The sequence below is a fragment of the Bordetella flabilis genome, from assembly GCF_001676725.1.
Lineage (GTDB): Bacteria > Pseudomonadota > Gammaproteobacteria > Burkholderiales > Burkholderiaceae_B > Bordetella_C > Bordetella_C flabilis.
This window is the reverse complement of sequence record NZ_CP016172.1, coordinates 3,084,997-3,309,819: the sequence shown is the minus strand read 5'-3', so window position 1 is coordinate 3,309,819 and position 224,823 is coordinate 3,084,997. Positions and strand designations below refer to the sequence as shown.

Below are 224,823 nucleotides of genomic sequence, written 5' to 3'. Positions count from 1 at the left end.
AGCGCGCTCAAAAGAGCGAGTCCGCCGGCGCCAACGTTCAGCGGGCGGTGGCGGCCAACGTCATGGACGAACATCTTGATCGGAAAGGAGCCGTCGGCCCGCGCCACGCACACGCCGTCGAAGCCGGACCGGACGGTCATGAAGACCGTATCGCCCGTATGTTCGGCGACCGCCTCCAGATAAGGGTGGCATATGTCGCGCAATGCCAGCTTGGGCGCGGCCGCCAGGCCCATCTCGTAAAGCAGCGAGCCCAGGTAGTAGCGTTTGCTCTGGCTGTCCTGGCGAATCAGCTGCTCGGCGATCATGCCTTGCAGGATGCGGTGGGCGGTGGGCCGTTCCAGGCCCGTGCGACGATACAGGTCCACCAGCCGGCTGCCGCTGCGGTTGTGGGCCGTGATAAGCCGCAGCAGCGCTACGGCGCGATGCAAGGTCTGGGTGCCCGCGGCCGCACACGCGGCAGGGCTGGACTGTGTCGGATTCATGGGCCTTGCTCCGGCAGTGTTCCGAGTCGGGAGCGCGCCGCCACGGTCTCGCGGGCTTCCGTGGGACGGCCGGGACATTCTATATGTTGGACTTCGACCGGTGGAAGGTGGCGACTGCGTTGCACAGGTGGCTGGCGTATCCCTTTCTCGATATGTGGACCTTTTATTGGGACGTACGCATGCCGTGGCGTGCAGCTTCCCCTAGGATATAAAAAAGGGCGCGCCGCCAGGCCGGCGCAGAACAGCGAGCCCAGCACGAAAAAAAGGATGGAGGCGAAGTACCAGGATGGGACGGGAAGGAGACACGGTGACGAACACCCACGACGCGGGATTGCGGCAGGAACGCGAGGGCGCGGTGCTGGTGCTGACGTTGAACCGTCCGGAAAGGCGCAACGCGCTGAGTCCGGCGCTGTACGACGCCTTGCTCGACGCCCTGCATGACGCGGCCGGCGACGCCGGCGTGGGCGCGGTCGTACTGACCGGAGCGGGCGCGGCGTTCTGCGCCGGCGGCGACGTAAGTCGTATGGCCGAGGCGGCCGCGGCGCCGGCGATGTCTTTCGAGGACAAGCTGAACGGATTGCGGCGCCGCGCCGGCATCTGCGAAACACTCCATACCATGCAGAAGCCGACCATCGCGATGATGCGCGGGCCCGCCGTGGGCGCGGGGCTGAGCCTGGCGTTGGCCTGCGACCTGCGCTATGCCGACACCACGGCGCGCCTGCGTACAGGCTTCATCGACGTCGGCTTGTCCGGCGATTTCGGAGGGCATTACTTCCTGCCGCGGTTGGTCGGCATGGCGAAGGCGCGCGAACTCTACCTGACATCTCCCATGCTTGACGCCGCGACCGCGCTGTCGCTGGGATTGCTCAATGCGGTGCTGGCGCCCGACGCGTTGCAGGCGCGCGTCATGGATGTGGCGGGACGGCTGGCGCGCGGGCCGCGCACCGCCATCGCCCACATGAAGGCCAACCTGAATGATGCACTGCATCTGTCGCTGGCCCAGGTGCTGGACAGGGAGTCCTGGCGCCATGTGCGGTGCACGCAGACCGCCGACCATCGGGAAGCGGCGCGCGCCTTCGTGGAGAAACGACCGCCGCGCTTCGGCCAGGCGGGCGATTGAGCGGCACCGACCATGAAGGAGCGGGGCTGGGCGGACGGGTGCGCGGGATCGTGTCCCGCGCGCGGGCGGTGTGGCGCCGCTTGGCGACAGGCAAAAACAACAGGAGCACAGCATGAGCAGGTTATGTGAAGACCGCGTGGTAATCGTGACCGGCGCGGCGCGCGGCATCGGGCGCGAATATGCGCTGCAATTGGCGGCGCACGGCGCCAAGGTCGTGGTGAACGACCTGGGGGCGGCGCGCGATGGCATCGGCCGGGACCTGTCGGCCGCGCAGGCCGTCGTCGACGAGATCCGCGCCGCGGGCGGCATCGCCATCGCCAACGGCGATGACGTGTCGGACTGGCAGGGCGCGCGCCGCATGGTGGAGACCACGGTCGAACATTTCGGCGGCCTGCACGCATTGGTCAACAACGCCGGCATCCTGCGCGATCGCACCCTGGTGAACATGGAGGAAAGCGAGTGGGACGCCGTCATCCAGGTCCATCTGAAGGGGACGTTCGCGCCCTCGCACCATGCCGCCGCGTATTGGCGGGCGCTGCAGAAGGAATCGGGCCAGCCGGTGAATGCGCGCATCATCAATACTTCTTCATCGTCCGGACTGTTCGGCAACATCGGCCAGTGCAACTATGGCGCGGCCAAGGCCGGGATCGCGGCCATGACGATCATCGCGGCGCGCGAGCTCAAGCGCTATGGCGTCACGGTGAATGCCATTTCGCCGCATGCACAGACCCGCATGACCGAAAGCCTGCGCGAGCGCACGCCGGAGGAGATCGCCGCCCGCCATCCGCGCTGGATCGCCCCCGTGGTGGTGTGGCTGGCCAGCGCACAGAGCGAAGAAGTCACCGGCCGCCTCTTCGAGGTGGGAGGCGGCTTCCTCGCCGCCCTGGAGGGGTGGCACCGTGGGCCGGAGGCGGAGCCGGTGGACGACCCCGAGCGCATCGGCCCGGTCTTGCTGGACCTGGCCCGGCGGGCGCGCCGCAATGCCGATATGAAAGGCAAGGACCTGGACTGAGCCATGATCGACAAACGCGTCAAATGCATCGCCGATGCGGTGGCCGGGGTCAGGGATGGCGACGTGCTGCTGGTGGGCGGCTTCGGGACGTCGGGCCGCCCGGCGGCGCTGCTGGCGGGCGTGCTGGAGCTGGGCGTGCGCGACCTGACCATCGTGGCCAACAACGCGACCATCGGCGCCGATATCGTGGGCGACCTGATGCGGGCCGGCCGCATACGCAAGATGGTGTGTTCGTTCCCGCGCGGCCTGCAGGGCCGGACCATCTTCGACGAGCTCTACGCCGCTGGCAAGATCGAGCTGGAACTGGTGCCGCAAGGAACGCTGGCTGAACGTATCCGTGCCGGCGCGGCCGGTATCGGCGGGTTCTTCACCCGCACCGCCGCGGGCACGCGGCTCGCCGAAGGCAAGGAAACGCGCATCATCGACGGCCAGGCGTACGTGCTGGAAGCGCCGCTGCGTGGCGACGTGGCCCTGATCAAGGGGCTGCGCGGAGACCGGTGGGGCAACCTGGTGTACCACCGCGGCGCCCGCATCAACAATCCCGTGATGGCCGGCGCCGCCAGGCTTGCCATCGCCCAGGTCAGTGAAATCGTCGAGTTGGGTGCGCTGGATCCGGAGCACATCGTCACACCCGGCAATTTCATCGACAGGCTCGTGGAGGTGCCGCATGAAGAAAGGACTTAGCCGCCAGGACATGGCGCGGGCCGCCGCCCAGGATATCCCGGAGGGCAGCTGCGTCAACCTGGGCATAGGGGTGCCCACGCTGATCGCCGACTACGTGCCTGCCGGCCGCGAAGTGCTGCTGCACAGCGAGCAGGGCCTGCTCGGCCTGGGTCCCGCCCCGGCGCCCGGCAACGAGGACCCGGACGTGCTGAATGCCGGCAAACAGTTCGTCACGCTATTGCCCGGTGCATCGGTATTCAGCCACAGCGATTCCTTCCTGATGGTGCGCGGTGGCCACATCGATATCGCCTGCCTGGGCGCCTTCCAGGTGGCGGCCAATGGCGATCTCGCCAATTGGAGCACCGACGCCGAAGGCCAGATCCCCGGCGTGGGCGGCGCCATGGACCTGGCCGCGGGCGCGGCGCGGGTATGGGTGCTCATGGAACACTGCCAGAAGTCGGGTGAGCCCCGCATCCTGGAGCGATGCACCTATCCCCTGACTGCCGCGGCGTGCGTCGACCGGATCTATACCGATCTGGCCGTGATCGAGGTCACGGATACCGGACTGGTGGTGACCCGCATGGCCGAAGGGCTGGACTTGCCGGCCTTGCAGGCCCTGACCGATGCCCCGCTGACGCTCAGTCCGCAATGCCGGCCCTACCGTCCCTTTCCGGACGAACCGGCGGGGGCGCATGGCGCCGCCCGCGCTTAAAGGAGTGTGACGGTGCAAACCGCTATTACCCGATTGCTCGGCATCGAGCATCCCATCGTCCAGGGCGGCATGCAGTGGGTCGCCCGCGCCGAGCTGGTGGCCGCTGTGTCGAATGCCGGCGCGCTGGGCGTGCTCACCGCGTTGACGCAGCCATCGCCACAGGCGCTCACCGATGAAATCGCACGCGTGCGGTCGATGACGGACAAGCCCTTCGCGGTCAACCTGACCTTCCTGCCGACGCTCAAGCCGGTGCCGTATGAGGCCTACCGGGACGCCATCATCGATGCGGGCGTAAAGATCGTGGAGACGGCCGGCAACAACCCGGCGGCCCACATGCCCGCCCTCAAGGCCGCCGGCATCAAGGTCATCCACAAGTGCACGACGCCGCGCCATGCGCTCAAGGCGGAGCAGATCGGCGTCGACGCCGTCAGCATCGACGGCTTCGAGTGCGCCGGCCACGTCGGCGAGGACGATATTCCGGGCCTGATCCTGATCCCCGCGACGGTGTCGAAAGTCAGCATCCCGGTCATCGCCTCGGGCGGTTTCGGCGATGCGCGTGGCCTGGTGGCGGCCCTGGCGCTGGGCGCCGAAGGGATCAATATGGGCACGCGCTTCATGTGCACGCAGGAATCGCCGGTGCACGACAACATCAAGCGCACCATCGTGGGCAGTACCGAGACCGACACCTGCCTGATCCTGCGCAGCCTGCGCAACAGCAGTCGCGTGGCGCGCACGGCCTTGGCGCAGAGCGTCATCGACATGGAAAAGGATGGCGCCGGTATCGCGCAGATCGGTCCCAAGGTCGCCGGGGGCAAGGGCCGGCGCGTCTACGAGCAGGGCGACGTGGAAGAGGGCATCTGGACCGTGGGCATGGTGCAAGGTCTGATCGACGACGTGCCCACCTGCGCGGACCTGGTGCGGCGCATCGTATCGCAAGCGGAAGTGCTGGTGCGCGACCGGCTGTGCGGCTTGCTGGCGCCCGCGCTGGCCACGGCCTGAACCGAAGGAGGAGGAGAAAGTGATGGAAGTCGATACCCCTTATGACCTCGAGCAATACGTCGGCAAACCCCTGGGGTGCAGCGACTGGATCGAAATCGACCAGGCGCGCATCGATGACTTCGCCCGCGTATCCGGCGACGATAACTGGATCCACGTCGATGTCGAGCGGGCGCGCCGCGAACTGCCGGACGGCAAGACCATCGCCCACGGGATGCTGACCCTGTCGCTGGTGACGCACCTGGGCGCCACGATCTGCCGGGTGCGGGAGCGCGCCCGCGGCGTCAACTATGGTTCCAACAAGGTGCGCTTTACCGCGCCGGTGCAATGCGGCGCCCGCATCCGCCTGCACCGTACGCTGGAGCGCTACGAGCCCATCGAAGGCGGAGCCCGCCTGACTTTCGGCAACCGTGTCGAAATCGAAGGACGGGAACGGCCGGCCATGGTGGCCGAAACGATATCGGTGATGTACGCGAAGGGGAAGTGACCATGAAGGCAGACGCACAGTCGCCGTACGCGGTATACCTGGCGCACCTGCGGGCGGGCCGGCTGGCGTACCAGTACAGCCCGGTCGCCGGCAAGCCGGTGTTCTTTCCGCGCGTGCTGTGCCCGTACTCCGGGCAGGACTGCCTGGAATGGCGCACCAGCCAGGGCTGGGGCACGGTATACAGCACTTCCGTGGTCTACCCGCGCAAGGGCGAGCCCTACAACGTCGCGCTCGTCGACTGCGACGAGGGCTTTCGCCTGATGAGCCGCGTCGAAGGAGTGCCGCCCCTGCAGGTGGCGATCGGCCTGCGGGTGCGCTTCCGGCCGCACGAGGCAGAGGCGGACGACGACGATCCCTATCCCGTATTCACACCGGCTGGTTGATATGCAGACACTTACGCAAGACCGCCGCGCCGTGATCGTCGGCGCCGCGGAATCGGACCTGGGTGAAGTCGGCCCCGGCTTTTCGGCCATGGACCTCATGGCGCAGGGCGTGCAGCGCGCCCTGGCCGATTGCGGTCTGGGGCTGCGGGACGTCGACGGCCTGTTCTGCGCGACCACGCAAAGCCGCATGGCAGGCCTGGCGCTGGCCGAATACCTGAACCTGCCCGAGGCCTACATCGAATCCAGTTCGACGGGCGGTTCTTCGTTCATGGGGCATCTGGCGCGCGCCCGGCAAGCCATCGCCGCGGGCGCCTGCGAGGTGGCCGTCATCGCCTATGGCAGCACACAGCGTTCGCTCGGCCGCAGGAATACCAGCCCTGCGGAACGCAATCCCTACGAGCACCCCTTCAAGCCGTTCCTGCCGCCCACGGCGTATGCCCTGGCGGCGGCCCGCCATATGCACGAGTTCGGCACGACGCGCGAGCAATTGGCCCAGGTCGCGGTGGCGGCGCGTGAATGGGCCATGCTGAATCCCGTTGCCTGGGAGCAGGCCCCGTTGACGGTGGAAGAAGTGCTGGCGTCGCGCATGGTCAGCCATCCGCTGACGATACGCGATTGCTGCCTCGTCACCGACGGCGGGGGAGCTATCGTGGTGACTTCCGCGGCGCGCGCCCGGCACCTGGCCAAACCCGCCGTGCATCTGCTGGGAGCCGGCCACGTGACCACGCACCTGACGATATCGAACATGCCGGATCTGGTCCGGACCGGCGCGCAGCGCTCCGGCGAGATTGCCTACGCACAGGCGGGCCTGCGGGCCGCCGATATCGACGTGGTGGGCGTATATGACGCCTTCACCATCAACACCATCCTGTTCCTGGAGGACCTGGGCTTTTGCGCCAAGGGAGAAGGTGGGCCATTCGTCGGGGGGGGCCGCATCGCGCCGCGCGGCAGCCTGCCGGTAAATACCAATGGCGGCGGCCTGTCCTACTGCCACCCTGGCATGTACGGGCTATTCCTGCTGATCGAAGCGGTACGCCAGCTGCGCGGGGAATGCGGGGCGCGCCAGGTGGCGGATGCCGAGGTCGCGCTGGCCCATGGCAACGGCGGTGTACTGTCGTCGCAGTACACCGTCATCCTGGGCGCATCGCATACGGGGTGAAACCGCCTGCCGTCATCCGGCGGCCTTGCGGTCCGCGTGGCCCAGATCGCGTCCGGGGTCGATGCGGTCGCGCACGGCCTGCTTCAGTGTCTTCGCGTCGGGGAAGCCGGACTGTACTTTGCGGTCCCACAGCAGCACGCCGTCGCAGTGCACCTGGAAAATGCCGCCGGTGCCCGGGACCAGCGCCACCTCTCCCAGGTCCGTGCCGAAGGTGGACAACAGTTCCTGGGCCATCCATGCCGCGCGCAATAGCCATTGGCACTGCGTGCAATAGGTGATGGTGACGCGGGGCAGGGCGGACGGGCTCATGACGGTTCTCCGGCTTGCGGTTGCAGCGCCTGGATCAAGGCGCGCGCGTAATTGGGCAAGCCTTCCATGGTACGCACGCACAGCATCAATTGCCGGTCGGCCCAGGGCTCGTCCAGTATAAGCAGCCGGATGCCGGCGCGTCCGGCCCATCGACGTGCCGCCGCCTCGGGCATGATGCCCAGCCCGGCGCCCTGCGCGACCAGCCGCGCCACGGCGTCGAAGCCCTGCACGCGCACACGAGTGCGCGCGCGGCGGCCGGCACGGGCGGCCTGGTCATCCAGGTATACGCCCAGGGCGGTGCTGGCGGGCAGGCCGATATGATCGTGGTCCAGGGTCTCGGTGTAGCGGACGCGGGCGCGGCGCGCCAGCGCATGGCCGCGTGGGGCCAGCAATACCAGGCGGTCGCGGCGAAAGGGCGTGGCATGCAGGCCGCTAAGGTCCACGGCGTCGGAGACGATGCCCACGTCCGCCGTGCCTTCGCGCAGCTCGGGCAGGATGCGATGGCTGGGCTGTTCCTGCAGGTCCACATCGATATTGGGATGCACCCTGAGGAAAGCGCCAAGCGGCTCGGGCAGGTGTTCCGTGACCGCCGCGGTGTTGCAGAGCAGGCGCACCCGGCCCTTGAAACCGCTGGCGTAGTCGCCCAGGTCTTCCTCCATGCGATCGACGTGTTGCAGCAGGCTGCGTGCGTGGTAAGCCAGCGCCTGGCCGGCCGCGGTGGGCCGGACCCCGCGCCGGCCGCGCAGCAGCAGGGGCGTGCCCAGCGAGGCTTCCAAGCCGCGCATCCGGGCGCTGGCGGAGGCCAACGCCAGATGGCAGCGCGCGGCGCCGGCCGTGATGCTGCCGCTGTCCAGCGTCTGCAGGAATAGTCGCAGGTCGGTCAGGTCGAAGTGCATTGTCGGGCTCCAGGCGCTCAGCCTGCGGCAGAACCGAAGGCTGCCTCAGTGTAATGCGACTTTGCAAGGACGTCGGCGCGCGGCATCATGGCGGCATGAACACGCTACTGGATTTCTACCGCGATGGCGGGACGGGCCTGATCCTGCTGGTCGCCGCGAGTTTTTGCGTGGCCGGCCTGGTGAAGGGAGTGATCGGGCTGGGACTGCCGACGGTTTCCATCGGGCTGCTCAGTGTGGCTATGGCTCCGCCGCAGGCTGCCGCGTTGCTGATCATTCCCTCCATGGTGACCAATGTCTGGCAATTGGCCGTCGGCGGCCGCTTCCTGTACCTGATGCGGCGCCTATGGCCCTTGCTGCTGGGAATCGTCGTCGGCACCTTGGGGGTGGGGATCTGGCTGGCAGGGCGCGAGACCGCGTGGGCGGGCCATGCCCTGGGCGCCGCCTTGATGATCTATGCCGCCGTGGGCCTGAGCGGGGCGCGGCTCAGCGTGCCGCCCGGCGTGCAGGCTTGGGCGGGACCGATCGTCGGCGCGACCACCGGCGGCATCGCTTCGATGACAGGGGTCTTCGTCATCCCGGCCGTTCCATACCTGCAGGCGCTGGGGCTGGATAAGGACGAACTGGTGCAGGCCATGGGCCTGGCCTTCACCGCCTCCACCATCGCCCTGGCCGGCGACCTGATACACGGCGGGCAACTGGGCGGCCGGGAGGCCTGGGCCTCGCTGCTGGCGCTGCTGCCGGCCTTGGCCGGCATGATGGCGGGGCAATGGCTGCGCCACCGGGTCAGCGCGCCGACGTTCCGGCGCTGTTTCTTCGTGGGCGTGGGAGCGCTGGGGCTGCATCTGCTGCTGGCCGGCTAAGGCGCGCGCACCGGCGGCAGTGCGCTACAGTCTGTGGATGCATAGGCCTGCGTGGCCGCAGCCCCAGCATCCCAGGAGCCTCACAGTGGTCGATCAAGCGGCGGATTACCCGGCGAAGCCTTCAATGGACCGGCGCGCGCATGCGCTGTTGACGCCGCGCGAAATGGCGCAGGCCGACCAGGCCGCCATGGCCGGCGGGCGGCCCGGCGTCGCCTTGATGGAAGATGCCGGCCTGGCCGTGGCCCGGGCCGTCCAGGCGCGCTGGCCGCGCCAGCCCGTGGCGGTCCTCTGCGGTCCCGGCAATAACGGCGGCGATGGCTTTGTCGCCGCGCGCCATCTGGCGGCGGCGGGGTGGCCGGTCACCCTGGCCCTGCTCGGCGGCCGCGACGCGTTGAAAGGCGACGCGGCCCATCATGCCGCCCTGTGGCCGGGGCCGGTGGTGCCGCTGGCGCCCGACGCGCTGGATGGCGCCACGCTGGTCATCGATGCGATATTCGGCGCCGGCCTGGCGCGGCCTGTCGACGGCGTGGCCGCCGCGACCTTGCAGGCGGTCATCGACCGTGCGCTGCCGGTTTGCGCGGTCGATACGCCCAGTGGGGTGGACGGCGCCACCGGCGAAGTGCGCGGCATCGCCGCGCCGGCCGATATCACCGTGACCTTCTTTCGCAAGAAGCCCGGCCACCTGTTGCTGCCGGGACGCGCGCTGTGCGGGGAATTGGAAGTCGCGGATATCGGTATCCCGGATGCCGTGCTGGATGCGATCGCTCCGCACACCTGGGAGAACGCGCCGGCCAATTGGATCGCGCGCTTCCCATGGCCCCGGCTGCAGGGCCACAAGTATGCGCGCGGCCACGCGCTGGTGCTGGGCGGCGCGGTGATGACGGGCGCGACCCGCCTGACCGCGCTGGCCGCCGCGCGCATCGGCGCGGGGCTGGTCACGGTGGCCGCGCCCAGCGCATCCTGGCCCGTCTATGCCGCCGCGCTGACCAGCGTCATGGTGCTGCCTTTGGGTGGCGAAACCCGCTTCGAGACTTTGCTGGCGGACACGCGCAAGAACGCCATCGCGATCGGCCCTGGGGCCGGCGTATCGGCCGCGACGCGCGGTCACGCGCTGGCCGCGCTGGCGACCCGGCGCGCCGTGGTGCTGGATGCGGACGCCATTACCGCGTTCTCCGATACGGCGCATACGCTGTTCGACGCCATACGCGGCCCCTGCGTGTTGACGCCGCACGAAGGGGAGTTCGGACGCCTGTTCCAGCGCGTGGGCCCGAAGCTCGCGCGGGCGCGCACGGCGGCGGCGCGCTGCGGCGCGGTGATCGTGCTGAAGGGCGCGGATACCGTAATCGCGGCGCCGGACGGCAGGGCGGCGATCAACAGCAATGCGCCGCCGGACCTGGCCACGGGCGGCAGCGGCGACGTCCTGACCGGAATGATCACGGGCTTGCTGGCGCAGGGGATGGCGCCTTTCGATGCGGCGTGCGCCGCGACGTGGATACATGGCGCGGCGGCGGCCGCGCACGGGCCCGGCCTGATCGCGGAAGACCTGCCTGCACGCATTCCGGATGTGCTACGGACCCTGAAGGGATAGCTGCCGCGAGGCGGGCGCGGGCGTCGCCGGCGCTACCGTGGGCGCATGGCGCTCGGCGCCGCTGGGCAGTGCCGCCACCATGGGCGCGCGCATCCAGGCGGCGATGTCCCGCCATACCGTTTCTGCGTTCAGGTCGCGCAACAGCATGTGGTAGCCGTCCTCGTACAGCGCCACGCGCGGCCGGCTATCGACCGGCGCGGCGGCGAACCGCCGCAGCGTCTCGTCGACCACGCGTTCGGGCAGTACCTGCTCGTGCCGCCCGAACAGCACCAGCAGCGGTACATCGGGCGGCAGGTCCGGCAGGGCGGCTTCGGCCTGGCTCATCAGGTCCACCAGGCCTTTCAAGGCATCGATGCGGGTACGCTTGAGCACGAGCGGATCCCTGCCCAGGGCGCGCAGCATGTCGATGTTGTCCGACGGCATTATTTTCAGGCCACGCGGCGGCTCGACCACCATGCCGGGCACCGTGCTGTAGCCCAGCCAGAGCGTGAAGCGGTAGAACGGATTCATGACGTCCCGCCCCCACATGGCGGGCGCCGACAGGACGGCGCCGGCGATACGCCGCGCCAGCGGCGCTTGCGGGCCGACGGTGCGGGCGGCCAGCGCCGCCGCGACGACGGCGCCGCCCATGCTTTCGCCCAGCACGTAGACCGGCAGCCCCGGATGGGCCGCCTTCACCGCCTCGACCGCCGCATCGAGATCGGCGATCAGGGTGGGCGTGTCGGGCCAGATGCCGGGCCGCGGGCCGGCGCCAAAGCCGCGTTGGTCATAGGCGTAGGTGACGATGCCCTGGGCTGCCCAGTAGTGCGCCGCCTGGTCGAAGGCGTTCGAATAGTCGTTCATGCCATGCAGCGCCACCAGGGCGGCCCAGGGCGCCTGGTCCATGGGATTCCACGTGCGCAGCGGCAAGCGCACGCCGTCCACGGTGGTCAGCGCCTGTCCGGAGATGGCCGGCGTCGCCCGCGCCGATCCCATCGGCTGGTAGCAGGTCGTGCATCCCGCCAGGGCGAGAGCGGCCAGCGCGGGGACAGCGCGCAGCCACATTGCCGCGGCTCGGCGTGCGCGGGCGACGACCCGGCTCCGTGCGGGGCGGAACGGGAGAGCGAGGCGGACCCGGGGAAAAAGCACGGACATGAACGGAAAGGGAGTGGCAGGACAGGGACAGGCAGCAGGCATGGGCGCCACACATGGCGCAACGTCGTGATTCTAAATGGCCTACGGGCCGCCCGTGCGTTGCGGGCGTTGGCTGCGGGCGCTACCAACGCGCCTGACCAACGCCTGAATCGCCGGGTACGTGGTTGCGATGACGGGCTGGGCGATTCGGCCGATCCTGCGTACTATATCGTCCGTCGTATCTGGCCGTGCATAACGGTCCGTCATCGCCGGCATGGCGTCCGCCCGGCCCATGCTCCTATTCGCGCTAAGCCGCCTCGCGCGGCTGGACAGGAATCTTCATGCACTTGCGCTTCGTTCCACTCGCGTTTTCCATCATGGCCGCCGTCTGCGTCACGCCGTCCCGGGCGGCGGAAGTCCAGGCGGCCGTGGCGGCCAATTTCACGGCGCCGATGAAAGCGATCGCCGCGGCGTTCAAGGAAAGGACGGGGGATAGCGTCGTCGCCGCCTATGGCGCGACCGGACAGTTCTATGCGCAGATCCGCAATGGCGCGCCTTTCGAAGTCTTCCTGTCCGCCGACGACGCAACGCCGGCCAGGCTGGAGCGCGAAGGGGCGACGGTTCCGGGCTCGCGCTTCACCTATGCCACGGGCGCGCTGGCGCTGTGGTCGGCCAAGTCCGGGTACGTCGACAAGGAAGGGCAGGTCCTGAAGCAGAACGGCTATGCGCACGTGTCGATCGCCAATCCCAAGACTGCGCCATACGGCCTGGCCGCGATGCAGACGCTGGAAAAGCTCGGCCTTGCCGACGCGCTGCGCGGCAAGATCGTCGAAGGGCAGAGCATCGCGCAGGCGCACCAGTTCGTCGCCACCGGCAATGCCGAACTGGGCTTCGTCGCCTTGTCCCAGATCTACAAGGACGGCAAGCTGACCGGCGGTTCGGCGTGGATCGTTCCAGAATCCCTGCACGAACCGATACGCCAGGACGCCGTTATCCTGGCCAGGGGCAAGGACAACCCCACGGCGCGCGCCTTCATGGATTTCCTCAAGGGGCCGGAAGCCGCGGCTATCATCCGCTCCTATGGTTATCAACGCTGAAACGGCCGCCGCCTGCGCATCGGGCAGGCAGCGCGCGCGTCTCGACCCGCAAGGATGCATCCGCATGAAGGGCGCCGATCCATGGTGCTGAACGCCGAGGACGCGGCCGCCATCTGGCTCACGCTGCGCCTGGCCGCGCTGACGACCGTGTTGCTGCTGGTCGTCGGTACGCCAGTCGCCTGGTGGCTGGCCCGCACACGCTCGCGCTGGCGCGGGCCGGTCGGCGCCGTCGTGGCGCTGCCGCTGGTGCTGCCGCCTACCGTCATCGGCTTCTATCTGCTGCTGCTCATGGGGCCGCAAGGCTATATCGGCCGCTTCACGCAGGCTATCGGCATCGGCACGCTGCCTTTTACCTTCGCCGGCCTGGTCGTGGGGTCGCTGGTCTATTCGCTGCCTTTCGTCGTGCAGCCGTTGCACAACGCTTTCGTGGCGATAGGCCGGCAACCGCTGGAAGCGGCGGCCACCTTGCGCGCCGGACCCTGGGACCGCTTCGTCACCGTGGCGCTGCCGCTGGCCCGCCCCGGCTATCTGGCGGCCACGGTGCTCGGCTTTGCCCATACGGTCGGCGAGTTCGGCGTCGTGCTGATGATAGGCGGCAATATTCCGGGCAGCACGCGGGTGGTCTCCGTCCAGATCTATGACCATGTGGAGGCCCTGGAGTACGGCCGCGCCCATTGGCTGGCCGGTGGCATGGTGGTGCTTTCCTTCGTGATCCTGCTGCTGCTGTATGCCCGGCGCAGCGACCCCTGGGGAGGACGCTGATGCCGGCGGATATGAATGGCAACGCCAGCGGTACGGGTATCCATGCCTGCTTCCGGCTCGAGCAGGGCGGTTTCATCCTGGACGTGGACCTCCACATGCCGGGGCGTGGCGTGACGGCCCTGTTCGGGCCGTCCGGGTCCGGCAAGACCAGCCTGTTGCGCTGCCTGGCCGGACTGGCGACGCCCCGTAGCGGTTATCTGCGGGTCAATCGCGAAATCTGGCTGGACACGGAACGCGGCCATGCGGTGCCCAGCCACCGCCGCGCGGTGGGTTATGTGTTCCAGGACGCCAACCTGTTTCCGCACCTGGACGTGCGCGCCAATCTTCACTATGGGTACGCGCGGGTGGCCAAGGCCGAACGCAAAGTGCAGCCCGACGACGCCGTGGCGCTGCTGGGCATCGGCCACCTGTTGCAGCGCCGGCCCGCCAGCCTGTCCGGCGGGGAGCGCCAGCGCGTGGGCATCGCGCGCGCCTTGCTGACCAGTCCGCGGTTGCTGCTGATGGACGAGCCGCTGGCCGCATTGGACGACAGGCGCAAGCAGGAAATCCTGCCTTACCTGGAACGCCTGCACGACGAACTGGACATCCCCGTCGTATACGTCAGCCACGCGGTGCAGGAGGTTGCCCGGCTGGCCGACCACGTCGTATTGATGGAAGAGGGCCGCGCCATCGGCAGCGGCCCCATTGGCGCCACTTTCGCCGACCTGCGCCTGCCGCCGGCCCTGGCCCAGGACGCTGCCGTGGTGGTGCGCGGCGTGGTGGACAACTATGACGCCGTGTATCGCCTGCTGGCCGTGGCGCTGCCGGGCGGTGCGGCGACGTTGCGGGTGGTGCACGATGCGGTGCCGCCGGGCCGCCCCATGCGGCTGGTCGTCAAGGCCCGCGATGTCAGCCTCGCCTTGAGCCGGCAGCAGGACGGCAGCACGCTGAACGTATTGCCGGCTCGCGTGGAGAGTTGCGTGCCGGCCGACAACCCGGCGCATGTGATGGTCCGGCTGGACGCGGACGGCACGCCGCTGCTGGCGCGCATTACGCGCTATTCCCACGACCAGCTTGCACTGGCGGCCGGCAAGCAGGTGTGGGCGCAGATCAAGTCGGTATCCCTGCTGGCCTGACGGGCCGCGCCCGTGCACGCGCGCCCGATCATGCCGGTGTCTCCGTGCCGTCAACGCCCTCGTGTATTCTTGCCTGCATGGTGACTTCCCGGATGCCGACACAGAAGACCGCCACGCCCGCCGCCCAGCCCGAGGTGCGTTTCCGGCTGCGTATCCGCCAGGGCGATCTGCTGGCCATCGGACCGGGCAAGGTGGCCTTGCTACAGGCCATCGCGGCGCATGGGTCCATCACCGCGGCGGCGCGCAGCCTGGGCATGTCGTACCGGCGCGCATGGCTGCTGATCGACGAATTGAATCGCGCCCTGGATGCGCCCGCGACGCGGTCGGGACCCGGCGGGCCGGCGGGCGGAGGCAGTGCGCTGACTCCCGTGGGCGAGCGCATCGTCGCCCTCTACCGCGACATCGAGACGCGCGCCCACGCGGCCTGCGCCGGACAGATCGCCGAACTGACCGCGCTATTGAAACGTTGACCCGGGACGCACAGGCGCCGGCGCGGCGTACTGGAACGTTGGCGCGGCCCGGTCTGCCGGATTGGAACCTCAAGGAACGAAGCCATGAATGAACAGCGCTGGGATGACGTCGACGCCTACTTCGAACGGACGCTCGGATTGTCCGATCCGGTATTGGCCGCCACGTTGGCGCGTTGCCGTGAAGCGGGCCTGCCGCCCCATGACGTCGCCCCCAACCAGGGCAAGCTGCTGCAACTGTTCGTGCGCATGACAGGGGCCCGGCGCATCCTGGAAATCGGCACGCTGGGCGGCTATAGCGCCATATGCATGGCGCGGGCGCTGCCCGATGACGGCACGCTGGTCTCGCTGGAGGCCGATTCCCATCACGCGGAGGTGGCCGACGCCAATATCCGCCATGCCGGTTTGCAGGCGCGCGTGCGCATTGTCGTGGGAGATGCCGCGGCCACGCTTGCACGGCTGCGCGAAGCAGGGGAACCGGCATTCGACCTGGTGTTCATCGACGCCGACAAGGCCAGCAATGCGGTGTACCTGCGGGGCGCGCTGGCGCTGTCCCGGAAAGGGACGGTCATCATCGGCGACAACATCATCCGCGCCGGCCGCATCGCCGATGCACAGGCGCAGGGCGATGCCGACGTGCGCGGGGTGCATGACTTCTTCGAACTGATGGCGCGTACTCCTGGCCTGCAAGCCACGGCCTTGCAGACCGTCGGATGCAAGGGCTGGGACGGGTTCTCGCTGGCGGTGGTCGGATGACGCGGGGGATGCCCGCGCGGTGTCGCAGGCCGCGACGCGGAATCAACGCGAATGCGCCGGCGGATGCACGTCTATGCGCGTGATCGCGGCCGTGAACAACGCGATGAAGCGTTGGCTGGCGTCGGACAGCACCGAACCGCGACGGGTAATGAGGTTCAGCGACCGCCGCACAACCGGGTCCCGCAAGGGACGCAGCAGCATGGCCTGCGCGGCGGCGGCGGGGTGGATGCTGGTGGGCACGACGGCCACGCCCAGCCCTTCGCGCGCCAGCGCCAGGGCGGTGATCGTATTGGTGGCTTCGTAGGCGGGCAGCAATGCCTGGCCGGCGGCCAGGAAGACGTTCTCCGTCAGCGTGCGCATGGTGCTGCCCACCGTCAGGGTAATGACGGGATAGGCCAGCAGGTCCTTCCATCGCACGATGCGCTTGCGCGCCAGCGGATGGCCGGGCGGAAAAGCCACGGCCAGCGTGTCCTGCGTCAGGGGCTGGCTGTCCAGTTCGCTGTTCGTCTGGATGCCGAAGCCCAGGCCGAAATCGATCTCACGTGCGTAGATGCGGCCGACGATTTCCTCGTTGACGCATTCGCGAAAAATCACCGATACCCGCGGGTAGTCGTCGCGAAAGGCCTTCAGGACCTCCGGCAGCACGGTGCCGGCCAGTTGGGGCGCCAGTCCCAGCGAGATGCGTCCGGCCTGGTCGGGCGTCATGCCGCGGCCGCACGCCAGGATGGATTGCGCGTCGGCCAGCATGCGTTCGGCGATGGGCAGCACCTGGTGGCCGGCCGGCGTCAGCGCCACGCTGCGGGTGGTGCGCTCGACCAGCCGCACGTTCAATCTTTCCTCCAGCCGGCGGATGAGGATGCTCAGGCCCGCCTGCGTCAGGTGCAGCTGGTCGGCGGCCCGGGAAAACCCGCCCAGGCGCGCCAGCAGCACGAAAGCCTCCAACTGCCGCAGATTCAGATTCATAAAACTTTGCAATGACTGGATATTTGATTGTTATTTTACTTATCAACGGTCCGGCGTGACACTGTGGCATCCCCTTATGAGGCAGGCGGCACATGGGCTACACCGCGATCGAAAAAGTCCTGGCACGTGTGTGCGGCAAGCCCTGCGTGCGCGCCGGCGAGGTGGTCTATCCGGACCCCGACATGGTCATGATCCATGACGGCCTGGTGAAGGAAACGAAGGTCGAGTTGGACCGTATCGGTATTGGCCGGGTGGCCGCGCCGCAGAAAGTCATGATGGTCAGCGACCACGACGTCGTCTACGGCAGCGCGCGAGCCGCGGAACGCGGCGCCTTCAACCGCCAGGCCGCCGCGCAGTGGGGCGTGGCGCAGTTCTACGACGCCGGCCGCGGCGGCCATGGCCACATCTTTCCGATGGAACAAGGCAAGGTGCTGCCAGGCATGTTCTATTTCGACAACGATACCCACGCGACCAATGCCGGCGCCGTCGGCGCGTTCGGACTGCGCGTCGGCAACGAGATCTCGCGCGTGCTGGCTACCGGCACGACGTGGGTGGAAGTGCCCAGGACCGTCTTGCTGGAGTTGCGGGGCCGGCTCGCGCTTGGCGTGATGGCGCGCGACATCGGCTTCTACCTGGCGCGGCAAGTGAAGGAAGGGGTGCTGGATATCGACATGGATTACCGGGTGCTCGAATACGGCGGCGATGTGGACGCGTTCGGCTTCGGCGCGCGCGTGGCGCTGTGCAGCACGCCCACCGAGATGCGGGCCGCCGGCGTGTTCGTGCCGCCGTCGCCCGCGATGCTGGCGTATTGCCGCCGCCATGCGCAGCGCGATTTCGAACCCGTGTACAGCGATCCGGACGCGCAATACGAGTCGCGGCACGCCATCGCCCTGGCCGATATCGTCCCGCAGGTCGCGCTGCCGGGCAATGTGGGCAACGCGGTCGACATCGGCGCAGCGGTGGGCACGCGGGTCGACCATGCTTTTGTCGGCTCCTGTGGATCCGGCACGTACGAGGATCTCCTGTGCGTGGCCAGCCTGCTGAAGGGACGCCGCGTGGCCGACGGGGTCAGGCTGTTCGTCGTGCCGGGCTCGGAGCGCTCCACGCGCCGCCTGGCCGAGGAGGGCGTAATGCAGATCCTGCTGGAAGCCGGCGCCATGCTGCTGCCGGCCGGATGCGGTCCCTGTAACGACGCGGTGGTGGGGCCTCTCGCTCCTGGCGAGGCGTCCATTTCCACGGCTACCAACAACAACGCGGGCCGCTTCGGCCCGACAGATGCGCGCCTGTTCCTGGGCAGCCCGGCCACGGTGGCGGCATCCGCCGTGGCGGGTTGTATCGCCGATCCCCGCGGGCTCGATGCGGACCCGGTGCTGCGCCGGCAGAGCGAGGCCGCCTATGCATGACTTCCAATGGACATTGCGCGGGCGCTGCTACAAGCTCGGCCACGATGTACCGCATCCCGGCGGGGTGATTCCGGCCCGTTTCATCACCGCGCGCGAGATGGACCCCGCCGTGCTGGTGCCCCATCTGTTTTCTGAGACCGATCCCGGCTTTGCCGAGCGCAGCCGGCCGGGAGACATCATCGTGACCGGACGCAATTTCGGCATGGGCCCCAAGGGCAATGGCTATGTGGCGATGCATGCGCTGGGTTTGGGCCTGGTGTGCGAATCCATGTCGGTGCAGGCCTATCGGGCGGCGATCAGTACCGGCCTGCGGGTCCTGAATCACTGCGAGGGCATTACCAGCGTTTGCGAAACCGGTGATGACCTGGAGGTGGATTTCCGGAGCGGCGCCTTGGTCAACCACACCCGCGGCGTCGCGCTGATGCTGCCGCCGGTGCCGGCGGCCTTGCGCGAACTGGTTGCGCGCGGGGGCAACGAAGGCTGGCTGCGCCACTGGTGGCTGGACCGCCAGGAGCAGCCCCAGGCCGGCGCGGGGCCGGCATGACCCGGACACATTTGATGCGGGAATGCGCCTTCCACGTGTAGGCCACCCGGCGACATACATGCCGCGCCATGCAGGCGCGGACGTTCCGCCGATAGCAAGGGTGGAGACGGCAAAAGCATAGGGCCCGGCGGACAGTCAGGCACGGGACCGATGCGGGGGGCCTTCGTGGTGCCTTATGGACCGCGATGGCGCTGTGTTCAATCGTCACAGGAGTGGCGTAGCGCCGGACCGCATGGCGGCCGGGGTGCGCGCCTTTTGCCATCATGTCCACATCTCGATCCCGTTTCCTGCGCATGGCGTTCGCCTGCGCCGCGCTGTGCGCCGCCACCGCCGCCCACGCGGACGGCCCGGCGTTTCCGAATGGTCCCATACGTTTTATCGTCCCGGCGACGCCCGGAGGCACGACCGACGTGCTGGCGCGCGTGGTGGCGCAGCACATGACCCAATCCTGGGGCGTACCCGTGATGGTGGAGAACCGCGCGGGTGCGGGAGGCGTCATCGGCGCTTCCTATGTGATTTCCACCAAGCCGGACGGACAGACAGTGCTGATCGCGCCGAGCGCCTTCGGCGTGCGGTCGGCGCTGGATCGCAAGCTGCCCTATGACCCGCTCAAGGATCTGGCCGGCGTGGGCCTGATGGCGCGCTCGCCGAGCTTCCTCGTCGTCTCGCCGGCGCTGGGCGTGAAATCGCTGGCCGATCTGGCCGCCTACGCCAAGGAGCGCCCCGACGGCGTCAGCTATGGGTCCGCGGGCATGGGCAGTACGGGGCACCTGCATGCGGCGCAGTTCGCCGCCGTATATGGCTTCGATGGGGTGCATGTCCCGTATCGCGGTACGCCGGAAGCCGTGACGGATGTCATGCAGAACCGCGTGCAGTATGCCTTCGCGCCGGGCCCCAATGCCTTGCCGCTGGCGCGCGACGGCCGGCTGCTGGTGCTGGGCGCCACGTCCGCCGCCGGTGCGAAATTCATGGCTGGCGTGCCGGTTGTGAGGAAGCCGGGCATGACGGGCGTCGATGCGGACGATTGGTTCGGCGCCCTGGTGCCGGGCAAGACGCCCCTGGCGGTGCGGGAGAAGCTCAGCGCGGAGATCGCCAGGATCCTGGCCTTGCCCGACGTCCGCACGCGGCTCAATGAAATCGGCGCCCAACCCGAGTCGAGCACGCCGGAACAGTTCGACGCCATGCTGCGCGAATACGTCGCGACGGTGCGCAAGCTGGGCGACGAGATGCAGATCCGCCTGGAATAGGGCCGGGAAAGCCGGGGAACGGAATGCCGGGGTGGGGTACACACACCGCTGGTTCGTGTCCGGACATCGCCATTGCGGGCGGTCCGACACACGCCAGCGTTATCCCATCGTAGGAGTCCATTCGTGAAGTCCATCGGCCTTCAGGCAATTGCCATGGTAGTTGGCGCCTGCCTGGCACCCGGAGTCGCGTGGGCGGACGGCAGCCTTTCCACTGCCACCGGCCACGGCGACTTGAACCTGGGCCAGTCCGCCGCGCCGGCGGCGGCTTTCCCGTTCAGCTACCGCCACCATGGCGGCATCGAGGCGGCTGGTCCGGTCGACAGCACCGCGTATCGCGCTGCTCGCGGGGGTTTCCCGGGCAAGGCCGGCTTGCCGCCCGCCCGCGCTGCCTCCGCTTCTCTGGAAGGACCCCGCGAGGTCTTCGATGTGGGACAGAACGCCTTGGTGTCGTTCGGCTCGGCCCTGGTCACCGTGCTCTGGTCCGCCGCGACGCTGAGCAACCCGGGCCATGGCGCCTTCGTGCCCATGTTGAAACACCGCCCTCACGCGGTGCCATACAGCGGCGTCAGCAACACGCGAGGATTCGGCTGGCGCTAGTTCGCAGGCGCCTCTTTCAGTGATGATAGTCGTCGTGATGCCCGTGGTGGTCGTGGTGATCGTGATGGTCATCGTGGTGAACGACGACGACCGGCGGGCGGCGGTCGTGGCCCCAATAGCCCCCGCCACGGTAGATCACCGGCGGGGGCGCGACATAGACCGGTCGCGGCTGGTACACCACCGGCGGCGGCTCCGTATACAGGGGCACGCCGATACCCAGGTTGATGCTGACCTGCGCATCCGCCGTGGTGCCGGCGCCCAGGGCGGCGAGTCCGGCCAGGCCGGCAAGCCCGGCCAAGATAAGACGCTTCATAGGGTTGTTCCTTCCTGAAGGCTGGCTCAGCCCTGGCTGGGCGCGGCCTTGTGCGTATGGGCCGCGTGGCGCCGATGCGTTTCGGCGAACACCTTGTCGGCATTGCGCTTCTGGTCGTCCGGCATGGCGTTATAGAGCGGCGCGAACACGGCGGCCAGCTTCTTCACGCCATCGGAATTGGCCTGCGTGATCTGCGCATAGGAATCCAGGTCGTCCAGCGCCGACATGGACGTGTCCTGCTCGCGCTTGGCGATCAAGGCGTCGATCTGCGCGGCGTTGTCGCGCATGGTCTGCGCAACGACTGTCCACTGCGGTTCCTCGGCGGTCGTGATCTTCAGCTGCGTGTGCAGTTGCCTGATGTGGGCCTCGACGCGGTCATTGGCCTGGGCCTGGGCGGCGGCGCCGGTCGCGGTGACCCCACCCCCGGCTGGCGGGGTAGCCGGCGTTTGCGCCAGGGCCGCGGTGCCGAACAACAACGAGGCGGCCAGCACGGTGATCCGCAATTTCATCCTATTCTCCTTTCATCCCATTCCGGGACGTGCCACAACGATCGATCCGCCGCGCGCCGCGCGGGCGCGGCGCCGGGTAGGCGTCGCAAGCGGCGGAAACCGTGCAGAGCATACGCATCCGGGCGGGCCGGAATGTCTGCCGACTCTGTGGCTTGGTGATGAATCGTACTGTCAGCTTGCGCGCGGCCGCGCCCTAAGCCCTTGTGTGTGCCGGGGCCAGCCGCCGCGCCGGGCAGGCGAACCGCACCTCGCGCATTTGCCAATATTTACGCATCATCCACAATGTGCGGTGGGCCGCCAATATCCCGGCAGACGCCGCGCAGTATCCCCGCGAAGCGCTCCTCGGCCTCCAGCGCGACGTCGCGCTTGCGTCGGATCAGGCTGATCGGCGGCAGCGACCAGTCGAAGCGCCAGGGCACCACGGTGATGTCGCCGCCGCGCGCCAGGTCCGCCGCGATGTCCTCCGGCACGATGGATACCAGGCTGTCGTCGCCATGCATCAGCGCCGCGATGACGTCCATGGAATAGGTCTGTACGCGGGGCGAGGGCGGCCTTACGCCGGCCCGCGTAAAGAGTTCACTGACCATATTGCCGATCGGCGTGGCGGGCGTGGGCAGGATCCAGTTCATCTCGCCCAGCTCGCGCCAATCCGGCGGACGCCGCGCCATGCGCCGCGCCAGGCGCGGATTGGCGATCAGCGCGGGACGCTGGGGATAGAGCACTTCGTGATGCAGTTCGTTCATGCCGATCATCACGGAGGCGCGCCCGATGACGCAGTCCAGCGCGTGCGCGCGCAGCGACTGCAGCAACTGGTCCGTGGTGGCGCGCTCCAGGCGCACGGTGATGCGGTGCTGGGCATAGAGCCGCTCGATCGTGGGAACCAGGACGCGGGCCGAGATGAACGGTATCGCGCCCACGTGCAAGTGGGCGGCGTGTCCGCCGCGCAAGGCTTCCATCTCCACGGCCCAGTGGTCGATGTCCTGCAACATGTGGCGCGCCCGGACCAGGGCCAGTTCGCCCAGGGGGGTGGGGTGCAGTCCACGCGCCGTCCGCACGAACAGCGGGCCGCCGAACAGGTCCTCGATTTCCGCCAAGGCCTTGGTGGCCGCCGGCTGGCTGATGCCCAGCGACTCCGCCACCCGCGTCAGGGATTCGCCGCGCGAAATGCGTGTCAGGAGCGTGAGGTGGCGCAGCTTCAGGCGCGACAGCAGGCGGGTGGAGGCGGATGACATGGTGTACCCATAACCAGTTGTTTATGGACTCATTATAAAAAACAGGAAATCTGTTATTTCGCCTCCGTATACTGGAAGCGTTTCGATACATCCGGCGCAGCCGGGCGGGCATATGGCCAATCCTTCGTTCACGACACGTCCCGAGATCCGCGGCACCTTCGGCGTCGTCTCTTCCACCCATTGGCTGGCTTCGCAGGTTGCCATGAGCGTGCTGGAACGGGGCGGCAACGCCTTCGATGCCGCCGCGGCCGGCGGCTTCATGCTGCAAGTCCTGGAGCCGCATCTGAACGGTCCGGGCGGCGAAGTGCCGATCCTGTTCTGGAGCGAGTCGCAGCGCCGCATGCAGTCGCTGTGCGGGCAGGGCAATGCGCCGGCCCTGGCCACGACTTCGTATTTCAAGGGGCTGGGCCTGGACCTGGTGCCGGGCATCGGGCTGCTGCCCGCCACGGTGCCGGGGGCGTTCGGCGCCTGGCTGACGCTGTTGCGCGACCATGGCACCTGGGAACTGGCGGATGTGCTGCGCCCCGCCATCGAGTATGCGCGCAACGGCTTCCCGCTGGTGCCGCGCGTGGTGCAGGCCATCTATGCCGTGCAGGGACTGTTCCGGGATGAGTGGACCTCGTCCGCCGCGGTCTGGATGCCGGATGGCAAGGTGCCGCACCCGGAGCGCCTGTTCCGTACCCCCGGCATTGCCGACACCTACACCCGCATCCTGAACGAATCCAGCGCTCCCGGCGACCGCCGCGCCCGTATCGACGCCGCCATCGACGTCTGGTACCGCGGCTTTGTCGCGCGGGCCATCGACCAGTTCTATCGCACCCAGGCGGTGCGCGATTGCACGGGAGAGCGCAACACCGGGCTGCTGCGGCTGGACGACATGGCCAACTGGCAGGCGCGCTACGAAGCGCCGGCGACGACGGAGTTCGGCCGCTACACCGTCGCCAAATGCGGTCCCTGGTCGCAAGGTCCCGTGTTCCTGCAGCAGGTCGCCATGCTGCGCCACCTGGGCATCGAGAACCTCGCGCCGGATTCTCCCGAATTCGTCCACAAGGTCGCCGAAGCCGCCAAGCTGGCCTTCGCCGATAAGCTGGCCTGGTATGGCGACCCCGACGCGGTCGATGTGCCGCTGGCCACGCTGCTGTCCGATGATTACGCCCGTCAGCGCGCCGCCCTGATCGGCGCCGCCGCGTCCGCGCAACTGCGCCCCGGCCGCCCCGACGGACGTGACTTCCGCCTGCCGGACTTGCAGGCGCCGGCTCGCGCGCTGGCCGATGCGGATACCCGCTTCGGCGTGGGCGAACCGACCTTCGCCCAATTGCCCCCGGTGCAGGAATGGCTGGAGCGCGAGGTCTTCGTCGGCGATACCTGCCACATCGACGTGATCGATCGCGACGGCAACATGGTATCGGCGACACCGTCCGGCGGCTGGCTGTCGTCCAGTCCCACCGTGCCGGAACTGGGATTTTCGCTGACCACGCGCCTGCAAATGACGTGGCTGGACGAAGACCTGCCGGGCACGCTGCGTCCCGGCACGCGCCCTTGCACCACGCTGTCGCCCGGCATGGCGCTGCGCGACGGGGAGCCTTACATGGCGTTCGGCACGCCGGGCGGCGACCAGCAGGACCAGTGGACGGTCGCCTTCTTCCTGCGCCATGCCGCCTGCGGCATGAACCTGCAGGAAGCCATCGATTGCCCGTCCTGGCATATCGACCACTTCCCCGGCTCTTTCTGGCCGCGCACGCCGACGCTGAACCGTATCACGCTCGAATCCCGCTTTCCCGAAGCCACGCTGGACGCACTGCGCGCGGCCGGCCATGAGGTCAAGGTCGGCGCGGAGTGGTCGGAAGGCCGCATCAGCGCCTGCACGCGAGAACCGGATGCGGGCGGCAGCCGGCTTCTGCGCGCCGCCGCCAACCCGCGCGGCATGCAGGGCTATGCCGTGGGCCGCTAGTTTTTTTGTCCGGCCATGGCTGAAGCCGTGGCCATTTTTTTCAGCTTCCGCGTTCCGGCAACCGTACCGGCCGCGACTCAACCTTGGGGAATCCATCATGAACTCCTTACGACGTTTCTTGCGCGCGGCCACGGTCGCGTTGGCGGTGCTGCCTGGCTTGTCGATGGCGGCCTATCCCGAAAAAACCATCAGCCTGATCGTGCCCTGGGCCGCCGGCGGCTCCACCGACATCCTGGCGCGCCTGCTCGCGCAGCACATGACCCAGTCCCTGGGCCAGTCCGTGATCGTGGAAAACCGCTCGGGCGCATCCGGCAATATCGGGTCGGCCTATGTGGCGCGCTCGAAGCCGGACGGCTATACGCTGCTGGTCGGCTCGATGAGCACCCACACGATGAACCAGGCGCTGTACGCCACCATGCCTTTCGACGGGGTGAAGGACTTCACGCCCATCGCCGAACTGGCCCTGGTCACCAACACCATGGTCATCAACCCCCAGTTGCCGGTGAACAACGTCGCTGAGTTCATCGCGTATGCCAAGGCACATCCCAACCAGATCGCCTTCGCATCCGCGGGCGCCGGTTCCACCAACCACCTGAGCGCGGCGCTGTTCCAGAAGGCGACGGGCGTCGAAATGGTCCACGTTCCGTACCGCGGCGGCGCGCCGGCGGTGCTCGATACGGTGGCCGGACGCACGCAGTTGCTGTTCAGCGCCGGCACGCAGACGCTGCCGCACGTCAATAGCGGCAAGCTCAAGCTGCTGGCCGTGACCGAGGACAAGCGTTCGCCGCTGTTGCCCAATGTGCCCACGGTGGCCGAGACGGTGCCCGGCTATGAGCTCGCCGTGTGGTATGGCGCTTTCGGTCCCGCGGGCATGGACCCGGCCATCGTGCAGAAGCTGAACCAGGAGATCAACCGCATCCTGGCGCTGCCCGAAGTGAAGAAGCAGATGGGCGATATCGGCGTGCAGGTATTGCAGACCACGCCGGCCGAGTTCCAGCAGACGCTGCAGCGCGATGCCGACAAGTACGGCAAGCTGGTGCGCGAACTCGGCATCAAGGCCGACGATTGACCCTGATTCCCATTTGGCCTACATGTCCACACTCGCCACGCTAGAGCCGACAGGTTTCGCCACCGCCCCCTTGCAAGGCATCGACGTCATCGCCGATGCCTGCGCGGGACGCGATCCGGTCGCCTTGTTCGCCGCCATCGATGCTTATGCCAAGCCTGTATTGCAGCAGGCCCTGTGCACGGTCAACCGTTTCGATGCCGAGCGCATCGCGGTGGTCCGCCTCTACAGTTCGGACCCGGTTGCCTACCCGCCGGGAGGTTCCAAGCAGAAGGCCGGTACGCGCTGGGGCCAGCAGGTGCTGCTGGACCGCCGCATCTATGTCGGCGAGGGCGAAGACGCGATACGGGAATCGTTCGACGACCATGCCACCATCGTCGCCCTGGGCTTGAAGTCGGTCATCAATGTGCCGGTGGTGGCCGACGATGTCTGCCTGGGCACGCTGAACCTGCTGATGCCGACCCCGCGCATCGAGGCCGGACAGGTCGCGTTCGCGCGCCTGGCCGGCGTGCTGGCGGTGCCGGGTTTCCTGGCGGCGCGCGAGCGCCCGGCCTGACGCCGATTCAGCCGCCCTGGAACTGCCGCTGCATGGCTTCGCGCATTTCCTCGGGCTTGACGTCGAATTTGTGGGTGGCGAGGGACCAGCGATGGCCGAAGGGGTCGTCCAACTGGCCATAGCGGTCGCCCCAGAACATGTCGGTGGCCGGCATCACCAGCTTGGCGCCGGCAGCCAGCGCGCGCTCCATCGCGGCGTCCACATCGTTCACATAGAGGTGCAGCACCACGGCTTTGCCCTCGCTGCCGCCGGCGCCCATACCGCAGCCCGGAAACTCGTCGGCCATCATCAGCGGTGAATCGCCGATCCGCAGCATCGCGTGCATCAGCTTCTTGCCCTCGGGGTCCATCATCCGGCCTTCTTCCCGGGCGCCGAAGGCCTGGACGTAGAAATCGATCGCGGCCAGCGCGTTGGCGCAGGTCAGGTGCGGCGTAAGCGTGGGCATGCCGGGCGGAATGGGGTGGGAGGTGGGTGTAGGCATGATCGAATCCTTGAATCGGAGCGCGGCGGCCCGGTCCGCGGCATTGTGGGCCTGCCTGACGACGGATGGTACGTCCGGAAATCGACACGTCGGGGCTAAACTTTTATACCCGCCCCCGGGCGCAAGAAGTGTGACACGGGAGTTACGATGAGACGCGCTTCACCCAAAATCCTGCCCATACGCTTTATCGCGCAGGAAGAACTCGAAATCGCCACGCCTGGCCGCGGTTTTACCGAGCTGACGGACGCGATAGCCTCCCTGGTGTCCGTCACCGGCATCGAAACCGGCCAGGCCCATGTCTACACCCGGCATACCAGTTGTTCGCTGTTGATTACCGAGAATGCGGACCCGCAGGTACGCGAGGACCTGGAGCGCTATTTCGCGCGGCTGGTGCCGGATGGCGACACGCTGTTCCGGCACGACGAGGAAGGTCCCGACGATATGTCCGCCCATGTGCGCACGGCCTTGACGGGTGTCAGCCTGACCGTCCCCATCGCGCGCGGCGAACTGGCGCTGGGCACGTGGCAAGGCATCTACCTGTGGGAACACCGCACGCGCCCGCACCAGCGCCAGGTCACGGTGACACTGACCGGCTACGGGCAGCGGCAGTCGGACAACGGCGGCGCCTGACCGCGCTCCGGCCGGTCCGCGGGGCTGGGTTCATCATGTGGCGTGGTGGACGCGTCCGTGTCCAGTGCCGCCTCCAGGCGGTCATACAGGGCGTCGGCCGTGCCGGCGGCCGGCGCGCTGCCGGCCCGTTCGAACATGGGCCGCAACCTGTCCAGCGCCTGGAGATCCTGCAGCGCCAGTAGCGCCGAGCGGGCGCGTTCGCGCGCGGGGCCGGCGGGCGGCACGCAGGCCCGGTCCGCATCCGGCAATGGCGATGCGCCGGGCATTTCGCAGGCCTGTGCGAGCACATCGCGCAAATGCGCCGCCTGGCTGCGCGCGGACACCGCCACGGAGTTCCAGGGCCCGAGGTTCGTCAGGATCAGAAGCGCGCCCATGGCGGCCACCATGCTGCGTGGATCCTTGCCGTTGCGCCGCAGCAGCATAAAGACGGCGGTGCCGGCGAGCCACAGCGCATACAGGCCCAGGTAATAGCGGGGCGCGGTGACGCCGTAGTCGGCGATGCGCCGCGCAAGCGCCACAGCCAGCAGGATCGCCGGCACGATGCACAGCCCGAACCAGCCCTTGAAGAAGACCCGCACGATCCGGGACCCCGTGTCGCCCCAAGGAAACGCGCCCAGGTAGGCCGCCGTCCCGGCCAGTCCGAAGGCCACGACGAGCCAGCCGATTTCCCCATCGGGCAGTTGGCCGGATACGGCGATTTTCATGGCGTAGACATGCAGCATCGCCGCATAGGCCAAGGTCAGGGGGATGACGGCGTAGTACAGCAGCGCCAGGATGGCACGCCCCGCGGTGCCGGCCCGCGGATCGGCTTCGCCCCCGGGGCCGGCCGCCTCGCCCAGCCGCCCGACCGCCGACAGCGCGAAAAGCGGCCCGACCCCGATCGCCGCGCTGGCCCAAAGATGGACGTAGAGGTCGGCCGGTATGTCAAGGTCGAACAACTGCTTCAGGCTGAACAGCCAGAGCGACGCGCCGCCGCCGCAGACCAGTATTGCCGTCATGCCCAGAACCGTGGCGGTGGCCAGGCGCAGCCAGAAGCGCCACAAGACCTCCGGCGCGGGCCTGGTGCCGCAATAGGGCGCGATGGTCGCCAGCAGCAGGATGCCGGCCGCGGCGTCGAGCTTGGCGACGTGGTTCTGGCCGCAGAGCACCATGATCAACATGCCGGCGGCCGCGGCGAGCAGGGGCGCGATCGCGCGAGCGCGGGGCCGGTGCCGCGCCCACAGATGTCCGGCCAGGGCGCCGGAGAAGGCAGCCGCCAACAAGTGATAAAGCGCGTGCTTGCCGGCGAAATTTCCGATCGCGAGGTTGGCGATATCCAGGTTGACGACCGTCGCGGCGCTCAGCGCCAGGGCGGCGGCAAGCCAGAAGGGACGCAGCGAGCCGCAATGCGGCGTAAAGGGAAGCGGCATGGAGGAAAGGAGTTCGAGGAGTTACGGAGATCCGCGCGGCGATGCCGCGCTTCGGATCCCTGGGTAACGCCTGCGCCGGGCATGTCCGCATTTCGCGTCGCATGCCGGCGATCCACGCCGGAAAAACCTACATCCGCATGTGTTGCGGCAGCCAGGTCGCGATGCCGGGCGCCACGTAAAGGAGCAGCACGGCGACGATCATCAGCAGGAACATGGGGAGCGATGCCCGGGCGATATAGGGCAGCTCGCGTCCGGTCATGCCGGAAAGGACAAACAGGTTGAAACCCACCGGCGGGGTGATCTGCGCCATTTCCACCACGAACACGATGAAGATACCGAACCAGATCAGGTCAATGTGAGCGGCCTGCACGGTCGGCAGCAGCACGCCCATGGTCAGGACGACGATGGAAATGCCGTCCAGGAAGCAACCCAGGATGATGAAGAACACCATCAGCGCCATGATGAGCCAGAACTGCGACAGGCCCAGGCCGCCTATCCATTCGGCAAGCTGGCGCGGCAGGCCGATATAGCCCATGGCCAGGGTCAGGAACTGGGCGCCCGCCAGGATCAGAGCGATCATGCAATAGAGCCGCGTGGCGGCCATGAGCGCATCGGTGAAAGCCTTGCGGCTGAGCGAGCCCTGCAGCGCCGAGAGGATCAGCGCGCCGACCACGCCCACCGCCGCCGCCTCGGTGGCGGTGGCGAAACCGGTATAGATGGACCCGAGCACCGCGGCGATCAACAGCAGCACGGGGATCAGGTGGCGCGCCTCGTGCAGCTTTTCGCGGAGCGCCATCCGGCGATCGGGGGCCGGGACGTCCTGCGGATTGCGCAGCGCCCACCAGGCGATATAGCCCATGAAGAGCGCGGCCAGCAGGATGCCGGGGATGATGCCCGCGATGAACAGGTGCGCGATCGACACGTCGGCCGCGACGCCGTAGACGATCATGATGATGGACGGCGGAATCAGCAGGCCCAGCGTGCCGGCGCCCGACAAGGTGCCGAGCACCTGTTTTTCCGGGTAGCCGCGCCGCTTCAGTTCGGGGATGGTCATCTTGCCGACGGTCGCGCAGGTCGCGGCGGACGAGCCGGAGACCGCGGCGAAAATGGCGCAGCCGATCACATTGGTGTGCAGCAAGCGCCCGGGCAGGCGGTCCAGCCACGGCGCCAGGCCTTTGAACAGGTCTTCCGACAGGCGGGTGCGGAACAGGATTTCCCCCATCCACAGGAACAGCGGCAGCGCGGTCAGGGTCCAGCTGGACGCGGCCCCCCAGACGGTGACCGCCATGGCGTCGCCGGCCGGGCGGCTCGAAAAAATCTCCATGGCGATCCACGCCGTGCCGGTCAGCGTCAGGCCCACCCACACGCCGCAACCCAGCAGCGCGAAGATGGACAGGATCAATATGGTGATGACAGCCAGATCATTCATGGAGTTGCTGCGACGAAGGCGGTGCATGGCCCTTCAGGCGACGCACGAGCTCGTCGACCAGGGCCACGAAGAAGAGGAGGGCGCCCAGGGCCATGCTGACCTGCGGTATCCACAGCGGCGTGGCGTCGTTGGACGTCGATATGTCGTTGAACGACCAGGAGTCGTGCGCCAGCTTGATGCCATACCAGCAGAACGCCGCCGACAGCACCACGCCGACCGCCAGGGCGAAAATATCCAGCCGGCGCTGGGGGGCGGGGGACAATGCGTTCAGGATCAGGGTGACGCGGATGTGTTCGCCGTGCTTGAAGGTGCTGGCCAGGGCGAGAAACCCGGCCGCCGCCATGAAATAGCCGGCGTAGGCATCGGTGCCCGGGATGTTCCAGCCCATCAGGCGGGCCACGATGCCCGCCAGCACCGACACCAGCACCCCCACGGTGCACACCGCGCCCAGCACGGCCCCCAGGCCGTACAGGGCGTTCAGGAAACGTCGCATGGCTACTTCTTGTAGGCGTCGATCATGGCCTGGCCGTCCGCGCCCGCGCTCTTGACCCATTCGGCGATCATCTGCTGGCCGACCTTCTGCAGGCCGGCTTTCAGCTCATCGCTGGGCGGAACGATGGCCATGCCGTTCTTGGTCAGTTCCTGCTGGTACCACTTGTTCTTTTCCTCGGACAGCTTCCAGCCGCGTTCCTCGGCCTGCGCGCCGGCCTTGAGCAGGGCCTGCTGCGTCGGCTTGTCCAGCGCGTCGAAGGCGCGCTTGTTCACAATGATGGCGTTCTTCGGCAGCCAGGCCTGGGTGTCGTAGAACTTCTTGATGTACTCGTAGGTCTTGGTGTCGTAGCCGGTGGACGCGGAAGACATGTACGAGTCGATCACGCCGGTGGCCATGGCCTGGGCCAGTTCGGCCTGCTGCACGGTCACGGGCTGGGCGCCGACGAGTTCGGCGATGCGCGCCGTGACCGGACTGTAGGCGCGCCATTTCAGCCCCTTCATGTCGGCGACCGTCTTCAGGTCCTTGTTGGCGAATATGCCCTGCGGCGGCCATGCCACGGCGTACAGCAGCATCATGCCCTGGGATTCCAGCTTCTTCTCCAGGAAGGGCTTCTGCGCCTGGTAGAGCTTGAACGAGGCCTCGTAGCCCGTGGCCAGGAAAGGCAGGCCATCCAGCGCATAGACAGGCGCTTCGTTGGCGAAATTGGTCAGCAGTATTTCGCCGATCTGCGCCTGGTTGCCCTGCACGGCGCGCTTGATTTCCGGCGCCTTGTACAGGGACGCATTGTTGTGCAGCGTGATCGCCAGCTTGCCGTTGGACAGGCTGCCGACGTCCTTGATGAACTGGTTCAGGTTCTCCACGTGGAAATTGCTGGGGGGATAGGCGCTGGGCAGGTCCCATTTGGTCTGGGCCTGGGCGCCGGCGGCCAGCAGGGCGCCGGTCGCGAGCAAAGCGAGTTTCTTCAGCATGGAGCTGCTCCTTCGTAGTGGGGCACAACGCCGGTCCCGGGGCGCGGCAAGGCACCCGCCCGGTCGACCCGCGCGTCGGAAAGAAGACCGCGCAATTCTACGGGGACCGATGCCCTCGAAATGGCCTGGCGGCGTTGTCTAGGGGTAATTCCTAGGGCTGGCGCAAGACTCGCGCATGACGAATTCGGTGGGGATCTCGATGCGCGCGCCGTCGGGCACCGCCTCGTCGCGCATGCGCCGCAACAGCAGTTGCGCGGCTTCGCGTCCGAGCGCGTAGCCGTCGTACCGGATGGCCGCGATGGCGGGGCTGACCAGTTGCGCGAGCTCGCTGTCGTTGGATGCGACCAGCGACACGTCGCCGGGAATGCCCAGGCCTTTTATGCGTATGCCGCGCAGCACGCCGGGCAGCAGGTGCATGCCCAGCGCCAGGATGGCGGTCGGCGGATCGGGCATGTCGAGCAGCAACTGCACTTCGCGGAAACCGTAATCCGAGGAGAAACTGTCCAGCCGCAGCAGTGCCGGGTCCACCGCGACACCCGCTTGCTCATGCGCCCGCATCAGCCCCGCGAGCCGGTCTCGCCCCACGCGATTGTTGCGGCCGCCGCTGATCATGGCGATGCGGCGGTGGCCCAGGCCCAGCAGGTATTCGGTGGCCTGGCGGGTGCCGGTCAGGTGGGCCGCCCCCACCGTGCCCAGCGTGCCGCCCATCTCCCGTTCCAGCAGGACCACCGGATAGCCGGCCGCACCCACGCAGCGCAGCACGCTGGCGTTGGACTCTTCCTCGACCGAGAACAGCAGGCCGTCGGCGCGGCGCCGCTTGAACAGTTCGATCAGCGCGATCTCCCGCGCCGACTGGCCATCGCTGCTGGCGACCACCAGCATATAGCCATGTTCGCCGAGTATGTCCTCGGCGCCCTTGATCATGGCGGAGTACAGCGGATTGCGAATGTCGGAAAAGATGAAGCCCACCATGCGCGTGGGGGCGCCGCGCATGGCCTGGGCCGCGGCGCTGGGCGTCCAGCCGAGCTCCGCGATGGCGCGCTCGACCCGTTCGCGGACTTCACGCGTGACGCTCGGTGCGCCGTTGACCACGCGGGATACGGTACCGATGGCCACGCCGGCCGCCCGCGCCACGTCGTGCACCGTGATGCGGGGTGCGGGCTTGTCGCGCGGCGTGCTGGCGGCGGTCACGATTCAGTAGGCTTGCTCGAACAGGTTGCGGAAATCCGCCGTGCTGGTGTGGCGGGGGTTCCAGCGATTGTAGTTGGCCTGTGTGCAAAGCCCGGCCATCTCGTCGAAGCGATCGGCGGTTACGCCGACGTCGCGCAGCCGTTGCGGGATGCCCAGGTCGCGGCACAGCGCCTCGATGGCTTCCAGGGCGGCATGCGCCGCGTCCATCTGCGGCAGGCCGCGTGTCGGGCGATCCATGGCCGCCGCGATGCGGGCGAACTTGGCGGGATCGGCCGCCAGGTTGAAGCGCGCCACATGCGGCAGGCACAGCGCATTGGACAGGCCATGCGACAGGTGGAAGAAGGCGCCGACGAAGCGCGCCATGCAATGGACGTTGCCCAGGCCGGTCTGGCCGAAGGTGATGCCCGCCAGGGCGGACCCGCACAGCATGTTCAGCCCCGCCGCCAGGTTCTCGCGGTTGGCCACGAACGGCCGGATGTTGGCGGCGATCAGCTCGATGGCCTGGATATTGATGGCGTCCGTGACCAGGTTCGCCTGGCGCGAAATGAAGGATTCAAAAGCGTGGACGAAAGCGTCCAGGCCCGAATGCGCCGCCACATGGGCGGGCACGGTGCGCAAGGCCAGCGGGTCCAGGATCGCCACGGCGGCGGGGTTCAGCGCCGCGTGGCGGATGGACATCTTCAGATTCTTTTCCGTATCCGTAATGACGCAGGACCCGGATACCTCCGAGCCGGTGCCCGCCGTGGTCGGAATGGCGATCAGCGGCAAGGGCGGCGTGGAGAATTTCTCGATGCCTTCGTAGTCGTGTATGCGCCCGCCGTTGGTGGCCAGGATGCCCACGGCCTTGGCCACGTCCATGGTGCTGCCTCCGCCGACGGCCAGCAGCATGGTGGCCCCGTGCGCCTGGCATGCCTCGAAGGCCTTGGCCACGGTATGAGCGCTGGGGTCGGGCTCGATGTCCGAGTAGGTGGCGACCTGCACGCCGGCGTCGGCCAGCAGGCGACGTATCCCGATGTCGAATTCGCTGTCCAGCAGGGCGGCGTCGATGGCGATGAACATGCGTTCGCATGCGTACTGGCGAACCAGGTCGCCGATTTTCCGGTGGGCGCCCACGCCCATGTACAGGCGCGTGGGGCAGAAGAAGGAACTGATGTCCATGGATTGCATGATGATTCCCAGGGGCGTTACTTGGTGGTGTCCCAGCCGCCGGCCAGTTGCGTCCAGCGTTCGGTTTCCTGATGGACGAAGGCCGCGAATTCTTCGGGCGGCATGCCGCCGGGATCGGCCGCCATGCTGTCCAGCGTCTTGCGCAGGTCCGGATCCTTCATGCTGTCGACGACGGCCTGGTAGATCTTCTGCTTGATCGGCGCGGGCAGGTCCTTGGGCGCCGCCAGGCTGTACCAGGTCGTCATTTCGAAGCCGGGCACGCCGGACTCATCCAGGGTGGGCACATCCGGCAGGAAGCGCGTGCGGCGCAGGCTGGTGACGGCCAGCGGCTTGACGTTGCCGCCGGCGATCTGCGATGCCGCCGATGCCGCCGAGTCCAGGGCGAAGGTGAGCCGGCCGCCGATCAGGTCCGTCATCATGGGCGCCGCGCCCTTGAAGGGCACGTGCACGGCCTGCATGCCGGTCTGCTTGAGCAGCAGTTCCGCCGACAGGTGTTGCGTGCTGCCGATGCCGGCCGAGCCGTAGTTGGCGTCGCCGGGATGGGCCTTGGCGTAGGCCAGCAGTTCCGCCACGTTGGACACGGGCAAGGTCCTGGCGACCACGAGCACGTTGGGCACATTGGCCACCGTGGTGATCTGCGTCAGGTCGCGCTCGAAATCGTAGGAAAGATTCTTGTAGAGCACGCCGCCGGCGGTGTGTCCCACGTTGGCGAGCAGCAGCGTGTAGCCGTCGGGCCTGGCCCGCGCCACGATGCCGGCGCCCACGGTGCCGCCCGCGCCCGGCTTGTTCTCCACCACCACGGTCTGTCCCAGGCGCTTCTGCAACTGCGCCGCCATGGCCCGCGCGACGATATCCGTGGTGCCGCCGGGCGTGAACGGCGCGACCAGCGTGATCGGGCGCTCCGGCCATTCCGCGGCGTGGGCGGCGGCACACGCCGTCACGATCATCGACGCCATCGCGGCGCGTGCGAAAACATGCTTGAACATGATGTCCTATCTCCGTTGTATTTTCAGGTTGTGGGTGCCGCGGGCCTATGCCGCGGCGCCGGGCCGCGTGCGCCGCCCGGGGGATGGTCGGCCGGACATCAATCCACGGTGATGCCCAGTTTGCGAATCAGCGGGGCCCAGCGGTCGACTTCGCCGTGCAGCAGGGCGGCTGCGCCTGCCAGCGTTTGCTGCGCGGCCGCGGGCGCTTCGATGCCGCTGCCCGACAGGCGCGCCTGCGTGGCGGGATCGGCGATGGACTGCCTCAGCGCCCGGTTCAATCGCGCGACGACGGGGGCGGGCGTGCCATGCGGGACCAGCATCATGTTCCAGATGTCATAGTGCAGGTCGCCATAGCCGGACTCGCCGGCGGCCGGCACGTCCGGCAGCGCCTTGATGCGCGCGGGGCGCAGCACCGCGACGCCGCGCACCATGCCGGCCTGGATGTGGCCGACCGACGTGGTACTGCTGTCGACCATGTAGTCCAGGTGGCCCGCCATGACGTCGTTCAGGGCCTGACCCGCGCCGCGATAGTTCACCGCGTTGATCTTCAGTCCCAGCCGGTCGTTCAGCAGGATGCCACCCAGGAAGGAGCCCGAGCCCACGCCCGCCGCGCCGAAATTCATTTCCGCGGCATGCGTCTTGGCGTAGGCGGCGAACGCGTCCAGGCCGGATACGGGCAGGTCCTTGCGCGCAGATACGACTTGCGGCGCATCGCCGATCGAGCCCAGCGCGATGAAGTCCGTGAGCACGTTGTAAGGCAGCCGCTTGTACAGCGTGGCGTTGGCCGCCAGGGTGCCCACATTGCCGACCAGCAAGGTATAGCCGTCCGCCTTCGCGCGGGGCGCCCGCGCAGTGCCTACCGTGCCGCCCGCGCCGGGGGTGTTCTCGACCACGATAGGCTGGCCCAGGTCCCTGGACATCCCTTCGGCGATGACGCGCGCCAGTACGTCGGTCGGTCCGCCCGCCGCGAAGGGCACGATGAGCGTCAGCGGCTTGAGCGGGAAATCGCCTTGCGCGGCGTGCGCCTTGCCGGTCGACAGGCCCATCAGCAAGGCGGCGGCCGCGGCGGCACAGGCTCGCCCGGCCCGGCGGCGGCCGGGCTTGAATGGATCGGGTTTCATGCGTACCGTCCTTGTCTCAGGGATTGAAAATCACCAGCCGTTCTTCGGTCATTTCGCGCACGGCGTAGGCGGGGCCTTCCTTGCCGAAACCGCTGTCCTTCACGCCGCCGAAAGGCATCACGTCGGAACGCGCGCTGGATGTCTCGTTGATCTGCACGGTGCCGAAGCGCAGCGTGCGCGCGGCTTTCAGCGCGCGGTCGATGTCCTGCGTGAAGACGCCGGCGGACAAGCCGTAGGGCGTGTCGTTGGCGCTCGCCAGCGCGGCATCGAAGTCGTCGAAGGGACGCAGCGCGAGCAGGGGCGCGAAGGCCTCCTGGCACCACACCCGGCCGTCGCCCGGCGCATCGGCGATGATCGTCGGCTCGATCACGGATCGATCGCGCCGGCCGCCGCACAGCAGGCGGGCGCCCGCGGCCACCGCTTCCTGCATCCAGCCTTCCGCGCGTATCGCGGACTGCTCCGAGATCAAGGGCCCGACCCGCGTGGCGGGGTCGCGCGGATCGCCGGCGCGCAGCGTGGCGGCATACTCGACCAGGCGCTGCGCGACCTCTTCGGCGATGGACTGGTGCACATACAGGCGCTGCACCGAGGTGCATACCTGGCCCGCCTTGCGCAGGCCGGCGTTGGCGATCTTAGGGATGGCGCGTTCGAGGTCGGCGTCCGCGCACACCAGCGTGCTGGCGATGCTGCCCAGCTCCATCTGCGTGCGGCGCAGCCCGGCCGCCTGCTGGATGATGCGGCCCACCCGCGTGCTGCCCGTGAAGGTATAGAAGGCCACATCCTGCTCGGCGAGCAGCCAGCTGCCGACGCTGTCGCCTTCGCCCTGGACGATGGCCAGGAATCCCGGCGGCATGCCAGCCGCCAGCAGGACTTCGCCCAACAGCGCGCCAGTCAGCGGCGTGAACGCGGAGGGCTTGAGCACCACAGCGTTGCCGGCGGCATAGGCGGGCGCCACCTTGTGCAGCACCGTATTCAGCGGCGAATTGAACGGGGTGATGGCGCAGACCACTCCCACGGGAAAGCGCTGGGTGAATCCCAGGCGTTTTTCGGCGCCCGGGCTGGCGGCGAAGGGCACCATCTCGCCGACCAGCCGCACCGCTTCGTCGGCCGACAGGTTCAGGGTCACCATCGCCCGGTCGACCTCGCCGTTGGCGTCGGCCAGCGTAAAGCCCGCTTCCGCGACCATCGCCATAACGAAGTGCTCCCGCCGCGTCTCGATCAGTTCGGCGGCGCGTCGCAGTACCGCCGCACGCAGGTGCGGCGCGGGCGCGCCTGCCTGTACGGCCTGGTGGGTCGTGCGTACCGCCAGGGCAACCTGCTCGCGCGTGGTTTCGCAGACTTCCGCGACGGGCTGCCCGGTGTATTTGTCGGTCACGGGGAAGCGGCGTGGGCTGTCCAGCCATTCGCCGCCGATCAGCGTACCGGTGGCGGGCAGGGCTTCGGGAGGAATAAGAGGGGCGTGCATGTCGTTGTCCGTGCAAGGAGAAAGTCAGTCGGAGGGCAAGAGGCGGAAGGCGACGGGCAGAATGAATATCAACGGATCCGCCGCGGGTTGCTGCGTCGAGATGAAACGTTATTACACTGTCGCGTGAAAGCCGAGGCCTGTCCGGGATGCCGGTGCCGGGCCGCTGGCGGGCCACCGATCCCCGCGATAGGTGGGGTGCATGTCTCGTCCTTTAGGCGCTGGGCGGAGATGCCGCCGTGGCGCCTTGAATTGTTATGCGTCAGCGTGCGGCGCCGCCGCCCCGCTGGCCGCGGCGACGATCGCAAAGAAGACGGCTCGGCGCGAGGGCGGTGGGCGCTGCGCGCCGCAAATGAAACGTTATTATGACGGACCATTCAGCGTCGCGCCATGCCGTGTATGCGGTTTTGCGGTGAACACCTCTTCAATGGAACTGAAGTCGGCGCGACGACGTGCCACAATGCGCCGTATCGATATCGTTCTTCTTCACCGTCATGGAACTCCGACAATTGCGCTCGTTCGCGCGTGTCGTCGAACTCGGCAGCATGGGCCGGGCGGCGGCCGAACTGGGCGTGGTCACGTCCGCGCTGAGCCAGCAGATCAGCCGGCTGGAAAGCGAACTGGCCACGCGCCTGTTGCAGCGCACATCCACCGGCGTGGTGCCCACGGACGCCGGCCGCGCCTTCCTGCGCCAGGCTCAGTTGGCGATCCGACACGCGGACGCCGCGGCGATGGCCGCGCGCGAGGCGCGCCTGACAGGGCAGGTCAGCGTCGGCCTGGCGTCCACCACCGCCACGGTCCTCGCGCCCCGTTTCATCCTGGCGATGCAGCAGCGCTACCCGGATGTCCGGCTGCGCATGACGGAAAGCCTGTCGGGCCACCTGGCCGCCATGCTGAACGCCCGCCAACTGGACCTGGCCATCGTCTTCCACACCGACGCGGCCCAGCGCTGGACAGTGCTGCCGCTGCTGGACGAAGAACTGGTGCTGATCGGCCAGCCTTCCATGCCTCGCTGGCCGGCGGGCGAAACCGCCAACCTGGCCGAAGTGGCCCCGGTGCCGCTGGTCTTGCCCAGCGCGGCCCACGGCCTGCGCAATCTGCTGGATGGCGCCTTCGCCCGCCTGGGCGTGGAACCGAATATCGTTGCCGAGGTGGATGGGCTGGCCACGCTGATGGCGATGGTGCGCGTCGGCCATGTGGCGACCATTCAGCCGGGCGCGGCGCTGGCGGCCGACCCCGCGCTGGGACGCATCTGGCTCACCGGCGCCGGCTTGCATCGCAAGAACCTCCTCGTCAGTTTGCCTGAAGACGAGCTTTCCCCGGCGGGCCTGGCCGCCCGGGTGGTCCTGGGCGATGTCGTGCGGGAATTGGTGCGCGAAGGCCATTGGCCCGGCGCCGCTCTTCAGTGTTAATGAAGACCTGTTGAAGAGAACCGGCTTACGCGGCGGTGCGGGGTGGTCTACAGTGCGCACCTGTCCAGGGAGGGCTACAACGCCATGTGGGATGTATTGGTCATAGGCGGCGGCAACGCCGCCCTTTGCGCTGCGCTGATGGCCCGCGAGGCCGGCGCCAGCGTCCTGTTGCTGGAAGCGGCGCCCAAGGAGTGGCGCGGCGGCAATTCCCAGCACACGCGCAACCTGCGCTGCATGCATGATGCGCCGCAGGATGTGCTGGTCGACGCCTATCCGGAAGAAGAGTATTGGCAGGACCTGCTCAAGGTCACGGGCGGGATCACCAACGAACATCTGGCGCGGCTGACCATCCGCGCGTCCTCGTCCTGTCGGGACTGGATGCGGCGCCATGGCGTGAACTTCCAGCCGCCGCTGTCGGGCGCGCTGCACGTGGCCCGCACCAACGCCTTCTTCATGGGCGGGGGCAAGGCCCTGGTCAATGCCTACTACCGCAGCGCCGAGGCGCTGGGAGTGCAAGTGCGCTACGAGGCGCCGGTCGAACGGCTGGAACTGCGCGATGGCCGCTTCGTGGCGGCTTTCGTCGGCGAGGAACGCATCGAGGCCAAGGCCTGCGTCCTGGCCGCCGGCGGCTTCGAGTCCAACCTGGAGTGGCTGCGCGAAGCCTGGGGCCAGAACGAGCGTGGCGAATGGCCCGCCGACAACTTCCTGATACGGGGCACGCGCTTCAACAAGGGCGTGCTGCTGAAGTTCATGATGAACGCGGGCGCCGACATCATCGGCGATCCGTCGCAGTCGCACTGCGTGGCCATCGACGCGCGCGCGCCGCTGTACGACGGGGGTATCTGCACCCGCATCGATTGCGTGTCGCTGGGCGTGGTGGTCAACCGCGATGCCGAGCGCTTCTATGACGAAGGCGAGGACTTCTGGCCCAAGCGCTATGCCATCTGGGGCCGCCTGGTCGCCGGCCAGCCGGGCCAGATCGCCTATTCCATCATCGATGCGAAGGCCGTGGGCCGCTTCATGCCGCCCGTGTTCCCGGGTACGCAGGCGGACACGCTGGAAGAGCTGGCGCGCAAGCTGGGCCTGGATGAAGCGCGTTTCATGCAGACGCTGCAGTCGTACAACGCCGCGTGCCGCATCGGTACCTTCGACCATACCAAGCTGGACGATTGCCACACCGAAGGCATCGCGCCGGCCAAGACGCACTGGGCGCGCCCGATCGACCGCGCGCCGTTCTTCGGCTACCCGCTGCGCCCCGGGATTACCTTCACCTACCTGGGCCTGAAGGTCAATGACCAGGCCGCCGTGCATTTCGGCGGCGTGCCCAGCGACAACCTCTTCGTCGCCGGAGAAATGATGGCGGGCAATGTGCTGGGCAAGGGCTACACCGCCGGCGTCGGCATGTCCATCGGTACCGCCTTCGGCCGCATCGCCGGCACCCAGGCCGCGCGTTCCGCGCTGGCCGCCAGTAATACATCCATGGGAGCTTCCCTTGAAACAGCTTGAAGCCCTCGTCAAACAGGCGAGTGCCATGCATATGGCCACGCCCGATGTCTCGGTGACCCCCGCCCGCACCGCGGAGGGGCATACCAATATGAAGGAAACCCCGGTCAAGTTCGTCCGCGGCGGGGCCAGCGCGCCCACCACGGAGAACGAGACCGAAGTGGCGCGCGTCATGCAGATCTGCAACGCCTGTCGCTATTGCGAGGGCTTCTGCGCGGTGTTCCCGGCAATGACCCGCCGCCTGGAGTTCGGCAAGGCGGACGTCAACTACCTGGCCAACCTGTGCCACAACTGCGGCGCCTGCCTGTACGCCTGCCAGTACGCGCCGCCGCATGAGTTCGCGGTGAATGTGCCGCAGGCCATGGCGAAGGTGCGCGTGCAGACCTATACCGACTACGCCTGGCCCGCCGCATTGGGCAAGCTGTACCGGCATAACGGCCTGACCCTGTCGCTGGCGACGGCGGCGGCGCTCGCGTTGTTCCTGGTGCTGGCCATGATGTCGACCGGTTCGCTGATCCACGCCCCCCTGGCCGGCAACTTCTACGCGATCTTTCCGCACAATACGCTGGCGCTGATGTTCGGCGTCGTGTTCCTGCTGGCGATCCTGGCCCTGGGGATCGGCGTGACGCGCTTCTGGCGCAATGTGTCGCCCGGCAAGGCGACCGGGCCGGCGGTGGCGGAGGCCGCGCACGATGCCTTGCGGTTGCGCTACCTGGACGGCGGACACGGCAAGGGCTGCAACGAGTCGGACGACGCCTTCACGCAGGCCCGGCGGCGCTTCCACCATTTCACCTTCTACGGCTTCATGCTCTGCTTTGCCGCGACCTGCGTGGCCACGCTGTACCACTATCTGCTGGACCTGCATGCGCCGTATCCCTTCTTCAGCGTGCCGGTCATCCTGGGCACGCTGGGGGGCATCGGGCTGCTGATCGGGCCGGCCGGCCTGCTGTGGCTGAACCTGCGGCGGCACCCCATGCAGGGCGATGTCGCGCAGCGTCCCATGGACCGCGGCTTCATCGTGCTGCTGTTCCTGATCTCGCTGACGGGCCTGGCGCTGCTCGCCTTTCGCGACACCGGCGCGATGGGTTTGCTGCTGGCCGTGCACCTGGGAACCGTCATGGCCTTGTTCCTGACGTTGCCGTATAGCAAGTTCGCGCACGGCATCTACCGCAGCGCCGCGCTGCTGAAGTGGAACATCGAAAAGCGCCAGCCCAATTCGCTGCAACTGGGTTCGGACTGACCATGACGACGCGGGCCCCCCCCCCTGGGGCCCGCACGACGCGATGTGAAATCCCGCTGCGGGTATGCGGGCCGGCTGCTGCGTCGCTCTAGTCCCGCGCAGGCTTGGCTCGGTAATACCACTTCAGCACCGGCGAGGCCGACATGCCGTGCAGGAATACCGACACGACGATCGCGGCCAGCACAACGGGCACCACGGGCCGCACCTGCTGTGGCGCATGCTCCACGGCGTACATCAGGTAGAAGAAGGTTCCGACGCCGCGAAAGCCCAGCCATGCGGACACCAGCTTGCGCTGCCACGTCGCGCCGGTCCCCAGCATGGCGGCGTAGACGGCCAGGGGGCGGGCCACGAAGAACAGCAGCACCATCATGATCACCGGCCCCCAGGCGATCATCTCGCGCCAGTGGGCCGATACGACGCTGCCGATGATTACCATGAGCGCAAGCTCCACGATGCCCTCCATTTCCACGGAGAAGGCCATCATCGATTCGGCCAGATAGGCGTGGGCCAGTTCCGGGTCCTTCGAGACCTGCCCACGCTCGCCTTGGCGTATGTCCTGCAGCGCCTCGCTGGGCCGCTCTTCGCCGGTCGCCGCCATTTCGCGCCGCCGCAGCGCCACACCGGCGCAGAATACAGCCAGGAAGCCGAAGCCCTGCGCCAGCACGGTTACGCCATAGCAGGCCATGATCAGACCCAGGGCAAAAAAGCCTTCGAAACCCAGCGCCTGAGCGTAGCGGATGCGCAGGCGCGCGACCAGGGCTTCGGTCAGGCTGCCCATTCCCCAGCCGATGGCGGCGGCCACGACCACGCCCCAGACCAATGACGCGCCAAGCAGCCATGGCGAAGCGTACTCGGCGTCCCGTCCGGTGCACAGGAGGACACCCAGCAGCACGAAGGGATAGGCGGCCCCGTCATTGGCGCCGCCTTCGCCCGATAGAGAAAACCGCAGCGGGTCCTCGTCTCCGGCTTCGCGCGGACGAAGTTCGTTCGCCAGCACCGGATCCGTTGGCGCCATGGCTGCCGCCATTATCAGCGCGACGCCGAATTGCAGCGCCATGCCATACCAGGCGGCGGCTGTCATGACGGCGATGGTGATCAGCATGGCGGGCAGCGCCAGCCGGAAAGGCGCCGACCACAGTCGGTTCCCCAGCGGGGCTCGCAGGTGCAGGCCGATGGCGAACAGCGAGATGATGAGGCCACATTCGGTGATCAGCCTCAGCACGTGCGCGTCGTCGTAGATGTCCACATCGAGGAGGCCGAACCCGGCCGGACCGATCACGAAGCCCACGACCAGGTAAATCATGGCGCCGGTCATGGGCAGCCGCGCGATAACGTTGCGGGCGACCGCCATCGCGATCAACAGTATCCCCACCAGTACGTACCAGATGCCTTCTATCATCATGTCTGTCCTTTCACTTCTTCAATGTGGTCCGCAGCTGGGCGACTTCGGTTCCGGCGACCGGCGGCGCGTCGTTGCCCCGGCTGCTGCGGACATAAGCCAGTACTTGCGCGCTGTGCGCGTCGGTCAGGATGGTGTCGAAGGGAGGCATGTGCGACGAAGGCGGCCCATGCGCCGTCTGCGCGCTGCGTAGTCCTGCGGCGTATCGGCGACCACCGGAAACGCCATCAGGGCGTGCTCGGCGCCGCAGAATTCCGCGCATTGGCCGCGGTACTCCCCCGCGCGGTCGGCACGCAGGGTGATGTCGGCCTCGCGCCCCGGGATCATGTCGCGCTTGCCGTGCAGGTGGGGTATCCAGAATGTGTGGATCACATCGGCCGCTTTCAGGGAGACGATCACCGGCCGGCCGACCGGCAGCCGCAGTTGGTTGGCCGTGACGAAGCCCGGGCGGTCGCCATCCCGTTCGTAGCGCGTTTTCCACCACCATCGGTGGCCGATCATCCCGACATGCAGCGGGTACTCCATCGGCAGGCGCGACAGCGGACGATCGGTGACGACATCGGCGATGGCCAGGCCCAGCAGCACGGCGACGAAGACGGCAGTGCGAACGGCCAGGGTCACATGCCACAGCGCCAGGATGTGCTCGGCCTGTATGCCGGCCGGCGCCAGGACGTCCTGCATGGGCGCGGCGCCCGCACCGGGGCTCCACGCGGACAGGGCGGCGCAGAGGCCGGCCATCCGGGCCGGCACGCTCCATTCCCTGGCGCGGGCGACCATGTTGGCGTCAACCTTCCCTGCGCAGCGTGATCGGCACCGACTTGGCGGCGGGCACCTTGCTTTCCCTGGCATGGTGCCACAGCGGAATCAGCGGATTGCACTCCGGATAGTAGGACCACGCACAGCCGGCCGGAATGTCGTAGGGGCGTACCGTCAAGCCGGCGACCTCGCGCTTGTATCCGTCATGGGCGACGGTGCTCGCGACGACGACGTCGCCTTCGTTCAGGCGCAGCCGCTGCATATCGCCCGGGTTCATCATGATGACCATGCGCGTGCCATGCACGCCGCGGAAACGGTCGTCCAGTCCGTACACCGTAGTGTTGAACTGGTTGTCGCTGCGCGTGGTCATCAGACGGATAATGTCATCGCCCTGTTCCGGCATATCGGGATCCGCCTCCAGCGTTTCCGGGACCACGAAGTTGGCCTTGCCGGTTTCGGTTTCCCATTTGCGTTCGCAGGCGGCCAGCGGCCGATGGAAGCCGCCGGCATTCCACATGCGCTCGTTCAAGTCCTTGAAGATCCTGGGATAGGTGGCTTCGATGGCCGCGCGCACCCGTGTGTAATCGCCCACCCACTGGTCCCAGTCCACGTGCGGATTGGGCGCAAGCGTGGCCTTGGCGATGCGTGCCACGATGGCCGGTTCGGACAGCAGCTTGTCGCTGGCCGGCTCGTGCCGGCCGCGCGAACCATGAAAGCAGCCGGTGCTGTCCTCCATGGACACTGCCTGTTCGCCGGTGGCCTGCCGGTCCACCTCGATGCGGCTCAGGCAGGGCAGCAGATACGCTGTGCGGCCGTGCAGCAGATGGCTGCGGTTCAGCCGCGTGGCCACTGCCACGGTCAGGTCCAGCTTCCGCCACGCCGGCTCCATCCGGGCATGGTCGGGCGTGGCGCGCGCGAAATTCCCGCCCAGCGCGACGAAAGCGGTCACCCGCCCGTCCAGGATGCCTTCGCAGGCTTCGACGGTGTTCATGCCCTTCCTGGCTGGCGGTTCGAAGTGGTATAGCTCGCGCAGCTTGTCGGCGGGCACGTGCTCCGGTTTCTCGGTGATGCCCACGGTGCGCTGGCCCTGCACATTGGAGTGCCCGCGTATCGGGCAGATGCCCGCCCCCGGCTTGCCGATATTGCCCCTGAGCAGCAGCAGGTTGGTCAGCATCTGCACGCTCTGGACGCCGTTGCGATGCTGGGTCACGCCCATGCCGTACAGCACCATGGCCGCTTGCGCGTGCGCGTAAGTCGCGGCCGCCTGGGCCAGCGCCATGCGGGTCAGGCCGGATTCGCGTTCGATGTCCGTCCATGAGGCCTGGCGCATCGCGTCGGCGAAGGCCTCGAAGCCGTGCGTGTGCTCGGCGATGAAGGCATGGTCGACGATAGGCTGTTCGCCCTGGGCCCGCGCCATGTCGTCCGCCTCGATCAACCACTTGCACAGTCCGGCGACTGCGGCGGTGTCCCCGCCCAGCTTGAGCTGCAGGTACTGGGTGCTGATTTGCGTTTCCTTGCCGGTCAGCATTTCGATCGGCGACTGTGGATTCGTGAAGCTGACCAGGCCGGGCTCGCGCAAGGGATTGAAGGTGACGATGGGGACGCCGCGTCGCCGCGCTTCCTGCAGCGGGTGCAGCATGCGCGGCGCATTGGTACCGGTGTTGTGCCCGAAGAACAGCATGCAGTCCGTGTGCTCGAAGTCGTCCAGCGTAACCGTGCCCACGGGCACGCCTATGGTTTTGGGCAGGCCGACGGAGGTGCTTTCGTGGCACATGTTGGAGCTGTCGGGCAGGTTGTTGGTACCGTACATGCGCGCGAGCAGGGCGAACATGTACGAGGTCTCCAGCGAGGCCCGGCCGGAGGTATAGAACACCACGGAATCCGGGTCGCGGCCCTTGAGGAGGGCGCCGATCTCGTCGAAAGCCTGCTGCCAGGGGATTTCCACATACCGGTCGGTCCCGGCATCCCAGCGCATGGGCGCGGTCAGGCGGCCCGCTTCCTCCAGGTCATGGTCGGACCAGGATTCGAGCTCCGCGCAGGTGTGCTCGGCGAAGAAGCCCGGCGGCGCGGTCTTGCTGGTGATGTCCCATGCCGTCGCCTTGGCGCCGTTTTCGCAGAATTCGAAGGGATGGGGGTGAGCCGGCTTGGCCCATGAACAACTGACGCACATGAAGCCGTCCGGCTTGTTCTGGTGCGTGAGGATCCGGCTGCCATGCAACAGCCGGTGTTCCTTGAGAAGGATGGACCCGACCGCGCGGGCCGATCCCCAACCGCCTGCCGGCTCGGTATGGGGCCTGTGTTGCTTCTCTTTCGCCATTGCTCTGCCCAGTTGTCTTCTGGATTGCGCCGCGCACGCCCTCGCGGGGCCGGTGCGCGACGCGGGTGGGGCGGCGTCAGCACGCCGCGTGCCCATACGGGAGCGAGGCGTTTCCCGGGTGGCCGGGCGGTTCGAGACGGCTACGCGGCGCCCGCAAGCTGCAGCAGTGTCTGCCTGCTGCTTTCCAGCAGCTGTGCGGACAGCGCGGGATCATTCAAGGCGCGTGCGACGCTCATCGCCCCGACCATGGCGGCGGCGATGCTCTGCGCCTTCGCGTTCGCGTCCGGATGTCCAGGATCCGGCAGGTAGCCGGCGATGGTGTTCACCAGGCGCCGGAAATAATCGGTCGTCTCGGCACGCGTCGTGTCGTCGCCGCGCGCCAATTCCTCGCTCAGTGCGGCCAGGCCGCAGCCGCGGCCGGGATCGTCCCGGTGCGCGGTCGACAAGTAGGCGGACAGCAGCGCCCGCAGCCGCGCCGGCGGAGGCTCCTGTTCAATCCGTTCGACCAGGGCGTCCAGCACGCCGTTCATCGAACGCACGCAGGCCTCGCGCACCAGTTCCTCCTTGGATCCGAAGTGCTTATAGAAACCGCCATGCGTCAGGCCGGCACTGGCCATCAGTCCGGCCAGTCCCGTTGCCGCAATGCCATTGCGGCGGAACTCCTGGCCCGCGGCCTCGATGATCCGTTCGCGGGTACGGGCCGCTTCCTCTCTCGATTTGCGCATAACCGGAGACCTTCGAAAAGTGATTGACATTTAGATGATAATCGACATTTAATAAGATGTCGCGTGACATCTTAAATGCCGGCCGGCGATTCAGCAGGGCGCACAGGCGCCGCGGCGAACCTGCCGGCACAACCGAAAGGAAATTGACATGGAAATCCAAGGACGTATCGCGCTGGTAACGGGCGCAAACCGGGGCCTGGGCAAGGCCATCGCGCAGGCGCTGTTGCAAGCGGGCGCCGCCAAGGTCTATGCGGCGGCGCGCGATCCCGGCAAGGTGGATCTGCCCGGCGTCGTGCCGGTGCAACTGGACGTGACCGACCCCGCCAGCGCGCGGGCCCTGGCCGAGCGCTGCGGCGATGTCGACATCGTGGTCAACAATGCCGGGATCTCCGTGCATGCGCCGGCGCTGGGCAGCGAGACATCGGACGTGCTGCGCCGCGTGCTGGATACGAACCTGTACGGCATCCTGAACGTCAGCAGTGCGTTTGCGCCGGTCGTGGGCCGCAACGGCGGCGGCGCCTTCGTCAACGTGCTGTCGGTACTGAGCTGGGTAGCGCTCGATGGATTGACGCCCTATAGCGTGTCCAAGGCGGGCGCGTGGGCCCTGACGAATGGCATGCGCCAGGAGCTCAAGTCCCAGAATACGCAGGTCACCGCGGTACATGTCGGCTACATGGATACGGACATGGCCGGCCACGTCGGAGGACCCAAGACCTCCCCCGTGGATGCCGCCGCCCAGATCGTCGCCGCCATTCGAGATGCGCAGCCCGAATTGCTGATCGACCAGCTCAGCAAGGACGTGAAGGCTTCGCTGGGCACGCCGGCCGCTGCCTATCTGTGAACCGCTTGCAGGGGCGGATCGAGCTGTGGAGAATGCGGGATAGCCCCGACTTTCTCCTGGACGATCCGCATCATGGCCGACCTGTCGCACGTATCAGAAGACCTGCCCGCCGATCAGTCCGGGCCAGGGCGGCTCCGTACCTTCATCGCCACGGCGACGCGACTGGCCGAGCAGGGCGCCATGGAAGGGCCAGCGTTGCTGACGGCTTTCCGCGCCCTGGTCGGCCATGACGATTGGCTGCCCCAGGACTGTACCCGGCCCCACCCCGTCCATTACCAGCAGTACCTGCTGCATTGCGATCCGCTGGAGCGGTTCTCCCTGGTGAGCTTCGTGTGGGGCCCAGGGCAGTCCACGCCGGTGCACGACCATACGGTGTGGGGTTATGTCGGTATGCTGCGGGGCGCGGAGCGCAGCCAGCGTTATCGGCACGCGCCCGGCGGCGGCCTGGTGCCGGATGGCGAGGCGGTGGTGCTGGCGCCGGGACAGGTGGAGATCCTGCGGCCGGAGGAGGGCGATATCCATCAGGTGGCCAACGTGCTGGAAGACCAGGTGTCCATCAGCATCCATCTGTACGGCGGCAACATCGGCGCGGTCGCCCGCAGCGTGTTCGATCCGGCGACCGGCCAGGCCAAGCGCTTCGTATCCGGTTATTCGGCGCCGACCGTGCCCAATCTGTGGGACCGCTCGGCGCAGGTCCGGGCGGCGCCGGCCGCGCGCGGTCCGGTCCTTTGATATCCGCTACCCCGGCCGTACAGAAGGCCGCGCGGCTGAAGCGCGGATGCCGCGCCGGCCTCCCAATCCCTTCGTGCTATCTTTGCCGCCGGAGAGGACCCAGGCATGGACAAAACGTTATTGAAGGGGCTCATGGTCCTGGAGGCGGTGACCGAGGTCGAAAACCGGCCGCGCACCATCGAGGAACTGGCCAGCCGCGTGGGCCTGACGCGCAGCAATACGCATCGCACCTTGCAGACCCTGGTGCATGCGGGCTATGTGGTCAAGGACGACGAAAGCGGCGGCTACCGCGCCACCGTGCGCCTGTTCGAACTGGGCGCGCGCCAACTGGCTCAACTGGACGTGCGCAAACTGGCGCAGCCCGCCATGCGCAGGCTGACCGACGGAACGGGTGAAACCGTGCACCTGTCCGTGCTGGATGGCATGGACGTGGTCTACATCGACAAGATCGACAGCGCCCAGCCGATACGCGCCTATTCGTATATCGGCGGCCGCGCGCCGGCCTACGCCGTCGCCACGGGCAAGGCGCTGCTGGCACATCAACCGGACGGGTATATCGCGCGCTGCGCCGGCGAGCTGCAGGCGCACACGCCCAGGACCATCACGTCGATGGCGGCCCTGGAAGACGAAATGCGCAAGGTGCGGCGCCTGGGCTACGCCATCAACCGCGGCGAATGGCGCGCCAGTGTGGGGGGCGTGGCGGTGGCCATCTTCAACAGCCTGGAGCAGCCCGTCGCCGCCCTGGGGATTTCCGGGCCGCTGGAACGCTTGAGCGCCAGCCGCATGAAGGAGCTGGCGCCGACGGTGGCCGAATGCGCGCGCGAGGTATCGCGCTGCATGGGCCACCACGGCTCGTAACGGCGCGTCGGCGCCCGCCTGCGCTAGCCGTTGTAGAAGCGGCGCCCATGGTTGCGCAACCACAATCGCACTAGATGCCGTTTGCGGTCTTCCTCCGGGTAATCGACGAAGGCCGTGCGCCGGTGGCCGAGCCGGGTGTTGTCCACGATCTGGATCTGGCCGGCCTCGAAGAAAAATTCGCGCGCGAAGCGGGGTTCCATCATGATGGATTCCAGCGCGTGCAGGGCCTGCTTGCCGCGCTCGTCCATTTCCTGCCCCGCCATGGTGTAGCCCGTGACCACATGCCGGTGGGACAGCCGGCATAGCGTACGGCCATCGCGGGTCTGGAAAAGGGGATGGCTGAGGAGGCGCGGGTCGCCGGGCGCGTGCTCGCGCTGGCGGTCGAACAGATACGGCTGGTACAGGCGCTCGACCAGTTCCGGGTGCCGGGCCAGCATCTCGTTGTAGACGGAATAAAAGCTGACGATGCTGCTGATGCCGCCCTCCATGGCGGGCCGCACGCACAGCAGGCCGACGTAGTCCGGCGGGTAGAGGTTGTAGCTGTTGTCGGTGTGGAAATTCTGTTCCGCGTTGGTGATGTCGGGACGCACGCCATTACCGGGCGGCTTGCCCAGGTCGCGCACGTCGTAGATGACCTTGCCGTCCCAGCTCTGGGCCACGGGGCGCGATACCAGCTGCGCCAGCAGCCAATATACGGCGCGGGCCTCGTCGACGCTGTAGTCGTCCATGGGCAGGCGATCGATGATCGCGAAGCCGACACCGTGCTCCAGCGTGGCGCGCACGCGCTTCATCATCGCGCGGCACGCCGTCAGCTCGAAATCCTCGACCTGCAGCATCGCCAGGGGCAGGGGATTGTGGCGCAGCGTCTCGACCAGTTCGTCCAGTTCCTTGCGCGCGGCGCCATCGATCCTCTCCAGCCCGTCCTCCGGCGCCAGCGTGTCGCGGCGCCATACGACCGGCTCGTCGAAAGGCGTGTCGCGCACCTGTATGGCACGGTCGTGATGTTCGTCTAGGATGCGTTCGATGGCGCCCATGTCTTCCTCCCGGTGTCGGCCGTGCGGCGCACGGTTGATGATGGCCAGTCTAGGACGGCATGTCGATCGATGAAAGCGATTTATTTTTATTGAACTTCATCGCATAATACGATGCTCCGCCGGCCCCGCCCGTATCCCGCGGCGGTCGGCTGCCCGGGAGCGCGCAATGCACGTCAAGCAACTGGAAACCTTCATAAGGATTGTGGAAACCGGCAGCTTCGCCGGCGCGGCGCAAGCCATGCATACCACCCAGTCCACGATCTCCGCGCGGATGCGGGAACTGGAAGCGGGCCTGGGCGTGGCCCTGTTCGACCGCAGCGGCCATCGCGCCACCTTGACGCCGCGCGGCCGGGCCTTGCTGGCGCGTGCACGCGAGATGGTCGGCCTGGCCGCCGATATCGCCCGGGAGATCGGCGATACGCGCGCGGCCGCGGGGGTAGTACGCATCGGTGTCGCCGGCCTGGTCGCCATGACATGGCTGCCGCGCCTGATGGGCGCGCTGCGCGAGCGTTTTCCCGGCGTCGCGGTACAGCTGGAAGTGGCCTTGACCACGCCGCTGGTGGACAAGCTGGGGGCCGGAGAACTCGATGTGTCCATCGTGACCGGGCCGGTAAGGGGCGCCGGCCTGGAATGCGTGTCGCTGGGCTATGACCAGTTCGTGTGGATGGCGCCGGCGGCGCTGCCGGTGCCCCGGCGCGCCTTGACGCCCGTCGAACTGGCGCAGTGGCCTATCCTCGGCTTGTCGGAAGCCTCGCATCACTATCCCGTCATCGACGATTGGTTCCGCGCGGGGAACGCGGCGTACCAGCCGGTGGTGTCGTGCAGCAACGTGCGGGTGCTGGCAGACCTGACGCTGGCCGGCCTGGGCATCAGCCTGCTGCCGCGACGATCCTGCCAGCACGCCGTGGATGCGGGGCAACTGCGGGTCATCGAAACGCGACCAGCTTTGCCCCCGGTCGAGTTCGTGGCGCTGCACAAGCGCGACCTGATCGATCCGCTGGCCGCCGCGGTCGCAGCGCTGGCCCGGGAGACCAGCGAATTCTCGCTTACTTCTTCGCCATCTCCTTCGCGTCGGCCTGCCGCACCACCGCCGTCCACTTCTTGAGTTCGGCCTGCAGCATGCGGGTGGTCTCGGTGGGTGTCGTCGTTACCGCTTCGGCTCCTTGCTGGCGGAATTTCTGCTGCACCTCCTGCATGGCGCCCACTTCACGCATGGCGCCGGCCAGTTTATCGACGACCGCTTGCGGCGTACCGGCGGGCGCCAGGACGGCATAGGCGTTCGTGACGTCGTAGCCGCGCACGCCTTCTTCCTGCAGGGTCGGCAGGTCCGGCAGGCTGTGTGAACGCGTGGCGCTGGTCACAGCCAGCACCCTGATGCGCCCGCCGTTGATATTGCCTTGCAGCGCCGGCAGTGTTTCGAACACCATGTCGACCTGGCCGCCCAGCAACGCGGCCACCGATGGACCGCTGCCCTTGTACGGCACATGCATCAGGTTGGTCCTGGTGTCGGCCTTGAACAGTTCCACCGCCATCTGCTGCGGCGTGCCGGGGCCGGCCGAGCCGAAGGTGAGCTGGCCGGGCTTCTGCCGCGCCAGCGCGATCAGTTCCTCGATGGATTTGGCGGGAACCCGCGTGTTGACCGCCACCACCATGGGCACGGTCGCGGCCATGGAGACCCCCACGAATGCCTTGGAAAGATCGTACGGGCTCTCGCCCAGGGCGGCGTGGATGGAATGGCTGCCCAGGGCGCCCAGCAGCAGGGTGTAGCCGTCGGGGGCCGATTTGGCGACATGGTCGGCGCCGATCTCGCCGCCCGCGCCTGCCCGGTTTTCCACCACTACGGTCTGGCCCAGTTTGTCCGTGAGGTACTGGGCGTAGATTCGGCCCGCCGCGTCGCTGGCGCCGCCAGGCGGGAAGGGGACGACCAGCTTGATGGGCCGCGCGGGCCAGGACTGCGCCCAGGCGGTGGCCGAGCACAGGGATAACAGCAATGCGCTTGCGAGCGCGCGCCAATGACGATGCATGATGTGTCTCCTTCAGTGACCCGGCCGCTGCCCCCGGGCGCTTTATGTGCACCGCATGTCGGCATGCGGCGTTACGGTCCTGCAATTCCTTCGCGGTACCTGCGGGCGGCAGGCGGCGTGACGGCGATCCGGCGGGACCGCGCCGTCAGCCTCCCGCCTGCGCGCGCAATTGCGCCGCCAGCGCGTTGCGGTCCACCTTGCCCACCGCGTTCTCCGGTAGCGCCGCCACCGCGATAAAGCGGTCCGGTACATAAATGCGTCCCAGGCTGCGCAGCATCTCGGCGCGCAGCCGGGTTTCGTCCGGCGCGTCGCCGTTGCGGCCGACGACGAAGGCCACCGGCACTTCCCCCAGGTCGGCGTGCGGGCCGCCCACGACGGCGCAGGCGGCTACGCCCGGCACGGCAGCCAGCGCGCGTTCGATAAGCGATGGCGAGATGTTCTCGCCGCCACGGATGATGACGTCCTTGATGCGCCCGGTGATGGACAGATAGCCGTCCTCGTCGAAGCGGCCCAGGTCGCCCGTGCGCAGGACGCCATCCAGTGCGGCGGGATCCGCCGTGCCGACATAGCCCGTCATCAGGTTATCGCCGGCGATACAGATTTCGCCTTCGGCGCCGGGCGGCGCGAGACCGCCGTCCAGCCGGCGCAGGAATACGCGCTGCCCCGGCAGTACGGTGCCCACCGTGCCTATGCGGCGCGCGTGGGGCGGATTCATGGTCGACGTGCAGGTGGCTTCGGACAAGCCATAGGAAACGACCAGCGGGCAACCCAGGAAGTCCTCGATGCGCCGATGCAGCGACTCGGTAATGGGCGCCGAGCCGCAGCGGGCGAAGCGCAACCGCGCCAGGCTGGCGGCGTCGAAGCGCAGCTCGATCATGCGCGCATACATGGTTGGCACACCCGTAATAATGGTGGGCGCGTACCGGTCCAGCAGGCCGGGCATGTCTTCCGCACGGAAACGTCCGCCCAGCGCCACGCAGGCACCGGCCAGGAACGGCGCGAGCAACTGGTTATTGATCGCGTTGGTGTGGTGCAGCGGCATGACGTGCAGCAGGCGGTCATCGGGCCGCAGCCCGGTATGCGACGCCACGCCGCGGGCGTTGCAAAGCAGGCCGCGGTGATTGATCAACACCCCTTTGGGATGCCCCGTGCTGCCCGACGTGAAAAGCAGCAGGGCCGGATCGTCGGGCGCCACGGCATCGTCCCAGACCGGATCTGCGCTGCCGTCACTTCCGCGCCAGTCCAACTGCGCATCGCTCGGCAGGCCGCTGGCCGCGGCCGTAGCGCCGTGCGCGTCATCGTGCACCAGCCAGCGCATGCCAACGGCGGCGATGCGGCGCCGCGTTTCCTCTTCCGATAGCCGCGGTTCCAGCGGGCAAGGGCAGGCGCCCGCGGCCAGTGCCCCGAGAATGGCCAGCACCTGGTCCCTGGAACGCGCCATGGCAAGGCCGACGAAGTCGCCCCGGTGCACGCCCTGGTGCCGCAGCCAGCCGGCCGTGCGGGCCACCGTGTCGGCCATCTCGCCGTAGGCCAGCGTCCCGGCCGCGTCGACCAGCGCCGGCCGGGCGGCGCACGACGGATCGGTCCAGCGCCGGCGCAGCGCGGTGAGGAGGTTGGCGGATTCGTTCGGCATGCCGTTTCCCCTTATGTCGCTAGCGCAGGCGCACGGCGGCGTCGCGCTCGAACTGGCCGGCTGGATCGAGGGTCAGCAAGGCGTCGATTTCGCGGGCCGTCGGCAAGGCCGTGGGCGTGGCATCCGCAGCGTCGAAATCGAATCCCGTCCGGGCACGCACTTCGTCCAGGCTCGCCTCGGGGTGCCAGGATTGCAAGGCCAGCCGGTCGTCGCGCTTGACGAACACGGCGATGGGCGTAACCACGCCATGGAAGCCGCCCCAGGAGGTGGTGAAGTCGAGCTTCTCGACGAAGGCGCGCGTCGAATGCTCGGTGCGCCAGGTGCAGGCGCGGCGGGCGGTCGGCAGCATGACCGCGCCGCCGCCTCCACCGGGCAGGCGCACCTTGGGCCGGTGCCAGTCGCCGATGCAGGAGTTGTTCGCGCAGCCCCGGCCGTCTATCTGCGCGGCGCCCAGGAAGGTCAGGTCCATCCGGCCGCGTGTGCACAGGTCGTAGAAGTCCTCGTTGGCGAAGATGGAGGCCGAATGCTCCGCCAGCACGGGATCCGAACTGGACAGGGGCACGTGCGACGGACGCGGGTCGACGCCGCCCGCCACGTTGATGTAAACGAAGTTCCAGTCATACGCCTGCTTGGCCAGGAGGCAGGCCAGCATGGGGAAGGTGGAGTTCACGCCGCTGAAGGTGATCTCGTTCGGGCGTATGAACCGCGCCAGGTTGACGACGATGTAGGAGAAGGGCGACCAGGATTCAGGCATGGGCCGCCTCCCGCAGTTCCGGCGCCTCGCCCATGTGGGCGTCGAGGTGGCGCTCGGTATCCATGTACCGCTCCACGGCCGGATAGTCGATGGCGTAGTCGGGCCAGCAGGAGCCGGGCCAGGCGCCTTGCGGCACGATGGACAGCGCCTGCACCATGAAGTAGGGCACCACGGTGGCTTCCGGCTCGCGCTCGAACACCGCGCTGTCGACCATGCGTTCGGCCACCACCAGCACGCTGCCCGATGCGCGGCTCATGATGCGATCCCAGTGGTAGGTGCCGCGGACGCGCACGTTGCCCAGCGCATCGACCTCGCTGGCGTGTATGACGGCGAAGTCGGGGCGGATGGCGGGGATCACCCAGGTCTTGGTCCCGCTCCCATACGGATCGTCCAGGCAGCGCCAGCCGTTGAGTTCCGGCAGGTCGCTGCCGTGCAGGCCGCCGCAGGGCATGAACGGCACGCCATAGGCCGCGGCGCGCAGGCCCGCCGTCAGGGTGGCGCACGCGTGTTCCTCCAGCGCCACGCGACCCTGTTCGATGGCCTTGCGATAGCTGGGCGCCAGGCCGAAATTGCCTTCCATGGCGACGATGCCCGCACGTATCCGCCGCAGCACGCCGGCGCGGCACAGGATGTCGACGTCGTAGCCCGGCGACTGCTTGATGAGTTCCAGGTCGCGGCGGCCCTGGCGGATCAGTTCGCGTACCAGCGCGAACGGCCCGCGATGCAGGAAGCTGCCGCCCAGCGCCACCGAGGCCCCGTCGGGGATCAGCGCGGCCAATTCCGCCAGGGGGATCTGTTTCTGTGTCTCATTGAACCCGGATGCCATGTGCGTAGTCTCCTTGTCGATCGTGGTCCATCGCGCCCATGCGCGCGCGTCGGGCGGCGGCTATCCCTGCGGCGCCTGCATATAGGCGGCGATCCGCTGCTTCAGGCCCGGCGCGGCGGCCGAACGCACCAGCCGCGCCAGGTCCTCGTCGGCGGTATGCCCGGCCAGCGCGTCGTACAGCAGGGCGCGGCTGGCGGACGGCAATTGACGCGCGCGCAGCGCGGCCTGCTCGCAGCGCGCCGGCCATTCGGCGCGCGCGCAGACGGCGTGCACGAAACCGATTTCCTGGGCGTGCGCGGCGTCGAAGGTGGCCGCCGTTTCCAGCAGCGCCCGCGCCGCCTGCACGCCGACCAGGGAGGCGAAGTGGCGGGTGCCCAGCACCAGCCCGAATTTCAGGCCGGGCATGCGGAAGCTGGCGTCGCTCTCCGCATAGCGCACGCGGCACGCGGCGAACAGGTCCACCCCCGCGCCGAAGTTGCGGCCATGGGCCAGGCCTATCGTCAGGCAGGGCGAATCGCGCAGCGCCTGCAGCAGCGTTTCGATGCGCACGAAACGCAGCAGCAGATCGCCCTCGGACTGCGCCTCCAGGTCCGAAAAGTCGAAGCCCGCGCTGAAGTTGCGGCCTTCGCCTTCCAGCACGATGGCCTGCGCATCATCCCGGTGCGCCTGCTGCAGCGCGGCCAGCAAGGCCTCCACCATGTCGGCCGACAGCGCGTTCATCTTGTGTGGCCGGTCGAGGGTGATGTGGCATACCCCGTCCTGCTGGCGCACCCGCACGAGTTCGCTCATTTGGCGGTCTCCGGAGCAGGCGCGGCCGCGCGCAAGGGAGCCAGCACGTCGTCGTTGTGTTCGCCCAGCGCCGGCGGTCGCTGGCGAATGGCGCAAGCCTGGCCGTCGAAGCGTACCGGCATGCCGAAGGTGCGGGTCTTCACGCCATTGGGCAACTGCACGGGTTGCACCCAACCCATGTGCGCGACCTGCGGATCTTCCAGCACTTCGGAATATGAATTGATGGGCGCGCAGGGCACGCCGGCCTGGCGGAACCGCGCCAGCCAGTGGGAGGCGTCCTCGCTCATGAAGATTTCCTCCAGCATGTCGCGCAGTACGTCCTGGTTGCGCGCGCGCAGCCCCGTATTGGCAAAGCGCGGGTCGGCGTACCAGGCATCCCGGCCGACCACCGCGCACACGCTTTTCCACAGCGCGTTGTTGCCGGCCGCCATGCCGAAATAGCCGTCGCGGCACCGAAAGGCCTGGTACGGCGCATTGCGCGGATGGGCGGACCCCAGCTTGGCCGGGTCGCGGCCGCTGCCGAAGAACTCGGAGGTCTGCAAGGCGGCGATGCCGAGCGTGGCGCCCAGCATGGAGACATCGATATGCGAACCTTGCCCGCTGGCCTGCACGGTGCGCAGGGCGCTGGCGATACTGAAGGCCGCATACAGCCCCGCGGAGAAATCGGCCACCGGCACGCCGCATTTGACCGGGGCGCCGCCGGCTTCGCCGGTGACGCTCATGAGGCCGCTCATGGCCTGTATGGTGAGGTCGAAACCGCCTTCCTGGGCGCGCGGGCCCGACTGTCCGTAGGCCGAGATCGAGCAGTAGAGCAGCCGCGGATTGCGGGCGCGCATGTCGGCATACCCCAATCCAAGGCGATCCATCACGCCGGGGCGATTGTTCTCCAGCAGCACATCCGCCCCCGCGATGAGCCGGCGGGCCAGCTCCAGGTCCCCGGCGTCCTTCAGGTTCAGGGTGACCGAACGTTTGTTGCGGTTCAAAGAAGCGAAGTTCTCGCTATAGCCGTCCGAAATCGGCGGCCAGCTGCGCAGGGTATCGCCGCCTTCGGGATGTTCGATCTTGATGACATCGGCGCCCATGTCGGCCAGCAGCATGCCGCAAAAGGGACCCGCGGCGACATTGCAGATTTCGATGACGGTGATTCCGGACAGGGCCGAACCCGCGGTTTCGGGCATATGCTTATTCCTAATATTTGGGAATCGAATAACGAATGTTGGAATATGCGTGCAGATTAGCACCGTTGCGGCGGCATCGTCCACTAAGCGCCGGCGTGCTCTATGATCGATCGACCACAAGGAGGAGAACGCCATGCCACAAGCCATGTCCCGCTGCCGCCGCGGTCTTGCGCGCGCCTTGCTCGTCTTCATTGCATTGGGGGGCTCGGCAGCGCAGGCCGCGCCCGCGCCCGTGCCGGAAGTCCTTGAGCAGGCCAGGGCCCAGCAGCAACCCATGCTCGATACCCTGCGCGACCTGGTCGGCATCGAATCCGGTAGCCGCGACGTCGAAGGCGTCGAGCAAATCGCCGCGCTGGTGGCGGAGCGCCTGAAGGCCCTCGGCGGGTCGGTGCAGGTGATCAAGCCCACCGATGTCTTCCGCATGGGCGACACGCCCGACGTGGTGGGACCCATGGTCCACGCGGAATTCAAGGGCAAGGGCAGCAAGAAAATCATGCTGATCGCCCATATGGATACGGTCTATAGGAACGGCATGCTGAAAGACCAGCCGTTCCGGGTGGAGGGCAAGCGCGCCTACGGGCTGGGTATCTCCGATGACAAGCAAGGCGTGGCCACCATCATCCATACCGTCGCCCTGCTGCAGAAGCTCGGCTTCCAGGAATTCGGCACGCTTACCGTGCTCATCAACGGCGACGAGGAAATCAGCTCCCCTGGCGCGCGCAGCACGATCACCCGGCTGGGCGCGGACCAGGACGCGGTGTTCTCTTTCGAAAGCGGCGGCACGAAGGGCGACCTGCGCCTGGCCACCAGCGGCATCGGCGCGGCCTACCTGACGGTCGAAGGCCGGACCTCGCACGCGGGCAGCCGTCCCGAAGGCGGCGTGAACGCGCTGTACGAACTGGCGCACCAGGTACTGCAAATGGACGACCTATCGCAGCCGGACAGCGGGTTGAAGCTGAACTGGACGATGGCCCAGGCGGGCACCAACCGCAATGTCATCCCGGGCAATGCGACAGCCCAGGCCGACGCGCGCGCCTTGCGGGTCGCGGACTTCGACAACCTGGAGAAATCCCTGCAGCAACGCGTGCAGAACAAGCTGCTGCCCGAATCCAAGGTCAGCCTGAAGTTCGAGGTACGCCGTCCTCCGCTGGAGGCCACGCCGGCGTCGCGCGCGCTGGCCGCACACGGCGCCAGCATTTACCAGGAACTGGGCATGTCGCTCAATGTGCTCGACAGGGCAACCGGTGGCGGGACGGACGCGGCCTTTGCTGCCCTGAAGGCGCGCGGCCCCGTCATCGAGGGCATGGGCGTCAACGGATTCGGCGCGCATTCCAATTCCGCCGAGTACATCGAAGTGGACACCATCGTGCCGCGCATGTACCTGGCCGCGCGTTTGATCATGGATGTCGCGCTCGGCAAGGTCACGCAGCCCTGAGGCCAGCGCCGTGCCGTGCGCGGGGTGCCACCGCAGGGCAGGCCCGCGTCGCGGCCCGGGGACGATGGTGTAATATTCAGTGTACTAACGACTTTACGGGCCACCACGCAGTCATTTCCTATGGCAGACGCGGACAGCAAGACGACAAGAAGGCGACGCGCTCCGGCCGCGTCAGCGGCGGACGACACGGTCTTCGCGCCGGCAAAACAAGTACTGTTCGCGCGCCCCGGTTACCTGGTGCGACGGCTGAACCAGATCCACTATGCGATGTTCTTCGAGGAGTGCAAGACGCAGAACATCACGCCGGTTCAGTATGGCGTATTGACCGCGTTATCGCTCAGTCCATGGATGGACCAGACCGCTCTCGGGATGGAGTTGGGACTGGATCGCACCACGACGGCCGACGTCATCAAGCGCCTGCAGGAGCGTGGCCTGGTCCAGCGCCGCGTCAACCCCAACGACAAGCGGTCGCGCCAGGCGGTCATCACCGAAGAAGGCCTGCGCATCATGGGCTTGCTGCAGACCGGCATGGCGCGCGCGCAGCAGCGGCTGTTGGAACCGCTGTCGCCGCGTAACCGCCAGGTATTCATGAAGCTGCTGTCCACGCTGGTGGAAGCCAATAACCAATACGGGCGCGCGCAACTGCGCGCCTTTTGATTCCTGCGCGGCGCAGCGCGGATCCATATCCAGGATTTCCCTAGTTTGTCAGTACGCTGACTATAACTTCAGTATACTGACGTATCGCGCCGGCCGGGCCGGCGTGCCCCACGACTTGCCGCGGGCTCGCGTATCCAAGGGCAAGATCCGAATCTATATTCAGTACGCTGATGACCAGGTCGGGGCGTCCCGGCGCGGCGAACCCTATACATGAGGAGCACGGCAATGGCAGCCAAAGTGCGCAAGATCGCCTTTGAGGAGCATTACACCGCGGTCGGTTTCAAGGATTACACCAAGAGCTTTTCGCAGCATATCGATCCCGCCGTGTTCGCCGATCTTGCCAAGCGCCTGGAGGATTTCGACGAAGTGCGGCTGCGCGAAATGGACGAGGCGGGCATCGACTACGTCATCCTGTCGCAGACCGGCCCCGGGGTCCAGGCGGAGCCGGATGCCGCCGTGGCGCTCAGCCGCGCCCGCCAGAACAACGATTTCCTCGCCAGCCAGGTCGAACGCCATCCCAAGCGCTATGGCGGCTTCGCGGTGCTGCCGATGCACGATCCGAAGACCGCGGCGGACGAACTGGAACGCTGTGTCAGGCACTACGGCTTCAAGGGTTCGCTGGTCAACGGGCACACCAATGGCCGTTATTACGACGATCCGGCCTACGATGCCTTCTGGGAGCGCATGCAGGACCTGGACGTGCCGATGTACCTGCACCCGGTCGATCCCTACGTGATACCCCACGCCTATACCGGACACCCGGAGCTCGTCGGCGCGTCATGGGGCTGGGGCGTGGAAACGGCGTCGCACGCGCTGCGCCTGCTGTTCGGCGGCGTGTTCGACCGCTTTCCGCGCCTGAAGCTGATACTGGGACATATGGGCGAAGGGCTGCCGTTCCAGCGCTGGCGCTTCGACAGCCGCTTCGCGGTCTACTCCCATGGCATCACGCTGCAGCGTGCGCCGTCGGAGTACATAGGCAGCAATATCGTGATCACCACATCCGGTGTATGTTCACCTCATGCGCTGATGGGGGCGATTGCCGAGATGGGGCCGGAGGCCGTAATGTTCTCGGTGGACTATCCGTACGAGTCCACCGCCACCGCCGCGCGCTTCATCGAAGAGGCGCCCATGGACGCGCAGACCCGCGAAATGGTGTGTCACGGCAACGCGCGCCGGCTGTTCAAGCTTTGATCCACACTACGACCGCGCAGCACATCGGAGGAGCCACCATGCAACGCCCTTACCGCATCGGCCAGATCGTGCCGAGTTCGAACACGACCATGGAAACGGAGATTCCGGCGATGCTGCTGGCGCGCCAGCAGATCCGGCCCGAGCGTTTCACCTTCCATTCCAGCCGCATGCGGATGAAGAAGGTGGTGAAGGAAGAACTGGCCGCCATGGATGCGGAGTCCGACCGCTGCGCGGTGGAACTCAGCGACGCGCGCGTGGATGTGCTGGGATATGCCTGCCTGGTCGCCATCATGGCGATGGGACACGGCTACCACCGGCAATCCGAAAGCCGCTTGCAGGCGCATACCGCCAGGAACGGCGCGGACGCACCCGTGATCACGAGCGCCGGTGCGCTGATCGACGGCCTGAAGGTGATCGGCGCGCGCCGCATCGCCGTGGTCGCCCCCTATATGAAGCCGCTGACCGAGCTGGTCGTGGACTACATCCGCAACGAAGGCTACGAGGTGGTGGACTGGCGCGCCCTGGAAATCCCGGACAACCTGGAAGTCGGGCGCCATGACCCGTCCCGGCTGCCGGCCATCGTCGCCGAGATGGACACGTCCAAGGTGGACGCCATCGTGCTGTCGGCCTGCGTCCAGATGCCTTCGCTGCCGGTGATCGCCCAGGTGGAGGCCATGACGGGCAAGCCCGTCATCACGGCCGCGGTCGCCACCACGTACGCCATGCTGAAAGCGCTGAAGCTGGATCCCGTCGTCCCGGGCGCCGGCGCGCTCTTGTCCGGCGCATATTGACCGCCGCCCGGTCGGGCATGGATCATGGCGGGGGCAGCGAGCAGCCCCCGCCACACATTCCTTCATGCAGCGAGGTCGAACACGATGAATTCCCAGACGGCCGGTTCACCTGCCAGTACGTTCCGGTACGGCGCCAACGTCCATGCCAACGGCATCCGGCAGCATTACCTGCGCTACGGCGGCGAACAGCCGGGCAAGGACCCCGTGCTCATCGTGCCGGGCATCACCAGCCCGGCGGTCACCTGGGGATACGTCGGCGAGCGGTTCGGCCAGGTTTTCGATACCTATGTGCTGGACGTGCGCGGCCGCGGGCTGTCGCAGGCCGGCGCCGACCTGGATTACGGCCTGGATGCGCAGGCGGAAGACGTCATCGCGCTGGCCCGCGCGCTCGGCCTGGAGCGCTATAGCCTCGTCGGCCATTCAATGGGCGGACGCATCGCCATACGTGCGGCCAGCCGGCATCCCGCCGGGCTGGCGCGCGTCGTCGCGGTCGATCCGCCGGTGTCCGGTCCCGGCCGGCGGCCGTACCCGTCGCAGTTGCCCTGGTATGTCGATTCGATCGCGCAGGCGCGCCACGGCATGGGCGTCGAGGAAATGCGGCGCTTCTGCCCGACCTGGACGGAGGAGCAACTGCGGCTGCGCGCGCAGTGGCTGCACACCTGCGACGAGCGCGCCATACGCCAGAGTTTCGAGGAATTCCATACCCAGGATATCCATGCCAACCTGCAGGCGGTGCAAGTCCCGCTGTTGCTGGTAACGGCCGCGCGCGGCGACGTGGTTGGCGACGAGGATGTGGCGGAGATCCAGGCGCTCAAGCCAGGTACGCAGCATGTCCGCGTGGCCGACGCCGGTCACATGATCCCGTGGGACAACGAGCCCGGCTTCTACCGCGCCTTCGGCGACTTCCTGGGTGCGCGCCTGCCGGAATAGGGACGTCCGACTCCAAGGAGCAAACCATGCCAGTCAGCGACTATGAAATGATACGTGCCTGGAAACAGGTGCTGGAATTGTCCCGGTTGAAGGCCGGGCAGACGGTCACCATTCTGACCGGCGCTGCAACGCATCTGCAGACGCTTTCGACGGCTTTGATCGCCTGCCAGGACATGGGCGCGGTGGTGAACCGGCTGGACCTGCCGCCGGTCAATGGGGACAAGGCGCTCAGCCGCGATTCGCTGGCCTACCTGGGTACCACGCCGCTGACCGGAAACCGGGCGGCCATGGCGGCCCTGAAGGCCAGCGACCTGGTGCTGGACCTGATGACGCTGCTGTTCTCGCCAGAGCAGCACGACATCCTGCAGGGCGGAACCAAAATCCTGCTGGCGGTCGAGCCGCCCGAGGTCTTGACCCGGTTGGTTCCCACCGAGGCGGATCGTGCGCGCGTGAAGGCCGCTGCGGCCCGCATCCAGGAATCCCGCGAGATGACGGTGGCTTCCGCGGCCGGCACCGAGCTGAATCTGCCGCTGGGCGAGTTCCCCGTCATCAGCGAGTACGGCTTCGTGGACGAGCCCGGACGCTGGGACCACTGGCCCAGCGGCTTCGTGCTGACGTTCCCCAACGAAGGCGGCGCCAACGGCACCATTGTGATCGACCGTGGCGACATCCTGCTGCCGCAGAAGTCGTATGTCACCGAGCCGGTGGTCCTGACGGTGGAAAACGGCTATGCCACGGCTATAGAAGGCGGGGTGGACGCCGAGCTGCTGCGGACCTACATGGAAAGCTTCAACGATCCGGAAGCCTACGCGATTTCGCACATCGGCTGGGGCCTGCAGCCGCGCGCCCATTGGAGCACGCTGTCGCTCTACGACCGCGAAGCGACACTGGGCATGGACGCGCGCGCCTACGAGGGCAACTTCCTGTTTTCGCTGGGCCCGAACAACGAAGCGGGCGGATCCCGTACCACCGCCTGCCATATCGACATTCCGCTGCGCCGCTGCACCGTGCGGCTGGATGGGCAGGAAGTCGTGCGGGACGGCAAGGTGGTCAACGAGAGATAGGGCGGCGCGAGGCGGAGCGCGCACCGCCGTCGAACCGACCGGCGCGCCGCAACGCGGGATGGCGACACTGCAAGGAAGACAGAATGGAAAGCCAGGCACAAGTGTATGAACGACAGGGCTTCGGCGCCGCCATGGCGCCGCGGCCTCCCTTCGGCCTCTTGATCGTCGATCTGGTCAACGGTTTCGCCGATCCGGCCGTGTTCGGCGGCGGCAACATCGCGCAGGCCATCGCCAATACGGTGCCGCTGCTGGCCCACGCGCGCGAGCAGGGCTGGCCGGTGGCGCACACGCGCATCGTCTTCGCCGACGATGGCGCCGATGCGAACATCTTCACCTTGAAAGTGCCCGGCATGCTGACGCTGAAGGAACATGACGCCCGCAGCGCCATCGTGCCGGACCTGACGCCGCGCGCCGGCGAACTGATCGTGCGCAAGACGGTGCCGTCGGCGTTCTTCGGCACCGGCCTGGCCGCCTGGCTGGCCCAGCGCGGCGTGCAGACGCTGCTGGTGGCGGGCGCCGTCACCAGCGGGTGCGTGCGCGCCAGCGTGGTGGACGCCATGCAGTATGGCTTCCGGCCCCTGGTGGTATCGGACTGCGTGGGCGACCGGGCGCTGGCTCCCCATGAAGCGAATCTGTTCGACATGGAGCAGAAGTACGCCACGGTCATGACGCGGGACGCGGCGCTCGGCACGATAGGCCCGCAGGGCCGTTGACGCTCCGCGCCCCCCCAGGCTGCCTCCGGTGCCTGGACGCCGCCGAGCGCTTCTGACCGCTTCCGGATGCGTCCCGCCGTACCGGTTGTCGCGGTAAGGCAGGGCAGGGCGGCGGCGCGATATCATCCTGCTTCCAGTCGCAAGTTGCCAGGGAGCAAGAACGCCATGAAACGCCGCTATGTGACGGCCGATGTGTTCTCCGATACCCCGTTCGAGGGCAATCCGGTCGCCGTCGTGCTCGACGCCGAAGGGCTGTCCACGGAGCAGATGCAGCGCATCGCGGCGGAATTCTGCTACAGCGAGACGACCTTCGTGCTGCCGCCGCGCGATCCCGCGCATACCGCCTGGGTGCGGATATTCACCCCATCGCGCGAAATACCCTTCGCGGGTCATCCCAACATCGGTACCGCTTTCGTCCTCGCACGGCAGGCGGCGGACGCGGGCGCCGCGTTGCCGCAGACGCTGCTTTTCGAGGAAGGCGCGGGGCTGGTCCCGGTGCGGCAGATCAAGGAGGGCGACACCGTCGTGGGCGGAGAGCTCACCGCGCCGGAGCCCTTGTCGCGGCGCGCGGAAGTGGCCGCCGAGAAGGTCGCCGCATGCCTGTCCCTGGACCCATCCTGTATCCGCCAGGACGCGCACCGCCCGCAGGTCGTCTCGGTGGGATTGCCATTCCTGGTGGTGGAGCTGGCATCGCGCGACGCGCTGCGCGCCTGCACGCCGAACCCGGTCGCCTACAAGGCGACATTGCCGCTCGATGGCGCCGTGTCGATCTACGCGTATACGCGCGATACGGGCGCCGACCGCGACGGGCCTGCATGCGACCTGCAGTCGCGGATGTTCACGGCGCGGATGACGGAGGATCCCGCCACCGGCAGCGCCACGGGCGCGACCCTCGCATTGCTGGCCGCGTTGGCATCGGCGCCGCGCCTGAGCTTGCGCGTGCGGCAGGGCGTGGACATGGGACGGCCCAGCCTGCTGCTGGCGCACTATGACACGATGGACGGCGTGCCGTCGGTGCGAGTCGGAGGCCGATGCGCCAGTGCGATGAGCGGAACCTTCGACCTGGCAGGGCAGGCATGAGCCACGCCTGCCCGAGCCGCCGCTATACCGGATACACCAGGTCGTTGGCCAGGATCTCCGTGTCGTAGATGACCTGGCGTTCCTTCAGCTTCAACCGTCCTTCGTTCCGCACGAAGACATCGTGGTAGAACCCTGCCAGGTGCAGCGTGGTCGGCCCTTCGACCAGCGTCTGCATCAGCAGGAAGGACGACTGCGCTTCGATGCCCGCGTCGGATTCATCAATGACGCGCGTGTTCGCGACCAGGTGGCGCATGTAGCGCGGCGCGAACATCTGCGTGCGGGAAATCGCCACCGCCCGGTCGTGCATCATGTCGCGGCCTTCTGCGTAGACCAGCCCCACCAGCAAGCCGCGGTTCGCGTTTTCGCGCGACGTCACGCGATACAGGGCGTCTTCCGTGAAGAAATCCGGCCAGCTTTCTATCTCGTTGGCGTCCAGCGCTGCGCAATAGTCGGCGTTGAACTCCTCGATCTCCTGGCGCAGCGCGATCGCGCGGGCCGGATCGATGCGGCGGGGGGCATAGGGGAATTGTGTTCTCATAGTTCCATCACGGAGCGGTAGTAACGGTACATCGAGCGGATGGCCGACTCGGATATCAGGTTGGTCGCGGTACCCAGCTTGCCGGAATCCAGCTTCAGCACGTTCACGTCCGTGGTGGACCGGCGCACGCCTTCCTGCACGAACTTCATGGCTTCGTTGTCCTCCAGCCCCAGGAAGCCCGCCGGCCCCATCAGGTTGCCCTGGCGCAGCCGGTGGCGGGTCATCTCCGGCGTGTCGTCCTCATAGCCGAACATCGTCCACTGCATGATCATGCTGTCCGGTCCATTCGGCACGATATGCCGAACGCCCAGGGTGTTCATCTCGCGCTGCACGACCAGGTTGGGCCAGACGGTCTGCATGGTGACCGACCAGGGGGAATCGAACTCCTTGACGAATTCCAGGAAGCGGTCGTCGCGCAGGCGCAGGCCGTCGTGGAAGGACCGCATTTCCTTTTTGTTCTCGTCGCTGACCTTCGCGTACTTGTCTTCGCTTTTGGCCGACGCCATGGTGCCGTGGCGGCCGTGCGCGGCGTCGACCAGCATGGCGGATTTATTGCCGGCGACCAGCAGGCCGAAGACCACCAGGAAGGAATGCAGCAGGGTAGCGTGGTAGGGATCCTTCAGGTTCTCGTGGTACATCTTCCAGTTGCACGGCAATTCGTTCCGGTAGTAACCGAGTATGGTCAGCTTCTTGCCGGGGAAGACGGTATCGAAGTCGGCCAGGATTTCCGGCGTCAGGTATTCGTCGATGGGTTCGACGTCGTCTCGATACGAGGCGAACACCACGCCGTGGCGCGTCGTCACGTGCAGCTTGCGCAAGCCATGGTCGTCGTTGCGGAAGTCCTTGGGCATGCCGCCTTCGCGGTTGACGCCGCGCTTGAACGGGATGCCCTGCAGGTTGCCCTTCAGGTCATACGACCATTGGTGGTAAGGGCAGACGAATTCCCTGGTATTGCCCTGGCCGTGCCGGCAGAATTCCGCCCCCCGGTGCGCGCAGCGGTTCTCGAAGACATGCACCGAGCCGTCCTCGGCGCGCGATACCACCACGGGCGTCGGTCCGACGTAGGAACGCTTGTAGTCGCCGGCGTTGGGAATCTCGGCTTCCAGCGCGACGTAGTTCCACGTCCTTCCACGGAAGATCCGCTCCATTTCGCGCTCGTAGACGGCATTGCTGGTATAGACCCAATCGGGGATGGCGTGCAGCGCGTCCTCGGGCCAGACGCATTGCGCCAGGTCGATGTCCTTGTCGGACTCGGTGCGGCCGATGACGGTTTGGGATTGGTACATGAAAAGCTCCTCGCGTATGCGTAAGCGCCGGCCGGTATTACGCCGCCGCGGCGGCCTGCTGGCAGGCCTTGATCCAGGGTTTCAGCGCGGTCGATTCGTCGGCATAGCCGGCCGGGTCGATGGGCACCGCTCGTTCGAAAAGCACGCGCAACTGGCGCAGGTCGCCGGGCGCGTTGACTGCCACGCCGTGCACCGGGATGCCGTCGCGATGGCCCAGCCAGACCAGCCTGGGAGCAGGCGCGCCCGGCTCGGCGCTGCCGCGGCATACGTAGGCCAGGTCGGCCGCGGGCAGGCCCAGCATCTGGATATTGCAGCCGAACTGGTCGGTCCAGAACCAGGGGTAGGCCGCGGGCGTGGGTTCCTGTTCCAGCATGACGGCGGCCGCCACGCGCGCCTGTTCATTGGCGTTCTGCCATGACTCCAGGCGCGCATGGCGGCCCAGGCAATCGCGGTGCTGGCTGGCGCAATCGCCGATCGCCAGGATGTCCGGGTCCGAGCTGCGGCAGTGCGCGTCGACGCGAACGCCGCCGTTCTGCGGGTCCAGTTCCAGCCCGGCGGCGCGCGCCAGGCCGACTTCAGGAACCAGGCCGATGGCCACCACGATGGCGTCGGCGTGCAGCGCCTGGCCATCGTCCAGCACCAGGCCGGCCGGCGCCTGCGTGCCGTGCGCGGCCAGTGAAGCGATGCGGGCGCCCAGGTGCAAGGCGACGCCGGCCGCGGTCGCGCGCGCGGCCAGCCAGGCCGAAATGGGCGCGGGCAGCGCATTGGCGATCAAGCGGTCGGCGGTTTCCACGAGCGCGACATCGGCACCGGCGTCCAGGGCCGTGGAAGCCACCTCCAGCCCGAGGAATCCGCCGCCGACGATGACGACACGCCCGCCCGGCCGCAGGCCGTCGCGCAAGCGGCGCGCATCATCCAATGTGCGTACATAGTGCACGCCCGGGGTGCCCCGCGGCGTGGCCGGCAATTGACGGGCGTCGCCCCCCGTCGCGAGCAGGCAGCGATCGTAGGGCAGGGCGGTGCCGTTGGCGAGGCGGACCTCACGCCGGCCGCGATCGAGGGCCACGGCGTCGATGCCCTGGATCAGCGCGATGTCCTGTTCGGCGTAGAACGCCGGTGGATGTATCGTCCCCGTCGCCTCGGCCTGCGCGTCGCGCAGCACGGTCTTGGACAGGGGCGGCCGTTCATACGGCGGATGCGGCTCGCGGCCCACCAGTGTGAGCCGGCCGCCATAACCGAGGCCGCGCAGGGCCGCCGCGGCCATGGCGCCGCCCTGGCCGGCGCCGACAATAACGATGGAGGCGGGTTGAGCCATACGTCTATTCGCCCAGGTCGGCCAGCACCGCATCGCCGTCGACCTTCACGGGATAGACGCGGATGTCACGCGTGGCAGGGGCGCAAAGCGCCTTGCCCGTCTTGATATCGAAGCGCGCCTGGTGCAGAGGGCATTCGATACAGCCGTCTTCCAGGTAGCCATCCGACAGCAGTGCATGGGCATGGGTGCAGATGTTGTCGGACAGGAAGAACTCGCCGTCGCTGCGATACAGCGCGAACTGCCGGCCCTCCGCGTCGACCGCCATCACTTCGTCGTCGTCCAGTGCATCCGCGGATGCGATTCTTATCCAGTTCATCGTGTTCTCGTCAGTATGCTGAATAAATGTGTTCAGTGTACTGCCCATAAAAACATGCCACGTCCTAGGGATTTCCCGGGGGGCGGCAGTACCCGCATCGCCGCTCCGGGTATGCGCGCGGAAAACCGGCGACATACCGCGCCACCTCGTATTTATAGGGTTGAAATGGTGCGGCGATGCGCCAGGACGATGCAGGCGTGAACCACCGTGGCGCGCGTTTTCCGTGCGCATCAGGGATCGCCCGAATACAGGGGTAATCATCGTTGACACTCAAAAACTCTGTCAGTATGCTGACTAACAGGTCAGTGTACTTACGTTTTTTTTCCACGTTTTCCGCCTCGCTCGCGGCACTCTTTTTCTACGATCAAGGAGTCTTTATGCAACGACGCCGTTTCCTTACGCAGGCAGCCGGCGCCGCGGGCGCGGGCCTCGCCGCCGTGGCCGCTCCGGCCCTGGCACAAGCCAATCCTGCCGTGCGCTGGCGCATGTCCACCAGTTGGCCCAAGAGCCTGGACACCATCTACGGCTCGGCGGACGAACTCTGCAAGCGCGTCTCGCAATTGACGGAAGGCAAGTTCGAGATACGCCCGTTTCCCGGCGGCGAACTGGTGCCCTCGGCACAGAACATGGACGCGGTCAGCAACGGTACGGTGGAATGCAACCACGTCCTCAGTACCGCGTATATCGGGAAGAACACCGCCTTGACCTTCGATACCGGCCTGTCCTTCGGCCTGAACGCGCGCCAGCACAATGCCTGGATCCACTATGGCGGCGGCTTGCAGCAGTTGCGCGCGCTGTACAAGAAGTACAGCATCGTCAACCACGTCTGCGGCAACGTCGGCGTGCAGATGGGCGGCTGGTATCGCAAGGAGATCAAGTCGGTTGCGGACTTGAACGGGCTGAACATGCGCATCGGCGGCATCGGCGGCATGGTGCTGTCCAAGCTCGGGGTAATCCCGCAGCAGATTCCGCCGGGCGATATCTACCCGGCGCTGGAGAAGGGCACGATCGACGCGGCCGAATGGATCGGCCCCTATGACGACGCCAAGCTGGGCTTCGACAAGGTCGCGCCGTTCTACTACGCGCCGGGCTGGTTCGAGGGCAGCGCCTCGATTACCAGCATGGTTCACGACAAGGCCTGGGAAGCGCTGCCGGAATCGTACAAGGCGGCGTTCGAATGCGCGGCCGGCGAGCAGAGCATGAAGATGCTGGCGAACTACGACGCCCGCAACCCGCAGGCCCTGCGGCAATTGATCGCCAACGGCGCGAAGGTACGGTATTTTCCCAAGGAAGTCATGGACGCGGCGTACAAGGCGTCGCAGGAGCTCTGGGAAGATCTGTCGGCCAGGAACCCGGATTTCAAGGCCCTGTATCCCGGTTGGAAAAAGTTCCAGCAAGACGAGGCGGGCTGGTTCCGCGTGGCCGAAAACGCGCTGGACAACTACACGTTCGCCGAGGTGGCGCGCGCTCAAGCCAAGTAGATAGGCGGAGGAAAGACAGGATGACGACGGAACATGCGCACGGGACGCGCGCCGGCAAGCCCGAAGGGATCGGGGCGCGCGTGCCACGCAAGGAGGACGCCCGACACCTGCACGGCAAGGGAAATTTCGTCGCCGACATGGCGATGCCGGGCCTGTGCGAGGTCGCCTTCCTGCGCAGCCCGCTGGCCCATGCGCGTATCGTCGACGTCCGCGTCGACCCTGGCGTGGCGGGCTGTGTCATCCTGCGCGACCAGATGGCCGATGCGGCCGACATCGTCGCGGATTCCAGCCTGCCCACCTACCAGTCGTCGGCGCAGCCGCCGCTGGCCAGCGGCAAGGTGCGCTTCGTCGGCGAGCCGGTGGCCATGACCTTCGCGCCCACGCGGGCCGAGGCGGAAGACCATGCCGAACTCATCGATGTCGACTATGAAGACCTGCCTGTCTATGCCGATGTGTTTTCCGCGCAGGCCGCCACGGACAACCTGGTGCATGACCAGTGGAAGGACAATGTCTTCGTCACCTTGAACGCGGACAGGGAGTTCGACGCGTACGCCGCCCAGGCCGACGTGATCGTGCGGCGCCAGATGCGTCTCGCGCGCCAGTGCATGGTGCCGATGGAAGGCAAGGCCGTGCTGGCCTACTGGGACCACCAGGGCGACCAGCTGGTGGTGTACAGCGCCACGCAGGTGCCTCACATGATCCGCAGCATCCTGGCGCAGACCCTGGGACTGGAGCAGGGACGCGTGCGCGTGATATCGCCGGACGTGGGCGGCGCCTTCGGCTACAAGTGCGTGCTGCAGCAGGAAGAACTGTGCGTGGCCTGGCTGGCCAAGACCTACCGGCGGCCGTTCCGCTATATCGAGGACCGCCGCGAGCACCTGACGGCGGGCGCGAATTCGCGCGAGCACCATTACGAGATGGTGGCGTACGCCGACCGGCGCGGCAAGCTGCTGGCGCTGGACGCGCGCATCACCGTCGACGGCGGCGCGTATTCGGTGTGGCCTTTCACCATCGGGCTGGAGCCCGGCCAGGCGGTGGGCAACCTGCCGGGCCCGTACAACTTCAAGGGCTACCGCTGCGTGACGCGCGCGGTGGCCACCAACAAGCCGGGTTTCGTGCCTTACCGTGGCGTGGCCCGCACCGGCGTGTGTTTCGCCATCGAACTGACCATGGACGCCATCGCGCGCGAGGTCGGCCGCGAGCCGTGGGAGGTGCGGCTGGAGAATCTGGTCCAGCCCGAACAGATGCCGTACGTCAATGTCACGAACAAGCACCTGGACAGCGGCGACTATCCGGCCAGCCTGCGCAAGGCCCTGGAAATGATAGACGCGCAAGGCGTGCGCGCCCGCCAGGCGCAGGGGCTTGCCGACGGGCGGCTGCTGGGCGTCGGTGTGGCCACCTACACCGAACAGGCGGCGCACGGGACGTCCGTGTTCGCCACGTGGGGCACGCCGGTCATTCCCGGATTCGACCAGGCCACCGTGCGCGTGACGCCGGACGGCGGGCTGGAAGTCAGGGTCGGCGTGCATTCGCACGGGCAGGGCATGGAAACGACGTTCGCGCAGATCGCCAACGAAATCCTGGGAATTCCCGTGGCGCGCATCAAGGTCGTGCACGGCGATACCGGCCAGACCCCGTTTTCCACCGGGACCTACGCCTCGCGCTCGCTGGTCATGTCCGGCGGCGCCGTGTCGCAGGCCTGCAAGCGCCTATTGCCGCGGGCGGTCCATATCGCGGCGCACCTGTTGCAGGCCACGCCGGCGGACGTCGAACTGGCCGATGGGCGCTTCCTGGCGCAAGGCCGCTCGGTCTCCATGGACGAGGTGGCCGACGCCTGGTACCTGCGCCCGCATTTGCTGCCCGCGGATGTCGATACCAGCGGCCTGGAAGTGACCGTGGGCTACAAACCCAAGGTGGATACCGGCTGTTTTACCTACGCCAGCCAGGCGGCGACGGTGGCGGTCGACCCGGCCACGGGGGCGGTGGAGATCCTCGACTACGTCGTCGTCGAGGACTGCGGGACCATGATCAACCCCATGGTGGTCGAAGGGCAGACCATGGGCGGTATCGCGCAGGGCATCGGCACGGCCTTCTACGAGGAAACGCCGTATGACGCCAACGGCCAACCCCTTGCCTCCACGCTTGCCGACTATATGCTGCCCGGCCCGACGGAAATCCCGCACATGCGCATGCATCACTTCGAGACGCCGTCGCCGCACACCGAGTTCGGCGCCAAGGGCATGGGCGAGGGCGGCGCCATCGCGCCCCCGGCCGTGCTGTTCAACGCCGTGAACGATGCCTTGCGGGCAGTCGGGGCGGCCGAGCTCGCGCATACGCCGCTAACGCCGGTGCGCGTACTGCAGGCCATCGCCGAAGGCCAGGCGCGCCAGGCCACCGAGCGCGCGCGCGCCGCCTGAGGAGCATCATGAAAGCGGCGAAATTCGACTATATCCGCGCGACGTCGGTCCGGCAGGCGATCGACGCGCTGCAGGCCCATGCCGGGCTGGCCAAGCTGATGGCGGGCGGACAGTCCCTCGGCCCCATGCTGAACCTGCGCCTGGCGCGGCCGGCGGTGGTCATCGATATTTCCGGCATCGAGGCGCTGCGTGCCGTGGAGCGCGACGGCGACACCATCCGCGTGGGCGCGGCGGTGACGCACGCGCAGATCGAGGACGGCGTGCACGACATTCTGCGCGGTTCTCCCCTCCAACAGGTCGCGGCCGGCATTGCATATCGCGCGGTGCGCAACCGGGGCACGGTCGGCGGCAGCCTGGCCCACGCGGATCCGGCCGCGGATTGGGTGGTCGTCATGGCGGCGCTCGGCGCGCGTGTCGAATTGGCGGGCAGCGACGGGGTGCGCGTCGTCGACGCGGACGCGCTGATGCAGGGCGCCTATACGACCGCCGTGCGGGACGACGAGCTGATCCAGGGCGTGTGCGTGCCGGTCGCCGGCGCGCAGTCCCGCTGGGGCTATTACAAGTTTTGCCGCAAGACCGGCGAGTTCGCCGAAGCCAGCTGTGCCGCCTGGTTCGATCCGGCCAGCGCCCAGGCGCGCATCGCGCTGGGCGCCCTGGATGGCCCGCCGCGCCTGTTGCCGGCCCTGGCGGCGCAGGTGGCGCAGGACGGCGCCGCCGCCGTGGAAGCGGGCGCCATCGCGCAGGAAGTGGCGGCGGTGATGCCCGACCGGGACGATGCACACCGGCAACTGCACGCAGCGGCCATCGCGCGCTGCCTGGCGCAGGTGACGGGTGAAGGACGATAACAATGACGCAAGTGACGATGGAAGTGAATGGCGCGCCGGTGGTGGACGACGCTCCGCCGCGCATGCACCTGGGCGATTTCCTGCGCGACCGGCTGCGGCTGACCGGGACCCACCTGGGCTGCGAGCATGGGGTGTGCGGCGGGTGCACAGTGTTGCTGGACGGCGAGCCGGTGCGGTCCTGTATCTCCTACGCGGTGGCCTGCGAAGGCAGGCGGGTGACCACCATCGAAGGCTACGAGGCCGACCCCGTCATGCGGCGGCTGCGCGAGGCCTTCAACCGCCATCACGCCTTGCAGTGCGGCTACTGCACGCCGGGCATGCTGGCCACGGCGCGCGATATCGTGCTGCGGCTGCCGGAGGCGGACGAGGCGCGCGTGCGCGTCGAACTGTCCGGCAACCTGTGCCGCTGCACGGGATATATGGGCATCGTGGGCGCCATCATGTCGGTGCTGCGCGAACTGCGCGAACAGCCCGATGCGGACGTCGACGGTTTGCGCGCGGCACTGGCGCAGGGCCGCGGCGCGGCGCCGGTCGCCGTCCCGGGGCAGCGGGTATTCATGGCGTTCACGCCGTCCGGGTCGGACGTGCCACGGGGTGGCGCTGCAGCCTCGTCGGCGGGCATGGGCGCGGCGGCGCCGGCCGTGTCGGGAACGCCGTCCGGCGCGGCGATGCCACCCGGCGCCTCGGCGCCCAGGGCACCGGCCGCGGCATCCGCTGCGGCCGCGGGCACGGCGGCGCGGACCGCGCCGGCCACGGCCCAGCCCGGCGCCGGCAAGACCAACCAGATCGACGGCATGTTCGATGTGCCGTTTCCGGCCGCGCGCGTATGGGCCTTCATGGCGGATCTTCCCGCCGTGGCGGCCTGCCTGCCCGGCGCGAGCATCGAAGAACAGCAGGGTGAACGGGTCAAGGGCACGGTGTCCGTCAAGTTCGGTCCCATGCGCGCGGCGTTCAACGGCGCCGCGCGGCTGGAGCGCGACGACGCCGCGATGCGGGCGGTGTTTCGCGGCGCGGGCCAGGATACGCTGAGCCGATCGCGCGCCAACGGCGACATCGTGTACCGCGTGGAGGCTGCCGGCGCCGACCGTGCCCGCGTCCATGTCGAGCTTGCATACTCCCTGCAAGGCCCGCTGGCGCAGTTTTCGCGTTCCGGGCTGGTGCAGGACTTCGTGCGCCGCATGATCGCCGATTTCGGCCGCAACGTGGCGGCCCGCATGGAGGGCGGCGGCGATGCCGCGCCGGCCTCGTTCAATGCCTCCGGCATGTTCTTCCACGTGCTGTGGGCGCGCATCCGGCGCTGGTTCGGCCGCGGCGTCTGATGCCGCGCGCCATGCCGGCGTTTCATCTGGCAAGGGGAACCGATGCATAAGGCTAAGGCAAGCGTATGGAGCCGGCTGCTGGCCGGCGTGGCCATCATGGCGCTATGCGCGGCGGCCGCCGCGCAGGACGTGGCGCCGCTGAAGGTGCGCCTGGACTGGACGCCATGGGGCGTGCAGGCGCCGTTCCACCTGGCCCAGCAGAAGGGCTGGTACAAGCAGGCTGGCCTGGATGTCACGCTGGAGGACGGCAACGGCTCGGTCACCACCGTGCAGATCGTCGGCGCCAGCGACGCCTTCGATGTGGGCCACGCCGCGCTCGCTTCCATGATGATCGCGCGCGACAAGGGCCTGCCGGTCAAGGCGGTGGCGGTGTTCGCGCGCCAGAGCGATATCGGGCTGCTGGTTCCCGCCGATTCCGGCATCGGCGGACCGGCCGCGCTCAAGGGGCGCAAGGTGGCCTATACGGCGGGCTCGCTGGAGGCGCCGTTCATCGACGCTTTCCTGGCGGCCGGCAAGCTCAAGCGCGGCGATGTCGAACTGGTCAACGTCGATGCGGCCAGCAAGGCATCCACTTATGCGGTGGGGCGCGCCGACGCCGCGTTCTCCACGATCCCGTTTTTCCTGCCCGTCGTTTCGCAGACGCGGCCGTCGCAGGCCGTGCGCTTCGCCGACTACGGCCTCAACATGCCGAGCTTCGGCCTGTTCGCCAGCGAGGAAAAGCTCAAGACCCGGGGCGACGCGATCGCGCGCTTCGCCAGCGTGACGGCGCGCGCCTGGGAATACATCTACGCCGGCCACGAGGATGAGGCGGTGGCCGCCATCCTGGCGCAGCGCCCGCAGGCACGCCTGAACAAGGCCGTGCTGCGCGGCCAGATCGACGCCTTGAAGGGATACTTCGGTACGCCGGCCGCGGGCAGCCGCCTTGGCCGTCCCGTGCCGGCCGATTGGGTCCAGGCGGTCAAGACCCTGTCGTCGGTGGGATTGATCCCCGCGGACGCCGATCCGGCCAGCTTCTATGTGCCGGACCTGGTCCATGCCGAACGCTATGACGCCATGGTGGGACGATGACGGCCTGGGCGGTGTCCGCGCGTGACGTCCGCAAGCACTATCCCGGCGAGCGCGGCGTGCAGGCCCTGGACGCCGTGTCGGTGGACCTGCCGGCGGGGCGCTTCGTGACGATCCTGGGACCGAGCGGCTGCGGCAAGAGCACCTTTCTGCGTTGCGTGGCCGGACTGGAGTCCATCACATCGGGCGAACTGCGGGTCGACGGCTGGGCGGTCAAGGGGCCGCCGGACGGCATTGGCATGGTGTTTCAGCGCGACGCGTTGCTCGATTGGCGCAGCATACGGCGCAATGTCCTGCTGCCCATCGAATTTGCCCGCAAGCGCGTCGGCGACTACGCCGGCAAAGTGCGCGACCTGCTGGCGCTGACCGGGCTGCAGGACTTCGCCGACAGCTATCCGCGTGAGCTGTCCGGCGGGATGCGCCAGCGGGCGGCCATCTGCCGCGCGCTGGTCGACGACCCCAGGTTGCTGCTGATGGACGAGCCTTTCGGTGCGCTGGACGCCCTGACGCGCGACCAGATGAATGTCGAGCTGCAGCGCATCTGGATGGAAGTGCGCAACACGGTACTGTTCGTGACCCATGGCATTGCCGAGGCGGTCTTCCTGGGCGATACGGTGATCGTGTTTTCGCCACGGCCCGGCCGTATCGTGGAGACGCTGCACATCGACCTGCCGCGGCCGCGTCCGCTGGCGGTGCGTGAATCACCGGAATTCGGCGGCTACGTGCGCCGCATCCGCGACATGTTCCAGGAGATGGGGCTGATCGACGAGGGAGGCCGGCGATGATCCGTCCAGGGCGCTCCGCCATGCATGGCCTTGCCGGGATCGGCTCCGTCGTGCTGTTCCTGGCGCTGTGGGAGCTATTGGGGCGGGCGTTGCACGTCAAGCCCATCATGCTGCCGCTGCCGTCGCAGGTGGCGGTGGAGCTGGCCGGCGATGCCGGCTGGTATGCGGGCCAGGCCGCCTATACGCTGATGACCACGCTGGCCGGGTTTGCCCTGTCGGTCGCGGGCGGCGTGGCCATTGCCGTCCTGCTGGTCGGATCGCGGTGGTTCGAAAGCGTGCTGTATCCCTTGATCGTCGCGCTGAACAGCGTGCCCAAGGTCGCCGTGGCGCCGCTGTTCGTCATCTGGCTGGGAACCGGCGCCGAACCGAAGATCGCCATCGCTTTCCTTATCGCGGTATTCGCCATCATCGTCGATACGGTGCACGGATTGCGATCCGTGCCACAGGACGTGCTGGACCTGGGCCGCGTGCTCAAGGGCAGGCGGCGAGACTTTTTCTTCAAGGTCAGGCTGCCGTGCGCGTTGCCTTCCATCCTGGCCGGTATGAAGGTGGCGATTTCGCTGGCCCTCGTCGGGGCGATCGTGGGCGAGTTCGTTTCCTCCCAAAGCGGCCTGGGTTACGTCATCATGACCGCCCAAGGGACCTTCGACACCGTCAGGGTGTTCGCCGCGCTATTCGTGCTGGCGCTGATCGGCCTGGCGCTATTCGGCGCGGTGGCCTGGATGGAACGCAAGGCCACGCCATGGCGGCAGGCGCGCGAGGGGCCTTGACGCCCGACGGGCACGCCATGGCATATGCGGTCGCACCATGGACATATGTCATAAATAAATCAAAGCAAGGGGAAAGCAGTGCGATATCTCATCGCCTTATCACGCGTCATCGACGCGATAAACCTGCGCGTGGGCCGCGCGGTGACCTGGGTGACACTGCTGGTGGTGCTGGTAAGCGCCGGCAATGCGGTGGTGCGCAAGGTGCTGCATACGAGCTCGAACGCGTGGCTGGAATTGCAGTGGTATATGTTCGGCGCCATGTTCCTGCTGGCCTCGGGCTATACGCTGCTCAAGAACGAACATGTGCGGGTGGACATCCTGTCCTCGCGGCTGCCGCGGCGCAAGCAGATCTGGATCGAGATTTTCGGGGTGGTGTTTTTCCTGCTGCCGGCGTGCCTGCTGATCCTGGTGCTGTCCTGGCCGATGTTCACGGAGTCGTGGGTCACCGACGAGCAGTCGTCGAACTCGGGCGGGCTGGTGCGCTGGCCGGTCAAGCTGCTGATTCCGGTGGGTTTCACGCTGCTGGTGCTGGCGGGGATTTCGCACCTGATCAAGTGCGTGGGGTATTTGCGCGGACAATGCGAGGACCCCCTGCGCCGTGAATCGGCCAAGTCGGCCGAGGAGGAGCTGGCCGAGGAGATCGCACGCGAAGCGCGGGTCCGCGAGGCCGCGCAGCTGGGGCAGGGGGAGCGCTGAGATGGAATTCTTTATCGCCAATCTGGCGCCGATCATGTTCGCCACGCTGGTGGTGTTTCTGCTGGTGGGGTTTCCGGTGGCGTTCGCGCTGGCGGCCATCGGCATCCTGTTCGGGCTGGTGGGCATCGAACTGGGCTTGCTGACCCCGGCGCTGTTCCAGGCGCTGCCGCAACGGATATTCGGCATTATTTCGAACGACACGCTGCTGGCGGTGCCGTTTTTCACGCTGATGGGGCTGGTGCTCGAAAGATCGGGCATGGCCGAGGATTTGCTGGAGACGATCGGGCAACTGTTCGGCACGGTGCGCGGCGGGCTGGCCTTCGCGGTGGTGTTCGTGGGCGCGATGCTGGCGGCCACCACCGGCGTGGTGTCGGCCTCGGTGATCTCCATGGGCCTGATCTCGCTGCCGATCATGCTGCGCTACGGCTATGACCGGCGCCTGGCCAGCGGGGTCATCGCCGCCTCGGGCACCTTGTCGCAGATCATCCCGCCCTCGCTGGTGCTGATCATCCTGGCCGACCAGCTGGGGCGCTCGATCGGCGACATGTACCGCGCGGCCATGGTGCCGGGCTTCGTGCTGGCCGGGCTGTATGTCCTGTACGTGGCGGTGATGTGCGTGATCAAGCCGGCCTCGGCGCCGGCGCTGCCCGAGGAGGCGCGGCGGTTTCGCGAGGACAACGGCACGCGCGGCGGCCGTTCGCTGCTGGTGCTGATGGCGATCTCGGTGGCGGTGGCGTATTTCGCGGGGCAGGCGCTGGAGAACGACACGGCGCCGGCCGACGAGCGCATCGTGGTCAGCCTGCTGCTGTGGGGGCTGACGGCCTTCGTGGTGGCCGGGGCCAACAAGGTGCTGCGCCTGGGGCTGCTGTCGGCGCTGGCCGAGCGGGTCACCTTCGTGATGATTCCGCCGCTGTTCCTGATTTTCCTGGTGCTGGGCACGATCTTCATCGGCGTGGCCACGCCCACCGAGGGCGGGGCGATGGGGGCGGTGGGGGCCATCGCGATGGCGCTGATCCGGCGCCGGCTGACACTGAACCTGCTCAAGCAGGCCATGGACACCACGACCAAGCTGTCGTGCTTCGTGGTGTTCATCCTGGTGGGTTCGACCGTGTTCGGCCTGACCTTTCGCGGGGTCAGCGGCGATCTGTGGGTCGAGCACCTGCTGACCGGGCTGCCGGGCGGGGAGTGGGGTTTCCTGATCGTGGTCAGCGTGCTGACCTTCGTGCTGGCGTTCTTCCTGGACTTCTTCGAGCTGGCCTTCATCATCGTGCCGCTGCTCGGGCCGGTGGCCGACAAGATGGGCATCGACCTGATCTGGTTCGGCGTGATCCTGGCGGTGAACATGCAGACGTCCTTCATGCATCCGCCGTTCGGTTTCGCGCTGTTCTACCTGCGCTCGGTCGCGCCCAAGGACGCGTACCGCGACAAGGTCACGGGGCGCACCATCGCGCCGGTGACCACCGGGCAGATCTACTGGGGTTCGGTGCCGTTCATCATCATCCAGCTGATCATGGTGGCCGCCGTCATGCTGTTCCCCGGCATGGTCATGCACTACAAGGGCGATTTGTCGCAGGTCGATCCGAACACCGTCAAGATCGATGTGCAGGGCGGCTACGGGGATAGCGTCTACGGCGGCGGGGCGGGCGACCCCGGGGCCGACTTCAAGTAAGGGGAGGGCCTGGAAAACAGCCAGGCCGCCCCGCGAGCGCCCCGACCTCTCCGACGCAGCCCTCCCTGGCACCGAGGCGGTATCAAGGTCCGCGTACGCCCCGCGCCGGCGGCCATCCCCCAGCCGGCGTCGCGCCGGCTAAGATGCGGCGGTCCGTTTCTCCTGGTCCTTGCCGCTGGAGTCCGCATGACCGTCTTGCCGTGGATCGCAATGTTCCTGGCCGCGCCCGCCGTATCGATGCCGGCCTTGCGCCGCCTGGGTCTGGGCCTGCTTGTCCTTGCACTGGCCAGCGCCGCCTTCGCGGGCCAGATCGGGCCCGCCGCGGCCATCGCGCTCGGCTTGCTGCTGCTGGCCGCCTGGGCCGTGGCGGCGCCCCGGCCGGCATGGCTGCGCGTGGCGGGCCATGCCCTGTTCATCGCCCTGGCCCTGGGCCTGAGCCTGCACTGGATGCCGGGCTTTCACAATCCGCGCGTCATCGGCCCGGTGCGGCTGACGCCTGACGCCGTGCCCTTCACCATGTACCTCAACTGGGACAAGCCTTTGGCGGGCTTCTGGCTGCTGCTGGCCTTGCCTTGGGTGCATCCGCGCCATGGGCCGTGGACGGCGCTGCGCGCCGGCGCTGCCGGCTGTGTCGGCACCAGCGTCGTATGCCTGGCGCTGGTCAGCGCCCTGGGCATGGTGGGGTGGGCGCCCAAATGGCCCGCGGACGCCGGCCTGTGGCTGCTGAACAACCTGCTTCTGGTCACCTTCGCGGAGGAGGCCCTGTTCCGCGGATATGTGCAGGGCGGCCTGGAGCGCCTGCTGCAAGGCCGTCGCCATGGGCCCCTGCTGGCGCTGTTCGGCGCCGCGGCCCTCTTCGGCGTGGCGCACCTGGCCGGAGGCTGGCAGTGGATGGTGGTGGCGGGTGTGGCGGGCGTGGGCTACGGCCTGGCTTACCGCCATGGCGGCCTGTACGCCGCCATGCTGGCCCATTTCGGCCTGAACGCGCTGCATTTCTTCCTGTTCACGTACCCGATGCGCAGCGCTGCGCAGGCCTTTATCGGCTAGGACTTGTGCGCGCCCGCCCGTATCGCGCGGCGCCATCCATGGATGGCACCTCAGCGCATGTAGGCTTTCCGCCGATCCATCAGGAAGGGGCGATCGATCTGGTTGGCCAGGGCGTCGGTGTCCGTAACGCGCACGCCGGCATGCTTGACGTGCTCCTTCCATTTGGCAAGAACACGTTCCAATGCGGTCTTCATGCCAGCGGCTGGAGCAGTTCCCGAAGTCGATTCATGGCGAGGTAACGGCGGCCGAGGCTATATCTCTCTCAGGCGGATCCGTAAATTACTTTATCGGATTTGCTTATAACTAAAATGCGAAATGACGATTTCCGTCTCTCGCCCCATCTCCGTATGATCGGTCCCCGATCCGACGGCATATCAGCGGAGCACCGGGGCATTCCGCCCAGGGCGCGAGGCATCGCAGGGAGAATTCGCATGGAGCATGGCCATCGCACGCAACGCGAGGACCTGGAGGTCAAGAACACGACCTGCTATATGTGCGCCTGCCGCTGCGGCATCCGGGTGCATCTGCGTGACGGCGAGGTGCGCTATATCGACGGCAATCCGGAGCATCCGCTGAACCAGGGCGTGATCTGCGCGAAGGGTTCCTCGGGCATCATGAAACAGTATTCGCCCGCGCGGCTGACCCAGCCGCTGCGGCGCAAGCCGGGGGCCGAGCGCGGCGCCGCGGAATTCGAGCCGGTGTCGTGGGACGAGGCGCTGTCCTTGCTGGAAACCCGCCTGGCGCACCTGCGCGCCACCGACCCCCGAAAATTCGCGCTGTTCACCGGGCGCGACCAGATGCAGGCGCTGACGGGGCTGTTCGCCAAGCAGTTCGGCACGCCCAACTATGCCGCGCATGGCGGATTCTGCTCGGCCAACATGGCCGCCGGCATGATCTACACGATGGGCGGGTCCTTCTGGGAGTTCGGCGGCCCTGACCTGGACCGCGCGCGGCTCTTCCTGATGATAGGCACCGCCGAGGACCATCATTCGAATCCGCTGAAAATCGCGATCTCCAAGTTCAAGCGCGCCGGCGGACGCTTCATCGCCATCAATCCGATACGCACCGGCTACGCCGCCATCGCCGACGAGTGGGTGCCCATCCGCCCCGGCACCGACGGCGCGCTGTTCATGGCGCTGATCCATGAACTGATCGCGCAGGACGCCTACGACCACGAGTTCGTCGCCCGCTATACCAATGCCGGCGAACTGATAGACCTGCGCGAGGAGGGCGAGACATCGGGCCTGTTCGTGCGCGACGCCGCCAGCCCGGAAATCAATGCGCTGTTCCCGCAGAACCGCATGTGGTGGGACAAGCGTACCAACCGGCCGGTCGTCAACCACGCCGCGGGCGCCGAGCCGGCGCTCGACGGCCAGTATGCGCTGGACGACGGCACGCCCGTCGCGCCGTCCTTCGTCAAGCTGCGCGAGCGTGTCGCGTCCTGTACGCCGGAGTGGGCGGCCGGGATTACCGGCATCCCCGCGCAGACCATCCGCCGCATCGCCGGCGAACTGATCCAGGTGTCGCGCGAGCAGAAGATCGAACTGCCGATACGCTGGACGGACGCGTGGGGTGTCACGCACGAATCGGTGCGCGGCGCGCCCATCGCCTTCCATGCCATGCGCGGCCTGGCGGCGCATTCCAATGGCTTCCAGACCATACGCGCTCTGTCCATTTTGATGAGCCTGCTGGGGACAATCGATACCCCGGGCGGGTTCCGGCACAAGTCGCCGTATCCGCGCGCCGTGCCGCCTTCGGCCAAGCCGCCCAACAATGCCAGGGACGTGCAACCGAATACGCCCTTGCCCAACGGGCCGCTGGGCTGGCCCGCGGCGCCGGAGGACCTGTTCATCGACGACCAGGGCGGGCCGGTGCGCATCGACAAGGCCTTTTCCTGGGAATACCCGCTGGCCGTGCATGGCCTGATGCACAGCGTGATCACCAATGCCTGGCGCGGCGACCCCTATCCCATCGATACGTTGATGATTTTCATGGCCAACATGGCGTGGAATTCCTCGATGAATACGGTGGAAGTCCGCAAGATGCTGACGGACAAGAACGCGGACGGCCAGTACAAGATTCCCTTCCTGGTGGTGTGCGATGCGTTCCAGTCGGAGATGACCGCCTTCGCCGACCTGATCCTGCCCGACACCACCTACCTGGAACGGCACGACGCCATGTCCATGCTGGACCGGCCCATCTCCGAGTTCAATGGGCCCGTCGACGCGGTGCGTGTCCCGGTGGTGCCGCCCACGGGCGACTGCCGACCCTTCCAGGAAGTGCTGGTCGAGCTGGCTGGCCGCCTCAAGTTCCCCGCGTTCACGCGTCCGGACGGCGCCCCCAAGTTCAAGGGGTACGAGGACTTCATCGTCAATTTCCAGACGACGCCGGATTCCGGCGTGGGTTTTCTGATCGGATGGCGCGGCAAGGACGGCGAAAAGGCGCTGGTCGGAGAACCGAACCCGCGCCAGTGGGAGCAGTACGCCGACAACAACTGCTTCTATCACTATGTATTGCCCGAAGAGATGCAGTACATGCGCAACTGCAACGGACCCTACCTGAAATGGTCGGTCGACAACGGCATGCGCAAGTTCGGCACGCCCATCGTGATCCAGCTCTACTCGGATGTGATGCAGAAGTTCCGCCTGGCCGCGCAGGGCAAGACGGCCGGGCGCCAGCCGCCGGACCACCTGCGCGCGCGCGTCGAGCGCTACTTCGATCCCTTGCCGTTCTGGTACGAGCCCATCGAGCGCGGCGTGACGGACCAGGAAGCCTATCCCCTGGCCGCGGTCACGCAGCGGCCCATGGCCATGTACCACTCCTGGGACTCGCAGAACGCCTGGCTGCGGCAGATCCACGGCGAGAACTACCTGTTCGTCAATCCCGGGACGGCAGCGGCGCAGGGCATCGCCGATGGAGGCTGGATCTACGTCGAATCGCCCTGGGGCAAGGTGCGCTGCATGGCGCGGTACAGCGAGGCGGTGGAGCCCGGCACGGTGTGGACGTGGAATGCCATCGGCAAGGCGGCGGGCGCCTGGAACCTGGGGCCGGATGCCAACGAGTCGCGGCGCGGCTTCCTGCTGAACCATGTCATTACCGACGAGCTGCCGGCCACGGACGGCATGACGGGCCGGATGTCGAATTCCGATCCGATTACCGGGCAGGCCGGCTGGTACGACGTGCGGGTGCGCATCTACCCCGCCGAGGCCGACGCCGATTTCTCGCTGCCGCAGTTCGCGCCGATGCGGCCCTTGCCGGGCTCGGCCAATGTGGTGACCCGGCTGGTGCAGACCTATTTCGCCGGGCGAGGCGACTTCGCGGCCCGCCTGCGCGGCGCCGCCAAGAACAAGTAAGGAAGCCGACATGACCCAGATGGCATTGGTGATCGACCTGAACGTGTGCGTGGGCTGCCACGCCTGCGTGACCAGTTGCAAGGAATGGAATACCTCGGGCGAGGCTGGCAGCCTGGCCGACGAGCGCGCCTATGACGCCGATCCGAGCGGCAATTTCTTCAACCGCGTGCAAACCTACGAGGCCGGCGAATTTCCGCTGACCGACACCATCCATTTCCCGAAGTCCTGCCTGCATTGCGAGGATCCGCCTTGCGTGCCGGTGTGTCCCACCGGGGCCAGCTACAAGCGGGAAGCCGACGGCCTGGTGCTGGTGGACTACGACAAGTGCATCGGCTGCAACTACTGCGCGTGGGCCTGTCCGTATGGCGCGCGCGAGTTGGATCCCAAGCGCAAGGAGATGACCAAGTGCACCTTGTGCGAGGACCGCATCCATAACGAAGCGCTGCCCGAACGGGACCGCAAGCCCGCGTGCGTGCTGGCCTGTCCGACCTCGGCGCGCCTGTTCGGCGACATCCACGATCCGGACTCGGAGGTATCGCAGGCCATACGCGAGCGCGGCGGCTATGCACTGATGCCGGAATGGGATACCCGCCCGGCGAACCACTATCTGCCGCGCCGCAAGACCGAAGCGCAGGGCTGCGGTTCGTCGTCCTGTTCGTGCGGGCCCGCGGCGCAGGCCGCGCCCGCGGCCGACCTCGAGGCACAATTGGCCAGCGGCCAACTTGACCTGGCTGCCGCCGCCCGTGCCCACTGATCCGATCAACGCAAGCGGGCAGGGCCGCGGGCCGATGGCGCCCGGTTCCCGCTCTTAAGGAGATATTCGATGCGGCCTCCGTTTTCGGTCGTGTTCCTGACGACACTGTGTGGCGCGGCGCAAGGCTTGTTGATCGCGCTCGTGGCCATGCAATCGGCCGCCACGGCGGGCCTGCTGGCGATGCCGGCGCGGTCCTTCTTCGTGGCGGGCGCCACGGTTTCCGTGGTGCTGGGCGCCCTGGGGCTGCTGGCGTCCTTCTTTCACCTGGGCCATCCGGAACGCGCCTGGCGCGCCATCGCGATGTGGCGCACATCCTGGCTATCGCGTGAGTGCCTGGCGGTGCCGGCCTTCCTCGCCCTGACGTTCGCGTATGGCGCCATGCATTGGCTGGCACTGCCGTATTCCCTCGTCGTTGGACTGTTGGCGGTGCTGGGGGCCGCGGTGCTGTACCTGTGCACCGCCATGATCTATGCCTGCCTGCGCTTCCTGCAGGAATGGGCCAGCCCGTACACCCTGGTCAACTTCGTGCTGCTGGGCTGCGCTTCGGGCTTCACGCTCGCGACCCTGGTGGCCGCCGCGACCGAGACGTCGCTGGTGGCGGTCCTCGGCCCCTGCGCCTGCATTTTCACGGCGGCGGGCGCGCTGTCGCGGCTGGCTTCCCTGGCACGCAATGCGCGGCTGCACCCGCGCTCGACCGTGCAAAGCGCGACCGGCATCCAGGCGCAGAAGGTGGTGCAGAAGTCGCAGGGCTTTACGTCCAGTTCGTTCAATATGCGGGAGTTCTTCCACGGCAGGAGCGCGGCGACGCTGGCCGTGGTGAAGGGCGGCTTCCTGCTGGGCGCTTTCATCGTTCCCTTCGTGCTGGTGCTGCTGGCCTCGTCCCGCACGGCGCCTGTCACCGTACTGGCGGCGGCCTTCGCGATCCAGTACCTGGGCCTGCTGGCGGAGCGCTGGTTCTTCTTCGCCGAAGCGCGCCATCCGCAGAACATCTACTACCAGCGGGCCGCCTAGGGGCGGACGGCCAGCGCGCGCGCGCGCGCCACGGCGGCGCCGCGCGAAATCAGGGTTTGCGGTCGGCGCCGGGGCCAACCCGCGTCATCGGAATGCCGATCCTTTCGGTCGCGTTGAGCAGGTGCTGGCCCAGGCAATCGGCGGCGGCGTCTCCGTCGCGCCTCGCAATGGCTTCCACTATCCGGCCGTGTTCCTCGATCACTTCGCTCAGGCGTTCGTGCCTCGCATAGGGCAGCATCTGGGTTTCGTGAAAGATCTTCTGGAAGCGATCGTAAAGGTCGACAAAGAGTCGATTGCGCGAGCAGAGCATGATGTACCGATGGAATTCGTAATCGTGGCTGGTGCTGACCATCACATCTTCTTCCTGCAGCGCTCGCGCGAGTTTCGCGTGATATTCCCGCAGTGTTGCGATTTCACGATCTTCTATCTGCACGGCGGCCAGACGGGCCGCCGCCGTTTCCGTGAAATAACGGAATTCATAGACCTCCGACAGCGCATACTGATCGGCAAACTTCCAATCATGCATGGGCAGGGGCTTGGCAAGCTTTCGATCATGGATATAGGTTCCCTGGCCGGCGCGCGTGCGCACCAGATCCAGGGCTTCCAGGGTCGAAAGCGCCTCTCGCAGCGAGGCGCGGCTGACATTCAGGTGTTCGGCAAGCTCGCGTTGGCCGGGAAGCTTCTGGCCCGGTTGGAATCGACCGCGTTGAATCATTTTCTGAATGGTGCGGACGATCATTTCCGGCGTGGAAAGTTTCGGCATGGGCGCTTTCAGCATGGGCGCTTTTCTGCTCTATTCACTGGGTGAGCGCATGTTGAACGCTTGCTCCAGAAATGACAAGAGGCCCGTCCGTAACGTCTCGGGCGACGGCGAACGGCCGAGCAGCGCGGACAGCAGAATGCGCGCCTTGATGCCGCTGATTCCTGGCGCAAACAGGGCACCGGCGCGGGCCAGGGCCGCTCCGCCACTTCCGCCGTAGACGGGTTCCACCAACCCTTGTGGACAGCGCGAGGTGACAATCACCGGAATGTCGCGCGCCACCGCGCGCTGTATGCCTTCAAGTACGGCCGCAGTGGCATTGCCGCGGCCGAACGCCTCCAGCACAAGGGCGCGGGCTCCGGTGGCGACCGCGCAATCGATGAAACGGGCATCCGCCCCTACGTACAGGCGAAGGAGGTCCACCCGGGGTTCGATCGCCTCGCATGCCATTTTCGCGTGCCGGTCCAGAGGATAGTGGAGAACCACCCGTTCTCCATCCACGATACCCAGTGGGCCTTTGCCGGGCGATTGGAAGGCGCGCAGCGCGGATGTATGGGTTTTCGAGACCCATCGCGCCGCGTGGATCTCCTGTCCGAATGCCACCAGTGCGCCATGACCGCGGGCAGCCGGCGTGCTGGCGACCCGGATGGCGTCAAGCAGGTTCGCCGGACCATCGGCGTGTGGATCATCGGCGCTGCGTTGCGCGCCCGTGAAAACGATCGGCTTCTCGGTGTCGACCAGAAGGTCGGCCATGAACACGGACTCCTCCATGGTGTCCGTGCCATGCGTGACCACGACGCCCGCCACGTCTTCGCGGTCCACTGCCTGGCGGATCGCGCAAGCCATGCGGAAAAGGTCGGCAAGCGTCATCTGGTAGCTGTTGACCGTCATGATGTCGTTGGCCTCGACATCGATGCCCTGGGTATGGCTCCGTACCCAGCGGGTGAGGTCATCCGCGTGTCCGACGGCGCGGACGTCGTCGTGGTCGGCATCGTAGCGCGATGCGATCGTGCCGCCGGTGGCGAGTAATAGGACTTTTTTTGTCATCGTTGTGGGATGGATGCGTAGAACGCGGCGTTCAGGAAAGGGGTTCCGCGGGATGCCCCGAGGACGCTTGCCAGAGTTCCTCGTACGACCGCGCAATGCGGGCGGGATCGATTCCGTCCGTGATGAAGACCAGGCACGAGCCCGATTCGGGCGGTCTCTCCAGTTTCAGGTGGATGGGCGGGTGCAGGAAACGCCGCACGGCGTGCACTCCTATCCAGGCGTTGCGGTCACGATCGAAAAGAATGCCCTTTGTCCTCAGTATGCGGTCGCCATGCAGGAACAGCAGCCGGGTCAACCAGATGGCGAACAAGGGCCACGAGAGCGGGCCGGGATAGCGCAGCACAATATGTTGTACGCCGTGGGGGGCGCGGCGCGCCGGCGGGACGAGTGATTCGAGCTGGTCGTATGTGTGGTCGGTGCGGGGGGCTGCGTCGACCAGGTAGTCGTATAGCGCCTCCCTCGTCCGCACCACCTTGGCGAGGGGATTGGCGCTGGCGACCGCGGCCGACACGTCACGCAATGCCGGTTCATCGACCAGGTCCGCCTTGGTAAGCAAAGCCAGGTCGGCAGCGCCGAGCTGGGCCACGTACTCCGGGCGTTCGCGCAATGCCGCGGCCCCCGCCTGCGCGTCTACGGTGCACAACACCGATCCCGCCCGGAAACGGTCCCGCAACCGATTGTCGGAACGCAATGTATGCAGGATGGGGATCGGATCGGATATGCCCGAGGTCTCGATAATGACGCGGCGCATGGACCAGGCGTGCTCGTCGCGCAGTGCGGCCAGGCGCATCAGCGTGTCGGAGAGGTCGCTGCGCAGCGAACAGCAGATGCACCCATTGTCCATGAGCAGGACTTCATCGGAGCTTTCCTGGATGAAGGTGCGGTCGAGGCCGGCCTCGCCGAATTCATTGACAATAATCGCCGTGTCCGGCGCCAGGCCGGTGTGCAGCAGGCGGTTGAGCAAGGTGGACTTGCCGCTGCCCAGGGGGCCGGTCAGTACATGGACCGGCGGGATGTCCAGGTGGGAGTCGGCGTTCATGCGGGCCGCAGCGGGTCGGGAATGTCCAGCCCGCGGCTATCCAGGACATGCCAGATATCCGCCAGGCCGTTGGCGATCTGCGAGCCGCCGGTGGGAAACGAGATCAGGAAACCGAAGTCCGGATGGGCATCGACCGTGACGCGAAGCGGTCGCAGCAGACGGGACAGTTCGCGCGCGGTCGCGGCCGCTTCCCGCCGGCGCCAGAGCGGCGCGTCGGCCGTATCCAGGCCATTCTGTTCCCAGGAGATGCCGGGGCCGAGCGCCCCGCACAGGCTGCACATGACGGGATCAGGCGGAAGGAGGTGGACTGCGCCGCATGAAGTCGTCGGCGATTTCGTCGAAGGGTAGCCAGCGTACGCCAGGGTGCGAGGAAATGTAGGAAATCAGGCGCTCCAGCATCAGCAGTACCTGCGGGCGTCCAGAGACGTCCGGATGCAGGGTCAGGGTGAACACCGCGTAGTCCATTTCACGGTATACCCAGTCGAACTGATCGCGCCACATCTCTTCCAGGTCGCGCGGGTTCACGAAGCCGTGGCTGTTCGGCGACTTCTTGATGAACATCATGGGCGGCAGATCGTCCAGATACCAACTGGGCGGGATCTCTACCAGGCGCGTCAGGTTGCTGCCGCGCTGCAAGGGTTTCATCCAATGGGCGGCGGGCTTGGAGTAGTCGATCTTGGTCCACGAATCGCCGGTGCGGACGTAATACGGCAGGAAGTCGTGGTGCATGAAGCTGTGGTCATACTTGATGTTCCGCGACAACAGCAGCTCCGCGGTATTGGGACTCAGCTCCCACCATGGGGCGACGTAGCCGCGCGGATGTTGCCCGGTATGTTTCAGCATGACGTCGATGGTTTTATCCAGGACGTCCTGCTCCTGTTGCCGCGTCATGTGGATGGGATTCTCGTGGCTGTAGCCGTGCAGGCCCAGTTCGTGGCCGCCATCGGCGACGGCCCGGATCTGGTCGGGGAAGGTCTCCATCGAATGGCCGGGTACGAACCAGGTCGTGCGCATGTCCAATTTCCTGAACAGGCTGAGCAGGCGCGGCACGCCCACTTCGCCAGCGAACATGCCGCGCGAAATGTCGAGCGGCGAATCTTCGCCGCCGTAGGACCCGAGCCAGCCGGCCACCGCGTCGACGTCCACGCCGATACCGCAAAGAATTTCCTTCATTTGTCCGTTCTCCATATAGGGGTCCGCGCCCAGCGTCGCCGCGGTCTGACCAGTCGTTGGAAAAAAGCCTCTGATCTGTCCGAAGTTCGTGCAGATCGGCTTAGGGTAACCCTGAGTCGCGGCGAGCAGGTCCTTGATCCAGGGTAAACACCTATAAATGGCAAATGCACCAATTACGTGGTCTGAGTGGTCAGACCGGAAATCTGTGGAAGGTGAGCTAAAAAAATCAGTTAAAACAATTGGTTGAGTGCGATCTGCGCCCGAGGGCTTGCGCATATTGGACCACCAAAGTATGTTTTGTTTTATTCACGCAGTGTGTAATATGAATTTACGCTGTTGCTGATTATCCGGTTTGTCCGCTGTCCTACTATTGCCTTCATTCGATTCGCACGGCAACGCCGCGACGGGTCATATGCACGAACAAGGGGAAAAAATGTTTCGCGAACACGTGAGGAAGTGGCCGGTCCTAGCCTTCATGGCGATCATGGGGTCCATGGCGACGGGTGGCGCCGCGCATGCGGAGGACAGCAAGGTGCGCTGGCGGGCCAGCGGATCCTTTCCGGCGGCGCATTCCACCAGCGTAGCCATGCAAACCTTCAAGACCGAGGTGGCACGCCTGTCGAATGGCACGATCCGCGTCGATCTTTTTCCGGACAACGTCCTTGGCGGTGCCATGGAGCAGGTGGATCAGGTTCGCACCAACCAGATCCAGATGGCATGGGGTTCGTTGGGCTTTTTCGATAAGCTCGTGCCGGCGTTCGGGGCGGCGGTACTGCCGTTCAGCGCCACCTCCGCCGAACAGGCCGCGTGCGAAATGGATGGCCCCTTCACCGAGTATCTGGCATCGCGAGCGGCGGAGAAGGGCATTCTGCTGCTGGGCATGGGTTCGATCGGCGCCCGGCACGTCACGAACAACGTTCGTCCCATCAAGACGGTGGACGACATCAAAGGCTTGAAAATCCGCACCCTGCCCGGCGAGGCCTGGCTGCAGACCTTCAAGGCGCTGGGCGCCAATCCCACGCCCGTCGATATCAATGAGTTGTACCAGGCCCTGCAGCAACGCGTCGTCGATGGCCAGGAGAATCCCTACGACAACATGCTGCAGCGCAAGTTCGACGAGGTGCAGAAGTATCTGTCCAACACCGGCCACTTCTTCGACTGGGCTGGCTACATCGTGAACAAGGAAGCCTTCGAGAGCCTGTCCCCGGCACAGCAGTCCGCCGTCAAGGAGGCCGTTGCGATTGCCGTCAAGAAGCAGCGCGAGCTGTCGGCCAAAGCGAATGCGGCGGCGCGCGAAGGCTTGATCAAGGCGGGCATGCAGTACGACGAAATCCCCGCGGCGGAACTGGCGAGATTCCGCGCCGCGACCCAGCCGGTATACAAGGCCATGCGCGCGTCGCTGGGCGATCCGGTGATGGACGTGGCCGAGGCCGCGATCAAGCGCTGCCAGTAAGCCGTTCGCTACGTCGCCTCCCCGCGCACAGCGGGGACGCCATAAGGGGAATTACCCATGTCCGATTCGCCGCTGTTCAAGCGGTATTGCACGGTGCTGTCGTGCATGGACCGCGCGTCAACCTTCATCGTGATCGTCGCGATGGCGGTATTGACGGCAGTCCTGCTGCTGCAGGTGTTCTTCCGTTACGTATTGAACGACTCCATCGCGTGGGGCTACGACGTGCCACGCCTGTGCTTCATCTGGATGGTGCTCCTGGCCATTCCGCTGGGGATCCGCACGAACGCCCATGTGGGCATCGATCTGCTGGTGGACCGCTTCAGTGATCGCTCCCGCCTCTGGGCGACCAAGGTCAACGCGATCGTGATGCTGCTGTTCTCCTTGGTCTTGACGTATTACGCAGTCGTTCTCATGAGGCAGACCTGGGATCAATTGATGCCCAATATTCCGCTGCCGGTCGGTGTGTTCTATCTGGCTTTGGGCTTCAGTCAAATCCATACGGCCATGCACCTGCTGCGCGCGCTTATCACCGGCGAGGCCCAAGCGGCCGAGTGGAGCGAAGCATGATTTTCTGGTCCATGCTGGCGACATTCGTCGTGTTCGCCATGATCGGCATGCCGCTGGCCTACGCGCTCGGCGTGGCCGGCCTTTGCGGTGTACTGGTGGGTGGTTTCCCACCCCTGCAACTGGCGGGCAAGATGGTCTATGCCCTCGATTCGTTCCCGTTGATGGCGATACCGCTATTCATGCTGGCGGGGCAATTGATGCTGCGAGGCGGCCTGATGGACCGCATCATCGATCTGGCCAATGCTGTGGTCGGGCGCGTGCCTGGCGGCCTGGGACATGTGACCGTGGCATCGGCCATGGGGCTGTCGTCGGTATCCGGCAGTTCCGTTGCCGATGCCACCGCGTTGGGCGGCACGCTCGGCCCCAGCCTGACCAAGGCCTATAGCGCGCCATTCGGCGCGGCGCTGGTGGCCTCGGCGTCCAACCTGGGCCCGATCCTGCCGCCCAGCATAGGCATGATCGTCTATGCCGTCGCCGCAGGCAAAGTTTCCGTGGGGGCCCTGTTCCTGTCCGGGATTCTGCCCGGCATCGCCATGGGATTGGGCGGCATGCTGCTGTGCACGATTATTGCCCGCCGTCGGGGTTACCCCGCCACCGGTGACGCATTCAGTGTCGGCAGGGTGTTGCGCGAGTTGTGCCGTTCCTGGCTGGTGTTCCTGATGCCGGTCATCGTCATTGGCGGCATCGTCGCGGGTGCGTTTACCTCGACCGAGGGCGCCGCGATCGCTGTGGCCTATGCGACGCTCGTGGGTTTTTTCGTGACCCGGAAGCTGAAGCTTTCCGATCTGCCGGTGTCGTTGTTGAACGCCGCCATCGTGACGGCGATCGTGGGCGCGTTGATCGCGTTCGCGTCGCAGGTGACGTATCTGATGACGGCGGAAATGGTGGGCGTGACGATAGGCGAATGGCTGTCCCAAGTCACGGAAAACCCCCTGATGTTCACCTTCATCGTCATGCTGATCCTCATACTGGTGGGCATGGTGATGGAAGCCAATGCCGCCTACCTGATGCTGGTGCCCATCATCGCCCCGATCGCGACCAGCTATGGCATCGATCCGGTCTACTTCGGCTTCCTGTTCGTGATGAACATTACCATCGGCGGCATCACTCCGCCGGTGGGCGTCCTGCTCATCGTCACCTCGGGGATCTGGCGCATCAAGGTGGCCCAGATCATTCGCGAGATATGGCCGTTCATCCTGCTGCAGTACGGCCTCTTGTTCCTGATTATGTTGTTCCCGGATTTCGTGCTGTTCCTGCCGCGCCTGGCCGGGTACTGAGCGAGTCCGTGAATGTTCCCGGCGCGCTCGGCGCCGTACGGAGAGCGAAATGGCAACAAGCATGAAAAAGCGCCTGCTGACGCAAGGCTGCATGGCGGGAATGAAGAAGATCGGCTTCATTACACCGTCTTCCAATACGGCGCTGGAACCGATTACCAGCCTGATGCTGGAGAAACTGTCGGATGTCGTCTCCGTGCACATCGAGCGCCTGCCGGTGCAGACCCTGACGCTGGATAGCCACGATGTGGCGCAGTTCCAGGCCGACAAAATGACGAACGCGGCGCTGCTGTTGAAGGATGCGGGGGTCGACATAATCCTGTGGAACGGCACCTCCGGAGGGTGGACGGGCGAGGGGCTCCAGGCGGACAGGGAGATCTGCCGGCGTATCACCGCGGCGACGGGCATCGCCGCCTCCACGACGTCGCTGGCGCAGGTAGAGGCGTTCCAGTGCTACGGGATGACGCGCTACGGCCTTGCGGTTCCGTATGAGCCTGGTCCGACAGAGATGATGCTGAAGACCTACCGCGCCGAAGGCTTCGAGGGAGTCAGCCACGCCATGCTGAGCGAGCGCGTCAATACGGTGATCGGGGCCCTGCCGTTCGAGCGCATTCGCCAGCTGCTGCTGGACGCCGATTCGCCGCAGGCGCAATGCCTCATGGTTGGGTGCACCAATCTGCCGGCCACCGTACTGCTCGATGAAATCGAGGCGAAGCTGGGCAAGCCGGTCTTCGACAGCATCGCGGTCACCCTGTGGAAGGCGTTGCGTATGTCGGGTATCGACCGGCCGATCCATGGCTGGGGCATGCTGCTGCGCCGCCATCCGGTACTGGAGCGCCTCGATGCGCTCATGGAATCGCTGCGCGAGGAGGTCGGTACCGCGCGCACCACGATTCGCCTCGATGTGCCGCGGCTGAATATCGGCGCGGACGATGTCTACGCCGAATCGGTCGCGGCCGGCATTCCGCCGCTCAAGCTGGATTCCAGCCTGAACCAGCGGGCCCTGGGGACGGTGCAGTGGCTGGAGAAGCACCGCAGGTGCCTGATACAGGCCGATTGCGTGAATGCCGAAACGCCGCCGCCCAAAGCGCTCATGAGCGTCTATGGCGTTACCGCCCAGATGCTCGCGCCGCTGGTCTGGAACGATGAGGTGATGGGTTGGATTTCGGTGCACCACATCGGCGGGACACGCGCCTGGAAAGAATCCGAGATCGCCCTGCTCGACGCCGCGGCGTCCAGGGCCAAGGAGATCCTGGAGGCAGGCGGCTGGGCGCCGGCCGGCGCCGGGGTCGCATGACATGGCAAGCGCGAATGTAGCCGGCCTGGCCGCCGGCAAGCCGGGCAGCCTGGTGCGCGTGCTTGCCGATAACGCGGAAGAGTTGCTGGCGCTGGTGCTGGTGGTCGTGATCGGCATGGTGATGGCCGCGCAGGTGTTGCTTCGCACCTTGTTCGATACGCCCCTGAGCTGGCCGGAGGAATTGTCCCAGTTCCTGTTTGTCTGGTGTTCGGCGCTGGGAGCCATCGGCGCGTACAAGCGCCACGGGCTGGTGCGGCTGGACTTGCTGACGCGCGGCCTGTCGCCCCGCGCACAGGCCGCCCTGGAGTATCTATGCGTCCTGCTGATCGCGGTTTTCCTGGCGGTGCTAGGGTGGAAGGGCTACCAACTGGCATCGCGTACTTCGTTCTCGGCGGCGACCCTGCCGGTCACCTGGGCATGGGCCTATGCCGCCGCCCCGGTCTTCTCGGCATTGATGATCGTGCGGATGCTGCAGCTGCAGGTGTTCAAGCGCGAGTACCGCTACCTTGAAACGCTGCTCGACGACGACGGCGGACAGCCGGCACGGCCGGAGGCGCGGCCATGACGGTATCCGTATTTGTCCTGCTGGGCACCATGCTGATCGGCGTGCCCGTGGCATTCGCCATCGCGCTGTCCGCCTTCGCCTACTTCCTGCTATCGCAAGCCAACCTTCTGGTCCTGCCGCAGCAATTCATCGGGCAACTCGGCAGCATGCCGCTGGTGTCCATTCCGTTCTTCATCCTGGCCGGCGAGCTGATGAACAAGGGTGGGGTGACGCGGCGCATCTTTGCCTTTGCCTTGGCCTGCGTCGGCCGCGTGCCGGGAGGACTGGGGCATACCAATGTGGTGGCGGGCATGATCTTCGCCGGCATGTCGGGTTCGGCGGTGGCGGACCTGGCCAGCGTCGGCAAGGTCGGCCTGCGCGCCATGCGCGAAAGCCGCTATCCGGATGACCTGAGTACGGGCGTCATTGTGGCGACGTCGACGATCGGTCCCATCATCCCGCCAAGCATCAATATGGTGATATTCGGCAGCATCGCAAATGTACCCATTGGCATGCTGTTCCTTGGAGGCGTGGTGCCGGGCATCCTGACGGGCATCATGCTGATGCTGATGTTCGCGCTGCTGTTTCAGCGGCGCCGGCATGAGGTTGCGCCGGCGCCCAGGTTGGCATGGTGGCGCACGCTGCGCGATGGCATCTGGTCCTTGCTGACGCCGGTCGTGTTGCTGGGCGCCATGTTCTTCGGCATCGCCACACCCACCGAAGCCGCCATCCTCGCCACGATCTATACCCTGCTGGTGGGCGGCCTGGTCTACCGGGAGTTGACGCTGAAGCATGTGTTCGAGGCGCTGTTGTCGACGGTGGTGCTGTCCGGCGCCATCATGCTTATCATCGGCTTCGCCGCGCCATTGGGCTATGTCATTTCACGCGAACAGGTCGCGACGGACCTGGGCCGCTTCCTGATCGAGTCATTCCAGAATCCGGTCGCGCTGATCGCGGCTTCCACGGCCCTGTTGCTCGTGATCGGAACATTCATGGAAGTCGCCGCGGCCATCATCCTGCTTACGCCTGTCCTGGGCGTCGCGCTGATCGGCGCGCAGTTCGACCCCGTCTATGTGGGCGTGATCATGGTGTACGCGCTGGGCATCGGACTGGTGACGCCACCCGTGGGGATGTGTTTGTACGTCGGCAGCCAGATTTCCGGAGCGCCCCTGGAGCGGGTGGTTCGCGCCGTCCTGCCGTTCCTCATCCCGCTCGTGATCACCCTCGTGCTTATCATCGTCTGGCCATCACTCATTACGTGGTTGCCGCAAGCGTTTTATTCCAATTAGCGCGACTCGCGCGAGCAAGGAGAAATAATGCGAGCAGTCCCGAATTTCCGCGTTCTGAAAGCCGCTGCCGGCTGCCTGACGCTCGGCGTGGCGGTGTTGGCCGCATTGCCCGCGCAGGCACAGCGGCCCGACCTGACGATACGCATCGGCCAGAATATTGCCGTGGGTACACCCCAGGACCTGGGCGTCAAGCGCTTTGCCCAACTCGTCCAGGAGCGTTCGGGGGGAAAGATCGCCGTCAAGGATTACCCTGCCGGACAAGCCGGCAACGAGCAGCAAATGATCGAGGGCCTGCAGATCGGCACGCTCGACATGGCCGTGATCGCGGGCTCGACCTATGGCAACGTCCTGCCGCAGGCGAATGTCTTCGCCATGCTGTATGCCTTCCGCGATCCCGATCATATGCGTCGCGCGCTGGAGGGTCCGGTGGGACAGGAAATCGCGGACGCCCTGTTGAAGAAAACCAGTATTCACGCGCTGAGCATGTCCTGGTACTACGGCACCCGGCAACTGACGGCCAACAAGCCGGTTCGCACGCCGCAGGACCTCGTCGGTGTGAAGATGCGAGTCGTGCCGGTCCCGATTTTCGACGCCTATTGGCGCGCTATCGGCGCCACCCCGACGCCGGTCGACTTCAAGGACTTGTTCACCGCCCTGGAAACGCACGTGGTCGACGCGCAGGAGAACCCCCTGGCAACGGCCAAGGGTGCCGGTGTCCCCCTGGTCAACAAGTACCTGTCGCTGACCAACCATCTAGTGGCCAACAGCGTGGTCGGGATGAGCGACGATCTCTATCGCCGCCTCAAGCCCGAGCAACTGCAGCTCATCAAACAGGCTGTCGTCGATGCGGGCCGCTATCACGATAGTCTCGTGGCGGAAAGCGAGAAGCAGCTGGTCGAGGAGTTCAAGGCCCAGGGCGTCACGGTCATCGAGCCCGATATTGCGGCGTTCAAGGCCAAGGTGGCGGATGTGCCCAAGCGCTTTGACGGCGGCAGGCTGGCGGATCTGTACAGCAAGATCCAGGCCGTTCAGTGACTCATCGATTAGAGCAGCAATGACATCTTCGCCAGATTCCCGCCCCGCCGTACTCGTCACCGGCATTACAGGCATGCTGGGGCACGCCATCGCCGACCGGCTGGCGCGCGAGGGCCATAAGGTAGTGGGCATGGACCGGGTCGTGCCCCCGGGCCTGTCGTATCCGGTGGTCGCGCACGACCTGCCCGATCCCCATCGCTGGCACGAAGTCATCGTGCGGTATGGCGTGACCCGGGTGGTTCATGCAGGGGCGGTTTCCGGCCCCATGCTATTGCGCGATGCGCCGGCTCGTATCGTCGACATCAATCTGGCGGGAACGACCTCCCTGCTCGAGGCGGCGCGCATCCACGGCATCGAGCGTATTGTCTGGTTCTCGTCCATCATGGCGTATGGGCCCAGGGCGGACGGCGGGGCGGTCAGCGAGGACGCGCCCTTGCAGCCGGTCACCGTTTATGGCGGAACCAAAGCCGCAGGGGAGGCCATGCTACGCGCCTATCATGCCGAACATGGCGTGGATGCCGTCGCCTTGCGGGTCGCGTCGTGTTATGGGCCTGGACGCACCACGGCTTGCCTGATGCGAACCTTGGTCGAGGATGGCCTGGACGGCCGCGTCACCCGTGTGCGCGCCGAGGCCGGCACCACCCGGCAGCATGTTTACATCGACGACGTGGTGGACGCCATCCATGCCGCCTTGTTCGCGTCCTCGCTGCCGCAACGGGCGTACAACATCGGCCCGGGCGTAGCGCAGAGCCTGGGGGAGATCGTCGCGGCCGTACGGACCGCCGTGCCGCGCGTAAAGGCCGAGGTCGTGGAGGAAGGCATGGGCTGGAATACGTTCCCGCTCGGCCCCTTGCTCGTCGACGCCGCGCGTCGCGATCTCGGCTTCGTCCCGAAGACGTCCCTGGAAGAGGGGGCCGCCAAAGTACGCGCGTGGGTAGAGGCTCACCGCAACGGTTCCATCCCAGCCTGAGAATTCCCCGTCTTATGTCATCCCAACCCTCGTTTCTCAAGAATTTCGATTTCTCCGGCAAGCGCGTATGCGTTACGGGCGCCGCGAGCGGCATCGGGCGGGCAGCCGCCTTGTTGTTCGCGGACCTGGGCGCCACCGTGCACGTCGCCGACCGCGATGCGGCGGGGTTGTCGGCCGTCGTGGCGGAGCGTCCGCGGGACCTGCATGCCGTTCAATATGACCAGGCCGACATCGCTTCGGTCGAGGCATTGGCTGCGACCGTGGGCAACGTGGATGTCCTGGTCAATAACGCGGGCGTGTTGATCTACGAGCCACTGGCCGAGCTGACCTGGCACGATCTGCATCGCCTGGTGTCGATCAACCTGGAAGGCGCGATCGCGTTGACCAGGCTGGTGGGCACGCGAATGATCGCGACAGGCAGCGGGGTGGTGCTGCACACCGGCTCCCAGCTTACGTTCAACGGAGCGGAGTTCCGCGCGGTCTATGCCGCGACCAAGGCGGGTATCTCGCAGTTCGTGAAGACGGCCGCGCTCGAGTGGGGCCGCCATGGCGTACGCGTCAATTGCGTGGCGCCGGGTCGTACCCTGACACCCATGAACAGCAGGCTGCTTTCCGACCCCGCAGCGCACGCGGAGGCGGTCGGCCGGATTCCGCTGGGGCGGCTTGGCGTGCCGGAAGACCAGGCCGCGGCGTTTGTGTTCCTGGCCAGCGACGCGGCCAGCTATATCACGGGACAGACACTGGTGGTTGATGGAGGCTGGATTCTTCCCTGAGCGTGGCGGTGCACCGCAGGCGTTCTTCCAGCAGCTCCACGCAGGCGCGTACCTTCGCGGTGTGGCTCAGGCGGGAAGGATAGACGGCCCAGACATGGGCTTCCTGGTGGTAGTCCGGCAGCACCCTCGCCAGGGTGCCGGTCTGCAGGCTGGCGCGGACATCCCATTCAGAGCGCAGCACAATCCCGTGGCCGTCGATGGCCCAGCGATGGGCTGTTTCGCCGTTGTTCACCGATAGCGGCCCGCTGACCTTGACGGTTTCGGTGCCATTCGGGCCGGTCAGCCGCCACAGTCCGAATGCCTGGTCGCGTTCCCGTATGGGGATGCAGTGGTGTTGCGCCAGATCGGCGGGACGCTCCGGCGCCGGATGTTGCGCCAGGTAGGCCGGTGCCGCGCAAAGGATACGGTGATTGGAGGCGATACGCCGGGCGATGAGGGTGGGTTCGTGAACCACGCCCACGCGAATGTCCAGGTCGAAGCCTTCTTCCAGCATATCGACGGGACGGTCCAGAAAGTGCAGCTGGACCTGTAATGAAGGGTAGCGCGTAGCCAGTTCGGATACCGCCGGCGCGACGTGATTGCGGCCGAATCCCGTGCTCGTGCAAATGCTCAGAATCCCGCGCGGGGTGGTCCGGGAAGTGGAGACCGCTTCAGTCATCTCCTCCACGTCTTCCAGGATGCGCTGGGTCCATTGGAAGACGGTTTCGCCATGGTCCGTCACATTGATGCGCCGGGTCGTCCGGTGCAGCAGTTTGGCATTGAGCGCATTTTCGAGAATGGCGATGCGCTTGCTGACATAGGCCGGGGATACGCCCAGTTCCGTGGCGGACGCGACGAAGCTGCGTTTGCGTACGACCAGGCAGAACAGGCGAAGGTCCTCCAGAAGAGGAAAAGGTGTGTTCATGATCCCATTCAATCCCAAGGCCGCTCCAGCACCAGTCGTCGCTTGCATGCCGCGCCTGGCGATGCCCGGCGGTGCGCCTGCTATTCACGATTAGTGTTTTGTTTATTCACGCTTCGCCCGATTATCTTCGGTGATGCGGACTTTATGCTCACGTCCCTCAAGGCCATCTGCGCATGGACCGGCATGCGCGCTCACGAGGAGATTACAACATGAAGACACACAGGATAGCGGCCATAGCCGGCGACGGTATCGGCAAGGAAGTCATGCCGGTGGGAAAGCAGGTGGTCGACGCCGCTGCGAGGCGCATGGGCATCGCCATCGAATGGATGGACATCGACTGGGCCAGTTGCGACTACTACGCCGAACACGGCGACATGATGCCGGCCGACTGGTTCGACCAGCTCAAGGACTGCGATGCCCTGTATTTCGGCGCCGTCGGCTGGCCCGATACCGTGCCGGACCACATTTCGCTATGGGGCTCGTTGCTCAAGTTCCGCCGGCACTTCGACGAATATGTGAATCTGCGCCCGGTGCGCCTGATGCCGGGCGTGCCGTGCCCGCTGGCCAACCGCGCGCCCGGGGACATCGATTTCTATGTCGTCCGCGAAAACACGGAAGGCGAGTATTCGTCCATCGGCGGGCGGATGTTCGAAGGCACCGACCAGGAATTCGTGGTGCAGGAGTCCATTTTTACCCGGCGCGGCGTGGACCGCATCCTGCAGTACGCATTCGAACTGGCGCAAAGCCGGCCCAAAAAGCACCTTACGTCGGCCACCAAGTCCAATGGCATTTCCATCAGCATGCCATATTGGGACGAGCGCTTCGCCGCCATGGGGGCGCGGTATCCGGAGGTGCGCCAGGACAAGTACCATGTGGACATCCTGGCGGCGCGCTTCGTGCTCAGCCCGGAGCGCTTCGATGTGGTCGTGGCGAGCAACCTTTTTGGCGACATCCTGTCGGACCTTGGCCCGGCTTGCGCGGGCACCATCGGCATCGCGCCGTCGGCCAATCTCAATCCCGAGCGCAAGTTTCCTTCGCTGTTCGAGCCCGTGCACGGCTCGGCACCGGACATCTATGGCAAGAATATCGCCAACCCGATCGGCATGATCTGGTCCGGCGCGATGATGCTGGACTTCCTGGGCAATGGCCAGGGCCGGTATCGCGAGGCGCACGACGCCATTCTGCGCGCCATCGAGCAAAGCCTGGCCGACGGCGTGCGCACGCCTGACCTCGGCGGCAAGGCCTCCACCACCGAAGCGGGCAAGGCCATCCTGGACGCATTGGGCGGGATGTAAGCGCCAAGGCTCCAGCCATCGGGCAGCGGCGACGGCATGGGCTTTGCGTCGCCCTGCGCTTTCGCCGTGCTGAAAGGGAGCCCCGCATGAGCCAGATGCAAGCCTATCGCATACACCGCTTCGGCGGCCCGCACGTATTGCAGCAGGAATGGGTCGGCATTCCCACGCCTGGTGCGGGCCAGGCCCTGATACGGGTCGAGGCCGCCAGCCTCAATCCGGTCGATTACAAGACCCGCGAAGGCAAGTATCCGCTGGTCCGGCTGAACCAGCTGCCCTATACGCTGGGCCGCGATTGCGCCGGCATACTCGAAGAGACGATCGGCGCCCGGGGCCATGGCATTGCGACGGGCCAGGCCGTCTACGCCTTCGTGGGACAAGGGCAGGGCGCCTATGCGCGTTACGTTGCAGTGCCGGCGGAGGCCATTGCCCGCAAACCCGCGTCGCTGGATTTCACCACGGCCGCCGCGGTGCCGCTGGCCGGCCTGACCGCGTGGCAAGGCATATTCGAGCATGGAGGCCTGCAGGCCGGGCAACGCCTGCTCATCCATGGGGCTTCCGGGGGTGTAGGCCACCTGGCCCTGCAATTCGCCAAGGCCGCGGGTGCGGAAGTCTTCGCGACCGCCTCGGGCGATGCCGCCGAGTTCCTGTACGGCCTCGGCGCGGACCGGGTCATCGACTACAGGAACGAGGATTTCGAGAAAGAGGCCCGCGATGTCGATGTGGTCTTCGACCTGATCGGCGGGCACACGCAGGAGCGTTCCTGGAACGTCGTCAAGGAAGGCGGCGCGCTTATCTCCACGCTGAACGAGCCGTCCCAGGAACGGGCCCGCGAACGCGGGGTCCGCGCCGGACGCTATACCGCGCGGCCGGACGGCCGGCAGTTGGCGGAGATCGCCGACCTGATCGACAACGGCAAGGTGCGCGTGAGGGTGGCCCGGGTCTTCGCTTTCGCCGATATGGAATTCGCGCAGCAGCAACTGCAGTCCGGCCATAATCGCGGCAAGCTGGTGGTGACGCTGTCTCCGCCGCCCGACGAAACGGTGGACGATCCGACCGGCGAGGAAGACTGACCCGGGCCGGCCGGCCGCACGGTGTCGAGCCGCCGGCCGCCGCCGACGCCGCAGTCGTATCCCGCCGCCGCAGTCGTATCCCGCCGCCGCAGTCGTATCCCGCCGCCGCAGTCGTATCCCGCCGCCGCAGTCGTATCCCGCCGCCGCAGTCGTATCCCGCCGCCGCGACGTCCCGGCCGCCGTTTCCGCCACGGATACCGGATGCCCGGGACGGGACCGCCATCCGACGTATGATCGCGTACGGGCCCGGTCCGGCGCCATCGCCGCCGTCGATGGGCCATGCATACGAGGAGAGAACATGACCCACACCGACCCCCGCCCATGCGTGGCAGGTCGTGGCGCGCCGCGCGCCGCGGCGGCCGCCGGCCTGATGACCATGATCCTGTTCAGCGCGTGCGCGCACGCCGCCGGCAACGACACCGTCCGGGCGGCCTCGCGCCACGACGACTTCTATTGGCTGGGTGAATTCAACAAGGCCGCCACCGTGATGACGGTGGAGCAGGGCATCATGCCGCGCGACATCGGCCAGAAAACGGCGCGCGCCGTGGCGCAGGTGATCGCCGACGGCGACAAGCCGGGCGGCAAGCGGCCCGGCGATTACCTGCAGGTGGAGCCGCTGATCACCCGTATCGCCGGGCCGGACGCGACACGCATGCATTCCGGACGCAGCCGCCAGGACATCCTGGCCACCACGCGCCGCGTGATGTTGCGCGACCGGCTGCTCGACCTGTACGAGGCGCTGAACCAGGCGCACGACAGCGTCAATGCGCTGGCGCAGAAATACGCCGACGCCATCGTGCCGGCCTACACCAACGGCGTGCAGGCGCAGCCCACCACTTATGGCCATTACCTGTTGGGCTTTTCCGCCGTACTCGACCGTGACGCGGCCCGCCTGCGCGAAGCCTATGCGCGGGTCAACCTCAGCCCCATGGGATCGGCGGCCCTGGGCACGTCCAGCTTTCCGGTGAACCGCAAGCGCCTGGCCGAGCTGCTCGGCTTCGACGGCGTGGTGGAGAACTCCTACGATGCCAACCAGTTCGCGCAGATCGACATCGGCGCGGAGGCCGCGAGCCTGGCCAGCACGATGGCCCTGAGCGTGGGAGCCTTCGTGCAGGACGTGCATACCCAGTACCACCAGACCAAACCCTGGCTGATGCTGCAGGAAGGCAAGCTGACGGGGACCAGCAGCATCATGCCCCAGAAACGCAATCCGTACGCGCTGAACGTGGTGCGGCTGCAGGCCAGCGAAACGGTGGGCGCGGCGATGACGGCGCTGGTGGTGGCGCACAACGTCACGCCTGGCATGCCGGACTACAAGCGCGAACAGGCCCAGGACGCGGTGGATGCCGCCATCGACATGTACCTGAAGCTGGACGACATGCTGGGCGGCCTGGTCCTGAACCGCGAGCGTGCGCTGGCGGAAGTGGATGCGGACTACTCGACGACCACGGAGCTCGCGGATGTGCTGCAGCGCGACGCCAACGTGCCGTTTCGCATCGGCCATCATTTCGCGTCGAACCTGGTGACCTATGGCCGGCAGAACAACCTGAAGCCTGCGGAGCTGCCCTATGCCGAGGCGCAGCGCATCTACACGGCCGCCGCCAAGTCCTTCGGCATCGACAACGCCAAGCTGCCCCTGGACGAGGCGCGCTTTCGCCAGGTGCTGACCGCGCAGAACATGGTGGCGTCCAGCCAGGGCCTGGGTGGCCCGCAACCGGCCGAAGTGACGCGCATGCTGGGCGAAGCCAGCCAGCGCCTGGCCGCCGACAAGGCCTGGGTGCAGACCGCGCGGGATCGCCTGACGGCCGCGCAGGACAAGCTGGACCAGGCCTTCGATGTGCTGGTCAGGGCCAAGCCGTAGCAGGCCGGTGCGATGGAGCCGCCCGCGTGCGGGGCGGCGTACCGCCTTCAGGACGAGCGGTCGCCCCGCGATTCCCAGAACACGACGTGCCGGTGCAGGGCGCGCATCAGCATGGAGCCGATCAGGCCGATCGCCGCCAGCAGCAGCACGCCGGCGAACATGGTCGACAGGCTCATGCTGACGGACGCGGAGGCGATCAGGTAGCCCAGGCCCTGCTGGGCCGACAGGAACTCGCCCACCACTGCACCGATCAGCGCCATCGATACGCCGATCTGCAGGCCTGAAAAAATATCGCTGGCGGCCGCGGGCAGCTTGACGTGCAGCAGCAGGTAGCGGCGGCTGGCCGAGAACGCCCGGCACGCGTCCAGCAGTTCCGTGTCGGTGCGCTTGATGCCGTTGACGGTATTGACGAACAAGGGGAAGAAGCACACCAGGGCCACGAGCACGACCTTGGACGTCATCCCGAAGCCGAACCACACCAGGATGATGGGGCCCAGGGCGACCTTGGGCATGGCCTGCAGGCCGATCAGCAGCGGATAGAAAAAGCGTTCGAAGGTACGCGATTCCGCCAGCAGCGCGCCCATCAGCACGGCGAGCACACAACCGATGACATAGCCGCCCAGCGTTTCGGCGAGCGTGGCGCCGATGTGCGGCCACAGCGATCCGCTGGCGAAGCCCTCGTACAGGGCGGCGAATACCGCGCCGGGCGGAGGCAGCAGATAGTCGGGAATGGCGAAGAGGCGGATGGCCCAGTGCCATATCGCCACCAGGACGGCCAGGCTGATCAGCGGATACAGCAGGGAAGTCGGATCAAGGCGTTTCAGCATGGGTGAAATGGCGTCGCAGGTGCTGGCAGGCCGCGTTGAACGCGGCATCGCCCAGGGTGTCGAGGGTGCGGGGACGCGGCAACTCGGGCCGGTAGTCTTCCACGATGCGGCCGGGGCGGCTGGACATGACCAGGATGCGGTCCGCCAGGAACACTGCCTCCGGAATGCTGTGCGTGATGAACAGCACGGACTTGCGCTGCGTGCTCCAGATGCGCTGCAGTTCCAGCGTCAGCGCCTCGCGCGTCAGCGCGTCCAGGGCGGCGAAGGGTTCGTCCATCAGCAGCAGGTCCGGGTCCGGCAAAAGCATGCGCGCGATGCCCACGCGTTGCTGCATGCCGCCGGACAGCTCGCCGGGATAGTTGCGGGCGAAGCCGCCCAGCGACACCAGCTCCAGCAGGGCCTGGGCGCGCTCGCGCGCCGGCCCGGCAGGCAGCCCCAGTGTCGCGGCCGGCAGCAGCACATTGTCCAGGACCGTCTTCCAGGGCAGCAGGTTCGGCTTCTGGAACACCACGCCAGTGCGCCGGCTGGGACCGCGTATCGGCTCGTCGCCCAGGCGGATGTCGCCCTCGGTCGCATCCAGCAGCCCGGCGGCCAGCTTGAGCAGGGTGGATTTGCCGCAGCCGGAAGGCCCGAGTACCGCGACGAACTCCCCAGCCGCGATGTCCAGGTCGATGCCGGTCAGGGCCTGGATGCGCCCGCGCCGCGTCGGATAGGTCAGGCCCACGCCTTTCAGCGCCAGCGCGGGCCGTGCCGGGTTGGCGGGCCCGGCTTGCGCCAGCCCAGGGGCCGCGGGCGCGCTGGCGGAGGGATCGGCCGCTCCCCTCATGCCGGCGCCCCGCCAGGTGCTCCATGCGCGCCCGGCACCCCCGGGGCACCTTGCGACGCTTGGGCGCCATGCGCCGCATAGGCGTCGGCCAGGAAGGCCTGTACGGCTTCCCAGGACTCCGCGTTGGCCTGCGCGTTGGCGGCCGGCGTGCCCCCGCCGGTCAGAACCACGCCAGCCACGGGATGCGGCTTGGCGATCAACGTCGTCGGTACGTTGGGCAGTCCGATGGCATGGCCGGCGCCTTCGCCGCGCACGTGCCGCACCGGCCAGCGGTGGCCATGCGCGGCCAGGTCGGCGGCGATCTGCTCGCTGAACTGCGTCGAGGGCCAGAAGCCGTCGTCCGTGCCGGAGACCAGCATGACAGGCCCTGCGATGCGCTCGATCGGGATGCGGGCCGCGCGTACGGCGGCAGGATTGCGCAAGGGGCTGAGGAAGGCGGCGGCCTGGCGCACCGGCGCGTCGCCCTCGGGGCGTTGGTGGAACGCCGTCCAGTCCGCCTGCGGATTGTCCTGCCAGACATTGGGCAGGGGTTCGCCCTGCCAGGTCCAGACCGGCGCGTCGGGCGCCTCGCCGGGCTGCCCGGCGCGCAGCGTGCCATGGACGACGGCGCTCGGCACGTAGGCGATGGCGGCGTTGACCAGGTCGGGGAAGCGGGACGCCAGCAGCAGGGTCAGCTCGCCGCCGCGCGACTGTCCGGTCACGGCGACGAAGCCGCGTGCGGGGGCCAGGACGCGGCGCGTCCACGCCAGCGCCCGTTCGAAATACTCCAGCGGCGTGCGCGAGATGTAGGCGGGCAGTCCCGGCGCCTTGAAGTAACCCAGTGCGAAGGCGGTATAGCCGTGCGCCGCGTAGAGCGCGGCGCGTTGGCGTGGGATGCCGCCGCCCGATCCGTTCAGCACGATGATGGCGGGATGCGGCCCCGCGCCGGCCGGCCGGAAGACGGTGCCGACCAGGCCATCGTCGCGGATCTCCTGGCGCGTGACCCCGTCCACCACATAGCGTTGCAGCATCGTGGCCCGGGCCTGCGCATGTCCGTCCGGGCTTTCGGCCCGCACCTCGATCGACAAGGCATCGACTTCATCGGTGCGGTCGGCGTCGGTGGGCGCCTGGACGCGCCGCATCGACCACACCAGCGCCATCGGATCCGGCACGTCCCAGTCGCCCGATTCGGGCGCATCACGCCCCAGGTCCACCGAGCCGTCGGTCGCCGCGCGGAACACGGCTTCGCTGCGCCACAGGCTGCCGTCGGGATGCCGCAGTTCAGCCTGCACGCGGACGGGGCCGGCGGGAAAACCGCCCAGGACGACGCGCCGCGCGACATCGAGGGCGGCATCGCGCGGTTCGATGCGCAGGGTGGGCGTGGATGCGTTCATTTCGCCGCCTTTGCCTGCGCGCGTACCGCGTCGGCATCGAAATCGTTGATCTGCTTGATGAACTGGTTCGAGAAGATCTGGTCCACCGGCACGTTCGCCGACGGGTATTCGCCGGCCTTGGCCATGGCGTCGATGCCGCCCTGGATGGCCTTGAGGTCGTAGTAGCCCGGGACGCGCGCCTGCCCGGATGGCGTGTACAGCACCCGTTGCAGGCGGCGGCTCAGCAGCGTGGCCGCATCGGCCAGGGCCTTGTCGGCATCGCCGCCGCTGGGGCGTGCCTGCGGATTGGCGCGCCACCAGGCCTGCACGCAATAGACCGGATTGGCGCTGCACGCGATCTGCGCCTTGGCGTAGGCCCGCGCGAAGCGCACCATCAGGTCGGGATGGTCGCGAAAGGTATCGACGTGCGCAATGAACCCGTTGCCCGCCGTCTCGGCGAAGACCGGCGGATAAGCGATGCGGCGTATAGGCGTACCGGACATCTCCAGCATGTCGTTCCAGCTGCTGTTGAAGTTCAGTGCCGCGACGCGTCCGCTCTTCAGCGCCTGGAAGCCGGAGGCCAGTGCGCCGACGGCGACGAATTCGACGTCCTTGCCGGGCGTCAGCCCGGCGGTGCGCAAGGCCGCACGGCCGCCGGGGATGGTGCCCCAGGTCAGCGCGCCCACGCCGATCTGGCGGTCCTTGAAATCCGCCAGGGTCTTGACCGGCGAATCGGCCAGCACCGCGAACTCCATGGTGTTGCCGGGCACGCCGTTGTAGAAGTAGCGCAGCGGCAGGACATCCTTGGCGTTGAAGTAGCTGGAGATCACCGGTTCCGACGTGGGATAGCCGAAGGTCACGCGCTTGCCGGCAACCTGGGGCAGCAGGGCGCCGGCGCCCTGGAACACGATGGTCTTGACGGACAGGTTCTCCTGCTTGAAGTAACCCAGCTCGTCGGCCGCCGCGTACGGCGCGCCATCGTGCACGGCCGGCGGAATGGCCAGCGCGACGGTGACTTCGTCCAGGGCAAGGGCGGGAGCGGCCGCCATGGCGGCCAGCAGGCCGGCCACGACGCGGGGGAGGGAATAGCGCATGGACAATCCTTGCAAAGTGAGGGTGTTCAAGCCTGTCCCAGGCGGGATGCGGCGTCGCGCAGCAACTGGTTGCGGTCGATCTTGTTGGTGGAAGCCAGCGGCAGGGCATCGACGAACCATACCTGGCGCGGATGCTGGTAGGCCGGCGCGTGCGCCAGGGCGTAGCGCTTGATCTCTTCCGCGTCGGCGGCATGGCCCGGCCGCAACACGATATAGGCCACCGGTTTCTGGCCCTTGATCTCGTCGTCCACCGGGACCACGCAGGCCTGTTGCACGGCCGGATGCTGTTCCAGCATCTTTTCCACTTCGCCGGGATAGATGTTTTCGCCGCCGCTGACGAACATGTCGTCGCGCCGGCCGACGAAGAAGTAGAAGCCGTCGGCATCGCGGCGGAACACGTCGCCGGTGGCGTAATGGCCGTCGGCCGTGAAGGGATCCGCCAGGTCGGGACGCTGGTGGTAGCCCAGCATCAGGCCCGGGCTCTTGAGCTCCAGGATGCCCTGGTCCGGCCCGTCGGCCGGACCGGGCGCCAGGCGCACCGACACGGCGGGATGCGGGTAGCCCACGGACATGGGCGGCGTCGGCAGGCCTTGCGGATGCGGACCGAAGACCACCGGCCCGCCCTCCGTCGTGCCATAGGCGTTGATGACACGCGCGTTGGGCAGCATGGCATGGATCTGCGTCAGCAGGCTGGCGCTGACCGGCGCCGACCCCATGCGTATGACCTTCACCGATGACAGGTCGGCGCCGGCCAGCAGCTCGCGTTCGCGCAGCATCATGGCGATCATGGGCGGCACCGCGGTCAGCCAGGTGCAGCGATAGTGCCCGATACAGCGGATATAGGCCGACGCCGTGAACTGCGGCAGCAAGACGGTGGTGGCATGGCTGCCCACCGAGAGGAAGGCCAGCGCCAGGGCGTTCATGTGATAAAGCGGCGCGGCGATCAGCGCACGCTCATCGTCCAGCGGCGTGGCGCGCCGCCGCATTTGTACTGTCCACAACTGGCCGGCATGCGACAGGCGCACGCCCTTGGGACGCCCGGTGGACCCAGACGTATACAGCATCAAGGCCACGTCGTCCGGCGACGGCGCGTAGGAATCCTGGCGGCCGGGACGCAGGAATTCCAGGAAGGACGGGCCGTGCAGCGCGATGGCCTCCAGCCCCGCCGGCAGGCTGGCCTGCCGCGGCGGGTCGTACAGGACCAGGCGGGCGCCGCTGTCCTGCAGCACGTAGGCGATGGTGGCGGCCGGGAACTTGAAATTGACCGGCACCGCCACCAGGCCGGCCCGCATGATCCCGAGTACCGCGCCGATATAGCGGACGGAGTTGGCCGCCAGCAGGGCGATGCGGTCGCCGGGCGCATAGCCCCGCTGCCGCAGCGCCTGCGCGACGCCTTCGGCCATCGCATCCAGCTCGGCATAGGTGCAGGGGGATTCCTGCAGGTCGGCATCCACCCCGACCAGCGCCACGCGGCCGGGGTCGGCGGCCGGGTCTATAAGGTCGCCAAGGTTGTGCGGAATGTGCATCTCGGAATCCGGCGTCGATACGGATCAGGCTTGCGGCGCCGCGGTCGAGTAGACGCCGCGGCCGCTGGCCACCAGCTTGCCGTCCTTGTCGAACACCTGCGCTTCGGCCACCGACACCTGCGAGCCGAACTTGATGACCTTGCCCTTGGCCACCAGGTCGCCCGGCAGGGCGGCGCGGTGGTAGTCCACGCGCAGGTCGATGGTCGGTACGCCGCGCCCCGTGCTCGACACCAGGGCCCAGTCGGCGGTCAGGTCCACCAGCGCGGCCAGGATGCCGCCGTGCGTGTATCGCTTGTCCGGGTTGACGACCCATTCCTCGCGCCAGCGCGCGCGCAGTTCGATCTCGCCCTCGGCCACGGACAGGACCTCGATGCCGAGCCACTGGTGGTAGGGGCCGCGCAGCAGGCGCGCCTGGATGTCTTCCTTGGAGGGGAGTGCTTTGTCGGTCATGGCGTTCTCTATGGATGTGCGGTTCGGCTGGAGCTTCAGGGATTGACGATGACCTTGCCCAGGACCTCGCGGTCGCGGATCAGGGCCAGGCCGGCGGCCGCCTGTTCGAGCGGCACCTTGCGGTCGATCAGCGGCGCGATGCTGCCCTCGGCCACCATTTCGAGCAGGGCCTTCAGGTCTTCGTCGTAGAAGCTGTTGGAGCCCTTGATGTTCAGCTCGAAGCTCCAGACGTAGCGCAGGTCTTCCTTGGGATCGTGTCCGGCGGTCGCGCCGCACACCAGCAGCGTGCCGCCGCGCTTGAGGCACTTGAGCGACGGCACCCAGGTATCGCCGCCCGTGAAGTTGATGACCATGTCGACGCCGCCTTCGTAGCTGCGGCGCTGCGGCTTGCCATACTGGTTGATGGCCCACTTGGAAAAATCGGTGTCGCGGTAGTTGATGACGTGGTCCGCGCCCAGATCCTTCAGGCGCTGCGCCTTGGCGTCGCTGCCGGCGCAGGCTATGACCTCGGCGCCCAGCCGCTTGGCCAGGATCACGCTGGCCGTGCCCACGCCGCCGCTGGCGCCCAGCACCAGCACGCGGTCGCCGGCCTTGACGGTCTTGTGCGTGATCAGCATGCGGTGCGCGGTGCCGTAGGCCACGGGCAGGGCGGCGGCGTCGTCGAAGCCCACCTTGTCGGGCAGGGCGATCAACTGCCCCACCGAGACCAGGCAGTATTCCGCCATGCCGCCATCGAGCATTTCGCCCATCAGGCCCTTGGCGCGGTTCAAGGGGTTGACCAGCACGCGGTCGCCCACCTTCCAGTCCTGCACGTCGCTGCCGACCTCGGTGATCTCGCCGGCCATGTCCAGGCCGATCACCACGGGCAGCGGCACCTTGATGCCGGGCATGCCCTGGACGGTGAACACGTCGTGATAGTTGAACGAGGACGCGCGCACGCGGATGACGACATGCCCTGGCGTCGCGGCGGGCAGCGGCTTGTCGGTCGTGACGCGCAGGCTGTCGATGTCGCCGTGCTGGTCGAGTATCAGGGCTTTCATGGTTTTGCTCATGGGTGGATGCCTCCTTGCGATCGCTGGATTACTTTATGGATTTCGATTGCTGGAACGGCGCCGGGACGAACAGGTCGTCCTTCAGGGCGCCCTTGATAAGCCCGCTGTCCAGGAAAACCTGGTGTTCGCGCTTGAGTGTTTCGATGTCCGCCGGTTCGAACGAAATCCGGTACATGTCTTTCCACAGGCCGGCATAGACCCGCGCATCGTTTTCGGGCAGGTTGGCGGACTTCTGCAGGATGCTGACCACTTTGTCGTGGTTGGCAGGCGTCTCGGCCCACACCAGGGCGTTGCGCAGGCCGGCGATCACGCGCGCCACCACTTCGGGATGGGCCTGCACGAACTCGCTGCGCACCGCGCCGATGCCGATATAGGGCACGGAGTCGGTCTTGGTCAGGCGGCGCCATTCGTCCGCGAAGGTGCCCAGCCGCGTCACTTTCAGTTCGTCGAGCTGCGCCACGGTCACCGAACGCAGGGCGGCGGCGTCCACCTGCTTCTGCACCAGGAACTGCGCCAGGCGCGATTCGTTGCCGCCCACCAGCGAGAAGTCGCCCGGCTTGATGCCGTAGTTGCCCGCCAGCACGGCGCCGGCGATCACGGCCACCGAGCTGCCCGCCGGCGACATGCCGACCTTCCTGCCGCGCAACTGTTCCAGCGAGCGGATCGGAGAGCCCTCAGGCACGACGAACTGCACGTCCGCGGGCTGGGTGGCCGCGAAGATCTTGATCGGCACGCCTTCGGCCGCGCTACTGAACACGCCGGCGGCCGGCGCTCCGTAGGCCAGGTCGATGGAATTCGACGCCAGCGCGCGCAAGGGCGCATTCACGTCGGGAAAGCGGAAGAACTCCACGTCCAGGTTCTGCTGCTTGAGGAACTCGGTCGCTTCCAGGACGGCGCCGTAGCCCAGGCTGACGCCGCTGCTCCAGTAGCCGATGCGCACCTTGTCCGCCGCATGCGCGGTCCCGGCGGCGGCGGCGCCCGCGAACAGCGCCGCGAACAGGAATTTCGTCCATTGCATGATCAGTTCTCCATTCAGGATTCAGGCGGGTTTCCAGCGGAACAGGCGGCGCTCCAGCGGCTTGAGCAGCCCGCTTTCGAAGACCAGCATCAGTACGACGAGCAGCAGGGTCCAGGCGAAGACCTGGTCGGTCTGCACCAGGTCGGCCGCCTGGCGCAGGCGGTAGCCTATGCCATCGGACGAGCCCAGCGTCTCGGCGACCAGGGATACGCGCCAGCCGAAACCGAAGGCCAGGCGGGCGCCGGAAAAGAAGTAGGGCAGGATGGTGGGCAGGTAGATCTTGCGCAGGATCTGCGTGCGCGACATGCGGAAGCTGCGCGCCAGGTCGACGTGCAGTTTGTCGACGTTCTGCGATCCCTGCCACACATTGGTCAGGATCAGCGGCATGGCCGTCATGAAGACGACGAAGATCGTGGTGGCGTTCGAAATGCCGAACCAGATAATCGCGAACACCGCCCAGATGGCCGAGGACACGGTGTTCATCACCGCGAGCAGCGGTTCGAAGAAGCGCGCCAGCGTGCGGCTGGAGCCCAGCGCCAGGCCCAGCGGCGTGCCGATCAGGGTGGCCAGTACAAAGCCCGTGACGATGCGCGACAAGGTGGTCAGGACATCATGCGAGAAGGTATCGGTCTGCATCAGCGCCACCAGCGCATGCAATACCTTGTCGGGCCCCGGCAGCACGAAGGCCGGCACACGGGCGGCGGCCAGCGTCCACAGCAACACGAACACCACGGCCAGCGCGGCGCGCTGCGCGAACAGCAGTCCAAGTCCACGTAAGGCGTGCTTCATTCCTGCACCTTCATGCGCAGCAGGCGCGTCTGTTCGGCCACGTCGCGGTCGGTGGGCCGGCGCGGCCGCACCAGCGGCACGTCGACGATCTCGCGGATCCGTCCCGGCCGCGGCGCCATGAGCACGATGCGGTCGGCCAGGACGACGGCCTCTTCCACATCGTGGGTGACGAACAGTACCGTCATGTTTTTCATCGCGTGGATGCGCAACAGTTCCTCGTGCATCTGCGTACGGGTCTGCGGATCCAGCTTGGAGAACGGCTCGTCCATCAGCAGGATGCGCGGTTCGACGACGAGGCTGCGCGCGAGCGCCACGCGGCTGCGCATGCCACCCGACAATTGATGGGGCCAGGAGCGTGTGAAGCCCGACAGGCCGACCATGTCCAGGGCGGCGTCGGCGCGCTCCCGGCGCTCGCGCGTCGGGACGCGCTGGGCTTCCAGCCCGAACGCGACGTTGTCGCGCACGCTGCGCCACGGCAGCAGCCGGTCTTCCTGGAACATGTACGCCAGCTGGCTCCATTGCGTGGTGCGGGCGGCCGATTCGCCGCCGATGACGAGCTCGCCCATGTCATGGGTATCGAGCCCTGCGACGATGTTCAGCAGCGTGCTCTTGCCGCAGCCGGAAGGGCCGAGCAAGGCCACGATCTCGCCGCGCCCGACCGAAAAAGAGATGTCGCGCAAGGCCTCCAGCGCGCCGAAGCGCTTGAACACATGGCGGACCTCCAGCGCGGGTGCGCCTGCGGTGGCCGCCTGCGCGGCGAGCCCGGAGTCGCCTGCGTCGACGGCAGGGTCCGCCTGGGTGGCCTGCGCGGCCGCCGTGGGCCAGGGCCGTGTCGCGGTCTGCGTCATCGCGTGCTCCCGGCCAGGCCGACGGGAATGGCCGTCCCGGTCTGCGCCAGGCTGGCGTAGAGTTTTTCCAGGGTCATCACCTGGAAGGTCTCGATATGCCGGCGCGCGATGGTTTCGGCACGCTTGCCGTCTCCCTCGGCCAGCGCATCGATCATCGCGTTGTGATCGTGCTTGATCTCGGGCTTGGTTCCCTGCACGCCGAAGCCCAGCGCGACCAGGCGCGACATTTCGTCCATCAGCACACCCAGCGTCCGGTACAGCCGTTCGTTGCCGCAAGCCGCCGCGATCGCCAGATGAAAGGCCTTGTTGGCATCCATGAAAACGTCGATCTGGTCGCTGAGCTGCAGCACCGGATGGCGTACGCGGCACGCCGCTTCCAACTGGCGCAGGAGCTCGATGTCGACCCGTCCCGCGGCCAGGCGCGCCGCCAGGGGCTCCAGTTGCAGCCGCAGGGTGAACACTTCCTCCACATCGCGCAGCGTGATGGGCGAAATCTGGTATCCCTTGCGCGGCCGCGACCGCACGAAGCCTTCGTGGGCCAGCCGCACCAGCGCGATACGGCAGCTGGTCTTGCGGATGCCGTAGGCGGACATGAGCTCCGGTTCGGTGACGAAAGCGCCCGGCGCCAGCCTGCATGACAACACGTCGCGGCGGATGCGCGTGTATGCGTCGTCGCCCGAGCTGAGTCGGGGCGCCTGGGAGCCGGATGATGAGATGTGGGCGGTGGAGTCGAGCATATTGATAAGGTCTCATTCGTCTTGTGAGCAGCTCACAGGACGAATGAAACGTGTCTACACGACATTCTATGGACGAGCTCGGCCCAGGCTAACGAAGAAAAAGCGCTTTGTATATGCACGGGAACAAGGGTTAGCCCGGATGCCGTCCCACCGCCGCATGGGCGACGGCCTCGTGGCGGGACCCGTGGCGGCCCCGTGGCGGCCGGGTGGCGGGCTGGGTCGGCCGGGGCGGGCAAGGGACATGCGCCGGGACGGCGCGCGGACGGGCGTCGCCCTGTGGGCGCCGGGCACCGCGCCCACGCGATGTCCCCCCGCCCGGCGCGACGCCGCCGCAGGTCAGTCAGCCCGGGCCATGCACTGCTTCCAGCGGGTGTTCACGCGTTCGGCGAACCAGGCGGTTGTCAGCTTGCGGGTGATCTTCGGGCTTTTGAGGGTGATGCGGGGCAGCACGGCACGCGGCAGGGGGCGCTCCGACATCCCGTCGGCGATGGCGAAGACACGCCGGTAGAGCATGGTGTCTTCGAAGTCCAGGCGTGCGCCGCGCGCCAGGTCGCGGCGTATCGCCTGCTCGCTCATGTCGAGCCGCGAGCGCAAGGCGCGCACGGCCCGTTCGGTCTCTCCCGGTTCGTCCGAGCCTTCGCGCAGTACGTCGCCATCCAGCGCCAGTTCGATGCCGGTTGCCCGTGTGACGGCGTTCTGGAACGCGGCGTTGCGGCTGGCATACCAGCCCGCGTTGAAGTCGGCGAAGCGATACACCATGGCGTCATAGTCCGCCGGATAGCCAAGCAGATGCAGGGTGCCGAAGTACAGTCCGCCCCGGCGGGTGAAGACCTCCTGCCGGATACCCTGCGGCGCCGGATAGGGATAGTCCTGCGCGTGCGCCTCGGCAAAATCTATGCTGACCTGCATCGGACCGGCCGTGTGCACCGGGTTCAACCCGCCGAACAGGCGACGGCCCATCGGCACCATGCCGATGAAGTCTTCGAACATGGCGCTGAGGTCCCGTTCCGTGCGCACGCTGGCGAGCCGCTGGCCATAAGTCTTGCCGTTGGGCGACTGGATTCCCAATGCGGCATCCACCAGTACGGCCGGGATGTGCATGGACTGCGCGCGGCGGGCGATTTCGCGGCGCGCCACCGTTGGCAGCCCGGGCACGGCCGGATCGGCCTGGAAACTCGATTCCTGTTGGGTCACCGCGACGATGGCGCACAGGTTGTCCGGCGTCGCGGCGATGGCTTGCGACGTCACCGCGACCTGGATATCCCGCGCCCAGCCGGATGCGTCACTGACGTTCGGCGGCAGCAGCCGCGCGATATCCGCGCGCACCTGCGCCGGGCTGCGCGGGGCTGGCTCGGGCGGCCGGGTTGCGCAGCCGGCCAGCAACAGCAGCGCGGCCATGCCGGCGACGGCGAGGCGGCGGGGCGGGATCTGCGGCATGGAGATTCCTGGAACCATGAAAATGCCATGGTACCGGCCCCGGCCGGGATGCGGCCCCGCACTCGCAGCGGGCCGGTTACAACGCGTCCGCGGGACCAAAGAACTCGTAGCGGCTCTGGGCCTGCGGTACGCCCAGGGTCGCGAGCGCCTTCTTGATGTGCGACATGAAGGCCTTGGGGCCCACGAAGTAGGCGTCCAGGTCGGTGGAGTCCGGCAGCCATTGCCGCAACTGGTCCAGCGTGGCCCGCCCGATCGCGTCCGGCGTGCGCGCCGCGCCTTGCGGGTCTTCGTAGCAGACGAAGTGGCGCAAGCGGGGATGCCGCGCGGCCAGTGCGTCGACATAGTCGCCGAAAGCGTGGACGGCGCCGCTGCGCGCGTAATGGATGAAGTGGATGGGGCGGTCGCCGTCGCGCAACGCGTCCTCCAGCAGGGCCAGGGTCGGCGTGATCCCGACGCCCGCGCTGATCAGCGCGAGCGGCCGCGGGCTCTCGTGCAGCACGAATTCGCCGCTCGGCGGAAAGACATCCACGGTATCGCCCGGCTGGACGCGGTCATGCAGGAAGTTGGACGCAACGCCACCGGGCTCGCGCTTGACGCTGATGCGGTACTGGCCGTCCGTGCCGAACCGGGACAGCGAATAGTTGCGGCGCACTTCCTTGCCATCGACAATCAGGCGCAAGCCCAGGTATTGGCCTGCCTTGTAGGGGAGCACCGCGCCACCGTCGGCGGGGCGCAGGTAAAAAGACGTGATCTCCTGGCTTTCCTGGACCTTGTCCGCGACCACGAAGGGCCGCGCGCCACGCCAGCCGCCCGGCGCCTGCGCGGCCGCGTCGTAGACAGCTTTTTCCGCCTGGATCAACAGATCGGCCAGTTGCTGGTACGCCGCGGCCCAGGCCGCGATGACTTCATCCGTGGCGATTTCGGCGCCCAGCACTTCGCGGATCGCGCGCAGCAGGCAGGCGCCGACGATGGGATAGTGTTCCGGCAGTACCTGCAGGGAGACGTGCTTGTTCACGATCTGAGCGGCCAGCGGCTGCAGGGCCTGCAGACGGTCGATATTGCGCGCGTAGGTCAGCACGCCGTTGGCCAGGGCGCGCGGCTGTTGGCCGCTGGCTTGGTGCGCCTGGTTGAAGAGCGGGCGGACTTCCGGATATTCGCTCAGCATGATGTTGTAGAAGTGCGTCGTCAGCGCGACGCCGCCGCTTTCCAGCAGGGGGACGGTGGCGCGGATGATGGCGAGCTGGTTCGAATCGAGCATGGCGTGGAGACTCCTGGAAAGGGCGGCCGCCGCGCAAGCCTGCGGGCGCGCCGTCCATCGATATGCCGTTGTCGGCCTTCTTTCCAATGCAACATCCATGCCAATCCGACGCCGCGGGCGCGCGCCCGCGTTTGCGAGGAGAAATAGTCATAAAATCACGTTATTATGACCTGGTTTCAAGGAATCTGAGTCGTGAAGACCCATAATCCGCTGCTCGCCGCGGTCATTCCGCTCGTTTCGGACCTGGCGCGCGAGGTGCCGCCGCGCGAACGCTATGAACGCCTGTTGACCTCCCTGCGCAGCCTGTTGCCCTGCGACGCCGTGGGGCTGCTGCGGCTGGAGAACGACGCCCTGATACCGCTGGCGCTTCAAGGGCTGGCCCCCGACGCGATGGGCCGGCGTTTCCGCGTGGACCAGCACCCCCGTTTCCAGGCGCTGCTCAACGCGGACGGCGCCATGCGCTTCGCCCCGGACAGCCCGCTGCCTGACCCCTATGACGGACTGGTGCAGGATGCCGCCGGGGACTTGCACGTCCACGACTGCATGGGTTGCGTGATCGCCGTGGGCCAGCGCAGATGGGGCCTGCTGACGCTGGACGCCTTGCAGGCCTCGCGCTTTTCCGACGACGACCTCGCCGTGCTGGAGATCTTCGCCGGGCTGGCCGCGGCCACGGTGACGGTGGCGGCACGCATCGAACAACTGGCGGTGACAGTGGAAGACGAGCGCCGTCGTGCCGAAAGCTATCGCCTGGCCACCGCCGAGCCGGCGCGCCGGCTCACCGGCCAGAGCGCTGCCTATCGCCGCCTGATGAAGGATATCGAGATGGTGGCCGACAGCCAATTGACCGTGCTCATTACGGGGGAGACCGGGGTGGGCAAGGAACTCGTGGCCCAGGCGCTGCACGCCGGCTCCGCGCGCGCCGGCAAACCGATGGTCAGCCTGAACTGCGCCGCCTTGCCGGACAACCTTATCGAAAGCGAGCTGTTCGGGCATGTGCGCGGCGCGTTTTCCGGCGCGGTGCAGGACAGGCGCGGCAAGTTCGAGCTGGCGGATGGCGGCACCCTGTTCCTGGACGAGGTCGGCGAACTGCCCTTGAGCGCGCAGGCCAAGTTGCTGCGGGTGCTGCAAAGCGGCCAGTTGCAACGGGTGGGATCGGACCGGGAGCATCATGTGGACGTCCGGTTGATCGCCGCGACCAACCGCGACCTGGCCGAGGAAGTGCGCGCCCGCCGCATGCGGGCGGACTTCTATCATCGGCTCAGTGTCTACCCTTTGCGCGTGCCGCCCTTGCGCGAGCGGGGCCGCGACATCGTCATGCTGGCGGGCTCTTTCCTGGAGGCGAACCGCGCGCGCCTGGGGCTCGGTGCGGTGCGCCTGGCGCCTGATATCCCGGCCGCCTTGCAGCAGTACAGTTGGCCCGGCAATGTGCGCGAGCTGGAACACGTCATCAGCCGCGGCGTATTGAAGGCCCTCGGGCGGCATGCGGAACGCCCGCGCATTCTGACCGTCTCCCGCGACGATCTGGATATAGGCCCGCCCGGAGTCAGTGGGGTGAGCGGCGCGCCGGCGGCGGCACCACAGCAGGCCGTCGCCCCCGGGCTACCCCTGCAACAGGCACTGGAAAACTATGAGCGGACCGCCATCGAAAGCTGTGTCGCCCGCCACGGCGGCAACTGGAGCGCGGCCGGCCGCGAGCTGGGCGTGGACCGTGCCAACCTGCGCCGCCGCGCGGCGCGCCTGGGCATAGCGGTGCAGGGCAGGCCGGGGCGCCCGCGCCGTGCCGCGTGAGCAACGAACTGTATCGATGGTTCCGGTTGCACGCCGCGGCGGTAGACTTGTGCGTTCCATTCGCAACGGCGTGCAGAAATGGAAACCACAACGCCAGACCGCCGTCGCGCGCCACCGGCGCCTCCGGTCGAAATCTACCGCTTCGCGGGATGGACCCTGGATGCGGCCGCGCGCACGCTGCGCAACCAGGCCGGTGAGGCCATCACGCTGACCGGCGGCGAGTTCGATATGCTGATGGTCTTCCTGATGCATCCGCAACGCGTCCTCAACCGCGAGCAATTGCTGGACTGGACCCGCGGCCGCGCGGCCGGACCCTTCGACCGCACCGTCGACGTGCAGCTCAGCCGTCTGCGCCGCAAACTTCGCGACGAACCCAAGTCGCCTTCCATCATCAGAACGGTGCGCGGCGGGGGCTATCTGTTCGTGCCACCCGTGGCGCGCGGACCATCCTGAACGGCGACTGGACACGGTGCTTCCACCGTTGCGGCCCGGCTCAAGCCATCGCCAGCATGGCCGGGCGGTCGCCGGTGGCGTAAGCATCGCCGGCATACGCCCGCTCGGGCTGCTGCGCCAGTTTGAACACGGCCACGGCCTCGGCCAAGTGGCGCGCCTGTTCTTCCAGTGACCCCGCGGCCGCGGCCGCCTGTTCCACCAGCGCTGCGTTCTGCTGGGTGACCTGGTCCATCTGCGCCACCGCACGGTTCACCTCCTCGATGCCGCGCGACTGTTCTTCCGAGGCGCCCGAAATGCCGTTGACCAGGGCCGTCAGGCGGCCGACGGAGGCGACGACCTGCTCCATGGTGGCGCGCGCGTTCTGCACTTGTTGCGCGCCGGTGCCCACCCGGCCGGCGGAGTCCTCGATCAAGGCCTTGATTTCACGGGCCGCCACCGCGCTGCGCTGGGCCAGGGTGCGGACCTCGCCGGCGACCACCGCGAAGCCGCGGCCCTGTTCCCCGGCGCGGGCCGCTTCCACCGCCGCATTCAGCGCCAGGATATTGGTCTGGAAGGCAATACCGTCGATCAAGGACACGATCTCCGATATCTTGCGCGAGCTCTCCGATATGCCGCGCATGGTTTCCGCAACCGCGGCCACTGCCCGCCCGCCGCCTTGCGCTTCTTCCGAGGTCGTCAGCGAAAGGGCACTGGCCTCGCGGGCCGTTTCGGCATTCTGCTTGACCGTGGCGGCCAGTTGTTCCATCGACGCCGCCGTTTGTTCCAGCGAGGCGGCTTGTTCTTCCGTGCGGCTGCTCAGGTCGGCGTTGCCGGCCGCGATCTCGCTGGCGCCGGTATTGATTTCATCCACGCCCCCGCGCACCACGGCCACGGTGCGGGCCAGGTTTTGCTGCATGTGCTTGAGGCTGCGGAAAAGGATGTGTACCTCATTGCGCGAGACCTCGGGCACCTCGGGCAGTTGGCCGGTCAGGTCGCCTTGCCCCAGCCGCTGCATGCCGGCCAGCATGTCGCGCACCGGACGCAGCGCCAAGGCGGAGAAACCGCCGATGAGGGAGGCGATGAGCAGCATTCCGGCCAGCATCATGCCGACCTGCACGGCCAGTTCGCGATGCGCCTTGGCCAGGAAGTCGGCGCGCTTGCCGCTGCCCACCATGATCCAGTCCCAGTTCTTCACGGTATGCCAGGTCACGACGCTCGGCGCGCCGTCCTGGCCCAGGAGGACGTCGTCATCGAAGCCGTCGGGCTGACGGAACAGCGTCGCCAGTGCGGCGTCGGGGCCGACTGCCCCGATCGCCTCGGGCCGGTCGACAGCCTTGCGACCGGCCGCAATGACCGGTGTCCAGCCCTTGCCATCGGCGCTGTGCTGCAGCAGCGTCAGGCTGCCATGTCCCGCGATACGCGCGCTTTCCACCCAGTCCAGCAGATGCGAGATGTTGTCGTTGACGTTCACGCGCAGCGTGAGGCCGCCGTATACCGTGCCGCTGGCATCGCGCAGCGGCATGATGCTAAGCGAATACCATCGGCCATTGCGTTGCACCAGCCCGGTGTATGCCGTGCCCTGGTCCAGCTTGCGCGCGAGGATATCGTTGGCATCGACGGTGCTTCCTATGCGGCGCCGTCCTTGCGCGTCCGTCAGCAGGGTGGCCGCGCGTACCCAGCGTCCGCCGGCGCGGACAATCACCGCGGGGTCGGCGCCGGTGGCGTCGCGCAGGCGCTCCAGCGTGTCGGCGTCGCCGTTGAGCACGCGGCCACCGGCAACGAGGCGCGGCACATTGCCCGCTTCACCGGTGGGGATGCTTGCGCCGTCGAGGACGGGTTCTCCGCCCAGGGCGCGAACCAGCATGGGCATGAGCTCCTGGCCGCGTGCGCTTGCCGTCCGGAAGACCAGTTGCAGCGATTCGTCAGTGGCGGTCAGGGCGCTGCGCATCTCGCGCTGTACGTTGTCCTCCGCATTGGCTTTGCCTTGGTGCGCGAGGACGCCGATCATGGCGCCCATGATGATGACCGTCACCAGCAGCGTGGCCAGGATGATCCGGCGCGACATGGATTGCCGCGCGAGCCAACCGGCGCGCACGCGGGAGCGGGAGAGGGTGTCTTGCATTGCCTGTGTGCTCATGCTGGGGCTCGCTTTGAGTTATCCGCCTGTGCGCCGGGCGGCACGGGGTAGCGCTATTCCCGGCCCGGATAGCCGGCCGGCCGTTGTCGCTTTTCGTTGGCTTCGGTCATCAGGGACTCGAGCACGCTCATCGGTACGGGCTTGGACAGTACCTGCACGTCGGCGGGCAGTCCGCCGCGGTCCTCGATGTCTTCGCGTGTCAGGGCGGAGATGACGAAGAGCTGGGCGTTCCGGGATTCCGGGGCGTCCTTCAGCGCGCGGATCATGCGAAAGCCATCCAGCCCGGGCAGGTTCAGGTCCGCGATGACCACGTGCGGCCGGAATTCGCCGATGCGCACCAGGCCGGTGAAGCCGTCTCCGGCGAGCTTGAGCTTCAGCTCGAAGGGCAGGCTGCCCAGGCTGAGTTCGTACATGGTCTGCAGGTGCACATCGTCCTCGACGACCACCACGCGCAGGGGCCCCGCGTCGATAGGCTGGGCGGCTGCCGGCCCATCGCCCTCGCGCCGGCGCAGCAGTGCGTCCACCGAAGCGCTCGCCACGCGGCGGTGCCCGCCTTCTGTCTTCCATGCTTCGAGGATGCCGGCCTCGACCCACAGCTGAACCGTGCGTACCGACACGCCGATCCGCTCCGCGGCGGTCCGTGTCGATATGAAAGCCGGATCGGATGAACTCATCTTCTACTCCATACCGTATGTAACGCCCCTTGGAGGCGATGTTGTTGTTTTTCTTAAATCTTCAAATTTTGTAGCGACTAATTGAAACGGACGTTATCATATTTTTCATATTTTCAGTTTCCAGAATACAAATCTGAAACCTGATCCGGGCGTCCGTCGCGGGGAGACGCGCCAGCGCGCGGTACAGGCATCCGTCACTCCTGAATGCGAACAACTGCAGAGCATCAATGAAGATCCTAGTCGTGGAAGACCATCCCGCCATCTGCGAAGTCATCGCTCTGACGCTCCGCGCCCGTGCGCACGAGGTGTTGTTTGCACGCGACACAGATGGCGCGCTATCCCTTCTGGAAACACATCGGCCGGACCTGGCCATCCTGGATGTCACGATTCCCGGGTGGCTGGACGGCTACGAGATCTGCCGCTATATCCGCGGCCACGATGGGCTGCACCATACGCACGTCTATATGCTGACGGCGCTCGACAGTGCGCAATACGTCCAGCGCGGTCGCCAGGTCGGCGCCGACCGCTATTTCGTGAAGCCCTTCAGCCCCGGCGAAATCCTGCTGGCCATCGATGAACTCTCGGCTACGCGCACAAGCGGGCTCGTATCGTGAGACACGCGGGACCCACCTCTCTTGGGCCGCTGGCCCATTATTGGCCAGGCCTGATATTGATCGCCGCCATGTGGGCGTCGCTCGCGGTCTGGATATCGTGGGACCGCTCCGTGGAGCTGGGCGCGGCAGCCCAGGCGTCGGCAACGCTGGTGGAGACGCTGGCCGAACACAGTCGCCAGGTGCTGGGCGAGGCGGAGCAGACTGCCGCCATGGTCGCCACGGAGGTGCGCGGGCATGGATTGGACATCGGCTTGCGCGAATGGTCGAGCAGCGGATTGATCAACGCCCGGGCCTTCGTCCAGGTGGCCGTCGTCGACGCGCAAGGCATCTTGCGCGACTCCACCATCGAAGGCTTCCAGCCCATCGACGTATCCGATCGCGAGCATATCCGCGCCCAGCTCGCCGGCCCGTATACGGGTGACGTGCGCCTGCTGTATATCGCCAGGCCCGTCGTCGGGCGCACCAGCGGGCGACCGTCGGTGCAACTGTCGCGCGCCATTCTGGACGACGACGGGAATCTGATCGGGATAGCCGTGGTTTCGATGGATCCCTCCTACTTCACCGGGCTGTACAAGCTGCTGCAGATCGGCGAACACGGCATGGTCAGCGTGGTCGGCACGCGCGATTTCGTGGTTCGCGCGCGGCGCACGCACGTCGACGAATCGCTCGGGGATGTATTGTCCCCCCACAGTGCGCTGCGCGCCGCGCTCGCCCGCGGCACCCACGGTACCTTCAATGCGGTCAGCGCCGTGGATGGGATCGAGCGCATCACCAGCTACCGGGTGCTGGACCGCTATCCGCTCGCCGTCGCTGTGGGCTTTTCCACGCTGGATTACCTGCAATCCTTCCGTCGGCGGCGTGACCTGTCGCTGCTCACCGGCGCGTTCATGACCGCATTGATCCTCTTTGCAGAACTGCGCCGCGTGTCGCTGTGGCGCAAGCTGAGCGCCTCGGCCCAACGTGAACATGCAGCGCGACAGCAGGAAGCCGAGCGCGCCGCGAACCTGCAGGCGCTGATCAAGGCAATACCCGATGCGGTCATCGCCTTCTCGGACGGTGTATTGCGAGGCATGAATCCACGCCTGGGCCAAATGCTGGGCGTGGAGAACGCAACCCTGACCGATTGGACGCCGGAAAAACTGGCCGATATGGTTTTCGCGCGCGATCTGTCGGACGATCGGGCGCAGAAAAGGGTGGATCTGGCCCAGGCGCTGCAGCACCGGTCATCGGGCCCGAGCCGTCGCCTTCTGTTCACCTTGAAGACGCCGCGGGTCTGCGTGCTCGAGTTCCGCATCGAATCGTTGCGCGATCCCTACGACGGCGTGGTGGCCCTGGTTCGCGACGTCACCGCGCAGACCCAGGTCGACCGCATGAAAACCGAGTTCGTCGCGACGGCGGCGCATGAACTGCGCACGCCCACCGCCGGCATCCTGGGGCTGTCGGAGTTGCTGGCTGCGGATCGCGTGCCCCAGGCGCGCAAGCAGTCCATCTACGAGATGATCCGCGACCAGGCCAAGAGCCTGTCCACCCTGGTGTCCGACCTGCTGGACCTGGCCCGCATCGAAGCGCGCGCCGACAAGGATTTCAAGATGGCGGAGTTCAACGTCCTCGACGCGGTGCAGAGCGCGATCGATCGCCTGCCCGGCGTGCGCGAACGCGTATCGCTGCGGGCGGCCCAGCCGCAAGTCCTCATCAACGGCGATTTCACCCAAATGGAGACCGTGGTGCGCAACCTGCTGGAGAACTGCGTCAAGTATTCGGCGCCCGGCACGCCCATCAGGATCTCGGCGGACAGGGATGGCCCGATGTTCCGCCTGACCGTCGAGGACGAGGGCATCGGCATTGCCAAGAGCGAGCAGGCCAAGGTGTTCGACCGCTTCTATCGCGTGGACAAGAACGGCGCGGTGCCGGGCAGCGGACTGGGCCTGGCGCTGGTCAGGGAAATCGTGCAGCTGCATGGTGGACAGGTATGGCTGGAATCCACGCCAGGGGTTGGAACGAAGGTGGGTATTTCCATTCCGGCCGAGGCATGACACCGTCCCGCCCGAGGTACGGCGCCGGCGCGCCATCGTCACGGAATCCGCAAGATCAAACCGCGTTGTATTGCGTTGCGTCGCCTCCATCCGGACGCGGCACGCTTCATCGGAGCATCGATTCATGGAAGCAACCCTGCCCCTCCCCCTGACCGGCGCGGCGCCGCCATCCGCGCGGCCGTCGCTGTCCGCGCGGGGCTCCATCGAACTGCGGGTGGCGGATCGCGCGCGTCCGGCCGCGACAGGCTGCATGGATTGCGGGGTACGGCGCAGCTGTGTGTACTCGCGGGTGCCCGATGATCAACGCGCCCGGTTCGAAAGCGCGATCGCGGGTCCGCGCAAGATCAAGGCTGGCGAAACCCTCTATCGCGCCGGCGATGCCTGTACGCGGCTGTATGTCGTGCGGGCCGGGTCCTTCAAGGCCGTCACCGTGCTGGCGGATGATCCCCGGGACAGGCAGATCACGGATTTTCGCCTGGCGGGCGACTTCCTCGGCATGGAAGGGCTGGGCACCGGCCACTATGTCAGCGACGCGGTGGCGCTGGAAGACACCATGCTGTGCATGTTCGAGGCCGCCCGCCTGGAAGCGCTGGCCGACGATATCAAGGAAGTTCGGCGCTTCCAGCAGAAAACGCTGGGCGAGCAGATCGCCCGCAACGTCCGCATGATGACCCTGATCGGCAAGCGGGCCGCGCAGGCTCGTGTTGCTTTCTTCCTGCTCAATATGGCGGAGCGCTTCAGCGCCCATGGCTACTCGGCAAGCGAGTTCACCCTGCGGATGAGCCGGGAGGAAATCGGCTGCTACCTGGGGATGAAGCTGGAGACCGTGAGCCGCATGTTCTCCCGCCTGCAGGAGCACGGCCTGATCCAGATGCGCGCCAAGCAAGTGCGCATTCTCGATATGGATGGACTACGGCAGGCTTGACGCCGGGGCTGTTCGCCCGCGTGCGCTGCAGCAAAATCGAAGCGCTGCCGGGCTGATATATTGCTGCCCATGACCACACCTGCCACCCCGCGGACCCCGCCCGGCCTGCGCTCCGCCGATACGCTGGATTCACGCCGTTCCTGGATCGTCGCGACGGTCGCCCTGATCTGCCTGGGCATGTCTTTCGGTGGCCCGCTGATTTCCACCGTCGGCTTGAAGACCATCGCGGCGGATATGGGCGGTGCGCGGTCCGTGCCGGCCCTTGGCAGCTCCCTGGCATGGCTGGGATCGGCGGTGGGCGGCATCCTGATGGGCCGCCTGGCCCATCGTTTCGGGGTGCGCTGGACCGTGATCTTCGGCGGCGTGGCGGTGTGTGCCGGCCTGATGGTGTCCACGCTCGGCGAGGCTTGGCAACTGTATGTGGGACACGGCCTGCTGATCGGACTGCTCGGCATTGCCGGGCTGAACGCGCCGCTCTATATCTATGTCAGCCATTGGTTCGAACGCAGGCGCGGATCCGCGCTGGCCTTGCTGTCCAGCGGCAACTACATCGCCGGCATGGTGTGGCCGTCGGTCTTCGAATACACCATCGGGCGCTGGGGCTGGCGCGCGACGATGGTGACCTATGGCGTGATCGAGGTGGTGCTGGTGACGGTGCTGGCCGCGCTGTTCCTGCGTCCGCCGCCGGAGGCAGCGCCGCCGCCCCTGGCGGCGCAGGCCACCCGCACGGGGCGCATCTTCGGCTGGCGGCCCAACGTCGTATTCGCCATGCTGGGGGTGGCGGGCTTCCTGTGCTGCGTGCCCATGGCGATGCCGCAAGGCCACCTCGTAGCCTTGTGCAGCGACCGCGGCTTGTCGGCGGCGGTGGGAGCAGTCATGCTGTCCGTGCTGCTGGGCGTGGCCTTCCTGAGCCGCCAGGTATGGGGTGTGGTGTCCGACCGCATCGGTGGCATACGCACTGCGCTCATCAGCTCTTTCATGCAGGCCATCGCGGTGTCGGGCTATCTGTATGTACAGCAGCAGTTCGGCCTGTTCACCGTGTCCATTGCCTTCGGGCTTGGCTTCAGCGCGCTCATCCCGGCCTATGTGCTGGCGGTGCGCGAAATATTTCCGCCCAAGGACGCCTACTGGCGCGTGCCGGCAATGCTGCTCATGACGGGTTCCGGCATGGCCACGGGCGGATGGCTGGCAGGTTTCCTGTATGACCATTTCGGCCACTACGGACCCGCCTTCGCCCTGGGCGTGGCATTCAATATCGTGAACCTGGGCCTGCTTGCCACCTTGGCGCTGCGCCAGCGGGGCGCATTGCGGCTGGCACGGGCGGCGGCGTAGGGGAGTCCATCCGCATGAAGATCCAGCTGTTATCGGACCTGCACCTCGAAACGAATGCGGACTTCCAGGCGCTGCCGGCGCCGGATGCCGACCTGCTGGTCCTGGCTGGCGACATCGGCTCGTACCAGCAGGGATCGCGCCTGCAGGAAGATGATTTCGGCCTGGGACGGTTTTCACCGCTGCACGGATGGCCGGTGCCGGTGATTTACATACCGGGCAACCATGAATATGACGCATTGGACTTCGACGCGGCGCACGAGCGCCTGCGCAGCCTGTGCGACGACCTGCAGATCCAGTGGCTGGAACGGGAAACCTTGGTCATCGACGGGGTGCGCTTCATCGGCACGACGCTGTGGAGCGACTTCGACGCGCTCGTCACGCCAGGCGACACCGTGACCGAAGTCCTGCGCAAGCGGGGCAAGGCCATGCGGGCCGCCAACTTCTATCTGGAAAAAGCCGCGACCATGCGCCATGGTCAGCCTTTTCTGGCCGAAGAGGTGCGCGAGCAGGCGCTGGCATGCCAGGAATGGCTGCAACAGGCGCTGGCGCAACCCTTCGACGGCACGACCGTCGCCGTCACGCACTTCGCGCCCACGCTGTCCAGCGCCGATCCGCGCTACGGCGTCACGCCCGGCACGGCCGGATTCTGCAATGCGCTCGATATGCTGATTCCGCAGGCCGACCTATGGCTGCACGGCCATCTGCACTGCGCTTTCGACTATGTACAGGATGGCTGCAGGATTATCGCCAATCCGCTCGGCTATGCCGCCAAGGGCGAGCAGGAGGGTTTCCGGCCGGCCCTGGTCGTGGACCTGGCCGCTACTACGGTGTCGTAGCGCGCCGCGCCGTGGAGGATGCGGCAGCCAGGGAGCGGCGGCCGGTCCGTGCCGCGCGGCAACCCAATAAGCAGGGCCCGGGCGGACCCGGCCAGTGGCCTTGCCGCGGCGCCGTCTACCGGCCTGCGACGGACGTTATCCCACCGACGCGTTGGACTGGCGCACGATCTCGCGCCAGCGGACGATTTCCTCGGCCAGGAACTTCTGGAAGTATTCCGGCGTGGCGGTCATGGGCGCCGTGCCCATATCTTCCAGGACCTTGCGGAAGGCCGGCCGCTCCACGGCCTGGTTCACCGCCGCGTTCAGCTTGTTGATGATCGCGGGGGGCGTGCCGGCCGGGGCCAGTATGGAGTACCAGGTGGCGACATCCATGCCCGGGATGCCCGCTTCTTCCATCGTCGGTACGTTCGGCACCGCCGGGAAGCGCTTGTCGGCGGTAATGGCCAGCGCCTTGACCTGGCCGCTGTCGACCAGTTGCTTGCTGCTCGGGATGTTGACGAAGGTGAAATCCGCTTCGCCGCCGATGACGGCATTGAGCGAAGGCGCGGAGCCCTTGTACGGCACGTGCATGGCGGTGATGCCTGCCTTGGTCTTGAACAGCTCGGCGGCGAGCTGCTGCGTGCTGCCGCTGCCGGCCGACGAGAAATTCAGTTTGCCGGGATTCTTCTTGGCGTAGGCCACCAGCTCCTTCACGGACGACACGGGCAGCTTGTTGCTGACGATAAGCAGATTGGGGGCCTTCGCGAAAATCGCGACGGGCGCGAAGTCCTTGACCGGGTCGTAGTCCAGCTTGGGATACAGGCTGACGTTGACGGCCAGCGCGGTAGACGACAATGACAACGTATAGCCGTCCGGCGCGGAGCGGGCCACATAAGAGGCGCCGATATTGGTGCCGGCGCCGGGCCGGTTCTCCACCACGATGGACTGGCCCAGGATCTCCGTGAGTTCCTTGGCGATGAGCCGCGCCGCGATATCGTTGCCGCCACCGGGCGCGTAGCCGACCACCAGCTTGATCGGATGGTCGGGATATTTATCGGTGGGCGACTGCGCCTGCGCGGGCGCGCCGCCGACCAGGGAAACGGCGAGCAAGGCGGCCGCGAGCGACGATAGGGGGTTCATGGTGTTGTCTCCGGAATGTTATGGATCCGATCGCGGAGATGCCCGATCTCAAGCGACGTCAGCGATCAGGATTTTTCATTGTCCCGCGCCGCACGGTGTTCGGTTTGCATGCGGCACAGGACAATTCTTATAACACCGAAAGCGTCCCAATCCCTGGATTCCGCCCGCCTGTGGCCATAGCGGTTATCCCGTATGCCGGTTTCCGTGCGCGATGCCTGTCCATTGTCCGCTGGTCGCTACTCGTCCTTCGCGCCGCGCACGCCGGACCGCCGCAGCCGCGCGCGCAGCGCCTGCCACAGTGCCGGCAGCATGGCGCCGGGAAAATGCAGGCGCGCCGCCAGGGCGGCATCGCCATGCAGCGACGCCGCGCCCGGGATGCCCGCCGCCGCGGATGGCGGCCGGGGCGTAAGGAGGTCGGCCGGGAAGGCATCCAGGGCCCGGCGGACATTATGCGGTTCGGGAAAGGCGAAGGTGCCGGCCATGCGGTCCACCGCCACGGCTACGTCCTGCCAGTGGTCGGTATGGCTGACCGTATAGTCGTAGCCGTCGTGCATGACGGAAATCCAGCGCTTCGGTTCGCCGTTCAACTCGAAAGCCAGGGCCACAATATCGCGCGTACGGCGAAAGGGGGGCGGGGGCGCGGGCGTCACACCGGCGGCGCCCAGCGCCGTGAGCTGCTCCGTCATCGCCGACAGCCGCGCCGCGCCATTGCCCTGGCCGGGCTTGATCTGCAGGGACAGCCGGGTCCGGTGGCACCGGTGCGTAATGGTGGCGCCGTCCGCGGACAGTTCCGCGCCTTCAAGGACCCAACCCTCGGGCAGGTCGAAAGCGACACCGATATGCGGATGGCGGTAGGGCATGTCAGTGGTATTTCCGGGAGCCGTCGTGCATGACGGCATACGCAACCAGTTTTAGCCGAAAGCCGTGCAAACGCGCCAGGAAAAACGGCCGTGTAACGCCTACGTCCCTGAGCGCGCATCCAGGGGTGGCGACTTTAGTGCTAGGAAGGGTACTAGACAGGAGCGGCCGTCGCCGGCTACTTTCCGAAAGTGAACGCAACGGGCATCGACAAGACTTTTCATGCCACCGCTTCACCTCAACAACCGACATAGTGGGAGAGGCAATGATGAAAGGTCTGGCTGTCCGGCTTTTGGGCGCGTGCGCAACCGTACTTATCGTGGCGGGATGCGCGACGAGCCCCACCCCCAAGGAATCGGGTTTCCTGGGCGACTACTCCAAATTGCAGAAGATGCCTGCGCCCGGCGGCGGATCGCGCCTTGCCTATCTGAACCCTGACTTCACGCCGGCGCGCTACAAGGCCGTCTTGCTGGAGTCGGTGACCTACTATCCGCAGCCGCAGCCCAGCGATGCCGTATCGATGGCCACCCTCGACGACATCCGGACTTACGTCGATACCTCGCTGCGGCAGAAGCTGGGCCAGAAAGTCCGGCTGGTCAACCAGGCCGGGCCAGGGGTGGCGCGCATCCGCGTGGCCATTACCGCGGTGGGCACCGAGTCGCAGGCGCTCAAGGCGTATCAGTACATACCCGTCGCGCTGGTGATTACGGGCGCGCGCGCGCTGGCCGAAGGGGGCCGGCCGCAGGATGCCTCGGTAGCCATCGAGACGTCGATCACCGACAGCATGACGCAGGAAGTCCTGTATGCCGCGGTGCGCGGCGGCACCGGCGAGCGGGTGCAAAGCGCCGCCCAGGGACAGGGCGGCGTCCAGGCGGGCAGCCTGCGGCCCCTCATCGATACGTGGACAGACGGGGCTTCCTCGGAAATCACGCGCTTCGTCGCGCCGCGCTGACGGCCGCCGCGCGCCGGGCCGGCCGCAAGGCGGGACCCGGCGGCGCCATCCGCGCATGACGTCGCGGTCGTACCGGGAACGGTGCAGAGAAGTCTCCCGGGACAATCGCGCGTCAGCTCATCCTGATCGATGGCACGCGCGAATACCACACCATCATGTGCGGGTTCGGCAGGTCTTTCGGAATGGGCAGCGCCGAATCTTCGGTCACCCCCGACTTCAGCGGATCCGCGAAATACCACTTCTTGGCGCCATCGTAGCCATAGACGGCGATCACGTGGCCGTTGTGTATCTGCCCGCCCCGCCCGGTGGATCCCCAGCCCAGCACGACGGGCGCCTTCTGCCTGATCGCCTTGCGCATTTCCTCGTAGCTCTGGCTGGCCACGCTGTCCGTAGGCGAGTAGACCAGGGTCTCCGTCATGGACCTGTCGGGATAGCCGATGGAGTTCACGGAGGAACTGCCAAGGCATGCGCTGGCCACGCCGCTCTGGGTCCACTTGCTGGGCTTGCCGTTGACCAGCGGCCCGGTCTGGCTGTAGTTCCCGATCATCACTGCCACCGCGATCCAGCACCAGTTGGTCCTGTGCTGGGATTCGAAGTAGGGTGGGAAAGCCGTGATAACGAATTTTCCCGTCGCGGCGTCGTCGTCATCGCCGTCCGGCGAGGCGTCCGTGCCCGTGTCTTCATTCTGATCACTCATCGCATGCTCCCGGTGCAAGGCGAAAGACCTGTCCCGCTTCAGTTCACGCCAAGGTATGGGTCCCACCAGAAGGGAATCTTCTCGACGCTCAACCCATTGACGGTCAGTTCGCACTGCAGCCGATAAGTCGAAAACGCGTTGTTCAGTATCTGGCCGACAAAAATCTGCCCCTTGGTATCCCGCATTCTGGGCTCGCCGGCGCTGGTGAACACATCATTGCTCAGCGCCTGTATGCCGACGATCCTTACCGTGTCCTGCGTGGTCGGGTCGACGGGCTCGACGTAGAACCCGACGAAATCTTCCATATGCGCCACGGTATGCAGTTCCAGGCCGCCCTCCGCGGAACTGCCGTTGGACGCCCGGTTGTCGACCATGTACGCGCCGTTGGTGATCGCACCATTGGTGCCGGGCGCGGTGGTGGCTACATAGGCAGTATCGACCAGGATGCGAATGACGGTTTGCGGATTATCCGGTCCATAGTCCTCGCCGGTCACGGTCAAGGGGTTCACGTTCGCAGGTGTATTGGAGGTTTGCGTACCCATCATCAACTCCGGTGCGATATCAACTGGAATCGGGCCATGCCGCGTGTCGGCACTGCCCTCGGATCAAGCCTTCGATGGCGTTTCAGTTGGCGGTGATGCTGGGCTGCACGCTCAGCGTCATGACACCGCCATTGGCCAGGGAGGCATAAATATCGATGTTGTAGGCTGTCGCCGCACAAGCAGCCTCGACCGTTCCGGTATAGGCGCTCTCTCCCAGGTCAGGGGAAATTCCGGGGCCGCCGGTATATCCCCACGCCGAGATTTCACCGATGGACTGGATCGTGAAGGTGGACTGCGAGCTCGGATTCAAGGGCTCCACCCGCCAGCAGATCTTCTCGTTGATATTGGCAACCGTGTTCAGGTTGGACGCGCCTTCCGCGCCGCTGCCGGCTCCCACGCGGTTATCCATGATGTAGACCCCGTTCGACGTACCGTTCTGGACGGTGTTGTCATCAATAAGGATCCGGATCTGGATATCGCAATCGGTGGTGGGTGGATTGGCCATGGAAGCTCTCCTTGATAAGCGGCACGGCGCCAGGCGCGGGCTCATTGAGGTCCGCTGTCGATCGCAGCCACTCTATCAGCGGGTGCAGCCGATAAGCAGGGCGCCCGCCATAACCTTTTGTATCGACCCATGGCTGTTGGAGCCCCTGTCTTGGCCATTCACGCGGGGCAACCAACCATTGGATGAAAGGGCACGCGCGTAACCATCGAACAGGAAGCGCACGTCGGGCCGGCGCCGCATCGCATGCGGGCCGGTGCCGGCCGACGGGCGAGCCGGCTGCGCATGCGCGCACACAGCGGGGTATTCAGGGTGTTGCGCGGGAAAGGCCCGCGGCGCGGGGCGCGGGACGCCCGCACGGCGGCGATCCAAGGCAACGAAGGCGGGGCGCTGCGGGCACGCTGCATCCGGCGTTGATGGGATGATCCGCTACGGGATCATGCCGGCGGCCGGTTCGAAGACTCCGCATCGACGCCATGCTGGCGCATGCGTCGATGCGGCGGTCCGGCCGGGCGGCCGTTGCGATGGCCGCCCGTGCGTGTGCCGCGCTTAATCCTGGCGGCTGGTGACTTCGACCAGGTGATACCCGAACTGGGTCTTCACGGGACCTTGCACGACGTTCACGGGTGCGCTGAATACGACCTGGTCGAATTCGCGGACCATCTGGCCTGGGCCGAAGGTGCCCAGATTGCCGCCATCGCGGCTGGACGGGCATAGCGAATTCTCACGTGCGACCTGGGCGAAATCGGCACCGCCTTCGATGGCGGCCTTCAGGTCCTTGCATTGCTGTTCGGTAGAAACGAGTATGTGGCGGGCGGCGGCCTGTGCCATGGGGAAACCTCCTTTTTGGGCAAACCGACAGAGTACTGCAATCCGGCGCGCCTGGCGTCCGGAGACGCGCGCGCCGCGGCCCTACCTATAAGTTTTCCTCATGGAAGGATTGGTCCACTTGCATTGATCGGACCGCGCCGCATCCCTAGAGTACCTGCCATTGCCCCACTCGCGGGGCGTATGCAAAGAGGGCGGTGCCGATGCTGCGTTTCGATCCCAACCTGCGATGGATGTACACCGAGATTCCGATGCTGGAGCGTTACCGGGCCGCGGCGCGGGCCGGTTTCCAGGGCGTCGAGGTGGCCTTCCCGTATGAGTACCCGGCCGCGCAGATCGCCGACTTGCTGGGCGAGAACGGCCTGACGCTGGTGCAGGTGCTGACGCCCTGCGACTGGGCGGCCGGCGAACGCGGCATTGCCGCCTTGCCGGGACGCGAAGACGAATTCCGCCGCAGCGTCGACACCGCGGTGGCCTATGCGGTGCAGGTTGGCAAGCCCATGATCCACGCCATGGCCGGCAACCTGCCGGCTGGCGCAGACCGGTCGCGTTGTCGCGCGACCTTCCTGGAAAACATCGCCCGCGCCGCCGACATCATGGCCGGCGAAGGGCTGACGCTGATCCTGGAGCCCTGTTGCCGTGCGCGTTTTCCGGATTACTTCTACAGCCGCATCGCGGAAGGCGCCGGCCTGATCGAGGAGATCGGACGCCCCAACGTCAAGCTGTGCTTCGATACCTATCATGTGCAGATGGAAGAGGGCAACATCACCAATACCCTGAAGAAGGCGTGGCCGCATATCGGGCACGTCCAGATCGGCAACGCGCCTGGCCGCCATGAACCCGGCCCCGGAGAGATCCACTTCCCATACTTCTTCGCGCAACTCCAGGCGCTGGGTTGGGACCGCTGGGTCGGCTGCGAGTTCGAGCCCTCGGGCCGCACGGACGATTGCCTGGCGTGGGGCCAGCCCTACGGCATCCGCAATCCCGACGCATGAGCGCGCCGAACCGGCGCATCCATTCCCCGACCTTCATATCCGACGCCTATGCTTACCGCCGCCGACAATGCCGTCCTGACGCTCACGGGTCCTGACCAGCCCATGGGCCAGTATTTCCGCCGTTATTGGCAGCCGGTCGCGCTGTCGCGCGAACTGCCCGAACCGGACGGTCCGCCCCTGCGTGTGCAGGTCCTGGGCGAAAAGCTGGTGGCGTTCCGCGATACACAGGGCCGCGTGGGCCTGATCGAACCGGTCTGTCCGCACCGCGGCGCGGATCTCTACTACGGCCGCAACGAGGAGTGCGGGCTGCGCTGCGTCTTCCATGGATGGAAGTTCGGCGTCGATGGCAAGGCCATGGACCTGCCCAATGTTCCGCCGGGCTCCAGCTACCACAAAGACATCTCGGTACGCGCCTATCCGACCCGCGAGTACGGCGATATCGTATGGGCCTATATGGGACCGGCCCGCGAGGACGGCCGCCTGCCGGAGGTGCCGCAATTGGAATTCGGCGCTCTCCCCGCCAGCCGGCGCTACGTCACCAAGAAGCGCCAGGAATGCAATTGGGCGCAGGCCATCGAGGGCGCGCTCGATACCTCGCACTTCTCATTTCTGCATATGCCGGCGCCCGGCGTGCCTTCCAACGAAAACCGCGATGCACCCGCCGACGAAAAGCGCCTGGCGTGGATCCGGCGCGACCCCATGCCCAAGTTCTCCATCCGCGATCACGAAGTGGGTTTCGTGGTTGGCGGCGCGCGTCGTGCCGAGGGACGCGACATCTACTGGCGCACCACGCAGTTCGCCCTGCCTTCGCACAGCACCACGCCATCGACGCTGCCGGGCGAAAACTATTTCGGCTACACCTTCGTGCCGATCGACGACCATGCATGCTGGATCTACACCTACGTGTGGAACCCCGATCGCGACCTGAGCGCGCAGGAGATCGGGCAGCTCAAGGGCGGCCATGGCGTGGTGGCCGAGGTCGGCCCCGACTATATTCCCTTGCGCAACCTTTCCAATGGGTATCTGCTCGATCGCAATGAACAGAAGCACAAGACCTTTACGGGCGTGCGCGGGGTGGCGGAGCAGGACGCCATGGTCCAGGAAAGCCAGGGCCTCATCGCGGACCGCACCCGCGAACACCTGACCGCCACCGACGCCGCGATCGTGCGCTTTCGCCGTACGCTGATTACGGGCGCACGCGCGCTGGCGCAGGGCAGCGAACCGCAGGCGCCGTGGCGCCACGACGCCTATTGCCTGCGGTCGGGCAGCTGGATTGCCGAGGAGGGCAAGTCCTTCGAACAGATCATGCAGGAGCGCTTCGGCAATCCCATCGGCTATGCCGGCGACGCCGCTGCGTAAGGCAGCCCAGCCTTTGAAAGCGCCTAGTCCACAAGCGGCGCACACGAACCACCCGGAGGAGACCATCTTGAAAACGCTGTTACGCAGTGTATGGGCCGCCATGGCCCTGGTATACGCGGCCTGTGGCCTTGCGGCAGGCTATCCCGACAAACCGATACGCCTGATCGTGCCCTATGCGGCCGGCGGTTCCACCGACACGACGGCGCGCCTGATCGCCAAGGGGCTGGCGCAGCAACTGGGCCAAAGCGTGGTCGTGGAAAACCGCGCCGGCGCGGGCGGCATGATCGGCCAGGACCTGGTCGCCAAGGCACCCGCCGACGGCTATACGCTGCTGTTCAGCGCCGCCGGCCCTTTGGCCGTGACGCCACACGCCTACGCCAAGGTGCCCTATGACCCCATCCGTGCCTTCACGCCGATCACGCTGATCGCCAAGGCACCGCTCCTGCTGGTCGCCAATCCGAAGTTGGGCATCGATAGCGTCCAGGAACTGATCGCGGCGGCGCGCAAGAGTCCCGGCAAGATCACCTACGCGTCTTTCGGGACAGGTAGCGCCGCCCACCTGGCGGGCGAACTGTTCAAGTCCGTGGCCGGGGTCGACATGGTGCACGTTCCCTACAAGGGCAGCGCGCCCGGGCTCGTGGACGTCATCGGCGGGCAGGTCAACGTCATGTTCGACGTGCTGGTGTCCGCGCTGCCGCAGGTACAGGCCGGCAAGCTGAAGGCCCTGGCCATCACGCTGGGCCAGCGCTCGCAGTTGGTGCCGGATGTGCCGACCATGCAGGAAGCCGGCGTGCGCGGATTCGAGGCGGGTACGTGGTTCGGCCTGCTGGGGCCGGCGGACATGCCGCCCGAGATCGTCGCCCGCCTGTCCAAGGCCACCGACCAGGTGCTATCCGAACCGGCCCTGCAGAAAGAGCTCGTGGCGCAAGGCGCGGAGATCGCGGGCGGCAGCGCCGAAGACTTCCGCAAATTCTTCCTGTCGGAATACGACAAATGGGGCCAGGTGGCGAAGAGCGCCGGCATCAAGGCGGGTTGATCCGCGCATCCTCCATCGACGCAGCAACATGTCCACGACCCATTTGAACCTGCGCATACGGACCATCGCGCAGGAGGCCGACGGCATCCACAGCTTTGAACTGGTGGAGGAGGGCGGCGCGGCGCTGCCGCCGTTCACGGCGGGCGCCCATATCACCCTGCACCTGCCCGGCGGCCTGGCGCGCAGTTATTCGCTGATCAATACCCCGGGCGAGCAGCATCGCTACGTGATCGCGGTGAACCGCGACGCGGCCAGCCGAGGCGGATCCCGCTACCTGCACGAGCAGGCGCGCGTGGGCCAGGTGCTGCGTGCCGAGGCCCCGCGCAATCTCTTCGCGCTGGACGAAACCGCGCAGCGGTCGGTGTTGATCGCGGGCGGCATCGGCATTACGCCCATCCGCAGCATGATCCGGCGGCTGGAGGTCCTGGGGCGCGACTGGCGCCTGCACTACTGCGCCCGCCGCCCCGCCGCGGCAGCCTTCCTGGATGAACTGGACGGGGACGACCGCGTCTCAACCTACTTCGATGGCGCGGCGCGGGCGCGGCGCCTGGATATCGCGGCCACCGTGGCCGCGCTACCCCGGGACGCACACGTCTACTGTTGCGGCCCCTTGCCCATGCTGGAGGACTTCCGCAGGCACACGGCCGCGCTGCCTGCCGAGCGGGTCCATTTCGAGCACTTTTCAGCGGTCGAAACGCCGGCGCAGGAAGGCGGCTTCAATGTCCGCCTCGCGCGCAGCGGCCGCAGCGTGCGCGTGCCGCCGGGCCACAGCATCCTGCAAGCGCTGCTGGATGCCGGCGAAGCGCCCGCCCATTCCTGCCAGCAGGGCGTATGTGGCAGTTGCGAAACCGCCGTGCTCGCGGGCCGGCCGGAGCACCGCGACCAGGTGCTGAGCGAAGCGGAACGCGCCGCTGGGAAGACCATGATGATTTGCTGCTCCGGCAGCCTGGATGCGGAACTGGTGCTCGATCTGTAGCGCCGCCGCCTTGTCACCCCGACTGGGCCTTCGCGCGCGCAGGCGAACCGTTGCCTGCCGCATGATCGGCCCGATCCCCAGTCACTCCGGCAGAGAGGAAGCGATGGTAGTGCACCGCGATATGGCTATCGCCGGCGACGGCATTGGACCCCATGCGCACCAGGACAGCGCGGCAACGATTCGACAGGTCGGCGACGCCGTATGCCAGGTTCTGGCCGCGCAGCGGTGCTAGGGCCTGTTCTGGTGCGGTCCGCCCGTGGACGCGGCGCGCGCCGGCGACGCCATGAACTCATGCATGAAATCGACCAGGCTGGTGGCCGCCGGAGACAGGCTGTGGCCGCGCTTGGTGAACAGCGAGATCTGGCGGTGGATGATGGGGTCCCGCACCGCGATGCCGGCCAGCCCATAGGCATTGAGCAAGGGCGTGGAATACGAGGGCAGGGCGGTCAGGCCGTGGCCCCACTTCACCATGCCCAGCGCGGTGGTCAGGTAGGAGACCGAATGCTGCGGCTTCAGCGTCAGGGAGGCGGACCACGCCAGCAGATCGGCCTGCAGCCGCACGGTGAAGTCGAGCGGCAGGCTGATGAATGGATAGGCAAGCGCCTGTCTCCAGCTGACGCGCTTGCGGCGTGTCAGGGGATGCTCGCGCGGGCAGATCAGCTGTATGCGGTCCTGGAACAGGCGTTCCTGCGCCAGCCCCGCGGGCGTCGGGCGCTGCGGCGCCACGCCGAAGTCCGCTTCGTCGGCCAGTACGCGCGCCAGCACCTGTTCATTGGGCAGGTCCAGCATGCGTACCGTGATGGCGGGGTAGCGTTCACCGAACTCGGCGAGTATCTGCGGCATGAGCGCCTGCCCGTACAACAGCGTACAGGCGACGCGCACGCTGCCCCGCTGCCGTTCGTGCAATTGCAGCGTGCTGTTGACCGCCATGTCCAGGTCGTCCAGCACCTTGATGGCGAGGGGATAGAACTCCGCTCCCATGGTGGAAAGCTGCGTGCGCCGGCTGTTGCGGTCCAGCAGCCGCACGCCCAGTTCGCTTTCCAGCTCGCGCAGCAGCAGGCTCAGCGCGGACTGGGTGACATACATGCGCTTGGCCGCTTCCGTGAAACTGCCCGCATTGACGACGTTCACGAAGGCGCGGAGCTGCTTGATGGTGACGTTCATAAGACAGGCGGGTGCGTTGCGGGCCGGCCCATTCTATTGAAAACCCCCGGCGCCGCATAGCGGCCCTGCACACATGAAGGAGAGTGCCCAATGAAGTTGCTGAGCTACACCGACGAATCGCGCGCGGGCTGGGGCGTACTGGCCAATGACGGCGGCGTGATCGACGGCCTGGACCTGACAGGCGGACGTTACGGCAGCGTGCGCGCGGTATTGCGCGGCGGCGCGCTGGACGAGGTGGCACGGCTGGCCTCGGCAGCGCGCGCTGGTCTGGACCTGGATCGACTGCGACTGCTGCCGGTTATTCCGGACCCCGGCAAGATACTGTGCGTAGGCCTGAACTACGAAGCGCATCGCCGCGAGACCAACCGCGCCCCCACGGGTGAGCCCACGCTGTTCCTGCGCGTGGCCAGTTCGCAGATCGGCCATGGCGAAGCCATCGTGGCGCCGCCGGAGTCGGACAAGATCGACTATGAAGGCGAAATCGCCATCATCATCGGCCGCGCCGGCCGCCGCATCGCGCAGGCCGATGCCTGGGAGCACATCGCGGGCTATGCCCCGTACAACGATGTGTCGGCAAGAGACTGGCAGCAGCACACGACGCAATGGACGCCAGGCAAGAATTTCGATGCCACCGGCGCTTTCGGTCCGTGGATGGTGACGCGCGACGAGATTCCCGACGGCGCGGAGTTGACCCTGGCGACGCGCCTGAACGGCGAGGTCATGCAGGAGGCGACCACAGCGCAATTGATTTTCGATATTCCACGGCTGGTGCACTACGCGTCGCGCTTCGCGACGCTGGAACCCGGCGACGTGATCGTCACGGGCACGCCGGGCGGCGTCGGGTTCAAGCGCAATCCGCCGGTATTCCTGCGGGATGGCGACGTGGTCGAAGTGGAGGTGGGCGGCGTGGGCTGCCTGCGCAACCCGGTACGGGCGGAATAGCGGGCTGGTGAGCCAGAGTCAGCGGAAGACCGTCCACGCCAGCGACAGGGAGAACGCTCCCAGCGCCACCGACGCGCAGCGTTGCACATGGACAGGCTTCAGCCATCCGGTGCGGTCCGCCGCCACCTGCGCTCCGAATGCGATCCATAGCGACCCGATGGGGACCAGCACGACCACGAACGTCACCATCGCCTGCAGATAGACATACAAGGAGGTGAAGGCGGCGGCCGGGAAAATCGTGCCGCCGAACAGGATGGCCTTGGGATTCAGCAAGGTCGCCACGAACAGGCCGCGCATGCCGAACGAGGCAGGCGTCCGCGTGTCCAGCGCGGACGCCACCTGCCACATGCGCACGGCCAGCCACGCGATATAGAGCCCACATGCCATGCGGACCACCAGGGGCAGCCAGGGCAGCGTCTGTGTGACCTGGGCGAGGAACCGCCCCCACAGCGTGACGGAGACCAGGTACCCGCCCGCTTCCGCGCCCGTCAACTTCAGGGATCGCCGGAGTCCCTGCCGCAATCCCGCCGCGGCCAGCAAGGTGTTCGTGGGGCCCGGCACGGCCAGGACCGTAGCGGCGCCCAGGGCAAACATCGCGAGGTCGGAGAAGGGCAGCATCGAGCAGGAATGGAGTAAAGGGTTGCCGCAATGCACGCGCTGCGGCCAGGTGGATGGTTGCGTGGCTTTGTAGCACGGCAAGCCGGGGTATGGGTTAGACGCTTATCCCGGGCCGGACGATGCGGCCGGCATGGACGCTGGCGCACGCCGCACCGCCGCGCCGTTCATTGGGTCCGCGCACGCAGCGCCGCCACTGCCATGTCCAGGAAGGCCCGCACCTTCTGCGGGGCGTGCCGGCCTTCATGCTGCATGACGTGTATGGGCAATGCCAGCGTTTCATGTTCCTGCAATAACTCGACCAGTTCACCGGACGCCAGTTGCGGCGCCACCATGTAGGACAGCACGCGGGTAATGCCGAAGCCGTCCAGGGCGGCGGCGATCGCCGCGTCGTTGGTGACGACGGTCATGCGCGGGTGGATGCGCACGTCGGTCGGCTGGCCGTCGCGCGTGAACCGCCATTCGCTGGCGCGCGCCACGCCCGTGGACGCGACCAAGGTGTGGTCCGCCAGGTCGGCCGGGCTGCGTGGCGCGCCGTGGCGTTCCAGGTAGGCCGGCGAGGCGCACACCACCCGGCGCACCTGGCCGACCGGTATGGCCTGGTAGCTGGAATCCTGCAGGTGGCCGATGCGGACGGCCACGTCCACGCCTTCGTCCATCATGTTGACGACCCGATCCAGGAAGCGGGTCTCGGCTTCGGCCTCGGGGTAACGGCGCAGGTAGGCGGTGACGATGGGGGTGACGTGGATACGGCCGAACATCGCGGGCGCCGTGATGACAAGGCGGCCGCGCACCAGGCCATGGGTGCCGGTGGCGGCCTCTTCGGTTTCCGTGATGTCGGTCAGGATGCGGCGGCAATCCTCGGCGTAGCGGGCGCCGACCTCGGTGACGCGCACGACGCGCGTGGTGCGCGTCAGCAGGCGCACGCCCATGGCCTTCTCCAGGTCGCTCACGGCGCGTGTGACCACGGGGGGTGATATCCGCATTCTGCGGGCCGCGGCCGCGAAGCCGCCTTCGTCAACGACGGCCAGGAAGGCCGCCATGGCCTGAAGCTTGTCCATATCGGTTCCGGAAACACGGTGAATGAAGCGCCGCGGTCAGGCGCGCCGGACCGCGGATATCCGGATTCTAATGAGCCGGGCGGGATGAAGCGCGCGCCGGCGGCGGCGCGTATCCCGTTGCAGGCGGGAATCCGTCATGCCGTGGCTCGCGCGGGGCATACGGTCGGCTACCCTGGGTGTATATCAATATGCGATGGGTAATGACAAATTCAGCATTGGACGCGGAAATGCCGGCTCCCTACACTCAGTAAAAACGAAGCCGACTCGCGGCGGCAAGATGGAGACGACATGCAAGAGATAACAAAACGGTATCGGTGAGGCCGAAGCGGCTCGTACCCGGTACGCCCCCGCCTATCCCACCGCCGCCAGGCCTGCGCCGGCCTGACGCTGCCACATAACGCAATGAGGAGACCAGCATGGGACTGCGCTTCATGGAGCACATCCTGATCCTTACCCACGACCCGGAAGCCACGCGCGACTGGTTCTGCGACAACCTGGGATTTCGCAACGGCTATCACCCGGAATTCGGATTCCCGGTGTACTGGCTGTACATCGGCGACCAGGACGTGGTCCACATCGGCAAGGCGCGCCATTCGGATCACCAGAATACCTATCTCCGTACGCCCAGCGACAAGCACGGCGATGATTATTCCGCCGGGGGCGCCATGGGATCGGGCCGTATCGACCACGTGTGCTTCAACTGCGAGAACATCAACGAATTCATCGACCGCCTGACGCGCAACGGCGTCGACTTCAGCGAGCGCAAGGCGCACAACTCCGATCTGTACCAGTTGTTCATGCGAGAACCGATCAACGGCATCAAGGTCGAATTGAACTTCTCCGCGGAAGAGGCCGTGCGGGCCGGCCGTGTGCCAGGCTGGACGGACACCGGCTCCAATGCCGGTACGCCGGGCGTACGCTGAGCGGAGACACAGCCATGGCGATTTATCCGGAACTCGCGGGCCGCAGCGTCGTCGTCACCGGCGCGGCGGGCGGTATCGGCGAACAGGCGGCACGCGCCTTTCATGCGCAGGGCGCATGGGTCTTCCTGCTGGACGTACAGGGCGACGGCGTGCGCGCCATCGCGGACACGCTGGGCGAGCGCGCGGCAGGCCTGGCGGTGGACATTACCGACGAGGCGCAGGTCAAGCAGGCCTTCGACGCCGTGCTGGCGGCGGGGCATGGGCTGGATGTGCTGGTGAACTGCGCCGGCGGCTACCGCAAGCTGCTGACTGTCGAGGAGATGGACCTGGAGGAATGGGACCGCACCGTGGCGCTGAACCTGCGCAGCGTGTTCCTGTGCTGCCGGGCAGCCATCGCGCCGCTGAAGCAGTCCCGGGCCGGCCGCATCATCAACGTTACGTCGATCTCCGGCCGTACGGTGCACGCGGCATCCTCGCCCGCCTATGGGGCGGCGAAGGCCGGCGTCACGCAACTGACGCGTTTCCTGGCGTACGAGCTGGGCCCGCATGGCATCACCGCCAACACGATCGCGCCGCTGACGACGGTCACGCCGCGCGTGGCGGCCCTGCGCTCACAGGATGACCTGGACCGTATCGCGGCGCAGGTGCCGCTGCGCCGCCTGGCGACGGCCGACGACCACGTCGCCGCCATGCTGTACCTGGCGTCGGACGGCGCGTCATTCGTATCCGGCGTGAACCTGGACACCAATGGAGCGCGCGTCATGCTGTAGCGCGGTTCGCACGGCTGCCACCCCGGGATAGTCCCCGCCAGATGGGACGTCCACACCATGAAGAGGAGACACTGATGTACCGTTTCGAGATGGCCAGGCTGCGCTTGCGCGCCGTTCTGGCGGCTTCCTTATGCGGCGCGGCGATCGCCGCGCTGACCCTGGCGCCGGCTTCGGCGGTGGCGCAGGCCTGGCCTCAACGGCCCGTAACCCTGGTGACGCCGCTGGCCACGGGCAGCGCTTCCGATCTGGCGCTGCGCATTGTCGTCGAACGCCTGGCGGGGCCGCTGGGCCAGTCCATCGTGGTGGAGAACCAGACGGGCGCTTCCGGCGCCATTGGCGCCGAGAAGGTGGCGCGTGCCAGGCCGGACGGCTACACGCTGTGCGGTTGCAATAACGCCATCCTCAGCGTGTTGCCGCATGTACGCAAGGTCGGCTATGACCCCGCGAAGCAGTTCAGGCCGGTGGGCATGGTCGCGGTACTGCCGACCGTGCTGGTGGTGAATCCGTCGTTGCCGGTAAAGAACGTCCGCGAACTGGTGGAGTACGTCAAGGCCAATCCCGGCAAGGTGTCCTATGCGACCGGCGGCGTGGGCAGTCCCCAGCACATCGCCATGGCCATGTTCGAGTCGGGGTCGGGCGTGAAGATGATGCACGTGCCGTACAAGGGTGCCAGTCCTGCGGCGGTCGGCGTGGCGGCGGGTGAGGCGCAGGTGATGTTCAACGCCATCGGAACCGTGCTGCCACTGATAAAGGCCGGCAAGATGCGGCCTATCGCGGTGGCCGGGGCGCAGCGTACGGCCATCCTGCCGGATCTGCCCACGGTGGCCGAGTCCGGCGTGCCGGGCTACGACTACGCGTCATGGATAGGCATCGTCGCGCCGGCGGAGACGCCCGACGCCGTGGTGCAGCAGCTTTCGCGCGAGCTGACCCAGGTCCTCAAGTCGCCGGACACGGTCGCGCGCCTGGCGGAGAATGGCATCGATCCCTTCATCATGACGCCCCAGGAGATGACGAAGTACATGGCCGACGACAGCCGGCGCATGGCGGATGTGGTCAAGCGGGCAGGGATGGAGACGGAATGAGCGCTGCACAAGAACCCTCGGCGGCCCGCTGGCGTGGACGCCAGTTCCATTACCAGCCGGTCGCCAGCCATGTGCATCCCTTCCTGGTCGACCTGTGGGACGCGGTGCGCGAAGAAACCGCCGGCCGCCTGGATATCGAGGTCGTGGCGGACAACGGCGGCCTGAAGAAATCGCACCTGGAGATCGTCGACGGGGTCATTGCCGGCGAGATCCAGTTCTATGCGCTGATGGGCAGCATACTCGGGCCGCTGGCGCCGGCGATGAACGTCCAGAGCCTGCCTTTCGCCTTTCGCGACAACGACGAGGTCTACCGCGCCATGGACGGCGCGCTGGGCGACGCCTTGCGTGCCGACCTGGGCGCGCGCGGGCTGTACCTGATGCCGTATGGCCTGATGGAGAACGGTTTTCGCCACATCGCCACCACCGGCCGCGTCATCGCCGACGCCAGCGACCTGGAAGGACTGTCGATCCGCATCCCCGAAGGCAAGGTCTTCGAAGAGACGTTCCGCACGCTGGGCGCGGAGCCGGTGCCGCTGTTCGTGCTGGAGTTGTACGACGCGCTGAAGACCGGGAAGTTGCAGGCCCAGGAGAATCCCCTGGCGATACTGGATTCGCTACGCCTGCACGAGGTCGTTACCCACGTATCGCTGACCTCCCACATGTGGTCGGGGTTCAACATCATCGGCAACCTGCCGTTCTGGAATGCGTTGCCCGAAGACGTGCGCGAGATCGTGCTGCGCAACGTGAAACTGCATGTCGGACGCCAGCGCAGCCACACCATGGCGCTCAACGAGGCCCTGGCCGGGACGCTGCGCGAGCGTGGACTGCGCTTCAACACGGCGGACACCGACAGCTTCCGGCAGCGCCTGGCGGGCGGCTTCTACGGGCAGTGGAAGGACGAGCTCGGTACGCGGGTGTGGAGCCTGCTGGAAGCCGAAGTCGGGCGGCTGGGCTGACCGTTCCGCGGTCGCGGCATTTCAACAATAGGGGAGACTTTCATGTCGACAAGGACATCCGGCTTTTGCCTGCCGCGCCGGGGCGCGGCGGCCCTGCTATTGGCAGGTTGTACGCTGGCGGGCGCCGGCGCGTCGGCGCAAGCGGCCTGGCCGACCAAGCCGATCCAGGTCATTGTGCCGCTGCAGGTGGGCAGCGCGGCCGACGTGGCCACCCGTGTGGTGGTGGCCAAGATGGCCGAGAACATGAAGCAGACCTTCATCGTGGAAAACCAGGCGGGCGTATCGGGGCTGCTGGGCGCGGAGCGCGTGGCGCGTGCCGCGCCGGATGGCTATACCCTGGGCGGCATCACGGATAGCGTGCTGAACTACGCGGTCAACCTGAACGACAAGGTCAATTTCGATCCCCTCAAGGACTTCGCCCCCGTCAGCCAGATGGCCAATATTTCCTGGGTGCTGGTCGTCAACAGCGGCTTCCCGGCCAGGACCATGGCCGAACTGCTGTCGCAGGCCAAGGCCCGGCCCGGCAAGATCGACTATGCGACGGGCGGCAATGGCAGTCCGCATCACATCGCCATGGAACTGTTCGCGTCCGCGGCCGGGGTCTCGTTCGCGCACGTCCCCTACAAGGGCGCTACGCAGGCGACCACGGACGTGGCCGGCGGACAGGTCCCCATGATGTTCTCGGCCGTGTCGGTCGCCCAGCCCTTCATCAAGGACGGCAGGCTGCGCGCCCTGGCGCAGCCGAACGAAAGGCGGTCCGCGCTGCTGCCCGATGTGCCCACCTTCGCCGAGGCGGGCGTGGCGGCATTCCGCTTTTCCACCTGGCTGGGCCTGTACGCGCCCAAAGGCACGCCGGCCGACATCGTCGAGCGGCTGAACGCCGAGGTCGTCAAGGCGGTCGCGGACCCCGGTGTGCGGGAACGCCTGGCCGGCATCGGGCTCGATCCCGTGGCTTCCACGCCGGCCGAATTGGGCACGCTGACCCGCGAGGGCTACGCGCGGGTGGGGCAGGCGATACGCGACGCCGGAATCAAGTCCCAATGAGCGCCGCCCAGCACGCCATACGGACCGTCGGTATCGCGGGCCTGGGCCTGATGGGCGCCGCCAGCGCGCAGCGGCTGGCCCTGGCGGGTTTCGGCCTGAGAGGCTACGACGTCGATCCCGGCCGTTGCGCGCAATTCGCGGGCGCCGACCAGCCCGGACGCGCGGCGGTGCAATCGCTGGCGGAATTGGCGGCGCAATGCGATGCAATCGTTCTGGCCGTGTTCGATACGGACCAGGTCGAGCAGGCGCTGTTCGGGCCCTCCGGCCTGGTTCATGCGGCGCAGGCCGCGGGGCGCGCGCCGGCGCTGGTGTGCATCAGCACATGCGATCCCGACCGTATCGCGGCCGTGGCCCGGCGGTGCGCCGCGGCAGGCCTGGCGTTCGTCGAATCGCCCATCTCCGGCACCAGCGCGACGCTGGCCAAGGGGGAGGCGGTCGGGCTGGTGGCCGGGCGCGATCAAGACCTGGCGCGCGCGGCCCCCGTGCTGGACGCATTGTGCCCGCGCCGCTATGGACTGGGCGCTCCGGGCAACGCCGCGCGCGCCAAGCTGGCGGTAAACCTGGTGCTCGGGCTGAACCGGGCCGCCATGGCCGAGGGGCTGCAGTTTGCGCAGCGGCTGGGCCTGGATCCGCAGGAATTCCTGTCAGTGCTGATCGGCTCGGCCGCGTATTCGCGGGTTATGGAAGTCAAGGGCCCGGCGATGGCGCAGCGCCGGTTCGATCCCCCGCAAAGCCGGGTGGACCAGAGCCTGAAGGATTTCCGGCTGATCCTCGCGCAAGCCGACGCCCATGCCCAGCCCTTGCCGTTCGCCCAGGTCTACGTGCGGCTGCTGGAGGATTGCATGCAGGCGGGCGAGGGCAAATTCGACAATGCCGCCATCATCGAGGCCATCGCACGGCTGCGCGGCTGAGCCCGGCAGGCCACCGCGGGAGACATCCGCCGGCATTGTCGATGCGGTCGACATCGAGGCCGACCGGGGGCTTTATTTACCGCGGGCCTTGAGGGCGGCGTCCAGGCGCGGATAGACACGCCGGGCGTTGCCCTCGTAGATCATGTGGCGGTCCGCGTCGCTCAGTTCGGGCGCCGCGTCGATGTAGCGCTTGGTGTCGTCGTAATGAAAGCCCGTGGTCGGATCGATGCCGCGCACCGCGCCGATCATTTCGCTGGCGAACAATACGTTCTTGACCGGAATGACCTTGGCCAGCAGGTCGATGCCAGGCTGGTGGTAGACGCAGGTATCGAAATAGATATTGTTCAGCAGCAGTTCGTCCAGCGGCGGGCGCTTCAGCTCCTGCGCCAGGCCGCGGAAACGGCCCCAGTGATACGGGACCGCGCCGCCGCCGTGCGGGATGACGAACTTCAGTTCCGGGAAATCCTTGAACAGATCGGAGGTCAGGCACTGCATGAAGGCCGTCGTATCGGCGTTCAGGTAGTGGGCGCCCGTGGTGTGGAAGCAGGCATTGCAACTGGTGCTGACGTGGACCATGGCCGGGATGCCGTATTCCACCATCTTTTCGTAGATGGGGTACCAGTAGCGGTCGCTCAGCGGCGGCGATGTCCAGTGCCCGCCGGAGGGGTCGGGGTTCAAATTGATGGCGACGAAACCATATTCCCTGACGCAGCGCTCCAATTCCGGAATGCACGTCGTAACCGGTTCGCCGGGCGATTGCGGCAGCATCGCGGCGCCGATGAACGCGTCCGGGAACAGCGACGCAACCCGGTGGCATAGCTCGTTGCAGACCGCTGCCCAGGTCAGGCTGGTCTGCAGGTCGCCGATGTGATGCGCCATGAAGCTCGCGCGCGGCGAGAAGATCGTCAGGTCGCTTCCGCGGGCCCGCATCAGGCGCAGCTGGTTGTCCTCGATGGAGGCGCGGATCTCGTCATCGCTGATGCGCAGATCGGCGACGCGCGGCGTCAGCGTCGGGTCCTTCAGACCGGCGATCTGCTGGTTGCGCCAGGCTTCGAGCGCCTTGGGCGCGGTGGTGTAGTGGCCATGGCAATCGATGATCACGTGCTTCTCCTGAGTTCGTGGGAATGCATTGCGGTCCGCGGGCGTGGGTAAACGGGAGGGCGGTCACGCCGCCGTCGCGGGCCAGGCGCCGGCTGGAATCTGGACCTCGCCTCGCATGATAAGCCGCGCCGTGCGCAGCAACGCCGCGCGGGCCACCTTGCGTGGATCGGCCGGGTCAAGGGCAAGGTCCACGCTGAACTCCCCGGAAGGGTGCTCCACGGAAACTTTCTTCGCCAATCCAGTGGCGGGCAGCGACGCCACGCCGGCGGCGACCGACTCCTCCAGCACGCACGCGGTGGCCACCGTTACCGCGGCCAGCACGCCGATGGCGTCGTGGCAGACATGCGGAATGAAGCAGCGGGTACTGACGCTACCGCCGTGGCGCGGCGCGGACACCAGGCACATCTTGGGGTAGGGCTTGTCCCGCACGTCGCCCAGGCCCATCAGGTGGCCTGCTTGCAGGCGGATGGCCTCGAGCCGGGCCTTGAGCTCGCCGTCGGCGTTCAGGGCGGCGACGGGCTCGTCGCCCACGCGGTCCAGGTCCGCGGCCCGGATCAACACCATGGGCATGCCGTTGTCGATGCAGGTGACCTGCAACGGAGGCTGGCCATCGATCTCCAGCGTGTCGCATGCCCGCCCGGTGGGGAGCAGCCCGCTGCATACCGAGCCCGCGGTGTCGAGGAAATCGATGTAGATCGGCGCGGCGGTACCGGGAACGCCGTCGATCCTGGCATCTCCGTCGTAGCGCATCGCGCCGTCCGGCGTCTGTACCGTGATATCGCACTGCATGCCGGTATTCACGGTCAGGACGCGGAAGGTGCTGGTCTGCCCTTGAGGCGCCAACATGCCGGTCTCGATGGCGAAGGGCACGACGGCCGCCAGCATGTTGCCGCAGTTGGGCGTCGTATCGACCTTGGCGTCTTCCAGCGATACCTGGGCAAACAGGAATTCGACATCCACGCCTGCGCGGGTGCCGGGGCGCACGATGCCCACCTTGCTGGTCAGCGGGTGCGCTCCGCCCAGGCCGTCGATCTGGCGGCGGTCCGGGGAACCCATGGCGGCCAGCAGCACGGCGTCGCGCGCGGCGATGTCCCGCGGCAGGTCGGTGGCTTTGAAGAAGGGGCCCCGGGAGGTCCCGCCACGCATCAGCATGCATGGGATGGAGCGCTGCGTTTGGTTTTTCGAGCCTGTGTCCATGGCCTTCTGCCTCGCGGGGTTGTGCCTGTCGAGTATGGAGCGCTGGCGCGGAAACGGGGTTGCCTTGTACGATGGGCGTCGTTCGAATTCGTTTATGGAGTTCTTCCCTTGGGCGGCATCGAAAGGCCATCCGGCGACGCCGCCGGCCCGGCGGAAACGCTGAGCCTGCGGCATGTGCATGTGTTCAATGCGGTCGCCGCGTCGGGCGGGGTACGGCGCTCCGCCGAGACGCTTTTGCGCGCGTCCTCCGCGGTGACGCGCGCCATCGGCCGCCTGGAGGACAGCCTCGGTGTCGCGCTGTTCGAGCGCAAAGGGAGCGGGATGCTGTTGACGGGCGCCGGAGAATCGGTGTGGATACGGGCCGCTCGCATCGAGGGGGAACTGGACGCCGTGCGCGACGAGGCCCTGGCCCTGCACGGCGGCCGGCCGGGCGGCTCCGGCGTGGCCGCCACGGCGGCGCTGTTCCACACCCGCCGCCTGACCAGCGCCGCGATGCTGGCCGACGTGCACCATGTATCGACGGTGGCTCACCTGTGCGGCGTGACGCAGCCGGCCATCAGCGCGTCGATCGCGCGGCTGGAGGAAAGCCTGGGCCAGCCCCTGTTCCAGCGCACCGCGCGCGGCATGGTGCCCACGCCGGTGGGCGAGCGCTGGGTGGTGCGCTTCAAGCGCGTGCTGGCGGAGCTGCGCAACATCCAGGCCGACGTCGCGGCCCTGAAGGGCGCGATCGAAGGCGTGGTCACCGTCGGCGCGCTGCCCCTGGTGCGGACCATGGTTCTGCCGACGGCGATCGCCAACGTCCTGGCGCGCCATCCGCGCCTGCGCATACGCACGCTGGAAAGCCCCTACGGGGACCTGTGCGCTCGCTTGCTCAGCGCCGATGTGGATTTCATCCTGGGTGCGCTGCGGCCGTTGCGCGACACTTCGCTGACCACGCGCGTGCTGTTGCACGAGGACATCGTCCTGATCGCGCGCGCCGATCACCCGCTTGCACGGCAAGCGGCGATCGGTTTCGACGACCTGTTCCGCTATCCCTGGGTGCTCTCGCGCGCCTCCTCGCCGCTGCGCGGCCAGCTCAACGATTTCTTCCGCCGCAAGGGGCATCCTCCCCTGGCGCCCTCCGTGGAAACGGCCGACCTGGCCCTGCTCAGGGGCCTGTTGCTGCATTCGGACATGCTGACCGCGCTGTCGGTGCACCAGTTGCACTACGAGTTCGAGTCAGGCGGGCTGGCGGCATTGGACTTCCCGCTGGACGGCATGCAGCGGGAGATCGGCGTGACGCTGCGCAGCGGCGCCCAGTTGTCGCCGGGCGCGCGCGCGTTGCTCGACGAAGTCATGCGCCTGGCCGCAACGGCGGCGACGCCATCGCCGGCCGGGTGATCCGCCCGCGCGGGGGCTCCGATTCCCCGCGTGACGACCCATGCCCTGGCGCGGGAAACGCTATGGTGCGGCGCGTGGAAGGTCGTACGCCCATGGCCGCCGCGACGTGTCCCGGCGCCGGTACGCGTCGATGTCCTGCTGCATGGTCAGCGTCAGGTCGATTTCGTCCAGCCCGTCCAGCAGCATCGCGCGCAGCCGGGCGGGCGACTGGAAGGCGTGGACCTCGCCTTGCGCGGTCCTGACCGTCTGGTCGCCCAGGTCCACATTCAGCGTGGCCTGCGCGCCCAGCGTCATCGCGCGGTCTGCCAGGGCGGTCACGACTTCTTCGGGCAGGGCGACCGGCACGATACCGTTGCGGAAGCAGTTGCCGTAGAAGATGTCGCCGAAAGAGGGCGCGATCACAACCCGGAATCCGCATTGCCGCAGGGCCTTGGGCGCGCCCTCCCGAGACGAGCCGCAGCCGAAGTTGCGGCCGGCCAGCAATACGGTCGCGCCGCTCCAGGGAGCGCGGTTGAGGATGAAATCGGGGTTCGCGCTGCCGTCCGGGCGGGTGCGCCACTCGGCGAACAGGCCCTCGCCCAATCCGTTTGGCGTTGACGTGCGCGGCAGGAAGCGCGATGGAATGATCTGGTCGGTATCGATGTTGATCTGCATCAGCGGCGCGCCGTATCCGCTGTGGCTCGAGAATTTCTCCATTTCAGCCTCCGTCGCGCAACTGGCGCACGCTGGTCATGCGGCCGGTCAGGGCCGACGCCGCCACCGTTGCCGGGCTGGCCAGGTGGGTGCGCGATCCCAGGCCCTGGCGGTTCTCGAAATTGCGGTTGGTCGTGCTCATGATGCGTTCGCCCTTGAATCGATCCTTCCCCTGCGCGCACAGGCCGCAGCCGGAGTCGTGCCACTCGAATCCTGCTTCCAGGAACACGCGGTCCAGGCCTTCGGCCTCGGCTTCGCGCTTGACCTGGCTGCTGCCCGGAACGCAGATGGCGGTCACGCCGGGGGCCACCTTGCCGCCGCGCAATACGGCTGCCGCCTCGCGCAGGTCGGACAACCTCGCGTTGGTGCAGGAACCGATGTAGGCCGCGTCGATGGGAATGTCCCGGGCCAGGGTGCCCGGCTCCAGGCCCTGGTAGCGCAGCGCGCGCTCCACCCATGCGCGTTCGCCGCTGTCCGCGTAGTCCGCCGGCGAAGGAATGCGGCCGGTGACCGGTATGACGTGTTGCGGGCTGGTCCCCCAGCTGACCTGCGGCTCCAGGGCCGAGCAATCGATATCCACTTCGCGATCGAAGACCGCGCCTTCGTCGCGGGCGAGCGCGCGCCAGTGCGCCACGGCCGCATCCCAGGCCGCGCCCTTGGGGGCGAACTCGCGGCCATGCAGGTATTCGAAGGTGGCGTCGTCCGGCGCCACGAAGCCGTACTTGGCCGAGAACTCGATCGCCATATTGCACAGCGTCATGCGCGCCTCGATCGGCATGGCGGCGATGGCCGCGCCGGCGAATTGCACGGCATGGCCGTTGCCCCCGTTGGCCCCGACGCGCGAAATCAGGTGCAGGATCATGTCCTTCGCATAGACATGCGGCGGCGGCGCGCCATGGAAATTGACCCGCATGGTCCTGGGCCGGGACTGCATCAGGACCTGCGTGGCCAGCACGTGCTTGCACTCCGAGGCGCCGATACCCCAGGCCAGCGCGCCCAGCCCGCCCAGCGTACAGGTATGGCTGTCCGGACAGACGATGGTCAGGCCGGGCAAGGCGATGCCCAGTTCGGGCGCCACCACATGCGAGATCCCCTGGCGCGGATCGTCCACGTCGATGAAGTGCAGCCCGAGCCGCCGCGACGACAGGCGCGATTCGTCGATCAGTTGCGTGCCGACCTCGTTCCAGCCCTTGCGCCGGCCGATGCCGGGCCTGGTCTGCACGGCGTGGTCGATCAGGCTGAAGACCTGCGCCGGACTCGCCACCGGGCGGTTCTCCTGCAGCAGTTCACGCATGGCGACCGTGCCCATGGCCTCGTGCAACATCAGGCGATCGATCTGCAGCAGGTGTTCGCGGCTGTCGAAGGCCTTGATGAAGTGCGCTTCCCAGATCTTGTCGAAGTAGGTCTGCGGCCCGGCATCGGGCCGGGTCGGGTGAGGGGATTCAGGCATGTTTCTTCCGTCCGGATGCGCGCGGCTCAGCCTTCGGCCGTGATATGAGCCGTTGCGATGATTTTCGCGTACTTGTCGATCTCGCTTTGGATATAGGCCTTGAACTGTTCCGTGCTGCCAGGCAGCGCCAGCGTGCTGTTCTTGTCGAAGGCGGCCACCACATCGGGTAGCGCCAGGGCCTTGTTCACCTCCGCGTTCATGCGCTGGACGATCACGTCCGGCGTCTTTGCCGGCGCCAGCAGGCCGGCCCAGGTGTTCGAAACGATGTCGACGCCTTGCTCGCGCATGGTCGGGATATCGGGTGCGAAGCGCGAGCGCTTTTCCGTCGCCATGCCCAGCACCACCAGCTTGCCGCTCTTGACCAGGTCGCGCAGGTCCAGCCAGGTGCCGAACATCATGGTGATGTGGCCGCCCAGCAGGTCGGTCAGCGCCGGACCCTGGCCCTTGTAGGGCACGTGCGTGATGTCGAGCCCGCCCATCTGCTGCTTGAGCATTTCCCCGGCCAGATGCGGCGTGGTGCCGATGCCGAAGGAGCCGTAGCTGAGCTTGCCCGGACTGGCCTGCGCCGCCTTGCGCAAGTCGTCCAGGTTCTTCAGCCCGCTGCCCGGGAAGACGGCCAGGGCCTGCTCGGACATGCCCATCATGGCCACGGGACGCAGGTCCGCCAGGCTGTCATAGGGCAGGCGCTTGAGCAGTACGCTGTTCACGCAGAAGCTGCCGGCCACGCATACGTAGGAATAGCCGTCCGGCGCCGACTTGGCGACGTAGTCCACGCCGATCACCGTACCGGCGCCGGGCCGGTTCTCCACGATGGCAGTCTGGTCTATGCTCTGGCCTACCTTGGTGGCGATCAGGCGGGTGACGAAGTCGGTCGTGCCGCCGGGCGGGAAGGGCACCACCACGCGCAGCGGCTTGGCCGGCCAGGCCTGGGCGCGTGCGGGACGGGCCACGCCGGCCATCGTCAGCGCCGCGCCGCCCAGCAGCAGATCGCGTCGCGACAAGGTAGCCTGGGGCAGGGGTTGCATCATATTTGTCTCCGGAAGATAAACAGAAAAGTGCCGCCTGCACGGTGTCCAGGCGCGCATCGAAATCGCGAAGCGAGCAGACGCCGCGCGCTACATCTGCGCGCCGATCATCCAGGGCACGAACTCTTCATTGCCGACGCCGAGCGCTTCGCTCTTGGACTGGCCTCCGGAGGCGACGCGGACAATCTCGCGAAAGATCTCTTCGCCCTTTTCGCGTACGCTGGCCGTCCCGTCCATGATGGCGCCGCAGTTGATGTCCATGTCGTCGCGCATGCGTTCGTACATGCGGGTGTTGGTGGCCACCTTGATGGAGGGCGCCGGCTTGGCGCCGAAACAGGACCCGCGTCCGGTGGTGAACACCACCAGGTTCGCGCCGCTGGCGATCTGGCCGGTGGCGCCCATCGGGTCGTAGCCGGGTGCATCCATGAACACCAGGCCATGCTTGTCGACGGGTTCGGCATACTTGTAGACGTCCACCAGCGGCGTGGAGCCGCTCTTGGCGACAGCGCCCAGGGATTTTTCCAGGATGGTGGTCAGGCCGCCTGCCTTGTTGCCCGGCGTGGGATTGTTGTCGATGCTGCCGTGTTCGCGCTCGGCGTACGCTTCCCACCAGCGTATGCGCTCCACCACTTTCTCGCCCACTTCCCGCGAGACGGCGCGTCGCGTCAACAGGTGTTCGGCGCCATAGATCTCGGGCGTCTCGGTCAGGATCGCGGTGCCGCCATGGGCCACCAGCAGGTCCACCGCAACGCCCAGGGCGGGGTTGGCCGTGATGCCGGAATAGCCGTCCGACCCGCCACACTGCAATGCAATATTCAGGTGCGACACGGGCAGGGGCTCGCGCACCGCCTGGTTGGCGATGGGCAGCATGGCGTCGATGGCCCTGACCACGGCGTCCACGGTTTTCTGCGTGCCGCCTTGTTCCTGGATCACCAGTGGCACCATGGTCGAGCTGGGCGACACGCCTTCGGCGACCAGGATGGCGCTCATCTGGTTGGACTCGCAGCCCAGGCCGACGATGACCACGCCGGCGAAGTTCGGATGGCGCACGTAGCCGCCGATGGTGCGGCGCAATTGCCGTATGCCTTCGCCTTCGTGGTCGATGCAACAGCCGAAACTGTGGGTGATGGGCACGATGCCGTCCACATTGGGGAAGGCGTCGAGCGCGCCGGCCTGGGCAAAGCGCTGGGCAGCCATCTTGCTCACGCTGGCCGAGCAGTTCACCGTGCTGATGATGCCGATATAGTTGCGCGTGGCGACCCGGCCATCCGGGCGGCGAAAGCCCATGAATGTCAGCCCTTCCTGCGCGGGGACCACCGGTGTGGCGTTGGCGCCGAAGGCGTAATCGCGCTGGAAGTCGCCCATGGCCAGATTGTGCGTATGCACATGCTCGCCGGCCTCGATGTCCCGTGTGGCAAATCCGATGATCTGGCCGTAGCGGCGCACGGCGCTGCCTGCCGCGATGTCGCGCAGGGCCACCTTGTGGGCCTCCGGTATGTCATCACGCACGCGCACGGCGTCGAATTCCTCCAGCAGCACACCGCTGGCGATGGGCCGCCGCGCGATCGCGACATCGTCGTCGGCGTGCAGTTTCAAGGCGAATAATGCGTTGCTCATGGTTTGTCTCCCGGATTACGCTAGCGGCAGTTCATGCGGCAGGGGCCTGGTGCGGGGTTCCGCATGAATAAGCGGCGCCAGTATCGGGAATGGTCCCGGGCGGCGCAAATTGGTCGGACCAGTTGATGGAAGGCATGTGTATGGCACCGCAGACCCGCCCTGAAAGCGCGCTTCTACGCGTCACCAAACAGTTGGAAAGCCAGCTGCACGAACTGGCGTTGCGGGATGGCTCGCGGCTGCCTTCCGAGCGTGCGATGGCCGAGCGCTTCGGCGCATCGCGGTCCACGGTGCGCGAAGCGGTGCAAAGGCTGATTGCGCGCGGCTTGCTGCAGTCACGCCCCGGCAGTGGCGTGTTTGTCGCGGGCGCGCATCCCAGCGAGCCGGCGTCGAGCTGGCTGCGCATGATCGCGGAGCAGCCCGCCCTGCGCGCGGACACGCTGGAGTTCCGGGCGATATTCGAATGCTGCGCGGCCCGCTTCGCCGCGGACCGCGCCAGTGGCGAAGAGAAAGCCAGGCTGGGCGCCGTGATCGACGACATGGCGCGAGCCGTGCAACGACAGGACGTCGCGGCGGAGGCGCTGGCGGACGCGCAGTTTCACCTGACGCTGGCCGCGATCTCGCACAATTTCATGCTGACGCAGTTCTACGCGGTGGTGATCAACCAGTTGCGCGAGCACATCACGCTGAATACCTACGACGCGAACCAGGACGTGCGGCATGCCCGAGCCCGATCCAGCGCCCGGCTGAAACAGCACGACGCGATCTACCAGGCGGTGCGGGCCGGCCAGGCCGCGCGGGCCGCCCAGGCCATGGCGCGCCACATCAGCTACGTGGGCGCCCAGTTCAAGTCAGACCACTGACCTTTACGCGCGGGGGTCAGGACGTGCGCGCGCCGCGCCAGGAAGGCGTGCTCCGTCGGGCCAGCGCGGTCTCGAGCGCCGTCCCCAGGTCTTCGATCCGATAGGGCTTGGGCAGCAGCAGGATGCCGTCGGCTTCCGCCCCGCGCGCTTCGCTGCCCAGGTATCCGGTTGTCAGCACCACCGGCAAGTCCGCCCTGCGCTTGCGTATCTCGCGGGCCAATTGCACCCCGCTCATGCCGCCCGGCATCATGATGTCGGAGAAGACCACATCGATGCTTCTGCCGTCCGCCAGTGCGCCCAGCGCAGCCGCGGGACTGGCGGTCCGGGTAACTTCATAGCCGAGCTGCATGAGCATCTCCATCGTCAAGGCGGCGACTTCATTGTCGTCCTCGACCAGCAGCACATGGAATTCGGCCCGCGCGGGCGCAGGCGCCGGACTCTGGCATGTTTCCGCCGGCGTCTCCACGGCCTTGTGCGAGCGCGGCAGCAGCAGCCGCACGGTGGTGCCTTGGCCCCACTCGCTGATGATCTGAGCGGTACCGCCGGATTGCCGGGCGAAGCCATAAGCCTGCGCCAGTCCCAGGCCGGAGCCCTTGCCGACGTCCTTGGTGGTGAAGAAAGGTTCGAAGACCCGTGCCTTGACCTCCGGTGTCATCCCGGTCCCGGAGTCCGTCATCGACAGGCAGACATAGTCGCCGCGCAGATCACCTTCGTTGAGGTCGGCGAGATTTTCAGTGCGGATATCGATTGTCCCGCCGCCGGGCATGGCGTCGCGCGCATTGACGGCCAGGTTCAGGACAACCAGTTCCAGTTCGCCAGGATCGACCTCCACGGCCCACGATTCGGGCGCCGCGTGCAGCGCCACGTCGATGTCGCCGCGCAGGCTGCGCTCCAGCATTTCACGCATGCCGCCGATCTGGCGCGCGAGGTCCACCACCTGAGGTTGCAGCGTTTGGCGCCTGGCAAACGTCAGCAACTGCCGTGTCAGCCCGGCACCCCGCGCGACGGCGCGTTGCATCGTCACGGCCAGACGCTGCCGCCGTTCCGGATCGGCCTGCCTGTCCAGCAGTTGCAGGCCGCCGGAGATCACCATGAGCAGATTATTGAAGTCGTGCGCCACGCCGCCGGTCAATTGGCCCAGGACTTCCAGCTTCTGGGCCTGCCGCAGGGTTTCCTCGACCTGTGCGCGTTCGGCCATCTGGTGGCGCAATTCCCTGTTGGCGTTTTCCAGTTGCTCGGTTCTTGCCCTGACCGTGTCCTCCAGGACCGCGGCGGCGTTCTCCTGCGATTGCAGGAGAGCCTTGACCTGATATTGCCGCACCCGCGCGCGCGCGGCGGTGCGCACCATCGTCGAAAGGGCAAGGCTTTGCACGGGGCGCTCCAGCAAGGACACGTTGCCCAGCGCTGTCACCATCTTCTCGCGCCAGGCGGCCACCGCCGGCTGTTCGACACGGCTGGTCAGGACCACGAAAGGGAGGTCGGACCACGCCGGCTGGTTCGCCACCCAGGCCGCGACCTCGGCGAGGTTCTTGCCGAACAGGGCCTCCTCGGTCATGCAGACGACCAGCACGCCGGCATCCGCTTCCGCCAGCAGTTCGTCCACGCTCGCGCAGGCCTTCGCGTCCAGTCCGCCGCGGCGCAGCAATTCGACGCACGCCGCGCCGTCACGACCGATGGGCGCATGGACCAGGACGCGGCCTTCGCCCGATTCAGGCATGCCCATCGTTCTCCCCGGGCATGAGCGGCCGGTCGTCCCCCGTGTACTGCGGTGTTCCGGACAGTACGCCGCTGAAGGCGGTCAGTGGCGGCCCCACCCTCAGCCCGCGCGGCGAAAGCTTGAATTCGCGGATCGTGTGTTCATGGTCCCCGCTGCGTTTCTTCACCACCGACAGCGCGCGGCGCACTTGGCCGGCGTATTCGAAATAGCGCAGCATGATGACGGAATCGCTCAGATAGCTGATATCGAGCGGGGTGTCCATGGGACCCACCAGCCCGTGCTGGGCAAGAACCAGTATCGTCAGGACGCCTTGTTGGCCCAGGTAACTCAGCAGCTCATGCATCTGGAGGATAAGGAACCGGCCATCGGGCATCGCGTTCAAGTAGCCGTTCAAGCTATCGATGACCACGACCCGTGCGCCGTCGACATCGACGCTGCGGCGGACGATGGAAGCGAATTCGCCCGGCGAAAGCTCGGCCGGATCGATCTGCTGAATCCGTAGCCGGCCTTTCTCCATTGCCGGCTGCAGCGCCATGCCCAGCGTGCCGGCGCGGCTTTCGAGCGTGCCGCGACCTTCGTCGAAGGCAAAGAACGCCACATGTTCGTTCCGCTGGGCGGCCGCCAGGGCATACGTGAGGGCCAGTGACGACTTCCCGACGCCCGCCGCGCCGATGATGAGCGCATTGGTGCCCCGTTCCAGGCCGCCGCCCAGTAGGGTATCGAGTTCCGCATTGCCGCTGGACATCTTCTCCACGGCAAAGCTCTTGTGGTGCTCCGCTGCCACGAGACGCGGGTAGATGGACAGGCCACCTTTCTTGATCGTGAAATCGTGGTAGCCGCCCCGGTAGTCGATGCCGCGCATCTTCATCACGCGCAGGCGGCGTCGTTGGGCGCCATAGTCGACGGCCAATTGCTCCAGCACGACGACACCATGCGAAATCGAATGAAGCTGCAGGTCGTCGTCCCGGGACGCGAGGTCGTCCAGCAGCACGACCGCGCAGCTGCGGCTGGCGAAAAAATGCTTCAGGGCCAGCACCTGGCGACGATAGCGCAACGGACCCTGGGCCAGCAGGCGCAATTCGGAAAGACTGTCCAGCACTACCCGTGAGGGATTGATGGCCTCGACCTTGTCAAGAATGAGTTTGGTGGTCTCGCTAAGTTCCATCTCCGCGGGATGCAGCACCGTCAGCTCGCGGTCGGGATTCAAGGCTGTTTCAAGCGAAACGAGTTCGAAGATCTGTATGCCGTCCAGTGTCCATCCGTGGCGTTTGGCCACCAGATCCAGCTCCCGGCGGGTTTCCGATAGGGCGATATACAGGACGCTTTCCCCACGCCGCGCGCCTTCCAGCAGAAACTGCATGGCCAGTGTCGTCTTGCCCGTGCCGGGATTGCCCTCGTACAGGTACATCCGGTCCGGATCGAATCCGCCATTCAGGATATCGTCAAGGCCGCGATCTCCCGTCGAAATACGTGGCGGATCTTCGTTGTGGATATCGTCTGGACCTTGTTCCGTGCTCATGGCTTCCTCGGTCAACCCGCGTTAACCCACCATATTAGTTGAAACGGGTTGCTGCCGATCTGGAAGACCTTGCCGTAAGCGGAGCGGACGGCACGGCGGTGTTCAGCTGGCGATGCGGTCCTCGCCCCGCCGCGCCTTGGCCAGCCGTTGTCGCAGCGCATGCAGCGGAGTCCGGCGCAAGGTTTCGAAGCGGTCTTCCTCTTCTGAGAACGCCAGGGACGGCTTGACCAGGTCGCTGCGGCTGATCATGCCGGCGAGGCGGCGCGACTGCGCGTCATCGACTACCGGCAAGCGTTCGAGCCCGTGCACGGCGAGCCGGTTGGCTACGACTCGGCAGGTTTCGCCGGGCAGGGCCATGATGGGCACATTGGCGCCGAACAGATCGCCCATGGTCCGAACCGCCGGATTCTGGATACCCGCCAGCAGGGCCGCCTTGTCGATCATGCCTACCAGCGCGCCGTCGCGCACCACGGGGTAGGCGCGGTGCGTCTGTGCCGGGCCGAATTGCATCTCCAGCGCGGTGCCGACCGGCGTTTCCGCGTCGATGGTCTGCACTTGCGCCGTCATCACTTCGCTCACGAAGTGGCGCTCCAGCGGGTCGATGCCGTATTCGCGGTAGATGTGATAGCCACGCCGCGCGATTTTTTCCGTCAGGATGGAGCGCCGCATGACCAGCACCGTGAACCCGTAGGCGCATGACGATGCCGTCAGCAGGGGGAGCAGGGCATTGATGTCGTGCGTCAGCTCGAAGGCGAAGAGAACCGCCATGATGGGCGCGCGCATCATACCGCCCAGCGTGGCGGCCATGAACACCATGGGCCAGAGGGCGGGTTCGCCGCCCGGCATGATCGGTCCCAGTACCGCGCCCAGCGCGGCGCCCATCATCAGCAAGGGCGCCAGCACGCCGCCCGAGGTCCCGGACGCCAGGGAGATGACCCAGATGACGGCCTTGACCAGGATCAACCCGATCACGACCCCCACCGCCAGGTGATTGTGCAGCAGGTCGCCGATGACGTCGTAGCCGACGCCCAGGGCCCGCGGCTGGAAAAAACCGCCGATGCCGATGGCCAGTCCTCCCAGCGCCGGCCACCACATCCAGTGGAACGGCAGCTTGCCGAAAAGGTCCTCCACCTTGTACAGGGAGGTCGACAGGCCCCAGGACATCGCCCCGGCCAGCACGCCGGCGACCGCGCAGGAGAGCAGGCCGACCGGGCCCAGCACCTCGGTCTGCAGGGGGAAGAGGGCGCCGCCTTCCAGCACCAGCGGGCGCACGAAGCCGGCCACCGCGCAGGCGATGGCCACGGGCAGGAAACTGCGCGGCCGCAGTTCGAACAGCAGCAGCTCGACCGCCAGCATCACGGCCGCGATCGGTGTGCCGAAAACGGCCGTCATGCCGGCGACCGCACCGGCCACCAGCAAGGTCTTGCGTTCCGCGCTGGTCAGGTGAAAGTGCTGCGCAATAAGCGAACCGATCGCACCGCCCGTCATGATGATCGGACCTTCGGCGCCGAACGGGCCGCCGCTGCCGATGGCAATCGCCGACGACAGGGGCTTGAGCACCGCCACCTTCGGCGACATCTTGCTTTTGCCGAACAGGATCGCCTCGATGGCCTCCGGAATGCCGTGGCCGCGTATCTTCTCCGTGCCGAAGCGCGCGATCAGGCCGATGATGAGTCCGCCCAGCGCGGGAATCGCGATGACCCACAGTCCCAGTGTGTTTTCCGCCGGAGACCGGTGCTCGAACGACAGCACGCCGAAGAAAAACAGGTTGGTGAAAAAGCTGATGAGCTTGAGCAGGCAATAGGCCGTGAAGGTGCTGAGCATGCCGATGACGGCGGCGATGACGGCGATGCGCAGCAAACGCGCGTTGGCGGCGAAGTCGCCCTTTGATTTATCTCCGTGCACGGATGGTTCCTGGTGATCGATATGGGGTGCCAACACGCGGATGGCGAGCTGCGATGGGACGAAGGGAAACGAAGAAGGGAAACGCAAAAAAATATATCGTACTACGAGGTATCCCTAATAGTCCCGCACGACAGCCGTCGGTAAGATTCGCGACAGCTTCTTTTCAATCCGCTGTCAGTGTGTGATGTCGCCCGGGCGGGTGGCGCGGCGCCGATGCCGGTTCGACGCACAGCCTATGTAGGAGGGCGCAGTCACCATGGAACTTTGGGATCATCTGGCACTCGGCTTTTCGGTGGCTTTCTCGCCGGAAAATCTGCTGTATGCCTTGCTCGGCTGCATCCTGGGCACGCTGGTGGGTGTGCTGCCCGGGTTGGGCCCGGTCCCGACCATCGCGATGCTGCTGCCGATCACCTATGTGCTGCCGCCCATCGCAGGCCTCATCATGCTGGCGGGCATCTATTACGGCACGCAATACGGCGGGTCCACCACCGCGATACTGGTCAACCTGCCGGGCGAGACTTCGGCAGTGGTGACGACACTGGATGGACACCAGATGGCCCGCAACGGCCGCGCGGGAGCGGCCCTGGCCCTGGCCGCAATGGGGTCGTTCTTCGCGGGCAGCGTGGCCACCATGGTTATCGCCGCCTTCGCGCCCCCACTGGCGGAGGTGGCCTTTTTATTCGGACCGGCCGAGTATTTCTCGCTGATGACGCTGGGCCTGGTGGGCGCGGTGGTGCTGGCGTCGGGTTCGCTGCTGAAGGCCATCGCGATGATCGTGCTGGGCCTGTTGCTCGGCATGGTCGGCACCGATGTCAATTCCGGCGTCGCGCGCTATGACTTCGGCATTCCGGAGCTGCAGGACGGCATCAATTTCGCGATCGTCGCCATGGGCGTGTTCGGCTTTTCGGAAATCCTCTCCAACCTGGAGCAGAAGGAAAACCGCGTCAGCATCGCCGACAAGGTGGGCTCGCTCTATCCGAACCGCCAGGAGCTGCGCGAGGCCGCGCCCGCCATCCTGCGCGGGACGGCGCTGGGATCCTGCCTGGGCATCCTGCCCGGCGGCGGTTCGGTGCTGTCGGCATTCGCCTCGTACACCCTTGAAAAGAAGATCAGTAAAAACCCCGAACGGTTCGGCAAAGGCCATCCCGCCGGTCTCGCCGGCCCGGAGTCGGCCAACAATGCCGGGGCGCAGACCTCGTTCATTCCCCTGCTGACCCTGGGTATTCCGGGCAACGCGGTCATGGCCCTGATGGTGGGCGCCATGACGATCCATAACATCCAGCCCGGCCCGCAGGTGATGTCCAGCCATCCCGACCTGTTCTGGGGCCTGATCGCCTCGATGTGGATCGGCAACCTGATGCTGGTCGTGCTGAACCTGCCGCTGATCGGCATCTGGGTCAAGCTGCTGCGCGTTCCCTACCGTGTGCTGTTTCCCGCGATCATCATCTTCTGCACCATCGGCGTTTATTCCTTGAACTACAACGTATTCGACATCCTGGTGACGGCTGTATTCGGGGTGGTCGGCTATGTCTGGTACAAGCTCAAGTGCGAAGGCGCGCCCTTGCTGCTGGGGCTGGTGCTCGGACCGATGATGGAAGAGAACTTCCGCCGTGCGCTGCTGTTGTCACGTGGCGATTTCGGCACCTTCATCGACCGGCCGCTGTCGGCCGGGCTGCTCGGCGCGGCCGCCGCGCTGGTGCTGATCGTGGCCCTGCCTTCGATACGCCGGACGCGTTCCGAAGCCTTTGTCGAAGAAGCGGGCTAAGGGCTCGAAGTCGCGGTAACTCAGGCCCTGATGCCTTGCTCCTGGATTACGCGGCGGTACTTGGCGCTTTCCGTGGCGACGTACTGGCGCAGTTCTTCGGGCGTGGTGTGCATGGGCTCCGCGCCCAGTTCGACGAAACGCGCTCGCAGCGCGGGGTCGTTCATCGCCCTGGCCAGGGCCTGCTGGAAGGTCGCGATCACCGCCGCGGGTACGCGGGCGGGCATCCAGACGCTCCAGCAGTTTGCCCCGGTAAGTGCCTGATAGCCCACTTCGCCCACCGTCGGGATGGCGGCGAAGCGCGGATTGCGGCTCGCGCCGGTGTACGCCACGGCGCGCAGCGCGCCGGACCGGATATGCGGCAGGGCCGCCGGCGGATCGACGGCGATCATGTCGAGCCGGTTGGCCAGCACATCGTTCAATGCCTGGCCGCCACCCTTGTAGGGCACGTGCGTGATCTTGATTCCCGCGGTGTCGTTCAGCATGGCGCCCCACAAGTGCGCGAAAGTCCCGATGCCACCGGAGCCGTAATTCAGCTTGCCAGGGTTGGCCCTGGCGGCGGCCACGATATCGGCCAGGCTCTTGTAGGGAGACGCGCCGCTGGTGACCACCAGCGCGGGCCCGGTCGCGATCAGCGATACCGGCGTGAAGTCCCTGGACATGTCATACGAGGTGGCCGAGATCAGCGGTTGCGTAATGGCGGACCCCAGCGTCCCCAGGGCGAAGGTATATCCGTCCGGTGCTTGCCGGCTGGCGTAGATCATGCCCACCGCGCCGCCTGCCCCGGCATGGTTTTCGACCACCACCGCCTGGCCCAGGGCCTCGCCGAGTTTCTGCCCCAGTATGCGCGCCATGGTGTCGGCCGCGCCGCCCGGAGGAAAGTTCACCACGAACTTGAGCGGCCGGGCCGGGTAGGGCTCGGCCGCGCCGGCCCATAGCGGTGAGGCCGCACCCAGCAGGGCTGCCGCCAGGAATCTTCGTCTGGTCATGGTTGTCTCCACCCATCATCGAATCGTCCGGCAGCCTCTGCGGGCTGCTGTTGATCAAAGGCCGAGCGTTGCGGCAATGATGTTTTTCTGTATTTCAGAAGTCCCGCCGCCGATGGTTGCCAGGCGCGAATCGCGGAAGAAGCGCTGCATCGGGTATTCCATGCAATAGCCATAGCCGCCGAGGATCTGCAGGCACATGTCGGAGATCGTCTTGTACGATTCGCCCACGTAGTACTTGAGGACCGCGGTGTCGGCGCGTTCGGCCTGCTGGTTTTCCATCAGCCATGCATAGCGGCGGATCATGGTCTGTGCGACATCCAGCATGACCTTCATGTCGGCGAATTTGTGTTGCGTCACCTGGAAGCTGCCGATCGGCTTGCCGAATTGATGGCGGGTTTTGGCGTAGTCCAGGGCGAACTCGAACGCGCGGCGGGCGGCGCCGATGCGGGCGGCCGACAGGCACAGCCGTTCGTAGCGCAGCGTGTCTTCGCAAATGGCCCACCCTTTGTCCAGCTCGCCGAGCACGGCGCTGCGCGGCACCCGGACGTCGGTGTAAGTCACTTCCGTCGTGCCGATGGCATGCTGGCCCAGCGTGGGGATCTTGCGGATCTCGATGCCGGGAAGCCGGGTGTCGACCACGAAGGTGCTGATGCCAAGCTGCTTCTTGCCCAGGTCGCTGGTGCGCAGGGCAAGCAGCACATAGTCCGCGATGTCCATTCCCGAGGTGAACACCTTGCGGCCGTTGATGACGAAGTGGTCGCCATCGGCGACGGCCCGGGTTTGCAGCGCAGCGGCATCCGAGCCCGAATCCGGTTCGGTCAGGGCGAAGGCGAAGGACAGCTCGCCCTTGACCACACCCGGCACGATGCGCCGCTTCTGTTCGTCGGTGCCATGCTTGAGGATGGCATAGCAGCCGTAGGTGAAATTGCGGAACAGCCACAGGCCGAGTTCCTCGAAGTGGTTGCCGGTTTCCTCCAGCAGCAGGGCCAGGTCGGTGGGCGCGGCGCCGGCGCCGCCGTATTCCTCCGGTGCGATCAGTCCCAGCCAGCCGTTGCGGGCCAGTGCCTCGAAGGCCTCGCGGGGAGGCGTCATCGTCTCGTCGCACCGTGCCGCGTATTCCATGCTGCACACGTCGTCCAGCAGTGCGCGCACGTGGTCGCGCATTGCGACCTGGTCGCTCGTCAATCCGAATTCCACGCCAGCGGTTCCTTGCAGAAAGGGAGTCGTTGGAACGGCGCGCCGCATGCGGACAAGGGGCGGCCGCGCGGCAATCCGTATATTCAATTAAGTGATTTAATCAATCGATTCAATCATACAGTTCATCCCTTGCGGCGGTCAAACATCGGCGCGGATTCGCGAGTTTCCGGCGCGCAGGCCGCTGGCAACGCGACACGCTTCCGCGTAGGGATCGCTGTCGACGACGCGTGTGACCAGGCCCCACCGCAGGGCCTGCCGCGCGTCGAATGGGCGTCCGGTCAGGGCCGCATATCGCAGTCCGCGGGTTGTCATCACGTTCGATGCGGATTTGATGATTTGCCCGCCGGGCACGAAGCCGAAGTTGATCTCCGGCAAACCGAAGCGCGCATCCGCGGACGCGAGGACCACGTGCGACGATTCCAGTATGGGCATCGCGCCGCCCAGGCAATAGCCTTGCACGGCGCTGATCATCGTCTGCGGCATGGTGCGCAGCAGCCGCGTGCGCCAATTCTCCGTCGCCGCCCGCGCGCGGCGCAGTTCTTCCGGCGTGCGCGTGGAGCTGTCGAAGAAATCCTTCATGTCCATGCCGGCGCAGAAGTGCGCGCCCACGCCATGGAACACCAGGGTCGCGATATCCCCGCGCTGCCGGGTCCGGAGCAGTACGTCTTCCAGCGCCAGCGTCAGTTCGACGCCGATGGCGTTGCGCTTGGCGGGGCGGTCGAGCCCGATGCAGCGCACGCCGCCGTCCAGATCGGTGATCCGCAGCATCGCGCTAAGCTCCCAGTCCGGGCTTGCTTTTGCCGGCCAGGAAGTTTTCGACGGCGGCCGCCCGGGACGACGGACGGCCCGCCTGCAATACCTTGAGTTCCGCCTGCTTCGCGGCGGTATAGCTGAGGACGGCGTCCCAGGACATCGACGGGGCGCAATCCAGTGTTTCCTTGGTAAATCGCAGCGCGATCGCGTCCTTGCCCGCCAATTCGCGCGCCAGCTCGTGCGTGGCGGCTTCAAGTTGCGCGGGTGGCACGCTGCGCGTCGCCAGGCCGTTGCGCGCGGCTTCTTCGCCATCGAAACGCTGTGTGGTGAGCAGGAAATAGCGTGCCGCCCGGGGCGCCATGACCCTGGGCAGCGCCTTCGCGGAGGCCCCGCTCAGGCCGCTGTGCTCCCGCGGCCCCGTGGCGCCGAACACGGCGTCGGACGCAGCCATGACGATGTCGCAGGCTTCCAGGATGGCCAGCGCGTCTCCCAGGCATTGTCCATGGACCATGGCGATGACCGGCTGGGGCAATTTGCGCAGGCTCCGTGTGCGCCAGCCATGGGGCGTGTCGCGCGGCGCCTGCGACGCGGACGGATCCGCCAGGGCCGCAGGCTCTCCAAGGTCCAGGCCGACGCAGAAATCCGCGCCCGCGCCGCGCAGCACCACCACCTGGACGGCGTCGTCGGCCGCCACGCGAGCCAGCAGTGCGTCGAGTTCGCTGGACATCCTCGGGTTGATCGCGTTGCCTTCCTCCGGACGCTGTAGGCATATCGTCAGGATGCCTTCATCCACGGTCGCGGCGATGCATTGCAAGGCTTGCGCGTCGACGCCTGCATGGGCGTATTGCATGGACTTCTCCAGGTGGAAAACGGGCGGCCTTCATGCGATCGGGACAGGCGGAATACAAACCCGGATCACCGGCCCCCGGGGCGCGCCGGGCGAACCGGCAGGGCAGGCCAGTGTATATCAATCATATGATTGATTGAATCGGTTGATTGAATGAATCACATGATTGAATTACCATCCGGCTGGGCCGATCGCTACCGGGCATGAGCCGGAGCCGTACGGTCCCGCGCGGCGCGTCCGGCCATGTGCCGCCGCCGACGCTCACACAAAAAAAGCGAGGAGACCCTGTGAAGACCTTCATGCAAACCCTGGGCGCGGGGCTCGCCCTGGCGCTCTGCGCGGCGCTGGGCCTGGGCCCCGCGGACGCGCGCGCCGACGCCTATCCCTCCAGGCCCATCCGCGTCATCGTGCCGAGTTCTCCCGGTGGCAGCCCGGATGTGCTGGCCCGCATCGTGTGCGCGGCGCTCGGCAAGGAACTGGGTCAGGCCATGGTGGTGGAGACGCTGCCCGGCGCGGCCGGTATCGTGGGCACGAACAAGGTGGCGCAGGCCACCCCGGATGGCTATACGCTGTTGTATGGGTTCAACCAGATCGCGACGATGAACCCGCCGCTCTACAAGGACCTGCCGTACCAGCCCGAGCGCGATCTCGCCCCGATCGGCCTGACACTGAACCTGGGCTATATGTGGATCGCGAACGAAAGTTTCGGGCCGTCGAGCATCGCGGAGCTGATCGCGTTGAACCGGGCCAGGCCGGGTAGCGTCAACTACGCATCCACCGGCCCCGGCTCCGCCGCGCACCTGGGCGGGCTGTTGCTGGAGCGGATGACGGGCACGCGCATGACGCATGTGCCTTATCGCAGCAACACCACGCCGGACCTGCTGGCCAACGTCGTGCAGCTGAAACTGGACCCCGTCGCCGCCTCGATCGGACTGGTGAAGTCCGGCAAGGTCAAAGTCCTGGCGGTCAGTTCGCCGCGACGCCTGGCCGTACTGCCCGACGTGCCGACCGTCGCGGAGACGGTTCCAGGTTATGAAATGACAGGCTGGCAGGGCCTATGGGCGCCGGCCGGGACGCCCGACGCGATCGTGCGCCAGCTGAATGCGGCCATGGTGAAGGTGATTCACGCGCCGGAGATGCAGAAGCGCATCCAGGAGCTGGGTTATGAGCCGGTGGGCTCCACCCCGGGCGAGATGGCCGCGCGCATACACAGCGAATTGCAGCAGTGGGCCGGCATCGTCAAGCAGGCGAACCTGAAGCTGGACTAGGGCCGCGGATGCCGGAACATGCACGGGCCCTAGGGGGCCCTGAAGCCCGCCGCGGCGAAACGCACCATGTGCTCCAGCGCCGCCTCCGGGTCGGAGGTATCGATTTCGCCATGCGATATCGCTTCGATCCGGCCGGGCTTGGCCATCGTGTAGACCATGGTGCCCAGCAAGAAATGGAAGCGCCAGTACAGCTCGTGTTGCGACAGCTTGGGCAAGGCCTTGGCCAGGGCGTCGAGGGCCATCTTGTTGGTCTGGTTGAAGGCCCTTCCTAGGACCTTGCGCTTGACTTCCTCGCGTTCGAACACCATGCGCGCCCGCAGCATGGTGAAGGCAAGACCTTCCGGCGTGCGCATGATGTCCAGCGCCGGGCGCAGGAAGGCGCGCAATATTTCCTCAAGCACCGGTCGTCCCTGCCGGTCGACCTTGACCTGGCCGAGCAAGCGTTCGCGCTGCTCCGCGATGGGGCGCGCACGCAGCGCGAAGAGCTCGTCGAGCACCGCGTCCTTGGACCCGAAGTGATAGTGGGCGGCCGCGCTGTTGACGCCGGCGGCTGCCGTGATTTCGCGCAGGCTGACATCGCCGATGGCGCGCTCGCTGAACAGGCGTTCCGCCGCCAGCAGGATGCGTTCGGGTGTGCTCGCTTCGATCTCAACGGCCTTGGTGGCCTTGCTCGCTTTCGCCATGGCTTGCATAGATAGGGGTAGGGCCTTGATTGTAAGAGATAAGTCTTGCGCGTTTTAATCAATCGCTTGATTGACTTCTCGATGGGCCTCACGTACATTCAATCAGTCGATTAAATCGTGCGCGTGCAGCGCGCGCCATTCTAACGTTCCGCATCGGCGCCACGTCGCCCTGCCTTATGACCTCAGCTTCATACGAGACGATCATCGTGACGCGACAAGGGCAGGTCGCCGTGGTTGCATTGAACCGCCCCGCAGCGATGAACGCGATCAGCATGCGGATGCGCGAGGAGTTGCGCCACGCCTTCGCGGCGATAGGGCGCGACCCGGCGTTGGGCGCCGCGGTGCTGACGGGCAGCGGTTCGCGCGCTTTTTGCGCCGGCATGGACCTGCGGGAGTTCGCCAGGCTCAGCGCGGAGCTGCCGGTCGCGGAATTGAAGCGCTTGCGTGCCGAACAGCACGAAGGCATCGCGACGTTCGACAAACCCGTTATCGCGGCGGTCAATGGCCAGGCGATCGGCGGCGGCGTGGAGTTGGCATTGCAGTGTGATCTCATATTCGCCGCCGACACTGCGGCGTTTTCCTGCGCGGAGATCAAGCGCGGCCTGATGCCCGGCAATGGGGCCACGCAACGCCTGTCGCGCCGCATCGGGACGCCGCACGCATTGGAGATGATCCTCACCGGTCGCACTGTTGACGCTGCCCGGGCGCTGGCCCTGGGCCTCGTCGAATACGTCGTGGGGGAAGCCGAACTGCTGGACCGCGCCGTGGCGCTGGCCCAGGAAATGGCCGGGAATGCGCCGGTCGCCGTGCGGACCGCGAAGGCCGCCGTGGTGCGCGGCGCCGAGATGTCGCTGCAGGATGCCTTGCGCCTGGAACAGGATCTCGCGGCCTTTCTCTACACCACCGAAGACGCCCGGGAAGGCCCGCGTGCCTTCCTGGAAAAACGCCCACCCGTATGGCAGGGCCGCTGACCCTCGCTTTGTCCAACCTCGATAGCACGCCATGACCGCATCCACCCGGAAGATGTACCGTACCTTGCTGTTCGCGCCCGGCAGCCGCCCCGAACTCCTGATCAAAGCGCAGGGCGGTGAGGCCGACGCGCTGATCTTCGACCTGGAGGACTCGGTCGCGGCGAATGCCAAGGACGAGGCGCGCGCGAACGTGGCCACGGTGCTGGCGCAAGGCCTGAAGAAGCCGACCTACTTGCGCATCCATAATCCCCGCGCGGGCGATTTCGCCAGCGATCTGGCGATCCTGAAGATGGCCGGCGACCTGACGCAGGTCATGGGCGTGGTGGTGCCCAAGGCGGAACGGCCCGACGACCTGCTCGCCGTGGCAGCGGTATTGGCTGAACTCGAAACCGGGCACGGCCTGCCGGCGAACCGGCTGGACATTGTGCCTCTCATCGAGACTTGCCTGGGCTTGCGCAATACCTACGACCTCTGCGTCGCCACCCCCCGCGTCGGAGGCGTGGCGCTGGCCAGTGCGGAAGAGGGCGACTTCATGGTCGACCTGGGCGGCCGATGGACACCGCATAGCCTCGCGCTGGCCTATCCCCGCGGCAAGATGGTGGTGGACGCGCGCGCCGCCGGCATCGAATGGATCGTCGACGGCGTCTTCATGAACCTGCAGGACCTGGATGCGCTGCGCGCCGAATGCCTGCTGGCGCGCGAACTGGGCTGCGCCGGCAAGATGGCCATCCATCCTTCCCAGGTGCCCGTGATGCACGAGGTGTTCACCCCCAGCGCGCAGGAAATCGAGCATGCGCGCGGCCTGCTGGCCGCTTTCCGGGAGGGCGAAGCGCGCGGCCTGGGCGCCGTCAGGTATCGCGGCATGATGGTGGACTATGCCAATGCGCGGCTGGCGGAGCGTACGCTGGCTCTGGCGGGACGATGACCGCCATGTCCACCGCATCGCAAGCCCAAGCTGCAGTCCAGGCCCAGGCCGCCGCTCCCGACATCGGACCGGAGGGCAGCGTCCCTGCGCGGCGGTACCCGCCGCTGCGCTCGATGGCCGACGTCCTGGCGATCGAGCAAATTCCGATCGAGCAGCGCATCACGCGCTGGGACTTTGCCATGAACCTGCTCGATGGCTGCCGCAACGACCCGCAGCGTCCCGCCCTGCACGCCACCGACAACGGCGATCCGGATGGCAAGCTGTTGACCTGGTCGTTCGCCGACCTGGAGCGGCATGCCCTGCGCATCGCCAACATGCTGCGCGCCCACGGCGTCGGGCCCGAGGATGCGGTGGCCATCGTCAGTCCGACCGTGCCCGCGCTTTTCGCGCTGTTCATCGGCGGCCTGCTGGCGGCGCGTCCTTTCCCCATCAATTGGATGCTGAGCGGAGATGCGCTGGCGGACCTGATCGGCCGCTCCGGCGCGAAGACGATCGTCGCGCTGGGCCCTACGCCAGGTTTCTCCATCTGGGAGAACGTCAATGCGGCCGTGGCCAAGCTCGGACGGCCATGCGTGCTGCTCACGCTGCACGATCCCTTCGCCGAACCGCATGCAGGCGACCTGCTGACCGAGGCCGCCCGCCATGCCGGGGACGGCCTTTCGTTCGCGCGTCCCACGGCGCAGCGCGATACCGTTGCCTGCTACGTCCATTCCGGTGGCACGACGGGCCATCCCAAGATCGTCAAGGTGACGCACGGCGGCATGGTATTCCGGCAATGGGCCGCCAATGCATGCCTGGCTTTCACGCCCGACGATGTGATTCTGTCGGACACGCCGCTGTTCCATATCGGCGGCCTGCTGGTGCGCGGCCTGGTCTGCACGGCCGACGGCAACACGACCGTCATTCCGAGCATGCACGGCGCGCGCGACAAGACCTACATCGCCAACTACTGGCGCTATGTGGAGCGCTTCGGTATCACGCAGATTTCCGGCGTGCCGACGACCTTGTCGGTGCTGGCCAAGAACCCGCCCACCACGGAGGATATCTCCTCGCTGCGCCCCTATTTCGCCACGGGGTCCACCGCGATGGCCCCGGCCATCCAGGAGCGCATCCGCGCGATTACGGGGGCCCGCACCCTGCAGACATACGGCCTGACCGAGAACACCAGCCACGTCGCGGTTGATCCGCGCGACGGCGAGATCCGGCGCGGCTGTTCAGGACTGCGCGTGCCCTACACGACGGTACGGATCGTCCGCTTGGACAAGGACGGCGAAATCCTGGGCGATTGCGCGCCCGGTGAAATCGGGATGGTGCTGGTGCGCAGTCCCGGCGTGGCGGCGGGATACCTGGACCCGGCGCAGGATCGCGGGGTGTTCCGCCCCGATGGCTTCCTGGTGACCGGAGACCTGGGCTGCATGGACGACGACGGCTACTTGCGCATCAGCGGTCGCCAGAAGGACCTGATCATTCGCGGCGGCCACAACATCGAACCGGGCCTGATCGAGGACGCATTGCTGCAATCGCCCTGGGTGGCGCAGGCCGCCGCGGTCGGCAAGCCGGACGCGCACGCCGGGGAACTGCCGATCGCCTACGTGGAATTGCATCCAGGCGCCCAGGTCACCGCCGAGGGTTTGCTGCGCTACGCCGCCGACCGCATTCCGGAGCGTCCTGCCGTGCCGAAGGAAATCATCGTCCTCGACAAGCTGCCGCTCACGGCGGTGGGCAAGCCCATCAAGCACATCCTGCAGGTTGACGCCGCCAGGCGCGTCTTCGACCAGGTCTTGCAGCCGGTCGCGTGTGCGTGGGAACTCGATGTGGCGAATACGGGCGGCAGCGGCCTGAAGCTGACCCTCGATCTGCGCGGAGGCACCGGCGAGGCGTATCGGCAGGCGGAGGAAATCCTTTCGCGATACGCCATTCCGTACGTCATTCGGCAGTCTTGAGCGCGCAAGGCCACGGCGCGACGCGGTCGGCCGCCCGACGCCGCCGCACCGATGATGCGTATCGTGGCAGCGGCCCCGCCGCCACGACGGGGCGCCGTGGCACCCCGCGCCCGCCCATCAGCTTTCCTGCCGCATTCCGGTGGCCTTGACGACGGCGCCCAGACGCGCCCGTTCTTCGTCGCAGAATTTCGCGAACGAGGCGCGCGTACCGCCGACGGGTTCGATCCCCAGGGCGGTAAGCTTCTGGACGTTGGCGGGGTCCTTCATGGCCTGGTCCACCGCGGCCGCGACCTTGTCCAGGATGACGTCCGGCGTACCCTTGGGGGCATGCACGCCGGCCCAGTGGGCGATCTTGATGTCGGGAAAGCCCTGCTCGGCGGCGGTGCTCAATTCGGGATAGGCCGCGATCCGCTCCGACCACGTGCAGGCCAGCGCCTTCAGCTTGCCCGAGCGGATCATGGGCAGCACGACGATGCTGGCTTCGGATGTGGCGTCCACCTGGTTGCCGATGACGGCGGAGACCGACTCCGAGCCGCTCTTGTAGGGAACGAGGTCCAGCTTGGCGCCATACTTGGTCGTCAGGATGCCTTCGACGAAGTGCGGCGTGCTGCCGGTGCCGGCGGTGGCGAAATGCAGGCCCGCGCCTTTGCGGGAGGCCTCGACGAAGTCCTTCAGGGACGTGTACGGCGAATTGGCCGGGGCCACGATGACCGACGGCGCCAGGCCGACCATCACCACCGGGACGAGGTCGCTGTCCTGGTAGTGCACCTTGCGGATCATGCTGTTGGAGATGACGCCGGCGGCGCTGATCAGGAAGGTATAGCCGTCGTTATCGGCGCGGGCCACGTAGTCGGTACCGATGACGGCGCCCGCGCCCGGCTTGTTCTCGACGACGACATTGGCGCCCAGCGCCTTGGCCATGCCTTCGGCGGCGGCGCGGCCCAGCAGGTCATTGGCGCCACCCGCAGCGAAAGGCACGATGACGCGGATGGGCTTGGAGGGCCATTTGTCCTCGGCGAAGGAAATCCGTGGGGCGAGGGCGACGCTGGCCAGGCCAAGCGCGGCCGCGTTGAGGCGGCGACGTACGATATCCATGAAAGTGCTCCGGGTCTGTCTTATGGTTCTGGGGAATACGCTGTCGCGCTTCGTACCAGCCAGGCCCGGACCGGTGCAGGGACATCCTGGCATCGGGCTGCGATGTACGCAGGCTACAGCGGAAGTTAATGTAACCGATCCGGCGGTCCCGCCGGACGGCCGGACCGCCGCCGCCCGGCCTGCTAACCGCGATCCGGGCCGAGCGCGACCTCGTCCCAGTCGTGGGCGACGAAGGCGGCGCGTTCGCCTGTATGCACCACGGGATCGCGGCGCAAGCCAATGACGATGCAGGCGCCGGCAGCGCGGACTTCCTCCCGCGCCCTGCCGTGGATATCCATCGACGTTCCCAGCAGGGCGCCCGCGGGCAGCGTGTCGCCGGCCTGCACGGCGGGAACGAACAGGCCCCCGTGGTCGAAGGTGATCCAGCCGCGCCGCGTCACGCGCCGCACGGTGGCGGGCGCCACGTCGATCGCCGCGGCGGGATGCGGCAGGATGCCCAGGCGGGCCGCCAGGCGCAGGAAGCCTCGCTCGGCCAGGGCGACGTGGGCGGCCTCGTAGCGGCTGCCTCCGCCCAGCTCCAGCATGAAGGCGGGGATGCGCCCGGCCAGGCACTGGTAGTCCAGCGCGCCCGCGATATTGCCGGGCAGCTCGCCCTTGCCGCCTACATCCATGCGGCACGCCACATTGGGCTCGAACAGTGCAATCGCGGCCAGGAGCTCGGCCTCGTCGATTCCGCTATCCGGGTGCAGCTTGTACACGGCGTAGGGCTTGGAGTCGAACAGCGCGTTCATGGTGTGCAGGTTGACCACCAGGCTCGCGGTATCGCGGATCTCCGCGAACAGGGCGTGCGCCAGCCGCTCGGACACCAGACCGCGCGGACTGCCCGGATAGCACTGGTCCAGGTCGAGCTCGTCGTAGGGATTGCGCTTGCGCCGGGCGTCCAGCGCATGCGGATTGCCGGTGGGCGTCACCACGACATTGCCCTGCATGGTCTGCGGATCCAGCGCCGCGGCGAAGCGCAAGGCCGCGACCATGCCATTGATTTCGTCGCCGTGCACCTGGCCGTGCAGCCATAAGGTTTTGCCGGGCCGGGCGCCGCGCACGGCGACGAAGGGCAATCCAACCGGCATGCCCGAGGACATCGAACCGACCGGCACCATGCCATGCCACCGGGCTTCACCTTCGCGCCCGGCCAGAAAGTCCTTGATCAATCCCATTCGAAACTCCTGTGTGATCCTGTTTTCCGTCTGCGCGACACCACGCTCCTGCGTGGCATCGCGTTTTTATCGCCTGGTGACAGGCGCGGATGGCGCCTCACGCGGCCGGTCCGTTCCAGCGCTCCACCTGCACCAGGCAGCTCATGGCATTGGGTCCCTGGGTCAGCGAGGAAGTCCCGATGTCCAGCGTCAGCACATTGGCCGTTCCGGCGCGCTCGGGCGCATTCCCGCCTTGATCGGGCGAAAACCAGGCGCCCGTGGCCATGACGACGGTGCCGCGCAGCAGGCCCTCGTCCAGGACGGCGCCGGCCAGGCAGGCGCCGCGGTCGTTGTACAGCCGCACGACGTCGCCTGCGCGCACCCGGCGCTGCCGGGCGTCATGGGGGTGGATGCGCAAGGCCTCGCATCCCGCCACCTTGTTGGCTTGCGCCAGCGGCGCGGGGTCCAACTGGCTGTGCAGCCTGTCGGCCGGTTGCACCGTCAAAAGGTGCAGCGGGTGCTTCTGCGCCGCGTCGGCCCCCAGCCATTCGCGCGGTGCCATCCAGCGCGGATGCGGTCCGCAATCGGTGCAGCCATACGCGGCCAGCGTTTCGCTATAGAGTTCGATCCGTCCACTCGGCGTTCCAAGCGGATGGCCCGGCGGATCCGCGCGGAATTCCTCGAACAGCACGAAATCGTGCTGCGGCGCCGGCAGTTCGACGTAGCCCTGGCGCCAGAACGCATCGAAATCCGGCAGCGCGGCGGCGGCGTGGCCTTGCGCGGACGCGAAGCGCGCGTAGATGTGACGCACCCAGTCCATTTCGCCGCGCCCTTCGGTGTAGCGCTCGCCATAGCCCAGCCGGCGCGCGAGATCGGCGAACACGTCGAAATCGTCACGCGCCTGGCCGACCGGATCGATGGCCCGGTGCATGGCCAGCGCGTATCGGTCGCGCGACGATCCGCCGATATCGTTGCGCTCCAGCGAAGTCGTGATCGGCAGCACGATGTCGGCATGCCGCGCCGCCGGGGTCCACCAGATCTCGTTCACGACGATGGTGCGCGGTTTGGCGCGCCAGGCGTTCAACAGGCGGTTCAACTGCTGGTGGTGGTGGAAGGGATTGCCGCCGGCCCAGTGGACCAGCTGGATATCGGGATAGTGGCGGGTTTCGCCCTGGAATGCGTAGGGGGCGCCCGGGTGCTCCAGCATGTCGGTCAGGCGGGCCACGGGTATCGAGAGCCCCGCGGGGTTTCGACCCACGGGCATTTCCGGACCCGGTGTGGCGATGCGGGGGTTGCCGACGCCGTTCATGGAGCCATGGCCGAAGCCGAAGCCGCCGCCGGGCAGCCCGATCTGCCCGAGCATGGCCGCCAGGGCGATGACCATCCAGTAAGGCTGCTCGCCGTATTGCGCGCGCTGGACGGCGAAGGAACATGTCAGGTAGCTGCGTTTGCCGCACAGCGCCGCCGCCAGTTCCCGTATCCGTTGCGCCGGCACGCCGGTGACCGACGCCGCCCATTCAGGCGTCTTGGCCGTGCCGTCCGACCGGCCCAGGAAGTAGGCCTCCAGCGCGTCGTATCCGACGCAGCAGCGCGACAGGAAGTCGGGGTCGTGCGCGTTCAGGCGGCGCAGTTCCCAGGCCAGGGCGAGCATCAGGGCGACATCGGTGTTCGGGCGTATCGGTATCCACTCGGCGTTGAGGAAAGCCGGGCAATCGTCGCGGGTCGGACTGATGTTGATGACCCGTGCGCCGCCGGCGGCCAGTTCGCGCAGCCAATGTTCCTGTGTGTGTTCGGCGGCGCCGCCCGACGATACCTGGCCGTTCTTCAGCGCCAGGCCGCCAAAGGCCACGAAGACCTCGGTGTGCGCGACGATGCTGGGCCAGGATGTCACCCTGCCGGTCAGCGGTGCATAGGTGCCGATTACATGGGGCAGGAGGAATTGCGCCGTGCCCCAGCTGTAGTTGCCGACCTGGTCGACCCCGCCGCCGCCGGCGAAGTAGAAGCGCCGGATCAGCGAGCGCGCGTGGTGCAGGCGGCCCGCCGACGACCACCCGTAGGAGCCGCAGAAGATGCCGGACGCGCCGTGCTCCGCGCGGGTACGCGTGATCTCGTCGGCGACCAGTGCCAAGGCCTGGTCCCAATCGACCTCGACGAAGGGATCGCGTCCGCGCAGGTCGCGTCCGCGCGCGCCGCGCGAATCCAGCCAGGACTTGCGCACCACGGGTCGCGCGATGCGCCGCGGCGAATAGACCATCGGGACGATGGCGTCCAGCAACGGCGATGGGCGCGGGTCCAGGGCGAACGGTTCGCAGGCGACCAGGCGGCCGTCCCGCACCACGGCGGTATAGGCGCCCCAGTGCGCCAATTGCGGATAACGGCGTTCGCCCGTCCGCGTGGATGTCATGTCGGTCTCCGGGATGGACATGTCCGCGTCAATCCAGGCGGATGGCGGCCTTCTTGATGAGCTCCGCCCATTTGCCGCGCTCATTTGCCATCAGCTCGCCGAACTGTGCCGGCGTGTTGGAAGTCGCCGTCATGCCGGAGGCTGCCAGCTGGCGGCCTACCTCAGGGTCGGCCATGGCGGCGGCAAAGGCCCGGTTGAGTGTTTCGACGATGTCTGCCGGCACGCCGGCCGGCGCGATCGCGCCGTACCAGTTCGTCAGCTCGTAGCCAGGAATGCCGGCCTGGGCGATCGGCGGCGCCGTCGGGAATTCGCCGGAGGGCGTCGCGGTGGTGACTGCCAGGGCCTTCAGCTTGCCGCCCGCCACCAGCGTCCTGACCGATGGATCGGAGAAGGTGATATCCACCAATCCGCTGACGACGTCGCTCAGTGCGGGCGTGGTGCCCTTGTAGGGAATGTGGCGCATGTGGACGCCGGCCATCATCTTGAACTGCTCGGCCGCCATCTGTCCGATCGTGCCGTTGCCTCCCGAGGCATAGGTGACATCCTTGCCCGACTTGACGCGCGCGATCAGGTCGCCGACGCTGTCGATGCCGGACGAGGGGCTGGTCACCAGGACGTTGGGCATCGTGACCAGCAGCGAGATGGGCGCGAAGTCCCGCGCAGGGTCGTAGGGCACCTTCTGCAGGCTGGGCAGGATGGTCAGCGAACCCGGCGTGGCGATGTACACCGTGTAGCCGTCGGGCTTGGCCCGCGCTACATAATCCGTGGCGATGATCCCGCTGGCGCCGGGCCGGTTCTCCACGATCACGTTCGTGCCGAGCGTCCGGGAAACGCCCATCGCGGCCGCGCGCGCCAGCACGTCGGCGCCGCCGCCGGGCGGGAAGCCGACGACGATGCGTACCGGCACGCCGGGCTCCGGAAAGGCGGCCTGGGCGACAGCGGGCGCGGACAGGGCGCACAGCGCGGCGAAATGCAGGGCGGCGTAGCGTTTTGAAAGCATGGTATTCCCCTTGTTGGCCTGTTGCGTGGCTACACGCTCGGCCGTTGATGGTCGAAAGAAAGGTCCGGACGCACGACGTCCGAGAGAAACTTTTGCGCGCGCGGGTGCGTCGGGCAGGAGAAGAAGCGCCCGGGCGTGGCGTCCTCCAGGATGCGGCCGGCGTCCATGAACCAGATGCGATCGGCGACCTCGCGCGCGAAGGCCATCTCGTGGGTGACGACCATCATGGTCATGCCCTCGGCGGCGAGCTTGCGGATCACGGCCAGCACCTCGCCCACCATTTCGGGGTCCAGCGCGCTGGTCGGCTCGTCGAACAGGATGAGCGGCGGATGTTGCGCCAGCGCTCGCGCGATGGCCACGCGCTGTTGCTGTCCGCCGGACAGGCTGGCCGGCATTGCGTCGATCTTGTGCTCCAGCCCCACCTTGGCCAGCAGTTCTCGCGCCAGTTCGTCGGCCTGCGCCCGCGGCATGCGAGCGACCCGGGTGGGCGAAAGCAGGATGTTCTCCCGCACCGAAAGGTGCGGAAACAGGTTGAACTGCTGGAAGACAAAGCCGATGCCGGCGCGCAGCCGGTTGATATCCCGGCCCGGCGCGCACACATCCTGGCCATTGACCCGGATGCGCCCGCCCTGGATCGCCTCCAGCCGGTTGATCGTCCGTATCATGGTGGACTTGCCCGAACCGGACGGGCCGCACACCACCACGACCTTGCCTTTTTCGACGCGCCCGCATATGCCGTCCAAGGCGTGGTAGTCGCCATACCATTTGTGTACCTGGTCCATTTCTATCATCGAGGTCTCCGTCGCGATCCGTGGGGCGGCGTGCGTCATGCCGCGCGCAGGCGCTTGCGTGCGAGTCCGCGTTCCAGCCGTCCGGCCAGGCGCGAGAGGCCGAAGCAGGGCACGAAGTAAAAGGCGGCCAGCACCAGGAAGGTCTGCAGCGCGTGCGTCATTTCCATGCTGTTGACCTGCTGCGCCGCGAAGGTCACTTCCTGCACGCCGATCACGTAGACGATGGACGTGGCCTTGATGGTGGAGACGAACTGGTTCACCAGCGAGGGGATCATGTTGGCCAGCGCCTGGGGCAGCACCACGTGGCGCATGGTCTGGCCGTACGACAGGCCCAGGGCGCGTGCGGCTTCCGTCTGGCCCGGCGGCAGGCCCTGCAGCCCGGCGCGCACGATCTCGCCGAGGAAGGCCGACTCGTACAGCACGATGGCGCATAGCGCCGTCGTGAAGGCCGGCACCGTCGCGCCGGTCAGCGCGGGCAGTACGAAGTAGGCCCAGAAGATAATCATGATCAGCGGGATGCCGCGGAACGTGTAGACCCACGCGGTGGCGGGCCAACGCGCCGCGCGGCGGCTGCTGGTGCGGGCCATGCCCAGGCATATCGCCAGGGGAAACGAGACCGCCAGGCCCACGCCGGCCAGGACCAGGGTGGCGGCGAAACCGCCCAGCGGTCCGCCGGGCCAGGAGCCCACCAGGAACATCGTGCCGTAGTCGTGCAGAACCTGAAGCATGCCTATCCCCTGAATGCCGGCGGAAAGCGCCTGCCGAACCACGCTCCCAGCGTCATCAGCAGCAGCGACGCGGCCAGGTACAGTCCGGTCGACACCGCGAAGACCTCGAAGGAGCGGAAGGTCTGGTTCTCGATCGCCTTGACCTGGTACGTCAGCTCGCCCACGCCGATGACCATCGCCAGGCTGGTGTCCTTGAACAGGATCAGCGAACGGTTGATGAGAGGCGGGACGCCTATGCGCAGCGCCTGCGGGAGCATGACGTAGCGCATGGCGCCCACCGCGCCGAGACCGATGGCGCGTGCCGCTTCCAGCTGCGTGACCGGTATGGCGCGCAGGCCGGAACGTATGTCCTCGCACATGAAGGCGCTGACGTTCAGGGCCAGGGCGATCATGCCGAACATGAACTCGGTATCGCCCTTGTTCAGCCACAGGCGCAGGCCGTCGGGCAGCACTTGCGGCATGCCGAAGTACCAGACCATGATCTGCACCACCGTGGGCACGTTGCGGTGGTATTCCACGAATGCCGTGAGCACCGCCTGCAGCGGCCGCCATGGTACGGCGCGCAGGCCTACCAGCAGCAGCGCCACGGCGAAGCCCAGCAGCCAGGCCCCGGCAAAGAGGCGCATGGTCGTCGCCACGCCGTTGAGCAGCATCGCGCCATAACCGCCGCGGCCCAGGAAGGAAAGGTCGAATTCCATTGCGATCTCCGCGTACGGGTACGAGCCTCGTTCCGGCCTGGACAGGCCCTAGGGCGTGTCGACCGGCTCTACCTTGAAGGTACGGGCGAGCTTGTAGATAGACCCCAAGCCCAGCCATTTGTCGTACATGGCGTCGAGGGCGCCGGTCTTGTCCATATCGCGGATGACGCCGTTGACGGCGGCCAGCAGCTTGGGATTGCCCTTGTTCACCACCACGCCGATATGTTCGATATACGTCGCCTGTTCCAGCAGCACGGTTCGGTCGCCCTTGGACTGCGAGTCCAGCTCGAAGCGCTTGAGCACCAGCTCGCCTGCCGTAAAGCCGTCGACCTTGTCGTTCTGCAGCCCGAGATAGCAGGACGCCACGTCCTGGAAAGACAGCACATGCGCCTTGGGCAAGACGCGCGCGGCGATGGCGGCGGAACTGGATCCCTTGGACGCGCAGATCTTCTTTCCGGCCAGGTCGTCCAGCGTCGCGATACCGGACTTCTGCTTGACCAGGACCTTGATGCCACCCTGCAGGTACTGCAGGCTGAAGTCCACCTGGCTGGCCCGTTCGGGAAGGTAGGCCATGGCGCCCGCCACCACGTCGACGCGTCCCATCTTGAGCTCGGGGATGCGCGCTTCCGTGGAAAGCGGCTTGTGTTGCAGCGCGACCCCGAGGCCCTTGGCCAGCGCGGCGCACATGTCGACGTCGTATCCGACAAAGGTGCGCGTGGCGGCATCCTGATAGGCGTAGGGCACGCTCGCGTTCTGCGTGCCGCATACCAGCGTGCCGCGCGCCTTGATATCGTCCAGGGCGTCCGCGTGCGCGGCGCCACACAGCAGCGCTACGCATGCCGCGGCCCATGTCCATATCCCGTTGCTCATCGTCGTTCCCCTTCTCGTGGTTGCCGGCGCGGATAGCCTGGCCGGTCTTCAGGCTTGCGGTAGTCCGGTCGGGAGTCGGAATATCGACCGCTCCCACTCGTCGATCTGGTTGACCAGGTCGGTTTCCCAGGCCAGGTACTGCCTGGCCGCCGCCTTGTTGCCGTCGTGGCGGTCGTGGACAAAGAACAGGTAATCGATGCATTCGGCGTCGGCCGGCGTGGCGTCCGCCGCCTGCACCGGCAGCCCGGCCTGGCGCCATTCCTCCGGCGTGCCGGTGTGCAGGCGCGCGTCGCGCACGCCGAGTTGTTCGAGCTCGCGCCGGGCCAATGCGCCGACGGCGGCATCCTCGGCCAGCAGCACGACAGGCGTGCCGGGCGGGATGCCCAGCGTATGCAGGCGGGGGCGTATCGACCAACGCGCGCCGGCGATATGTGCCTTGCGATAGCGCATGCTGGGCCGCACGTCGACCAGCAGGGCGCCGTCGCGGTGGGCGTCGGCCAGCGCCAGCGTGGTGATGGACGGTGGCGTGGGCCGCGGCTCATGCGGTCGCGCCGCGCCGATGTCCGGCGCCAGGCCCGGTCCGAGGTCCGCCCGTACGCCGTCGCGCAGTACATGGACGTCCCACCCCATGCGGGCGAGCCAGGCCGCGACCACGGGCGCGCGGACTTCCTCGCCGTCCAGCAGGACCAGTCGCGCGCCGCGCACGCCCACGTATTGGTCGGTGGCCTGGATCAACTGCCCGCCGGGCGTGTGCTGGGCGCCGGGTAGCGTACCGGCGGCGTATTCCTCCGCCGTCCGTACGTCGCACAGGTAGGTAGTGCGTCCCGGGTCGGCCAGCCATGCGCGCACCTGCGCGACATCGGCCATCGGCACGCCGCTGCGCCGCGCCAGGGTTTGCGCGCGTTCGCGTAGCGCGGGCAGGACGTCGGGGCCGATGTCATCGGGATATTTGCGTTGCGCGCCGTGTTCCAGCTGCAGATCGGCCAGATACCATCCCTGGGTGCCGTTTTCCAGTGCGTAGACGGGGTTGGGCACGCCCAGCTCGATAAGGGTCTGCGCGCCGATGATGCTGCGGGTACGTCCGGCGCAGTTCACCACGATCACGGTGCCGGGATCCGGTGCCAGCTCCTGCACGCGCAGCGCCAGTTCGCCGTTGGGGCAGCAGATGCCGCCAGGAATGTTCATCTTGGCGTATTCGGCATAGGGTCGGCCGTCCAGCACCACCAGGTCAGTGCCGTCCTTCATGCGCGCGGCCAGCTCGGGTGCGCTGATACGCGGGGTGTGCAGCAGATGCTCCGCGAGTTCGCCGAATGTCTTGCTGGGCACGTTCACCCCGGCAAACAAGGTGTAGCCGGCATCGCGCCAGGCCGGCGCGCCGCCTTCCAGGACGTGTACGTCCGTATACCCCAGTCCCGCCAGGGCCCGCCCGGCGCGTACCGCCACGCCATCGCCGTCGTCGATCGCGACGATGCGCGCGGCACGCCGCGGCACCAGCCGCGCGATTTCCGCCTCCAGGCGGCTATAGGGCAGGGGCACGGCGAGAAAAGGGTGGCCGTGGCCATACTGCCCATGCTCGCGCACGTCCAGCAAGGCGATTTCGCCGCCGTCGTGCAGCCAGCGCTTCAGGGTTGGCGCATCGATGGCGGGAAAGGGCGGGGTTTCGGTCTGGCGCAGCGTCATGGCGGAAGTCGCGTAATCGAGAAAAAAAGCAGTCCCTGGCGGCGCGCCGGAATGCGGCGTGCCGCCGGCGTGTGTGTCGGCGTAGCGGGTGGCGCGGTGGCTGCGGGCCCTGTCACGTCGGTGCAGGCGCCGCAGCCGCGGCGGTTCAGGGTTGCAGCGCGGGCATGGCCTGCTCCAGGTCGGCGATGAGATCCTCCGGATCTTCCAGCCCGATGTGCAGGCGCAGGATGGCGCCGCGTCCGGACCAGTCCGCCACGCAACGCGCGCGGGCCATATTGACCGGCACGGTCAGGCTCTCGAAGCCGCCCCAGGAGGCGCCCAGGCCGAACAGCCGGAAGCGATCGATCATGCGTTCGACGTCCGCGTCGCGGATACCGGCAGAGAATTCGATCGACAGCAGGCCGTTGGTGCCGGTGCAATCGCGCCGCCATAGTGCGTGGCCGGGATCGCCGGGCAAGGCCGGGCACAGCACGCGCGCGACCTCGGGGCGGCCCTGCAGCCAGTCCGCGACGCGCAGCGCGTTGCGGCCATGGAGAGCGAGGCGCGCCGGCAGCGAGCGTATGCCGCGCAGCACCAGATAGGCGTCGTCCGCGCCCACGGTCTGCCCCAGGTCCACCGTGGCGCGCTCAAGGGGCGACCAGGCGCGCTCGTTCGTGACCACTGTGCCCATCATCACGTCGGCGTGGCCGCCCAGGTATTTGGTCGCGGCGGTGATGGAGATGTCCGCGCCCAGCGCAAGCGGGCGGTACAGCAGCCCGGAACCCCAGGTGTTGTCCACGGCGAGCCAGCAGTCATGGCGATGGGCCAGTGCCGCCACGGCCGGCAGGTCCATCATTTCGTAGACCAGCGAGCCCGGGCACTCCGCGTAGATCATCCGGGTTTCAGGGCGGATGCGCGTGGCCAGGTCGCTGCCGTCGGGCAGGTAGTAGCTGTAGGCAATCCCCAGTCTTTCCAGGTGTTCGGCGCAAAAGCGGCGCACCGGCTCGTAGACCGCGTCGGTGATCAGCACATGGTCGCCGCTTTTCAGGTAGGCCAGCAGGACGACGGCGATCGCCGCCTGGCCGGTCGGAAACGCCTTGGCGCGATATCCGCCCTCCAGTTCGATCAGCGCATCCTCCAGCGCATAGGTGCTGTCGGTGCCGCGGGCGCCATAGGACACCAGCCGTTCCTGATCGCGGCGGGCGCGCGTGTCGCGCCAGTGCTGCACGCTGTCGTAGACATAGGTGCTGGCGCGCGTGACCGGCGTGTTGACCCAGCCGCGATGGGGCCGTCCGGCACGCAGCAAGCGCGTGCCAGGCTTGTACCGTTCTTCCATGGAGGCGTCGTCCGTCAGCGGCGGGTCTGCACGCCGATGGGCATGACCTTGCAGGTGCCCGCCTGCAGGTCGAATGACACCCGTTCGGTGAGGGTTTCGAGGGCGCGTCCGTACATGTGCAAATGCCGGATGACGCTGTCGCCGCGGATTTCCACCGCATGGATATCGTCGGGCATGAGGGCGATGCCGGTCCCGGGCTCCACCACCACGGTGTCGCGCTGGGCCAGGCGGCCCACGCCCGGCTGGGTGCCGTCGTCCAGGCGGTCATACACGTAGTTGTATTCGACGCCTTCCACCGCCGCGATGCAGGCCCAGGTCGTGTGGTTATGCGGCACGATCTGCTTGCCGGGGCGCATGACATTCAGGTAAAGCGCGTAGCTGCGATCGGCGTCCTCGCTGATCAGGTAGCGCGCCTGGCGTTCGTCGCCCTGCGGCGCGGGATAGCGGTCCTGGCCCCACCAGTCAGCGTGGCTGGCCAGGGCGATCACCTTGTGCAGCACCGCATCCAGGCTGGGACGGCCAAGGCCCGCGGTTCCTAAAGTATCTTTTATACTTTCGATCGCTGCTGAAATCTCAGCGTCATGCGGGTGCTGGCTGCCCATGCTCAAAACTCCTGTGCTGTACGGGGAACAAGCCGTACTCTACGGGGCGTACCGCGAGCTGACAAATTAAATTGATTTAAGAACTCATTAGCGCCAGTAATATGTCGGGGAGATATGCGGAACCTGGATCTCGACCTGCTGCGCACGCTCGCGGCCATCGCGGAGGAAGAAACGTTTTCCGCCGCGGCCGAGCGCCTGCACAAAACCCAATCGGCGATCACGCAACAGATGCAGCGCCTGGAAGGCCTGATCGGCGTGCCCTTGTTCGAAAAGCATGGCCGCAACAAGCTGCTTTCCTCGCATGGACGCAAGCTGGTCGACTACGCGCGCCACATCCTGGCGGTGAATGACGAAGCCGTGCGCGCCATGCAGGACGGTCAGCTCGAAGGCGAACTGCGCCTGGGGTCGCCGCACGATGTGGCCGATACGATCCTGCCCACGGTGCTGACGCACATTGCGCGCTCGTCCCCGCGCGTAAGGCTGGAGATCCGCGTGGATCGCAGCCCCGTGCTGATGACCGCGCTGCGGGCGGGCGAATTGGATCTGACCATTTCCACGCGCTTTGACCAGGCCTTCGAAGGCGTGATCCTGCGCACATCGCCCACCGCCTGGATCTGCTCCGCCAGCTATGTGCATGACGCCACCGCGCCCGTGCCCCTGGTCCTGGCCGACGAGCCCAGCATTTTCCGGCGGCTGGCGCTCAATGCGCTGGAACAGGCCAGGGTGCCGTGGTTGACGAATTATGTGGCGCCCAACCTGGTGGGGATCCGCGCGGCCGTGCGCGCGGGCCTGGGGGTGACCGCGCGCAGCGTCGAATTCCTGGCCCCTGACATGCGCGTCCTCGGCGAAAAGGACGGCCTGCCGCCGCTTCCGGACGTGAACTATTTTCTGTGGATCCGCGGCGACCTGATCAATCCGCTAACGCGCTATGTGTTCGGCATGCTGACCAGCAAAATGGGGCTGAGCGAACGCGGTGCGCTGGCCGCCGGCGTGCAGGCCTGAGCCGGGACGCCTCCTAGTACCGTGGCGCGTCCCCGCGCAGGGCGAACAGCTTCAGCCACATGTATCCGAGCAGGCCGGCCACCAGGGATGCGAGAAGGATCGCCATCTTGGATTCCGTGATGACGTCGGGCTGCGCCGTGAAGGCCAGGTTGGTAATGAAGATGGACATGGTGAAACCGATGCCTGCCAATAGGCCGGCGCCGAACAGATGGCGCCAACCCAGGCCCGCCGGCAGTGCCGCGATCCCCAGCTTGACGGCCAGCAGGCACAGCAGCATGATCCCCAGCGGCTTGCCGACCACCAGCCCGGCCAGGATGCCGATGCCGTTGGCCGACGCCAGTTGCGCGCTCCAGCCGCTGCCGATCACGATGCCCGTGTTCGCCAGGGCGAAGACGGGCAGGATGACGAAGGCCACCGGCTTGTGAAGGATGTGCTCAAGCCGATGCGAGGGCGACGCGGCGTCGTCTTCCTTCCTGGAGTAGGGGATGGCAAAGGCCAGCAGGACACCGGCGATCGTCGCATGCACGCCCGATTTCAACATCAGCACCCACATGAGGGCCCCGCCCACCAGGTAGGGCGTCAAGGCCATGATGCGCAGGAAGCGGTTCATCCCCACCAGTAGCGCGAACACCGCCAGGGCGCCCAGCAGGTACACGGCCGAAAGCTCCGCCGTGTAGAACACGGCGATCACCACGATGGCGCCCAGGTCGTCCATGACGGCAAGCGCCGTCAGGAAGATCTTCAGGGCGGCGGGCACCCGGCTGCCCAGCAGCGCAAGCACGCCCAATGCAAACGCGATATCCGTAGCCATCGGGATGCCCAGGCCAGGTTGCGTCGGGGTTCCCGCGTTCAGTAAATAATGGATGAGCGCGGGCGCTGCGATACCCCCCGCCGCGGCCAGGATGGGCAGCAGTGCGCTGCGGAAATCGGAGAGCTCGCCGTTGTAGATTTCGCGTTCCAGCTCCAGCCCGATCAGGAGGAAGAAGATGGCCATGAGGGCATCGTTGATCCAGTGCTCGATGCTGAGCCCGCCGACGTGCCATTGCCAGATGCCCAGGTAGACGTCCGAAAGGGGGGAATTGGCCAATAGCAGCGACACCACGGTCGCGGCGATGAGGACGAGCCCGCCTGATTTTTCCGAATCGAAGAAGCGGGTGAAGGTCTGCGTCAATGTTCCCTGGGCGATGGGCACGGGCTTCCTTTGCTGTTTACCGAGGACATGCGCGCGGCGCGCGACAGGTCCATCGATGATATAGGAATGCCTGGATGCGCGACGCCCGGGAAGACCGCGGCGTGTTCAGGCCGGCTGGCGCCCCGCCTCGCGGGATCGCCGCCGGCGTATCCAGCCGTCCAGCGACAGCGGCCCCGCCCCGCCGAAACACAGCGCGACAAGCCCCGCCAGATAAAGCAGGTCCGTCTCGTAGCCGGGCTGACCGAAATGCGCGCCGCCTGGCCCGAAGGATTGCAGCTTGATCGAACTGAACCCGTTGGGCATGTGGACGGTGACGATGGCGACGAACAGCACGATCGCCATCGGCACCGTTGCAAGCGGAACCAGCGCGCCCAGGAAGATCAGCAGGCCGCCCAGGATCTCCACGGCGATCGTGGCCCAGCCGGCCAGGGCCGCCGCCGGCATCCCCATTGCATGCAGAATCGTGATGAAGTCCTCCGGGCCGCGCGCCAGCTTCGCATAGCCGTGCTGGATGAAGCCGAAGCCGACCATCATCCGCAGGGGCACGGCGTACAGTCCGGGCGGGACGGGCAGGGGAGCGAAGGCGAACTTGCGAATGAAGGCGGGCAGGCTCATGGATACTTCCTTTCAGGATGGGCGCGGAGGCCGCCTGGGACGCACCTGGGGCAGGAGGCCGGAAGAGCGGCTTATCGCGCGAAGAAAAACCCCGTGCCGATAATGGCCAGCACCAGGGCAGCGATTGCCGTGTACACGTAGTCGCGCTCGTTCAGGAAGAGAACCAGCATCAGCGCCACGCGCGCCACGGGCAAAAAAATCAGCACGGCGATGCCGGCCCTGATGACATCCATGGCGGCCATGCCGTCCGGCAGCCCGAGCCGGGATGCGGCAGGCAGGTCCAGCAGCGCGCCGGCGACCATCAGCAGGCACGCGGCCCATGTCCCGAACCGCAGCAGTCCCCCCAGCAGGGCTTCGTGGCGACGCAGGACATCCGCCGCGCCGCTCATGCGCCGCCTCCGGGAATCTGCACCCCCAGCGCGCTGAACAGCATGCAGGCCGAGAGGATGCACAGCACCACGATGAACAGCACGCGCAGGGTATCGCCCGACACTTTCACCACGGCTTGCGCGCCGGAATACGCGCCGATGACAGAACCCAGCACGATGGGCGGGGCAATGCTCATGTCGATATCCCCGCGCGCCAGATAGGCGCCCGCGCTGGCCGCGGCGGTCACGCCGATCATGAAGTTCGACGTGGCCGAGGACACTTTGATGGGAAGCCGCAACGCGGTATCCATGGCGGGAATCTTCAGGACACCGCTGCCAATGCCGAGCAGGGCGGAGATCAATCCCGCGCCGTACATCAGCAACAGGCCGAGCGGCACGCGTTCGACCCGATACGCCACGCTGGCGCCCGATTCCGGATCGCGGTAGGTGGAATGCAGACGCAGCCATCCCGGCCCCGCGTCGCCGGCGATGCGACCCGGCGGGGTTTCCGTACCGCGCCGGGTCGCCATCTGCCGTGCCGACAACGCCAGGATGATGGCGAACAGCCCGTACAGCCACGCTACCGGTACGCAGCCGACCAGGAACACGCCCGTCACCGCGCCCAGCGTCGTAGCGCTTTCCAGCACGATGGCCAGCCTGATGTGAGTCAGCCTGGCGCGCAGGAACGACGCCGCGCCCGCGCAGGAACAGGCGATCACCGACACGATGCTGGCGGCGATGGCGACGCGGATATCGATGCCGAACAGCATGGTCAGCAGCGGGACGATGAAGATGCCGCTGGCCATGCCCAGCATGCCGCCGAAGGCGCTGGCGCAGAACGCGGCGAGCAACAGCCAGGTGAACGTGGGGCAGATCAACGGGGGCGTCCTTGGGGCTGCGAGCGCATGCGCGGCGTCTGGCGGCGTGAGCCGATGGCGTTCAGCTGCGCGGCCGCGGGCGGCGTGCCAGGCGCGTGACGAAGCGGATGAAGTCGCCGCGGTAGTAGAGCTTTTCGTAATCGATCGGCCGCGGCCCCGCGCAATACGACGTGCGTTCGATCAGGAAGATGGGGCTGCCGACCGCGATACCCAGGGCCGCGGCGACATGTGCCGTGGCCGTGGTGGCTTCCAACTGGTACTTGGCCTCCACCAGCGGCAGGTCGTACTTGTCTTCCAGCAGCGAAAAGATGGGCTCCGCTTCCAGATCGTGCTGGACGATCTTTTGTCCGATGGCCAGCGGCAGGTAGGTCTCGTCCAGCGATATGGGCACGCCGTCGGCCAGCCGTACCCGTTCGATACGCGTGACCTGCGTGCCGGCCGTGATGTCCAGTTCGCGCGCGACCGCTTCACCGGCCACGACCACGCGGTGATCGAGCAGGCGCGCGGTCGGATGCCGGCCCAGCGCCGTCATGTCCTCGACGAAGCCGCTCAGTTCGGTCAGTTCCTGGTGGATGCGGGGTTCCGCGACGAAGGTGCCCTTGCCGCGGCGTATCTGGACCAGCCCCCGTGATACCAGGTTCTCGACGGCCTTGCGCACGGTGGTGCGGCTGACCTCGAATCGGGACACCAGGCAGTCCTCGGATGGCAACTGACTGCCGATGGGCAGCCGGCCGGCGGCGATGTCTTCAGCAAGGGTCATTTCCACCTTGGCATAGAGCGGGGCGGCGGGTGCGGCGGAATTCATTCAGACATCATGATGTCATGATCTCACGATGTCAAGACCTGGCCGCGAGCAACGGGCGAGGCGCGAACGAGCGGGTTTCCTGGTCGGTCAGCGCTGGCCAGGACCGGAGTAAGTGCGCCGGGCGCACCCAAGCCGCAGGAGTCGGGGGTTTTTCGGCCCTTTTTAGGGCCGTTGGAGCGGCGGGCGGCTCACTAGAATTGGGGCGTCCCGTGTACCGCGCGGGATCCGGACGGCCCTCTTGGCCTGGTCCGGCCGCCTCTCCATTGGGCAAATCATGAATTCCTCGACCCTGATCGGTATTGCCGTCGCCGTCGCGACCCTGGCGGCGGCGATCTTTTCCTCGGCGCCGGACGCCGTCACCTTCATCAACCTGCCGGGCCTGGGCATCGTGCTGGGCGGCACGGCGGCCGCGCTGTTCATTGCCTACCCCTTGAGCGAAATCCGGCGCATCGTTCCGCTCATGCGCCTGGTGGTCCGCAACGAAAAAGTGGACACCCAGCGCGATATCGAGGAACTGGTCGCCCTGGCGCACAGCTGGGCGGGCGCGGACGTACACAATGTCGAGCGTGAGCTGCAGAAGGTGTCCAACCCCTTTCTGCGCACCGGCGTGCAGTTGATCATCGACAACACGCCGGAAGAACAGATCGTCGAGTTGCTGCAATGGCGCATCGCGCGCATGCGGGCGCGGGAGCAGGCCGAGGCGCAGATGTTCCGCACCATGGCCGCCTTCGCGCCGGCCTTCGGCATGCTCGCGACCCTGATCGGGCTGGTCAACCTGATGACGGTGCTGGGCTCGCAAGGCATGGACGTCATCGGCAAGCAGATGGGCATTGCGTTGATCGCGACCTTCTACGGCATCCTGCTGGCCAACCTGATCTGCAAGCCCATCGCCATCAAGCTGGAACGCCGCACCGAACAGCGCCTGGTGCTGATGAACATGGTGCTGCAGGGAATTTCCATGATGTGCGAGCGGCGCGGGCCCGCCATGGTTCGTGAAACCCTCAATTCCTTCATGGAGAACATCGAGGACGAAATCCGCGACCAGCCGGTGAAAAAGGGCAGGCAGGCCAAGGCGGGCGCCCCGCGCAGCACGCCCCGCGCGCCGTCCGCCATTCCCGACCCGGCACTGGGCGGGGCGACCGCGCTGCGCAGCCGGGTGACGTCGCAGCGGTCATGAGCGCCACCCGTTCCCCCCGGCCGTCCTGGATAGACATCGCCGCACAGCGCAAGGCGGAGGACGAGCGCCAGCGCCGCGAACGCAGCAAGGCATTGCGGCGCAATCGCTATGAGCGCTGGCACGTGCCCGAAACCCTGGACAGGGAGCCCGACAACTGGCTGATGACCTACCTGGACCTGGTCACGCTGTTGCTGGCGCTGTTTGTCGTCATGCTGGCGCTGACACGGCTGGGACCGAGCCTGGGGGCGGAGCCGCCGGAGGTCGCCGCTGGAGTGAGCCTGGCCAAGCTGCCGCCCGCACCCGGCCAGCCCTGGGCCGCCGATCTGCCGCACATCCCCGCCGAATGGGCCGATCTGCCGGATCCGGCTACCGTCGCGGCGGTGGCCACGGCGCCGACCGAGCCGCTGGAGCAGCCTGCCGAGCCGGTCACAATGCCGACCGCGGAGGAACTGGGCCTGGCCGACCTGGGCAAGTCGGTCAATGTGCAGATCAACCGCCAGACCGTGAGCTTCCGCATCAGCAACGAGCTGCTGTTCACGTCGGGGCAGGCCACCCTGAGCAGTGAGGGCGTGCCCCTGGTCAAGAAACTCGCCCAGGTCATCAACCGCAGCAAGTATCCCGTATCGGTCGAAGGACACAGCGATAACGTCCCCATCCTGACGCGCCAGTTCGCGTCCAACTGGGACCTGTCCGCGGCGCGCTCCACGGCCGTGCTGCGCGAACTGGTGCGCGACGGCGTCGACCCGCAGCGGCTGCGCGCCGTGGGGTATGCCGACACCAAGCCGCTGGAAAGCAATGACACGCAGGCCGGCCGCGCCGCCAATCGACGCGTCGAACTGATCATGAGGATAGACCCGGGGACGCCCGCGCCGTGATAGCGCGCCGGCGTTCCGGCCTGTACCGCGCGCTGGCCGCCGTTACGGTGTCCGGCGCGTGCATGCTGGCGGCCGGCCAGGCCCGTGCCTCGCAGTCCGAGATCTTTCTCGACCCCGCCCCGGAATCGCCGGGGCCTGCGCCGGAGCAATCCTATCCCTCCGTGTCGGGCCGCTTCCTGGGCTACGTGGAGAGCGCAAATTTTTTCGGTGTGCGCGGACCCGACGCGGCACGCCTGCCTTCGTCCTGGCAGACGGTGGACCCCTTCCTGCAAGGCGCGGCCATTGCACGGCTCGCGCCACGCTGGACTTTGTCCGGCCTGGCTGAATTCCGATCCTTCGGCAACGATCCGGCTGACCGCGCATTCGAACGCCTGGACGGGCAACTGCGCAACCTGTTCCTCAGTTATGACGCAGGCGCCGTCAGCTATTTCGCCGGCAAGTTCGAAGTGGGGTACGGCGAGGCCTGGCAGACCATGGACGGCATCTATAGCGGCTTTTCGGGCGACTACAGCTATCCGGGATCCCTGGGGCTGGGGGCACGGTGGACATTGCAGCCGGCCGGTTCAGCGACCCACACATTCACCTCCATCCTGTTCAAGCGCGACAACACGACGCTGGGGCAGACCTGGTTCAACGACTATCCCTCCCAGCCGAATCTCCAGGATGGCGGGCCCGGCAATACGTCGGGCCTGCAATCCGGCGGCATTTCGTACGAAATTTCGGATATCCCGGGCCTGGCGGGCCTGCGGGCAGGGGGCACCGTGGCGCGCCTGGGTGCGGGGCAGGGCGACCAGCGCGCGGAGAACGGCCTGGAACTGCATGTCAATTACGAAACGCCCCTGGCCGAGGGCGTGGGCTTGCGGCTGTTCGCCGAAGCCGTGCACCTGCGCGGTTTCATGGGCAGGCAGGCCGCGGCCACCGATATGATCGCCGCCGCCAGTGTGTCGGCCGGACGTTTCCTGTACACGGTGGCCGTGGCGCAGCGGCGAGTGGACGCGCTGGAGGGTTCGCTGGCGGACCAGGGCTTTGTCGACAGCCGGGATTGGGGACTGGCCGGCACGGTGGCCTACCAGACCGACTTCGGGCTGATTGTGCAAGCGGGCATCCTGCGGCAGCAGGAGCAGGGCGTCGCATTCAACCAGGCGCTGCTGCGTTTCATCTATCAAACGGGTTTCTGAGCCTGGGCCGGATCCAGGGAAGGAGTGCGAGTTGAAGCGATCTTTTTTTCGGGCTGGTATGAACTGGGCAGCGTGGGCGGCGGTGGCGTGCATGGTTGGCGCGGCGCAGGCCTACAACCTCGACGATGACGGCGTCGGCGCGTCGCAACGCGTCGTGGCCGCCCCGGAGGTCGAGCGCATCCTTCCGCAGTTCGACGCCTATGTGAGGGACATCCTGCGGCGCAGTGGCGTGCCTGGCATCGCGATCGGCATCGTCGCCGATGGCCGGACCGTACTCGCGCGCGGCTATGGGGTCGCCGACATCCGCGAGGGCAAGCCGGTGACGGCCGATACGCTGTTTCCGCTGGCGTCCGTCTCCAAGGCACTCGCGGGCGCTTCGGTGGCCGCGCTGGTCGGCGAGGGCAAGCTGGATTGGGACGACAAGGTGGCGGCGCTGGCGCGGGACATCCGCTTCTACGACCCGTATGTCACCGCCGAGATGACCGTGCGCGACCTGCTTGCGCAGCGCACCGGCTATGCCCCGTTCTACGGCGACGAGCTCGAAGAGGTCTTCGGCTATGGGCGCGCGGAAATCTTCCGGCGCCTGCGCTACCTGCCGCCCGCGACGGCCTTTCGGGCCCGCTACGCCTATTCCAACTGGAATATCACGCTGGCCGGCGAAATCGCCGCCCAGGCGGCCGGCATGCACTGGGAAGAACTGGTACGCCGCAAGATCATCGGGCCGCTGGGCATGCGACGCACGGTCGTCTCCCGCGAGGCGTACCTGGCCGCGCCGGACCGGGCCGCGGCGCATGAAGTAGCGGACGGCCGCGCCCGTGCCGTGGCGTTCAATTCACGCGACGCGCAAGCCCCGGCGGGCGGCGTGGCGTCCACCGTCAACGACATGCTGGCCTGGCTCTCTTTCGAGATCGATGGCGGACGGTGGCAAGGACGCCAGGTCGTGGCCGAAGCGCCGCTGCGCGAAACACAGAACGCGCAGACCATTGTCAACGGCGCATTCCCTGCATTGCACTACGGGTTGGGCCTGGAAGTGCGCGATGACCATGGCCGCAAAGAGCTCGCGCATAACGGCGCCTTCGAAGAGGGGATCAACACGCGCATCGCCTTCATGCCCAACGAGCGCCTGGGTATCGTCATCCTGACCAACGGCGGCCCGATGGGCATTCCGGACGCACTGGAATACAAGCTGCAGGCGCTGCTGTTCCGCGACCGGCCGGACCAGGACATGTGGCCGTCCCTGCACGAGAAATGGCGCCACGCCATGCAGGGACTGCTGGATCGCCCCGGTCGCCTGCATGGGCTGCCGCCTGGCGGCGCGCACCCCATTGCCCCGGCGACCCGCTACACGGGGCGGTACACGCATCCGTACTACGGCGACATCGTCATCGAAACCGCCGGCGCCGATCTGCAACTGCGTGCCGGCCATGCGCCGCCACGTGCGTTGCAGCGCTGGCAGGACGACACCTTCCGCGTGCCCGCCTTGCAGGACATGGCCGTCACCTTCCTGCCGGACGGCGGCGGAGCAAGCCGCGCGCTCACCTTGTCACCGCTGGAGGACATTCCCCAGGCGGTGTTCACGCGTTCCGATCTGCCATAGCGGCCAACCGCGCCGTCCCCACCATCCATCACGGAGGTATCCCGATGTCCGTCCCATCCACCCTGCGGGCGCTGGTCGCCGCGCTGACGCTGTCGACGCTGTCCGTGGGCGCGCACGCCGAAGACCTGGCCTTGAACGAAGCGGCGAGTTTTGCCGGCGCCTCGATATGGCTCAATGCGGGTCGCCCCGCCATGGTTATAGCGGTGGTACGCGGCGACGATGTCTACGTCGAGGGCTTTGGCGAAACACGTCCCGGCAGCGGCGTCGAGCCCGACGGCAAATCCATCGTGCGCATCGGCTCGCTGTCCAAAGTCTTGGCCGGCGATGTCCTCGCGGCGATGGTGGCCGACAAGAAGGTGGCGTTGACCTCGCCCTTGTCCGCCTTTGCCCCCGCCGGCGTGCAGATCCCCAGCGTCGAAGGGCGGACCATCACGCTGCTGGACCTGGCCACACATTCGGCTTCGCTGCCGCGCGAAGCGCCCGATCACGAGCCGGCGCCTGGCGAGAATCCCTACGGCGTCTACACGGCGCAGGGCTACTGGAACTGGTTCAAGGACCACAAGCTGGCGTACAAGCCGGGCACCGTGGCCATGTATTCGAACTTCGGCTTCGGCCTGCTGGGCGAGGCGCTGGCCCGCGCCGGCGGCGCGCCGTATCCGGAGCTGCTGCGTCGCTACACGACGGGGCCGTTGGGAATGAACGACACCGTCGGCCGGTTGAACCCGGAGCAGCAAAAGCGCATGTTGGGGGGCATCGACTTCGATGGCAAGCCCGCCCATCCCTGGGATACGCCGTCGGTGCTCGATGCGGGCGGCGGGCTGCATTCCACCGCGGACGATATGGCGAAATGGATCAGGTGGCATCTGTCCAGCGATGCCGCGGGGGCGGAAGCCCGCACGCTGGCGCATGCCTTGTATCGGCCGAACGATGGCCTGAAGAGCGCCGTGGGCGTCGAGGCCGACAGCGGCGCCGGCATGGGCCTGGGCTGGGTGGTCTCCATGCCTCATGGCAATACGCCCTTCGTATTGGGCAAGAGCGGGGGGCTGGTCGGCTTCATGAGCTACGTCGCGCTGTCGCCGCAACGCCACATCGGCGTTTTCGTTTCGGTGGGCAAAGTGGACTTCGCGATGTTCGAGGGCATGCAGCATGGCGTGATGGACCTGATCACCAGCCTCAGTCCGCGCTAGTACGCGCGCCACAACCAGTGTCGAACCCCGGTGTAGCGAAAATATACTGTACATTTCGTTGGTCGGTCTACTGAATTAGACATGACGTGTGAGTTTTTTCGTGGTCTAATTTAGTAGAATAACTATTGAAAAGTACAGGATATTAGACATGGCATCGATCGCCGAAATCTCCGCCCAGCTGCGTCAGGCTGCTCGCGATGCCGGCACGACCCAGCAGGGCTTGCGCGAGGCAGCCGGCATCTCGCGCCAGACGCTGGTCAACGTGTTCAAAGGCACGGAGGACTTCCGTGTCAGTACGCTGCTGGCGCTCGCGGACCGCCTGGGACTGGAGCTGCTCCTGGTTCCCAAAAACGCCGCCCGCGGCCTGCAGCCGACGGCGGCGGCGCCGGTCGTGGAGACCGTCGTCGACCAGGTCCGCAAACGCTTGCGCGGCGCGGACGGCGGCTCGGACCCGGGGGAGCGGCAATGAACGTCAAGGCCCTCGAGATACGGTTGGGCAGGCGCCGCGTCGGGATCCTGTTCCAGTACGCGCTATCGCACGATCAGGTGATCAACCGCTTCGTGGCCGACCATCGCTACGCACGCGACCCCGGGCAGCCGGTGCTCTCGTATTCCTTTCTCGCGGGGGACCCGCAGGCGCAGGCGGCCTTCTGGGCGGGCGTGGCTGCGCCGCAGCTCAATGGCGCCTTGTCGGACGCAGCCGACCGCGGCTGGCTGCTGCCGGCTTTTTTCCAGAACCTGCTGCCCGAAGGGCCGTTGCGCACGCGCATCGCGGAGTTGCGCGGGTGCAGCCCCAACGATCACTTCGAGCTGCTGGCGGCCACGGGCAAGGATCTTCCTGGCGATATCCATGCGCTGCCTGCCACGCTGTCGCGTGCCGACCTGACGCGATATATCGCGCAGGACAATGACGCGCTGGAGATGTCGGTCGTGGAGGCGCCCTTGGAGGACGCCATCTCGGTTTCGGGTGTCCAGGCCAAGCTGGCAGTGCTCAAGCATGGCGACCGCTTCGTGGCCCGCACCAAGCTGGCCGACCGGCGCAAGGTGCGCCACGTCATCGCCAAGCTGCCGGTGCCGCAGTATCCCCAGCTGCCCGAACTGGAGCATTTGTCGCTGCGCCTGGCCGCCGCTGCCGGCGTGTCGGTCGTCGAATCGGAACTGGCCCCGCTGGGACGGCTGGCCGTGGAGCACGGCTACGATCTCGGGCGGGTCGATCCGGATACGCGCTTCCTGGCGGTGTTCCGCTACGACCGGGACGCCGGCACGCCGACCGGACGCGTACATTGCGAGGACTTCGCGCAAGTGCTGGCGGTACAGCCCGAACACAAGTACGCGGGGGATTATCTGACCGTCGCGGGCGTAATGATGGCCACGCCTTCGTTGGGCGAACCGGCCGTGCATGAACTATTGCGGCGCATCCTGGTCAGCGATCTCATGGGCAATCCCGACATGCACTTGAAGAACATCGGCCTGCGCTATTCCGATGGCCGCACTCCGGACCTGCCGCCAGCCTACGACCTGGTCGGCTATGCTGCCTACGGGATCGTGAAGGCGGGCCGCGCACTGCGATGGCTTCCACGATCGGCCGGCGATACCCCGGCAACGGCGGCAGGCGCCGAGCTGACGCCCGTCGTGGTGCGCGATTTCTGCGCACGGCTGGGCCTGCCGGAAAAGCCGGCATGGGCCGCGTTGCGGCAGTGCGCTGCCAAGGCCTTCCAGCACTGGCCGGCACTGATCGCGCAGTCCGCCATCGGCGAAAAGATGAAGAACAGATTATTGGCACGCCTGGAAAGCTTCCGGCCCCGCGGGCGGCCCGGCTGACCGGCCGCCCGCGGGCAGGCTCAGAAACGGTCCGCCATGCCCATGGCAGGATCGCTTACCGAGTGGTCGCCGGTCTCCACCCGTCCCGCCAGGCGCCGCGTGAAGCGACTGTCCGAATCGGCGGTCACGAGCAGGTCGTACCAGTTGCCGTTGTCGCGCAACTTCCAGGTCATCTGGGCCTTGTGGCCGCCGCGCACGGTGGCCGTCCACGCGCCGTCGCGCTCCGGCTCGAACTGCCCGCCCTTGGGCGAGAGGGCGCCATACGCCTTGTTCCACTTGACCGAGAACCGCACCTCGTCGTCGCCATCGTTGCGCACTTCCAGGCGGACATGGCCACTGTCGCCCTCGTTGACCAGTTCGACCTCGGGCCTCGGTGCGCGACGCTTGCCCGCAGCGCCCAGGTCGCCCGCGTAACGGCGGTGGTAGCCGTTCGGGCCCAGCACCCACAGATCGTACTTGCCGCCATCGTCGGCCACTTCCCAACTGGCTTTCAGCGACTTGCCGGCCTCAACGACATAGCGGTGCGGCACCCGGTCCAGATGCAGCTTGTCGTACACATGGAACACGGCGCCGGCCTTGCCTTCGTTGATGAACTGCAGCTTGACCTTGTCGCGCTCGGCCTCGCAGCGCGTGTGCAAGGCATAGGGCAGGGCGCGCGAAGGGCGCACGCCGGTAGCCTGCGCGGGCAGGCTGGGCGACACGGGTGCGGGGATCTTCGGGCTGTTCTGCTGGGACGCGGCCAGCGTGTCCGCCTCGGTCTTGGTCTTGCTGCCGCTCAGGACCGGCAGGGGCTCGCGGTTGGGATCGGCGAAGTTGAATGCGCTCGTCAGGTCGCCGCAGATCGCGCGGCGGTATTTGCTGATCTGCGGCTCGACGACGCCGAAGCGCTTTTCCAGGAAAAGCAGCGTCGAGGTGTGGTCGCATACCTGCGAGTTGACCCAGCCGCCCCGGCTCCACGGCGACACTACCCACATCGGCACGCGAGGCCCCGGGCCATAGGGGCGGCCGTCCATGGCCGGCTGGTTGGCCGTGGCGGGCGTGTAGTTGTGGTATTCGACCGCGATCTCGGCATCCGACAAGGTATGGCCCCCGGCCAGGCTGCCATCCGGGTTGTGCGAGGGCGCGCTGGGCGGAGGCAGGTGGTCGAAGAAGCCGTCGTTCTCGTCGAAGTTGATCAGCAGGACCGTTTTGCTCCAGACCTCCGGGTTCGAGGTCAGTGCGTCCAGCACTTCCTGCACGTACCAGCCGCCTTGGGTCGGGCTCGACGGGCCGGGATGTTCGCTGTAGACCGAGGGCGGAATGATCCACGACACGGCGGGCAGCGTGCCGGCCTGGATGTCGGCGCGGAACGTCTCCAGGAAGCCATGCGGCATGGTATTGCCGAAGCCCTTGGCAAGCGGGCTCAGCGCGTCGTCGACGGCGGGATCGTAAAACGGACCAGCCAGCGTGGCCGGCTGCGTGATGTCGGTCCTGGGGACGTAGACGGGACGGCGCGACGGCGGCATCTGCTCGATCTGGGCGCGCCAGTGCCGAAAACTCATCATCTCGTTGCAGCCGCAATTGTCGATCAGGCTCTGATAGACCTTCCAGCTCACGCCGGCCTGCTGCAAGCGTTCCGCATACGTGGTCCATGTCCAGCCTTCGGTGGACGGCCCGATATCGTTGCCGGCGTTGTACTGGTTATTGAGCACCGCGACGGATGTTTTTCCGCCGTCGGCCGGGCTGACGCCGCTAGGTCCGTTGGTGCCCGAAAAATAGAACAGCCGGTTGGCGATGGTGCCGGCATGCATGCCACAGTGATAGTGATCGCACAGCGTGAAGGCGTCGGCCAACGCCCGCTGGAACGGCACTTCGGCGGTTTCGTAATAGCCCATCGACAGGGGAGTCTTGGCGTCCGGCCAGCGGCTCATGCGGCCGTGGTCCCAGGCCGCTTGGGAATCGGACCAGGTATGCGGCGTACTGCCGGCACGCAGCGCGTTACCCTGGGTTTCGTCGAGGTGATAGGACGTGCAGATCGTGGCCGGCTCGGTTTTCGTGTAGGTCTGGAAAAAGACGTTCTGGCCATTGGATGCGGGCACGGCGAAGCGGTCCCCGTAGCCGCGCACGCCCTTGAATGTGCCGAAATAGCTGTCGAACGACCGGTTCTCCATCATCAACAGCACGACGTGCTGGACGTCCTTGATGGTGCCCGTGTCGTGATGCGCTGGAATGGCCAGCGCGCGACGGATACTGGGCGGGAAAGTCGCGAGCGCGGCGGCCGACAGGCCTGAGGTCGCGACGTTCTGGAGAAACTTGCGGCGGGAGGTCATCTCGTGTGAGTCCTTGCATGGATCGACCCCCGCGTGAAGCGGCGGCGTACAGAGGCTAGCGAGCGCATATGACGTAACCGTGATGCACCATAATCCGCAACGTAACAGACGTTCCACATATGAGTTCTGATTGCGGCTACCTTCCCGGGCGCCCGGGGCGTCCCGCCGCCTTCGCGCGCCGGCCCCAGCGGGCGCGCAGCAGATCGACGAAGGCCGCCGCCGCCACGGAATCGGCCGCATCCTTGCGGCGTATCACGCAGATCTCCCGGTCGGGGATAGGCAGCGCGACGGGAATCGCCACCAGGCCCTGGACCTGGAACTCAAACAGCGCGAGCGTAGGTACCAGTGTGACGCCGATGCCGCGCGCCACCAGGCCGGCGGCGGTCATCAGGTTGTAGACCTCCATTTCCGTTATCAGTTGCCGCGGATAGAACGCGGCATCCAGATGCTGGCGGATACTGCTGCTGCGCGCGAAGCGAACCATCGGCAGGTTGATGACTTCGTCCGCTGCCAGCTTCTTGCGCCGGGCCAGGGGATGATCGCGCCGGCATACCAGGTGGAAACCGTCGGACGTGAGCGGCGTACTGGTCAGGTCCAGCGCGGGCGCGATGGCCGCTGTCACGGCGAAGTCCACCTGGTCCGCGCGCAGCAGTTCAAGGCACACATCGGCCGTCACGTCTTTCAGGCTGACCTCGATGCCGGGATAGCGGCGGCGAAATTCCAGGATGACCGGCGGCAGTTCGCCGCCGGCCAGCGATGCCAGCGTGGCGATGGCCACGCGCCCCTTGCGCCGGGATACGTGGTCTTCCAATTCCTTGAAGGCCCGGTCGAAGTCGTGCAGCAAGCGGATGGCGTAGGCCTCGAACAGCGTTCCCTCCGGCGTCAAGGCAATGCTGCGGGGCGTTCGCGTGAATAACCGCACGCCGGCATGTTCCTCGAGGCTCTGGATTACCGCACTGAAGGCCGGCTGCGACAAATGGCACGCGGCGGCGGCCCGCGTGAAGCTGCGCGTATGCACGAGGGCCACGAAGGCACGCAAATGGCGGGTCGATAGGTTGGTGCCCAATGTCGCTCCTTGCCGCCGGACATGCTGGGCACGCTGCGCCGGGTGCCGATTCGGCGATTCGTTTTTCCGATCAGTTTATATGAACTATCGATTTGTTATTTGGATGGGCGGCTCCTAGACTTTCCCGCGACGGACGGCTCGGCCATCGCTGGCGCCATAACTACACGCCGCCGTTTCCAACCAGGAGACAAACCATGCATGCTGCAGTGTCCGCGCGCAATACCGCGCCGCCACGCCGGCCCATCAGCCTGCGCCGCGTCATCGTGTCATCGACCATCGGCAGTACCGTGGAATGGTACGACTTCTTCATCTTCGCGACCGCCTCCGTGCTTGCCTTCAACCATGTCTTCTTCCCGAGCGTGTCGCCGCTGGTGGGGACGTTGATCGCGCTTTCCACCTACGCGGTCGGCTTTGTGGCGCGACCGTTGGGCGGGCTGTTCTTCGGGCCGATGGGCGACCGCAAGGGCCGGAAGACGGCGCTGGTCATCACCTTGCTGATATCCGGCATCAGCACCTTCGCGGTCGGCCTCCTTCCCACCTACGAGGTCATTGGCGTCTGGGCGCCACTGGCTTTGCTGCTGGTACGCATCCTGCATGGCTTTTCCATCGGAGGCGAACAAGCCAATGCCATTCTGATTGCCTGCGAGCACGCCCCCGCGCCGAGGCGTGGCTTCTACGCCAGCTTTATCCAGCTTGGCGCGCCGCTTGGCTACCTGCTGCCGCTGGGCCTGTTCGCGCTGCTCACGGCGAACATGTCGAATGAAGCTTTTCTCGCCTGGGGCTGGCGGGTGCCGTTCCTGCTGGCCGGGATCCTTGTCGCGCTGGGGCTGTACATCCGCGTGCACCTGGCCGATGCGCCGGAATTCCTGGAAGCCCGCGCGCGCCAGAAGGAAGTCCGCACACCGCTGCGCGACGTACTGCGCCAGTATCCCCGCGAAACGTGGTACGGCGTCGGCGCGAAGCTCGCGGAGAGCGTGACGTTTTCGGCGTATTCGGTGCTGATCGTGGCGTACGCCGTCAACCAGGGCATTGCCAAGGCCCCTTGACCGAAGCCACGCTGGTCGCGCTCATCGTCGAATCGCTGTTGTTGCCTTGGTATGGCATGGCGTCCGACCGCTATGGGCGCCGTCCCGTTTATCTGCTGGGCGCCACGCTGTGCCTGGTGGGGGCGCCGCTCGTGTTCTATGCGGCGTCCGTCCATGACATCGCATTGTTGTGGGGCGCCATCATCTTCGCGCTGGCCTTCGGCCATGGCCCGATGTACGGAGCGCAAGCCGCTTTCTTTGCCGAGCTTTTTCCCGTGGAGCGCAGGGCGACGGGTTTGTCCTTCGTCCAGCAGATCGGTTCGGTGCTGGGCGCGGCCCTGGCCTTGCTGTCCAGCTGGCTGCTGAACATCGGCAACGGCGCGCCCTGGTATCTGGTGGCCTACCTCCTGTTGAATGTGCTGATCACCATCGTCAGTGTCATAAAGCTGCGCGAGACCGCGCCCCGCTTCGCGCCTGCGACCGCCACCCCACCGGATGTGCCGACCCGCCCGTATACCGCGGCCGGCTGAGCCGCGTTTCCCCGGCCGTGCGCCAACCCCGCCTTCGAACTCTCCTGAAGATCTTCCATGTCCCGTATCGAATCCGTTTCCGCTTGCCTGGCCCGCGTGCCGCTCGACAGCCCGGTCACTTTCTCCACCCGCACGGTGGCCGCCCGGGAATATTGCCTGGTGCGCGTACGCGCCGCGGATGGCGTGGAAGGCATAGGGTATTGCTACGCGGTGAACACTTCCGGCAAGCTGCTGTGCTCCGCGGTGACCGACCTGCTGGCGCCCATCATCCTGGGCGATGAATCCTTGCGTGTCGAAGGACTGTGGCAGTCGATGTACCAGGAGGCGCTGCTGCAGGGCCGCGCGGGCGTGGTCATGCGTGCGCTGTCGGCCCTGGATATCGCCTTGTGGGACCTGAATGCGCGCAGCGCCGGACTGCCGCTGTTCCGCTATCTGGGCGCCGCCGCGCACGATCGCGTGCCGGCCTATGCCAGCGGGGGCTATTACTGGCCTGGCAAGGACCTCGATGCCCTGGCCGGGGAGATGCTCGGACATGTCAGTAGCGGATTCGACGCCGTCAAGATGAAAACCGGCCGGCTCTCGCCTCGCGAAGAGGAGAAGCGCCTGGCGGCCGTGCGCGAGGCCATAGGCCCGGACGTGCGCCTGATGCTGGACGCCAACAACGCCTGGCCGGATCTGCCCACGGCCCTGGAATACATGCGTCGCTTCGAGCGCTACGACCCATATTGGATCGAAGAGCCATTTTCGCCGGACGACATCGACAACCATGCCCGCCTGGCGCGCGCCACGCGCGTCACCGTGGCCACCGGCGAAATCGAGGCCGGCCGCTGGCGTTTCAAGGACTTGCTGGAACGAGGCGCGACCACCTTGCTGCAGACCGACGCCACGGTGTGCGGCGGCCTGACGGAATGGCGCCGCATTGCGGCGACGGCTGCCAGTTTCGGCGTGTCGGTGGCCCCCCATGCCTGGCACGATGTCCATGTGCACGCCGTCGCATCGGCGCCCAATGCCACCTATGCCGAATTCATGCCCGACGCGCATATCGTCAATTTCCGCAAGCTGATCGACCGTCAGTTGGTAGCCGAGCAAGGCCAACTGCTCTTGCCGACGGACCCCGGACTCGGCTTCGACTTCGACGCGGGCGCGATCGACCGCTATGGCGTGCCCGCCGCCGGGGGCGGCCAGGTATGGCAGATATGCCAGTGAGCCGGCCATGATGAACCTGGGCAGCCTGGAGGCGCGGGAGATGGCAGTGTGGCAGCGCATGCCCGATGAATTCCGGCGGCCCCGCGTCACGCCGTGGTCGATGGCGCAGGCGCAGGGCAGGGCGGTGGACGGATTCCTCGAAGGGCCTTGCTTCGATGCCCACGGCAACCTGTATGTCGTCGATATCCCGCATGGCCGTATCTTCTGCATTGCGCCCACTGGCCGGTGGTCCGTAGTCGCGGAATACGATGGGGAGCCCAACGGCCTGGCCCTGCACCCGGCGGGCCGGCATCTTTATGTGGCCGACTACCGCAACGGCATCCTGCGCGTCGAAATCGCGACGGGCGCCGTCGAGCCCGTGCTGGCGCGCCGCAACGGCGAGCGTTTCAAGGGGCCCAATGATCTCGTCTTCGCCGGCAACGGCGACCTGTACTTCACCGACCAGGGGCAGACCGGTCTGCACGACCCGACGGGGCGCGTATACAGGCTGTCCCCATGCGGACGCCTGGACGTGCTGGTCGACAACGGCCCCAGTCCCAACGGGCTGGTCCTGGCGCCGGATGAATCGGCCCTGTTCGTCGCCATGACGCGGGACAACGCGGTCTGGCGGGTGCCGCTGTTCGCGGACGGTGGCACGGCCAAGGTCGGCCGCTTCTGCGGCTTCTTTGGCGTCGGCGGTCCGGACGGGCTCGCCATGGACACCACGGGCACGCTGTTCGTGGCGCACGTATCGCTGGGGGCCGTGTTCGTCGTGACGCCGGAGGGCGAAACAGTGCGGCGTTATCGCTCGCCGCTGGGCAAGGCGACCACCAATATCGCCTTCGCGCCCGGCGGCTGCCAGGCGTTCGTTACCGAATCAGCCACCGGCACGATCCTGACCTTCGAATGGGAAGGCGCGGCGCGCACGGGGTTGCCCGGGGCAGCGGCGGCCCACGACGCCCCCGAACAGGAGCCATGATGAAAAGAATCCTCATTACAGGCGCCGCGGGCCACATCGGCCGCGCATTGCGCGCAGGCATGCGGGGCCATTACATGCTGAGGCTTGCCGACATCGCGGAGCAGGCGCCGGCTGGCTCGGGCGAGGAAATCGTGCAGGCGGATATCCGTGACCCGGCCGCGATGGTGGAGGCCATGCGGGACGTGGACTGCGTGGTGCATCTTGCCGGCATACCCGACGAGGACGCCTGGCCCCGCATACGCGAGATGAACATTGACGGCTGCTACAACGTGTTCGAGGCCGCCTATCGCATGGGGGTGAAGCGGGTGGTATTCGCGAGTTCGAACCACGCGGTGGGTTTTCACCGCCGTGACCAGGTGCTGGACGGCCTGTCGTTGCCGCGGCCGGACAGCCGCTATGGGGTCTCCAAGGCGTTTGGCGAAGCGCTGGGTCGGCTGTATGCGGACAAGCACGGGGTGAGCGTCGCCTGCCTGCGTATCGGGTCGTTCCGGCCCGACGACACGCCGACAGCCCCGCGGCATCTGGCGACGTGGATCAGCCACCGCGACATGGTGCAACTGACACGCCGCTGCATCGATCATCCGAACTATCACTACGTCGTGGTATATGGCGTTTCCGGCAATGATGCCGGCAGGTGGGACAACGGCCATGCGGCCTTCCTTGGATACCAGCCACAGGACAACGCGAACGCATGGTCGGCCCAAATCCGGAGCAAGGCGTCCGACGAAGACGCGCGGGAGGCCTTGTTCCATGGCGGTTTCGGCTGCATGGTCGAATTCGACGGCGACCTGCGGCGGATAGCGTGATGGCGGGGCGGCGCCTGATCGTGCAGGGGCGCCATTCCGGCCGCACAAGGCAGCCTTCGCGGCAAATCTTCCCGCTTTAATTGATCGAGGGATAATATATGCAGTCGACGCGGCTGCCACCATACCGATGACGGTGAACGCGCCGACATTCCAACGATAAAGAGACAGAGCATGTTGATCCGCATCAAAGCCGCGCTGGTCCTCGCCGCAATGGCGACCGGCCTGGCCTTCAACGCCGCCGCGCAGGATTACCCCTCGCGCCCCATAAGGGTCATCGTGCCATTTCCGCCGGGCGGCAGCACGGACATCCTGGCACGCACCGTGTTCCAGCAGTTGGGCAAGGAATGGCGCCAGTCCATCATCATCGACAACCGGCCTGGGGCCAGCGGGATGATCGGGACCGAGATGGCGGCCCGTGCCGCGCCGGACGGATATACCCTGCTGATGGGCTCGGGCGGCCCGCTGACGATCAGCCCGTCGCTGTACGACAAGCTGGCTTACGACCCGGTGAAGGATTTCGTTCCGGTCACGGTCATCGCGACCGTGCCCAATATCATCGTCGCCAACACGGCGCTGCCGGCGCATTCCGTGAAGGAACTGATTGCGCTGGCGAAGTCCGAGCCCGGCAAACTGGCTTTCGCGTCCACAGGGAATGCGTCGCCCGGGCAACTGGCCGGCGAAATGTTCAAGGCCATGACCGGCACCGACATGCTGCACGTTCCCTACAAGGGGAGCGCGCCTTCGGTCAGCGCCGTCCTGGGCGGCGAAGTCGCCCTGAACTTCACCACCACGCCGCCGGTGGTGCAACTGGTCAAGAGCGGGAAACTGCGCGCGCTCGCCGTGACGTCGTCCGTTCGCGTGCCGGACTTGCCCGATGTACCGACCGCGGCCGAGTCGGGGCTGCCGGGCTACGAGGCGATCTCTTGGTTCGGCGTCGTCGCGCCGCGCGGCACGCCGGAAGCGATCGTGCAGAAGTTGCATGCGGACCTGGTGCGCACCATCAATTCTCCCGGCGTGCGCAAGCAGATTCAGGAGACCGGCTCCATCCCGCTGGCCAACACGCCCGAGCAGATGGAAAAGATGATCCTCGACGACACGGCCAAATGGGCCAAGGTCGTAAAGGAATCCCACATCCGACCGAACTGAAACGCCATGGAACACGGCGCGTCCGCCTGCCAGCCGGCCTACAGCAGTCCCCGGCACATCCTTCCAGCTGGCGCCTGCGACAGTCATCTGCACGTGCTGGGGCCGCGGCTGCGCTTTCCGTACGCCGCGGCGGGGCGCTACGTTCCCGCGGCCGACGTGCCGATCGAGGCCTGCCTGGACATGCACGATGAAGTGGGCATCGCGCGCGCCGTCCTGGTGCAGAGCAGCAGCTATGGCACGGACAACCGGGCCATGCTCGACGCCTTGCGCCGCTATCCGGGCCGGCTGCGCGGCGTGGCCGTCGTGGCGCCCGACATATCGCCAAAGTGCTTGCGCGATATGCATGAACTGGGCGTGCGCGGCCTGCGCTTCAAGCAGTTCCCCGCCGAGCAAGGGCATCGCGCGGTGGCGGACCTGCAGGCGCTGGCCCGCTTGGCCGGCCCGATGCGCGAACTGGGCTGGCATGCGCAATTGTGGATAGATCCCGAGGTCTTGCTCCTGTCGGAACCCATGCTGCGCGGGCTGGACCTGCCGCTGGTGTTCGACCACCTGGGCCAGCCCCGCATCGGGGATGGCGTGCAAGCGCCGGCGTTCCAGACCCTGCTGGGTCTGCTGGGCGATGGCATTGCCTGGATCAAATTATCCGCGGTATATCGCTTTGCCGGGATCGAAGCCGATCGTGGCAACCGCTGTTTTCCGTTCCACGACGCGTTGTTGCGTGCCAATCCGGGACATGCGGTGTGGGGCTCGGATTGGCCGCACGTACAAATGGCCGGCCCGCCGCCTGACGTAGGCCGGCTGCTGGACTTGCTGGCCGGTTGGACCGACGCCGATACTTGGCGCGGCATTCTCGTCGACAACCCCGCGACGCTATATGGATTCGAGGATTGATGCCATGGCGCAAGACAGCAGCCTTGCCGAGAAACTTGCCCGGTATTGCAGCGAACTGCGCTATCAGGACTTGTCCGCGCGCAGCGTGGCCGCCATCCGGCGGCTGGTCCTCGACAGCCTGGGGTGCGCCGTGGGCGCCCTGCACGCCGAACCCCTGCGCATCCTGGCCGGTGAAGCGCGCTTGCCGGCGGGACCCGGCGATACCGCGTCGCTCATCGGCGGGGGAGGAGTAGCACTGGAAAGCGCTGTGCTGGTCAATGGCGCCTTGACACGCTACCTGGATTTCAATGATGTGTACTGGGCGCGGGACGTGTGCCACCCCAGCGAAAACATTCCCTTGGCGCTGGCATGCGTCGAAGCGTGCGGTGGCGACGGCCGGCGCCTGATCGAGGCCATCGCCGTCGGCTACGAGGCGCAGATCCGCCTGGCCGACAGTTTTTCGTTCGAGGCCATGGGCATGCATCACGTGAGCGCCGCCGGCTTCGTGGCGCCGCTGGTCATCGGCAAGGCGCGCGCCATGGCGGCCGGACCGCTGGCGCACGCCGTCGCGCTCGGGGCGTACCGGCATTTGACCTTGTCCGTCCTGGCCGACGGCCGCCTGAGCATGGCGAAGACCCTGGGCTATTGCCTGCCATCCATGGAGGCGCTGTTGACCACGCGATTGGCGGCGAGCGGTTTCACGGGACCGCTGGACATCTTCGAGGGCCTGTGGGCCAGCGCACGCCTGGAAGGCGCAGGCCAGGGCATCGAGGGCTTCGACCTTGCGTCCGGGGCCAGCCGCAGCGAACGCGTCAGCCTGAAACGCTATCCGGTGCAATACACCTTGCAATCGCCCGTGGAGGCGGCGATCGCGTTGCGCGACCGCCTGGGCGGCGCGGTGCGGGAGATACAGGAACTGGTCGTCGGCGTGCACGGCAAGACCGCGCGGCGCACCGCCGACCCCGCCAAGTACCGCCCCGCCAACCGGGAAACCGCGGACCACAGCCTGCCATGCTGCGTCGCCATGGCCTTGCTGGACGGACGGTTGGAACATGGGCAATTCGACAACGGACGGTGGGCGGACCCCGACGTCGCAGCCCTGATGTCGCGCATTCGTGTGGAGCCCAGCGCCGAACTGGAACGGCGCTGGCCGCGCGGACGGCCGGCGGTGTTGCACGCCGCGCTGGTGGGCGGAGCCCGGCATACCGTCACGGTGGAGATACCGCAGGGCGACGTCGATCGCCCCATGGACGACGGCCAGGTACAACAGAAATTCCACGCGCTGGCCGCGCCAGTGCTGGGCGTCGCGCGTGCCGAGGAAGTCGTGCAGGCCGTCATGCAACTGGAGCACTTGTCCTCGGTGGCCAGCCTTATGTCGCTATTGCGTGCCTGACAGGGCATCGGGGGCGCGGCAACGTCCCACGCATGAATGCGCCGGCGGCCAGCGCCAAGGCCGCACCCGAAGGGTGGTCCGCCTCGCGTTGCGCCGTGGCGCGCGGCGCATTCGGACGCCGGGGCGCTCGCACGCCACGTGCGGGCCTGCGGCAGGCGTGTTGCCATGCAGGCGTGTTGCTATCATCGCGGCACATTCACCGGAGCCCGCCATGGACCGCCGCCGCCTCGAATGCTTTCTGGCCCTGGCCGAGGAACTGCATTTCCACCGCGCCGCGGTGCGATGCCACATGACCCAACCCGCCCTCAGCCAGCAGTTGCGGGCGCTGGAGGATCAATTGCAGGTGCAGTTGGTGTACCGCAACAAGCGACATGTTTCGCTGACCCGCACGGGACAGGTATTCCTCGACGAAGTGCGCAAAATCCTGCGTGGCATGGACCGCGCGGTCGCGATGGCGCGTCGCACGGAAAAGGGGGAAATCGGGCAACTGACCATAGGGGTGACGGCGCCCGCGCTGTATATCGTGTTTCCCGAAATCGTGCGCGAGTTCAACAAACGGCTGCCCGACGTCGGCATCGTCGTCCACGATATGACGACCGCCGAGCAGGAGCAGGCGCTGCGCAATCGGACCATCCAGTTGGGCATCGTCCATCCGCCCCTGGAAGACGCATCGCTGTCCTGCCAGACCATCGCCACCACGGCGTTCCACATCGTGCTGTCGGACCGCAATCCCCTGGCGCAGCGCAAGCGCCTCGCCGTGCGGGACCTCGCCAACGAGCAGTTCATCATTTTTCCCCGGAATATCGGCCCGCAGCTGTACGACCACATCATCAGCCTGTGCCAGGGCGAAGGGTTCAGCCCCAAGGTAATCCTGGAAACGACGCCGGCGCAATCCATCATCGCGATGGCGGCGGCGGATTTCGGGATCGGCTTCATCGCTTCCGAATACCAATTGCTGCCTCGCCCGGGAGTGGTTTTCCGCAGGTTGTCGGGCGTCATGCCGTACCTGTCGCTGGGGATCGCCTACGACGCCGGCGACGTTTCACCGGCCATGAAGGTCTTCCTGGAAACCGCCCAGCGCGTGGGCGCCAAAGTGCGCTAGCGACCGGGAGCCCTGCGCGCGACGGGCGGCATCGGCGCCACTGATAAGCAAAACTACTCAAAAGAGTCAAAAAAAGAATTGGAAGTTTTCTACCTGCGCTCCTATCTTGTCCGGCAAGAAAACGATAAACGCAGGAGACAACGCCATGCCCAGCGTGCAGAGTGCGGCCCCCGAGTCCGGGTCGCGAATAAAGATCGTCAGTGTGCGCACCATCGTCGTGAACGCCGAAATGCGCAACTGGATATTCGTCAAGGTGCAAACGGACCAGGACGGCCTGTACGGGTGGGGCGAAGCCAGCCTGAACTGGAAGACACGCGCCGTGACCGGCGCGGTCGAAGACCTGGAACAATTGCTGGTCGGCCGCGATCCGCGCGACATCGAACAATGCGTGCGTGCCATGCACAAACACAGCTATTACAAGCTGGGAATCATCGGTGTCACTGCGATCAGCGGTATCGAACACGCGCTGTGGGATATCCATGCCAAAAGCCTGAACGTGCCGGTCTGGCGCCTGCTGGGCGGCAAGGTGCGCGAGAAGGTGAGGCTGTACACCCACCTGGGACTGGGCGACATGAAGGCGGTGTATGAAACCTTCGACCATGGCAAGCTGCGCGATAGCGCGCTTCAAGTGGTGGAGAAGGGCTACGACGCCCTGAAAGTGGTGTTCATACCGTATGGCAACCACGTCGCCTCGGTCGGTGCGCGCAAGCATGTCGGCAGGCTGATGGAAACGGTGCGCAGCGCCGTGGGCGATGGGGTCGACATCATGGTCGACTTCCATGGGCGTCCTGGCTCCATCGCGGCCGCGCTCGGCTTCATCCAGGAGCTTGCTCCTTACCGTCCGATGTTCTGCGAAGAGCCCGTGCAGCCCGGCGATACGGCCGCGCTGCGCGAAGTCGCGCTGCGCTCGCCATGTCCCATCGCGTCAGGCGAACGGCTGGTCGGACTGCATGAGTTCATGCCCGTGCTGACCGGCAAGGCGCTCCACGTCGCCCAACCGGACCTGAACCACACCGGCGGGCTGCTGGAAGGCAAACGTATCGCCGCCGTCGCCGAAGCCGAGCTGATCGGTATCGCGCCGCACAATCCCAACGGTCCGATTGCCGGCGTGGCGGCGCTGCACTACGACGTATCCACGCCGAACTTCGTGATACAGGAAGAAATGAGCGGCGCCGTGCCCTGGTATGACGACGTAGTGCAGACGCCGCTCAAGCGGATCGGCACTTATTGGGAAGTGCCGCATGCGCCCGGGCTGGGCGTGGAGATCAACGAAAAGGAAGCGGCCCGGCATCCCTTCAAGCAGGAAGTCATGCATGCCACCGGTGCCGTGCTGGATGACGGCACCATCGTCGACTGGTAGGGGATCACCATGAAATTCGCAACGCCAGGCGGCGTCTACAACGCCGTGCCTTCCCGTGTCGTGTTCGCCGAGGGCAGCGTGAACGGCATCGCGGACGAGGTGGCGCGGCTGGGCGGCCGCCGCGCGCTGGTGGTCACCACGCCGGGCCGCAGCGCACTGGGCGACCGCGTGGCCGCGCTATTGGGCGACCGCTGCGCGGGTCTATGGCCGGAGGCCGTTTCCCAGGTGCCCATTGAACTGGCGCGTCGTGGGCGCGCCGCGGCACGCGCGACGGACGCCGATTGCATCATCAGCGCGGGCGGCGGCGCGGCCATCGGCCTGGGCAAGGGCATCTCGCTCGAACTGGGCCTGCCCATCATCGCCATCCCGACGACGTACTCGGGTTCGGAAGTCACCGGTTTCTGCGGCATCACCATCGATGGCGTGAAGCGCATGCATACGAGCCTGAACATGCTGGCTGCCACGGTGCTCTACGACCCACAGCTTACCCTGGGGCTGCCCGTGGATGTGAGCGCGGCCAGCGCCCTCAATGCCCTGGCGCACTGCGTGGATGCCATCTACGTGCCGACGGTGGATCCCGTGACGGTGCTGGCCGCCATCGAAGGCGCCCGCGTGATCGCGCAAGCGGCTCCGCGCGTGGTGACGCAGCCCCACGATATCCATGCGCGGGCGGAACTTCTGTATGGCGCCTACCTGGGCGGCGTGGCGCTGACGGGAGGTTTCGCGCTGCAGCATGGCCTTGCGCATGTGCTGGGCGGCAGCTTCAACATTCCGCATGGCCTGTCCCATACGCTGGTACTGCCCTATGTGGCGCACTACAACAGCGCCTATGCTCCGCAGCCCCTGCGGCGGCTGGCCGACGCCATGGGCGCGGCTAGCCTGGGCGCCGGCATCTACGATCTTGCGCGCGCCCTCCATGTCCGCATGGGGCTGACGGACACCGGCCTGGATCGCTCGGCGCTGGATGCCGCAGCAAGGATTACGGTGGAGACGGACGAGGGTTACAACCCCGGCCCGGTCACCATGGAAGCGGTGCGCGGCATCCTGGATGCCGCGTGGGAGGGCCAGCGTCCCGGCTGACCGGCCGCCGGCGAGCCTGGGCCCCGCGAGTCGGGAGCAACAAAATAGAACTGAAACGGCCGCTGTACAGGAGACAATCAATGCAGATATCCCGCAGACAGTTGATGAAGGCCGCCGGGGCGGTGGCACTGGGCGCCGCCTTTCCCGGCGCGCGCGCCGCCACCGCCGAGTTTTCCTGGAAGTTCGGGCACGGCTTTCCGCCCAGCCACCCCATTCACAAGCGTGCCGTGGAGGCGGCCGCCTGGATCAGGCAGCAGAGCAAGGGCCAGGTGGACATCGGCGTGTTCCCGAACAGCCAACTGGGCGGCGATAACGATCTCCTTTCACAGGTCTATTCCGGCGGCATCGAGATGTTCACCACCGGCGGCATCATTATGTCGACGCTGGTGCCGCATGCCGCGATCAGCGGACTCGGTTTCATTTTCCAGGATTACGCCACCGTCTGGTCCGCCATGGACGGCAAGCTGGGCGCCTTCGTGCGCGCGGCATTCGCCAAGAAAGGCCTGCATGCCGTGGACCGGATATGGGACAACGGTTTTCGTGAAATCACCACCAGCAGCCGGCCCATCTCCGTTCCTGCCGACCTGGCGAACCTGAAGATACGCGTCCCCGTCAGCCCGCTGTACATCTCATTGTTCAAGGCCTTGGGCGCCGCACCCACCAGCATCAACCTGGCGGAGGTCTACACGGCCTTGCAGACCGGCGTCGTACAAGGCCAGGAGAATCCGCTGGTGGTGACCGATACGGCCAAGTTCTACGAGGTGCAGAAGTTCTGCTCGCTGACCAACCATATCTGGGACGGCTCATGGATCGTCGTCAACGGCGGCGCCTGGGATAGCCTGCCCCCGGACCTCCAAGCCGTCGTCAGCCGCGGCTTCAACGACCTGGCCACGCAACAGCGCGCCGATATCGCGCAACTGAACGACTCGCTCAGCGCGAGCCTGGCGCAACGCGGGCTGCAAGTGAACCAGGCCGAGCCGGCGCCGTTTCGCGACGTGTTGCGCAAGGCCGGCTTCTACACCGACTGGAAGGCGAAGTTCGGCGCGCAGGCCTGGGAAACCCTGGAAGCCGCTGTCGGGAAGCTCTCATGAGTACCGCATCCCTGTACACGGATACCAAGGCGCGCGGCGACCCGCGGCGGGACCGCCATGGCGCGCGAGTCGATGCCGGATGGCGCTGGCTGGTGGAGTATCCGGCGGCCGTCCTTGTGGTCGCCGAAGTCGTCATCCTGTTCACCGGCATCGTGGCACGCTATGCCTTGCACATGCCGATTACCTGGACCGACGAGGCCGCGTCCATCCTGTTCCTGTGGCTGTCCGCGCTGGGCTCGGCGGTGGCGATCCAGCGCGGCGAGCACATGCGCATGACGGCCCTGGTGGCCAAGTGCGGTCCCCAGGCGCGAGCCTACCTGGACGCCGTGGCGGCCGGTGCGGCGCTGCTGTTCCTGGCGCTCGTACTGGCCCCGGCGATCCACTTCGCCAACAAGCAGGGCGCCTTTACCAGTCCGGCACTGGAGATCTCCGGCAGCTGGCGCGCCGCCGCGCTGTCGGTCGGGGTGGCGCTGATGCTCGCCGCCAACGCCTTGCGCCTGGCGCGGGTGGCCGACCGCCGGGTGGCTGGCGCCGCGTTGGCGACCATCGCCTTGATCGCGCTGGCGTTCTGGGGCGCGCAGCCGCTTTTCAGCGGCCTGGGCAAGCTCAATCTGCTGATCTTCTTCCTGGGCGTGGTGGTGCTGACCGTATTCGCCGGTGTTCCCATTGCGTTCGGCTTCGGCCTGGCGACCTTCGGCTACCTGGCCCTGACCACGCGCATTCCGCTGGAAACCATGGTGGGACGCATGGACGAGGGCATGTCGCACCTGATCCTGCTTGCGGTGCCGCTGTTCATATTCCTGGGCCTGCTGATCGAGATGACGGGCATGGCGCAGCGCATGGTGGCTTTCCTGGCCAACCTGATCGGCCATCGGCGCGGTGGCCTGGCCTATGTGTTGATCGGCGCGATGTACCTGGTCTCCGGCATATCGGGCGCCAAGGCCGCCGATATGGCCGCCGTGGCTCCCGCGTTGTTCCCGGAGATGAAGAAGCGCGGCGCCAAGGAGGGCGACCTGGTCGCGCTGCTGGCCGCCACCGCGGCGCAGACCGAGACCATACCCCCCAGCATAGTGCTGATCACCATTGGCTCTGTCACGGGTGTTTCCATTGCTGCCTTGTTCACCGGCGGCCTGCTGCCGGGCGCCTTGCTGGCGGTGGCCCTTTGCGTGGTGGTATGGCGACGCTACAGCAAGGAAGACCTGGCGGGCGCCGCCTGGCCGGGACGGCACGCCGTAGGGCGCTCGCTGCGGGCGGCGCTGCCGGCACTGGTGCTTCCCTTCCTGATCCGCTTCGCCGTCGTGGATGGCGTGGCGACGGCCACCGAGGTGTCCACCATCGGTATCGTCTATGCCCTGCTCATCGCCTTGCTGGTGCAACGTGGCTGCGATTGGGCGCGACTGGTTCCCATCTTGATCGAGACGGCGGCGCTTTCCGGGGCCATTCTCCTGATCATCGGCACCGCCACCGCGATGGCCTGGTGCCTGACGCGTTCCGGTTTTTCCAGCGACCTGGCCGCGCTCATGGCCGGCCTGCCCGGGGGCAAGTTCGGGTTCCTGGCGGTGTCCATCGTCTTGTTCATCGTGCTGGGCAGCGTGCTGGAAGGCGTGCCGGCCATTGTGCTGTTCGGACCCTTGCTGTTCCCCATCGCGCAGCAGGTCGGGGTGAACGAGGTGCACTATGCGATGGTTGTCATCCTTTCCATGGGCATAGGCCTTTTTGCGCCGCCGTTCGGCGTGGGGTACTACGTGGCATCGGCCATAGGCAAGGCATCTCCGGACGCGGGCATGCGACCCATTGCCGGCTACATGCTGGCCTTGTTCGTCGGCGTGCTGGTCATCGCGGCCGTGCCGTGGATTTCCACTGGTTTCCTGCCATGACCTCCGCGCATCGGCGGACGGCGCGGCCGGCATGCCGCATCCCGATTGGAGTCTTTCCGTGAACGTCTTTCTGGTGGGCGAAGCCGCCACGCATCGGGAAAAACTGGCCGCGCGACTGTCCTGCGACGCGCACATCATCCCTTTGCCGCGCGAGGCCGCATTTTCCTCCGAGCACGATCACCGCATCGCCGCCGGGGATGTGGTGGTATCCCTGCGCTTCGCTCGCCAGGGCAACCCCCCGCCGTTCCGCCTGCTCCATGTGCCCGGCGCCGGGCTGGACGGCATCGACATGGCCAGCGTGCCGGCCGCCGCCACCATCTGCAATGTATTCGAGCACGAGATCCCGATCGCCGAATATGCCTGCCTGGCGATGCTGGAATGGCAGATCCGGCTGCGGGATCTCAGGGCGCGTTTCAGCGCGGACGCCTGGTCGGACCTGTACCGCGAGCGGCCGCCCCATGCCGAGCTGTACGGAAAGACGCTGCTGCTGGTGGGCCTGGGCCGGATCGGCGGCGCCATCGCCACGCGGGCGCGCGCCTTCGGCATGTCCGTGCTGGGCGTGGACGGGCACGCCCATCCGCCGCCAGGGCTGGTCGATCGGCTTTACACGCCGGGGGATTGGGAACAGGCGCTGGAGCCGGCCCACTTTGTCGTGATCAGTTGCCCGTTGACGGCGGATACGCGCGGCATGTTCAACACCCGGACACTGGCGCGCATGCGGCGCGACGCGGTGTTGATCAACGTATCGCGCGCGGAAATCGCGCGGGAGGAAGACCTGTACGCCGCCTTGCGCGATGGCGTGATCGGCGGCGCCGCGCTGGACGTGTGGTATCGCTACCCCATGGGTGGCGAGGACCACGTAGCGCCGTCATCACGGCCGTTCCTGGATCTGCCCAATGTGGTCGCCACGCCGCACGTTTCGGCCTGGACCACCGATTTGCCCTGGCGCCGATATGGCTTCATCGCGGCGAATATCGACCGCCTGGCGCGGGGAGAAGCATTGGCCAACGTGGTGCGGCAGGGGGCCTGATCGCGGTCGCCGCCCGGGCGCAGGCCGCTCCGCCTGCGCGGCATTACTTTCGAACCGCCGTCCCGCGCGGGCCTTCCGGGACCTCCTCGGCATGGCCGCCGGCATCCACCGGCGCGATCCGGCATGGCAATTGCTAAATGTGGAGGATTACTGACCGCGCGCGGGCGGCTGCAGCCGCCCCTTCCACAGGAGCTGCCATGGCCACGTCTACACGAACGATCTGGAAGGGTGCCATCTCGTTTGGCCTGGTCAACATCCCGGTCGGCCTGCATACCGCCGCGACCGCATCCGGCGTGGATTTCGACTGGCTGGACAAGCGCACCATGGACCCCGTCGGCTACAAGCGCATCAACAAGCGGACCGGCAAGGAAATCGACAAGGACAACATCGTCAAGGGCATCGAGTACGAGGACGGCAAGTACGTCATCGTCTCGCCGGAAGAAATCAACGAAGCCTATCCCCGCACGACGCAGACTATCGAGATCCAGCGCTTCGTGCCGGCGTCCCAGGTGTCGTTCGTCTACCTGGAGCGGCCTTATTACATCGAACCGATCAACAAGGGCCACAAGGTTTATGCGCTATTGCGCGACACCCTGGCCAAGACCGGAAAGATCGGCATCGCCAAGGTTGTCATCCAGACCAAGCAGCACCTGGCCGCGCTGGTGCCGGCCGGCGACGCGCTGGTGTTGAACCTGATGCGCTGGGGCGACGAGGTGAAAGCCATGGACGACCTGGACCTGCCGTCGGTGGGCGCCAAGTCGATGAGCGCGAATCCGCGCGAACAGAAGATGGCCAAGATGCTGGTCGACGATATGTCCGGTGACTGGAATCCCGATGAGTTCAAGGACGAATTCAGGCAGGTCGTGATGGATCTGGTGCAGAAGAAGGTCGAGGCCGGCAAGACCGAAACAGTGCTGGAGCCGCAGGAGGAAGCGCCCAACCTGGGAGATAACGTTATTGACCTGACCGAGCTGCTGCAGCGCAGCCTGAAGGGCAAGCACGCCAAACCCGAGGCCGCGAAAACGGCGAAGAAGCCGGCGTCCAAAAAGGCCGCCGCCAAGACCGGTAAAAGCGCCAAGTCGGCCAGGTCCGGGGCCCGCCCGCGCAAGGCCGCTTGAATGGGCGATACCCTGGGGAAGTACCGCGAAAAACGGAACTTCGACATTACTTCGGAGCCGGCGGGCGGCGGCAAGGCCAATGCCGCCGCCCGCGCCTTCGTCATCCAGAAGCATTGGGCGACGCGGCTGCACTACGACCTGCGGCTGGAGCTGGACGGAGCCATGAAAAGCTGGGCCGTACCCAAGGGGCCTTGCTACGACCCGAGCGTCAAGCGCATGGCGGTGCAGGTCGAAGACCATCCCATCGCCTACAACCAGTTCGAAGGCGAAATTCCGGCGGGCCAGTATGGCGCGGGCAAGGTCATCATCTGGGACGAGGGCACCTGGACGCCCGTGGGCGACCCGCGCAAGGGCTATCGTGAAGGCCATCTGAAGTTCGACGTCGAGGGCATGAAGATGCGCGGCCGCTGGGCGCTGGTGCGGCTCAAGGGCAGGGAGTCGGAACGCCAGCCCCCGTGGCTGCTCATCAAGGACAGGGACGAGTTCGCGCGTCCGGAGCGCGAGTTCAGCGTGGTCGACGAAATGCCTGACAGCGTCGTGCCGCTGCGCGCGCAGCGCAAGAAGGCGGCGGCAAAGTCCGCGAAATCCACCAAGTCCGCGAAATCCTCCAAGTCCGCCGTCAGGTCCGTGCCGTCTGCCGCCAAGGATGGGCCCGCCGCCGAGGAGTCCATGGCGGCAGCCGGCGCAGGCGCCTTGCCGGGCACGGCCGCCGAGCTGCCGGCGACGCTGAAGCCGCAACTGGCCACCCTGGTGGACGGCATTCCGCCGCGGCCCGAGGAATGGCTGTTCGAGGTCAAGTTCGACGGCTATCGCCTCCTGGCCCGCCTGGAGGGCGGGGTGGCCCGGCTGCACACGCGCAACGGACACGACTGGACCGCCAAAATGCCGCATCTGCGCGACGCGCTGGAGCGGCTCGACGTCCAGGACGCGTGGATCGATGGCGAAATCACGGTGCTCGCGGATAACGGCGCGCCCAGCTTCCAGGCCCTGCAAAACGCCTTCGACAACGAGCGTACGGGCGACATCGTTTTCTATGCGTTCGACCTGCCCTACGTGGCCGGGCGTGACCTGCGGCAGGAACCCGTGACCGTGCGGCGCGCGCTGCTGGAACAGCTTCTGGCCCTGGCGCCCGATCCCCGCGTGCGCTTCAGCGAGGCGTTCGACGCGCCGCCGGCCGGGCTGGTGGCGTCGGCTTGCAAGATGGGACTGGAAGGCATCATCGCCAAGCGCAGGACATCGCCCTATGTGTCGCGCCGCGCCGATACCTGGCTGAAGATCAAGTGCGCGCAAAGGCAGGAGTTCGTCATCGCCGGTTATACCGATCCCAAGGGCAGCCGTTCCGGGCTGGGGGCGCTGCTGGTCGCGGTCCATGACGAAGCGGGCAATCTGCAGTATGCCGGGAAGGTGGGCACCGGTTTCGACAGCCGCCTGTTGGACGACCTGGCGCGACGGCTCAAGCCCCTGGAAGTGGACGAGCGTCCCGTGGCGTACAAGGCCGGCATCCCGCGCAACGTGCATTGGGTCAAGCCCACGCTGCTGGCCGAGATATCCTTCGGCGAGTGGACCGGATCCGGCCATATCCGCCATGCGGTTTTCCGCGGCCTGCGCGCGGATAAGCCGGCGCGCGCCATCACGCGCGAAGCCGCCGTCCCTGCCGAGGCCATCGAGACGGAGGACGACGACGGAACGCCGGACCAGGATGGCCGGCGTGAAGCCGCCGTCGCGAAGAACGGCAAGCGTGCCGGGAACGCGCAACGCGCGAAGGAGCGCGCAGGCCGCCAACCAGCGGCGGAAACCGATGTGGAAGCGCATGCCGGGGCCTCGGCCGCAAAGCGTATCGAAGCCTCGAAATCGACCAAAGCCACCAAAGCCACCAAAGCCACCAAAGCCACCAAAGCCACCAAGGCGACGAAGGCGACCAAGACCACCAGCACCGCCGACACCGGGGGAGGGTCGACTTCGCGGGGATCGGCTCCCAAAGGCAAGCTTGGCCGCCTGACCAATCCTGAGCGGATCATCGATCCTTCCACCGGCTTGACCAAGCTGGACCTGGCGCGCTATTACGGCCTGGTGGCGCCGCTGTTGCTGGAGCACCTGAAGGGGCGACCCGTATCCCTGGTGCGCGCGCCGGGCGGCATACAGGAACCGTTGTTCTTCCAGAAGCACCTGGAATCCGCCATGCCGGGAGTCAAATCGCTCCCGCAGCGGCTGGATCCGGATCATCCTTCCCTGCTCGAGGTGCCATCGGACGACGCGATCATCTCGGCCGCGCAGATGAACGTCGTCGAGTTCCATACCTGGAACGCCGTGAAAACCGCCATCGATCAGCCGGACCGCATGCTGTTCGACCTGGATCCCGGCGAAGGGGTGCAGTGGGCCTCGCTGGTGCAGGGCGCCGAACTCGTGCGTGTCCTGCTGGACCAGATCGGCCTGGAATGCTGGCTGAAGACCAGCGGCGGCAAGGGACTGCACGTGGTGGTGCCGCTACGCAAACAATATGGATGGGACACCATCAAGGCGTTCTCGGAGGCCATCGTCCGTCATCTGGCCCGCACCTTGCCTCAGCTGTTCGTGGCCAAGAGCGGTCCGAAGAACCGCGTGGGCCGGATTTTCGCGGACTACCTGCGCAATGGTTTCGGCGCCACCACGGTCGCCGCGTGGTCGGCGCGTGCCCGACCCGGCCTGGGCATCTCCGTGCCAGTGGGGTGGGACGAACTGCATACCATCAAGAGCGGCGCCCACTGGACCATCGTATCCGCGCACAACCGCCTGGACGTGGGCAACAGCCCCTGGGATGACTATCGGCCCCAGGCCGTGAAGCGCGCAATGGCGGCAATAGGCTTCGAGCCCGACGAACCCTAGCAAGCCCCGGGCGCGAGCCGGCGGCTGGTCGCCGGTCAGCAGTATGGCCGCGGGTCAGTACCGTTCCGGCACGATCATTTCGGGCGGTACCGGATGGCGGGCATAGTCCGCATGCCGTTCACGCGGCGGCAACACGATATTCGGACGTTCCGTGTCGCGATATGGCATTTGCGCCAGCAGGTGGCTGATGCAGTTCAGCCGTGCCCGCTTCTTGTCCACCGCCTGCACCACCCACCAGGGCGCCTCGGGGATATGCGTGCGCTCCAGCATGATTTCCTTGGCTCGCGTGTAGTCTTCCCAGCGCCGCCGCGATTCCAGGTCCATGGGGCTGAGCTTCCACTGCTTGAGCGGATCATGTATGCGACCGAGGAAGCGCGCGTGCTGCTCTTCGTCCGTGATGGAAAACCAGTACTTGATAAGCTGGATGCCCGAACGAACCAGCATTTTCTCGAACTCCGGCGCGGAGCGGAAAAACTCTTCGTATTGTTCGTCGTCGCAGAAGTTCATGACGCGCTCGACCCCCGCGCGGTTGTACCAGCTGCGGTCGAACAGCACCATTTCGCCGGCCGCGGGCAGGTGCGATACATAGCGCTGGAAGTACCACTGCGTCCGTTCGCGGTCGTTCGGAGCGGGCAGGGCGGCGACCCGGCAGACGCGCGGATTCAGGCGCTGGGTAATGCGCTTGATCACGCCGCCCTTGCCGGCGGCGTCGCGCCCCTCGAAGATAATGACGACCTTGTGGCCGGTGGCGACCACCCAGTTCTGCAACTTGACCAGTTCGCCCTGCAGCCGGAACAGTTCGCGAAAATAGTTGCGCCGCCATTCCTTCTCGGCCTGGGTACGGGGATGCTGCGTATCGTCCTGCAGGCCATCGAAGTCCTGGTCATCGAGTTCGAGCTCCAGTTCTTCGTCGTAGTGATCCACCAGGTCGCGGTGTATGCGCCGCGCCAGTTCGTCGTCCATTCCGTTCACATCCAGCTCCCTGTCGATACACGGGCATAGTATGACGGTTGTTTGACAGCCGCGTGACGGTGGCGGCGATACCGGGCGGCGACCCGGGGTCATTCCGGCGTGACGCCCGCCTTGGTGATCACGCCGCGCCATTTGCGTGCTTCCGACTGGATGAAGGCGGTCAGCTCCTGGGGTGACGATCCGATGGGTTCGATACCGTCCAGCTCGAATTCCTTGCGCACCTCCGGCAGCTTCAGGGCCGCCACGACGGCGGCATTCAACCTGTCGACGATGGCCTTGGGCGTACCCCTGGGCGCCATCAGCGCGTACCAAACATAGGATTCATAGCCCTTCAGCCCCGCTTCCGAGAGGGTAGGCACGTCGGGCAGCGCGGCCGAGCGCTCCAGCGTGGTGACCCCCAATGGCACCAGCTTGCCGGACTGGAAAAAACCCTTGCCGCTGCCGATACCTGCAAAGACCGCCTGCAGGCGCCCGGCCAGCAAATCGGTGTAGCCGGCCCCCGCGCCGGTGTAGGGCACATGGATCATGTCCAGCCCCGCCATGGACTTGAGCAACTCCATGGACAGATGCAGGCCACTGCCCAAACCCGTGGAGCCGTAGGAATAGCGACCGGGCGCCTCGCGGACCTTGGCGATGAACTGCTGCAGCGTCCTTGGACCGAACGCGGGATTGACGGCCAGCACATAGGGCGCCTTGCCGATCAGGGCGATCGGCTCGAAATCCTTCAGCGGGTCGTATGGCAGGTGCGCGAACAGGCTCTGGTTGATCGCGAGTTGGGCGGTCAGCGGCAGCACCAGGGTATAGCCATCCGGCCGTGAATGGGCGACGTAGGACATGGCGATATTGCCGCTGGCGCCGCCTTTGTTCTCCACCACGACCGAGGCGTCTAGCAGCTTGCCCAGCGCCACGGCCAAGGGCCGGCCCACCGTATCGGCGCCGCCCCCCGGCGAATAGGGCAGCTCGATCCGTATGGGGTGGTCGGGATACTTCGCCATGCTGGGCTGGGCCAGTGACAGGCCGGCGGCCAGCGTGCAGGCCAGCGCCGTCCAACGCTTGCGGAAGGGGTATGCCATTGTGTGTCTCCGGTGTCGTTCTGGGAGCCAGGGTTCCGGCCTGGGACGGGGCTCAGGCTGCCTTGGTGGCGAGCTGGCGGACGCCTTCCGCCAGGGTCGCGCGGGCACTGTCCAGGCGGCCGCTGGCGCCAACGTTCCATGCCGCCGCCGACCCCGCCGACGCCTGCTCCAGATCCAGCAGCCGCGCGATCTCCGCCGGCTGCGGGCCGCCGGCGCCCTTGCGGCCGTGGATCATGCGCAAGGCGTCCACGCATTGGCCGAATTGCGCCTCGTCCAGCGGCAGGGGTTCGCCGGTCAAGTCCCGGTAAATCCGGCCGGCCTGCGCATGGCTGATGTCCGCCAGTCTGAGGCGCTGCGATCGACCGTAGTCGGTCAGGACCGAGGCGTAGTGATGGCCCACGCGAAACGGCACCCCGGCCCGCTGCATCAGCATATCGGCGATTTCCGTCACGGTGGAGTAGTCGCCATCGACTTCGGCTCGGGCCTGCGCCACGTCCACCACCAGGTTTTCGACGACACGTTGCAGCAGGCCGAACAACGCAACGCTGTCGTCCGACGGCAGCGGGTCGTAGGCGCGGTAGTCGAACATGCCGGTGCGCACGTTGTGCGCCAGCAGGAAAGGCGCTTGCATGCGACCCAGCAGCAGGCTGCTCCGGGCGCGCAATTGCTCCAGCGCCGCCGGATTGCGCTTCTGCGGCATCAGGCTGCTGATGCCCATCAGGTCCCCGGGCCTGAAACTCACCCAGGGCAGGGGCGACATGTAATGCGAGTGCAGGTCCTGGGCGAACTGGCTGACCTGTACCGCGCAACTGGCCAGGATGCCCGCCAGCTCCAGGCAACTGTCCACGGGCGCCAGGTGGTTCGCGTCATAGGCATTCAGGACAAGCCCATCGAAGCCCAGCAGCGCCGCCAGCCTGGACCTGTCGATAGGAAAGCTCGAGGTGGACAGGGCCGCCGCGCCCAAGGGGCTCAGGTTGATGCGGGGATAGGCGTCGGCCAGGCGATCGAGCTGGCGGCCCAGCGCGCTGGACAGCGCGAGCAGATAGTGTGCGAAGGTGGTGGGCTGTGCCTGCACCCCGTGCGTGTACGCGGGGATGACCGTTTCTGCATGCTGGCGGGCCAGCGCGATAACAGCCTGGCGAACGCGTCCCAGCGCCGCGT

Annotated in this window: 213 protein-coding genes (2 of these 213 cut by a window edge); 113 read left to right on the top strand and 100 right to left on the bottom strand. The window is 66.9% G+C overall.

Annotation, left to right across the window (positions count from 1 at the left end; translation table 11 throughout):
• Positions 1–482, bottom strand: the 5' portion of a protein-coding gene (locus tag BAU07_RS14510; protein ID WP_066658976.1) for an IclR family transcriptional regulator. The gene continues 337 nt to the left of window position 1, outside the view; the window shows 482 of its 819 coding nt (coding positions 1–482); its start codon is at positions 480–482; the stop codon falls past the left edge of the window.
• Between the two features lie 307 nt (positions 483–789).
• On the opposite strand from BAU07_RS14510, the gene BAU07_RS14505 reads away from it, so the two are divergent.
• From BAU07_RS14505 to BAU07_RS14470, 8 genes are all read left to right on the top strand, one after another.
• Positions 790–1,602 carry an enoyl-CoA hydratase gene (locus tag BAU07_RS14505; protein WP_232338134.1) on the top strand — a complete coding sequence of 271 codons (813 nt, stop codon included), beginning with the start codon at positions 790–792 and terminating at the stop codon, positions 1,600–1,602.
• Between the two features lie 112 nt (positions 1,603–1,714).
• Positions 1,715–2,614 (top strand): SDR family oxidoreductase, encoded by a 900-nt coding sequence (locus BAU07_RS14500; protein ID WP_066658973.1) that lies wholly within the window; start codon positions 1,715–1,717, stop codon positions 2,612–2,614.
• 3 nt (positions 2,615–2,617) lie between these two features.
• Positions 2,618–3,298, top strand: coding sequence for a 3-oxoacid CoA-transferase subunit A (locus tag BAU07_RS14495; protein ID WP_066658971.1), 681 nt, complete (start codon positions 2,618–2,620; stop codon positions 3,296–3,298).
• A complete protein-coding gene (locus tag BAU07_RS14490; RefSeq protein ID WP_066658969.1) occupies positions 3,282–3,989 on the top strand; it encodes a 3-oxoacid CoA-transferase subunit B in 708 nt (235 codons plus the stop codon). Before BAU07_RS14495 ends, BAU07_RS14490 begins: the two co-directional genes overlap by 17 nt.
• Positions 3,990–4,001: 12 nt before the next feature.
• The gene (locus tag BAU07_RS14485; protein ID WP_157122243.1) at positions 4,002–4,988 is read left to right on the top strand and encodes an NAD(P)H-dependent flavin oxidoreductase; all 987 of its coding nucleotides are present in this window, start codon (positions 4,002–4,004) and stop codon (positions 4,986–4,988) included.
• A gap of 22 nt (positions 4,989–5,010) precedes the next feature.
• The gene (locus BAU07_RS14480; protein WP_066658968.1) at positions 5,011–5,472 is read left to right on the top strand and encodes a MaoC family dehydratase; all 462 of its coding nucleotides are present in this window, start codon (positions 5,011–5,013) and stop codon (positions 5,470–5,472) included.
• Positions 5,473–5,474: 2 nt separating this feature from the next.
• Positions 5,475–5,855: a Zn-ribbon domain-containing OB-fold protein gene (locus BAU07_RS14475; RefSeq protein ID WP_066658967.1), complete on the top strand. Its 381-nt coding sequence runs from the start codon at positions 5,475–5,477 to the stop codon at positions 5,853–5,855.
• A 1-nt stretch (position 5,856) separates the two neighbouring features.
• Positions 5,857–7,014, top strand: a complete 1,158-nt coding sequence (locus BAU07_RS14470) for an acetyl-CoA acetyltransferase (RefSeq protein WP_066658964.1) — start codon at positions 5,857–5,859, stop codon at positions 7,012–7,014.
• Between the two features lie 12 nt (positions 7,015–7,026).
• On the opposite strand, the gene BAU07_RS14465 is transcribed toward BAU07_RS14470, so the two are convergent.
• Both BAU07_RS14465 and BAU07_RS14460 read right to left on the bottom strand, forming a co-directional pair.
• On the bottom strand, positions 7,027–7,323 hold the full coding sequence (locus tag BAU07_RS14465) for an Rdx family protein (protein WP_066658963.1): 297 nt from the start codon (positions 7,321–7,323) through the stop codon (positions 7,027–7,029).
• Positions 7,320–8,219: a LysR family transcriptional regulator gene (locus BAU07_RS14460; protein WP_066658962.1), complete on the bottom strand. Its 900-nt coding sequence runs from the start codon at positions 8,217–8,219 to the stop codon at positions 7,320–7,322. Before BAU07_RS14460 ends, BAU07_RS14465 begins: the two co-directional genes overlap by 4 nt.
• A 95-nt stretch (positions 8,220–8,314) precedes the next feature.
• On the opposite strand from BAU07_RS14460, the gene BAU07_RS14455 reads away from it, so the two are divergent.
• Positions 8,315–9,079 carry a sulfite exporter TauE/SafE family protein gene (locus BAU07_RS14455; protein ID WP_066665453.1) on the top strand — a complete coding sequence of 255 codons (765 nt, stop codon included), beginning with the start codon at positions 8,315–8,317 and terminating at the stop codon, positions 9,077–9,079.
• An 85-nt stretch (positions 9,080–9,164) separates the two neighbouring features.
• Positions 9,165–10,667 (top strand): NAD(P)H-hydrate dehydratase, encoded by a 1,503-nt coding sequence (locus tag BAU07_RS14450; protein WP_232338133.1) that lies wholly within the window; start codon positions 9,165–9,167, stop codon positions 10,665–10,667.
• On the opposite strand, the gene BAU07_RS14445 is transcribed toward BAU07_RS14450, so the two are convergent.
• Positions 10,647–11,711 carry an alpha/beta hydrolase gene (locus BAU07_RS14445; RefSeq protein WP_066658958.1) on the bottom strand — a complete coding sequence of 355 codons (1,065 nt, stop codon included), beginning with the start codon at positions 11,709–11,711 and terminating at the stop codon, positions 10,647–10,649. The genes BAU07_RS14450 and BAU07_RS14445 overlap by 21 nt on opposite strands.
• A gap of 446 nt (positions 11,712–12,157) precedes the next feature.
• Here BAU07_RS14445 and modA point away from each other — a divergent pair, with 446 nt between their 5' ends.
• The 5 genes from modA (at position 12,158) to BAU07_RS14420 (ending at position 15,977) form a co-directional block, all read left to right on the top strand.
• On the top strand, positions 12,158–12,877 hold the full coding sequence (gene modA / locus BAU07_RS14440; protein WP_415830305.1) for a molybdate ABC transporter substrate-binding protein: 720 nt from the start codon (positions 12,158–12,160) through the stop codon (positions 12,875–12,877).
• 81 nt (positions 12,878–12,958) lie between these two features.
• Positions 12,959–13,639, top strand: coding sequence for a molybdate ABC transporter permease subunit (modB, locus tag BAU07_RS14435; protein WP_066665452.1), 681 nt, complete (start codon positions 12,959–12,961; stop codon positions 13,637–13,639).
• Complete coding sequence (gene modC / locus BAU07_RS14430) at positions 13,639–14,754, top strand: molybdenum ABC transporter ATP-binding protein (protein ID WP_066658954.1); 1,116 nt, start codon at positions 13,639–13,641, stop codon at positions 14,752–14,754. The genes modB and modC overlap by 1 nt, the downstream gene beginning before the upstream one ends.
• 92 nt (positions 14,755–14,846) lie before the next feature.
• The gene (locus BAU07_RS14425; protein WP_232338132.1) at positions 14,847–15,224 is read left to right on the top strand and encodes a winged helix-turn-helix domain-containing protein; all 378 of its coding nucleotides are present in this window, start codon (positions 14,847–14,849) and stop codon (positions 15,222–15,224) included.
• Positions 15,225–15,308: 84 nt separating this feature from the next.
• Positions 15,309–15,977 carry an O-methyltransferase gene (locus tag BAU07_RS14420; RefSeq protein ID WP_066658950.1) on the top strand — a complete coding sequence of 223 codons (669 nt, stop codon included), beginning with the start codon at positions 15,309–15,311 and terminating at the stop codon, positions 15,975–15,977.
• Between the two features lie 42 nt (positions 15,978–16,019).
• On the opposite strand, the gene BAU07_RS14415 is transcribed toward BAU07_RS14420, so the two are convergent.
• Complete coding sequence (locus BAU07_RS14415; protein WP_066658948.1) at positions 16,020–16,940, bottom strand: LysR family transcriptional regulator; 921 nt, start codon at positions 16,938–16,940, stop codon at positions 16,020–16,022.
• A gap of 92 nt (positions 16,941–17,032) precedes the next feature.
• Here BAU07_RS14415 and BAU07_RS14410 point away from each other — a divergent pair, with 92 nt between their 5' ends.
• From BAU07_RS14410 to BAU07_RS14395, 4 genes are all read left to right on the top strand, one after another.
• Positions 17,033–18,343: a 3-isopropylmalate dehydratase large subunit gene (locus BAU07_RS14410; RefSeq protein ID WP_066658946.1), complete on the top strand. Its 1,311-nt coding sequence runs from the start codon at positions 17,033–17,035 to the stop codon at positions 18,341–18,343.
• Complete coding sequence (locus BAU07_RS14405) at positions 18,336–18,887, top strand: 3-isopropylmalate dehydratase small subunit (protein ID WP_066658942.1); 552 nt, start codon at positions 18,336–18,338, stop codon at positions 18,885–18,887. The genes BAU07_RS14410 and BAU07_RS14405 overlap by 8 nt, the downstream gene beginning before the upstream one ends.
• A 263-nt stretch (positions 18,888–19,150) precedes the next feature.
• On the top strand, positions 19,151–20,134 hold the full coding sequence (locus tag BAU07_RS14400; RefSeq protein ID WP_084025761.1) for a Bug family tripartite tricarboxylate transporter substrate binding protein: 984 nt from the start codon (positions 19,151–19,153) through the stop codon (positions 20,132–20,134).
• Positions 20,135–20,257: 123 nt separating this feature from the next.
• Positions 20,258–20,731, top strand: coding sequence for a hypothetical protein (locus BAU07_RS14395; protein WP_066658938.1), 474 nt, complete (start codon positions 20,258–20,260; stop codon positions 20,729–20,731).
• A gap of 16 nt (positions 20,732–20,747) precedes the next feature.
• Here BAU07_RS14395 and BAU07_RS14390 read toward each other — a convergent pair whose 3' ends face one another.
• The 3 genes from BAU07_RS14390 to BAU07_RS14380 form a co-directional block, all read right to left on the bottom strand.
• Positions 20,748–21,044, bottom strand: coding sequence for a hypothetical protein (locus BAU07_RS14390; protein WP_066658936.1), 297 nt, complete (start codon positions 21,042–21,044; stop codon positions 20,748–20,750).
• 26 nt (positions 21,045–21,070) lie between these two features.
• Positions 21,071–21,553, bottom strand: a complete 483-nt coding sequence (locus BAU07_RS14385; RefSeq protein WP_066658935.1) for a Spy/CpxP family protein refolding chaperone — start codon at positions 21,551–21,553, stop codon at positions 21,071–21,073.
• Positions 21,554–21,819: 266 nt separating this feature from the next.
• A complete protein-coding gene (locus BAU07_RS14380) occupies positions 21,820–22,785 on the bottom strand; it encodes a LysR substrate-binding domain-containing protein (RefSeq protein WP_066658934.1) in 966 nt (321 codons plus the stop codon).
• Between the two features lie 112 nt (positions 22,786–22,897).
• Between BAU07_RS14380 and BAU07_RS14375 the strand changes: the two genes are divergently transcribed.
• The 3 genes from BAU07_RS14375 to BAU07_RS14365 all read left to right on the top strand — a co-directional run bounded on the left by BAU07_RS14375 (position 22,898) and on the right by BAU07_RS14365 (position 26,358).
• The gene (locus tag BAU07_RS14375) at positions 22,898–24,736 is read left to right on the top strand and encodes a gamma-glutamyltransferase family protein (protein WP_066658933.1); all 1,839 of its coding nucleotides are present in this window, start codon (positions 22,898–22,900) and stop codon (positions 24,734–24,736) included.
• Positions 24,737–24,833: 97 nt separating this feature from the next.
• Positions 24,834–25,805 (top strand): Bug family tripartite tricarboxylate transporter substrate binding protein, encoded by a 972-nt coding sequence (locus BAU07_RS14370; protein ID WP_066658932.1) that lies wholly within the window; start codon positions 24,834–24,836, stop codon positions 25,803–25,805.
• Between the two features lie 22 nt (positions 25,806–25,827).
• Positions 25,828–26,358, top strand: a complete 531-nt coding sequence (locus BAU07_RS14365; RefSeq protein WP_066665451.1) for a GAF domain-containing protein — start codon at positions 25,828–25,830, stop codon at positions 26,356–26,358.
• A gap of 7 nt (positions 26,359–26,365) precedes the next feature.
• Here BAU07_RS14365 and BAU07_RS14360 read toward each other — a convergent pair whose 3' ends face one another.
• Complete coding sequence (locus BAU07_RS14360; protein ID WP_066658931.1) at positions 26,366–26,839, bottom strand: VOC family protein; 474 nt, start codon at positions 26,837–26,839, stop codon at positions 26,366–26,368.
• A gap of 147 nt (positions 26,840–26,986) precedes the next feature.
• On the opposite strand from BAU07_RS14360, the gene BAU07_RS14355 reads away from it, so the two are divergent.
• Entirely contained in the window at positions 26,987–27,469 is a 483-nt protein-coding gene (locus BAU07_RS14355; RefSeq protein ID WP_066658929.1) for a secondary thiamine-phosphate synthase enzyme YjbQ, read from the top strand.
• Here BAU07_RS14355 and BAU07_RS14350 read toward each other — a convergent pair.
• The 9 genes from BAU07_RS14350 to BAU07_RS14310 all read right to left on the bottom strand — a co-directional run bounded on the left by BAU07_RS14350 (position 27,433) and on the right by BAU07_RS14310 (position 37,698).
• Positions 27,433–28,878 (bottom strand): DUF4153 domain-containing protein, encoded by a 1,446-nt coding sequence (locus BAU07_RS14350; protein WP_066658927.1) that lies wholly within the window; start codon positions 28,876–28,878, stop codon positions 27,433–27,435. The two genes, BAU07_RS14355 and BAU07_RS14350, sit on opposite strands and share 37 nt — an antisense overlap.
• A 127-nt stretch (positions 28,879–29,005) precedes the next feature.
• Positions 29,006–30,307 (bottom strand): TRAP transporter large permease, encoded by a 1,302-nt coding sequence (locus BAU07_RS14345; RefSeq protein ID WP_066658925.1) that lies wholly within the window; start codon positions 30,305–30,307, stop codon positions 29,006–29,008.
• Entirely contained in the window at positions 30,300–30,800 is a 501-nt protein-coding gene (locus BAU07_RS14340) for a TRAP transporter small permease (RefSeq protein WP_066658923.1), read from the bottom strand. The genes BAU07_RS14345 and BAU07_RS14340 overlap by 8 nt, the downstream gene beginning before the upstream one ends.
• A 2-nt stretch (positions 30,801–30,802) precedes the next feature.
• Positions 30,803–31,768: a TRAP transporter substrate-binding protein gene (locus tag BAU07_RS14335; RefSeq protein WP_066658921.1), complete on the bottom strand. Its 966-nt coding sequence runs from the start codon at positions 31,766–31,768 to the stop codon at positions 30,803–30,805.
• A 138-nt stretch (positions 31,769–31,906) separates the two neighbouring features.
• Entirely contained in the window at positions 31,907–32,959 is a 1,053-nt protein-coding gene (locus tag BAU07_RS14330; protein ID WP_066658919.1) for a LacI family DNA-binding transcriptional regulator, read from the bottom strand.
• Between the two features lie 3 nt (positions 32,960–32,962).
• On the bottom strand, positions 32,963–34,126 hold the full coding sequence (locus tag BAU07_RS14325) for an iron-containing alcohol dehydrogenase (RefSeq protein WP_232338131.1): 1,164 nt from the start codon (positions 34,124–34,126) through the stop codon (positions 32,963–32,965).
• 17 nt (positions 34,127–34,143) lie between these two features.
• Positions 34,144–35,112, bottom strand: coding sequence for a Bug family tripartite tricarboxylate transporter substrate binding protein (locus BAU07_RS14320; RefSeq protein ID WP_066658917.1), 969 nt, complete (start codon positions 35,110–35,112; stop codon positions 34,144–34,146).
• Positions 35,113–35,210: 98 nt separating this feature from the next.
• Entirely contained in the window at positions 35,211–36,233 is a 1,023-nt protein-coding gene (locus BAU07_RS14315) for a Bug family tripartite tricarboxylate transporter substrate binding protein (RefSeq protein WP_066658915.1), read from the bottom strand.
• A gap of 16 nt (positions 36,234–36,249) precedes the next feature.
• On the bottom strand, positions 36,250–37,698 hold the full coding sequence (locus BAU07_RS14310) for an aldehyde dehydrogenase family protein (protein WP_066658913.1): 1,449 nt from the start codon (positions 37,696–37,698) through the stop codon (positions 36,250–36,252).
• A gap of 491 nt (positions 37,699–38,189) precedes the next feature.
• Here BAU07_RS14310 and BAU07_RS14305 point away from each other — a divergent pair, with 491 nt between their 5' ends.
• The 3 genes from BAU07_RS14305 to tcuB all read left to right on the top strand — a co-directional run bounded on the left by BAU07_RS14305 (position 38,190) and on the right by tcuB (position 41,850).
• Positions 38,190–39,107, top strand: coding sequence for a LysR family transcriptional regulator (locus tag BAU07_RS14305; RefSeq protein WP_066665449.1), 918 nt, complete (start codon positions 38,190–38,192; stop codon positions 39,105–39,107).
• A gap of 84 nt (positions 39,108–39,191) precedes the next feature.
• On the top strand, positions 39,192–40,613 hold the full coding sequence (tcuA, locus tag BAU07_RS14300; RefSeq protein WP_066665448.1) for an FAD-dependent tricarballylate dehydrogenase TcuA: 1,422 nt from the start codon (positions 39,192–39,194) through the stop codon (positions 40,611–40,613).
• A complete protein-coding gene (gene tcuB, locus BAU07_RS14295; RefSeq protein WP_066658911.1) occupies positions 40,600–41,850 on the top strand; it encodes a tricarballylate utilization 4Fe-4S protein TcuB in 1,251 nt (416 codons plus the stop codon). The genes tcuA and tcuB overlap by 14 nt, the downstream gene beginning before the upstream one ends.
• A gap of 88 nt (positions 41,851–41,938) precedes the next feature.
• On the opposite strand, the gene BAU07_RS14290 is transcribed toward tcuB, so the two are convergent.
• From BAU07_RS14290 to BAU07_RS14275, 5 genes are all read right to left on the bottom strand, one after another.
• Positions 41,939–43,252 (bottom strand): cation:proton antiporter, encoded by a 1,314-nt coding sequence (locus BAU07_RS14290; RefSeq protein WP_066658909.1) that lies wholly within the window; start codon positions 43,250–43,252, stop codon positions 41,939–41,941.
• Between the two features lie 10 nt (positions 43,253–43,262).
• The gene (locus tag BAU07_RS27155; protein ID WP_157122241.1) at positions 43,263–43,400 is read right to left on the bottom strand and encodes a c-type cytochrome; all 138 of its coding nucleotides are present in this window, start codon (positions 43,398–43,400) and stop codon (positions 43,263–43,265) included.
• On the bottom strand, positions 43,376–44,026 hold the full coding sequence (locus tag BAU07_RS14285; RefSeq protein ID WP_232338130.1) for a cupredoxin domain-containing protein: 651 nt from the start codon (positions 44,024–44,026) through the stop codon (positions 43,376–43,378). Before BAU07_RS14285 ends, BAU07_RS27155 begins: the two co-directional genes overlap by 25 nt.
• Positions 44,027–44,033: 7 nt before the next feature.
• Complete coding sequence (locus tag BAU07_RS14280) at positions 44,034–46,322, bottom strand: FdhF/YdeP family oxidoreductase (RefSeq protein ID WP_066658907.1); 2,289 nt, start codon at positions 46,320–46,322, stop codon at positions 44,034–44,036.
• 140 nt (positions 46,323–46,462) lie between these two features.
• Positions 46,463–47,047 carry a TetR/AcrR family transcriptional regulator gene (locus BAU07_RS14275; protein WP_066658905.1) on the bottom strand — a complete coding sequence of 195 codons (585 nt, stop codon included), beginning with the start codon at positions 47,045–47,047 and terminating at the stop codon, positions 46,463–46,465.
• 148 nt (positions 47,048–47,195) lie between these two features.
• On the opposite strand from BAU07_RS14275, the gene BAU07_RS14270 reads away from it, so the two are divergent.
• The 3 genes from BAU07_RS14270 to BAU07_RS14260 all read left to right on the top strand — a co-directional run bounded on the left by BAU07_RS14270 (position 47,196) and on the right by BAU07_RS14260 (position 49,478).
• Positions 47,196–47,888 carry an SDR family oxidoreductase gene (locus tag BAU07_RS14270; protein ID WP_066658904.1) on the top strand — a complete coding sequence of 231 codons (693 nt, stop codon included), beginning with the start codon at positions 47,196–47,198 and terminating at the stop codon, positions 47,886–47,888.
• Positions 47,889–47,960: 72 nt separating this feature from the next.
• Positions 47,961–48,620, top strand: a complete 660-nt coding sequence (locus BAU07_RS14265; RefSeq protein WP_066658902.1) for a cysteine dioxygenase family protein — start codon at positions 47,961–47,963, stop codon at positions 48,618–48,620.
• Between the two features lie 105 nt (positions 48,621–48,725).
• Complete coding sequence (locus BAU07_RS14260) at positions 48,726–49,478, top strand: IclR family transcriptional regulator (RefSeq protein ID WP_066658900.1); 753 nt, start codon at positions 48,726–48,728, stop codon at positions 49,476–49,478.
• A gap of 23 nt (positions 49,479–49,501) precedes the next feature.
• On the opposite strand, the gene BAU07_RS14255 is transcribed toward BAU07_RS14260, so the two are convergent.
• On the bottom strand, positions 49,502–50,512 hold the full coding sequence (locus tag BAU07_RS14255; RefSeq protein WP_066658898.1) for a TauD/TfdA family dioxygenase: 1,011 nt from the start codon (positions 50,510–50,512) through the stop codon (positions 49,502–49,504).
• Between the two features lie 166 nt (positions 50,513–50,678).
• Here BAU07_RS14255 and BAU07_RS14250 point away from each other — a divergent pair, with 166 nt between their 5' ends.
• Positions 50,679–51,617: a LysR family transcriptional regulator gene (locus BAU07_RS14250; protein WP_066658897.1), complete on the top strand. Its 939-nt coding sequence runs from the start codon at positions 50,679–50,681 to the stop codon at positions 51,615–51,617.
• On the opposite strand, the gene BAU07_RS14245 is transcribed toward BAU07_RS14250, so the two are convergent.
• From BAU07_RS14245 to BAU07_RS14220, 6 genes are all read right to left on the bottom strand, one after another.
• Positions 51,559–52,536, bottom strand: a complete 978-nt coding sequence (locus tag BAU07_RS14245) for a Bug family tripartite tricarboxylate transporter substrate binding protein (protein ID WP_066658896.1) — start codon at positions 52,534–52,536, stop codon at positions 51,559–51,561. The two genes, BAU07_RS14250 and BAU07_RS14245, sit on opposite strands and share 59 nt — an antisense overlap.
• Positions 52,537–52,681: 145 nt before the next feature.
• Positions 52,682–54,169: a class I adenylate-forming enzyme family protein gene (locus BAU07_RS14240; protein ID WP_066658895.1), complete on the bottom strand. Its 1,488-nt coding sequence runs from the start codon at positions 54,167–54,169 to the stop codon at positions 52,682–52,684.
• Positions 54,170–54,188: 19 nt separating this feature from the next.
• Positions 54,189–54,923, bottom strand: a complete 735-nt coding sequence (locus BAU07_RS14235) for a CoA-transferase subunit beta (protein ID WP_066658894.1) — start codon at positions 54,921–54,923, stop codon at positions 54,189–54,191.
• Positions 54,916–55,749 carry a CoA transferase subunit A gene (locus tag BAU07_RS14230; protein WP_066658892.1) on the bottom strand — a complete coding sequence of 278 codons (834 nt, stop codon included), beginning with the start codon at positions 55,747–55,749 and terminating at the stop codon, positions 54,916–54,918. The genes BAU07_RS14235 and BAU07_RS14230 overlap by 8 nt, the downstream gene beginning before the upstream one ends.
• A 60-nt stretch (positions 55,750–55,809) precedes the next feature.
• Positions 55,810–56,538, bottom strand: a complete 729-nt coding sequence (locus tag BAU07_RS14225; protein ID WP_066658891.1) for an enoyl-CoA hydratase/isomerase family protein — start codon at positions 56,536–56,538, stop codon at positions 55,810–55,812.
• Positions 56,535–57,716: a CaiB/BaiF CoA transferase family protein gene (locus BAU07_RS14220; protein ID WP_066658890.1), complete on the bottom strand. Its 1,182-nt coding sequence runs from the start codon at positions 57,714–57,716 to the stop codon at positions 56,535–56,537. Before BAU07_RS14220 ends, BAU07_RS14225 begins: the two co-directional genes overlap by 4 nt.
• A 133-nt stretch (positions 57,717–57,849) precedes the next feature.
• Here BAU07_RS14220 and BAU07_RS14215 point away from each other — a divergent pair, with 133 nt between their 5' ends.
• The 8 genes from BAU07_RS14215 to BAU07_RS14180 all read left to right on the top strand — a co-directional run bounded on the left by BAU07_RS14215 (position 57,850) and on the right by BAU07_RS14180 (position 65,577).
• On the top strand, positions 57,850–59,151 hold the full coding sequence (locus tag BAU07_RS14215) for a M20/M25/M40 family metallo-hydrolase (protein ID WP_066658885.1): 1,302 nt from the start codon (positions 57,850–57,852) through the stop codon (positions 59,149–59,151).
• A 120-nt stretch (positions 59,152–59,271) separates the two neighbouring features.
• Positions 59,272–59,808: a MarR family winged helix-turn-helix transcriptional regulator gene (locus tag BAU07_RS14210; protein ID WP_066658884.1), complete on the top strand. Its 537-nt coding sequence runs from the start codon at positions 59,272–59,274 to the stop codon at positions 59,806–59,808.
• 225 nt (positions 59,809–60,033) lie between these two features.
• Positions 60,034–60,999: an amidohydrolase family protein gene (locus tag BAU07_RS14205; protein ID WP_066658883.1), complete on the top strand. Its 966-nt coding sequence runs from the start codon at positions 60,034–60,036 to the stop codon at positions 60,997–60,999.
• Positions 61,000–61,037: 38 nt separating this feature from the next.
• A complete protein-coding gene (locus BAU07_RS14200) occupies positions 61,038–61,790 on the top strand; it encodes a maleate cis-trans isomerase family protein (protein WP_066658882.1) in 753 nt (250 codons plus the stop codon).
• An 84-nt stretch (positions 61,791–61,874) separates the two neighbouring features.
• On the top strand, positions 61,875–62,720 hold the full coding sequence (locus tag BAU07_RS14195) for an alpha/beta fold hydrolase (protein WP_066658881.1): 846 nt from the start codon (positions 61,875–61,877) through the stop codon (positions 62,718–62,720).
• Between the two features lie 26 nt (positions 62,721–62,746).
• Positions 62,747–63,784, top strand: a complete 1,038-nt coding sequence (locus BAU07_RS14190) for a 2,5-dihydroxypyridine 5,6-dioxygenase NicX family protein (protein ID WP_066658880.1) — start codon at positions 62,747–62,749, stop codon at positions 63,782–63,784.
• A gap of 83 nt (positions 63,785–63,867) precedes the next feature.
• The gene (locus tag BAU07_RS14185; protein WP_066658879.1) at positions 63,868–64,497 is read left to right on the top strand and encodes an isochorismatase family protein; all 630 of its coding nucleotides are present in this window, start codon (positions 63,868–63,870) and stop codon (positions 64,495–64,497) included.
• A 165-nt stretch (positions 64,498–64,662) separates the two neighbouring features.
• Positions 64,663–65,577 (top strand): PhzF family phenazine biosynthesis protein, encoded by a 915-nt coding sequence (locus tag BAU07_RS14180; RefSeq protein WP_066658878.1) that lies wholly within the window; start codon positions 64,663–64,665, stop codon positions 65,575–65,577.
• 22 nt (positions 65,578–65,599) lie between these two features.
• Here the strand turns inward: BAU07_RS14180 and BAU07_RS14175 are convergent, their stop codons facing one another.
• From BAU07_RS14175 to BAU07_RS14160, 4 genes are read right to left on the bottom strand one after another with little or no spacing between them, the layout of a single operon-like run.
• Complete coding sequence (locus BAU07_RS14175) at positions 65,600–66,115, bottom strand: aromatic-ring-hydroxylating dioxygenase subunit beta (RefSeq protein WP_066658876.1); 516 nt, start codon at positions 66,113–66,115, stop codon at positions 65,600–65,602.
• Complete coding sequence (locus BAU07_RS14170; RefSeq protein WP_066658873.1) at positions 66,112–67,401, bottom strand: aromatic ring-hydroxylating dioxygenase subunit alpha; 1,290 nt, start codon at positions 67,399–67,401, stop codon at positions 66,112–66,114. The genes BAU07_RS14175 and BAU07_RS14170 overlap by 4 nt, the downstream gene beginning before the upstream one ends.
• Positions 67,402–67,438: 37 nt before the next feature.
• Positions 67,439–68,716 carry an NAD(P)/FAD-dependent oxidoreductase gene (locus BAU07_RS14165; protein ID WP_066658872.1) on the bottom strand — a complete coding sequence of 426 codons (1,278 nt, stop codon included), beginning with the start codon at positions 68,714–68,716 and terminating at the stop codon, positions 67,439–67,441.
• A gap of 4 nt (positions 68,717–68,720) precedes the next feature.
• Complete coding sequence (locus BAU07_RS14160) at positions 68,721–69,032, bottom strand: non-heme iron oxygenase ferredoxin subunit (RefSeq protein ID WP_066658871.1); 312 nt, start codon at positions 69,030–69,032, stop codon at positions 68,721–68,723.
• A gap of 377 nt (positions 69,033–69,409) precedes the next feature.
• On the opposite strand from BAU07_RS14160, the gene BAU07_RS14155 reads away from it, so the two are divergent.
• The 10 genes from BAU07_RS14155 (at position 69,410) to BAU07_RS14110 (ending at position 81,126) form a co-directional block, all read left to right on the top strand.
• On the top strand, positions 69,410–70,513 hold the full coding sequence (locus BAU07_RS14155) for a TRAP transporter substrate-binding protein (RefSeq protein WP_066658870.1): 1,104 nt from the start codon (positions 69,410–69,412) through the stop codon (positions 70,511–70,513).
• Positions 70,514–70,533: 20 nt separating this feature from the next.
• Positions 70,534–72,930 carry a xanthine dehydrogenase family protein molybdopterin-binding subunit gene (locus tag BAU07_RS14150; protein WP_066658869.1) on the top strand — a complete coding sequence of 799 codons (2,397 nt, stop codon included), beginning with the start codon at positions 70,534–70,536 and terminating at the stop codon, positions 72,928–72,930.
• 8 nt (positions 72,931–72,938) lie between these two features.
• Positions 72,939–73,775 carry an FAD binding domain-containing protein gene (locus BAU07_RS14145; protein WP_066658867.1) on the top strand — a complete coding sequence of 279 codons (837 nt, stop codon included), beginning with the start codon at positions 72,939–72,941 and terminating at the stop codon, positions 73,773–73,775.
• Complete coding sequence (locus tag BAU07_RS14140; RefSeq protein ID WP_066658865.1) at positions 73,772–75,094, top strand: xanthine dehydrogenase family Fe-S subunit; 1,323 nt, start codon at positions 73,772–73,774, stop codon at positions 75,092–75,094. Before BAU07_RS14145 ends, BAU07_RS14140 begins: the two co-directional genes overlap by 4 nt.
• Before the next feature lie 42 nt (positions 75,095–75,136).
• Positions 75,137–76,162, top strand: a complete 1,026-nt coding sequence (locus BAU07_RS14135) for an ABC transporter substrate-binding protein (protein ID WP_084025757.1) — start codon at positions 75,137–75,139, stop codon at positions 76,160–76,162.
• Complete coding sequence (locus tag BAU07_RS14130; protein WP_066658863.1) at positions 76,159–76,944, top strand: ABC transporter ATP-binding protein; 786 nt, start codon at positions 76,159–76,161, stop codon at positions 76,942–76,944. The genes BAU07_RS14135 and BAU07_RS14130 overlap by 4 nt, the downstream gene beginning before the upstream one ends.
• A complete protein-coding gene (locus BAU07_RS14125) occupies positions 76,941–77,714 on the top strand; it encodes an ABC transporter permease (RefSeq protein ID WP_066658862.1) in 774 nt (257 codons plus the stop codon). Before BAU07_RS14130 ends, BAU07_RS14125 begins: the two co-directional genes overlap by 4 nt.
• A gap of 78 nt (positions 77,715–77,792) precedes the next feature.
• Positions 77,793–78,410, top strand: a complete 618-nt coding sequence (locus tag BAU07_RS14120) for a TRAP transporter small permease subunit (RefSeq protein ID WP_066658853.1) — start codon at positions 77,793–77,795, stop codon at positions 78,408–78,410.
• Position 78,411: 1 nt separating this feature from the next.
• Positions 78,412–80,079 (top strand): TRAP transporter large permease, encoded by a 1,668-nt coding sequence (locus BAU07_RS14115; RefSeq protein WP_066658850.1) that lies wholly within the window; start codon positions 78,412–78,414, stop codon positions 80,077–80,079.
• Positions 80,080–80,265: 186 nt separating this feature from the next.
• Positions 80,266–81,126 (top strand): CPBP family intramembrane glutamic endopeptidase, encoded by an 861-nt coding sequence (locus BAU07_RS14110; protein WP_066658846.1) that lies wholly within the window; start codon positions 80,266–80,268, stop codon positions 81,124–81,126.
• Positions 81,127–81,176: 50 nt separating this feature from the next.
• Here the strand turns inward: BAU07_RS14110 and BAU07_RS27150 are convergent, their stop codons facing one another.
• Positions 81,177–81,320 (bottom strand): hypothetical protein, encoded by a 144-nt coding sequence (locus BAU07_RS27150; protein WP_157122239.1) that lies wholly within the window; start codon positions 81,318–81,320, stop codon positions 81,177–81,179.
• Between the two features lie 237 nt (positions 81,321–81,557).
• On the opposite strand from BAU07_RS27150, the gene BAU07_RS14105 reads away from it, so the two are divergent.
• From BAU07_RS14105 to BAU07_RS14095, 3 genes are all read left to right on the top strand, one after another.
• Positions 81,558–84,479 carry a molybdopterin oxidoreductase family protein gene (locus BAU07_RS14105; RefSeq protein ID WP_066658843.1) on the top strand — a complete coding sequence of 974 codons (2,922 nt, stop codon included), beginning with the start codon at positions 81,558–81,560 and terminating at the stop codon, positions 84,477–84,479.
• Between the two features lie 10 nt (positions 84,480–84,489).
• Complete coding sequence (locus tag BAU07_RS14100) at positions 84,490–85,233, top strand: 4Fe-4S dicluster domain-containing protein (protein ID WP_066658839.1); 744 nt, start codon at positions 84,490–84,492, stop codon at positions 85,231–85,233.
• A 69-nt stretch (positions 85,234–85,302) separates the two neighbouring features.
• Entirely contained in the window at positions 85,303–86,244 is a 942-nt protein-coding gene (locus tag BAU07_RS14095) for a dimethyl sulfoxide reductase anchor subunit family protein (RefSeq protein WP_066658836.1), read from the top strand.
• A gap of 49 nt (positions 86,245–86,293) precedes the next feature.
• Here the strand turns inward: BAU07_RS14095 and BAU07_RS14090 are convergent, their stop codons facing one another.
• The 5 genes from BAU07_RS14090 to BAU07_RS14070 are packed head-to-tail and all read right to left on the bottom strand — an operon-like array spanning position 86,294 to position 90,263.
• Positions 86,294–87,022, bottom strand: a complete 729-nt coding sequence (locus tag BAU07_RS14090) for a FadR/GntR family transcriptional regulator (RefSeq protein WP_066658833.1) — start codon at positions 87,020–87,022, stop codon at positions 86,294–86,296.
• A gap of 15 nt (positions 87,023–87,037) precedes the next feature.
• Positions 87,038–88,051 carry an asparaginase gene (locus tag BAU07_RS14085; RefSeq protein WP_066658830.1) on the bottom strand — a complete coding sequence of 338 codons (1,014 nt, stop codon included), beginning with the start codon at positions 88,049–88,051 and terminating at the stop codon, positions 87,038–87,040.
• Positions 88,052–88,082: 31 nt separating this feature from the next.
• Positions 88,083–89,090 carry a CobW family GTP-binding protein gene (locus tag BAU07_RS14080; protein WP_084025755.1) on the bottom strand — a complete coding sequence of 336 codons (1,008 nt, stop codon included), beginning with the start codon at positions 89,088–89,090 and terminating at the stop codon, positions 88,083–88,085.
• Positions 89,087–89,371 carry a hypothetical protein gene (locus tag BAU07_RS14075; RefSeq protein ID WP_066658826.1) on the bottom strand — a complete coding sequence of 95 codons (285 nt, stop codon included), beginning with the start codon at positions 89,369–89,371 and terminating at the stop codon, positions 89,087–89,089. Before BAU07_RS14075 ends, BAU07_RS14080 begins: the two co-directional genes overlap by 4 nt.
• 7 nt (positions 89,372–89,378) lie before the next feature.
• A complete protein-coding gene (locus BAU07_RS14070; RefSeq protein WP_066658823.1) occupies positions 89,379–90,263 on the bottom strand; it encodes a polysaccharide deacetylase family protein in 885 nt (294 codons plus the stop codon).
• Between the two features lie 433 nt (positions 90,264–90,696).
• Between BAU07_RS14070 and BAU07_RS14065 the strand changes: the two genes are divergently transcribed.
• The 9 genes from BAU07_RS14065 to BAU07_RS14025 are packed head-to-tail and all read left to right on the top strand — an operon-like array spanning position 90,697 to position 99,465.
• Positions 90,697–91,716 carry a TRAP transporter substrate-binding protein gene (locus tag BAU07_RS14065; protein WP_198168799.1) on the top strand — a complete coding sequence of 340 codons (1,020 nt, stop codon included), beginning with the start codon at positions 90,697–90,699 and terminating at the stop codon, positions 91,714–91,716.
• Between the two features lie 57 nt (positions 91,717–91,773).
• On the top strand, positions 91,774–92,283 hold the full coding sequence (locus BAU07_RS14060; protein WP_066658817.1) for a TRAP transporter small permease: 510 nt from the start codon (positions 91,774–91,776) through the stop codon (positions 92,281–92,283).
• On the top strand, positions 92,280–93,560 hold the full coding sequence (locus BAU07_RS14055) for a TRAP transporter large permease (RefSeq protein ID WP_066658814.1): 1,281 nt from the start codon (positions 92,280–92,282) through the stop codon (positions 93,558–93,560). Before BAU07_RS14060 ends, BAU07_RS14055 begins: the two co-directional genes overlap by 4 nt.
• A 49-nt stretch (positions 93,561–93,609) precedes the next feature.
• Positions 93,610–94,854, top strand: coding sequence for an aspartate racemase/maleate isomerase family protein (locus tag BAU07_RS14050; protein WP_232338129.1), 1,245 nt, complete (start codon positions 93,610–93,612; stop codon positions 94,852–94,854).
• Position 94,855: 1 nt separating this feature from the next.
• The gene (locus BAU07_RS14045; RefSeq protein WP_066658808.1) at positions 94,856–95,419 is read left to right on the top strand and encodes a TRAP transporter small permease; all 564 of its coding nucleotides are present in this window, start codon (positions 94,856–94,858) and stop codon (positions 95,417–95,419) included.
• Positions 95,416–96,687 carry a TRAP transporter large permease gene (locus tag BAU07_RS14040; protein ID WP_066658805.1) on the top strand — a complete coding sequence of 424 codons (1,272 nt, stop codon included), beginning with the start codon at positions 95,416–95,418 and terminating at the stop codon, positions 96,685–96,687. The genes BAU07_RS14045 and BAU07_RS14040 overlap by 4 nt, the downstream gene beginning before the upstream one ends.
• Positions 96,688–96,714: 27 nt before the next feature.
• Positions 96,715–97,722, top strand: a complete 1,008-nt coding sequence (locus BAU07_RS14035) for a DctP family TRAP transporter solute-binding subunit (protein ID WP_066658802.1) — start codon at positions 96,715–96,717, stop codon at positions 97,720–97,722.
• A gap of 19 nt (positions 97,723–97,741) precedes the next feature.
• Positions 97,742–98,692 carry an NAD-dependent epimerase/dehydratase family protein gene (locus BAU07_RS14030; protein ID WP_066658799.1) on the top strand — a complete coding sequence of 317 codons (951 nt, stop codon included), beginning with the start codon at positions 97,742–97,744 and terminating at the stop codon, positions 98,690–98,692.
• A gap of 14 nt (positions 98,693–98,706) precedes the next feature.
• Positions 98,707–99,465: an SDR family NAD(P)-dependent oxidoreductase gene (locus BAU07_RS14025; RefSeq protein ID WP_066658796.1), complete on the top strand. Its 759-nt coding sequence runs from the start codon at positions 98,707–98,709 to the stop codon at positions 99,463–99,465.
• Here BAU07_RS14025 and BAU07_RS14020 read toward each other — a convergent pair.
• The gene (locus BAU07_RS14020) at positions 99,419–100,369 is read right to left on the bottom strand and encodes a LysR family transcriptional regulator (protein ID WP_066658791.1); all 951 of its coding nucleotides are present in this window, start codon (positions 100,367–100,369) and stop codon (positions 99,419–99,421) included. The two genes, BAU07_RS14025 and BAU07_RS14020, sit on opposite strands and share 47 nt — an antisense overlap.
• Before the next feature lie 209 nt (positions 100,370–100,578).
• On the opposite strand from BAU07_RS14020, the gene BAU07_RS14015 reads away from it, so the two are divergent.
• From BAU07_RS14015 to BAU07_RS14005, 3 genes are all read left to right on the top strand, one after another.
• Positions 100,579–101,664 carry a tartrate dehydrogenase gene (locus BAU07_RS14015; RefSeq protein ID WP_066658788.1) on the top strand — a complete coding sequence of 362 codons (1,086 nt, stop codon included), beginning with the start codon at positions 100,579–100,581 and terminating at the stop codon, positions 101,662–101,664.
• An 86-nt stretch (positions 101,665–101,750) separates the two neighbouring features.
• Positions 101,751–102,734 (top strand): NADP-dependent oxidoreductase, encoded by a 984-nt coding sequence (locus BAU07_RS14010; RefSeq protein ID WP_066658786.1) that lies wholly within the window; start codon positions 101,751–101,753, stop codon positions 102,732–102,734.
• A gap of 298 nt (positions 102,735–103,032) precedes the next feature.
• Positions 103,033–104,595 carry an argininosuccinate lyase gene (locus BAU07_RS14005; protein WP_232338128.1) on the top strand — a complete coding sequence of 521 codons (1,563 nt, stop codon included), beginning with the start codon at positions 103,033–103,035 and terminating at the stop codon, positions 104,593–104,595.
• Positions 104,596–104,642: 47 nt separating this feature from the next.
• On the opposite strand, the gene BAU07_RS14000 is transcribed toward BAU07_RS14005, so the two are convergent.
• From BAU07_RS14000 to hmpA, 13 genes are all read right to left on the bottom strand, one after another.
• Positions 104,643–105,422: an ABC transporter permease gene (locus BAU07_RS14000; protein WP_066658784.1), complete on the bottom strand. Its 780-nt coding sequence runs from the start codon at positions 105,420–105,422 to the stop codon at positions 104,643–104,645.
• Positions 105,406–106,248: an ABC transporter ATP-binding protein gene (locus tag BAU07_RS13995; protein WP_084026058.1), complete on the bottom strand. Its 843-nt coding sequence runs from the start codon at positions 106,246–106,248 to the stop codon at positions 105,406–105,408. The genes BAU07_RS14000 and BAU07_RS13995 overlap by 17 nt, the downstream gene beginning before the upstream one ends.
• Positions 106,245–107,621 carry an acyl-CoA thioester hydrolase/BAAT C-terminal domain-containing protein gene (locus BAU07_RS13990; RefSeq protein WP_066658781.1) on the bottom strand — a complete coding sequence of 459 codons (1,377 nt, stop codon included), beginning with the start codon at positions 107,619–107,621 and terminating at the stop codon, positions 106,245–106,247. The genes BAU07_RS13995 and BAU07_RS13990 overlap by 4 nt, the downstream gene beginning before the upstream one ends.
• On the bottom strand, positions 107,618–108,694 hold the full coding sequence (locus tag BAU07_RS13985; RefSeq protein WP_066658779.1) for an ABC transporter substrate-binding protein: 1,077 nt from the start codon (positions 108,692–108,694) through the stop codon (positions 107,618–107,620). Before BAU07_RS13985 ends, BAU07_RS13990 begins: the two co-directional genes overlap by 4 nt.
• 26 nt (positions 108,695–108,720) lie before the next feature.
• Entirely contained in the window at positions 108,721–110,220 is a 1,500-nt protein-coding gene (locus BAU07_RS13980) for a class I adenylate-forming enzyme family protein (RefSeq protein ID WP_066658777.1), read from the bottom strand.
• Between the two features lie 24 nt (positions 110,221–110,244).
• Positions 110,245–110,670, bottom strand: coding sequence for a PaaI family thioesterase (locus tag BAU07_RS13975; RefSeq protein WP_066658775.1), 426 nt, complete (start codon positions 110,668–110,670; stop codon positions 110,245–110,247).
• 35 nt (positions 110,671–110,705) lie between these two features.
• On the bottom strand, positions 110,706–111,710 hold the full coding sequence (locus BAU07_RS13970; RefSeq protein WP_198168930.1) for a zinc-binding dehydrogenase: 1,005 nt from the start codon (positions 111,708–111,710) through the stop codon (positions 110,706–110,708).
• A gap of 40 nt (positions 111,711–111,750) precedes the next feature.
• Positions 111,751–112,740 (bottom strand): ABC transporter substrate-binding protein, encoded by a 990-nt coding sequence (locus BAU07_RS13965; protein ID WP_066658766.1) that lies wholly within the window; start codon positions 112,738–112,740, stop codon positions 111,751–111,753.
• A gap of 21 nt (positions 112,741–112,761) precedes the next feature.
• The gene (locus BAU07_RS13960; protein WP_066658763.1) at positions 112,762–113,529 is read right to left on the bottom strand and encodes an ABC transporter permease; all 768 of its coding nucleotides are present in this window, start codon (positions 113,527–113,529) and stop codon (positions 112,762–112,764) included.
• Entirely contained in the window at positions 113,526–114,377 is an 852-nt protein-coding gene (locus tag BAU07_RS13955; RefSeq protein WP_084025746.1) for an ABC transporter ATP-binding protein, read from the bottom strand. Before BAU07_RS13955 ends, BAU07_RS13960 begins: the two co-directional genes overlap by 4 nt.
• On the bottom strand, positions 114,374–115,114 hold the full coding sequence (locus tag BAU07_RS13950; protein ID WP_066658755.1) for a GntR family transcriptional regulator: 741 nt from the start codon (positions 115,112–115,114) through the stop codon (positions 114,374–114,376). The genes BAU07_RS13955 and BAU07_RS13950 overlap by 4 nt, the downstream gene beginning before the upstream one ends.
• A gap of 336 nt (positions 115,115–115,450) precedes the next feature.
• A complete protein-coding gene (locus BAU07_RS13945; RefSeq protein WP_157122237.1) occupies positions 115,451–116,551 on the bottom strand; it encodes a DUF1615 domain-containing protein in 1,101 nt (366 codons plus the stop codon).
• 76 nt (positions 116,552–116,627) lie between these two features.
• Positions 116,628–117,809 carry an NO-inducible flavohemoprotein gene (gene hmpA, locus BAU07_RS13940; protein ID WP_066658751.1) on the bottom strand — a complete coding sequence of 394 codons (1,182 nt, stop codon included), beginning with the start codon at positions 117,807–117,809 and terminating at the stop codon, positions 116,628–116,630.
• A gap of 192 nt (positions 117,810–118,001) precedes the next feature.
• Between hmpA and norR the strand changes: the two genes are divergently transcribed.
• Together norR and BAU07_RS13930 are read left to right on the top strand one after the other, a co-directional pair.
• Positions 118,002–119,597, top strand: coding sequence for a nitric oxide reductase transcriptional regulator NorR (gene norR / locus BAU07_RS13935; protein ID WP_066658750.1), 1,596 nt, complete (start codon positions 118,002–118,004; stop codon positions 119,595–119,597).
• Positions 119,598–119,675: 78 nt separating this feature from the next.
• Entirely contained in the window at positions 119,676–120,050 is a 375-nt protein-coding gene (locus tag BAU07_RS13930) for a winged helix-turn-helix domain-containing protein (RefSeq protein ID WP_084025744.1), read from the top strand.
• A gap of 40 nt (positions 120,051–120,090) precedes the next feature.
• Here BAU07_RS13930 and BAU07_RS27565 read toward each other — a convergent pair whose 3' ends face one another.
• Positions 120,091–122,151: a methyl-accepting chemotaxis protein gene (locus BAU07_RS27565; protein ID WP_066658747.1), complete on the bottom strand. Its 2,061-nt coding sequence runs from the start codon at positions 122,149–122,151 to the stop codon at positions 120,091–120,093.
• 68 nt (positions 122,152–122,219) lie between these two features.
• The gene (locus tag BAU07_RS13920) at positions 122,220–122,840 is read right to left on the bottom strand and encodes an excisionase family DNA-binding protein (RefSeq protein ID WP_066658745.1); all 621 of its coding nucleotides are present in this window, start codon (positions 122,838–122,840) and stop codon (positions 122,220–122,222) included.
• 227 nt (positions 122,841–123,067) lie between these two features.
• On the opposite strand from BAU07_RS13920, the gene BAU07_RS13915 reads away from it, so the two are divergent.
• The 5 genes from BAU07_RS13915 (at position 123,068) to BAU07_RS13895 (ending at position 128,580) form a co-directional block, all read left to right on the top strand.
• Positions 123,068–123,454 (top strand): response regulator transcription factor, encoded by a 387-nt coding sequence (locus tag BAU07_RS13915; RefSeq protein ID WP_066658743.1) that lies wholly within the window; start codon positions 123,068–123,070, stop codon positions 123,452–123,454.
• A 68-nt stretch (positions 123,455–123,522) separates the two neighbouring features.
• On the top strand, positions 123,523–125,487 hold the full coding sequence (locus tag BAU07_RS13910) for an ATP-binding protein (protein WP_066658741.1): 1,965 nt from the start codon (positions 123,523–123,525) through the stop codon (positions 125,485–125,487).
• A 124-nt stretch (positions 125,488–125,611) separates the two neighbouring features.
• Entirely contained in the window at positions 125,612–126,412 is an 801-nt protein-coding gene (locus BAU07_RS13905) for a helix-turn-helix domain-containing protein (RefSeq protein ID WP_066658738.1), read from the top strand.
• Positions 126,413–126,481: 69 nt separating this feature from the next.
• Positions 126,482–127,744: an MFS transporter gene (locus BAU07_RS13900; protein WP_066658734.1), complete on the top strand. Its 1,263-nt coding sequence runs from the start codon at positions 126,482–126,484 to the stop codon at positions 127,742–127,744.
• Positions 127,745–127,758: 14 nt separating this feature from the next.
• Entirely contained in the window at positions 127,759–128,580 is an 822-nt protein-coding gene (locus BAU07_RS13895) for a metallophosphoesterase (protein ID WP_066658731.1), read from the top strand.
• A 135-nt stretch (positions 128,581–128,715) separates the two neighbouring features.
• Here the strand turns inward: BAU07_RS13895 and BAU07_RS13890 are convergent, their stop codons facing one another.
• Both BAU07_RS13890 and BAU07_RS13885 read right to left on the bottom strand, forming a co-directional pair.
• Positions 128,716–129,699 carry a tripartite tricarboxylate transporter substrate binding protein gene (locus BAU07_RS13890; protein WP_066658728.1) on the bottom strand — a complete coding sequence of 328 codons (984 nt, stop codon included), beginning with the start codon at positions 129,697–129,699 and terminating at the stop codon, positions 128,716–128,718.
• 236 nt (positions 129,700–129,935) lie between these two features.
• Positions 129,936–130,559, bottom strand: coding sequence for a hypothetical protein (locus BAU07_RS13885; RefSeq protein ID WP_066658725.1), 624 nt, complete (start codon positions 130,557–130,559; stop codon positions 129,936–129,938).
• 263 nt (positions 130,560–130,822) lie between these two features.
• On the opposite strand from BAU07_RS13885, the gene BAU07_RS13880 reads away from it, so the two are divergent.
• Positions 130,823–131,509, top strand: a complete 687-nt coding sequence (locus BAU07_RS13880) for a DUF3313 domain-containing protein (RefSeq protein WP_157122233.1) — start codon at positions 130,823–130,825, stop codon at positions 131,507–131,509.
• 112 nt (positions 131,510–131,621) lie between these two features.
• On the opposite strand, the gene BAU07_RS13875 is transcribed toward BAU07_RS13880, so the two are convergent.
• The 4 genes from BAU07_RS13875 to BAU07_RS13855 form a co-directional block, all read right to left on the bottom strand.
• Entirely contained in the window at positions 131,622–132,206 is a 585-nt protein-coding gene (locus BAU07_RS13875; RefSeq protein ID WP_066658723.1) for a papain-like cysteine protease family protein, read from the bottom strand.
• Positions 132,207–132,244: 38 nt separating this feature from the next.
• The gene (locus tag BAU07_RS13870) at positions 132,245–132,751 is read right to left on the bottom strand and encodes a hypothetical protein (RefSeq protein ID WP_157122231.1); all 507 of its coding nucleotides are present in this window, start codon (positions 132,749–132,751) and stop codon (positions 132,245–132,247) included.
• A 79-nt stretch (positions 132,752–132,830) separates the two neighbouring features.
• Positions 132,831–133,253 carry a hypothetical protein gene (locus BAU07_RS13865; protein ID WP_066658721.1) on the bottom strand — a complete coding sequence of 141 codons (423 nt, stop codon included), beginning with the start codon at positions 133,251–133,253 and terminating at the stop codon, positions 132,831–132,833.
• 546 nt (positions 133,254–133,799) lie between these two features.
• Entirely contained in the window at positions 133,800–134,081 is a 282-nt protein-coding gene (locus tag BAU07_RS13855) for a peptidylprolyl isomerase (protein ID WP_066658717.1), read from the bottom strand.
• 200 nt (positions 134,082–134,281) lie between these two features.
• Between BAU07_RS13855 and BAU07_RS13850 the strand changes: the two genes are divergently transcribed.
• The 4 genes from BAU07_RS13850 to BAU07_RS13835 all read left to right on the top strand — a co-directional run bounded on the left by BAU07_RS13850 (position 134,282) and on the right by BAU07_RS13835 (position 138,444).
• The gene (locus BAU07_RS13850; protein WP_066658715.1) at positions 134,282–135,073 is read left to right on the top strand and encodes a hydroxypyruvate isomerase family protein; all 792 of its coding nucleotides are present in this window, start codon (positions 134,282–134,284) and stop codon (positions 135,071–135,073) included.
• A gap of 48 nt (positions 135,074–135,121) precedes the next feature.
• Positions 135,122–136,432 carry a Rieske 2Fe-2S domain-containing protein gene (locus tag BAU07_RS13845; RefSeq protein WP_066658712.1) on the top strand — a complete coding sequence of 437 codons (1,311 nt, stop codon included), beginning with the start codon at positions 135,122–135,124 and terminating at the stop codon, positions 136,430–136,432.
• A 67-nt stretch (positions 136,433–136,499) separates the two neighbouring features.
• A complete protein-coding gene (locus BAU07_RS13840) occupies positions 136,500–137,468 on the top strand; it encodes a Bug family tripartite tricarboxylate transporter substrate binding protein (protein WP_232338127.1) in 969 nt (322 codons plus the stop codon).
• Positions 137,469–137,496: 28 nt separating this feature from the next.
• Positions 137,497–138,444, top strand: a complete 948-nt coding sequence (locus tag BAU07_RS13835; protein WP_066658709.1) for a PDR/VanB family oxidoreductase — start codon at positions 137,497–137,499, stop codon at positions 138,442–138,444.
• Between the two features lie 228 nt (positions 138,445–138,672).
• Here the strand turns inward: BAU07_RS13835 and BAU07_RS13830 are convergent, their stop codons facing one another.
• Complete coding sequence (locus tag BAU07_RS13830) at positions 138,673–139,608, bottom strand: LysR substrate-binding domain-containing protein (RefSeq protein WP_066658699.1); 936 nt, start codon at positions 139,606–139,608, stop codon at positions 138,673–138,675.
• A 90-nt stretch (positions 139,609–139,698) separates the two neighbouring features.
• Between BAU07_RS13830 and BAU07_RS13825 the strand changes: the two genes are divergently transcribed.
• Entirely contained in the window at positions 139,699–140,550 is an 852-nt protein-coding gene (locus BAU07_RS13825; protein ID WP_066658696.1) for a fumarylacetoacetate hydrolase family protein, read from the top strand.
• Positions 140,551–140,568: 18 nt separating this feature from the next.
• Here the strand turns inward: BAU07_RS13825 and BAU07_RS13820 are convergent, their stop codons facing one another.
• Both BAU07_RS13820 and BAU07_RS13815 read right to left on the bottom strand, forming a co-directional pair.
• Complete coding sequence (locus tag BAU07_RS13820; RefSeq protein WP_066658690.1) at positions 140,569–141,168, bottom strand: LysE family translocator; 600 nt, start codon at positions 141,166–141,168, stop codon at positions 140,569–140,571.
• 164 nt (positions 141,169–141,332) lie between these two features.
• Positions 141,333–142,226: a LysR family transcriptional regulator gene (locus BAU07_RS13815; protein WP_066658687.1), complete on the bottom strand. Its 894-nt coding sequence runs from the start codon at positions 142,224–142,226 to the stop codon at positions 141,333–141,335.
• A 416-nt stretch (positions 142,227–142,642) separates the two neighbouring features.
• Between BAU07_RS13815 and BAU07_RS13810 the strand changes: the two genes are divergently transcribed.
• The 6 genes from BAU07_RS13810 (at position 142,643) to BAU07_RS13785 (ending at position 147,912) form a co-directional block, all read left to right on the top strand.
• Positions 142,643–143,149 carry a VOC family protein gene (locus BAU07_RS13810; RefSeq protein WP_066658678.1) on the top strand — a complete coding sequence of 169 codons (507 nt, stop codon included), beginning with the start codon at positions 142,643–142,645 and terminating at the stop codon, positions 143,147–143,149.
• Between the two features lie 14 nt (positions 143,150–143,163).
• Entirely contained in the window at positions 143,164–143,919 is a 756-nt protein-coding gene (locus tag BAU07_RS13805; protein WP_066658675.1) for an SDR family oxidoreductase, read from the top strand.
• A 74-nt stretch (positions 143,920–143,993) separates the two neighbouring features.
• The gene (locus BAU07_RS13800) at positions 143,994–145,001 is read left to right on the top strand and encodes a Bug family tripartite tricarboxylate transporter substrate binding protein (RefSeq protein ID WP_066658673.1); all 1,008 of its coding nucleotides are present in this window, start codon (positions 143,994–143,996) and stop codon (positions 144,999–145,001) included.
• Positions 144,998–145,957 (top strand): TRAP transporter substrate-binding protein, encoded by a 960-nt coding sequence (locus BAU07_RS13795; RefSeq protein WP_066658671.1) that lies wholly within the window; start codon positions 144,998–145,000, stop codon positions 145,955–145,957. Before BAU07_RS13800 ends, BAU07_RS13795 begins: the two co-directional genes overlap by 4 nt.
• A 42-nt stretch (positions 145,958–145,999) precedes the next feature.
• Complete coding sequence (locus BAU07_RS13790) at positions 146,000–147,001, top strand: Bug family tripartite tricarboxylate transporter substrate binding protein (protein WP_066658670.1); 1,002 nt, start codon at positions 146,000–146,002, stop codon at positions 146,999–147,001.
• Positions 146,998–147,912, top strand: a complete 915-nt coding sequence (locus BAU07_RS13785; RefSeq protein ID WP_066658669.1) for an NAD(P)-dependent oxidoreductase — start codon at positions 146,998–147,000, stop codon at positions 147,910–147,912. The genes BAU07_RS13790 and BAU07_RS13785 overlap by 4 nt, the downstream gene beginning before the upstream one ends.
• 72 nt (positions 147,913–147,984) lie before the next feature.
• On the opposite strand, the gene BAU07_RS13780 is transcribed toward BAU07_RS13785, so the two are convergent.
• Entirely contained in the window at positions 147,985–149,013 is a 1,029-nt protein-coding gene (locus BAU07_RS13780) for an amidohydrolase family protein (RefSeq protein ID WP_066658666.1), read from the bottom strand.
• Positions 149,014–149,076: 63 nt separating this feature from the next.
• Complete coding sequence (locus BAU07_RS13775) at positions 149,077–150,210, bottom strand: 4-oxalomesaconate tautomerase (RefSeq protein WP_066658663.1); 1,134 nt, start codon at positions 150,208–150,210, stop codon at positions 149,077–149,079.
• Between the two features lie 108 nt (positions 150,211–150,318).
• Between BAU07_RS13775 and BAU07_RS13770 the strand changes: the two genes are divergently transcribed.
• The gene (locus BAU07_RS13770) at positions 150,319–151,590 is read left to right on the top strand and encodes a LysR substrate-binding domain-containing protein (protein WP_232338126.1); all 1,272 of its coding nucleotides are present in this window, start codon (positions 150,319–150,321) and stop codon (positions 151,588–151,590) included.
• A 60-nt stretch (positions 151,591–151,650) separates the two neighbouring features.
• Here the strand turns inward: BAU07_RS13770 and leuD are convergent, their stop codons facing one another.
• The 4 genes from leuD to BAU07_RS13750 form a co-directional block, all read right to left on the bottom strand.
• Positions 151,651–152,286: a 3-isopropylmalate dehydratase small subunit gene (gene leuD / locus BAU07_RS13765; RefSeq protein WP_066658661.1), complete on the bottom strand. Its 636-nt coding sequence runs from the start codon at positions 152,284–152,286 to the stop codon at positions 151,651–151,653.
• A gap of 1 nt (position 152,287) precedes the next feature.
• Entirely contained in the window at positions 152,288–153,733 is a 1,446-nt protein-coding gene (locus tag BAU07_RS13760) for a 3-isopropylmalate dehydratase large subunit (protein ID WP_066658660.1), read from the bottom strand.
• A 26-nt stretch (positions 153,734–153,759) separates the two neighbouring features.
• A complete protein-coding gene (locus BAU07_RS13755) occupies positions 153,760–154,761 on the bottom strand; it encodes a Bug family tripartite tricarboxylate transporter substrate binding protein (protein ID WP_232338125.1) in 1,002 nt (333 codons plus the stop codon).
• 87 nt (positions 154,762–154,848) lie between these two features.
• On the bottom strand, positions 154,849–156,375 hold the full coding sequence (locus tag BAU07_RS13750) for a UxaA family hydrolase (protein ID WP_066658657.1): 1,527 nt from the start codon (positions 156,373–156,375) through the stop codon (positions 154,849–154,851).
• A gap of 140 nt (positions 156,376–156,515) precedes the next feature.
• On the opposite strand from BAU07_RS13750, the gene BAU07_RS13745 reads away from it, so the two are divergent.
• Positions 156,516–157,235, top strand: coding sequence for a FadR/GntR family transcriptional regulator (locus BAU07_RS13745; protein ID WP_066665437.1), 720 nt, complete (start codon positions 156,516–156,518; stop codon positions 157,233–157,235).
• Positions 157,236–157,251: 16 nt separating this feature from the next.
• Here the strand turns inward: BAU07_RS13745 and BAU07_RS13740 are convergent, their stop codons facing one another.
• From BAU07_RS13740 to BAU07_RS13730, 3 genes are all read right to left on the bottom strand, one after another.
• On the bottom strand, positions 157,252–158,952 hold the full coding sequence (locus tag BAU07_RS13740; protein ID WP_198168798.1) for an ATP-binding protein: 1,701 nt from the start codon (positions 158,950–158,952) through the stop codon (positions 157,252–157,254).
• The gene (locus BAU07_RS13735; protein WP_066658653.1) at positions 158,945–160,471 is read right to left on the bottom strand and encodes an ATPase domain-containing protein; all 1,527 of its coding nucleotides are present in this window, start codon (positions 160,469–160,471) and stop codon (positions 158,945–158,947) included. Before BAU07_RS13735 ends, BAU07_RS13740 begins: the two co-directional genes overlap by 8 nt.
• Positions 160,472–160,573: 102 nt before the next feature.
• Positions 160,574–162,376, bottom strand: coding sequence for a chloride channel protein (locus tag BAU07_RS13730; protein WP_066665436.1), 1,803 nt, complete (start codon positions 162,374–162,376; stop codon positions 160,574–160,576).
• Positions 162,377–162,632: 256 nt separating this feature from the next.
• Here BAU07_RS13730 and BAU07_RS13725 point away from each other — a divergent pair, with 256 nt between their 5' ends.
• Positions 162,633–164,141, top strand: a complete 1,509-nt coding sequence (locus tag BAU07_RS13725) for a tripartite tricarboxylate transporter permease (RefSeq protein WP_066658650.1) — start codon at positions 162,633–162,635, stop codon at positions 164,139–164,141.
• A gap of 20 nt (positions 164,142–164,161) precedes the next feature.
• Here BAU07_RS13725 and BAU07_RS13720 read toward each other — a convergent pair whose 3' ends face one another.
• The 4 genes from BAU07_RS13720 to BAU07_RS13705 all read right to left on the bottom strand — a co-directional run bounded on the left by BAU07_RS13720 (position 164,162) and on the right by BAU07_RS13705 (position 167,927).
• Positions 164,162–165,127 (bottom strand): Bug family tripartite tricarboxylate transporter substrate binding protein, encoded by a 966-nt coding sequence (locus BAU07_RS13720; RefSeq protein ID WP_066658647.1) that lies wholly within the window; start codon positions 165,125–165,127, stop codon positions 164,162–164,164.
• A gap of 54 nt (positions 165,128–165,181) precedes the next feature.
• Positions 165,182–166,324 (bottom strand): acyl-CoA dehydrogenase family protein, encoded by a 1,143-nt coding sequence (locus tag BAU07_RS13715; RefSeq protein WP_066658644.1) that lies wholly within the window; start codon positions 166,322–166,324, stop codon positions 165,182–165,184.
• 138 nt (positions 166,325–166,462) lie between these two features.
• Positions 166,463–167,092, bottom strand: coding sequence for an enoyl-CoA hydratase/isomerase family protein (locus tag BAU07_RS13710; protein ID WP_066658641.1), 630 nt, complete (start codon positions 167,090–167,092; stop codon positions 166,463–166,465).
• Between the two features lie 4 nt (positions 167,093–167,096).
• Positions 167,097–167,927: an enoyl-CoA hydratase-related protein gene (locus BAU07_RS13705; protein WP_066658638.1), complete on the bottom strand. Its 831-nt coding sequence runs from the start codon at positions 167,925–167,927 to the stop codon at positions 167,097–167,099.
• Between the two features lie 284 nt (positions 167,928–168,211).
• Between BAU07_RS13705 and BAU07_RS13700 the strand changes: the two genes are divergently transcribed.
• A complete protein-coding gene (locus BAU07_RS13700) occupies positions 168,212–169,192 on the top strand; it encodes a Bug family tripartite tricarboxylate transporter substrate binding protein (protein ID WP_198168797.1) in 981 nt (326 codons plus the stop codon).
• A 29-nt stretch (positions 169,193–169,221) separates the two neighbouring features.
• On the opposite strand, the gene BAU07_RS13695 is transcribed toward BAU07_RS13700, so the two are convergent.
• Positions 169,222–169,875, bottom strand: coding sequence for a TetR/AcrR family transcriptional regulator (locus BAU07_RS13695; RefSeq protein WP_066658636.1), 654 nt, complete (start codon positions 169,873–169,875; stop codon positions 169,222–169,224).
• A gap of 176 nt (positions 169,876–170,051) precedes the next feature.
• Between BAU07_RS13695 and BAU07_RS13690 the strand changes: the two genes are divergently transcribed.
• From BAU07_RS13690 to BAU07_RS13680, 3 genes are read left to right on the top strand one after another with little or no spacing between them, the layout of a single operon-like run.
• Positions 170,052–170,846, top strand: coding sequence for an enoyl-CoA hydratase/isomerase family protein (locus BAU07_RS13690; RefSeq protein WP_066658634.1), 795 nt, complete (start codon positions 170,052–170,054; stop codon positions 170,844–170,846).
• 31 nt (positions 170,847–170,877) lie between these two features.
• Complete coding sequence (locus BAU07_RS13685) at positions 170,878–171,771, top strand: HpcH/HpaI aldolase/citrate lyase family protein (protein ID WP_066658632.1); 894 nt, start codon at positions 170,878–170,880, stop codon at positions 171,769–171,771.
• Between the two features lie 5 nt (positions 171,772–171,776).
• Positions 171,777–173,714: an AMP-binding protein gene (locus BAU07_RS13680; RefSeq protein ID WP_198168796.1), complete on the top strand. Its 1,938-nt coding sequence runs from the start codon at positions 171,777–171,779 to the stop codon at positions 173,712–173,714.
• Between the two features lie 117 nt (positions 173,715–173,831).
• Here BAU07_RS13680 and BAU07_RS13675 read toward each other — a convergent pair whose 3' ends face one another.
• From BAU07_RS13675 to BAU07_RS13625, 11 genes are all read right to left on the bottom strand, one after another.
• Positions 173,832–174,809, bottom strand: a complete 978-nt coding sequence (locus BAU07_RS13675; RefSeq protein WP_066658627.1) for a Bug family tripartite tricarboxylate transporter substrate binding protein — start codon at positions 174,807–174,809, stop codon at positions 173,832–173,834.
• Between the two features lie 182 nt (positions 174,810–174,991).
• Positions 174,992–176,026, bottom strand: a complete 1,035-nt coding sequence (locus BAU07_RS13670) for a M14 family metallopeptidase (protein WP_066658626.1) — start codon at positions 176,024–176,026, stop codon at positions 174,992–174,994.
• A gap of 97 nt (positions 176,027–176,123) precedes the next feature.
• Positions 176,124–178,409, bottom strand: a complete 2,286-nt coding sequence (locus BAU07_RS13665; protein WP_066665434.1) for a molybdopterin-dependent oxidoreductase — start codon at positions 178,407–178,409, stop codon at positions 176,124–176,126.
• Between the two features lie 28 nt (positions 178,410–178,437).
• Complete coding sequence (locus tag BAU07_RS13660; protein WP_066658625.1) at positions 178,438–179,409, bottom strand: Bug family tripartite tricarboxylate transporter substrate binding protein; 972 nt, start codon at positions 179,407–179,409, stop codon at positions 178,438–178,440.
• Between the two features lie 29 nt (positions 179,410–179,438).
• Entirely contained in the window at positions 179,439–180,200 is a 762-nt protein-coding gene (locus tag BAU07_RS13655) for an amino acid ABC transporter ATP-binding protein (RefSeq protein WP_066658623.1), read from the bottom strand.
• A 35-nt stretch (positions 180,201–180,235) separates the two neighbouring features.
• A complete protein-coding gene (locus tag BAU07_RS13650; protein ID WP_066658621.1) occupies positions 180,236–180,928 on the bottom strand; it encodes an amino acid ABC transporter permease in 693 nt (230 codons plus the stop codon).
• 2 nt (positions 180,929–180,930) lie between these two features.
• A complete protein-coding gene (locus tag BAU07_RS13645; RefSeq protein WP_066658619.1) occupies positions 180,931–181,626 on the bottom strand; it encodes an amino acid ABC transporter permease in 696 nt (231 codons plus the stop codon).
• A gap of 48 nt (positions 181,627–181,674) precedes the next feature.
• Positions 181,675–182,496, bottom strand: coding sequence for an ABC transporter substrate-binding protein (locus tag BAU07_RS13640; protein WP_066658617.1), 822 nt, complete (start codon positions 182,494–182,496; stop codon positions 181,675–181,677).
• Positions 182,497–182,544: 48 nt separating this feature from the next.
• Positions 182,545–184,176 (bottom strand): rhodanese-like domain-containing protein, encoded by a 1,632-nt coding sequence (locus BAU07_RS13635; RefSeq protein WP_066658614.1) that lies wholly within the window; start codon positions 184,174–184,176, stop codon positions 182,545–182,547.
• 145 nt (positions 184,177–184,321) lie between these two features.
• On the bottom strand, positions 184,322–185,491 hold the full coding sequence (gene metC / locus BAU07_RS13630) for a cystathionine beta-lyase (RefSeq protein WP_066658611.1): 1,170 nt from the start codon (positions 185,489–185,491) through the stop codon (positions 184,322–184,324).
• A 14-nt stretch (positions 185,492–185,505) separates the two neighbouring features.
• Complete coding sequence (locus BAU07_RS13625) at positions 185,506–186,093, bottom strand: cysteine dioxygenase family protein (RefSeq protein ID WP_066658608.1); 588 nt, start codon at positions 186,091–186,093, stop codon at positions 185,506–185,508.
• A gap of 114 nt (positions 186,094–186,207) precedes the next feature.
• Between BAU07_RS13625 and BAU07_RS13620 the strand changes: the two genes are divergently transcribed.
• Entirely contained in the window at positions 186,208–187,095 is an 888-nt protein-coding gene (locus BAU07_RS13620; protein WP_066658605.1) for a LysR substrate-binding domain-containing protein, read from the top strand.
• Positions 187,096–187,108: 13 nt separating this feature from the next.
• Here BAU07_RS13620 and nhaA read toward each other — a convergent pair whose 3' ends face one another.
• The 5 genes from nhaA to BAU07_RS13595 all read right to left on the bottom strand — a co-directional run bounded on the left by nhaA (position 187,109) and on the right by BAU07_RS13595 (position 190,953).
• The gene (gene nhaA, locus BAU07_RS13615; RefSeq protein WP_066658601.1) at positions 187,109–188,287 is read right to left on the bottom strand and encodes a Na+/H+ antiporter NhaA; all 1,179 of its coding nucleotides are present in this window, start codon (positions 188,285–188,287) and stop codon (positions 187,109–187,111) included.
• A gap of 105 nt (positions 188,288–188,392) precedes the next feature.
• Positions 188,393–188,902, bottom strand: coding sequence for a DoxX family protein (locus BAU07_RS13610; protein ID WP_066658598.1), 510 nt, complete (start codon positions 188,900–188,902; stop codon positions 188,393–188,395).
• Between the two features lie 71 nt (positions 188,903–188,973).
• Positions 188,974–189,291, bottom strand: a complete 318-nt coding sequence (locus BAU07_RS13605) for a DUF1634 domain-containing protein (RefSeq protein WP_066658596.1) — start codon at positions 189,289–189,291, stop codon at positions 188,974–188,976.
• Positions 189,288–190,085, bottom strand: a complete 798-nt coding sequence (locus BAU07_RS13600; RefSeq protein WP_157122517.1) for a sulfite exporter TauE/SafE family protein — start codon at positions 190,083–190,085, stop codon at positions 189,288–189,290. The genes BAU07_RS13605 and BAU07_RS13600 overlap by 4 nt, the downstream gene beginning before the upstream one ends.
• 124 nt (positions 190,086–190,209) lie before the next feature.
• The gene (locus BAU07_RS13595) at positions 190,210–190,953 is read right to left on the bottom strand and encodes a GntR family transcriptional regulator (RefSeq protein WP_066658595.1); all 744 of its coding nucleotides are present in this window, start codon (positions 190,951–190,953) and stop codon (positions 190,210–190,212) included.
• Between the two features lie 274 nt (positions 190,954–191,227).
• Here BAU07_RS13595 and BAU07_RS13590 point away from each other — a divergent pair, with 274 nt between their 5' ends.
• From BAU07_RS13590 to BAU07_RS13560, 7 genes are all read left to right on the top strand, one after another.
• Positions 191,228–192,130: a motility protein A gene (locus BAU07_RS13590; protein ID WP_066658594.1), complete on the top strand. Its 903-nt coding sequence runs from the start codon at positions 191,228–191,230 to the stop codon at positions 192,128–192,130.
• On the top strand, positions 192,127–193,005 hold the full coding sequence (locus BAU07_RS13585; protein ID WP_084025725.1) for an OmpA/MotB family protein: 879 nt from the start codon (positions 192,127–192,129) through the stop codon (positions 193,003–193,005). Before BAU07_RS13590 ends, BAU07_RS13585 begins: the two co-directional genes overlap by 4 nt.
• A complete protein-coding gene (locus tag BAU07_RS13580; RefSeq protein WP_066658593.1) occupies positions 193,002–194,183 on the top strand; it encodes a hypothetical protein in 1,182 nt (393 codons plus the stop codon). The genes BAU07_RS13585 and BAU07_RS13580 overlap by 4 nt, the downstream gene beginning before the upstream one ends.
• Positions 194,184–194,241: 58 nt before the next feature.
• Positions 194,242–195,780 carry a serine hydrolase gene (locus BAU07_RS13575; protein ID WP_066658590.1) on the top strand — a complete coding sequence of 513 codons (1,539 nt, stop codon included), beginning with the start codon at positions 194,242–194,244 and terminating at the stop codon, positions 195,778–195,780.
• A gap of 44 nt (positions 195,781–195,824) precedes the next feature.
• Positions 195,825–196,967 (top strand): D-alanyl-D-alanine-carboxypeptidase/endopeptidase AmpH, encoded by a 1,143-nt coding sequence (gene ampH, locus BAU07_RS13570; RefSeq protein WP_066658588.1) that lies wholly within the window; start codon positions 195,825–195,827, stop codon positions 196,965–196,967.
• 148 nt (positions 196,968–197,115) lie between these two features.
• Positions 197,116–197,436, top strand: coding sequence for a helix-turn-helix transcriptional regulator (locus BAU07_RS13565; RefSeq protein WP_066658586.1), 321 nt, complete (start codon positions 197,116–197,118; stop codon positions 197,434–197,436).
• Positions 197,433–198,788 (top strand): type II toxin-antitoxin system HipA family toxin, encoded by a 1,356-nt coding sequence (locus BAU07_RS13560; protein ID WP_066658584.1) that lies wholly within the window; start codon positions 197,433–197,435, stop codon positions 198,786–198,788. Before BAU07_RS13565 ends, BAU07_RS13560 begins: the two co-directional genes overlap by 4 nt.
• A gap of 20 nt (positions 198,789–198,808) precedes the next feature.
• Here the strand turns inward: BAU07_RS13560 and BAU07_RS13555 are convergent, their stop codons facing one another.
• Both BAU07_RS13555 and BAU07_RS13550 read right to left on the bottom strand, forming a co-directional pair.
• Positions 198,809–201,097: a phosphocholine-specific phospholipase C gene (locus tag BAU07_RS13555; protein WP_066658582.1), complete on the bottom strand. Its 2,289-nt coding sequence runs from the start codon at positions 201,095–201,097 to the stop codon at positions 198,809–198,811.
• Positions 201,098–201,233: 136 nt separating this feature from the next.
• The gene (locus BAU07_RS13550; RefSeq protein WP_066658579.1) at positions 201,234–202,163 is read right to left on the bottom strand and encodes a LysR family transcriptional regulator; all 930 of its coding nucleotides are present in this window, start codon (positions 202,161–202,163) and stop codon (positions 201,234–201,236) included.
• A gap of 194 nt (positions 202,164–202,357) precedes the next feature.
• On the opposite strand from BAU07_RS13550, the gene BAU07_RS13545 reads away from it, so the two are divergent.
• The 16 genes from BAU07_RS13545 to ligD all read left to right on the top strand — a co-directional run bounded on the left by BAU07_RS13545 (position 202,358) and on the right by ligD (position 221,617).
• Positions 202,358–203,209, top strand: a complete 852-nt coding sequence (locus BAU07_RS13545; protein ID WP_066658576.1) for an MFS transporter — start codon at positions 202,358–202,360, stop codon at positions 203,207–203,209.
• On the top strand, positions 203,206–203,718 hold the full coding sequence (locus tag BAU07_RS13540) for an MFS transporter (RefSeq protein WP_066658573.1): 513 nt from the start codon (positions 203,206–203,208) through the stop codon (positions 203,716–203,718). The genes BAU07_RS13545 and BAU07_RS13540 overlap by 4 nt, the downstream gene beginning before the upstream one ends.
• A gap of 57 nt (positions 203,719–203,775) precedes the next feature.
• Positions 203,776–204,924, top strand: coding sequence for a mandelate racemase/muconate lactonizing enzyme family protein (locus BAU07_RS13535; protein WP_066658571.1), 1,149 nt, complete (start codon positions 203,776–203,778; stop codon positions 204,922–204,924).
• Positions 204,925–204,931: 7 nt separating this feature from the next.
• Positions 204,932–205,882, top strand: coding sequence for an SMP-30/gluconolactonase/LRE family protein (locus tag BAU07_RS13530; protein ID WP_066658569.1), 951 nt, complete (start codon positions 204,932–204,934; stop codon positions 205,880–205,882).
• Positions 205,882–206,688, top strand: a complete 807-nt coding sequence (locus BAU07_RS13525; protein ID WP_066658568.1) for an NAD-dependent epimerase/dehydratase family protein — start codon at positions 205,882–205,884, stop codon at positions 206,686–206,688. Before BAU07_RS13530 ends, BAU07_RS13525 begins: the two co-directional genes overlap by 1 nt.
• A 171-nt stretch (positions 206,689–206,859) precedes the next feature.
• Positions 206,860–207,834 (top strand): Bug family tripartite tricarboxylate transporter substrate binding protein, encoded by a 975-nt coding sequence (locus BAU07_RS13520; protein ID WP_066658566.1) that lies wholly within the window; start codon positions 206,860–206,862, stop codon positions 207,832–207,834.
• Positions 207,835–207,840: 6 nt separating this feature from the next.
• A complete protein-coding gene (locus BAU07_RS13515; protein ID WP_066658563.1) occupies positions 207,841–208,725 on the top strand; it encodes an amidohydrolase family protein in 885 nt (294 codons plus the stop codon).
• 4 nt (positions 208,726–208,729) lie between these two features.
• A complete protein-coding gene (locus BAU07_RS13510; RefSeq protein WP_066658559.1) occupies positions 208,730–210,097 on the top strand; it encodes an MmgE/PrpD family protein in 1,368 nt (455 codons plus the stop codon).
• A 211-nt stretch (positions 210,098–210,308) separates the two neighbouring features.
• A complete protein-coding gene (locus tag BAU07_RS13505; protein WP_066658545.1) occupies positions 210,309–211,199 on the top strand; it encodes a LysR family transcriptional regulator in 891 nt (296 codons plus the stop codon).
• A 145-nt stretch (positions 211,200–211,344) separates the two neighbouring features.
• Complete coding sequence (locus BAU07_RS13500) at positions 211,345–212,559, top strand: enolase C-terminal domain-like protein (RefSeq protein ID WP_198168795.1); 1,215 nt, start codon at positions 211,345–211,347, stop codon at positions 212,557–212,559.
• A 9-nt stretch (positions 212,560–212,568) separates the two neighbouring features.
• Complete coding sequence (locus BAU07_RS13495) at positions 212,569–213,639, top strand: maleylacetate reductase (RefSeq protein WP_066658543.1); 1,071 nt, start codon at positions 212,569–212,571, stop codon at positions 213,637–213,639.
• 80 nt (positions 213,640–213,719) lie between these two features.
• A complete protein-coding gene (locus tag BAU07_RS13490) occupies positions 213,720–214,730 on the top strand; it encodes a TRAP transporter substrate-binding protein (RefSeq protein ID WP_066658540.1) in 1,011 nt (336 codons plus the stop codon).
• Positions 214,727–216,607, top strand: coding sequence for a TRAP transporter large permease (locus BAU07_RS13485; protein WP_066658534.1), 1,881 nt, complete (start codon positions 214,727–214,729; stop codon positions 216,605–216,607). Before BAU07_RS13490 ends, BAU07_RS13485 begins: the two co-directional genes overlap by 4 nt.
• Positions 216,608–216,665: 58 nt before the next feature.
• On the top strand, positions 216,666–217,637 hold the full coding sequence (locus tag BAU07_RS13480; RefSeq protein WP_066658531.1) for a 2-hydroxyacid dehydrogenase: 972 nt from the start codon (positions 216,666–216,668) through the stop codon (positions 217,635–217,637).
• A gap of 197 nt (positions 217,638–217,834) precedes the next feature.
• Positions 217,835–218,755 (top strand): non-homologous end joining protein Ku, encoded by a 921-nt coding sequence (gene ku / locus BAU07_RS13475; RefSeq protein ID WP_066658528.1) that lies wholly within the window; start codon positions 217,835–217,837, stop codon positions 218,753–218,755.
• Entirely contained in the window at positions 218,756–221,617 is a 2,862-nt protein-coding gene (gene ligD, locus BAU07_RS26805) for a non-homologous end-joining DNA ligase (RefSeq protein ID WP_084025719.1), read from the top strand.
• Positions 221,618–221,671: 54 nt separating this feature from the next.
• Here ligD and ppk2 read toward each other — a convergent pair whose 3' ends face one another.
• From ppk2 to BAU07_RS13455, 3 genes are all read right to left on the bottom strand, one after another.
• A complete protein-coding gene (gene ppk2 / locus BAU07_RS13465; protein ID WP_066658525.1) occupies positions 221,672–222,580 on the bottom strand; it encodes a polyphosphate kinase 2 in 909 nt (302 codons plus the stop codon).
• Positions 222,581–222,678: 98 nt separating this feature from the next.
• Entirely contained in the window at positions 222,679–223,662 is a 984-nt protein-coding gene (locus tag BAU07_RS13460) for a Bug family tripartite tricarboxylate transporter substrate binding protein (RefSeq protein WP_066658522.1), read from the bottom strand.
• Between the two features lie 52 nt (positions 223,663–223,714).
• Positions 223,715–224,823, bottom strand: partial view of a lyase family protein gene (locus BAU07_RS13455; protein ID WP_066658520.1) — the 3' portion only. It continues 358 nt past the right edge of the window; only the last 1,109 of its 1,467 coding nucleotides appear in the window; its start codon lies off the right edge, out of view — the gene reads right to left on this strand; it ends in the stop codon at positions 223,715–223,717.

Bases quoted from the DNA above. Each gene is read 5' to 3' on its own strand.
- BAU07_RS14500 (WP_066658973.1), top strand. From the start codon at position 1,715: ATGAGCAGGTTATGTGAAGACCGCGTGGTAATCGTGACCGGCGCGGCG.
- BAU07_RS14495 (WP_066658971.1), top strand. From the start codon at position 2,618: ATGATCGACAAACGCGTCAAATGCATCGCCGATGCGGTGGCCGGGGTC.
- BAU07_RS14490 (WP_066658969.1), top strand. From the start codon at position 3,282: ATGAAGAAAGGACTTAGCCGCCAGGACATGGCGCGGGCCGCCGCCCAG.
- BAU07_RS14480 (WP_066658968.1), top strand. From the start codon at position 5,011: ATGGAAGTCGATACCCCTTATGACCTCGAGCAATACGTCGGCAAACCC.
- BAU07_RS14475 (WP_066658967.1), top strand. From the start codon at position 5,475: ATGAAGGCAGACGCACAGTCGCCGTACGCGGTATACCTGGCGCACCTG.
- BAU07_RS14470 (WP_066658964.1), top strand. From the start codon at position 5,857: ATGCAGACACTTACGCAAGACCGCCGCGCCGTGATCGTCGGCGCCGCG.
- BAU07_RS14465 (WP_066658963.1), bottom strand. From the start codon at position 7,323: ATGAGCCCGTCCGCCCTGCCCCGCGTCACCATCACCTATTGCACGCAG.
- BAU07_RS14460 (WP_066658962.1), bottom strand. From the start codon at position 8,219: ATGCACTTCGACCTGACCGACCTGCGACTATTCCTGCAGACGCTGGAC.
- BAU07_RS14455 (WP_066665453.1), top strand. From the start codon at position 8,315: ATGAACACGCTACTGGATTTCTACCGCGATGGCGGGACGGGCCTGATC.
- BAU07_RS14445 (WP_066658958.1), bottom strand. From the start codon at position 11,711: ATGTGGCTGCGCGCTGTCCCCGCGCTGGCCGCTCTCGCCCTGGCGGGA.
- modA (WP_415830305.1), top strand. From the start codon at position 12,158: ATGGCCGCCGTCTGCGTCACGCCGTCCCGGGCGGCGGAAGTCCAGGCG.
- modB (WP_066665452.1), top strand. From the start codon at position 12,959: ATGGTGCTGAACGCCGAGGACGCGGCCGCCATCTGGCTCACGCTGCGC.
- modC (WP_066658954.1), top strand. From the start codon at position 13,639: ATGCCGGCGGATATGAATGGCAACGCCAGCGGTACGGGTATCCATGCC.
- BAU07_RS14425 (WP_232338132.1), top strand. From the start codon at position 14,847: ATGCCGACACAGAAGACCGCCACGCCCGCCGCCCAGCCCGAGGTGCGT.
- BAU07_RS14420 (WP_066658950.1), top strand. From the start codon at position 15,309: ATGAATGAACAGCGCTGGGATGACGTCGACGCCTACTTCGAACGGACG.
- BAU07_RS14415 (WP_066658948.1), bottom strand. From the start codon at position 16,940: ATGAATCTGAATCTGCGGCAGTTGGAGGCTTTCGTGCTGCTGGCGCGC.
- BAU07_RS14410 (WP_066658946.1), top strand. From the start codon at position 17,033: ATGGGCTACACCGCGATCGAAAAAGTCCTGGCACGTGTGTGCGGCAAG.
- BAU07_RS14405 (WP_066658942.1), top strand. From the start codon at position 18,336: ATGCATGACTTCCAATGGACATTGCGCGGGCGCTGCTACAAGCTCGGC.
- BAU07_RS14400 (WP_084025761.1), top strand. From the start codon at position 19,151: ATGTCCACATCTCGATCCCGTTTCCTGCGCATGGCGTTCGCCTGCGCC.
- BAU07_RS14390 (WP_066658936.1), bottom strand. From the start codon at position 21,044: ATGAAGCGTCTTATCTTGGCCGGGCTTGCCGGCCTGGCCGGACTCGCC.
- BAU07_RS14385 (WP_066658935.1), bottom strand. From the start codon at position 21,553: ATGAAATTGCGGATCACCGTGCTGGCCGCCTCGTTGTTGTTCGGCACC.
- BAU07_RS14380 (WP_066658934.1), bottom strand. From the start codon at position 22,785: ATGTCATCCGCCTCCACCCGCCTGCTGTCGCGCCTGAAGCTGCGCCAC.
- BAU07_RS14375 (WP_066658933.1), top strand. From the start codon at position 22,898: ATGGCCAATCCTTCGTTCACGACACGTCCCGAGATCCGCGGCACCTTC.
- BAU07_RS14370 (WP_066658932.1), top strand. From the start codon at position 24,834: ATGAACTCCTTACGACGTTTCTTGCGCGCGGCCACGGTCGCGTTGGCG.
- BAU07_RS14365 (WP_066665451.1), top strand. From the start codon at position 25,828: ATGTCCACACTCGCCACGCTAGAGCCGACAGGTTTCGCCACCGCCCCC.
- BAU07_RS14360 (WP_066658931.1), bottom strand. From the start codon at position 26,839: ATGCCTACACCCACCTCCCACCCCATTCCGCCCGGCATGCCCACGCTT.
- BAU07_RS14355 (WP_066658929.1), top strand. From the start codon at position 26,987: ATGAGACGCGCTTCACCCAAAATCCTGCCCATACGCTTTATCGCGCAG.
- BAU07_RS14350 (WP_066658927.1), bottom strand. From the start codon at position 28,878: ATGCCGCTTCCCTTTACGCCGCATTGCGGCTCGCTGCGTCCCTTCTGG.
- BAU07_RS14345 (WP_066658925.1), bottom strand. From the start codon at position 30,307: ATGAATGATCTGGCTGTCATCACCATATTGATCCTGTCCATCTTCGCG.
- BAU07_RS14340 (WP_066658923.1), bottom strand. From the start codon at position 30,800: ATGCGACGTTTCCTGAACGCCCTGTACGGCCTGGGGGCCGTGCTGGGC.
- BAU07_RS14335 (WP_066658921.1), bottom strand. From the start codon at position 31,768: ATGCTGAAGAAACTCGCTTTGCTCGCGACCGGCGCCCTGCTGGCCGCC.
- BAU07_RS14325 (WP_232338131.1), bottom strand. From the start codon at position 34,126: ATGCAATCCATGGACATCAGTTCCTTCTTCTGCCCCACGCGCCTGTAC.
- BAU07_RS14320 (WP_066658917.1), bottom strand. From the start codon at position 35,112: ATGTTCAAGCATGTTTTCGCACGCGCCGCGATGGCGTCGATGATCGTG.
- BAU07_RS14315 (WP_066658915.1), bottom strand. From the start codon at position 36,233: ATGAAACCCGATCCATTCAAGCCCGGCCGCCGCCGGGCCGGGCGAGCC.
- BAU07_RS14310 (WP_066658913.1), bottom strand. From the start codon at position 37,698: ATGCACGCCCCTCTTATTCCTCCCGAAGCCCTGCCCGCCACCGGTACG.
- BAU07_RS14305 (WP_066665449.1), top strand. From the start codon at position 38,190: ATGGAACTCCGACAATTGCGCTCGTTCGCGCGTGTCGTCGAACTCGGC.
- tcuA (WP_066665448.1), top strand. From the start codon at position 39,192: ATGTGGGATGTATTGGTCATAGGCGGCGGCAACGCCGCCCTTTGCGCT.
- BAU07_RS14290 (WP_066658909.1), bottom strand. From the start codon at position 43,252: ATGATGATAGAAGGCATCTGGTACGTACTGGTGGGGATACTGTTGATC.
- BAU07_RS27155 (WP_157122241.1), bottom strand. From the start codon at position 43,400: ATGCCTCCCTTCGACACCATCCTGACCGACGCGCACAGCGCGCAAGTA.
- BAU07_RS14285 (WP_232338130.1), bottom strand. From the start codon at position 44,026: ATGGTCGCCCGCGCCAGGGAATGGAGCGTGCCGGCCCGGATGGCCGGC.
- BAU07_RS14280 (WP_066658907.1), bottom strand. From the start codon at position 46,322: ATGGCGAAAGAGAAGCAACACAGGCCCCATACCGAGCCGGCAGGCGGT.
- BAU07_RS14275 (WP_066658905.1), bottom strand. From the start codon at position 47,047: ATGCGCAAATCGAGAGAGGAAGCGGCCCGTACCCGCGAACGGATCATC.
- BAU07_RS14270 (WP_066658904.1), top strand. From the start codon at position 47,196: ATGGAAATCCAAGGACGTATCGCGCTGGTAACGGGCGCAAACCGGGGC.
- BAU07_RS14265 (WP_066658902.1), top strand. From the start codon at position 47,961: ATGGCCGACCTGTCGCACGTATCAGAAGACCTGCCCGCCGATCAGTCC.
- BAU07_RS14260 (WP_066658900.1), top strand. From the start codon at position 48,726: ATGGACAAAACGTTATTGAAGGGGCTCATGGTCCTGGAGGCGGTGACC.
- BAU07_RS14255 (WP_066658898.1), bottom strand. From the start codon at position 50,512: ATGGGCGCCATCGAACGCATCCTAGACGAACATCACGACCGTGCCATA.
- BAU07_RS14250 (WP_066658897.1), top strand. From the start codon at position 50,679: ATGCACGTCAAGCAACTGGAAACCTTCATAAGGATTGTGGAAACCGGC.
- BAU07_RS14245 (WP_066658896.1), bottom strand. From the start codon at position 52,536: ATGCATCGTCATTGGCGCGCGCTCGCAAGCGCATTGCTGTTATCCCTG.
- BAU07_RS14240 (WP_066658895.1), bottom strand. From the start codon at position 54,169: ATGCCGAACGAATCCGCCAACCTCCTCACCGCGCTGCGCCGGCGCTGG.
- BAU07_RS14235 (WP_066658894.1), bottom strand. From the start codon at position 54,923: ATGCCTGAATCCTGGTCGCCCTTCTCCTACATCGTCGTCAACCTGGCG.
- BAU07_RS14230 (WP_066658892.1), bottom strand. From the start codon at position 55,749: ATGGCATCCGGGTTCAATGAGACACAGAAACAGATCCCCCTGGCGGAA.
- BAU07_RS14225 (WP_066658891.1), bottom strand. From the start codon at position 56,538: ATGAGCGAACTCGTGCGGGTGCGCCAGCAGGACGGGGTATGCCACATC.
- BAU07_RS14220 (WP_066658890.1), bottom strand. From the start codon at position 57,716: ATGCCCGAAACCGCGGGTTCGGCCCTGTCCGGAATCACCGTCATCGAA.
- BAU07_RS14215 (WP_066658885.1), top strand. From the start codon at position 57,850: ATGCCACAAGCCATGTCCCGCTGCCGCCGCGGTCTTGCGCGCGCCTTG.
- BAU07_RS14210 (WP_066658884.1), top strand. From the start codon at position 59,272: ATGGCAGACGCGGACAGCAAGACGACAAGAAGGCGACGCGCTCCGGCC.
- BAU07_RS14205 (WP_066658883.1), top strand. From the start codon at position 60,034: ATGGCAGCCAAAGTGCGCAAGATCGCCTTTGAGGAGCATTACACCGCG.
- BAU07_RS14200 (WP_066658882.1), top strand. From the start codon at position 61,038: ATGCAACGCCCTTACCGCATCGGCCAGATCGTGCCGAGTTCGAACACG.
- BAU07_RS14195 (WP_066658881.1), top strand. From the start codon at position 61,875: ATGAATTCCCAGACGGCCGGTTCACCTGCCAGTACGTTCCGGTACGGC.
- BAU07_RS14190 (WP_066658880.1), top strand. From the start codon at position 62,747: ATGCCAGTCAGCGACTATGAAATGATACGTGCCTGGAAACAGGTGCTG.
- BAU07_RS14185 (WP_066658879.1), top strand. From the start codon at position 63,868: ATGGAAAGCCAGGCACAAGTGTATGAACGACAGGGCTTCGGCGCCGCC.
- BAU07_RS14180 (WP_066658878.1), top strand. From the start codon at position 64,663: ATGAAACGCCGCTATGTGACGGCCGATGTGTTCTCCGATACCCCGTTC.
- BAU07_RS14175 (WP_066658876.1), bottom strand. From the start codon at position 66,115: ATGAGAACACAATTCCCCTATGCCCCCCGCCGCATCGATCCGGCCCGC.
- BAU07_RS14170 (WP_066658873.1), bottom strand. From the start codon at position 67,401: ATGTACCAATCCCAAACCGTCATCGGCCGCACCGAGTCCGACAAGGAC.
- BAU07_RS14165 (WP_066658872.1), bottom strand. From the start codon at position 68,716: ATGGCTCAACCCGCCTCCATCGTTATTGTCGGCGCCGGCCAGGGCGGC.
- BAU07_RS14160 (WP_066658871.1), bottom strand. From the start codon at position 69,032: ATGAACTGGATAAGAATCGCATCCGCGGATGCACTGGACGACGACGAA.
- BAU07_RS14155 (WP_066658870.1), top strand. From the start codon at position 69,410: ATGCAACGACGCCGTTTCCTTACGCAGGCAGCCGGCGCCGCGGGCGCG.
- BAU07_RS14150 (WP_066658869.1), top strand. From the start codon at position 70,534: ATGACGACGGAACATGCGCACGGGACGCGCGCCGGCAAGCCCGAAGGG.
- BAU07_RS14145 (WP_066658867.1), top strand. From the start codon at position 72,939: ATGAAAGCGGCGAAATTCGACTATATCCGCGCGACGTCGGTCCGGCAG.
- BAU07_RS14135 (WP_084025757.1), top strand. From the start codon at position 75,137: ATGCATAAGGCTAAGGCAAGCGTATGGAGCCGGCTGCTGGCCGGCGTG.
- BAU07_RS14130 (WP_066658863.1), top strand. From the start codon at position 76,159: ATGACGGCCTGGGCGGTGTCCGCGCGTGACGTCCGCAAGCACTATCCC.
- BAU07_RS14125 (WP_066658862.1), top strand. From the start codon at position 76,941: ATGATCCGTCCAGGGCGCTCCGCCATGCATGGCCTTGCCGGGATCGGC.
- BAU07_RS14115 (WP_066658850.1), top strand. From the start codon at position 78,412: ATGGAATTCTTTATCGCCAATCTGGCGCCGATCATGTTCGCCACGCTG.
- BAU07_RS14110 (WP_066658846.1), top strand. From the start codon at position 80,266: ATGACCGTCTTGCCGTGGATCGCAATGTTCCTGGCCGCGCCCGCCGTA.
- BAU07_RS27150 (WP_157122239.1), bottom strand. From the start codon at position 81,320: ATGAAGACCGCATTGGAACGTGTTCTTGCCAAATGGAAGGAGCACGTC.
- BAU07_RS14105 (WP_066658843.1), top strand. From the start codon at position 81,558: ATGGAGCATGGCCATCGCACGCAACGCGAGGACCTGGAGGTCAAGAAC.
- BAU07_RS14100 (WP_066658839.1), top strand. From the start codon at position 84,490: ATGACCCAGATGGCATTGGTGATCGACCTGAACGTGTGCGTGGGCTGC.
- BAU07_RS14095 (WP_066658836.1), top strand. From the start codon at position 85,303: ATGCGGCCTCCGTTTTCGGTCGTGTTCCTGACGACACTGTGTGGCGCG.
- BAU07_RS14090 (WP_066658833.1), bottom strand. From the start codon at position 87,022: ATGCTGAAAGCGCCCATGCCGAAACTTTCCACGCCGGAAATGATCGTC.
- BAU07_RS14085 (WP_066658830.1), bottom strand. From the start codon at position 88,051: ATGACAAAAAAAGTCCTATTACTCGCCACCGGCGGCACGATCGCATCG.
- BAU07_RS14080 (WP_084025755.1), bottom strand. From the start codon at position 89,090: ATGAACGCCGACTCCCACCTGGACATCCCGCCGGTCCATGTACTGACC.
- BAU07_RS14075 (WP_066658826.1), bottom strand. From the start codon at position 89,371: ATGTGCAGCCTGTGCGGGGCGCTCGGCCCCGGCATCTCCTGGGAACAG.
- BAU07_RS14070 (WP_066658823.1), bottom strand. From the start codon at position 90,263: ATGAAGGAAATTCTTTGCGGTATCGGCGTGGACGTCGACGCGGTGGCC.
- BAU07_RS14065 (WP_198168799.1), top strand. From the start codon at position 90,697: ATGTTTCGCGAACACGTGAGGAAGTGGCCGGTCCTAGCCTTCATGGCG.
- BAU07_RS14060 (WP_066658817.1), top strand. From the start codon at position 91,774: ATGTCCGATTCGCCGCTGTTCAAGCGGTATTGCACGGTGCTGTCGTGC.
- BAU07_RS14055 (WP_066658814.1), top strand. From the start codon at position 92,280: ATGATTTTCTGGTCCATGCTGGCGACATTCGTCGTGTTCGCCATGATC.
- BAU07_RS14050 (WP_232338129.1), top strand. From the start codon at position 93,610: ATGGCAACAAGCATGAAAAAGCGCCTGCTGACGCAAGGCTGCATGGCG.
- BAU07_RS14045 (WP_066658808.1), top strand. From the start codon at position 94,856: ATGGCAAGCGCGAATGTAGCCGGCCTGGCCGCCGGCAAGCCGGGCAGC.
- BAU07_RS14040 (WP_066658805.1), top strand. From the start codon at position 95,416: ATGACGGTATCCGTATTTGTCCTGCTGGGCACCATGCTGATCGGCGTG.
- BAU07_RS14035 (WP_066658802.1), top strand. From the start codon at position 96,715: ATGCGAGCAGTCCCGAATTTCCGCGTTCTGAAAGCCGCTGCCGGCTGC.
- BAU07_RS14030 (WP_066658799.1), top strand. From the start codon at position 97,742: ATGACATCTTCGCCAGATTCCCGCCCCGCCGTACTCGTCACCGGCATT.
- BAU07_RS14025 (WP_066658796.1), top strand. From the start codon at position 98,707: ATGTCATCCCAACCCTCGTTTCTCAAGAATTTCGATTTCTCCGGCAAG.
- BAU07_RS14020 (WP_066658791.1), bottom strand. From the start codon at position 100,369: ATGAACACACCTTTTCCTCTTCTGGAGGACCTTCGCCTGTTCTGCCTG.
- BAU07_RS14015 (WP_066658788.1), top strand. From the start codon at position 100,579: ATGAAGACACACAGGATAGCGGCCATAGCCGGCGACGGTATCGGCAAG.
- BAU07_RS14010 (WP_066658786.1), top strand. From the start codon at position 101,751: ATGAGCCAGATGCAAGCCTATCGCATACACCGCTTCGGCGGCCCGCAC.
- BAU07_RS14005 (WP_232338128.1), top strand. From the start codon at position 103,033: ATGACCCACACCGACCCCCGCCCATGCGTGGCAGGTCGTGGCGCGCCG.
- BAU07_RS14000 (WP_066658784.1), bottom strand. From the start codon at position 105,422: ATGCTGAAACGCCTTGATCCGACTTCCCTGCTGTATCCGCTGATCAGC.
- BAU07_RS13995 (WP_084026058.1), bottom strand. From the start codon at position 106,248: ATGAGGGGAGCGGCCGATCCCTCCGCCAGCGCGCCCGCGGCCCCTGGG.
- BAU07_RS13990 (WP_066658781.1), bottom strand. From the start codon at position 107,621: ATGAACGCATCCACGCCCACCCTGCGCATCGAACCGCGCGATGCCGCC.
- BAU07_RS13985 (WP_066658779.1), bottom strand. From the start codon at position 108,694: ATGCGCTATTCCCTCCCCCGCGTCGTGGCCGGCCTGCTGGCCGCCATG.
- BAU07_RS13980 (WP_066658777.1), bottom strand. From the start codon at position 110,220: ATGCACATTCCGCACAACCTTGGCGACCTTATAGACCCGGCCGCCGAC.
- BAU07_RS13975 (WP_066658775.1), bottom strand. From the start codon at position 110,670: ATGACCGACAAAGCACTCCCCTCCAAGGAAGACATCCAGGCGCGCCTG.
- BAU07_RS13970 (WP_198168930.1), bottom strand. From the start codon at position 111,710: ATGAAAGCCCTGATACTCGACCAGCACGGCGACATCGACAGCCTGCGC.
- BAU07_RS13965 (WP_066658766.1), bottom strand. From the start codon at position 112,740: ATGCAATGGACGAAATTCCTGTTCGCGGCGCTGTTCGCGGGCGCCGCC.
- BAU07_RS13960 (WP_066658763.1), bottom strand. From the start codon at position 113,529: ATGAAGCACGCCTTACGTGGACTTGGACTGCTGTTCGCGCAGCGCGCC.
- BAU07_RS13955 (WP_084025746.1), bottom strand. From the start codon at position 114,377: ATGACGCAGACCGCGACACGGCCCTGGCCCACGGCGGCCGCGCAGGCC.
- BAU07_RS13950 (WP_066658755.1), bottom strand. From the start codon at position 115,114: ATGCTCGACTCCACCGCCCACATCTCATCATCCGGCTCCCAGGCGCCC.
- BAU07_RS13945 (WP_157122237.1), bottom strand. From the start codon at position 116,551: ATGCCGCAGATCCCGCCCCGCCGCCTCGCCGTCGCCGGCATGGCCGCG.
- hmpA (WP_066658751.1), bottom strand. From the start codon at position 117,809: ATGCTCGATTCGAACCAGCTCGCCATCATCCGCGCCACCGTCCCCCTG.
- BAU07_RS13930 (WP_084025744.1), top strand. From the start codon at position 119,676: ATGGAAACCACAACGCCAGACCGCCGTCGCGCGCCACCGGCGCCTCCG.
- BAU07_RS27565 (WP_066658747.1), bottom strand. From the start codon at position 122,151: ATGCAAGACACCCTCTCCCGCTCCCGCGTGCGCGCCGGTTGGCTCGCG.
- BAU07_RS13920 (WP_066658745.1), bottom strand. From the start codon at position 122,840: ATGAGTTCATCCGATCCGGCTTTCATATCGACACGGACCGCCGCGGAG.
- BAU07_RS13915 (WP_066658743.1), top strand. From the start codon at position 123,068: ATGAAGATCCTAGTCGTGGAAGACCATCCCGCCATCTGCGAAGTCATC.
- BAU07_RS13910 (WP_066658741.1), top strand. From the start codon at position 123,523: ATGTGGGCGTCGCTCGCGGTCTGGATATCGTGGGACCGCTCCGTGGAG.
- BAU07_RS13905 (WP_066658738.1), top strand. From the start codon at position 125,612: ATGGAAGCAACCCTGCCCCTCCCCCTGACCGGCGCGGCGCCGCCATCC.
- BAU07_RS13900 (WP_066658734.1), top strand. From the start codon at position 126,482: ATGACCACACCTGCCACCCCGCGGACCCCGCCCGGCCTGCGCTCCGCC.
- BAU07_RS13895 (WP_066658731.1), top strand. From the start codon at position 127,759: ATGAAGATCCAGCTGTTATCGGACCTGCACCTCGAAACGAATGCGGAC.
- BAU07_RS13890 (WP_066658728.1), bottom strand. From the start codon at position 129,699: ATGAACCCCCTATCGTCGCTCGCGGCCGCCTTGCTCGCCGTTTCCCTG.
- BAU07_RS13885 (WP_066658725.1), bottom strand. From the start codon at position 130,559: ATGCCCTACCGCCATCCGCATATCGGTGTCGCTTTCGACCTGCCCGAG.
- BAU07_RS13880 (WP_157122233.1), top strand. From the start codon at position 130,823: ATGATGAAAGGTCTGGCTGTCCGGCTTTTGGGCGCGTGCGCAACCGTA.
- BAU07_RS13875 (WP_066658723.1), bottom strand. From the start codon at position 132,206: ATGAGTGATCAGAATGAAGACACGGGCACGGACGCCTCGCCGGACGGC.
- BAU07_RS13870 (WP_157122231.1), bottom strand. From the start codon at position 132,751: ATGATGGGTACGCAAACCTCCAATACACCTGCGAACGTGAACCCCTTG.
- BAU07_RS13865 (WP_066658721.1), bottom strand. From the start codon at position 133,253: ATGGCCAATCCACCCACCACCGATTGCGATATCCAGATCCGGATCCTT.
- BAU07_RS13855 (WP_066658717.1), bottom strand. From the start codon at position 134,081: ATGGCACAGGCCGCCGCCCGCCACATACTCGTTTCTACCGAACAGCAA.
- BAU07_RS13850 (WP_066658715.1), top strand. From the start codon at position 134,282: ATGCTGCGTTTCGATCCCAACCTGCGATGGATGTACACCGAGATTCCG.
- BAU07_RS13845 (WP_066658712.1), top strand. From the start codon at position 135,122: ATGCTTACCGCCGCCGACAATGCCGTCCTGACGCTCACGGGTCCTGAC.
- BAU07_RS13835 (WP_066658709.1), top strand. From the start codon at position 137,497: ATGTCCACGACCCATTTGAACCTGCGCATACGGACCATCGCGCAGGAG.
- BAU07_RS13830 (WP_066658699.1), bottom strand. From the start codon at position 139,608: ATGAACGTCACCATCAAGCAGCTCCGCGCCTTCGTGAACGTCGTCAAT.
- BAU07_RS13825 (WP_066658696.1), top strand. From the start codon at position 139,699: ATGAAGTTGCTGAGCTACACCGACGAATCGCGCGCGGGCTGGGGCGTA.
- BAU07_RS13820 (WP_066658690.1), bottom strand. From the start codon at position 141,168: ATGCTGCCCTTCTCCGACCTCGCGATGTTTGCCCTGGGCGCCGCTACG.
- BAU07_RS13815 (WP_066658687.1), bottom strand. From the start codon at position 142,226: ATGGACAAGCTTCAGGCCATGGCGGCCTTCCTGGCCGTCGTTGACGAA.
- BAU07_RS13810 (WP_066658678.1), top strand. From the start codon at position 142,643: ATGGGACTGCGCTTCATGGAGCACATCCTGATCCTTACCCACGACCCG.
- BAU07_RS13805 (WP_066658675.1), top strand. From the start codon at position 143,164: ATGGCGATTTATCCGGAACTCGCGGGCCGCAGCGTCGTCGTCACCGGC.
- BAU07_RS13800 (WP_066658673.1), top strand. From the start codon at position 143,994: ATGTACCGTTTCGAGATGGCCAGGCTGCGCTTGCGCGCCGTTCTGGCG.
- BAU07_RS13795 (WP_066658671.1), top strand. From the start codon at position 144,998: ATGAGCGCTGCACAAGAACCCTCGGCGGCCCGCTGGCGTGGACGCCAG.
- BAU07_RS13790 (WP_066658670.1), top strand. From the start codon at position 146,000: ATGTCGACAAGGACATCCGGCTTTTGCCTGCCGCGCCGGGGCGCGGCG.
- BAU07_RS13785 (WP_066658669.1), top strand. From the start codon at position 146,998: ATGAGCGCCGCCCAGCACGCCATACGGACCGTCGGTATCGCGGGCCTG.
- BAU07_RS13775 (WP_066658663.1), bottom strand. From the start codon at position 150,210: ATGGACACAGGCTCGAAAAACCAAACGCAGCGCTCCATCCCATGCATG.
- leuD (WP_066658661.1), bottom strand. From the start codon at position 152,286: ATGGAGAAATTCTCGAGCCACAGCGGATACGGCGCGCCGCTGATGCAG.
- BAU07_RS13760 (WP_066658660.1), bottom strand. From the start codon at position 153,733: ATGCCTGAATCCCCTCACCCGACCCGGCCCGATGCCGGGCCGCAGACC.
- BAU07_RS13755 (WP_232338125.1), bottom strand. From the start codon at position 154,761: ATGATGCAACCCCTGCCCCAGGCTACCTTGTCGCGACGCGATCTGCTG.
- BAU07_RS13750 (WP_066658657.1), bottom strand. From the start codon at position 156,375: ATGAGCAACGCATTATTCGCCTTGAAACTGCACGCCGACGACGATGTC.
- BAU07_RS13745 (WP_066665437.1), top strand. From the start codon at position 156,516: ATGGCACCGCAGACCCGCCCTGAAAGCGCGCTTCTACGCGTCACCAAA.
- BAU07_RS13740 (WP_198168798.1), bottom strand. From the start codon at position 158,952: ATGCCTGAATCGGGCGAAGGCCGCGTCCTGGTCCATGCGCCCATCGGT.
- BAU07_RS13735 (WP_066658653.1), bottom strand. From the start codon at position 160,471: ATGAGCACGGAACAAGGTCCAGACGATATCCACAACGAAGATCCGCCA.
- BAU07_RS13725 (WP_066658650.1), top strand. From the start codon at position 162,633: ATGGAACTTTGGGATCATCTGGCACTCGGCTTTTCGGTGGCTTTCTCG.
- BAU07_RS13720 (WP_066658647.1), bottom strand. From the start codon at position 165,127: ATGACCAGACGAAGATTCCTGGCGGCAGCCCTGCTGGGTGCGGCCTCA.
- BAU07_RS13710 (WP_066658641.1), bottom strand. From the start codon at position 167,092: ATGCTGCGGATCACCGATCTGGACGGCGGCGTGCGCTGCATCGGGCTC.
- BAU07_RS13705 (WP_066658638.1), bottom strand. From the start codon at position 167,927: ATGCAATACGCCCATGCAGGCGTCGACGCGCAAGCCTTGCAATGCATC.
- BAU07_RS13695 (WP_066658636.1), bottom strand. From the start codon at position 169,875: ATGGCGAAAGCGAGCAAGGCCACCAAGGCCGTTGAGATCGAAGCGAGC.
- BAU07_RS13690 (WP_066658634.1), top strand. From the start codon at position 170,052: ATGACCTCAGCTTCATACGAGACGATCATCGTGACGCGACAAGGGCAG.
- BAU07_RS13685 (WP_066658632.1), top strand. From the start codon at position 170,878: ATGACCGCATCCACCCGGAAGATGTACCGTACCTTGCTGTTCGCGCCC.
- BAU07_RS13680 (WP_198168796.1), top strand. From the start codon at position 171,777: ATGTCCACCGCATCGCAAGCCCAAGCTGCAGTCCAGGCCCAGGCCGCC.
- BAU07_RS13675 (WP_066658627.1), bottom strand. From the start codon at position 174,809: ATGGATATCGTACGTCGCCGCCTCAACGCGGCCGCGCTTGGCCTGGCC.
- BAU07_RS13670 (WP_066658626.1), bottom strand. From the start codon at position 176,026: ATGGGATTGATCAAGGACTTTCTGGCCGGGCGCGAAGGTGAAGCCCGG.
- BAU07_RS13665 (WP_066665434.1), bottom strand. From the start codon at position 178,409: ATGACATCCACGCGGACGGGCGAACGCCGTTATCCGCAATTGGCGCAC.
- BAU07_RS13660 (WP_066658625.1), bottom strand. From the start codon at position 179,409: ATGCTTTCAAAACGCTACGCCGCCCTGCATTTCGCCGCGCTGTGCGCC.
- BAU07_RS13655 (WP_066658623.1), bottom strand. From the start codon at position 180,200: ATGATAGAAATGGACCAGGTACACAAATGGTATGGCGACTACCACGCC.
- BAU07_RS13650 (WP_066658621.1), bottom strand. From the start codon at position 180,928: ATGCTTCAGGTTCTGCACGACTACGGCACGATGTTCCTGGTGGGCTCC.
- BAU07_RS13645 (WP_066658619.1), bottom strand. From the start codon at position 181,626: ATGGAATTCGACCTTTCCTTCCTGGGCCGCGGCGGTTATGGCGCGATG.
- BAU07_RS13640 (WP_066658617.1), bottom strand. From the start codon at position 182,496: ATGAGCAACGGGATATGGACATGGGCCGCGGCATGCGTAGCGCTGCTG.
- BAU07_RS13635 (WP_066658614.1), bottom strand. From the start codon at position 184,176: ATGACGCTGCGCCAGACCGAAACCCCGCCCTTTCCCGCCATCGATGCG.
- metC (WP_066658611.1), bottom strand. From the start codon at position 185,491: ATGGAAGAACGGTACAAGCCTGGCACGCGCTTGCTGCGTGCCGGACGG.
- BAU07_RS13625 (WP_066658608.1), bottom strand. From the start codon at position 186,093: ATGGGCAGCCAGCACCCGCATGACGCTGAGATTTCAGCAGCGATCGAA.
- BAU07_RS13620 (WP_066658605.1), top strand. From the start codon at position 186,208: ATGCGGAACCTGGATCTCGACCTGCTGCGCACGCTCGCGGCCATCGCG.
- BAU07_RS13610 (WP_066658598.1), bottom strand. From the start codon at position 188,902: ATGAGCCTGCCCGCCTTCATTCGCAAGTTCGCCTTCGCTCCCCTGCCC.
- BAU07_RS13605 (WP_066658596.1), bottom strand. From the start codon at position 189,291: ATGAGCGGCGCGGCGGATGTCCTGCGTCGCCACGAAGCCCTGCTGGGG.
- BAU07_RS13600 (WP_157122517.1), bottom strand. From the start codon at position 190,085: ATGCTGGGCATGGCCAGCGGCATCTTCATCGTCCCGCTGCTGACCATG.
- BAU07_RS13595 (WP_066658595.1), bottom strand. From the start codon at position 190,953: ATGAATTCCGCCGCACCCGCCGCCCCGCTCTATGCCAAGGTGGAAATG.
- BAU07_RS13590 (WP_066658594.1), top strand. From the start codon at position 191,228: ATGAATTCCTCGACCCTGATCGGTATTGCCGTCGCCGTCGCGACCCTG.
- BAU07_RS13585 (WP_084025725.1), top strand. From the start codon at position 192,127: ATGAGCGCCACCCGTTCCCCCCGGCCGTCCTGGATAGACATCGCCGCA.
- BAU07_RS13575 (WP_066658590.1), top strand. From the start codon at position 194,242: ATGAACTGGGCAGCGTGGGCGGCGGTGGCGTGCATGGTTGGCGCGGCG.
- ampH (WP_066658588.1), top strand. From the start codon at position 195,825: ATGTCCGTCCCATCCACCCTGCGGGCGCTGGTCGCCGCGCTGACGCTG.
- BAU07_RS13565 (WP_066658586.1), top strand. From the start codon at position 197,116: ATGGCATCGATCGCCGAAATCTCCGCCCAGCTGCGTCAGGCTGCTCGC.
- BAU07_RS13560 (WP_066658584.1), top strand. From the start codon at position 197,433: ATGAACGTCAAGGCCCTCGAGATACGGTTGGGCAGGCGCCGCGTCGGG.
- BAU07_RS13555 (WP_066658582.1), bottom strand. From the start codon at position 201,097: ATGACCTCCCGCCGCAAGTTTCTCCAGAACGTCGCGACCTCAGGCCTG.
- BAU07_RS13545 (WP_066658576.1), top strand. From the start codon at position 202,358: ATGCATGCTGCAGTGTCCGCGCGCAATACCGCGCCGCCACGCCGGCCC.
- BAU07_RS13535 (WP_066658571.1), top strand. From the start codon at position 203,776: ATGTCCCGTATCGAATCCGTTTCCGCTTGCCTGGCCCGCGTGCCGCTC.
- BAU07_RS13530 (WP_066658569.1), top strand. From the start codon at position 204,932: ATGATGAACCTGGGCAGCCTGGAGGCGCGGGAGATGGCAGTGTGGCAG.
- BAU07_RS13525 (WP_066658568.1), top strand. From the start codon at position 205,882: ATGAAAAGAATCCTCATTACAGGCGCCGCGGGCCACATCGGCCGCGCA.
- BAU07_RS13520 (WP_066658566.1), top strand. From the start codon at position 206,860: ATGTTGATCCGCATCAAAGCCGCGCTGGTCCTCGCCGCAATGGCGACC.
- BAU07_RS13515 (WP_066658563.1), top strand. From the start codon at position 207,841: ATGGAACACGGCGCGTCCGCCTGCCAGCCGGCCTACAGCAGTCCCCGG.
- BAU07_RS13510 (WP_066658559.1), top strand. From the start codon at position 208,730: ATGGCGCAAGACAGCAGCCTTGCCGAGAAACTTGCCCGGTATTGCAGC.
- BAU07_RS13505 (WP_066658545.1), top strand. From the start codon at position 210,309: ATGGACCGCCGCCGCCTCGAATGCTTTCTGGCCCTGGCCGAGGAACTG.
- BAU07_RS13500 (WP_198168795.1), top strand. From the start codon at position 211,345: ATGCCCAGCGTGCAGAGTGCGGCCCCCGAGTCCGGGTCGCGAATAAAG.
- BAU07_RS13495 (WP_066658543.1), top strand. From the start codon at position 212,569: ATGAAATTCGCAACGCCAGGCGGCGTCTACAACGCCGTGCCTTCCCGT.
- BAU07_RS13490 (WP_066658540.1), top strand. From the start codon at position 213,720: ATGCAGATATCCCGCAGACAGTTGATGAAGGCCGCCGGGGCGGTGGCA.
- BAU07_RS13485 (WP_066658534.1), top strand. From the start codon at position 214,727: ATGAGTACCGCATCCCTGTACACGGATACCAAGGCGCGCGGCGACCCG.
- ku (WP_066658528.1), top strand. From the start codon at position 217,835: ATGGCCACGTCTACACGAACGATCTGGAAGGGTGCCATCTCGTTTGGC.
- ligD (WP_084025719.1), top strand. From the start codon at position 218,756: ATGGGCGATACCCTGGGGAAGTACCGCGAAAAACGGAACTTCGACATT.
- ppk2 (WP_066658525.1), bottom strand. From the start codon at position 222,580: ATGGACGACGAACTGGCGCGGCGCATACACCGCGACCTGGTGGATCAC.
- BAU07_RS13460 (WP_066658522.1), bottom strand. From the start codon at position 223,662: ATGGCATACCCCTTCCGCAAGCGTTGGACGGCGCTGGCCTGCACGCTG.